The organism is Gimesia sp. (assembly GCF_040219335.1).
Taxonomy (GTDB): Bacteria; Planctomycetota; Planctomycetia; order Planctomycetales; family Planctomycetaceae; genus Gimesia.
The window spans coordinates 1-230,686 of record NZ_JAVJSQ010000014.1 but is presented as its reverse complement, the minus strand read 5'-3'; the positions used below and the strand labels follow the sequence as shown (position 1 = coordinate 230,686).

Here is a 230,686-nt window from a genome sequence, read left to right as displayed (position 1 = left end):
TCCAGAACTATTTTGGTGAAATCAGCGGCGTCGACCGCGCAATGGGGCATCTGAGAAGGCAGCTCCGTGATCTGGGGCTCGCGGAAAATACTCTGCTCTGGTTCACCAGCGATAACGGTCCCCGACCTCCCCAGTTCAAAAAAGACGGACCCCGCTCTCAGGCGACCGGCGGTCTGGCCGGTTATAAAGGGAACCTCTGGGAAGGGGGCATTCGCGTGCCATCCCTGATCGAGTGGCCAGCGGTCATCAAGAAACCGGAAATCTCAGACATGCCCTGCGGCACCATTGACATCTATCCGACAGTGCTTGCTGTGACCGGCGCGAAGGTCTCACATCAGCCTACGTTGGATGGTGAAAGCCTGCTGCCCCTCATCGAAGGACACAAAATGTCCCGTAACAAACCGATGGGTTTCTGGACCTATCCCACGAAGGGGCATCCTAAACGCAGCACGGATATTCTACTGGCGCTGCAGAAACAGCAGTCTCCCGGCAAACCCAACCCACCCGGACCGGTTCCGGATGCCGATGCAGGCAGTCTGAAAACACAGTATTCCCAGGATAAACTTCCGGGTTCTGCTGCACTGATCGACGGCGATTATAAAGTCCTGAAAATGGAAAACAAAAAGGGGACGCCGAAATTCACACTGTATAATCTCAAGCAGGATCCATCCGAACAGCATGATCTGTCCAAACAGGATCCGCAGCGGTTCAAGAAGATGAAAGCCGCCCTGGAAGGCTGGCAGCATTCAGTGGTTGATAGCCTGAATGGCAAAGACTACGCCGATTGAGTTGCATCACTTTGCGGAGGAAACGCTGAAAATTCCGACTCCCAGCCGCCGTGCGATTGCATTTGGTTCACTGGGTTGACCATAATCGATTTTATAAACATTCATAAGGAAATCGAAGGCGGCACCTTCTGTGCAGACGCAGTCGCTTTCCCTGCCTGTTTCCGTATCAGCTTACCTGTCATCCACGATAGAGGAACATTATGAACTCTGGACTTTTTAAACGTCTTTTCTGTCAGGCCTGTTGCGCCCTGCTGCTGTTAACAGTCGCCCTGGGCAGCTCCGTCTCCGCTGAAGATGCCAAGAAGGTGCTCAAAGCCGGGATTATCGGCCTGGATACCTCGCATGCGATTGCCTTCACCAAGATGCTGAATACCGGCAATCCGGAAGGGGATCTGGCCGGCTGTCGAATCGTTGCCGCTTATCCCAAGGGAAGCCCGGATATTGAATCCAGTGTCTCCCGCGTTCCCGGCTATACGAAGCAGGTGAAAGAAATGGGCGTGGAAATCGTCGATTCCATTCCCGCACTGCTGGAGAAAGTCGATGTGGTCTTCCTCGAAACAAACGATGGTCGTCCGCACCTGAAACAGGCGCTGCCAGTTCTCCAGTCAGGCAAGCCGGTCTTCATCGACAAGCCGATTGCTGCCTCGCTGACCGATGCCGTCGCTCTGTTCGAACTCTCCAAAAAATACAATACTCCCATGTTCTCATCTTCATCACTGCGGTTTGCCAAGGGCGCACAGCGTCTGCGGAACGGCGAAGAGGGGAAGATCATGAAGGCCAGCACCCACAGCCCCTGTTCGCTGGAAAGCACTCACCCCGACCTCTACTGGTACGGGATCCACGGTGTCGAAACTCTGTTTACCGTGATGGGACCTGGTTGTGAGTCTGTCACCCGTACAGTCAGCAATGCTGATCGGGATGAAGTCGCCGGCAAATGGGCCGGTGGTCGTGAAGGGCATTTCGCTGGTGTTCGCAAAGGAACCCCTAAAGGTTATGGTGGAACCGCAGTCGGTAAAAACGGTGAAGTCGCCGTGGGTGGTTACGACGGTTACAAGCCACTGCTGGTGGAGATCGTGAAGTTCTTCCGTACCGGCAAGCCGCCTGTAAGCCCTGAAGAGACACTGGAAATTTACGCATTCATGGAAGCTGCTGACGAAAGTAAACGGCAGGGTGGCAAAGAAGTCACCCTGGCAAGCGTGATGGAAAAAGCTGAAAAGCAGGCTGCGAAGAAGCTGGCCAGGCTCGATGTGGCTGACTCCGGTGCTTCAGAATCAGATAATAAGCTGACTGCAGCGGAAAAAGCAGAAGGCTGGAAGCTGCTGTTCAACGGCGAAAACTACAAAGGCTGGATGTGCAGCAACGGTAAGAAGATTGCAGCCCCGATTGAAAACGGCGCACTGGTGCCTTACAAGTCGGGTGGTTACCTGATTGTCTACAATAAAGAATTTGGTGATTTCAAATTCAAGTGTGATGTCAAGATGCCTGAAGAGTGCAACTCCGGAATCTTTTTCCGCGTGGGTGATCTGAAGAATCCCGTGCAGACCGGCTTCGAAGCGCAGGTCTTGAGTGGTGACGGCACTGGTATGCACGATTTCGGTGCGATCTATGACCTCGTGTCACCTGCAAAGAATCTGGCCAGCGCACCTGGCGAATGGACTCATTTTGAAATCACCTGTAAGGGGCCGCACATCAGCGTCGCCGTGAATGGTGAAGTTGTTGCCAAACTGAATGCAGATGAATGGACCGAGCCGGGCAAGCGTCTGGATGGTTCTTCACACAAGTTCAAAGCAGCCGTCAAAGACTTCCCGAGGAAAGGTTACATCGGTTTTCAGGACCACGGACACAAAGTCTGGTATAAGAATGTAAAGTTGCTGGAACTGTAAGCCGAAACTAAACTCTAAACCATCAAAGTCAAATCCCGCCACCTGAGAGCGTGTTGTTCTCAGGTGGTTTTTTTTGAGTGATCAAAAGCGTTGAAATCGGATTGAGACATCAGGAAACAGGCTGGGAGATTCTCCTGGAAAGACCTGATATGCGTGGCAATCGGAGGCATTACGCATCGGTTCTCAGCATTGAGAATCGCGGAAAAGGTGCTGAATGAACTACGAATCGAGCTTTTCTGATACAGAATGGAAAATGATCCAATTTGTTCCCTGCTTTCACTACAAAACGAGGGGGATCTGTGTAAAATAACCGCGAATTATTGGGCACTAGAGATCTTGCGCCTATAAAAACAGCAAGCACACAGCAGAAACGCCCTTAATCGGATTTGTACAGCATTCAGGTGGTGATTGATACCACATCAGGCGAGTCAGTCAGAAACACTCGTTGCATTCAGGTTCATAATTCAATGATTACAATTAAAAAAGGGCTGGATCTGCCCATCGCAGGTGAGCCTTCCGCTTTGATCGAAAACGGGCCACAAGTTCGATCAGTTGCTTTAATCGGCCCGGACTATATCGGTATGAAACCGACGCTGGCTGTTGAAGTCGGTGATACCGTTAAAAAAGGTCAGTTGCTGTTCAGCGACAAAAAGATCGAAGGCGTCATCTACACCGCTCCCGCTGCCGGGAAAGTGACTGAAATCAACCGCGGTGCAAAACGCGTTTTTCAATCCCTGGTGATTGAGCTCGCCGGCGAAGAAGAAGAGACCTTCACTTCTTACGAAGAAGGTCAGCTCGCCAGTCTGACCCGCGAGCAAGTTACAGAGAACCTGCTGCAGTCCGGACTCTGGACCAGTCTGCGGACCCGTCCTTACAGCAAAGTGCCCTCACCCGAGTCGACTCCGCATTCGATCTTTGTGACCGCCATCGACACCAATCCTCTCGCTCCACCACCGGAAGTGGTCTTGAGCGAAGAGCCCCGTGCATTCTCACAGGGTCTGCAGGTTCTGAAGACACTGACCGAAGGCAAGCTTTATCTCTGTAAAGCACCGGGAACCAATCTGCCAGGCTGCGAACTGGATTTTGTGACAGTCGAAGAATTCGGCGGCCCGCACCCCGCAGGTCTCCCTGGCACACACATTCATTACCTCGATCCGGTCAGTGATAAGAAAACCGTCTGGTACATCAACTACCAGGACGTGATCGCGATTGGCAAACTCTTTAGCACCGGTCAGCTTTACAACGAACGCGTGATTTCTATCGCGGGTCCTGTGGTTAAGAATCCGAAACTGATGAAAACCATCATGGGAGCCAGTCTGGCTGACCTGACGGACGGCAACCTGGAAGAAGGCGTCGATCGGGTGATTTCCGGTTCTGCTCTCGCCGGCCGGACAGCCGAAGGCCCCTTTGCCTACCTGGGACGCTATGCATTGCAGGTTACCGCGCTCAAAGAGGGAACACACCGTGACTTCCTGGGCTGGATGGGCCCCGGGTTCAATAAGTTTTCGGTCGTGCCTGTGTTTGCTTCTTCCTGGATCGGTAAAGGCAAGAAAGTGCCTTTCACTACATCCACTGAAGGTAGTAAGCGAGCCATGATTCCCATCGGCACTTATGAAAAAGTAATGCCGCTGGATATCCTGCCGACCTTCCTGTTGCGGGCACTGATTACAGAAGACACCGAACAGGCAAAACTACTGGGGTGCCTGGAGCTGGATGAAGAAGATCTGTCGTTGTGCACGTTTGTCTGCCCGGGCAAATACAACTACGGATCACTGCTGCGAGACAATTTGACCAAAATTGAAATCGAGGGCTGATACAGTGCTGGCCCGGGAAGGGCTTTGACTGTGAAACTCGCCAAGCCTTCACTGTGTGTGATTGTAAGCCGGATAACTCAATTTGTTTTGAAAGATGTCAGCCTGACTGATCGCTCTGGAACGTATTCGTTTCGGCTCGCAGTCAGAGACAGTCAAAGTTGCTGATGGCCCGCCTGAGCCTGATTCAGGGGCTGTCAAACAGGAAAGATAAACCTCGAAATGAAGCCGTTACGAAATCTTCTTGATAAGATGCACCCCCTCTTCGATAAAGGTGGTAAGTTCGAGAAGCTTTACCCACTTTACGAAGCGCAGGATACCTTCCTGTATACGCCGGGTGAAGTGACCAGTGAAGCCTCTCATGTGCGCGATTCCATCGACTTGAAGCGCATGATGAGTATGGTCATTGTGGCTCTGTTGCCCTGTGTGTTTATGGCACTTTATAACACCGGGTATCAGGCCAATGCGGCGATGAGTACCATGGGCATCGAATCGGTTCCGGGCTGGCGGGGCGCGATCATGTCCTCGCTGGGCGTGGTTCCCGATGCGAACAGCCTGCTCTCCAACCTGGTGCATGGGGCACTCTACTTCCTGCCCGTTTACATCGTCTGTATGGCCGTAGGGGGGGCCTGGGAAGGTCTGTTCTGTATCGTGCGGCGTCACGAAATCAACGAAGGCTTCCTGGTGACCGGGATGCTGTTCCCGTTAACGCTGCCTCCCACGATTCCGCTCTGGCAGGTTGCACTGGGCATCAGCTTCGGTGTGGTCGTCGGTAAAGAAATCTTCGGCGGTACAGGGAAAAACTTCCTTAACCCCGCTTTAACGGCGCGTGCGTTTCTCTACTTTGCCTATCCGGCACAGATCGTGGGTGACACTGTCTGGACCGCCGTTGATGGCTTCAGTGGTGCTACTTCATTAGGGCAGATGGCAACTGCTGCTCCCGAAGTCGGCATGAAAGCAGTCACCAACCCTATCTCTGAGGGAGGCCTCGGTATCTCCTGGTCACAGGCGTTCCTGGGAACCATTCAGGGGTCCATGGGTGAAACTTCGACTCTGGCCTGTCTGCTGGGCGCGATTTTCCTGATCCTGATCGGCGTCGGTTCCTGGCGCGTGATGGCAGGTGTGCTTGCTGGATCGATGGGCTTAGCCACACTGCTCTGGATGATCGGCAGCAATACCAACGCGATGTTCGCCATGCCTCCGCAGTGGCATCTGGTTGTCGGCGGCCTGGCCTTCGGTCTGGTCTTCATGGCGACCGACCCGGTCTCCGCAGCGATGACTGACACCGGACGCTGGTTATATGGAATTTTGATTGGGGGAATGACAATCCTGATTCGGGTGGTCAATCCTGCGTATCCAGAGGGGATCATGCTGGCGATTCTGTTCGGCAACGTCTTCGCTCCTCTGATTGATTATTACGTGGTTCAAGCAAACATTAAAAGAAGGTTGGCGCGAAATGTCGCGTGATTCAATAGGTTTCACATTTATCGTATCGGCCACGTTGTGTGTGGTCTGCTCGATTCTGGTTTCCGGGGCTGCGGTCGGATTGCGCAGCAAGCAGGAACTGAATAAAGAGATTGAACGTAAAAAGAACATCCTCTCCGTGGCGGGCCTGATCCAACCGGGTGACGACGCGAAGAACGTCATGAAGATTTATGACGAACGGGTTGAGGGGATTATCATTGATCTCGACTCCGGAAAAGTCGTAACCGACGACAAGGAACTGTTCCCCAATCCTGCGGAATACGACCAGAAGGCGGCAATAGACAATCCCAAACTGAGCTCGGCAATCGAGCCCAGCAAGGACATCGCCGGGATCAAACGTCGCGAAAATTATTCCTGGGTCTACCTGATCAACGATGAGAACGGTCAGCTGACACAGTATGTTCTGCCCGTCCGCGGAAAGGGTCTCTGGTCTACCATGTGGGGCTTCCTGGCTCTGCAGACCGACCTGACCACCGTGCAGGGGTTGACCTTCTACGAACAGGGGGAAACACCCGGGCTGGGTGGTGAAGTCGATAACCCCAAATGGAAGGCACAATGGAAAGGCAAAGAAGTCTACAATAACGACTTCCAGCCCGATATCGAAGTCATTAAGGGGAGCGTCAATCCGGACTCCCCCAATGCGGAACACGAAGTGGACGGCCTTTCGGGAGCCACCATTACCTCTCGCGGCGTAACCCACCTGCTGGATTTCTGGCTGGGTGATCTAGGATTTAAGCCTTATCTCGAACGAGTTCGGGAAAAGGAGGGAAAGTAATATGAATTCACGGCAAAAAGAGGTTCTGACCGGACCGATTTTTAATAACAACCCGATTGCGTTGCAGATCCTTGGAATCTGTTCCGCTCTGGCGGTAACAACCAAGATGGAGACCGCACTCGTGATGAGTATCGCGGTAACCCTGGTGACCGCCTGCTCGAACGCCGCAGTCGCTTCGATCCGTCTGCAGATTCCCGGCAGTATCCGCATTATCGTGCAGATGACGATCATCGCCTCACTGGTGATCCTGGTCGATCAGTTCCTCAAGGCCTTCGCCTTCGGAATCAGCAAGCAGCTGTCCGTGTTCGTGGGGCTGATTATTACCAACTGTATCGTGATGGGGCGTGCCGAGGGGTTCGCGATGAAAAACGAGCCTGGCATCAGCTTCCTGGACGGGATCGGAAACGGGCTGGGTTACAGTGCCATTTTGATGCTGGTGGCCTTCTTCCGAGAGTTATTCGGTTCGGGGAGCCTGTTTGGAATCCCTCTGATGAAACTGACCCGGGAAGGCGGCTGGTACGAAGCCAACGGCCTGATGTTATTACCTCCCAGTGCATTCTTTATTATTGGCTTCGCAATCTGGGCTCTGAGAGTCTGGAAAACCGATCAGGTGGAGGAAGCATAACATGTTAGAGCATTATCTGAGCCTGTTTATCAAGTGTCTGTTTGTCGAAAACCTGGCACTGGCCTTCTTCCTGGGAATGTGTACCTTTCTGGCCGTTTCCAAAAATGTGAAGACTGCCTTTGGCCTGGGGATCGCTGTGGTCGTCATTCAGACGATTACCGTTCCCGTCAATAACATCATCTATCAGCACCTGTTGAAGAAGGGGGCACTGGCCTGGGCCGGCTATCCCAATGTCGACCTGACCTTCGTCGGTCTGATCTGTTACATCGGCGTGATTGCAGCGATGGTACAGATCCTGGAAATGACCCTCGACCGGTTCGTTCCCGCTCTCTACAACTCGCTGGGGATCTTCCTGCCACTGATTACCGTGAACTGCGCGATCCTGGGGGGAACCCTGTTTATGGTGGAACGCGATTATAACTTCCCCGAAAGCTGCGTCTTCGGATTCGGTTCCGGTGTCGGCTGGGCACTGGCGATCCTGGCGCTGGCAGGCGTGCGGGAGAAAATGAAATACAGTGACGTTCCGCCGGGATTACGCGGTCTGGGCATCACCTTTATTACCGTTGGACTGATGGCGATGGCCTTCATGGCTTTCTCCGGTATCCAGCTCTGAGACTTAACATTTTCCTAATTTATTGAGCGGTTAAAGTTTAATCATGGGTATAGAAATTCTGTTAGGCGTGGTGATGTTCACGGGCATTGTGCTGGCCCTGGTCGCCATCATTCTGGTCGCGAAATCAAAACTGGTTGCCTCCGGTAACGTCACAATTACTGTGAACGAGCAGAAGAAAATCGAAGTTCCCGTGGGCGGGAAGCTGTTGAGCGCTCTCGCCGAGAATCAGATTTTCGTCTCATCTGCCTGTGGTGGTGGGGGAACCTGTGCTCAATGTGAGGTTCGCGTGCTCGAGGGCGGCGGTGATATCCTGCCGACCGAACGCTCTCACTTTAACAACCGCGAAGTCCGTGAAGGCTGCCGGCTTTCCTGTCAGGTGCCGGTCAAGGCTGACATGGACATCGAAGTACCACCTGAAGTCTTCGAAACCAAGAAATGGCAGTGTAAGGTTAAGTCCAACGACAACGTGGCGACCTTCATTAAAGAACTGGTTCTGGAACTGCCCGTCGGCGAAGACGTGAACTTCAAGCCGGGTGGATACATTCAGATCGAAGCCCCGCCGCACCATATCAAATACAGCGAATTCGACATCCCCGATGAATATAAAGAAGACTGGGACAAATTCGATCTCTGGCGGTTCGAGTCCAAGGTCGAAGAGCCGGTCATCCGGGCTTACTCCATGGCCAACTATCCGGGCGAAAAAGGCGTTATCATGCTCAACGTGCGAGTGGCTTCACCTCCGCCCCGCGCACCGGATGGCACTCCTCCCGGGAAGATGTCCTCATACATCTTTAACCTGAAGCCAGGTGATGAAGTTACTATCTCCGGTCCTTACGGTGAGTTCTTTATCCAGGAAACCGATGCCGAAATGATCTACATCGGTGGTGGTGCCGGTATGGCTCCCCTGCGATCTCACATCTACGAACTCTTCAAAGAACGCAAAACCAACCGGAAGGTCTCCTACTGGTACGGTGCCCGCAGTATGCGTGAAATGTTCTACGAAGATGAATTCCGGGCAATCGAAAAAGACTTCCCGAACTTCAAGATGCATATCGCGCTTTCAGATCCGATGCCGGAAGACAACTGGACCGGTCTGCAGGGCTTCATCCACCAGGTACTGCTGGACGAATACCTGAGTAAGCATCCTGCTCCGGAAGATTGTGAGTACTACATCTGTGGTCCGCCAATGATGTTGTCCGCCGTACGTAACATGCTGGATGATCTGGGAGTTGAACCTGAGAACGTCCGGTACGATGACTTCGGTTAACAGACATTCCGCGTGGTTCTGGACTCTCGGCCTGCTGCTGTGTTGCCTGCAGGTCACAGGGTGCCGGAATGATGAGTCAGGCCCCGGTTCTGCTGCATTACAGAAGCAGCAGATCGAAGGCCCGACGATGGGAACGACCTATCACATTACGGTCTGTTCCCCTGCGAAAGAACAGGTTGATAGCGGGCAGCTGAAAAAAGATGTCGATCAGTTGCTCGTGGAAATCAACCAGGAGATGTCGACCTACATCAAAGATTCGGAACTGTCTCTGTTCAACCGGGCAGAACCAGATCAATGGTTACCCGTCGCACCTGCCGTGGTCAAAGTCGTCGCTGCCGGTCTCGAGTTGAGCGAGGACAGTGACGGGGCCTTCGATATGACCGTCGGCCCACTGGTCAACCTGTGGCACTTTGGTCCGGATCCTGGCAAGAAAACGCTGCCTGCGGACGAAAAGATTGAAGCGGCCCGCAAGAAGGTGGGTTATCATCATATCCAGGTGCAGGAGTCACCTGCGGCACTGAAGAAACTGATTCCCGACGTGTACGTCGATCTGTCGGCTATCGCAAAAGGCTACGGTGTCGATGCGGTTGCCGAACTCATCGAGTCACGCGGCATCGAAAATTACCTGGTGGAAATCGGTGGCGAGATGCGGGCCCGGGGCGTCAATCAGCGCGGCGAAGCCTGGAAGGTCGGCATCGAAAAGCCGGTGAGTGAAACCCGGGTGGTGCAGAAGATTGTTCCTCTGTCCGACCTGTCGATGGCGACTTCGGGCAATTATCGTAATTTTTATGAGGTGGATGGCGTCAGCTATTCACATACCATTGATCCCCGTACCGGGCGACCGGCGACTCATAGGCTCGCTTCGGTCACCGTGGTGGGGCAAACCTGCATGAATTGCGACGCGATCGCGACATGCCTGATGGTATTAGGCCCCGCTGAGGGGTATAATTGGGTACAAGAGCGGGACATCGCCGCTTATTTTATCGTGAAAACAGACGCCGGTTTTACAGAACGCTTCTCGCCTGCCTGGCAGAAGCAGTTCGGTGAGGAGCAGTAATTATGTCAACAGTCCTGTTTGCTCTGGGAATCTTTGCCCTGGCCTTCGCGGGGATGGCCGTTGGTGTGATCTTCAGCAACCGGTGTATCAAAGGCTCATGTGGCGGTCTGAACAATATCGATGGGGTCGAAGGCTGCTCCCAGTGCGGTGGTTGCTCAGTCGGCGACAAGATGAAAGAGCAAGATCACGCGACGGCCGCCGGCTCCTGTGCTGTCGAGGAAGAAGATACCAGTCTGACCTCCGGCGCGAAATAGCCTGACCGCTTCAATCGGCTTACTATAGTCAGTCAATGACAGCTCCCTCATAAAATCCGCCGGTAATTTTCAAGATTTTTACTGGCAGTTCGAATCAGATGTGAGACAATACAGTCAAAAGTGGATTCCACCCGCAGGGGAAGCGCTTTTGTGGAACATCACATTTGAAATGAGCGCGACGTCAGTCGCACTCGGAAGAGGAGTTTAGCATGTCATCAGCCGATCAACCGGGCCAGCCGGATCCCGTTTATATTCATACCGAAGAAGCGTCCACGGAACAGACCCAGGCCGAACAGTCTGGCTCTACCTATTCAGAATCGACCCAGTCCGAATCCAGCCAGTCGGAGTCGCAGGAATCATCTACAGGCAAGCAATCTGACTCTACGGGCATTCCGAATTCCATTGAGCGGCTGCGCACCGAGTTCGACAAGCTGCTGGGGGTCGCCGTCGAACAGGGAGAGCGGGCGCTGGATCGTCTGGGCCTGTTTGGGAACGACCCCGTCTGGGTTCCCCGAGTCGATCTGATGGAACTGGACGAGCAGGTTCAGGTCTACATTGATCTGCCCGGCGTAACTGCCGAAGAGATTAACATCACACTGGCCGGCAATATGCTGACAGTGACCGGAACACGTAGCACCGGAACAACAACCACCGCCGGTCAGACTGTGCGGATGAGCGAACGTCCCTCAGGCCAGTTCCGACGTTCGGTTCCCATGCCTGTTGCCGTCGATCCGGATAAGGTCTCTGCTTCCGTGCAAAACGGAATTCTGAGCATCGAGCTGGATAAGGCTTCGACAGAAAAGCCGCGTCAGATTCCGATCAACAGTGCATCCGGCACCAGCTTCTAAACAGGTCAGTCAGCCGGGGACCGCTCCAGGTTCTTAATGAGGTGCGGTTCCACTGACTGTCCCGAAGTCAGATTCATACTGGGGGCGACGATCAGTCGATCACCGGCTTTGACTCCCGCTTTGATCTCCGCTTCGAAATCGTTCATCACCCCCGGTTCGACATCGACGAGCACCGTACGGTTATTCCGAACCACATAGGCCTGCCACTGACCTGATCCGTTGCGGAACAGTGTTGAGCGAGAGACCTTGACTACATCCGGTTTGATGTCCGTGTAGATTTTAACCCGCACCCGAAAGTCGGTGCCCAGAGTCCGCTGCTGCTGTTGCAGCTGTTTGAAGATGTTGCGGTTGAAGCCGATGATGACCTTCACTCGCTGCTGTTCGACGCCCAGCGAAGAGATCTTGGTAAAGCCCTTGGGATAGATCCGTATGACTTTTCCCTGCACGGGATCAGGACCGAGGGCAGGGCCTTCGATGTCGACGGGGGAGCCGACGTGGATGTTGCCCACGTATTGAGAGAGGACATCGGCTTCGACTTCGAGATCATCCAGCTGACCGAGTTCGAGCAAAATTTCGCCGGCGGGCAGTGTACGCTCGTTGGAGAAGTGTTTCGCCAGCACGGTTCCATCGATGGGGCTCCGCATCGTGGCCCTGTTGCGGTCGCGCTGTAACTGCTCGAGCTGAGACTCTGCTTCTTTCTTCTCTTCCTGCAGGACTGCTTCGGAAAGGACTTTCTTCTCTTTGTATTTCTGAATCGAGATTTTGCCAATCTGCATCGCACTTTGAATGGCCTGCAGGGACCGCCAGGTGAGAATGTCTTTCTGGTAATCGATCTCACTCTGTTTTTTGAACAGGTCTGCTTCACTGAGTTCACTGGCCGACAGCGCGTTCTTTTGAAACAGCTGGTACTTGCGGTCGTACTCGTCCCGCGCGTAAGTCCATTTGGCTTTACTGGCATCCTGCTGTTTGCTGGCGGCTTCGACGGTGAGATTCATCGATTTCAGGAACTCATCAAACTGGTCGAGCGAGTTATCTTCCAGGCGATTGTCGGACTGTTCGACGATTTTGCGGGCATACTGTTCCACGCGATACCGGGCTTTCGCGACTTCGGCATCCAGGTCGGAGGTATCCATCTCAGCGAGCACCTGTCCCTGGGTGACCTGTTCATCTTCCTGCACGGTGATGGGCATCACCCGCCCGTTGAGCGGCATGGCGATGCGATAGATGCGAGGCAGGCTGGTCTTGGCGCGTTCTTCGATGAACGCCTTGACGGTGCCTGTCTCCGCGGCTGTGACATCCACCGGCTGTGGCGCGTCGCTGAAAAGATAATACAACCCCAGCACCGCCAGCAGGCCGACTGTGATCAGGATGGATTTTCGGGACATGGTTATTCCTTTACATTCAACGCCTGGAGCCAGTCCATTTTATGAATGGTTTTCTGGACCGGCCAGTGTGAGATCAGCGTAAACAGGATGCCCAGGACGACCGTCATCACCCAACTCAGCATGTAGATGGTAAATGGCATGCGGAACAGTTCGGTATCGTAGGCGATGTTAATGCCTTTGGAAGCCCAGTAACCGGCGGGCAGACCCAGCAGGATGCCGGGCAGATTAACAGAGAAACTTTCGCGGAGGAAGATCGAGCCGACTTCGCCGGGAGTGTATCCCAGTACCCGCAGCGTGGCGATTTCCTGTTGGCGTTCGGATAGCGAAATCAGTGATGCATTGAGAATGCTGCCGAAAAAGATCAGGCAGGAGAAAACGATCACCACGACAATCATCACGATCATCTGGTCGACGAGTACTTCCTGCAGTTTGTCTTTCTGGTCACGGATGGAATTTACCGTCTGAATCGCCGGGACCCGTTTCAGTTGCCGATATATTTTTCGCGTCACTTCCGGTCGAGGATTCGTTTTGAGTTGCACACTGGTCAGCGAATCGGCTTCGCCCATCAAACGGTTCAGGTAATGGAAGTCGGCGTAAACCGTCAACCCCAGGTAACTGTCGATGATTTTCATGACGGGGACCTGGCGGGGAATGCGATCGCCGGAAACGGGAACCATGCGGATCGAGTCTCCCGCCTGGATGTGCAGAATATCGGCCAGTTTGCGTGTGACCAGTAAACCGGTGGGGGGGACTTCAACCCGGTTCCCCTCGGTGTCGCGGGGAATGGTCAGTCGCGCGTCTCGCAGGATCCCGGTGATACCGGTTTTCTTTTCATGGATGCCGTTCTGCAGCGTGCAGCCGACCTGGAACAGCGGTTCTGCATAATCGACTCCCTGGATCTGTTGGGCTTCGAAGTACGCGGAGTAGTCGTGGTCGTCTTTGAAGGTCAGGTCGATATCACTGAGCAGCAGCTTATCGTATTGAAAGTTGAGTAGTGCGAAGGCGGAGTCGTACATGGAAAAGGTAACCAGCAGCAGCATCGCCCCGACGGTCGCCGAGAGCAGTCCGCCAATGGTGCGAGTTCGATTCCGGAAGATGTCGCGCAAAACCATCTGCCAGCGGAAGTCGAGTGCCTGCCAGAAGACGTGAATTCGCTCCAATAAAATCCGCCGGGCCCGTAGCGGCGGTTTGGGCCGCATCGCTTCCGCCGGTGAGAGACGCACGACAGTACGGACCCCTCGGAATGTTCCCAGCACCGCAAAGAAGACGCTGATCAGCATGCCCAGCAGAATCACACGGGGATACATCTGATTAGTCAGCGAGGGGAATTCGAAAAAATTGCGATACTGTGCCGTCATGGCTCCGGCCAGGGAGTAGCCCAGCAGGGTTCCCAGGATGCCTCCCGCCATCCCGATCAGCAGGCCAAACTGAATGAAGTGCCGAAACATCTCCTGATTGGAATAGCCCAGGGCTTTGAGGGTTCCGACCACGGTTCGCTGCTGTTCGGCCATCCGTGACATGAGCAGATTCAAAGCCAGAGCCGCGACAATCAAAAAGATGGTGGGCAGAATAGTGGCACTGATTTTGAGTCCATCGATCTCATTTTTCAGGAACCAGTGCGAGGACTGCTGCGAGAGCGGGGTCGTGGAAAAGACGCCGTAGTCTTCGAGTTCGAGTTCCAACTGATCCAGAATCTGGCGGACACGGTTAGGGCTCTGGTACTGCGGGGCGAGGTGTCCCAGGATCTGGTTGGCCGCTCCTTCAAATCCGAAGACATCTTCTGCGTAGTCATGTTTGAGATAGAACACGCCGTAACTTTCCGGCTCCGGCACGAGTCCACCAGGGCCGATCAGGTAGACAAATTCGGAACTGATGGCGGTGCCGACGATCAGCAGATCCTGTAGTCGGTTGTTGAGAATCAACTGAATGTGATCGCCGGGCCGCAGGTTATGTGCACGGGCGAAAGCATCGTTGACGATGACCTCTTCCTGTCGCTGATCGGTGAAGTAACTACCCTGCTTGATGACGATGCTGTTAATCGGTGCGTTTTCATGTTCGGGCAGCGAGACCGCTTTTCCGGAAAGGGGTTTTTCGACGTCTTCGAGTGAGGCGGTGACTTCAAAGACAATGCGTGGCAGAACATTGGTTACGCCCGGCGTTTGCGCGATCGCCTCGAGATCACCCAGGGGGACCTTCTTGAGTTCGATCGAGAAGTCAGCCATATGACAGAGCCGGTAATAGTTCTGCCGGGAATACTCGAGATTGTCATAGGTCGAAAACATGGCGATGAAACAGCCGATGCCGACCGCGATGATACTGATGATGGCAATCAGAACCCCGCGGGCCGCCAGCAGTTCTCGCAGTAATTTCCGGTGCAGCACTTTCATTACCAGGTAACCTGCTCAGCGGCAATGGGATGTGGATTCAGACGAGCCTCTGCGATGGTGCCTGAGCCGATGCGGACCACGCGTCGGGCCATCTGTCCGATGGCCGAGTTATGAGTGATGATCACAACGGTCTTGCCCAGCTCACGATTCAGATCGGCCAGAACACCCAGGATTTTGCGGCCGGTGGTTAAGTCGAGGGCGCCCGTCGGTTCATCGCAGAGCAACAGTTCCGGCTGTTTGACCAGGGCCCGCGCGATGGCGACTCTTTGCTGTTCACCCCCCGAAAGCTGAGCTGGGAAATGCTCGGCGCGGTCTGAGAGTCCCACCAGTTCCAGCGCTTCATCGGGGGACATGGGGTCGGCGCTGATGTCGGCGGCGACAATGACATTCTCCCGCGCGGTCAATGTCGGCACGAGGTTGTAGAACTGAAATACAAAGCCGATGTTTTCGCGACGATAACGCGTGAGCTGCTGCTCGTTAAAGCGGGAGACATTCTGTTCCTGAAAATAGACTTCGCCCTCGGTCGGCGTGTCGATGCCTCCTACGATATTCAGCAGGGTACTCTTCCCCGAGCCGGAGGGACCGACAATGACCAGGAATTCCCGCGCATAAATCTCCAGATCCACATGGTGCAACACCGGTACTTTCACATCGCCCGTCGTGTACGTCTTGGAAATCGATTGCAGCGAGAGCAGGACTTCCTGTTCTGCGGCAGAAGCGGGAACTGAATTCATTCCAGAAGCGGGCATGACTGTGATCTCGGAAGAGGTAAGATTTCAAGCGGTCATCTGGCAGGGGGCGTCCCTTTGCCACTCTGGATGTACTGATCCCGCTGCTCGGCGTATTCTTCAGCGGTGATGCTGTCTTCCTGCAGATCCGTGATCTTCCCGGAATCTTCGGCGGCCGCTTTTTCGTATTCGGCGAAATAGCGTTTCAGGTAAGGGACACACCAGCCACAGCCCGTGCCTGCTCCGCCGCATTCACTCAATTGACTGGCCCGGCGGGGGCGATGAATGCGAAGATGGTTGATGATTTTGCGTTTACTGATATGAAAACAGTAACAGACTTTGTCGTCGAGTTTCACGTTCAGAGCTAACTATGGTTAAGCCCGCTGACGGGCAGACTGGTTCGCAACAGGGCGAACTTGATTAACGGTGCGGGAGGACTTCAGGAGCCTTCCGCTCTCTCAATGTGAATCTTATTTGATTTGACAGAGAATGTCAGTGCCGCTTCGCTCAATATTTGCGTCAGCAGGCGGGAGAGGTTCGTGTTCTTCTGCGAGAACGAGACCGGCGTTTCGAGTAACCGTGGATCGTTTTTGACATTGTCGGCAATCAGAAATTTGGTGTCGAGCATCTCTTCGAACTGCGAGATCAGTGTGCCCAGCGGTATTTCTTCGGACTGACGAAACTCGAGGATCGGGATTTGCAGGGCGACTGTTACATCGGTTGCAGGAACCGCTGGTTCGTCCTGGGGCTCCGGTTTACGTGCCACCAGCGGCGGGATCTGTTTCGGTTTGACCGCGATCAGGGGCTGATGAGCAAACTGATCTGCCGCTGGTGCTGCTGGAATATCAGGCGCTGCTGGCTCTGGTACAACCGGCTCTGGTTCCGCCGCGACTTCGGGTAACAGTGGCTGATCTGCCGCTGGTTCCTGGTTTTCGTCTGCTATGACACTCGCATCGATTTCAGGTTGAGGGATCGTGGGTGATTCATCGAACAGAATCATCAGCAGGATCGCCAGCCCTCCGGTGCCGGCCACGATCCAGGACAGCAATACGGGACTGGCTGCCAGATATTTGAGACCCTGTCGTATTGAAGTCAGTACGGCTGTGGTTTTCAGAGCCAGCGGTGACGGGCCCTGGGGGACGGGCTCGGATTCAACGGGGGAAAGTGAGAGCGTTCCTTCTTCAGCAGTCGTGATTTGCAGCGGTTGTTCACAGTCGGGACAGTGGAAGCGGGTGCCAGCGGTCTGTCTGCCGCGCACGCGGAGCGCAGCACGACAGTGTGGGCAATGAAAGGTGGTGACATCCATGGGTAATCACCCCGACTACGAATCCGATAGGGAACTTATGGCTTCGGTGGAAACGCGAAGATCGTCAGGTTGTTGTTCTTCGCGTAGGGTTTACTGGTGATTGTGGCAGTTTTTTTGCCTTCATCAATCACCAGGCATAACTGATCCTGATCTTTCACATTGAAAATTGCCTGAATGGCATCCAGTCCGGAAACCATTCCGAGGTTCATGGTCTGGGGCATGTTTTTTGTATAACCGACCAGCTTGAGGGCTTCCCCATCGAGTTCGATATTGGTTTTGGTTTCTTCGCCGATATAAGCAAAGGCTTCCTGCAGTGGAGTACGACGGAAGTCGACATCGACCTTCATTTTCAGACGGTCGACCACCTTATCCGGCAGTTTGGGGCCGGTAGGCCGTGGTTTGACTTCGACGTCAAAGTTTGTTCGCGTCGATTCATCCCAGGCGAGCAGGCTGGCGAGTGCCAGGTTGGGGGCAGCCCGTTCGGGTAGACTGCTGACAAGCTGTGCGTAGCGTTCGCCCGTTTTTTCATTGTTGGCCATACTGAAGGCTTTGAGCATGGCAGGATAGCGACCGATTACTTTCCGGCTGCCGACGGTACCCGGATTCATTTTGCGGACCCCTTCGAGCATGTCGTGGGGCAGCTGATCAAGTTTGCTCTTGAGATTGTTCGCCAACTGTGGGGGACGGATCATCGTGGTATTGCGGAAAGTGAATTCCGAATAGAAGTCATCGGGATTCAGATGCATGCTCCAGGAGATGGTTTCCACGTCATCGCCGACCCAGTCCAGAAACTCATTGAGGAAGGGGTGTGCTTTTTCGGGTACGAGGACATCCTGTTGACGGCGGACTTCATCGGGATCGAAGACCAGTGTCAGGTGACGGTCCCGGTCGGACTGTTTCAGGATCGATTCAATGCCCGGGGAAGTGCTGCTTTCAAACTCGCGGGCATCTGCCATCTCGGCGGCGCGATCTGCACCCGGAGGGCCAATCACGTAAGTGTTTTCGTCGACGATCATGTAGGAATTCTTGCCTCCCGAATAAACGGGAAAGCTGTAATCATCCAGCCGCTGTCCGTCGAACTGGGCGATCAGCGCTGAGCGTTTGATGGGCTCGACAGGGCGAATCACGGCTGCATATTCGGGCGGGGCACCGGGAGAGCCGAGGATCAGGCAGATAGTAAGTTCCTTGATCTGTGCCGGTTCCAGCATGCAGATGTCTTTGATTTTCTGTTCGGCCCAGATTCCCAATGGCCCGAGGCAGGCACGGAATTCTTCTCCCTGTGAACCGGGTTCCCAGAGGGCAGCAGGGTGCATGTGAATCAGCACGCGGGTGCCTGCGGGGACGTAGAGCAGTCGAATTGGCTCTCCAGATGTCGGGCTGGCCGCGACTTCCTGTTTCTGGCTGACAGCGGGAGTAACGGGAGCCGCAGGCGTGGCATTGTTCGTCTGCGGTTGAACTGGGACCGCTGGTTTGGCGGTCATAGACTGCTCAACCTGTGGCCAGGCAAAGTAACCACCGACGCCGACGACAAGGAGCAGGCCAATTACCGAGACGATGGTGATGTTACGACGCTTGGCGTTTTTGCGGCGCAACTCACGCATGCGGGCGACGCCGGCATTCTCGGATGATTCGACGGCGATGTTCGGGAAGCCACCACTGTCGGCACCTGTATCAATTTGTGGTGTTTCTGTGGTTGAAGAGGCCGAACCTGAGGTATCAATCTGCGGAAACTGATTCTGTGGTTGCGGCGGTGGTGTGGGAGCCACGGGTGCAGCCGGCTCGATTGGTTCATCGGGAACCCATTTCGCGGAAGTGCCGACAACGGGAGCCTTGGGTTGCGCGAGATCTATTTTGACTTCTTCAATTTCCGCAGAAGAGGGCGGAGGTGTAATTTCTTCCGGTCGTTGTTGGACGGGAGGGGGCGTCGGCTCCGTGGAAGGAGCTGCGGACGTAGAGCCTGAACTCTGGACCGCCGCCGTTTCGGGCAGCTGCAGGACAAATGCGTGTTTGCAGTTCGGACAACGGGCTTTTTTGCCGAGCAGACTTTTATCGCGGAGTTTGAGCTTTTTTTTGCATTGCGGACAAGGAACAGCGATGCTGGTCATGAATCGGCCTGTAAATTCGTATTTGCGTAAAGTGAATCAGAATAAGGGTTAAGGGGGTGCCATAAAGCCACAGAGGGAGCAGCTCTCTCCTTTATCATACGTTTTGTCACGGAGTGCTGCCAAGTCTTTTTGAAGCTTGTTTTCGATTAACCCGGGTTTCGTGAATTGCGGACATGGATCGCCATCCTGTCACGAGACGGGGCATGAAAATTCGGGTGCAGCCGAAGATACTGTTTGAGGACCATTGGGTAGAGGCTCAGCCGAACAAGCCTTTGATCACTGCGCCGCCATCGACGAGGCGGACGGGACGACCGATGGGGGTGTGCAGTTCCATGTCGGCGTTGATGCCCATCGCTTTACACATGGACTGGAAGAGGTCTTCGACCTGCACTGGATTGTCGGTGATCTCCTGGCCGTTCTCATCGGTTTTGCCGATGGCCTGGCCCCCCTTGATGCCGGCGCCTGCCATCAGGAGATTGAAATTACGAACCCAGTGATCGCGTCCGGGAGCAGGGGGGCGGGCATTGATTTTCGGAGTCCGGCCGAATTCTCCCATACAGAGGACGAGTGTTTTCTCCAAAAGGCCCCGCGACTTGAGGTCGGTGAGGAGCTGAGACAGTCCCTGATCGACATCAGCCGCACGACGCTCCATGTTGCGGAAAATGCTGCTGTGCATGTCCCAGCCGTTACTGCGGACTTCCACAAAGGGGACGCCGGCTTCCACCAGTCTGCGGGCGACCAGCAGTCCCTGACCCAGTTGATTTTTACCGTAAGCGGTCTGCATGTCTTCGGATTCCCCGTCGAACTCAAACGCCTTGAGGCGGGGTGAAGTCATCATCATGCTCGCTTTTTGATAGAGTTTACTCTGCTCCTGCACGAGCACTTCGGCACCAGCCCGGGCGAAATCACGTTCCTGCTGGCTGAGCAGGGCAAGTCGTCGCCGCTGGCGGGCAGCGGAGGCATCGCTGGTGACGTTATCGGGCAGTTGACCGGGACGGTCGATGATGAATGGAGCAACCTGCACACCCAGAAAGCCGGAGCTCAGCGTCTGTCCGATGCTGACGAAATTGGGGATATCGGAATTCGGATCTCCCAGTTCACGGGCGACGACGGAGCCGAAGTGCGGGAACTTCTCAATGCCCAGCATGCGATGTCCTGTATGCAGATGATAAGTGCCCCGTTCGTGGGCCGCTTCTTTACCGGTCATCGAGCGAATGAGGGCGATGTCGTTCATGACGGATGCGATCTTGGGCCAGTAGTGGGCAATTTCGATACCCGGGGTCTGCGTCTGGATTTTCTTTGTCTCGCCTCCATTGGGAGATCCTGGTTTGGGGTCCCAGGTTTCCAGCTGACTGGGGGCACCTGCCAGCCAGAGTAGAATGCAGGCGCGACCCTGCTTTTTCATTTCGGCAGCATTGAGCTGAATCTGACTGAGCAGCGGTGAGCCGGCGACACCGAGAGCGGCGGCCTGCAGAAAATTCCGACGGGTGAACTGCCCGCGGCGATTTAAATTCAGATGGAGGAGCGCATCGGATTGCATGGGGTGATTCCCGTGTTTGAGCTGTCAGCGTTTGGTACGAAATTCGGTGCAGTTAACGAGGACCCAGAGCAGGTCTTCTACCGCTTCGTCCCGTTTTTCCGAGCTTTGCAGGTAGCTGACGTTGCGCTGAAGTTCATCCGGCGTGGGATTACGGGCCAGCACATTCAGGTAGAGTGACTGCACCAGTTCCTCGTTCGATCTGATACCCAGTAACTTCTGTTTGAGTTCACTCTGCGACAATGCCTGCTGGAGTTCACGCTGGTTCATAAGCAGTAGCGCCTGCTGAATCGAGCCTTCCAGGGTGCTTTGGGGGAGAGAGGGGTTCATGTCGAAGACGGTGTCGATCTCTTTCCGCAACTGGGGATATTCGCCGATCACATGCGCTACCGAATTGGCGACTACATCCGGTCGCAGTCGGGCAGGGCGGATGGCTGTAAAGAGTTCCGAGGGGGAGTCCATGGTCCGCATTTCCCGCTGGTAAACCTGGGAATTCATGATCAGTCGAAAGACCCATTTCGGGTCAAAATCCTTGTAGCGGAAGTTCGCCGCGATACGATTGACGATCGGCTTGTGAACGACATCGCCGTCCGGTCCCAGGCTGTCTACGTCGTAAAAGCCATCGCCAATCAGCTCACTCCAGATACGGTTCACATAAGAGCGGGCGAACCAGTAGTTCTGAGGATTGTAAGCGAGGTAAGCGGCAATCGAGACGCGACGCGCATCGGATTTCATGTTTTCATACGGTTTCTCACCGAGCAGGAAGCGGGGTTTCACTACGGTGCTGACGGTGGGGTCTTCCTGAGAGGGCATCTTGTAGGTATACGGGTGGAAGAAGGCGGCGAGTTCGTGGAACTGAATTCGTTTCCAGTTGTCGAAGGGATGATCGTGACATTCAGCACACTGAATGCTGATGCCCATGAAGATGCGGGCCGTTTCGGAAGCCAGTTCAGTCGATTTGTTTTCACAGGCGAGGACGAAGTTGTTGGGCCCGTAATCCTGACCATAATCGTTCTTTTTTTTCTTGTTTCGTTCGGGAGTCGCTGAGATCAGCATGACCGTGATGTAATCCCAGGGGGCGCCTTTACGAAATTGTTCTGCGAGCCAGTCTTCGAGCGCCTCGGGATTAACCCGCCGTTTGTTGGCTTCACTTTCGTAGAAAATGACCGAGGTCCAGTAGCGGGCCCATTTGCGTGCGTATGCTTCGGTTTCAAGCAATTCATCAATGTAATCTGACCGTTTATTTGAATTCTGATCGGCGACAAATGTTTTGATTTTCTCGGCGGAGGGCAAAGTGCCGGTCAGATCCAGCGAGGCACGACGGATAAAGGTTTCATCGTCGATCAGCGGTGCTGCCTGGGAAGCAGTGTCTCCCAGTTCCAGGGCAAGTGCTTTGTCAAGGTCCTGGGAGCTGAAGCTCACGCGACTTCCCTGCCGAAGCGTGGGCATGTTCTGTCGGATGTAGCCGAGCAGCTGCATCTTCTGTTCCTGGGTTTTCAGGGGAGGCAGATTCAGCGGGGGGAGCTTCTTTTTGGTGTTCTTGCGGGGGGCTGCTGAAGAAGTTGCCAAAAGCGTCAAACAAATCAATGCAACGAGAGTGATCCACTGATGAGGACGCTTGCGGAGAGAGCTGGAACCACGCTGCAACATGAGATTACCCGCTATTCAGAGAGAATATGCTGAAGTTTCCAACGGAGATACTTCAAATGCAGAACGCACGAAATACGTACTGATATCAGACAGGGATACCGGTAACAGCGTACCTCAGGCTAAGAGACCGCTCAAACCAGCATCTTTCATCGTATCTGTCTGTGAGCAAAGGTAAAGAGATCTTGATGGATTCGCGGTAGCTGGTGGTAAGAAATTTATTCATTTCGATCCTTATGTACACTGGGGAGACTTCGGGAGTTTTCTACAACAGGGCGGTGTACAAGATGGTTGACAACTAGTTAATTCATATGTATACTATTTTTGAATGCAGGGTGTCGACTTTGAAATGTGAGATATTTCACACATTTTTGTGATTTCGGGGAGCCCCTGGGAGCGCAAATCGTATTGTTTTTAAGGGGTAAGGGGCTCTCGACAATATGGAGGTAAATTACGCGTTGCTTTTGTAAGTGTATGAAAATAAACAGTTTGCTCTTGGTTGTGTCTGATGGATTCGGGTTTAACGGGCAATCTGCAGGTGAATTCCAACTTTCTTTGGCTAAAATAATTTATGTGTGAACTTTTTACTCTCAAATTCGTCTTTTCAGACGTAGAAGAGATGAAAACCCGGAGACAACATTGTGACGGACACGCTGGGTTTCCCGGAACATTCATAAAAGAGGGTGGGGAATAATGATCAGCTCAAAATATAACAATCCGGCCATGAAGCAACTGGCAGATCAACAGGTGAAGTATGCACCTCACGATGTCAAACTGGCGCAGATGGACCGTGCAGAAGCTCTTCTCACAGAGATTGATCTGGAGCAGGAGTATCAGTACCCGGAAATCTGCAAACAGATCACCACATATCGCTCCGAGATTTATCCGGACCTGATGATTATTGGCAGCGACGTCATGCATGATGTGCGGTGCTTCATTGAGGACCTGTCCGAGAGCGCTGAGATTGACGTCGAAGACGTGGAAGAAGACGTTTTCACCGTTCAGGATCTGAGTAAGAAGTTCAACATTTCTACCAAGACTGTCGACCGTTGGCGCGATAAGGGGCTGGTCAGCCGCCGCTTCCGGTTTAATGGTCGGATGCGTGTCGGATTTCTGAAATCATCCGTGGACCGTTATCTGCAAAACAATAAGGGGCATGTCGTCCGCAGCATGAATTTCAGTCAGTTAAGTGACGAAGATCGCGAAGAAATTTTACGCCGCGCCAGACGACTTGCCCGGTATGGGGGCTGCCCCGCCGAAATCAGTCGTCGTATCGCACGGCACATGAATCGTTCACCAGAAACGATTCGCTATACCCTGAAAAATTTTGATCGGGAGAATCCAGAATTGGCGATATTTCCGAACGCACCAGAAAAGATCACGGATCAGCAGAAACGTGATATCTACAACAGCTTCCGACGGGGCATTCCCGTAGATAAGCTGGCGCGGCGTTACTGCCGAACCAAGGCCAGCATCTATCGGATCATCTCCGAAGCACGGGCAGCACGCCTGCATGCCCAGACCATCGATTACATGTACAGCGACGAATTCGATCAGTCCGGTGCGGAAAAGGTCATCCTGGGACCGGCTCCGGAAGTCGATAAGTCGAATGAGAAAGTACGTACGCCTCCCGGGCTGCCTCCGTATCTGGCCAGCCTGTATTCCATTCCGCTGCTCACGCGGGAAGAAGAGGCTTATTACTTCAGAAAATTGAACTTCCTGAAATACAAGGCGGCACAGATTCAGGAAAAACTGGATCCGAATCGTCCGAAAGCCAGGGACATGGATCAGATTGAGAAGCTGTTCGATGAGAGCACGGACGTGAAGAACTTCCTGATCCGCAGTAACCTGCGACTGGTGGTTTCGATTGCCAAGCGGCACATTCGTCCGGGCGGCAACTTCTTCGAAATGGTCAGTGACGGCAACATGTCCCTGATTCGTGCCATCGAAAAATTTGATTACACCAAAGGTAATAAATTCTCGACTTACGCCAGCTGGGCAATTATGAAAAACTACGCCCGGTCAATCCCGGCGGAATATAAGGTCCTCGACCGGTTCCGTACGGGGAACGACGAACTGTTCTTTCAGTCGACTGATGAACGGGAAAGTCAGTACCGGGAAGAGTTGATCAACCAGAAGCAACACGCAGTCATCATGAGTATTCTGGACCAGCTGGATGGTCGAGAAAAGGACATTCTGATCTATCGTTATGGTTTGAATGCCCGCAATGAACCTCAGACACTTGAACAGGTAGGCGATCGCTTCGGAGTCACGAAAGAACGGATTCGTCAATTGGAATCCCGTGCTCTGAAAAAACTGCGACGGATTACCCAGGTGGAACGGGTGGAAATCCCGGGAATATAAAAGCAGGCTCATCAGTTCCGGTAAACTGGATCTGTTAGTGAGTTCTCCCCTTGAGCAGGCATGATTCTGTGAAATCATGCCTGCTTTTTGTATGCGCGGTGAACCTGTACGCCGGTTTTCTGTCTGGATTACAGGCCTTTCGGGCTTTGTTCATTGAACTTGGAGGGGTAACTCAGTAGGCTGTGAAACCCATGGATGAAGCGGCGTTTTCTGCCGTTCTGAAAACAGATTCCAATGAGTTGGAAAATCTTAGACCGCATAGGCATAGAGCATTAAGAAAAGATAACAATTTTTTCTAATCAGCCTGTCGTTCTCACTTGCAAGCAGGTCTCTGATTGCTATATTGAGCTGCTTACTGAGTTTCGGCGGGGAAAGTACCTCTTTAGCCAGGCGAGTTGTTCAGGTTCATGAGGCTTGAAGCCTGCTAGTTTAGTCTCAGTTTGACAGGCTAGCGTAGCTCAATCGGCAGAGCATCGGTTTTGTAAACCGAAGGTTGTGGGTTCGATTCCCACCGCTAGCTCTTTTTAGTTGCGATTTGAGGCGGTTTTATTATTTAAATTGTTACCAGATTACAACTTGTGACTTCCAGCTTCGGCTGGTTGGGAGGGGGAATTCCCGAGCGGCCAAAGGGGCCAGACTGTAAATCTGGTGGCTACGCCTTCGCAGGTTCGAATCCTGCTTCCCCCATTCAAAAGAATTGGAAGTGACTGAGTCACGTAAAATTAGACGCGGGTGTAGCTCAATGGTAGAGCCCCAGCCTTCCAAGCTGGTCGTGAGGGTTCGATTCCCTTCACCCGCTTTTGAATAGAAGCGCGTTTCGGTTTAATTCTCAAAAAGTGCTGCTGTGGCTCAGTTGGTAGAGCGCGTCCTTGGTAAGGACGAGGTCATGGGTTCAAGTCCCATCAGCAGCTTTTTGATTATCGTTAAATGTGGTTCTCAGGAGGTGTGTGCCTCTTGCGTGCGAGGGGTGACTCCTGTTTTTACCTCGCTAATTGTTTTGTTGGTTTTATTGTTCAGGTCCTCGAGTGCGGGCCTGAAAAAGGGGTTTTAAAGAGAGATGGCTAAGGAAGTCTTTGAGCGAACAAAGCCGCACGTAAACGTTGGTACGATTGGACACATCGACCATGGTAAGACCACTCTGACTGCGTCACTGCTCGCAGTTCAGGCTCACAAGGGTCTTGCTGAACTCAAGAGTTATGCTGATGTTGCGAAGGGCGGAACCGTTCGTGACGAAACCAAGACTGTGACGATCGCTGTGAGTCACGTGGAATATGAAAGCGAAACTCGCCACTACGCTCATATTGACTGTCCCGGTCACGCGGATTATATCAAGAACATGATCACCGGTGCTGCCCAGATGGATGGTGCAATCCTGGTTGTGTCTGCTGCTGATGGTCCCATGCCCCAGACTCGTGAGCACATCCTGCTGGCCCGTCAGGTTGACGTGCCTGCTCTGGTTGTCTTCCTCAACAAGTGTGACCTGGTTGATGACGAAGAGCTGCTCGAGCTGGTTGAAATGGAAATTCGTGAGCTGCTGACCAAGTACGGTTTCCCCGGCGATGACATTACCATCGTTCGTGGTAACGCCAAAGGTGCTCTGGATAACCCCGGCGACGAAAAATTCAACGCCTGTATTGGTGAGCTGATGGATGCTCTCGATGCCGACATTCCCGCCCCCGAGCGTGAAGCAGACAAGCCATTCCTGATGGCGATCGAAGACGTGTTCTCTATCGCTGGTCGTGGTACCGTGGTAACCGGTCGTATCGAAGCTGGTAAGATCAACGTTGGTGACAAGGTTGAAATCGTCGGTCTGCGTGACACTCAGGAAACAACCTGTACCGGTGTTGAAATGTTCCAGAAGACTCTGGATCAGGGTCTGGCTGGTGACAACGTTGGTATCCTGCTGCGTGGTACCAAGAAGGAAGACGTCGAGCGTGGTCAGGTTCTGGCTGCTCCCGGTTCCATTCCTCCGCATACCAAGTTCGAAGGTCAGGTGTACGTACTGAGCAAAGAAGAAGGTGGTCGTCATACTCCGTTCTTCAACGGGTATCGTCCGCAGTTCTACTTCCGTACTACTGACGTAACCGGTTCAACCACGCTGCGGGGTGGCGCAGAAATGTGTATGCCTGGTGATAACGTTGAAGTTGAAGTTGAGCTCGGTAAGCCAATCGCCATGTCCGAAGGTAGCCGTTTCGCGATTCGCGAAGGTGGTCGTACCGTCGGTTCTGGTGTGGTTACCAAGATCGTCGAGTAGTCGAACGATCGCTTCGGTTTGAAGATAAGTGGTGTCCACCCTGTTTTGGCGGGGTGGACATCTTCAAGTTACAGTTGATTTGTGAAATTGATGTCCGTGGGGGCTGAGGGCTGTTATGGCACGTGAATATGTTTGGTTAGAGTGTACTGAGACTGGTATGAGAAACTATCGGGTCAGTAAGGAGACTCGCGGCACTGAGCGGCTTTCATTGATGAAATACTGCCCCAAGCTGCGGCGTCACACATTGCACAAAGAGTCGCGCAAGAAATAAGGCTTGCTGACCGGGATTTTGTGAGCTGGTGTGCGTTGTTTTGAGTTACTTCCGGTGGTCAAATCTGTTTGGTCAGTTCAATGTTGTGGACGGGTGTAGCTCAATTGGCAGAGCACTGGATTCCAAATCCAGCGGTTGGGGGTTCAAGTCCCTCCGCCCGTGTTTATTAAAGTTTTACTGTTGATGTCGGCGTTGGCTGATTGAGTTTCAGCCAGGTGTTGGCTCAGGAAAGCAGGTTTGCGGTTCCAGTGGTTCACACCATAGGTATCTGCTAGTTAGTAAGTCGGTCTCATGGCTAAATCCAAATCGGAACAAGCATTTTCTGCCACTCTGGTTAGTGGTGGTTTATATAAAAGGAATCAGGGGCGCCTGGTGCGTCAGTTAACTGCGATCGGCCTGGTGGCTGTGGCGATTTTTGGCGCCTATTCGCTGTATAACGTTTTGCCCCTGGGGATGTCTGCAGGGCTGCAGAAGGGGATTGCGGTCGGAGTGGTCGTGATTTCCGCATGGTTGGCATACCGTCTGGTGAATTTTCCCCGGTTTGCTGACTTCCTGATTTCGGTGGAAGCCGAGGTGAGCAAGGTGACTTGGGCAACCAAGGAGCAGCTGTGGCGTTCGACGACAGTCGTGATTGTGGTCATGTTTCTGTTGGCGTTTCTGCTGCTGGCATTCGATCTGTTCTGGCAGGCCCTCTTCCAGTTGATCGGCTTTCTCAGGATTTGAAGCAGAATATGCCTGGCATTCAGCGAATAACAGAGATTTTTTGATCTCTGCTTCTTGAATAAAATGGTCTTCCTGCTCATTATGGGCGATTCCGGTTTTTGACGGTCTCTTTGTTTGTCGCATTCGAATTAAATCAGGGCTTTTGTTGTCGTCGAAGGTCTGATTGAAGGTGTCTCATGAGTAATGATTCGGGTTCTGAACCAACCTCTGAAAATTCGGAGGGATCAGAGAAGCGGCAGTGGTACGTACTGAAGGTACAAAGCAATCGCGAAAAATCGATTCGTGATGCCCTGTTGCGGGGAATTAAGCGGGACGGCCTGGAGGAGTACTTTGGGGAAATTATCATCCCCACTGAAAAAGTTGTTGAAACAAAAGGTGGCAAGAAGCGCGTTTATGAACGCAAGCTCTATCCTGGTTATCTGATGATCCAGGTGGAGTTGAACGATGACAGTTGGTATCTGGTGCGGTCAACGAATGGCGTTGGTGACTTTACCGGGGCCGCTGGTCAGCCGATCCCGATGCAGGAGCATGAGATTTCCCGTATGCTGGGTCGTGAAGAGACCAAGGAAGAAACACCTGTCAAAATTAAACTGGATTTCCAGACAGGCGATGTCGTCAAAATTAAAGATGGTGCGTTTGAAGGCTTCGAAGGCACGATTGATGCCATTGATGAAGCCAGTGGTAAAGTGACGGTTCTGATTGAGATCTTCAGCCGTCCGACACCTTCAGAGCTGGAATACTGGCAAATTGAAAAAGTGTGACGAGTCACCAGACTCGGCATTAAAAAGATATATTTGATTCACCTGTTTATAAAGTGTTTTGAAAGTCGGTCAAAATGGCTAAGCAGCTTGTTGCAGAAGTAAAAGTTCAGATTCCCGGTGGTCAGGCTACCCCGGCTCCTCCAGTTGGTACAGCCCTGGGGCCACATGGTGTCAATATTGGGCAGTTTGTGCAGCAGTTCAACGAGCGTACCAAAGATATGGCAGGAACGACGATTCCTGTTGTGATCAGTGTCTTTAACGATCGTTCTTTCGACTTTGTCCTGAAGAGTCCTCCGGCTGCAGTTCTGCTCAAGCAGGCTGCTCAGGTTGCTAAAGGGGCAGGGAATCCTAAGAAGAACAAGGTCGGCAAAGTGACCGTTGATCAGCTGAAGGAAATCGCCAAGACCAAGTTCGAAGACCTGAATGCACCGAACATCGATCAGGCTGCCAAGATTATTGCCGGAACTGCCCGCAGCATGGGCATTGAAGTCGAAAAATAATCTGAAACGGGCGGCAGGCTGCCCTCAAGTAGTATCAGATTTCATCAATACAAACAGCACGTTTACCGGATAAAAGAGTCATGGGAAAACAATCCAAGCGGATAAAGCATTACAATGAAAAGCTGTCAGGCCTCGGTACTGTCAGTCTGGAAGAAGCTGTAGGGGCGCTGAAATCGCTGGATAGCGATTTGCCAGCTGCTATCAAGCCGGTCAAAATGGACCAGACTGTAGAACTGGCTGTACGTCTGGGTGTTGATCCCCGCCAGGCAGATCAGCTGGTGCGTGGTTCCATTATTCTTCCACACGGAATTGGTAAAGCGCAGCGGGTTGTTGTGTTTGCCCAGGGCGCCAATCTGGAAGCAGCAGAGGCTGCTGGTGCAGATGCCGCCGGTGGTAAAGATCTGGCTGACAAAATTAAAGGTGGCTGGCTTGACTTTGACGTCGCGATCGCAACTCCCGATATGATGGGTGTGGTTGGTCCGCTCGGTCGTGTGCTTGGTCCCCGCGGTCTGATGCCTTCGCCCCGTGCTGGTACTGTTACCCAGGATGTGGAGACTGCAGTGAAAGATTACAAGGCTGGTAAGGTCGAATTTCGTGTCGACGCTGGTGGAAACGTGCATTGCCGGGTTGGGAAAATGTCGTTTGAACCAACTCAGTTAATCGAAAATATCCAGGCGATGCTGAAGTATCTGGACAGCTTGCGTCCTTCTTCGGTCAAAGGTGCTTATGTGAGAAACGTCGCCGTTTCGGCAACCATGAGCCCGGGGATTTCTGTTGCCCTCTAGTGGGGAGCGTCGAATCCTGACAGATTTTATATCACATCACATATTGCTGTTTTCGGCGTTTAACAAGCTGGAAGAGATCCAATGAGTAAATTTGTAAAAGAAATGATCATCTCGGAGATTGAATCCCAGATCGGCGATGTCCGCGACTTCGTCGTGATAGATTCTGCAAAAGTGGATGCGATTACTGATAACAGTTTTCGTATCAAGTTGCAGGAAAAGGGGCTCACTGCTCTGACAGTCAAGAACTCACTCGCTCGACGGGCATTTGCCAATAAAGGCATTGAGGGGTTGGAAGAGGTTCTGAAGGGGCCTTCAACTCTGGTCTGGGGTGGCGAAGATATCGTTGAGCTCTCTAAAGAGATGAGCAAATGGGCCAAGGATATCGAGGAGCTCGACATCAAGGGTGGGCTGACAGAGGGAACCTCGCTGTCCACCGATGACGTGACCAAGCTGAGCAAGAGCCCGGGTCGTGTGGAACTGATCGCAGAAATTGTCGGTCGAATCCTCGGGCCTGGTTCACAGCTTGCAGGTGCAATCAAAGGGCCCGGTGGAACCGTGGTCGGGCAGATCAAGTCGATCGCCGAAGGCGAAGAAGGATAGACGGCCGGTCTGTCTCTCCCTGAGGCGGATATTCATAAATTTGTAGCAACGACCGTAGTGACGTAGCGGCGTTGATTTGATTTACACTATTGAGAGATTTTTTTTACGCATTCGTGCGAAAGGAAAGAGAAGATGGCGACAGCCGAAGCAACAACTGAATTTGGTGAAGAAACCAAAGAACTGGGCGACAAAATTGCTGGTTTGACTCTGCTCCAGGCTAAAGAACTGGCTGATTACCTCGAAGAAGTTCATGGAATCAAAGCTGCAGCCGGTGGCGCCGTCATGATGGCTGGCCCTGCTACTGGTGGTCCTGGCGAAGAAGCTGCTGAAGAAAAGACTGAATTCGACGTCATTCTGACCGGATTCGGCGACAATAAGATTCCTGTGATTAAAGTCGTTCGTGGCGCCACAGGCCTCGGTCTGAAGGAAGCCAAAGAACTGGTAGAAGGTGCTCCTAAACCACTGAAAGAAGGTGTCTCCAAGGAAGATGCTGAATCTCTGGTTAAGGAAGTTGAAGAAGCAGGCGGTTCCGCTGAAGTTAAGTAAATCGTCGCTGAGGAAAAAGCCATCTGGATTTAACCTGTGCTGAAGCTTGCTTTGGCACAGGTTAGTCTTGTGTTACTATGTACATTTATATGGTTTTTTTCCGCGTGCAATTGAAGTGTGCTGTTTGACAGTCTAGAATAAGTTCCTGCAGATTGCGGTGCGATAGTGTGTCGTTGCGCAGGCTGGCTTTTTTGTTTACTGTGTTTCAGGACTACCTCACTTGGTTGCATGTCCTTGTTGCTGATAGATTTGTTTCCTTTAGTTATCTGCTTCGATCAGTCATCGTGTCAGTCCCATATGGTCTAAGCAATCGACTCATTGTACTCTCTTTTGAATAGCAAAGTAGTATTGAGCGATTTACCAGGCTTTAATTTCGTCGAGCGATTCGCTTTTCATGCAGCAGTCGGGGCTGTATTCTCTCGAGGTACGCGCTGCGGTTCCTCGCTATCCATGGCAAGTGCTCCATTCAGCCGCGTGAGCGGTTTGCGCGGAGTAATCCCACATCTGGCACCAGGTAAGTAGAAAAGATCATCTTAATGCCGATTCCAGCACAGCGAACGATTCCCACTCAAACTGTTAAGAATTTTGGTACCATTGAGCATAGTTTTGAATTGTCTGATCTGACACAGATTCAGACGGATTCCTATGCAAACTTCCTTCAGGCCGATAAGTCTCCCCGTGAGCGCAAGAGCCAGGGCCTGGAAGAAATCCTTCGTGAAGTCTTCCCGATTGAGAGTTATCAGGGGCAGTACCAGTTGGAGTACGTGAAGTATGAACTGGGAAAACCTCGTTACACTCCAACCGAGTGCCGTCAGCTGCGTCTGACCTACGGACGTCCTTTCCGTGTCTGGTTGCGTCTGGTGAAAGAGCAGCCGATCGAAGAAGAAGTTTACCTGGGTGATCTGCCCGTCATGATCGGTGGCGGTGAATTCATCATCAATGGTGCCGAGCGTGCGATCGTCAGTCAGCTGCACCGTTCTCCCGGTGTTGACTTCGTACTCAGCTCAGAGCCTGGTGAGAAGAAAGAATATTCCTGCCGCGTGATTCCAGAGCGTGGAAGCTGGATCGAACTGGTGGTCGGTAAGAAAGACACACTGGGTGTGCGGATCGACCAGAGTGGTAAGTTCTCTGCGATGACTCTGCTGCGGGCGATGTCGAAAGATTACTCTTCTGACACCGACCTGGTGAAGCTGTTCTATGAAACCAAATCAGAAAAGATCAACAAAGACGCAGCCGAAAAGCTGGTTGGTAAGATCGTTGCTGAAGATGTGATTTACCCTGCCGGTCACGATCGGTGTGGTGAGATCATTCTGGACTGCTGTGGCACCATTACTGAAGAGCTGGCCGAAGAGATTACCGAATCCTCTCTGAAGACGGTTGAAGTCGTTGATGAAGTTAATGACCTGTTGGTTCTGCAGAGCATTGCCGAGGATCCGACTGTGACTCACGAAGAGGCCCTGCTGCGAATCTATTCCCGTCTGCGTCCAGGTAACCCTCCTCAGCTGGAGCGTGCGGTAGACCTGTTTAAAGAAAAATTCTTTGACGTCAACCGTTACCGTCTGGGGCGTGTCGGTCGTTTCCGTATCAACCGGAAATTCAAGCAGGATGTACCTGACACCGAAATGACTCTGCGTCCGGAAGACTTCATTAACTCGATCCGCTACCTCGTCCGTCTGCGGGTCGGTGATTCTTCTGCGTATGTCGATGACATCGATAACCTGGGTAACCGCCGTCTGCGAACCATCGACGAGCTGGCTTCCGATGAAATCCGGAAAGGGTTCCTGAAGCTGCGTCGAACTGTTCAGGAGCGTATGACTCAGAAGGACGTGGAAGAGATGTCTCCACGGACCCTGATCAATCCCAAGAGTGTTTCGGCTGCGATCGATTTCTTCTTCGGTCGAAGTGAACTCTCGCAGGTGGTTGACCAGACGAACCCGCTGTCCATGCTGACTCACGAACGTCGTTTGAGTGCATTGGGACCTGGTGGTTTGAACCGGAAGCGTGCCGGCTTCGAAGTGCGTGACGTTCACATTTCTCACTACGGTCGTATCTGTCCGATTGAGACTCCTGAAGGTACCAACATCGGTCTGATCTCCAGTTTGAGTATCTTCTCAAAAGTAGATGATTACGGCTTCCTCGTGACACCTTACCGTTACGTGAAAGATGGTAAGCTGACCGACGAAGTGCACTGGATGCGGGCTGATGAAGAAGCAGAAGTGCACGTGGCTCCCGCCGATACTCCCGTGGAAAAAGGTCGCTTCACCGAAGACCGCGTGATGGCCCGTTTCCGGGATGACGTGGTCTGGATTGCCGCCGGTGCCGTGGATTACATTGACGTCGACCCCGCACAGATGGTAGGGATCTCCGCCGGTCTGATTCCGTTCCTCGAACACGACGACGCGAACCGGGCACTCATGGGTTCCAACATGCAACGGCAGGCTGTGCCACTGTTGATTGCCGAGCCTCCCCTGGTGGGAACCGGCATGGAAGCAGCTGTCGCACAGAACTCCGGGATGGTCGTCCGGGCTGAGAAGGCCGGTAAGGTGACCTATGTGGACGGAAACCGTGTGGAAGTAGACGGCAAGAAATATCGTCTGCGAAAATACGAAGGCCTAAACGAGCGAACCTGTCTGAACCAGACTCCCTGCGTGAGTGTGGGTGACCAGGTCAAGAAAGGTCAGATCCTCTGTGACAGTGCTGCGACTGCAGACGGGCTGCTCTCTCTGGGGCGGAACGTGCTGGTCGGGTTCATGTCATGGGATGGATACAACTTCGAGGACGCGATCATTCTTTCCGAGCGTCTGGTGAAAGAAGATGTCTACACCTCGATTCACATCGACGAATTCGATGTGGAAATTCGTGAAACCAAGCTGGGGCGTGAAGAGTTCACTCGCGACATTCCCAACGTCAGCGAAAAGGCACTGCGTCACATCGGCGAAGACGGGATTATCAAAGTCGGTACCCGCGTCCGCCAGGGTGATATCCTGGTTGGTAAGGTGTCTCCGAAAGCCAAGGCTGAACTGACACCGGAAGAAAAACTGTTGCACGCAATCTTCGGTCGCGCGGGTGAAGACGTGAAGAACGAATCACTCGAGGCCTCCAGTGGTGTCGAAGGGATTGTGATTCACACCGAGAAATTTGCCCGTCGGATGAGCCTGACTGATTACGAACGGAAGCAGTACGACGAAGATCTGAAGAAGGTCGAAGAAGAAGGGCACGAGCAGGTGGCCTCTGAATTCCGCGAGTTTCTCAAAGAATTCGAATCTGCCCTGGGGCAGCCTCTGGTTGACGATGATGGTCGTAAGATTCGTGAAATCACAGAAGACAAGTTCGTCTCTCAGTATGCTCACGACTTCCTGTCACACCTGGATAACCTGGATATTCGCAGCCCGCAGAAGAAAGCCGACTGTCGTGCTGTCATCGAAAATCTGTGGTCCAATGTCGAAGATGTGATCGATACCTGCGACCAGAAGGTCAACAGCATGAAGCGTGGCGAAGAACTGCCAAACGGCGTGCTGCAGATGGTCAAAGTCTACGTGGCATCCAAGCGTCAGATTTCCGTGGGTGACAAGATGGCTGGTCGTCACGGTAACAAAGGGGTGATCTCCAAAGTTCTGCCGATCGAAGATATGCCATTCACCGAAGACGGAACTCCGATCGACATCATGCTGAACCCGCTGGGGGTTCCGAGTCGTATGAACGTGGGACAGATTCTGGAGACCCACCTGGGTTGGGCTGCTGAGAAGCACGGCTTCCGTGCTGTCTGCCCGGTATTCGATGGTGCTCTGGAAACTTCGATTCAGGAATACCTGGATACCGCTGGTCTGCCTGCTGACGGGAAAGCCCAGTTGTACGATGGTCGTACGGGTGAAGCTTACGAGCAGAAAACCACCGTCGGTCAGATTTACATGCTGAAACTGCACCACCTGGTGGATGACAAAGTGCATGCCCGTTCTACCGGTCCTTACTCTCTGATTACGCAGCAGCCTCTTGGTGGTAAAGCCCGCTTCGGTGGTCAGCGATTCGGGGAAATGGAAGTCTGGGCTCTGGAAGCTTATGGTGCAGCTTACATTCTGCAGGAACTGCTCACTGTTAAGAGTGACGATGTGGAAGGCCGGACCAAGATTTATGAATCGATGGTCAATGGAGAAAACACACTCGAAGCCGGAACGCCCGCCAGCTTCGACGTGCTTAACAACGAAATTCGTGGACTTGGTTTGAATCTACAACTGGAAAAGAACCCCACCTGATGCGTGCTCAGTGATGAGACGTGTTGACTGGGTGAGGTTTCTTTTCATGATCAAACTCTGATCATACATAGTTCAGAAAATAAGGAGCGTGCACAGTGAGTGTTGCACAAACAGCTTACGAGCGAATTAACGATTATGGTTCCGTGAAAATCGGTCTGGCCAGTCCACACGATATTCGGAGTTGGTCCTTCGGAGAAGTCAAGAAGCCGGAAACGATTAACTATCGAACCTACCGTCCCGAACGGGATGGTCTGTTCTGCGAACGTATTTTCGGGCCGGAAAAAGACTGGGAATGTGCCTGCGGTAAATACCGGGGAATGAAATACAAGGGCATGATCTGCGACCGTTGTGGTGTTAAAGTGACCCACAGTCGTGTGCGTAGAAAGCGTATGGGACACATCGAGCTGGCTGCACCGATCGTGCATATCTGGTTCTTCAAGTCCATGCCCAGTCGCCTGGGTGCTCTGCTGAATATGAAGACCACCGCTCTGGAAAAAGTGATTTACTTCCAGGATTACGTGGTAACTGATCCGGGCGATACCCCGCTGGAAATGTGCCAGACGATGACCGAAGAGGAAGCCCGGCAGAATCAGGCCAAGTACGGCCCCGGTTCCTTCGAAATCGAAATGGGTGCCGAAGCAATCAAGAAGCTGCTGATGAGCCTGAATCTGGTTGAGCTCTCCGAGCAGCTCCGCAAGGATCTGTTTGAAACCAACAGTCAGCAGAAACGCAAAGACTACATTAAACGTCTGAAGATTGTGGAATCGCTGCGTGACAGTGACAACCGTCCCGAGTGGATGGTGCTGGAAGTGATTCCCGTGATTCCTCCGGATCTGCGTCCGCTGGTCCTGCTGGATTCCGGCAACTTCGCCACCAGTGACCTGAACGACCTCTATCGCCGCATTATCAACCGGAACAACCGGTTGAAAAAGCTGGTCGATCTCAACGCACCGGAAGTGATCGTGCGTAACGAAAAGCGTATGCTGCAGCAGTCGGTCGACGCTCTGTTCGACAACAACCGCTGTAAGCGACCCGTGCTTGGTTCTTCCAACCGTCCGTTGAAATCTTTGACCGACATGATCAAAGGTAAGCAGGGACGTTTCCGTGAAAACCTGCTGGGTAAACGTGTTGACTACTCTGCCCGTAGTGTGATCGTGGTGGGGCCGGAACTGAAACTGCATCAGTGTGGTCTGCCCAAGAAGATCGCACTCGAACTGTTCCAGCCGTTCATTATCCGTCGTCTGAAAGACAGCGGACACGCCGATACGATCAAGTCTGCGAAGCGGATGCTGGAACGTAAAGACGAGGATGTATGGGACATCCTGGATGAAGTCATTCAGAACCATCCGGTGCTGTTGAACCGTGCTCCCACGCTGCACCGTATGGGGATTCAGGCCTTCGAGCCGATCCTGGTGGAAGGAAACGCGATCCGCGTCCATCCGCTGGTCTGTGGTGGATTCAACGCTGACTTTGACGGCGACCAGATGGCGGTACACCTGCCTCTGTCGATCGAAGCTCAGGTAGAAGCCACAACCCTGATGCTGGCAACCAACAACATCTTCAGTCCTTCTGACGGGGCCCCCATCATTCGTCCTTCACAGGATATCGTGATGGGTTGCTACTACCTGACGCTCAAGAAAACAGAGCGGGTCGGAGAAGGAATGGTCTTCTCCAATGTGGGTGAAGTGCATGCCGCCTTTCAGCAGAAGAAGCTGGATCGCCATGCGATCATCAAGGTCCGGATGCCTTCCGACAAACGCATCAAAGGGGAAGGGGCCGACGACTTCAAGATGGGCGGTCTGATTGAAACGACCACCGGTCGTGTGATCTTCAACGACATTCTGCCCAAGAAGATGGCTTACTACAACCTGACGATGAAGGGGCGTGACCTCTCGAACGTGATTTCTGACTGTTACCTGGAGCTGGGGCGTCGCGAAACGATCAACCTGCTCGACAAGATGAAGGAAACTGGTTTTCGGGAATCAACGCTCAGTGGTCTGTCATTCGCAACCAGCGACCTGAAAACCGCACCGAATAAGGCGAAGGTAATCGGGGATTCGGAAAAGACCGTACTGCAGAAAAACAAGCTGTACGATCGTGGTCTGATTACCGCTGAAGAGCGTTACAACCAGGTTCTCGATACCTGGACTCACGCTCGTGAGCAGATTACCGAATCGATGATGCACGAGCTGGAAAACGACTATCGTGAAAACGGGAAGTATGTGAACCCGATCTATCTGATGTCGAATTCTGGTGCTCGTGGTGGTATCGAACAGATGCGTCAGCTCGGTGGTATGCGTGGTCTGATGGCCAAGCCGAGTGGTGAGATCATCGAAACGCCGATTAAGGCGAACTTCCGTGAAGGTCTGACCGTACTGGAATACTTCAGTTCGACCCACGGTGCCCGTAAAGGTCTGGCTGATACCGCTCTCAAGACTGCGGACTCAGGTTACCTGACACGTAAGCTGGCAGACATCTGTCAGAACGTGGTTGTCACCGAGCACGACTGTGGTACGACCCAGGGGATGACCCGGGGTGTGGTTTACCGGGGTGAAAAGGTCGAAATGAGTCTGACCGATGCGATCCGTGGTCGCGTCAGCCGGACGAACATCGTCGATCCGATTACCGACGAAGTGATCGTGCGTGAAAACGAGATGATCACCGTGGACATCGCCCGTCGGATTGAAAATATGGGTCTGGAAAAGATCCAGGTACGCAGCCCGATGACTTGCGAATCTTCACTGGGGATCTGTCGTCTGTGTTACGGGATGGACCTTTCCACCGGTTCGCTGGTCGAAGAAGGTCTGGCCGTTGGTATCATCGCTGCCCAGAGTGTGGGTGAGCCTGGTACTCAGCTGACGATGCGTACGTTCCACATTGGTGGTACCGCTTCCCGTGAGGTGGAAGAAAGCGAAATTCGGACCCGTCGTGCCGGTAAAGTTACATTTGCACGTATCCGGACCGTGGTCAACAACGAAGGTATGAGCGTTGTACTGACTCGGAACGGTGAAGTTGTGGTCAACGATGTGAAAGGCCGTGAGCTCGAACGTTACACCATTCCCAACGGTGCAACCCTGCGTGTTGCTGAAGGGGATGAGGTTGCTGAAGGCCAGGTCATCTGTCAGTGGGACCCGCACTCGATTTCGATCCTGGCGGAAGTCGGCGGTCGCGTCCGCTTCGAAGAGTGTGTGGAAGGCAAGACCATCCGCACCGACAAGGACCCCAGTGGTCACATTCGCCGTTCGATCATCGAACACAAAGGGGAACTGCATCCGCAGATCATCATCGAAGATGGCACCGGCAAGATTCTGGACTTCTACTACCTGCCTGAAAAAGCAAGTATCGAAGTGGAAGAAGGTCAGCAGATCACCGCTGGTACGGTGGTCGCGAAGAACCCCCGTGAATCTTCCGGTACGCAGGACATCACCGGTGGTCTGCCGCGTGTGACCGAACTGTTCGAAGCCCGTCGTCCGAAGGATCCTTCGGTTCTCGCGGAAATTGACGGCGAAGTCGAGTTCGTACCTGAAAAGAAACGTGGTAAGCGAATCGTGATTGTCCGCGGGGAAGACGGCACTGAAGTTGAGCATGTCATTCCTCACGGTAAGCACCTGCTGGTACACGCTGGCGACCTGGTGAAAGCGGGAGACGCACTGGTGCGTGGTCCGCTGGTTCCACACGACATTCTGCGTGTCAGTGGTACCGAGGCCGTTCAACAGTACCTGCTGCATGAAATTCAAAACGTGTATCGCGCACAGCGTGTAACGATTGACGATAAGCATCTGGAAATCATTATTTCCCGGATGTTGAGCAAGGTGCTGGTAGAAGATGTGGGTGATACCAATCTGCTGCCGGGCATCGTGCTGGATAAGCTGGCCTTCCAGAAGATCAACGAAGAAACCAGTGCCTGCGTGAAGGTCGTCGATTCCGGCGATACTGACTTCCAGCCAGGCGACCTGGTACCACTGGCGACGATCGAAGAAGTGAATGCCCAGGTAGAACTGGCCGGTCAGGGACCTGCCAGCTTCTCCAAACCGCGTCCGGCTTCGGCCAGCTCGCAGTTGCTGGGGATTACCAAGGCTTCGGTTCAGAGTGAAAGTTTCATCTCTGCAGCCAGCTTCCAGGAAACTACCAAGGTACTCACTGAAGCGGCTCTGGCCGGTCGGGTCGACTATCTTGTTGGTCTGAAGGAAAACGTGATTCTGGGGCACCTGGTTCCTGCCGGTACCGGGTTCTATCAGCACCAGACGGCCGAAGTTCGGATTCGTCCCGAGGCTCTGGAAGAGCTGAAGGCCGAGAAAGAGCGGATTCTGGCAGCACGGATGAGCCTGTTGAACGAGGTTCAGCCCGACAAACCGGTTCCACTGGGTGGTGGACAGGATTCGGAAGAGTATGGACAGGGGGGCTCTGATTCTTCCCTGGACAGCACTCCGCCGAGCCCCAGTCCGAACCCTTTTGACGAGTAAAGGAATAAAGGAAGCGTATCTGGTCTGCGAGCAGAATTCACTTTGTCTCAGATCCCGAATTGGGTGATTCGTGAGACTTGACGGATGCCTGCAGGCTGGATACATTGTCCCGTTCCTAACTCTGGCAACAGGGAATTAATTGCATATAATAGTGGTCATTTGTTACAATGGCTGCCTGTAAATAGAAGTTATTATTGAAGTTCAAGCATTGAACGAAGATGGGTTATCTCGATGCCAACAATTAATCAATTGATTCGTAAGCCAAGAAAGAAGCAGACCTCTAAGAGTAAGACTCCGCTGCTGGAAGGTTGCCCTCAGAAGCGTGGGGTTTGTCTGCAGGTCAAAACAGTGACCCCGAAAAAGCCGAACTCCGCTCTGCGTAAAGTGGCCCGTGTTCGTCTTTCGAACGGCAAGGAACTGACGGCTTACATCCCCGGTGAAGGTCATAACCTGCAGGAGCACTCGATCGTGCTGGTGCGTGGTGGTCGTGTTCGCGACCTTCCTGGTGTGCGTTACAAAGTGATTCGTGGCGTTCTGGATACCCTGGGCGTCAATGATCGTCGTCAGGCACGTAGCCGTTACGGAACCAAGCGCCCCAAATAGTCGCCTGGTTTATCAAGCATATAAAATTCACACAGTTTGATTACATTCATCAGTGCCCCGTGAGGTGCTGAGGCAAATGTCAGAGGAAAAGATGGAATGAGCAAGAAGTTTACAGCCAGTGCGACTCAGCTGAAGCCAGATCCGCGGTTCAATTCACTGCTGGCTTCCAAGTTTGTTAACTGTCTGATGCATGATGGCAAAAAGAGCATTGCTCAAAACGTGTTCTACTCAGCTCTGGATCGCATCAAAGAGCGTATTCCCGATGTTGAGCCGATCGAAGTTTTCACACAGGCTGTCGAAAATGTTAAGCCCAGTGTTGAAGTTCGTTCGAAGCGCGTGGGTGGTGCTACTTACCAGGTGCCGACCCCTGTGAATCCTAAGCGTCAGCAGACTCTGGCGATTCGCTGGATTCTGGCTGCGATTCGCGGCAAGAAAGGTCGTCCGATGGAAGTTCGTCTGGCTGACGAAATTCTGTCTGCACACAAAAAAGAAGGTACTGCCATCACTACCCGTGAGAATATTCATCGTATGGCTGAAGCGAACAAGGCATTTGCTCACTTCGCCTTCTCACGCTAAGGCAAAGTAACGATCAATTAGACGCACTGGCGATGGTGATAAACCATTGCCTGCTGCGTCTTTTTTTTTGTAGATTGAAAAGTCTGAAGCCAGCTGGCCGGTTGAAGTCCAATAGGGGATTCACGGCAGTTGGGTTTTTGTTTTTGTGATTCAATTTCAGTTGGAATGGCAGGACCAGGATGTCAACTTCAATAGATCAGATCAGAAACATCGGGATTATCGCACATATTGATGCCGGTAAAACGACGACCACCGAGCGGATTCTCTACTACGCCAAGTTCCTGCACCGCCCGGGTGGGGTGGATGAAGGTACGACTGCAACCGACTTCGACGAAGAGGAAGCGAAGCGGGGAATCACGATCTACTCTGCGGCGATTACCTGCAAGTGGAACGGGCACACGATCAATATTATCGACACTCCCGGGCACGTCGACTTTACCGCTGAGGTCGAGCGAAGTCTGCGCGTACTCGATGGTGCGGTCGTGGTCTTCAGTGCGATGGAAGGGGTTGAGGCGCAGAGTGAAACGGTCTGGCGGCAGGCGGATAAGTACAATGTGCCCCGCATCTGTTTCATCAACAAGATGGACCGTATCGGCGCCAGCTTCGAACGGACGTTCGAAGAGATTAAGAAACGCTTGCGCGCTAATCCCGTGGCATTGCAGATTCCCATTGGTGAAGGCACAACATCAACCGGCGATTCTTTCAGTGGTGTGATTGACCTGATTAAGATGCAGGCCCTGTTTTATGACCAGGAGTCGATGGGAGATCAGTTCGAAGTGCAGGAGATTCCGGAGGCCTATCTGGAAAAGGCACAGGAGTGGCGTGCCAAATTGCTGGAGTCGGTCGCTGAGCTCGATGAAGCGGTGCTGGAGCAGTATTACGAGACTGAAGATATCGCAGAGGATGTCATTATCAGATTGCTCCGTGAGGCAACGCTCAAGGGGGATCTGCAGCCGACTTTCTGTGGTTCCTCTCTGAATTACATTGGTGTCCAGCCCGTACTGGATGGTGTGACGAGTTTCCTGCCCAGTCCGCTGGATCGGCCGCCGGTCGAGGGAATTAATCCGCAACCCAAAAAGCGGGGGGGCGAGGCCGGTGAGCATGAGACGCGCGGCCCCAGTGTGGATGATCCGATGTGTGGGCTCGTCTTCAAGATTCAGGCGGACAAGCACGGCGATTTGTGTTTCATGCGTGTTTACTCGGGGCAGTTGAAGAGTGGCAGTCGCCTGTTGAATCCGCGGACCGGCAAGAAAGAGCTGGTCAGTCAGTTGTGGCGCGTGCAGGCCGGGGCGCGTGAAAAGGTTGAGACAGACAGTATTGACGCAGGAGATATCATCGGGGTGATCGGACCGAAAGAGGCTGTGACTGGTGATACGCTCTGCGATATTCGAAACCCGATACTGCTGGAAACCATTTCATTTCCGGAGACTGTGATCTCGATGGCGGTAGAGCCGGAGTCGAGCGCGGATCGGAAGAAGCTCGAAGAGACATTGCAGAAGCTGTCCCGTCAGGATCCCACGTTTAAAGCAGTGGCTAACGAGGAGACGGGACAGACCATTGTTTCCGGGATGGGCGAATTGCATCTGGAGGTGTTACGAAACCGAATGCAGAAAGAGTTTAACTTGAGTGTGCGAGTGCATAAGCCGCGCGTGAGTTATCGGGAAACTGTTGCTGCGGCTGTCGAGAAAGAGGTCGAATTCAATCGTCCTTCAGCCAACGGGAATATGTATTTCAAAGTCAAGCTGCGTTTGGAGCCCTTCAAAGGGGATAAGCCGATTTCCGTCAAGAGCCAGTTGAAGCCGAATGTGCTGGATCCCGAATTGGAAAAAGAGTTGATGGAGACACTGCGGTTGGGTGTCGATGGGGGCGGCCAGGTTGGGTTTCCTTTGATGAATGTGCAGTTCGTGGTATTGGATGCACAGTCTCGCGAAGGCGAGACCAACGATGTTGCAGTCGAGGCGGCCACGTCCGAGGCATTGCATGGATGTATTATGGATGCGAAGATTCAGTTACTCGAGCCGATCATGAAAATGGAAGTCGTAACGCCTGATGAATTTCGTGGTAATATCCAGGCAGATCTCAGTTCGCGGAATGCCAATGTGCTCAACAGTGAATGGCGCGGAGATTTGTGTGTGATGGAAGTGGAAGCCCCTCTTTCACAATTGTTTGGCTATTCTACCCAGATTCGCAGTCTCTCGCAGGGGAGGGCCTCGTTCTCGATGGAGCCATTGAAGTATGCAGCGGCTCCACAGAGCGTTTTAAAAGAGATGATTGGATAATTTTTAAAAATTTGAGACGTGGCAGCCTTGGTATCCAGGGGGTGAATGTGTAACTTGTCACGTCTACGATTTTGAAAGTTGCGTGGCAGGTTTCAAATGAACAGTGGCTGGGTCGCTGGTTGAACTGGAATGTCGGAATTTCAAAAAAAGCATTTTCTGCTTTGTTGGGGTTGTTGACAACCGGTGAGGCTCCCAGTAATATTGCTCGCTTCCCTGTGCGAGAAAGTTGTCTAAACAGGGTCTGAGTCATATTTTAGTGAAGGAATTTATTGGTGGCCGTTGCGAGTCAAGAGCGAATTAGAATTCGCATGGAAGCTTATGATCACTCCGTGTTGGATCAGTCGGCAGCAGATATTGTTGATACGGCGAAGCGAACCGGTGCGATTGTGCATGGCCCCATTCCTCTGCCGACGCGGATTGAGCGATATACGGTTCTGAAGGGACCTCACATCGATAAGAAATCTCGTGAGCAGTTTGAAATTCGGACTCATAAGCGTTTGGTTGATATTTTGTCTCCAACCGGCAAGACGATTGATGCTTTGAATAAATTGTCTCTGCCTGCTGGGGTTGATATTAAAATTAAGGCGTCCGCTGGCGGAAACTAGTTCTTTATAAAGTTTTCGTTATGATGCTCGCGGGTCTGGTGTTGCGCCGGGTCTGCTTGATTGGTTAGGGATCCGGCGATTTGATCGCTGGTGGTGCTATGCTTCTTGCTTTCGCCTGCGGGCGGATTTCGTAGAAGCTCTGTTCCCGTTGTTTAAGGGTGATGAGTATGCCTGTCGGTCTGCTGGGTAAAAAGGTCGGAATGACCCAAGTTTACGACGATGGAGTCCTGGTTCCTGTTACGGTGATTCAGGCTGGCCCCTGCCATGTTTTGCAGGTGCGCACGTTAGACACCGATGGCTACGAAGCGGTTCAGGTCGGTTTTGGTGATAAGCCTCGTCGTCTGTCTGCTCGCAGTGAGCGTGGTCATGTTGCCGCCCTGGACAGTAAGCGTCAGAAAAAACGTACAGAAGCGGGTGTGGCCGTTGCCGGCAAGGCGGGTTGTGAGCCCAAGCGATTTATTAAAGAGTTTCGCGTGGATGGTGAGGATCATGGCTGTGAAGTGGGTAACGAGCTTACCGTTTCGCTGTTCAATGAAGTGACTCACATTGACGTGGTTGGAACCAGTAAAGGTCGTGGTTTTGCCGGTGTTATGAAACGTCATAACTTCTCCGGTCAGCGTGCGACACACGGTGTAAAGCGTGTGCACCGCCATGGTGGTTCAATTGGTATGAGTGCAGATCCTTCTCGTGTTCTTAAGGGGACGCGGATGGGTGGTCGGTATGGTGGTAAGCAGATTACTGTCAGACACTTGAAAGTTGTCCGCGTTGACGAAGAGAATGGTGTGCTTCTGGTAAGAGGTGCCGTCCCCGGTCCCAACGGTGGTGATCTCGTCATTCGTCATACTAACAAATATTGATTCGGGTGTTTGAAGTAGTTACCTGATTCTGCCTTAATAAATGGTGTCGAAATGATTTCAGTTGCAATTCAAGATAAAGCTGGCAAAGAAGTGGGCAAGTATGAGTTCGAGTCCACCGAACTGGCCAGTGGTATCAACCGCCAGTTGCTCCACGATGTGGTTGTGATGTACCAGGCGAATAAGCGGATTGGTTCTGCAAAGTCCAAAAGCCGCGGTATGGTGGCTGGTAGTACCAGAAAGCTGTACCGTCAGAAGGGTACGGGCCGGGCTCGTGCTGGTGCGGTCCGGACTCCTGTTCGTCGGGGTGGTGGTCACACTTTTGCGAAGTCTCCGAAAGACTGGAGTTACCGTCTTCCTAAGAAGGCAGTCAAGCTCGCAACCCGGATGGCGATTCTGAGTAAGTTTGAAGATGAGCAGGTAACTCTGCTGGATGAGCTGGCTCTCGAAGTGCCAAAAACAAAAGAAGTCGCCGGCGTGCTGAAAGCACTCGGTCTGACCGGCACCAGTTGTCTGTTGACGGTTGATGGTCACGATCCTGTGGTCTGGAAGTCTGCCCGCAATATTGCCGGGGTTCAGGTTTCTCCTGCCAGTGATCTGAATGCATACGATGTTCTGCATAAGCGGCAGATGGTGCTGACTAAGTCGGCCCTGGATGTGCTGCTCGGTCGGAATGAAGGTTAATTTGACGAAGTGCCTGGTTTAAAAGTCCAGTCTGGATATTGAGGTTAACAGTTATGTCAGATGGTTCAAAAAAAGGCGTTCAGCTGGAACCGTATCAGGTCGTCATCCGGCCGTTGGTGACAGAAAAAGGGACTCATCAGTCTGAGTCTTACAATACATACACGTTTGTCGTTGATAAATCTGCGACAAAGACGGATATCAAAAAAGCGGTATCTGATTTATGGAATGTGCGTGTGGTTTCCGTGCGAACCCAGAACCGGGGCGGAAAGCCGCGTCGCCATCGATATAAAGTTGGTTATACAAAATCCTGGAAGAAGGCAATTGTCGAACTGCACGAGGATGATCGTATTTCATTCTTCTAAGCCGCAGGTTGGGTTGCATTGAAGACAGATTGTGAACCGGTTTTTGAAACCAGCAGATCATTGAGGAACTAAATTATGGGAATCCGATTCTACAAGCCAACGACACCAGGTCGGCGTGGTGCATCGGTGAGCGATTTCGCAGCGATCACAGATCGTAAGAAGGCTCCTGAGAAATCCCTGCTCGTACGATACAAGAAAAAAGGTGGACGAAACAACCAGGGTGTGATCACCGCACGGCATCGCGGCGGCGGGCACAAGCGGATGTATCGTCTGATCGACTTCCGTCGAAATAAAGATGGTGTTCCAGCTAAGGTTAACGGGATTGAATACGATCCCAACCGTTCGGCCCGGATCGCGCTGCTGCACTATGTTGATGGTGAAAAGCGTTACATCCTGGCACCGGAAGGTTTGACCGCCGGTGATACCGTAGTTAGTGGCGAAAAGGTTGAGCCGAACGTCGGCAACTGTATGCCTCTGGCAAACATTCCGCTGGGCTCGATGGTACACAATGTTGAAATGCAGCCAGGTCGTGGCGGACAGCTGTGCCGGAGTGCCGGTACAGGTGCTGTTCTGAATGCTCGCGAAGATAACTGGGCTCAGATCACTCTGCCTTCCGGCGAAGTGCGTCGTGTTCCCAGTTCCTGCCGGGCAACGATTGGTGAAATTGGTAACTCTGAACATACAAAAGTTGTACTGGGTAAAGCTGGTCGTAAACGCTGGATGGGGCGTCGTCCTCACGTGCGTGGTACCTGTATGAACCCTGTGGCACACCCGATGGGTGGTGGTGAAGGTCGTAACTCCGGGGGGCGTCATCCCTGTAGTCCGACTGGTAAGCTTGCGAAAGGTGGAAAGACCCGCAAGAAGAAAAAAGCTTCATCAAAGGCTATCATTCGGCGGCGTAAGTCTCGTCGTTATGGCCAGCTGAAACTCTGACGTAGTGTGTTGAACTGAATAAAAAATAACTATCTGTTTTCGATAATTGAGGACAAGTTTTATGGGTCGCTCTCTGAAAAAAGGGCCTTATGTTGACGTTAAACTTCTGAAGAAGATTGAGAAGTTGAACGAATCGGGAAAAAAGACGCCGATCAAGACATGGGCTCGGGCATCAACTATTGCTCCGGAATTTGTAGGTCACACTTTCCTGGTGCATAACGGGCGCGCTCACTTAAACGTGTATGTCACCGAAGAAATGGTGGGTCACAAGCTGGGAGAGTTCTCCCTGACCCGTAACTTCCGCGGCCATACCGTTAAGAAGAAATAAACTGTTTGTGTTGGTGGTGATTACGGCCTGACAGGCCGGTAACCGATAGAAATTAAGCAATAGTGAAGTGGAGTAATCGTCATGGGGCAAGTTCGAGCAATGCATCGATTTGCACGAATCTCAGCAACTAAGGTGCGTCCTTTTGCAGACATGGTTCGGGGAATGACTGCTTCGGAAGGTCTGGATTCTTTGAAATACATTCCGAACCGGGGTGCCCGTTTCCTGGAAAAGGTTATCAAGAGTGCGATGGCCAATGCTGAAGACAAAGGTGCCCGCAATGTGGAAGGCCTGAAAATCACCGAAGCACGCGTTGATGGCGGTCCGATGTTTAAACGGATTCAGCCCCGTGCTCGCGGTATGGCCTACACGATTCGTCGCCGGATGTCTCACATTCATGTATCGATTGATGCTCCCGAATTGCCTTAGGTAATCGGATCACTGTTGCCAGACACTTATTATTCTCAACCAGAAATACTTAAAGGATAACCTGTATCATGGGGCAAAAAGTTCGACCAACCGGATTTCGAGTCGGAGTCGTTGAAGACTGGAGAAGTCGTTGGTATGCCTCCAAGAAAGATTTTGGGGCATTGCTGGTTGAAGATCAGAAGGTACGTAAATTTATTCAAACCAAATATAAGTTTGCCGGCATCCCGAAAGTGGAGATCGAAAGAACTCGCGATCAGGTAGTGGTGCACTTATTTACGGCCCGTCCCGGGATCATCATTGGTCGTAAGGGACAGGAAGTAGACCGGTTGAAAGCCGAACTTGAAGATCTCACCGGTCGTCGGATGGAATTGAAGATTATTGAAGTTGACAATGCACTGCAGAGTGCGGCGTTGGTAGCGGAAGATATCGCACAGCAGCTTTCCAAGCGTGGTAGCTTTCGAAGAACTATTAAGCGTGCCCTGGACCAGGTAATGGAAACGGGCGTTCATGGAATTAAGATCGAGCTTTCCGGTCGTCTGGGTGGAGCGGAAATGTCACGGCGTGAAAAAGCAAGCCGTGGTTCAATCCCCCTGTCGACTCTGCAGCGTCACGTTGACTACGGATTCCGCGAGGCACACACCACCTTCGGAGTCATCGGAGTGAAAGTTTGGATTGACCTTGGTGATTATTCAGATGAGGAGAATCGCGATGGCGTTAATGCCAAAGCGGGTCAAGCACCGCAAAAGCCAAAGAGGGCGCATAAAAGGTAATGCGACACGTGGTAACACTGTTGCCTTTGGTGAATGGGGCTTACAATCTCTGGACCCGGGGCATATCACAGCTCAAACCATCGAAGCGTGCCGAATTGCAGCCACACAATATGTTCGAGGTGAAGGTAAGCTCTATATCCGGATCTTCCCGCAGAAGTCGGTAACATCCCGTCCTCTGGAAACCCGTATGGGTAAGGGTAAAGGGGAACCGGATCACTGGGTCGCCGTCGTCAAGCCAGGTACGGTTCTGTTCGAACTGGCAGGTGTCTCGCACGAGGCAGCAAAACGCTGTTTCGCTCGTGTGGCACACAAGTTACCAGTTAACGTCCGGCTGGTAGAACGTCGTCCGTCCGTCTAGGGCTGTCGACCAGATAACTGATTTTTTAAAACACTTTAGTCCTGTCTGCATCTTACAGCGAGACTGATAAACAATCATTGGGTTTGACTGATGACCAAAGCAAGTGAATTACGCGAGATGAATGATGAGCAATTGTCATTTGCTCTGCAGGAAACACAGAAAGAACTGTTTCAGTTGCGCTTCCAGGCGGCAACGGAGCGGCTCGATGCACCGAGTAACATTAAGCGGCTCAGACGGGAAATTGCCCGGATTCAGACAATCCGTCGTGAACGCGAATTAAGTCAGCAGAATAATGCTTAATCAGGCTCGTTAGGGTAAGTAGAAGACATGCGAAAAAAACTGACAGGCTTAGTGGCCAGTGCCAAAATGGACAAAACGTTGCGGGTTGAAATTCAGCGACGATACCGTCATCCGTTGTACGGGAAAACCGTTCGCGGTCGGACTGTCTGCCACGTGCACGATGAACAGAATGAAGCACAGGAAGGGGATACGGTAGAAATTATCGAAAGCCGTCCCCGTTCCAAGACAAAGCGTTGGGATTTAATCCGAGTTGTAGAGAAGAAACAGGACTGAAGTCGCTTCTGACCGACTACAGGTTCGGTTTAGTTAATAGTACAAAGATCAGGATTTTCCTCATCTTTTTGGTTGATAAGGAACAGGCAAAGCCATGATTCAGATGCAAACCGATCTGGATGTATGTGATAACTCCGGAGCCAAAGTCGCGCGGTGCATTAAAGTGCTGGGTGGTACAGGCCGTCGGACTGCTGAAGTCGGCGATGTGATTGTCGTAAGTATCCAGAAGACACTGGCTGGCAGTAACATTAAAAAAGGCCAGGTACTGCGGGGCGTGATCGTACGCACCAAGTATCCCTGCCGCCGCGATGATGGCAGCTATGTGAAGTTCGATCGGAATGCCATCGTGCTGATCGACGGTGATGGGAACCCTCGTGGAACCCGTATCTTCGGCGCTGTAGCACGTGAACTCCGCGAACGCCGTTATCTGAAAATTATTAGCCTGGCAAACGAGGTGGTCTGAGATGAAGATACGACGTGGCGATTCAGTGATTGTGGTCACCGGAGCCGATGCAGGCGATACTCCCCGGCGTGTATTGTCGGTCGTCGATGGCGGTAAAAAGCTGACAGTAGAAAATGTAAACCGTGCCCTGAAGCACGTGAAACGCGGACATCCCAAGAGCCCTCAGGGGGGACGTCTGGAAATTGAGATGCCGATCGATGCTTCCAACGTCAAGTTTTACTGCGAAGCCTGCAGTAAAGGGACCCGCATCGGATATCGTTACACCGCTGATGGCAGCAAAGAACGGTTCTGCAAATCGTGCGATGCCTCACTGGGAACGATCAGTCCAGCGAATGCAAAATACCAGAAACAGTAATCAGCATCAGTAGTTTTCAGTAAGGAAGACTGTTCCGAAGTTCGGCCGGTCTGAAACAGAAACATGGCAATACCAACATTATTAAAACAATATCGTGAAGAGATTGTTCCCGTCCTGAAGGAAAAACTGGGACGCACCAACGTGCACTCACTGCCTCAGATTGAAAAGGTCGTGATCAGCATGGGGATTGGTGCTGCCAACCAGGACCGGAAGCGTCTGACTGAAGCAGCTGACCACCTGACAATTCTGGCAGGCCAGAAATCGCAGATCACCCGGGCCCGTAAGTCTGTGGCTGGTTTCAAACTGCGTGAAGGTCAGGAAATCGGCTGTCGCGTAACCCTGCGTGGCACCCGGATGTACGAATTTCTGGAACGACTGATCTCCCTGGCTCTGCCGCGTGTACGCGACTTCCGGGGGGTAAATCCCAAAGCGTTCGACGGTGCAGGCAACTACAGCCTGGGTCTCAACGAGCAGGTGGTTTTCCTGGAAATCGATCCCGATTCCGTGCATCATGCCCAGGGGATGAATATTACTATCGTGACTACTGCCAAGGATAACGACGAAGGTCGGCTGTTGCTGACCGAGCTCGGTATGCCTTTCCGCAAGTAATCGCGTTTCAAAGATTTCAATAAGATACAACACAATTTTTTTGGTAGATCGTCGGAGATTAAAGTGAGGGTAGCCAGCTAATGATGACAGACCCCATTGCAGACATGCTGACACGAATTCGTAATGCACTGCAGATTGAACGGCCGTTTGTAGATATTCCTGCTTCCAAAATCAAGACCGCCATCGCTGGCGCCTTGCAGCGGGAAGGTTACATCTGGGACTATGAAGTCATTGAAGACACTCCACAGAACGTGCTGCGTGTCAATCTGAAATATGGTCCCAACGGGGAACGCGTCATTCAGCGAATCGTCCGTGAAAGTAAACCCGGACGTCGCCACTACCAGGACCTGCGGTCCATGCCGGAAGTTCTGCAGGGGCTGGGTGTCAGCATCCTGTCTACCAGCAAAGGCGTGCTGAGCAATCGTGAAGCGAAAAAAGAAGGTGTGGGCGGCGAGCTGCTGTGCACCATCTGGTAATCCAAACGTGCCGCAAGGCTGGCCGATCTGTATCTGCCACGATTTAATTTAACTGGAAATTGAAGTTATGTCTCGAATCGGTAAAAAACCAGTTGCCGTTCCCACCGGAGTCGAAATTAAGGTGGATGGCGGAACCATCACCGTCAAAGGTAAGCAGGGTGAATTGAAGTTTACCTACCATCCGGCGATGAGTGTGGAATTTGATTCGGAAGCCAACGAGGTCAACGTGATTCGTCCTGACGATGAGCGTAAAAATCGTGCTCTGCACGGTCTGACCCGGGCACTGATTGCCAACATGGTTCAGGGTGTGGAAACACCGTTCGTGAAAAAGCTGGAAATTCAGGGCGTGGGTTACCAGGCATCACTGAATGGTCAGAAACTGAGCCTGCAGGTCGGGTTTGCCAACACAATCGTGCTGGATGTGCCACAGGGAGTGAATTGCGAACTTCCCAACGCAACCAACATTGTGGTCAGCGGACCAGACAAGCATATGGTCGGTCAGTTTGCAGCGAACATTCGCAGCGTACGTCCTCCTGAACCTTACAAAGGTAAAGGGATTCGTTACGAAGGCGAATACGTACGGCGGAAAGCCGGTAAGGCCTTTGCTAACTAACGGTATTCAACTGCTGATGATTCAGGTAGTCTGACTGTCAGGCCGATGGCCACTGTTTAAGAGAAGATGACGGTAAAATGAAACTAGAAAAAACGCTGAAAAAACAGAAGTCACGACGTTCGTTCCGGATTCGTAACACAGTCCGTAAAACGGGCCGTTACCGTCTGTCTGTTTATCGTAGCAACAATCATATTTATGCCCAGATCATTGATGACACTGCAGGGGCAACCCTGGTTTCAGCCAGCACCAAAGACAAGTCTCTGGCCGGCGAAATCAAGGTGGGTGGCAACATTGCTGCCGCTGAAAAGGTTGGCAAACTGCTGGGTGAGCGGGCCGCTGAAAAAGGGATCAAAGAGGTCGCCTTCGATCGCGGACCTTACCGCTACCATGGTCGGGTAGCAGCCCTGGCAGATGCTGCCCGTCAGGCAGGGCTGGATTTTTAATCGAGACAACACTCTATACGGGTTGGAGAAGATACCGTGTCAAAAGAATCGACAAAACAAACGCCAGAAACCGTCATCCAGATCCGCCGTTGTGCCTGCGTAGTCAAGGGGGGCCGTCGGTTCAGCTTTACTGCTCTGGTCGTCGTAGGCGATAAAGAAGGCCGGGTAGGCTGGGGTTATGGCAAAGCGATCGAAGTGCCGCTGGCTGTAGATAAAGCCGTCAAGCAGGCCAATCGCAACATGGTCAAAGTACCGATCGTTGAGCACACCGTGCCTCACGAAGTCGTCGGTCGCTTCGGTTCTTCCCGCGTCCTGCTGTTACCCGCTCGTCCTGGTACCGGTATTATTGCCGGCACTGGTGTGCGTGCTGTGGTAGAAGCAGTCGGAATTACTGACATTTATACAAAGAGTCGTGGATCCAACAATCCAATCAATGTAGTTAAAGCCACAATTGATGGGCTCTCAAAACTGCGAACCCGTGACGATATTGCACGCTTGAGAGGAGTAGAAGTCTAATGATTATTGATGACGTTCATCGCGGAATACAAAAGAATAAAAAACGCAAGCGTGTTGGCCGTGGTCCCGGATCGGGGCATGGTAAGACATCGTCTCGCGGTCACAAAGGTTATGGCAGCCGTGCGGGTGCATCCCGTCGTACCAGCTTCGAAGGGGGACAGACCCCGCTGGCAATGCGTGTTGCTAAACGTGGCTTCAACAATAAACAGTTCGCCAAGAAGGTCGCGGTTGTCAACGTAGCTGCTCTCGAGCAGGCCTTCGACAACGGTGCCGAAATTACTCCGGAAATTCTGGCTGCGAAAGGACTGGCTAAAGGTCGGTTCGATCAGGTCAAAATCCTGGGTAACGGCGATCTCAGCAAAAAGCTGAGCGTGACTGCTCACCTGTTCTCCGCATCTGCTGAATCCAAGATTCAGGCAGCCGGTGGTTCCGTCAGTCGGATTTTGTCATAAGTAATTGATTCAAGGACTTGATTTCAGCAGACAGGAATACGATTCCCCTTTTCTTCTCTATTCGTTAAGATCTGAAGCACAAAGATTATCCATTTTTCTTCTGCTGAGTTATGACACAAAGGACCGCTATCCATGCTCGGTAAATTAACTGTACTCTTCAAGATTCCCGAGCTTCGCCGAAAAATTCTGCTGACACTCATCCTGCTGGCAGTTTACCGGATGGGATTCTGGATTGCGCTGCCGTTCATCGATCAGGCACAGCTTTCCGAGACATTGCAGGATCTGCAAAGCCAACAGGGTGGCCTGGGTCAGGTGATGCAGGTGATCTCATTGTTCTCAGCTTCGAATATTGGTCAGAGTACCATCTTCGGTCTGGGCATCATGCCTTACATCTCTGCTTCGATTATTTTCCAGCTGATGGGTACAGTCTATCCACCGCTGGAACGTCTGCAGAAAGAGGGTGAAGCCGGGCGTAAGAAGATTAATGAATATACACGTTATGCAACGGTCGTGATCTGTCTGGCACAGAGTTACTTCTGGATCCATACCCTGGCGGGTGGTCTGGGCTCGGGTAAGAGTCTGATCCTCGACGGGTACGGCGGCCTCTATTACCAGATGGTGGCGACCATCACCATGACCACGGGGACCATCTTCCTGATGTGGATTGGTGAGCAGATCGATGCTTACGGTATCGGAAACGGGATCAGTCTGCTGATTATGGCAGGGATCCTGGCCCGAATGCCGCAGGCAGGCTGGAGTCTGATTGAACCGGCTCTGGATAAAGGGATCGCACTGGGAACCGACACCGGGATTGACCGGTTGCTGATTCTGGCTCTCGTGTTTGTCTTCGTGGTGGTCTGGGTGATTGCAATTACCCAGGGGCAGCGTCGCATTCCGATTCAGAGTGCCAAGCACGTACGGGGGCGTCGGGTTTCCGGCGGTCAACGTCAGTCTCTGCCGCTGCGTGTTAACCAGGCAGGTGTGATGCCGATCATCTTCGCTTCCAGTCTGCTGATGTTCCCTTACTTTGTCTTCCACTGGATGAGCTCAGTGTGGACCAGTTCCACCTTCCTGTCCATGCTGGACGGGGCTTTCCAGCCGATGAGTCGTGGTTTTGTATACACAATCTCTTATGTGATATTGATTTACTTCTTCTGCTACTTCTGGACGGCGATTACCTTTAATCCCAAGGATATGGCAGAAAACCTGAAAGATTACGGTTCGTTCATCCCGGGATATCGTCCTGGTGCCCGGACAGCCGCCTATCTGGAAGCAGTCATGGTTCGTATCACATATGTGGGGGCTGCGTTCCTGTCACTGGTCGCGATTATTCCAACGCTGGTTTCAACCTGGCTGGGTGTCGACTTCCTGGTGGCGAGTTTTTACGGTGGAACCGGATTATTGATTGTGGTTTCTGTAGTGCTGGACCTGGTCAACAAGATTGACAGCCATCTGGTTATGCGAAACTACTCTGGATTACTTGAGAGCGATCTGTAAGTCATAAACGGGCGAGTCGCAGCGAAATTCACCAAAAAAGGGGTGTTTCGCTTGTCGATTTACGCATAAGGCGTTTATAATTTCCTGATTCGCTCCGCTTCGGAAATTGTACAGGTTTGATACGAAGCCGGAGTTTGCTCATTTTATGGGCGCAACTATCTGAATTTACACGAGTTACAGTGTTTGAGCCGGAGAGGTTCTCTCTGCTGACTCGCCAAACGTGAACCAAACTAATAGAGAAATCGTAGTACGATGAAAGTCCGAGCCAGTGTTAAGCGGATTTGTGAGAGCTGTAAAGTCATCAGACGGAAGGGGCGTGTGTACGTGATCTGCTCTTCCAACCCTCGTCATAAACAGCGCCAGGGTTAGTCTCGCACTCAGTTTGCATGATTTAATTTCAGTTTTTACAACCAGCGGAGTGAAATAAAATGCCTCGTATTCTCGGTGTTGATATTCCGAACGAAAAACCTGTTTATGTTTCCCTGACTTACCTGTACGGCATCGGACGGGTGACAGCTCTTGATATCTGCTTCAAGCTGGAAATCAATCCCCAGATGAAGGCTAAAGACCTGACTGACGATGAGCTGAGTCGTATCGTAAACGTACTGGATACGGACTATTCCGTCGAAGGTCAGCTGCGTCGATCGACACAGCAGGACATCGCCCGTCTGCGGGACATTCAGTCATACCGCGGAATTCGTCATCGTCGCGGACTGCCCGTACGCGGCCAGAATACACAGACCAACGCCCGTACCCGCAAAGGTGGTAAGAAAACCGTTGCTGGTAAGAAGGGTGTTAAAGACGCTCGTCACTAAAATCGGTCCCTGCTCCAGGAGACTGATCAGAGGCGAGTTGAGAGACGATACAATGCCGGCACCATGTTCGGCTTAACGAGAAAACATTCCATCAAAATGAGTTTCAGTTTCTGAGATCCAACAGACAGAAACATCAGGAGTTGCAGAGTGGCTAAAGTCAAACGAAAAAAAGTGAAACGTCACATCACTAAAGCGATTGCTTACATTAAAGCAACGTTTAACAACACCACGGTTACGATTACCGATCTGAACGGTGATGTACTCTGCTGGGCCACAGCAGGTACTTCCGGATTCAAGGGAAGTCGTAAGAGCACTCCTTTTGCTGCTCAGCGGGCTGCAGAAATCTGTGCGGAAAAAGCTTCCAAGTTTGGTGTGAAAGAAATGGAAATTCGCGTCAAGGGACCTGGTTCCGGACGGGAAAGTGCAATCACCGGTCTGCAGACAGCTGGTATCTCGATCAAGGCGATCGAAGACATCACCCCACTGCCACACAACGGTTGCCGTCCTCCGAAAAAACGTCGCGTCTGATCCGTTACGCAGGTGACGCTGTGAAGACTGTTCGCGAAAGCGTTCAGACTGAATTTAAAATATAACGAGAGTGCTGGTTTCCGAATCGCATTCTGTTTAAATGTGTTCTTGGGAGATTATTTCAATGCGAATCCGTTGGCGAGGACTGGAATTACCAAGCCGTGTCATCCCTGACCGGGACTCAATGACATCCACCTATGGTATGTTTGTAGCCGAACCATTCGAACGTGGATTCGGTGCGACGATCGGCAACAGTCTGCGGCGCATTCTGCTTTCCAGCCTGGAAGGCAGCGCAGTGACACGCGTCAAAATTCAGGGCGTCCAGCACGAGTTCACCACGATTCCCGGTGTTGTCGAAGACATTACCGAAATCTGCCTGAACCTCAAGTCGCTGATCGTCAAGAACTCCAGCTCGACTACCAAGACACTGCGGATTGAAAAACACGAGCGTGGTGTGGTTACCGGTGCTGACGTCATTACCGACGATCAGGTTGAAGTGATCAACAAAGATCTGGTAATCGCCACCATGACCGACGACGTTCCACTCAACATGGAACTGACCATTGATAACGGTCGTGGATATATCCCTGCTTCCGAGCATGCTCAGCATGAAACCGAAGTTGGCGTGATTCCCCTCGATGCCACGTTCTCACCGGTCGTTCGCGTCCGTTATAAAATTGAAGATACCCGTGTTGGTCAGCGGACCAACTACGACAAGCTGATCCTGGAAATCTGGACCAACGGAACCGTTAAGCCCGATATGGCCCTGGTAGAAGCTTCCAAGATTCTGCGAAAACACCTCAATCCGTTTATTACTTACCGTGAGCCCGGTCCAGAAATGCCACCGGAAGGCGGTCTCAAAGGGATGCTGGATACGACCGGTTACGCACCGATCGACCTGGAACTGGAAGAGAAACTCAACCAGAGCCTGGCCGAGCTGAACCTGTCTGTCCGTGCGACCAACTGCCTGGAATCGGAAGGGATCAACACCGTTCGCGACCTGGTCGGCAAAACGGAAGATCATCTGTTACACGTACGTAATTTCGGGGAAACCACCCTGGTTGAAGTTCGTGAACGACTGAACCAGATCGGTCTGCGTCTGGGGATGAAGATTCCCAGCTCGTCTTCACAACAGCCGCGTTAATCGGACAGAGCAACGCGATTATTGGTTATCAAACATCGAGTTCTTTACTCTCAGCAATCAGAATAATTCAGAGTTAAGTCATGCGACACCGAATGAGAGGCCGCAAATTAGGCCGCAATGCATCACACCGTAAGGCGATGTTCCGCAACATGGCGGTGAGCCTCATCAAGACCGTCCGGATCGACGAGGAAGCTGAAAACGCTCCTAAGGTTTCCGGTCGGATCACCACCACCGTGCAGAAAGCCAAAGAACTGCGTCCGTTCATCGAAAAGCTGATCACGGTTGCCAAGAAAGCTCAGCCACACATCGAGAACGCTGCCCAGTACGCAACTTCCGCTGAGAAGAACTCCAGCGAATGGAAGACCTGGCGTGAATCTGAGCAGTGGAATCAGTGGAACCAGGCTCTGGCACCCGCTCTGAGCTACCGTCGTCGGGCATTCGCAGAACTGCGTGACAACGAAGCCGTCGATATCCTGTTCAACGAACTGGCAGAACGCTTTGCAGAACGCAATGGTGGATACACCCGCATTGTGCGTCTGGCAACTGTCCGTCTGGGCGATGCCGGTACTCAGGCTATCATCGAATTCGTCGGCGAACGAGATCGTGTTAAGCCGACCCGCCGCAGCGAAACACTGGGTTCTGCAGCAACAGAGGAAGCACCAGCTGACGAAGAAGCTACTGCGGAAGAAACAGCAGAAACAGAAAGCGAAGCAGTCGCTGACGAAGCTCCTGCCACTGAAGCAGAAGCCTCAGAAGGGGAAACTGCTGAAGCTGAAGAAGACAAAAAAGAGGAGTAAGCCGTCGCGAGTCGAATTCGACTTTGCGGAAATCCGGTTTCCCGCTAAAATTTTAAAGCTAAGAGTATCCCTGATATGCTCTTAGCTTTTTTTACGTCCGGAGCAGAAACGCTGAAATGGAATACCCGTATCAATCCGGACGAAAGACAGGCCCCGGCTCGACCTTGTGTCGTTGTGAAGTTGTAGCGGAAAGGATTCTGGCACAGCATGTCAACGCAGCAGCCCTTTAATTTCAGTCACGCGATGTACCGCCTGTGCAGCGACGTCTCGCGTCGGCTGCCTGAGTTTCATCATGTCGATATGGACCGGATCGCGGTCGCCTTCGCCCAGGCCCGCCGCAATGTGCCTTACGGCATGCAGGCCAAGTTGACGCCCCTGCGGTTTGAGAACGGGGCTCTGCAAACCACGCGCTACGGCCGGAAGTGGACGGTGCAGCGTGTGTACCAGGATCAGCAGGAGATGCTGTATATCCTCACCTTCTATTTGCCGCGGTTCCTGAATCATTCGTTCAAAGAGAAGATGATCACGGTGCTGCACGAACTGTATCACATCAGCCCGGCCTTCGACGGCGACATCCGCCGCCTGGCAGGACATTACCACGTGCACTCGCACAGCCAGAAAGAATACGACGCCCACATGGCGGTACTGGTCGACCAGTACATGAAACTGAACCCGCCTCCCGAACTGTTCGGATTCCTCAAGTGCCGTTTCTCGACGCTGCAGAAAAAGCACGGCGGCGTGGTGGGGCTGCAGATCCCGATCCCGAAACTGATTCCGGTGACCGAGACGCGGATTGCGTAAGCTTCTACTGGCCGGCAATCGATAACAGGAAGAATACTCAGATGACGAATCAGATACAGCTGGCAACAGAGATCAAACGAACTTCCCAGCTGTCGGGGACATTCACCCTGCGATCCGGTGCCACGTCAGATACCTATTTCGACAAATATCAGTTTGAATCATCCCCGGTTTTACTGAAGCAGATTGCGGAAGCCATGGAAGAACTGCTGCCCGAGAATACGGACGTCCTGGCGGGTCTGGAGATGGGTGGGATTCCCGTGGTCACGGTTCTAAGTCAGGTAACCGGTTTGCCGGCGGCTTTTATCCGCAAGGCAGCCAAAACATACGGGACCTGTCGATACGCAGAGGGCACCAGTCTGTCGGGTAAGAACGTCGTTCTGATCGAAGATGTAGTCTCCTCAGGTGGCGCGATTCTGGATGCGTTACAGAAACTTCGCGATTCAGAAATCGAGCCGCTGTGTGCGATCTGCGTGATCGATCGCCAGACGGGAGGAGCCGAAGCACTGCAGGCCGTCGATCTGGAGTTGAAGTCCGTGCTCACGATGCAGGACATTCTCAATGCGGGTTCAATTGGAGAATGAGTTACGAAGTGACGGTTCTGAGATGTGTATTGTCACTTTATCGATTCTTGAAGGCGTGCTCTGAGTAAGGGGGGTATGACTGATGAAATCAGCCATGGTTGAAGCAGCTCCCGATTCAGAGAGAGCCAGCGGAGGGAGCGGACTTTGTTTGACTGTGCCAGGGATCTTGATCCATGTTCTGTCAGTTTGCAGAAGCTTAGCTGCAGATCAATCAGTTCCTGCAGAATTTCAGAGTTTGCAAGAGCAAGGGCTCCCCGATCGCCAATCGGACAATGATCGAGATTAAGGTGCCAGAGCCCTGTCAGTTGTTGTGCATGTGCTAACGCTTCAATGCCCTCGGCTGTCACATCTCCGCAGAGCGCGAGACGTCTTAATTTTCCGCAGGATTGTGATGTTGCCAGGGACTTGAGACCTGCATCTGATATACTGCCTGTCACAGAAAGTGCTTTCAGGCCCGCCGTCAATCCTGACTCAGCCAGAGCAACGCAGGCATCCCCAGCTGAATTGTCTTCGAGGAAACCGATTGAAAGACTTTCCAGGTTCTGCAAGTTGGGACTTGAAGCCAGGTTGATCGTTCCGGCATTTCCGATCTGATTGATCCATAGATGCCGAAGGGCGATGGTTCGATTACTGGAAGCAATCGCTCTGGCGCCAGCAGAGCCCAATGGGTTGTTACAGATACTGAGGGATTTTAGTTCGGTCAGTATTTCCGATCCGCAAATGGCGGAAATTCCGTCAGAACCAATCTGATTTCTTGAGATGTCAAGCGTCTGTAATCCTATCAGGTAATCTGATCGGGAGAGTGCCTCCGCTCCCGCATTGTCCCCTCCGGTTCCCTGAAGATTGAGGCTCTCCAGGCTAGAGAAGGGAATCGTTCTCAGTTGTTTCCAGCCTCTGGAGCCGATTTTTGTGAAGCTCAAATTCAGTCTTGTGAGATTCCTGGCAAAATCGGCAGATGATAATGCCGTAACGGAATTTGAGGTGATGGCTTCTGAGTAGATGGTAAGCTGTCTGAGGTTCGACAGGTCGGCACAGGTCATTAGTTGGGAAAGCTGCTTGTCATCAATATCGAGATACAGAGATAATGATTCAAGATGTTTTGTTAGAGTTTTAGATTCACACAGGGCATTTATGACTTCTGTAAAAGAGTCTGGTGATCCAGTCAGAGTGAGTTGGCGTAATGAGCTCGCCGACCGTTCCTCAAGCAGATGAATCAGTCGACCTGTCGCATGACAGCTAACCGTTTCAAGTTGCATGGCATCAAAGGACTCCAGGTCCTGTTCTGTCAGCCCATGAAATGTATGAAGTCGACTAAAAACTGTTGAGCGAGTAAGAATAGTTTCTGCTGCAGTATCAAGCGTGCATCCAGAGAGATCCAACGAGCGGAGATGGGGTGTTTTAGTTTGCGATGAGAAGTCTGCTATCAATTCTTGTCCCAGCGGTCCGCCACAGAAAGATGCTGATACTATTCCAGAAAACGGGGATTGAGCCGTTTCGATTGAGGGGGCAGCAGGCAAATTCCCAAGGTAGGTAAGGCTACGGACCAGGGGCCAGGAAGGACTTTTAATCAGAGGGCGTAGTGAATCGATGGTAGCGACTTCGCGCCGCTGATGCGAATCAATTGACGCCAGACGATCGTTGGCAAGTTCCAGAGCGGCGTGTAATTCGGAATACGGGAGACGATCAATAAACGCCAGTAATGCCTCAAATGCCAGGGAACCGTCCAGTTCGTGAGTTTCCAGAAAGCCATGTCGCGACTGCCTTAATGCAGGGCTGTCCTGCAGGCAGAGTTCCAGGATTTCGTTGAGAGTATCCATGTTTTCTCTAATTTCAAATTCACTTGCTGGTAGTTGTACTGACAGGGATTTGTGATACCTGGTTGAACTGCCTATGGGCTGGAATATCCGTTCCGGTAGTTCGTCATAATTAATCAGTTCACGTTGTCTTTCACCAAGGCAAAGTTCGGTGATGAACTCCCAGAAATTATCGGCAACCCGTTTCACTTCCCAGTTTCGGTGTCGAACGTAGCTGCCATACTCATTCCGTATTGAGTCGGTAATGTCATTTGGATCGAAAAAGTATTTTGATGTCAAAATATCGATATATCGATGGCGAAAAAACTACTCCTTACATGTTGGGCCGGGGCCGGAGAATATTTCTCATAATCCAAACCTTCATGAGAAAGTTCTTATAGCTTCTTCAGCCCAAATATAAAAGTTCTCCCCTTATAGCCAGGGACTGAGATCTTACTCGTTTTTCCAAATTCTCCAGCACCAAATACCAGGCAGTATGAACGATAACCGGACGGCAGCTTGACATCAAAAGCGTTTTCGAACTCGTCGATATCTGCATGTTGGACGGGAGTGACGGGGGCAATGTCGGTTCGAATGCAGATTGTGTTGACGAATTTTTTCCATTGCACCTGAGTCATAGTGATTCTCTCGCTCCGGATTGGAATGATTCGTTATGTCAATAGAGGAATCCGCTTGCCAGGTTGGTCCAATCGATCTGTTGCAGTTGCTGTTCTGATATCTGATCGAAGATCGGATGATTTATATTTTGAAAGTGGATCACAGCCAAGTGCGTGCCATCATAGTCTCCACCTCCCGTATAATCTGATTCAAACCAGGTGATGAAAGTGAAGCAAGGCAATAGCCAACCTCGTTGCTCCATGACTGTTTCAGGGGGAAGTAGATCATAAACGGGGGCATTTTCTACAATCTGTTTTGCCTGTCTGTTGAGGATCGTCAGATTACGGCTCACTCTCTCCCGGCTGTGTTTTCCGATCGCCACACCGCCTTCGTAGGTAAAGGACTGCAGGTTACTGTAGGCTCTGATTTTGATTTTTGATTCTAATTCGGTTTCAAAGATCTGCATGGGAATGAGCTACTAAAATCTAGACTGGTAAGGAGTATTGATGTGTGGTTCAAGGTTCCATTCAGCACCACGGTTCATTCCATACCGGCGTTTGCTGATCGGGCAGGAAGAAGGCGGGGATGCCGTCGCTGGTGGCGAAGGCGGCCTGGGGGCCACAGGGTTTGGCGAGTTCGCTGGCGATGCGGACAATCAGCGTGAGATGGCCCTTGAAGCTGAGGGAGGGACTCTGGTCTGGGGGATGGAGCCGGTAAATGTCGGCGGATTCTCTGGGGCTGGTGTGAGGACCGCCGAAGGCCTGGTTTAACAGTGGGTCATCGGATTTATATTCCCAGTCGATCATTTCTTCGGAAGCGATGCTGGCAGTAAAGTCCTCTTCTGTGCCACGGACATCGCCGGTGAAACCTGCCAGGGATTCCACAACCTGTGCGAGGTCGCTGCGGGTAACGGTGCGACCGGCGGGCGCTTCCAGCGAAATCGGCACGCCACACTCGCGTCCCCATTCCAGGAGCTGTGGTGTGACAGGCGTGAGGATGTAGCTGATACTCATGTGGTCCTGACTCCTGTTACCGGTTTTGTGATGGAGCTGTCCTGTCTGCTACCTGAGTTGATAATACTTTTTGGGGGCGATCAGCATCAACAGTTTGGGGCCGATGATCAGGTACATGATTAATGTGCCGACCAGGGCGGAGCCGGCGGCGACTGGCAGGCTGCTGTTATTCAGAAAGAGTGGCCCGATGATGGTGCCGGCGATGAGGCCGATCAAGGGGGAGATCCAGAGATACCACCAGGAATAAATCGGGGGAACTTTCGTGCGGAGGCGTCTGCGGTAGTCATCAAGTTGTTCGCCGGTGTCGGCCCAGTGGAAACTGCGTAATGCGCGGGGGCCGCCACAATGGGCGCAGACGGTTCCCAGGCAGAGATTGAACGGGTTACATAAGCCTTCGAAGTCGCCGCCATTGACCTGAGTGGGCTGTTGGCATTTTTCATGGACATAAACGCGTCCGTTGCGCAGGGTATACGAAGCTTTGGCCATCGGGTGCTCACTAAAAGTGGGTTATCAAAGTGGATGGTCGGTGGGCAGCCCACTCAGCGCTGTGGTTGCCCGTCGTCAGTGTGCCTGCGGACTTTGATTTTAGCGTGAGTGGAAGTCGATGTGCCAGTACGTTTTGCAGAAAGAGTGAATGTCAGCCCAGATGTCAGCGCGCGTGCAAAGGCCGATGATTCTTTCACCCGGTTAGAATCATCGGCCCTGCTGGTGGGTAGACTTATTAGTTTGGTTGCGGTTCGCTTCCTGCGAGAAGCCGCTTGGAGTTCAGTATTACTCAGATGGTGGTCCGGCACAGCGGATCAGGTGGTCGTGGTCGATGTAAACCACTTCTTTGGTCTGATCAGTGTTGGAGAACGGAATGGGCCAGTCTGAGCGAATGGTTTTGTCGTAGTACACGGTGCACTTGTAGTGACAGTGGTGCTGACGAGCTGGTCCAACCATCGGGTAGAAGCGGCATTCGCCAATCCGGTCTACGATGGGTTCTACCACCATGCGGACATTGTTGCGAGTGGTTTCTGCCAGGAACCAGACTCCGCCGCCGGTTTTGTCCGGCAGAGCACGAATGACTTCATCCGGGCTGGGTGGATCGAGACAGAACAGCGGTGCGTGTTCGCCTTCGACCGGATCCAGAATAGGAACTTTGTTGTAGCGTTCTTCTTCCCAGTACGTGTCTTCAACCAACTGTGACCAGTAGGCGGTGACCGGGATGAGAGGAGTGGTCCGCCAGAAGACAGAGCCGGCGTAGGCCACTTCCACAAAGCCTTTCACCAGCGTACAACCACTGGTATTGATCGTTAACAAGCAGGCACAGCCCAAAAGCAAAGCACGGCTGAATTGCTTCCCGATTTTGAACATCCTTCTTCCTCCGGGTGAATTGAACGAAGTGGTTTGATGTGTTTTTGACTTCGTCATCAGTGTTAGTGAGCGGTGAGCTCGATAAGTAGATGTCATGTTCTGTCGTCTGGCCTCTTGCCTGATGGAGACAGACTATGACTCCCTGTTCTTCTTATCGGACTCTGCGTCCGTGAATCTTGTGAAAATTTAACGGTTTTGACGATTTCGTCGGTAAAAACCGTTGTGACGGCCTGGCGGGAGCGTGTTCACTGTGTGTTCACACTCTGGTGCCAGAAAAAATGCCTTCCAGAAAGCGAGTTCCGGAAGGCATTTCCACGTTTTGGTCAAACTGGTGAGTGACTTACCAGTTCTTTGGATTCATGAACCACCACCAGCGATCGGTGCGAGGGCGGAAGTTCAGTTTCCAGGAGCCATCATCCCATTCGAGCTGAGCCTGACGCCATCCCAGTGGAACCTGAGGATAGGGGTAGAAGGGCCCGATGTAAGGGAAGGCACTGGCTGAGTACTGGCTGGGGTAAGCTACCTGAGCGTAGTTCGGGTAGTTTGCATAGGTTGGCCAAGCAGTTTCAGGCAGGTGCGGGCTGTTGTAAACATTGTTGGCAACAGGACCCATGCCAGGCTGGGGGCTCATCATTGGAGGGCCACCAGGACCAGGATTAGGAGCCTGATAGTTCATGTAGTTGGTCGGCTGAATCATGGACGTCTGGGGAGCAGAAGCCTGAACCTGCAGACGGTTATCAACCGCTTTCACACCCGGAACACGCTGGGCAATCTGGGTTGCCATCTGTTTTTCCCGAGGAGATCCAATTGATCCCTGCAGGATAGCTGTTCCGTTTTTGAAGCGGATTTCCACTTCGTGAGCGGACGCCAGAGCTGGTCCCAGTGCTTTGGCCAGTTGTTCTGCCATCTGCTGGTTGCTCACGCCGGCACTGCGAGGAGCAGGAGCCTGATGAGAAACGGTTTGCACATTGGAACGTCGGTTTTCCACGGCTTGTTCGAACTGAGCCTGTTGCAGAGACCCTTTCAGGAAGGGATCTGCTGAAGCAGAGGTCTGGACAATGTCGTCCGCTCTACGGAAAGGATTGAGGCTCTTTTGAGGAGTCCCAGGAGCGGTTGAAGCAGTCGGGTTACCGGCAGCTTCACTGACAACCAGGCGGTTGTCGACACGAGTCACACCTTCGACCCGTGAGATCAGTCGGGTGGCCTGTGCTTTTTGTGCAGCAGTCGGAATTTTACCGGAAAGTACTGCAACACCTTTGTTGAATTCGATTTCCATGTTGTAACCGGTTAACCGGGCTTGTCTCAGAGCGTCGGCAATGTCATTGGCGACTTTCTGATTGTTGGAAATCTTGCCCGATACAGCGGTCGAACTAGACTGTTCAGATTTCTTTGTGAAGAAATCCAAGGGTCCGGCCATTGTGATACCGGGAGTCACCGCCATGATCCCCAGCGTCAAGACCCACTTACGATACCGTTTCATGAACAACTCCGTTCCCAATTGTAGAGAGATATTTGATTTCGTCCATTACATCAGAGCTCTATCTATCGTCAGGTTCGCACTGTGAGTCATTCCTGCTGCGCAAACGAAACAATGAGATTGCTATGCTGATTGATCGGTCATTGGGGTCCGGTTAAATAAGTTATTCTGATTATTTCGATGGAATTGGTTAAATGTTCTCGGGATTTTTGCGGTCAAATACACGTAAGTCTATTTAATTCAATGGGATAAGTCTCAAGGAACGAATTCGGCTGAATTTGGAAAAATGCTGCTGATTCTCTCAGGCAGGCAAATCACCTGCTGAGTGGGGGATAGCTGGGGCGTTGTCTGCAGCCTGTTGAATTGGTGGTCAGGCCTGGTGAGCCGGTTTTCAGGTTTCAAAACGAAAAAAATGCGTTCTTCACCCTCTGAGGGCTTGTCTGTCCATAGTCATTCCAGAATTGAATTGTTATGCTTAGCTTCCAAGGTGTTCCCATTTCAACTTACAAATAGAGTTTAATTTTACCAAAGAAGCGAAAATGGCTCGAAAGTCTCCCAGTCGTCTGGAAATGCGCCGTCAGGCAGAAGCGGCCGAAGCGGAAGAAAAATCATCTCCCAAGAAAAAAGCCACTAAAAAGAAGAAGGCGACCCGTAAGAAGAAGTCGGCTAAAGCTGATGTGCGCCGTCGTCTTGTCTGGGGTGTTTTCACAGGGAGTATGAAGGAAGAGTCTCGCTTCCCATACGATCAGCGTGATGCAGCAGTAGAGCGGATTGAACAACTGCGTGCCAAGAACGCCAAGAAACTGTACTTCATTCAGCCGGTCAAAGAACCCGTTGACGGGGAAGCCGTCGTTGCGAAGATTCCTGCCGACGAGACAGCAGATCTGGACGACGATGACACATTGAACAGCGACGATACCGATGATGACGATACCGACGCTAAAGATGATTCCGACGACCTGGACGATGTCGAACTGGATGACAGCGATGACGGAGACGATGTGGAAGAAAGTGATGATGATCTGGAAGAAGATCTCGACTGATTTCCGGTTTCCTGAAGTCCCCTGAACCGATTACAATAATCCCTGCAACTCCAGCGAGAATTGCAGGGATTTTTTTATGCCTGTTTCAGTTCCCGTGTGATGTCAGTTGTCACCAGAAGACGTTTATCGCTTAGAAAGAACCGGACGATGCAAACCCGCTTACGATCCTGGCTGAATGGTCGAAACGTGACTCTGTCCCTGGGACTCTGGCTCGTATGGAGCCTGACAGGTTGTGCAGAACAGCCGGTGCCTGCAGTGGAGGCTGCCACTCAACAGGCGGGGCAGCCCGCTTCTGTGGAGGACTCAGACGTCTGGCAGGTGATTTACGTGAGTGATCAGCGGATCGGCTATGCCCGTTCGCAGACGCACCGGTCAGGCGAAGGTGAGAACCGGGTTGTTTTTCAGCAGAGTGACTCTTATTTGAAGCTGAAGCGGTTTGGACAGGCTCTGAACCTGGAGACGCATCTGAAAACGAAAGAGACGCCAGCTGGTGAGTTGCTGGCTTATACCTTCGAAATGCAGAATCCCCCTGCTGCTTCAACGGTTTCTGAGGGCGAAGTACGCGAGGGGACCCTGCACATTCAAACCAGTGTGGCGAATCAGGCCAAACAGTCGCAGTTGAAATGGAAGCCGACATTTCATTCTCCCAGTTATATAGACCAGTTTTTTCAGAAGCAGCCACTCCAGCCGGGAGAGGAGCAGTCTTTCTCGATGCTGCTCCCCGAATACAATAAAGTGACCGAAGTGCAGCTCAAGGCCCTCGAATACGAAAAAACGGAGCTGTATGGCGGTGAAGAGGCCGAATGCCTGCACGTGGAGATGAAACAGTCTCTGTTGCCCGGAATGACGATTGATTTATATGTCACCCGGGAAGGGAAGATTCCCAAAACGGTGGCCGATTTTCTGGGATCGGCGATGATTACTTACACGGTTAGTAAAGAGGTCGCCCTGGAAGAGTTGTCTGGTAAGGAACTCGATCTGGCGGTGCAGACGCTGATCAAGGTTAAACCGATCCCCGGAGCGCATGATACAGAGCGTGTCGTCTATGAGATTACGCTGACCGATGGGGATCCGACGTCGGTGTTGCCGAAGACCGAGACGCAGAAAGTGGAAAAACTGGACGCACATCGGGCCCGGCTCACCGTGCAGAAGGCGGCAGCGCCCCGGGAGTTTCCCGCAGCGGACGTGGATGCTGAGTATCTGCAACCTTCCCAGTTTCTCCAGTCTGACGATCCACGTGTGATCGAGCATGCGAAGCAGGCGTTGCAGGCTGAAACGAATCCCTGGAAGCAGGCTGTGCAGATGGAAAAGTATGTGCACGAGCATCTGCGGAAGAAGAATTTTTCGACGGCACTGGCGTCTGCGGGCGAAGTGGCGAAGAATATGGAAGGGGATTGCACTGAGCACGCGGTGCTGCTGGCGGCAATGCTGCGGGCCATGAAGCTGCCTGCGCGCGTGGCGGTAGGTCTGGTCTACATTCCAAGTCGGGCGAGCTTCGGCGGGCATATGTGGACCGAGGTCTATCTGGATGGCCGCTGGATTCCCCTGGATGCGACTCTGGGAAAAGGGGGGATCGGTGCGGGGCACATTAAACTGGCGGACTCCAGTCTGTCTGAGAATGCCCCGGCACCACTGGCGATCTTTTTACCTATCTTACAGGCGGTGGGAAAACTTTCGATCGATGTGAAAGAGGCAACGCCTGGAACGGCGCGTTGAAGGGGGGAATTCTCTCTTTTCCCGTTGTAAGAGTTACATTGCGGAGGAAAAAACGATGGTTTTCCTTTTGCAATTCTTGCAATTTCCCCAAGGCGGAAAATTTCTCAGGAAACGCTGCCTGATTTATATCCCTGTTTTTCAGGTGTTTGCGGAGTGAATACTCAAAATTTGAAATGGTCTCTCCCGCATTGGCACGATTGCTGCATTATGTCTGCTGTGGGTAAAGAGAGAGACCCATGGAATTTTGAAGAGTTGAGAGACTTCAAAGTTCACGAGAGAAGAGAGAGATATTCCCACCGACCCGTGGAGGCGGGTCAGCCCACCCTGGGCCACTCCAAAACATCATCCCCATCTTAGAGCCGAGAGGATTCCCGTGTCCTCTCGGCCCTTTCTATTTACAGGCCGAGAAAACCGGTTGATCGCCTCAGATGTCATCGGGCATTGACGGAAGTTCCCAGTCCGACCCGTTCTCGTCTTCATTCTGTCTGAGTGCATTCAGCGCGGCCCGCTGTTCGGCTTCTTTTTTGGTGGAGCCCCAGGCCGGCTCATACTGGATCTCGCCGATGATGGCGGTCACCTTGAAAAACTTCGAATGATCGGGGCCTTTCTCATCGACCAGTTCGTAGACCGGGGTCTGAGAAAACTTCTTCTGCGAATACTGCTGTAACAGGCTCTTGTAATTGAAGCCGTGCACCGAGCGGGAGGCTTTCATGTTTTCGCGCTCGATCAGCGGATCCAGGAACTCGTGCACCGGCTCCATGCCGCCGTCGAGGTAGATTCCGGCGATGATCGCCTCGAACATGCCGGCCAGGAGCGATTCGGGGAGCGTCTCGGTCATCGCCAGTCCTTTACCGACGAAGATGAAACGATCGAGGCCTTTTTCGCGTGCCAGCCGGGTGCAGGTATTGCGGCTGACGACCGCCGACTTAATGCGGGTCAGCTCTCCCTCCGGAGAGTTGGGGAACTGGTGGAACAGCTTTTCACAGACCAGCGCACCCAGGATGGCGTCGCCGAGGAACTCGAGCCGCTCGTTGGAGTCCATGCGGGTCTTGGCTGCGGAAGTGTGGGTCAGGCAGCATTTCAGCAATTCATAGTTGTTGAACGAGTAACCCAGATTGTGTTGACACTCCTCAAGGAGTACGTCGATCTCTGCGGGACTGAGATCGTACAGCATGCGCACCTCCTGTGATTTGTGGCTTTGAGGAATATCAATGAATGATTTCAGAATCTGAAATGGCCCGCGGGAGTCTGAAATGATCTTCCCTAAGTATAGATAAATATTAACATTAGCAAAGATTTGAAGAAAACAGAAAAACTGGGGAATCGTCGAAATGGTTGAAAAATATTCAGGTTTTCAGGTGTTTTCGTGTGTCTGTGTACCGATTCCGGGACCCTGAAAGCGGCCAGATCAGAAATTTTTTTGAAGCAGTCCCAACAGAATTCCCGCTTCGGCTCGTAATAAAGACAGTCCAGCCGCTTGATGAAACGAGTGAAAGCTCGCTGTTGTGCACACAACACGATCACAATGGCCCGTCCGGGCAGGCGTGATCACCGCCATTTTTTCCGCCAATTGTATTTTTTTGTACTACGGATTTGAGTCAGCTATTTCTCATAGAATCCAGAAAGAGATGGCCCGAGGCATTTCTGTCAGCCATTTAATTTTAGGAGGGTAATTTTAATGAAAGCGTTAACAGCAAATCGAAACTGGATGTTCGCTATCATAGGTAGCGCTTGTCTGGTGGGTGCCGCAGTGGGAGTGGCTCAGAAAGATGTTTCTTCTGACGTCCCGGTGGCTGCGAATGCGACAGAGTTATCAAGTATATTCCGCGATGTGAGCAAACGGGTAATGCCTTCGATCGTATCGATCGAAACGGTCAGCAAAACGTCCCAGGTATCAAATCAGCAGATGCTGCCTTTTGGCGATGACTCCCCGTTCAAAGATCTGTTTGAAAATGATCCGCGGTTCAAGGACATGTTGAAGCAGCATCAGAACCAGCCGCGTCGGGCTCCCCGCAAGATGGGAACCGGTTCCGGGTTCATTATTAACAAGTCAGGTCTGATCATGACCAACTCTCACGTGGTGAATGGGGCCGATGTGGTCAAAGTCACCCTGAACGATGGTCGTGAATTCACCGCTTCGGACATCAAGACCGACCCGCGGTCTGACGTTGCCGTGATTAAGATCGATGCACCAGATCTGGTAGCCATTCCGCTGGGCGACAGCTCCAAGATGGAAATTGGTGACTGGGTACTGGCGATCGGTAACCCCTTCGGTATCGGTATGAGTGTGACGAACGGGATCATCAGTGCGAAGAGCCGGGGGCCGGGAATTAACGATCGTGAAGACTACCTGCAGACTGACGCAGCCATCAACCCTGGTAACAGTGGTGGTCCGCTGTTGAACCTGCGTGGCGAAGTGATCGGCATCAACACTGCCATCTCTAGCCGCAGTGGTGGCTACGATGGTGTCGGGTTTGCGATTCCGGTCAACATGGCTCGCTGGGTCTCCGGACAGTTAATCGATCATGGTATGGTAAAACGTTCGTTCCTGGGCGTAGGCATCCAGCCGATCAGCAACGATCTGTCCAAGTCCTTCGATATCAAAGTTGGTCAGGGAGCGATCATCACCCAGGTGATGGAGGATTCTCCGGCTGATAAAGCAGAACTCAAGACAGGTGACATCATCTTAAACTTCGCAGGTAAAGATGTTTCCGGTCCTCGGAATCTGCAGGGAATCGTCGAACAGTTGTCTGTTGGCAAATCCTACACGATGGAACTGTTACGGGATGGCAAACGCGTCCAATTGCAGGTCACCATGCAGGAAATGCCTAAGAGTTTCTCAGTCGCTAAGAATGAGTCTCCCCTGGAAGACTCCAGCAAAGGGAAGCAGAAGACCAGCGTCAACGATCTCAAAATTGAAGTTCAGCCTCTGACCAAAGAGCTGGCCAACCAGTTGGGCTACTCGGACGATGTTAACGGGGTGGTCATCACCTCGGTCGAGCCTGGTAGTGCTGCTGAAGAGGCCGGCCTGATGAAAGGCATGATCATTGAAAAGATTGGGACAACTGAAGTGACTACTATGGATCAGTTTAATCTCGGCTTGAAAGAAGCCAAAGAAAAAGACCGCGTTCTGCTGCTGGTTCGGAACCACAGCGGTGCCCGCTTCGTCGTGGTCCAGAAGTAGTTTCAGGATGGTACTCTCCTGAAAGGGGTGCCTGGTACAAGTCTCTGAGAAATGAGGCTTGTGCCGGCACCAGCAGCGGAAAGAGTTGTCCTCATTGAAAATTCCTCACCGCATCGTATGCGGTTCCGCGTTACGTCTCGGTGGTATTCCTGGAATACTGCCGAGGCGTTTTTTTATGCGCGGTCAGAGAGGGGGAACGCTATGAACCAGCTCAACTGGTAGGCAGCGGGGCCTTGCTCTCGGAGGGAACGTCTTTCTGAATCTGGTCGCTGTTGAAGACGACGTCGATCAGCGTGGTCACGCCGCGGTGTGACTTCGGGTTAAAGCCTTTGCGGATCTGCAATCGCCAGACCAACTCGCCGGTGAGGGAATCAATGCCTGCTTCATTGGTGGCGACGAACGTTTCAAAGCTCTGGCCCGGTTCCAGCTTCTGAGGTGCTGATTCCTGATTAATGTTCTGGCCTTTGATGTTCCATTCCCAGGAGGGGGGCATGTCGTAGACGAGTACCCGTTCGCCGTCCGGATGCCGTTGATCGAGGCGGCTGACGAAATTGTTGGCCCGCATGGGGGAATCGGGGTTCTTACCGGGCACGCGGGAGAGGAGCAGTTTCTGATCCAGGGGCTCGAAAGTCTGATCATCCGACATGTTTTCGAATTTGAGATAGAGCTTGAGAACGTCGCTCGACGTCGGTTCGCGAGTCCGGCTGGCATCGCCGGTGTAATGCTCGAACTCCAGAGGACCGCGGGTGACGCGGAGTGGGGTGACCATCACATTTCCGAAGCGTCGGCCCGGCCCACCCAGCTGGAGCGTATGCCCGGGAGGCAGTTCAGCATTTTCAGGGACCAGCTGCAGCGCGATTTCATCGTTCTTGATCGGGGGTTTAAGGTCGGGGAGACTTTCCAGCTGATGCGGATCACCCTGGTACTTCGCATAGAGCAACATCGCGACCATGATCGTTGCGGCGATCGCGTAGGTCAGCGTGAGTGTGAACAGTCGCTTGGAGACCGTTTTAGGTTTGCGGTAACTCTGTGGTGCTGGGGAAGCCGCCGGTTCCGGGGCCGCGGTTGTTGATTCGGTGGCCGCTGTCTCCATGGAAGCAGGAGTTTCACTGACTGCTTCCTCGCTGGTCTCTTCCGCGGCAGTCGCTGTTTCAGCTGTGTCCGCGGTGGCGTCCTCTGTTGCGGTCTCAGTTTCCGAGGTTTCGGATTCCGACTCCGCGGCCACTTCCTCTGTGGTCTGTTCGTCATTACTGCCGTCTGGCAGAAAGGAAAACGGGGAGGCGGTTTCGGATTCGGTCGGCTGTTCCTCTGCTTCGCTGTCTGTCGACTCTACAGCGGTTTCTGATTCGGCGTCGGTCGTGGTTTCTGTTGAAGCGGCTTCGGCCTCTGCTTCAATGGCTTCGTCTGCGGATGACTCGGGTTCGGCTACCTCTGCGTTGTCTTTGTCTGCTGATTCACTGTCGCCGCCCGGGAGGAAGTCGAATTTGGGTGTTTCGCGTTTTTCGGTTTTGCGAGCCTGATTACCACCCGGCAGGAAGGAGAAGGGAGAGGCTGTCTCTTCGTCTGCCGTGGCCTTTTCGCTGGCGGTTTCCTCAGAAGCCGTTTCCGAGTCTGCCTCGGCGACGGGTTCATCCTGGGTTTCTGCTTCCGCGTCTGCGGTCTCTGTCTCGCTGGCTTCCGCAGCTGGTGGATCCGCTGCTTCGTTGGCGTCCAGGGAGACGAGCACGGGTTCGCTGGTTTCGGGGTCAACCTGGAGGTGTACCTGGCAGAGTGGGCAGGCAACGACTTCGGCTACTTCTTCGATTTGGATGGAACCCCCACAGGCGGGGCAGGTGACTTCAATACTCATCCATTTCTCCGGTTGATGATAGACGCGTTGATGATATCTCAGGCATGAGCAGGACTGGCGGTAGTGAGGTCATCACCAGAAGTTCTGGCGGGCAGACGAATGTGATCTGGTGATGGGTATGAGCACTCAGAGGAGATCCTGCGACAATTGTCTCCAGTCTATTCTGTCCTGACTCTGGTACCGAAGCAAGTTTGATTGCCAGTCAAAGGGGACAAAAGACAAAACAGGCACGCTTGTCCACAACTGGATCTGTTCGGCGTTGGAGAGCCGGGATTCGTCGCTGAGTTCGGGGTCGACGTCATTCAGGATCAGGCCGGCGATTTTCAAGCCGCGCTGTTGCAGGGCTTCAATCGTCAGCAGGCTATGGTTGATGGTACCCAGACCGGCGCGGGCTACGATCAGCAGGGGATATTTCAGTTTCTCTGCGAAATCCACAATCAGCTGCTGAGACGAGAGGGGGCAGAGCACGCCTCCCACCCCTTCGACGATCAGGAACTCGGCTTGAGACTCCCACCAGCGAACTCCTTCCAGGAGCAGGGCTTCGTCGATGGAACGGCCCTCTTTTTCTGCGGCCACCGGTGGGGCCAGCGGGGCGTGAAAGATTTGCGGGCAGATCCGTTCAGGGGGCAGATCGGTACCGCCGATGGCCTGCCGCAGGAGTTCGACGTCTTCCCAGTAAGGCTGGCCCGTGGATTCGTCAATGACGCTGCCGCTGCATGCCGGTTTGTAGGCCCCGGTGCGAACCCCTTCTGAGGTCAATTGCCGGGCTATGGCAGCGGAAATGTAGCTTTTGCCGACGCCGGTATCGGTGCCGACAACCATCAATCCGGGGATCTGTAATGGATAAACGTCCACAAGCGGTGTCCTGCTGAGTCGGGATTCTTATCAGTTTCAGGGGAAGTACTGCCAGTCGCTGCTTGCGATCAGCCCTGCTCCGCTTTTATGATGAGAGGGGTACGAATGCAAACCGCAGGGCCGTTCCGGTCTGAAATTCAGGCCGAATTTTCAGACAGGGCCTGCGGGATCGAAACGAATATTCAGTATAGTAGCAATTCAGATTGTGTCATGAAAAAGAAAAAAGGATCTTCAGGGGGCGCCAGCCTCGACTCGCTGCTGGATACGATGACAAATGTGGTCGGAATTCTGGTCATTCTGCTCACCGTGACTCAGCTCGGTGTGGGGCAGGCCGTCGAACGTATTAAAGGTGCGGTCACTGAAGAAGCGATGGAAGAGTCTCAGCAGAACGTCAAAGAGCTGCGTGAGAAACTGGCGCTCGAAAAAGAACAGCTGGAAACCATCAAAGAGCTGACGCAGAAGAAAGATAACGTCAACGTTGAAGAACAGCAGGCCCTGGCAGAGAAGTTGAAGAAAGAGCTGGAGAAGCTCAAAGAAATCCGGGTCGATATCGATAAGCTCAAAAAGCAGATCGACGAACGCGATAAGCAGGTGCAGACGCTGGAGAAAGAGATTGTCACCAGGGAAAAAGAACTGGCAGACATCAAAGCAAAACTGGCGAAAACCCCCGATCCAGGGCCGACGCCGAATGCAAAAATCGTGAATCTGCCCAACCCCCGCGACGCACCCAAGGGGGCCAAGCCCATCGAGTACATCTGCCGTCATGGCCGTGTGATACGAGTGGAAATTCCCGCGCTGCAGCAGCTGGCCTACCAGGCGATTGCACAGAGTCGACTGGTAACTGCTCCCGAGCAGGCCGTGGACTGTGCGAAGCTGGAAGAGTTATTCGAAAACAAGAATGTGGGGAACCGGGACTGGCGGATTAAGCTCAAAGCCGTCGGGGGTGTTCCCTATCTTTTACTGGAGCTGCGCGAGGGGCGAGGCGATACTACGGAACGGTTGTCGAAGTCGAATGCCTTGTTTCGTCAGGAGATCCGTAAGATCAACCCGCAACTGTTCTATCTGGACTTCCGCGTCTGGGCAGACAGCTATGATACGTATCTTGTGGCGCGAAGTTATGCGGATCAGCGAGACCTGATGGCCGGCTGGACGGCTCTGGATCCCAATTCTGATTTCCGCGTTCCACTGGGAGGTAATCTGAAACTGACCTGTGAAGGTTACAAGCCGCCTCCCTCTTCTCCGAAACCGCCGGAACCGGATCTGCCACCGCCTACCAAGCGTGATCTGCCAGGCGGCAAGATCGACTGAGCAGCCTGCTCGAAAAGGGGCGCTGTGGTGACAATTCCCTCCCGTTGTGGGTGAACGAACTGGAGCCTCTAGTCAGATATGCCGTAATTTCGTCTGTCTGACAGCATTTCAAAATCGGACTGAGGTGTTTCCTTTATTGACAAGGATCTACAAAGCAACTGACGGGAAAAGTCTGCTTTGTTTACCCGGTTTGATGCGGACTTATCCGTTCGGTGCCGTTCTATTTTACCTATGATTCGCAGAGTCAGGTTCGGAAAGCTGAGTGAACCATCAATGGAGATTGATCAAAGAGTAACTCCAAGGTTTCCTTATGCTGTCCTCGACTGACGGTCGATTCAGTGTTGTGTAGCCCTGAAAAACAGGGTTCTGAGGAATTATCAAGTTCCTGTCTCAACATGAGGTTGAAAAGTCTGTGGTCTTAGAATCTTCCCCCCAGCATTCTCTGGAAATTGTCAAAGGGAAAACCCGGTTTCCCATGCGACCTCTCCAGGGAGACCGTCTGACAATCGGTGCGGGCACCTGTTGCGGTCTGCAGCTTTCCGGTCTGACGATGCCGATTCTGCATTCGGTACTCCAGATTGCAGAGGGCGAAGTCACCATCGAGGCACTTGCTCCTCAACCCAGACTGTTACTCAACGGGATTCCGCATCAGACGTCAGTACTGGCTGACGGTGATGTGATCACCATCGGTCCCATTGAATTTGTGTTTCGACAGGGTCAGCATTCCCAGCCAGCCATGAGCATTTCCCGCGCAGGATTATCTGGCTCGCCTGCTGAGACGAGCGCTCCCATCACCCCAGATAAAAGAGATCACTCAATGACGAATGAAACAATTCTCAAGGACCTGTCCGCATCTGAACTGGTCGACCTGATCGAACAGGACGTACAGATGATCGAGCAGTATGAGTCCCGGAGAGAGCAGGGAGCCGCTGCCCTGCTGTCACAGGTACATCAACTGAAAGACGAACCGGAGCATGACCAGCTGTCTGTTGAGGAACAGTCGGAACTGATGGCTGACCTGGAAACGATGATGGAAGAGCTGACACGTTTCTCGGCAGAACTCCAGCTGCGTGCGGATCAACTGACCAGCCGCGAGCGTCAGTATGAAGCTGCTGCTGCTTCCCTGCTGGAAACACAGGAGAAGCTGGCATCTCAGTTGGATACAACCCTGGATCACGTCGGTTCGCTCCGGGATGATCGGAAAGAAGATGGCGGTTCCCACCGGGCCATCGCTTAAGCAAACAATATTATTGCGATCAATCCTGTGTGCGGTCAGTTATCTGACTCACACAGGATTTTTTTATGCGCGGCACATGACCCCCTGCTAAAGCCATAAAAAAGACCGTGTGGGAACACGGTCTGGGTCGATCTCGATTTCAGTCTTATGAGCAGCGAAGCTCAGGAAGCTTCGCGGAACCGCAGTGACGGCTTTTCGATGGTGACGATCGTATTGGGCAGCACGCTCTTCATCAGCGAGACACTGGCGCCAATCACGGAGTCGTGGCCGATGACAGTATCGCCTCCCAGGATGGTGGCGTTCGCGTATATCACAACGCCCCGCTCGATGGTGGGGTGACGCTTCTGTTCGCGAATGATGCGGCCTTCCGAGTCTTTGGGAAAGCTGAGTGCCCCGAGCGTGACCCCCTGGTAGACCTTCACATGTTCGGCGATTTCACAGGTCTCTCCAATTACGACACCGGTACCGTGGTCGATAAAGAACGAGTGGCCGATGGTGGCACCCGGGTGAATATCGATCCCGGTCTGTGAGTGAGCCCATTCCGAGAGCATACGCGGGATGATGGGCACATTGAGTCGGTATAACTGATGGGCGAGCCGGTAAACGGTGATAGCTTCCAGTCCGGGGTAGCAGAAGATGATTTCATCGAAGCAGGTCGCTGCGGGGTCTCCGTCGAGAGCCGCCTGGACGTCGGTTGCCAGGGCGCGGCGGATTTCCGGAATGGTTTCCAGGAACTGAATCGTTTTCTTCTGTCCTTCCGCTTCGAAGTCGATCTGCTGCAGTTTCTCGCAGTCGGCTCCGTGTTGCTGGACATGCTGGTGCCGCAGGGCACGGCCGATTTGTACGGTGAGAATATCGTGCAGGGAGTCAATAATGTTCCCCACATGGTATGTCACGTTGCTCATGTGCAGGTTCTGACGACGACTGTATCCGGGAAAGATAACGTCTTTCAGTTCCTGGGCGGCTTCAATCACGGCGTCCTGGCTGGGAAGCGGACAATGCCCCAGATGATGAATGGTGCCAATCTCGTGGTAAGTTTCCACGATTCGGTCAGTCAGTTCAGGGAGCCGTTCTTTTTGCCGAAAATCCGTAGCCATTTGAATTTTCCTGCCTGTATGCGAGTGTCGATTGTGGGGCGGGTGCCTGATTTCAATCCCTGCTGATCAGGACACGCTGTGATCGATAAAAGTTCTTTATTTTGCCTTAGCTGACAGGCACCATTCCTGCAATTCTATGCTCGCCGGCAAAACAACGACAAGTAGACAGAGGAAAAAATGCTGCTTAGTCTCAAATCGGCGTCCTGATCACCGGAAATTGAGTATTTCTTACAATCCCTCTATCCGGATGTGTGGATCGGCAGACATCGTCCTGTCACAGATTGCCTGCGCAGAAGGGCAACTCTGTCCCCTGTGCCCACTCGTGCAAAAAACGAACTTCGTAAGTTGCTCACACAAAACACGATACAGCATGGCAGTGGTCAGCTTACCCAATCTGAACTCAGGCAAACTTATCAATGCCTGCGACGCGGGAAGCCGATAAAACAGAGAGAAGGGGGAACCGCCTCCTTCGTATCCGAAGTAGACCCGTGATGAATATGTAATATGAGGGCACCCTGTGAACCATTCCACCAGATCTCTTCGCTGGCTCACGCCGACCATCCGTCGGGAACGGAATGAGTGGGAGGCGTTTTGTGCCCGCGTGAATGATACAGAACCGCTGCCGCGGAATGCGGCAGTCCTGTCTTCTCTGCAGGACCAGTTTCGCGAACTGGATCAACAGAACCGGGAACTGAAAATCCCCGCGTTGCATCAGGAACTGAAACAGCTGCAGGCGCGGGTGAATGTGATTCTGCAGCGGTGCCGCCTGTATCTGGATGCGACCGCGGTTCGGACACTCTCTGCATCACAGTTGCCGCACCTCACACGGATTCTGGACTTTGTTCAGACCGAGCTGGTCTATTTGCGACAACAGCTGTTACTTTCACAGACGACGGTCCATTATCTCAAACAACTTGTACTGGCGGCTGAAGATATCTGGACGCAGTCCTACTGCAACCCGAATTACCTGTTGAATCTGATTCGGAAGATTAAACACGACGATGCGCATCTGGACGATCCGGGTCAGTTGCTGTTTCTGTCACTGCGGGATATGGAAGCGGTGGCTCGCGAGCAGATTGCCCATCCGGATATTCTGATCTATCTACGTGGGTTGGAAGTCGCGCGGTGCAGTTATTATGTGAGCCGCCAGATTCCGGCGTGGCGCGACAGCTGCGATCTGTTAATGATGGCCGGCATGCTGCACGACCTGGGTTGGCTGATGCTGAATCCCCAGCTGGCGAAGAAAGCAGACGGCCAGGAGAATCAGAGAAATGACGAACGGGGTGAGCATCCGATTCTGGGAGCTGCTCTGTTGGGTGGCCTGCGGGGCTTTCCGGGCGACTCGTACCTGTCTGAGGTCGTGGCTCAGCATCACGAACGACTGGACGGGACCGGCTATCCACGTCGGCTGCATACGTATCACCTGGGCGAACATTCGCGGCGGATGGGAGTGATCTGCCGCTACCTCGAACTGAAAAACGATCGTCGAGAACTGACGGCCGACGGCATCCGTACCTGCGATGGGGAAGAGCTGGCCTTCGGTGCGGCTTTGCAACTGTATCGAGAAACCCTGCAGGGGGAATGGGATGCGAAGGTCTCGGATGAACTGTTTCTGGCGTTGGATAAGCAGCTGCCTGAAGAACTGCATGAGGCAGATCGACACAACGATCCCTTTTCACTGAAACGTTTTCAAAGTTATCGACCCGATGCGGCGCATACCGCACTGGCGTCGCCCCATTTTTCGCTGGATCCGGAATCCCGGTTAAAAGATTCTGTTACTGATCACCAGACTGAGATATGACACGTAAAAAGAACGCACCTGCAGAGACCATGACTCTGGAAAGTGACAGCTACTGGTTCGAAGCCCGGCAGCCCCTGGTCTGCCTGGTATTTCTGACGCCGCTGCTGCTGATCTATGAACTGGGTGTCCTCTCGATGGGAGGCAGTCAGCCGGAACTGATCCGCAATGGCGCGGATTACTGGATGCGGAGCTGGCTTTCACAACTGGGACTGACACAGACCTTTCTGCTGCCCTGCCTGATTGTGGGAACGCTGCTGGTCTGGCATATGTGCTGCAAACATCCGTGGAAGGTTTCAGCGGAGACGCTGGTGGGGATGTTCGCGGAGAGCCTGTTGTTTGCCTTCTGTCTGATCGTGCTGGGCCAGGTGCAGGATCTGGTCTTTCAGCAGTTGCCCTCGCCGGTGATGATGTTTATCAAACAGGAATCGGCTTCACGCGTCGTCAGTTTTGTGGGAGCAGGCGTGTATGAAGAGGTAATGTTTAGGCTGTTGCTGCTGCCGATCTGTTATCTGCTGTTCCGGGGAATGATGCTGCAGGCCCGCTGGTCGGCGGTGCTGGCGATTATTTCCACGAGCCTGATCTTCTCGCTGGCGCATTACATCGGTGCCACCGGGGATCAGTTTTCGGTATTCAGCTTCACTTTCCGCACGCTGGCGGGATTGTTCTTCGCCGGACTGTTTTTTCTGCGGGGGTTTGGCATCACCGTGGGTGCGCACGCGACCTACGATATTATCGTGGGTGTGATGATGCTGGAGATTACAGTCGAATAAGACCGCTGCTGGCCGGTTCTACCAGAAGCTGTAGTAGCTGCCCCGTCCATAGCCGACATTAAAGCCGGACTGGAAGACAATGCTCTGATAGAGTGTGGGACGGTAAGGCCAGATTCCGCAGTAAGGACCGTAATACCCGCCGAAGTAGCCGGGATAATAGGACCAGGGGGTGCCGTAGTAGGAGCCCCAGTAGGGCGTATAGCTTCCCCAGAGCGGTCCATAGCTGCCGAGTCCGCCCCAGACGCCGTAGCTGCTGTACGCCGGGTAATATGAGCTGGCGATCCCCGAGAAGGGGGAGCAGTAACAGGATGAGTACGAACCCCAGGCGCCGCAGAACGGGCGAAAATAGTAGCCCGAGTTAAAGCTGTTCCCGAAAAAGCTGTTCCCGAAATAAGAGTAGCTTGTACGCGGATAGTAGTTATACCCGTAATACGCGGGGCGGTAGTAACGATAGCCGTAGGCGAACGATGAGTAAGGCCGATAGCGGTAGGTGTAGCGCCGTCCGCCGTATCCGTAGAATGTGGAGCGGGCCACGGGAGGATAGGGACGATACGAAACGGCGTTGTAGCGATAGCCGTTGTAACCATACCTGTTGTAGTGCGTACGGCGGTACTGTGAATAGACGGACGAAGCGTGGGGATTGCGCTGATATGAGTAGCTGCTGCGATGCGCGGCTTCGGTGGAAGTGGCGCTGCAGAGAACGATCAGGCAGAGAACGGCGCTGAGTCGTTGCCACACGGGTCGAGAAAACAGTAGATCGCGTATCATGATTTCGGTTCCCCCGTCATCCATGACGTAGATCAGTCTGATCCCTTACGTTGATGTTTCAGAACTCGAACAGCGACTGCGTCTTCACCACGGCCAGTTCATCGGGGAAAGTATGAAAGGCGTGAATCAACAGGCTGTTCTGATTGGCTTCGTAATCGATGATGCTTAACGCACCGGGGGTCAGGCGGCTTTCCGAGATGAAATGATACGCCAGGTCGGCCCCTTGGGCATCCATCAGATATTCTTCGTGTACGTTTTTGAAAATGACGTAATCCAGTTCCTCGAGCTGATAGCTCACCTGGTAATACAGGCCGGACTCCAGTCGTACGGATTCAGAACGGCAGCCGCGTACCGGTTTTTCCAGCAGTCGTTTCTGGCTGGGCAGCGGATTCTGAAATGAAGTCAGAATCTCACAGACCGCGTGGCCTTTGTGTTGAATGCTGGCAATGTGGCCGGTTTCACAGACTCGCAGTGTGGCTGCGAAGTCTTTCTGCAGAATGTCAACCGAGGCGCAGGTGGTGTAGAGCTCCGGGTGAATCGAGCGCCCAATTAAGCGAAAGATCAGATCGTTTACTTTCGGTCTGGCGGAACGGACACTCATTGTTATGAATCCAGTGATTGGAACTGTCTGTCATATAAACACTTAGTATCAGAGACTGTCGGTGCGCCCGACAGGACCCGGGTGGTCTGAAACTCTGAATGGCTCGATTCTAAGCGATCGGCAGACTAAATCCAAACATGCATTCCCAAGAAATTCAAAGTCGCCCCGAATTTTGATAAAGCCCGCATTGGAATTGACTTTGCTCGCAGGCAGGTTCTCTTCAAAGCCCGCTATTCAAGAAGGGACTTGACTCACGTACAAATGTAATTAAACTGCGACAATTACACTTGTACTTGAGGGGAGAGGCATGACGGAACGACCCGCCTTATCGAAAGGCGAAATGGAAGTGGCCCGCGCCTTGTGGGATCTGAAACAGGCGACGGTCCGCGAAGTGTTTGGAACATTTCCCGAGTCGCGGGGCATCGATTTCACCACGGTGCAGACCTATCTGCGCAGACTGGAACAGAAGGGCTACATCAAGGCCCGGCTGGAGGGGCGGACCCGCGTCTATTCGCCACGGATCAAACCCCGTACCGTCATTCGCGAAACGGTTGACGACCTGGTCGACCGTCTGTTTGCCGGCGAGGCGTTCCCGTTGATACAGCATCTGATCGAAGATCGCCACGTCAGCCGTAAAGATCTGGACGCGTTAAAATCATTGCTGGATGAGTTAACGGAGGAGCGGGATGGCGGCAATCAGTCCTGAATGGATTAATCTCGTCTGGCTAACCTACGAGTTTGTGCGACAGGCGGGATTAACTTACCAGAAACAGGGTAAGCGTTGTTTCCTGCTGGTCACACCGTCCCTGCCCCAGGTTGGAGATAAAAAATAACTCAGTCTTACTCCTCCGTCCCGCTGACGTTGAAGACGAGGTTTTGTCCGTCGGGGGTGAAGCAGACGTCGCCGATGATGTCGCCTGTCACCTGGATGTCGATCGGGGTGGGGGCTTTGTCTTCCGCGGGATTGAACTGCAGGAGTTTTCGCGGCCGGGATCCTGAGCCGAAGACGATGCGGTCTCCCCGCGGATCCCAGGCCATGTCGGCGTAGGGGGCTTTGTCACTGTTGAAGTGCACCTTATAGCCGGCGGATTTGCCAGCAGCGTTGATCGTGGCAATGTCATAGGTGCCGTTGTCTGACCTGCGACCTTTGAAGCAGAGCCAGTTGCTGTCGGGCGACCAGGCCATGTTCCAGTAGATGCTGTTGTAGGGGGCATCGCCCAGGGAGAAGAGGCTGATTTTGGTACCTTCGATCAGATCATAGACCTGGATGGTGACTCCCCCGGGGCCGTAAAAGGTGTAGGCGATTTTTCTGCCATCGGGGGACCACTGTGCGCCCCAGCTATCCGGGACGATCAGTTCCCGCTGGGTGCCGTCTGTGTGCATCAGGGCTGCACCTCGTGGTGAAATGCTGGAGCAGGCAACGCGGTTTCCGGCGGGTGACCAGCTGGGCATGACGCCTGAGCCGATTGCATTCAACTGGCTGCCATCCGCGTTACAGACCATGACTTTACCGTCCGAGAATGATTCTCCCTGCTGTGATTTACGGCCGTCAAAGGCGAACTTCGTTCCGTCAGGCGAAAAGACCGGAGAGCCGGCGGTATGGTATTCACCGGGCACCAGGAACAGTTTCGCTGCGCCTCCCTCTGGTGAGACTTGATAAAAACGCACGCGTTTGACGTTCGTTTTTTCGTCCGCGTAACTGGAGAGACCAGCCTGGCAGAGCAGGCCGATCGTACAGATGAGTGTCAGCAGTTTGGGAAAGGCGTGCATATGATTCTCTCTGTGGTTACTGGTTCTGGCTGATAAGAAAGTTCTCGCTATTTATCGCGTGCGTTGAACAGCAGCCGTTGACCGTCGGGGGAAAAGGTAACGTCGCCGTTGATGTTTCCGTCCACGGTGATGTCCAGCGGCGTGGGTGGTTTGTCCTCCGCGGGGTTGAATTGCAGCAGTTGTCGGGGCGAGGTTGGAGAGCCGAAGACGATCTGGTCTCCCCGCGGCGACCAGGCCATGTCCTGGTAAGGAGAGCGTTTACTGTTGAAATGAACTTTATAACCTGCCTTACTGCCGGCGGTGTTGACGGTGAGGACATCGTAACTCCGGTCCTCAGCCCGTCGGCCCAAAATGCAGATCCAGTTGCTGTCGGGGGACCAGGTCATGTTCCAGGTGAAACTGGCGTAAGGATTGTTTTCTTGCGGAAAGAGCTCGGTTGTCGTGTCTTCGATCAGGTTATATATACGGATATTGTTGCCGTAGTAGTAGGCGATGCGTGTTCCGTCGGGCGACCATTGTCCGCCCCAGCCTCGTTCGGCGATGATTTTCTCATTAGTGCCATCCGCGTTCATCACCGCGACACTGTAAGGGGGCTTGGAGAAAGCGATGCGGTTTCCGCCGGGTGACCAACTGGGCATTGCGCCGGGACGCAGGACCTTGAAGTCAGATCCATCTGCGTTGACGACCATGATGTGGACATTCGAGAAACTTTCCCCCTCCTGCGATTTCCAGCCATCGAAGGCGAGCTTCTGTCCATCGGGAGAAAACACGGGGGAGCCGGTGTTGTAGTAGTCTTCCGCAACGAAAAACACCTGGGGATCTTTGCCTTCGGGGGAGGCGATATAGAAGCGGGTGCGGTTGGTCTGTTTTTTCTCATCCGCGCGGGACTGTGCATCGGGAGTGAGAACGAGTGTGAGACAGATCAGGCAGCCGGTGAGCACGGGCAGTATAGATTTCATCTTGGATCCTTTTCGAAACCACAATAGTCATATTTTCAGGCAGGATGTGTTCAGCTGTTATATCATTTCCCGGAAGTGGTTCAACGAAAAAATCACAGATCGGCGTGTGTTATTGTGGGGTGTAGAACGAGTCTGCCTGAAATCACAAGATCAGTTTTTGAACTAAGTGGGGAATTGAGTTAGTTTTGCAGAAAGGGATGAGATCGGCTTGAGGTCTGCCTCAGATGCAAGTAGCCTGATGTAATAGAGACCTGCAAAGGTGAAGAGCGGGTCTGATCTTTTTTTAATTCAGGAGTTGCTTGATGAAGAATTCCAGTTTTGTGAATCGCGAGCTGGTCTGTACGACGTTGATCGTGTTCATCGTCAGTGGGATCGCCGCGTGGGCCGCCAGTAGCAAGACTGTGCCGGATGTCGAATATGCCAAATCCACCGTCGACTTTGGGATTGTGGTCAGCGACCTGGAGAAATCTCTCGAGTTCTATAAAAACGCCCTTGGCATGCAGGAACGCGAGATGTTCGCAGTGACTCCCGAAATGGGAGGCGACTCGGGTCTGTCCGATTACCAGGCGTTCAAAGTGTATCCCCTGGTACTGGCGAATGATAAAACGGCGACCAATGTCAAACTGATGCAGTTCAAAGAGGCACCGGGTAAGAAGGTCGACAACTCCTTCATCCACTCATCACTGGGTGTGAGCTACCTGACGCTCTACGTCAAAGACATGAATGCCGCCCTTGAACGGGCGAAAGCTTATGGCGTCAAGCCGATTGCCAAAGGACCGATCTCACTGCCGGAAGGTTTCCCTAAAGGGGTTTACCTGGCACTGGTTCGCGATCCCGATGGCAACCTGGTCGAACTGGTCGGTCCGAAGAAATAATCGACCTTCATTCCAGACGGATCAACCATGATGACACTCGATCGAGTGTCATCATTTTTTTGTGCTCATGCCGTACTTCTTCATTTTGTTGTACAGCGTGACGCGGCTGATGCCCAGTGTTTTCGCCGTGTTGGTGCGGCTGTAATTGTTCTTGAACAGAGCCTGCTCGATCAGTTCTTTCTCGGTAACCGCGACCTGATCGCCCAGTCGTTCGGAGTCGCTCTGTCTCTGGTGACCCAGGATGACCGACGGATCGTTGGTTGGTCCGGCCTGTCCCATCAGAATGTGTGTCGGCAGATTCTCTCTGCGTAAGATACCGTCGCGACAGTAAATCACGGCACGGCGAATCACGTTTTCCAGTTCACGCACGTTGCCGGGCCAGGGGTAGGCGTGGAGTGCGTCGAGGAATTCATCGTCGATGCCTTCGATCACAATATTGTGTTTCGTCGCCATCTGTTTGACGAAGCCTGTTGCCAGCATGATGACGTCCGACTTGCGACGACGCAGCGGAAGGACGTCAAACTTCAGCATGTTGAGACGATAGTAAAGGTCCGGTCGGAATTTGCCCTGTTCAACCAGCGGCTGCAGGTCCATGTTGCTGGCCACGACGAGTCGTGCCTGGTTGACGTGTGTCTTATTGGAGCCGATCGGTTCGAACTCGCCGGTTTCGATGACCCGTAACAGTTTGACCTGCTGTTCGGGGCCGAGCACATCGATTTCGTCCAGCAGAATCGTACCCCGGCCGGCAGCGAGAAACTTACCTTCCTTATCGGCGTGGGCACTGGTAAACGAACCTCGGGTGTGGCCGAAGAGTTCACTTTCAATCAGGTCGTTGGGTAGAGCACCACAGGCGACGTTCAGGAACGGTTCATCCCGGCGGGGAGAGACTTCGTGAATCAGCCGCGAGAGGTATGTTTTACCGGCTCCGGTTTCCCCGATGAGCAGTACGGTCACATCGTGTTGAGCGGCGATCTCCAGTTCGTTGAGCATGATCTTCATCTCATGCGAACTGGTTTCAAAGCGACGGGTAATCCCGTGTAGAATTGATGTGTCCGATTCCAGTGGGACCTCGTCCTGTTGCCTGTTGTGCCGGGACCCAGAGGACCTGCCTCGACCAGCACTACCACCGGTTGATGCGACGGGGGTACCGCCCGCGTTCATGGACATGGTTTCGCTGACCAGTACTTTTTCTTCCGGGTTCAACAAAGAATCGATGTCGAGCAGCAGTTCCGCTTCGCTGGCGAAGCCTCTGATGTGTTTCAGGGTACCGCAGGCGACTCGACGTTCGAGGATTTCCGGACATTCCTCCTCGGTCAGCATGATCAGTTCGGTTTCGGGGGCGTGGTGTTCAATCTGCTCGAGCAGATGATCTTCCTGGTGTCCGCCTGAAATCAGGAACCGCAGATCGACGAGAATGGAGTCGATCTCCTGTTCCCGGCAGTGGGCCAGGCAGTCTTCCAGAGTACTGCAGATGATCAAATGAAATGTTTTCTTGAAATGTGCCAGGATCTGTTGCTGCAGGACAGTATCGCGTGTGACGAGAATCAGTGTAGGCAGTTCCATAATGACTTTCTCTATTTCCAGATGACCAGGTGGTAACTCAGGATGTTGAACCTCGATCTGGTGTTAACACGGCGAGCGTGTCTGACCGAAGTGCTTCTGTTTTTAAACAAATGCAATGCCAGACTGTTAAGGAATTCAGACGGACTCTGTTTAAGTGACTGAAGTCAAACAGCTTGAGAAAAGTAAAACTGTCTGGAATGCCTGGGAAAGGCACCGTGGTCTGTGGTGAAAAGGCATCATGCAGCGCGCGTGTTGTTTTTTGACAACGGTTGTGGACTGCTGATGGCAGGGATCGTAACGATTTCAACGGGGGACGGTGAAATTGGCAGGGGCGCGCTATTGGATGACGATTTACGGCTTGTTAAACTTCAGAAACAGCAAGACGGTTTCATGTCAGTTACATCAGAGAGGATAGTGCAGTGGCAACGTTTGCAGTCATCCTGGCAGCAGCAGGAAAGAGCAGCCGGTTTCAGTCGAAGGGGGCGAAGATCCTGGGATCGGGACCACAGAAGAAACCCTTCATGGATCTGAAAGGCCGCGCCGTCTGGGTGCGGTCTGCGGAGATCTTTTCCAATCGCGAAGATGTGAAGCAGCTGATTATTTCGGTCTCAACGGATGATATTGAATGGTTCAAACAGAAGTTCCGTCCGAATCTGGCGTTCATGGATATCGAAATCGTTCCCGGGGGAGAAGAACGGGCGGACTCGGTACAGAACGCGCTGGCCCGTGTTAAAGCCGACATCGATTACGTGGCCATCCACGATGCCGCCCGACCGCTGATTACCGATAAGTGGGTGGGAGAACTGTTCGCGGCGGCGGAGAAACATCACGCCGTCATTCCTGCGGTGCGGGTTTCGAGCACACTCAAGCGGGCAGGCAAGGATCGGCAGATTCAGGAAACGGTCGACCGTACCGATCTCTGGGCAGCGCAGACGCCGCAGGTCTTTCAGCGGCAGATCCTGCTCGACGCTTATGCGAAGCGGGGCGATTTCCAACCTACCGATGAAGCACAGCTGGTAGAACATATCGGGCAGGCGGTGACGATTGTGGAAGGTTCTCCCCTGAACCAGAAGATCACGACGGCCGCCGACTTCAAAATGGCCGAGGCGCTGGTCAATGCTCTACCCAAACCCAAGGGAATTCAGGCGCTGCATCCCTTTGCGGATGAGGAACCGCGGGGGATCCTGTAAGCCGTGGATGTGAGTTTGGTAAAACTTATGTGAAGCCGTGGTTTCTGTTTGAGCTTCTGAAAGGCGCGGGTTAGACTTGAACCGAGTGATCCCCGTTCAATAAAGGAAGAGACCATGAGTTCTACCCCCGATGCTCCCGAAACACCCGATTCCAAACCCGCTCCCGCGAAGAAGAAAGTCAGTACCCAGCGGCGGATTATTTCCTGGGTCTTCATTCTGATTCTGCTGGGCGTGCTACTCTTGGAATGGCGGGCCAAGACCTCGCAGGCGAAGACGTTCGACAATCTCGACGCTGCCAGGGAAGCCGCGGGAAGATCAGGGGAAGTTCCGTTTGAAGACTTCCAGGCCAGCATGATTCAGGGAAGCCCTTCTGAGGAACTGGATGAATCAGGGGCGATTCTGAAGCTGTACCACTATCGCTGGGGAGGCGTCTTCAAGACATACCATCTGCGGATGCTGGTGGACAATGATGGCCAGGTGATTGTCTTCGATACCGCTGCCGAAGGAAGCGCGGTAAGTGGGATGCCCCGGATTTCGAAGGAGCGAATGGACGCCTTCGTGAAGGGACAGAAGGAACACGTTAAGCAGAAGGCGGCAGAGTCAGCCGAGGCAAAGGCGTCGAGAGACAAACAGGCTGCGGAAGAAGCCGCGGCTGCTGAAACGCAGTCGGAGAACTGAGGCGCATAAAAAAACGCATCCGAAAAGGGATGCGTTTTTTGTGTATTGTCAGATCTCAGTGGTTACTGATTGTTCTGCAGACGGGAGAGACGGGCACGCCGTTCTGCACGTCGTCTGTTTCTTCGGTTTTCATCGCTGGGCTTTTCGTAGTATTCGCGGCGACGCATTTCTTTTTTGATACCAGCGTGTTCAACAATCTTGCGGAACCGTTTGACTGCCTCCTGAATAGATTCGTTTTCTCGTAACCGAAGTTTAACCACTCAAATCACCTTTTCTTTTTCCTGATTTCTGTCATTGTCTGGTTCACAGATCCACTCAAATCGGGATCTACTTAAATATCAATCGGTCTCATCTGAGATGAGAATTCAGACGAATTCGACTGTAACGGGTCGCACAAAGGGACCTCGCGCTACAGAGCGGGACCGATAAAGATAACAAACCCATCAAGTTCTGCAAAGCCAACCGCGAAAAATACTCAATGAATTTCCTGCTGAAAGTGTTCAGACGAGCACGTCTATTCGGCTTTGAGGATCCCCATCCGCTCCAGTTTGGACTGACATTCGTCCCGTTCCCGGCTGCGTTTGAGCGATTTCCAGGTCTCATCCTGCACTTCGAGGAAGAGTTCGGACGAGAAGGGCGGTGCCAGAGACTTTTCAGCGGCCCGGCTCATCAGGCGTTCGATGACCCCTTTATCGAGGCGGGTCAGGAACATGGCTCCCTGGCGATAGTCTTCAAAAGCTTCCCAGACGACGGGGAACAGGGGTTTGACGATCTGTTCGCCGATGGCCCGCGAGTATTCCTGAATCTCCCACTGTGCATGCGAATCCATGCGTAAACTCAGGAAGTGAATCAGGTTATGTAAATCAATTTTCCAGTAGGCTTCGGTGTAAGTTGCCAGGGGCAGGTCTTTGCGAGCCTGTTCACGGGCGACGCCGGCTTCGAGGCGGGCTTCGTAGACGGCGCGGGCCTTTTCCTGAAATTCGGTTTCTTCCGCAGTCAGCTGAGTGCCGACATCCTCGGACAGTGGGGCATCACTGCCCTGCCGGTTCGAGGTGGCCTGGGTTCGCCATTCGCCGGGAAGCGTCGTCTGAGCAGAGTCAATAGCGACCGAATACCGGGTGCTGTACTCGTTGACATTCGCGGTCCGATGCCGGATCCACTGGCGCCAGCAGTCCATGGGAACACGCACGAGAAACTTCAATTCCGCCATTTCGAAGGGGGTGCTGTGACGATGACGCATGAGATAGCGGATCAGCGTGCGGTCGTCGGAGACGCGTTTGGTCCCTTCTCCGTAGCTGACGCGGGCTGCCTGGACAATTGAGCTGTCGTCGCCCATCACGTCGACCAGGCAGACAAACCCGTCATTGAGAACAGGAACTTTTTTCCAGCGAAGCTGTTCAACGAGTTCAGACCGCTCCGTCATCGGAAACACTCCCAGCAAGTATCAAAAGAGAATTGAAATATGAGATCAGGGGCAGGCAGAGGCATGCAATCTGCCAACAGCCATTTATAGTCAACCGGGCGTTTAAACGACACCGTACCGGCGGCTGAGTCTGCCAAAATCGGCAAAATCCCGCCGGAATCGGATTGGATTTCAGTAAATCGTGAGGCGGGACTGGATGTCCACCGTCCGGTTTTCCCGGGAGGATTTGAGGGCGGCGAGCAGGATTTCGGTCACGTGCCGGGCTGTGGCGGCGTTCGACAGCGGGGGCTGGATTCCCTGGCGGATGCAGGCAGCCCAGTGCTGGTGCGAATTCTGCACGGGATAGGTCGAGAGGTCGATCGATTCTTCGACGAGCGGCAGATCTTCATCGACGTCCGAACTGGGGTAAAAATAACTGAGCAGTTTGGGCTGACGACAACTGACGATTTTGCCCCGGGTGCCATGCACGGAAAATTCGTAGGTCCGGGCGGCATCGCACCAGCCGGTCTGCGCGGTGCCGAGAGCGCCGTTTTCGAATTCGAGGATCATCGACGCTGTGTCTTCCAGGCGGGTCGGCTTGGCGACGGTCGTCAGTTTCGCGGTGATCGATTTCACTGCGCCTACGGTGCCGACCAGGTTCGCGATGGCATAGACGCCCATATCGAACAGGGCGCCGACGTCGGCCTTGTCGGTGTCGAAGAACCAGAGGTCGTCGGACGGCTTTTCTTCGAGGATCTGTTGAATGCCGGCGTAATAGACTTCCGGTCCCCCATGACTGGCGCGGGCCTGGGCCGAGGAGATCGAACCGAGTTTGTCATCCTGAATATAATTGCGGGTGGCCAGCACCTGCGGGTTGGACATGTAGGGGAGGGCGAGTACTGTCTGATTGTGGTTGGCGGTCTCTTCCACAAACGCGTCAGCTTCGTCCATGGATGTGCTGAGTGGCTTTTGCATATAGACATGCTTGCCGGCCTGGATGGCTTTGAGGCCCCATTCGACGTGCAGCGGATGGGGCAGAGCGATGGCGACGGCGTTGATGCGTTCGTCGTCGATAATGTCCTGGTAATTGTGGGTCCATTCGGGAACGTTGAATTTGCGACAGAGGACTTCGAGGCGGGACTGTTTGCGGCCGGCGAGCATCAGGACGTCACAGTTGCTCACGGTCTGCAGTTCCGGCAGATGCATTTTGGCAGCGATGCCTCCGGCTCCGATAATGCCGACTTTCAATTGTTCCATCACAGTCTCCTCTTACCACGGTCACTTTGAAAACTCAGAGGATTTCAGTGTCTTCATTTTCGCTGTGGCTGTAAAGGATACACGGTTACCGTGCAGCGGAGATTTTCTCAATCAAGGGAGGACTCAGGCTTCTGGCCGGCGATGATCAGGTTCCAGGTCAGCCGATTCAAGAGCCAGGCGGGCAGGTGCTCCAGGCAGCCGTCGGTCAAGCAGGCCAGTTTCGCACAGGGTGTGGTGAGCCACTGTGGAGAGAGAGGGACTTCGGCGAAGGGGGTTGAAAACAGTCCCTGGGGGCGCAGACGGATGTTTGTGAGACCGGCGCGGCTGCAGGCCGCCTGCAGTTCGGCTGACGAGAGTTCCCGTTGATCGGAGGAGTAGTTCGCGTCAATGCGTTTGCGGATCGTGCGGGCGAAGGAGATCACCGGGTTAGCGGGCTGCGGTTCATTGGCGACAAGCCAGCCTCCCGGTTTCAACAGTTGGATCAGTGCTGCGAGTGTCGCATCGAGATTGTCGAGGTGGTGCAGCAGGCCGATGGCAAAAATCAAGTCGAACGAGCGCCCCGGTTGGAACTCCTGAATGTTCTGTGCCACGAATTGAATGCCCGGTCCCCCGTTAAACTCGCGAGCATATGCAATCAGGTTAGTCGAGTAATCGACGCCACAGTAGTCACCAATGTGGCCTTGCAGGTATTGGGCGGCGAAGCCCGCCCCGCAGCCGACTTCCAGTACTGCCGCGTTTTGGGAGCAGGGGACGGCCTGCAGGGTTTGCAACAGGCGGTGACGCCGCGCAGCGCGCGAGGCGGGGAGCAGGTCCTTACGACAATACTCGCCTGCGATGCGGTCGAACAGTTCCCGGTCACGCGTAGCGTGGTCTGTAGGCTGCTCTCCCGTGGGGAGATGGTTCAAATTGTCGTGTGGGCTTTGATCGTTCATGATTCAGCGTGACGGATCTGCATTTCTCAACAGGGAACGAGGTAACTACTTCTGGCAGCGTTTATCGATCATATCTGCGAGCAGGGCGAAAAACGCAGTGTTCATGCCGAACATCAGCAGCATGACCGATTTGTCGGTGATGTTCTGTAAGACGAATACGTCGTAACAGATCGAAATCGAAAAGGCGATCAGCTGAATGACGGCAAAGGGGCCGAAGACTTTGAGAGGGGCGAAATAGACGCCCAGGCGGATGATCAGCTGCAGGAAACGGAGGGTATCACGGATCGGTTGTATTTTGGATTTGCCGATACGGCGGGCGTAGCCGATCGGTTCGTAATGTACGGTGTACTGGTTCGTGAGATGGGCGAGCGTGATTGTTGTGGTGAAACTGAACCCGTCCGGCAGCAGTCCCAGGAACTTTTCCGCGAGGCTGCGACGAAAGACACGGAGCCCGGAATTCAAGTCGGGGATGTTTCGGCCGGCGATCCAGGAAGCGTAGTGCCTGAGGAAGAATTTCGGCAGTTTTCGCAGCGTGGAATACTCGACGTCATCTGCAGTGCGCGAGCCGACCACCATGTCGTATTGATCCATGTGGGCGAGCAGGTCTTTGATCCGTGCATTGGGGTAGGTGCCGTCCGCGTCGGTAATCACGATCCAGTCATGGCTCGCGTGGCGGATTCCTGTTTTCAGCGCAGCACCGTAGCCCTGGTTCGTTTCGTGGTGGAACAGCTTGAGATCGGGGTGTGTTTCGCGGAGGGCCTTGAGGGCTGCGGAAGAACCGTCGGTCGAGCCATCATCGACTACGATCAGTTCGTGCGGTCCCGTTTCAGCCAGGATGGTTTCCAGGTCGACGATCGCCGCCGGCAGCGCTGCGGCTTCGTTATACAGGGGAACGATGACGGTGAATGGTTGCAGTGACATAGGCCTGGTTCAGCGCGACGGCTGATCTTTCTGTTCCTTGTGGTGCGGGTGGTCGGAATAGCGCTGCAATTCAGGAGAGGCTGCATCGCCGTTCACGATCCAGATGGTGCGGTCCTTGAAGTAATCGAGGAGTTGCTGATTTTTATCAGGTTCGAGGACCCGAGCCCAGACGACTTTGGCGCCGTCGATGTCAGCCCGGTTATAAATCCATTCTTTGTGTACGCTGTGATTCTGGTGATAGTTGACCAGCACCAGGTGCTTGCCGGGTGTCGACTGCAGTCGTTCAAGGATCTGTTGACGGGCGCGGGCCCATTGATGGAATTCCGCGACTGCAGCTGGGAGGGCCCCCGAGGCGGCGCTGGCGATGGTGGTCAGAGCGGTTAATACGAGGGCGGTTGCGATCAACGTACTTCCCACGGGCCGCCAGTGGTGTTTCCAGACAGCCACGTAGCGGAGGCACTGGACCTGCAGCAGAATCAGCAGACAGCCGATGGGGGCGAGGTAGTGCGGGTGTCCGGAGGTGTCCTGGGCCAGAACTCCCGCGATGACCAGCGCGGAGGTGCCGACTGCAAACAGATTCGCCCGATTGCGGAAGAGAGCTCCTGCCCCCAACAGGCAGATCAGACCGGCCATGTAGGAACCCGTATAGACGAGATCGAATTTCAAAAGCTTGACCGGCAGCGAGAAACGGGTGCTGTCGAATTTATGTTCCATCAGCTGGTTCGCGGGCGAGGCGTCGAGATCGTAGCCGTAGATCGTGCGGAACTGTTTTTCCGTGTCGGGTGTTTCTTCGCTGGAGACGAGAATACCATCGAGGGAATGGGGCCAGTACTGTTCGATCCAGACCTGGTATGGGAATTTTAATGCATTACCCGTCACGCGGAAGTTGTAATAGCCCATCCACAGAAAAGCGGGGAGCAGGACCAGGAGCATCGGTAAGACACAGCGCAGCAGGGCGACGCGCCAGCCCGGTGAGTTATGACCGATGAGCCAGACCAGCAGAACGAGGGCCACAGGAATCGCTGTCAGCAGGCCTTCGTAGGGCCGACTGTTCGCGAGCAGAACAAGACCCATGGCGAGCGCGAGGGACGTGGAACTGCGCGGCGTTTGTTTCAGACGGGGGAGTGCCCCGAAGAGCAGGGCACCGCCGAGCAGAGCGACCTGGCCTCCCCAGTAAGAGAGTCCCCAACCGGTTAGAAACGACGCATTCAGCGCGGCGAGAAAGCCGCCATACACGGCCCAGCGTCGTGGGACCCAGCCGCAGAGCATCCAGAAGATGGCAGCACAGGCGGCGGCCATGCCGAGCCAGGCACCAGCAATCGGATAGCCGGTCGTGGCTTGTCCCAGTGCGAGCAACAGTCCCTGTGCGGGTGGATATTTCGCCTGGTACGTAGGCTGGTGAATGATATGGAAGCTTTCGAAGTGTTCCCACTGGGGATGCGTGGGGTTGGTCAGTTGGCCGGATGCAAAAGTATCTGCAGCGAGCAGGTATGCGAACTCGTCGTGGACCATGGGAGCGGGAATGCGGATACAGAGACCGATGCCGAGTTCCAGCAGCAGCGTCAGGCAGAAGAAGAACAGGACACCCCGGGTGACACTGTCAGAAAAGCGGCGCATGAGCCAGCGGAACGGTTTCAGAATCGAGACCGTCGGGTGCGGGCTGCAGATGGCAATCGCGATGGCGCAGCAGACAATGATCAGTGGTAAGAGGTTATTCATGGGTGTTGGCTGTGGTCACGGTATCCGGGAGAAGCGTGATTTCGCGGCAGTCTTTCGTCGAGGAGAGGAGAAAATATTGTGCGGGGCAAACACGAGGCATGACAAGAGGGGAACAGGGACTTTTGCGGTAATCGAGCGGATCATGTGTTTCAGGTGCGGGCTGTGATGTTGCCGAAACGCATCATTTCCGCAGCATCCCTTTGATCGGACGCATCGGTGCCGGTAGAATCGATGTCTGCGAACCCGGCTGACTGAAGCCGGTTCGAAGTCCCCCAGCTTAAGGAGCTGCCATGCGAGAGTTTCATCATGTGGGTGTGATTACCGACGATCCACAGCCGGGCGAAATCTACGTGGAAGAGACAAAGGTGTATGTCACCAACCCGAATGAGCATCCTTATAAAATCGAATATCTCAGGTTCGAGCCCGATACGCCGGTCACCGGACCGGTTCGTTATCAGCCGCACATTGCCTTTAAGGTGCCGGATATCGATCAAGAAATAGAAGGCTTGCACGTTCTGCTGGGGCCGTTCCAGGCGATGGAGAATCTGAAAGTGGTTTTTGTGTTGATCGATGGTGCCGTCTATGAATTCATGGAGTTCTCAGAGGGTACCGAATTTGGAGAACTGACATCATGACGTTGTTACGTGGTTACCTGTGTGTGGCTGTCTGTCTGGTCCTTTGTTGTTGTGTGACGCAGGTTTTATTTGCGGAGGAAACAAAGCCGCTGAAGATCGGCATCATTGGCCTGGATACTTCGCATGCGAGCAACTTCACCAAAATTTTGAACAGCGCGGAGCCGAAGTTTCCTGAGTTCAAAGCCTGTCGCGTGGTCGCCGCTTATCCGCGGGGGAGTCGAGACATCAAGGAGAGCGTGGAATCCGTTCCCCAGATCACAGAGCAGGTGACGGCACAGGGGGTAAAGATCGTACCCAGTATTGAAGCGTTGCTGGACGAGGTCGATGTGGTGCTACTGGAGAGCAACGATGGTCGCGTGCACCTCGAGCAGGCACTGCCCGTGCTCAAAGCGGGGAAGCCTCTGTTTGTCGACAAGCCGGTCGCCGGTGATCTGACGGATGTGATTGCCATTTATGAAGCGGCGAAACAGTACAAGACCCCGGTCTTCAGTTCTTCATCACTGCGATACACCGATGGTGCGAAGAAGATTAACAGCGGTGTGGTGGGTGAGATCATTGGCTGTGATGCTTACAGTCCCTGTCCTATGGAAAGTACCCATCCCGATTTTTACTGGTATGGGATTCACGGCGTTGAGACGCTGTATACGATCATGGGGCCGGGTTGTGAAACGGTGGTCCGCATCAATACGCCGAATACGGATCTGGCAGTAGGGACGTGGAAAGACGGGCGGATCGGCACGTTCCGCGGACGCAGAAAAGAGAACAACGGTTACCAGGGAGGATACGGCGGGACTGTCTACGGGAGTAAGGGGATTGCCCCGATTGGCAGTTTCAGTGGATACGAACCGTTGCTGGTGGAAGTGGTGAAATTCTTCCAGACCGGCAAGGCTCCGGTGAGTCCGGCGGAGACGATGGAGATCTACACGTTCATGTCAGCTGCGGATCAGAGTAAAACCAACGGCGGTCAGCCGGTGTCGCTTAAGGACGTGTATCAACAGGCGCATCAGGCGGCGTTGAAGAAGCTGGCGGCGCTGAAGGATTAGCAGTTAGCATGAAACAAGAAAAGCCGGTTCACCCTGCGAGCGATCCAGGGTGACTCGGCTTTTTTATTGAGATCAAGACTTGTCAGGAAAGACAGAGCTCGGAGGACTCAGCGATTTCGGAAATCATCTCGACGAGTTGCCGACGATCAATGGGTTTGGTGATATGATCGTTACAGCCGACGGCCAGACATTTCTCCCGGTCGCCTTCCATCGCGTTGGCCGTGAGTGAGATGATTGGGCCTGTGTAACCAACGTCGCGGACTTTGCGTGTGGCACTGTAGCCGTCGAGAATGGGCATCTGCATGTCCATGAGGATCACATCGAAGAGTGCGCCTCGTTCCATCTCCTGGATCGCGGCCTGGTAAGCCTCTTCACCATTTGCGGCCAGGCACACTTCAGCGCCCGCTTTCTTGAGGATAAAGGAGATCAGCTTCTGGTTATCCGGGCCGTCTTCTGCCAGCAGAACATGTTTACCACGCAGCGGGAATTCTTCTTCCACAGACGCTGTTTTATTGTCTGCTCCAGCTGTCGCTGAAATTACATTTGTATCGAGAAGTTCGTGGATGAGTTCGATTTCTGCCAGACTGCCTGTCCGCACGGTCGCGGAGAAACGGGAACCCTGGTTAAGTTCGCTCTGAACGGAGATGTCACCGCCGAGGATGTTGGCCAGTCGTTTGCAGATGGTCAGTCCCAGTCCGGTTCCCCCGTACTTGCGTGAAGTGGACGAATCGGCCTGGCTGAAGGGACGGAACAGATTTGTCATCTGCGCTTCCGTCATGCCGATACCCTGATCGACGATCGTGAATTGGATTTGAGGCTCTTCGTAAGGTGCCTGCAGGAGTTCGGTTTCCAGTCGAATGGTGCCGACTTCCGTAAACTTGATCGCATTGCCAATGAGGTTGATCAGAATCTGGCGGATGCGGGTCGGGTCGGAATGAATTTGCGCGGGCAGGGGGAACTTGAAGTCTGTTTCGAGCTTGAGCCCCTTAGCTTCCGCCCGGACCTGCACGAGTTCCATGACTTCTTCCACAATGGTCTGTGGTGAGCAGGCGATGGATTCGACATCGAGTTTGCCTGCTTCAATTTTGGAGAGGTCCAGGATGTCGTTGATGAGTTCCATCAGGTGACCGCCGTTGCGGCGGATGGTATCCAGCGAATCGAGGAACAGTTCCGGCATCTGATGTGTGCGGGCTTCGAGTTCCAGGATTTCGGTGTAGCCGAGAATGGCCGTCATGGGGGTACGGATTTCATGGCTCATATTGGCCAGGAAGGCGCTCTTGGACTGGTTGGCGGCTTCGGCCTGTTGTCTGAGATGTTTCTGTTCGCGCAGGAGGTGAATTGCACGGATAGCGTTGCGGACCCGCGCCTTGATTTCCGATTCGGTGGCCGGTTTGGGGATGTAGTCGAAGGCACCCTCTTCAAAGGCACGGGCAATCCCTTTGCCATCACTCTGTGTGGTGACCATGATGACTGCGATTTCTTCCGCCTTGAAGTTATTACGGATTTCACGGAGGACATCAAATCCGTTGCGGGTCGGCATTTCCACATCGAGCAGCACGATGTCCGGCTGCAGTTCGTTGATTTTACGCCAGCCATCCTCACCATCGACGGCCGAATAGATTGTGTAACCTTCCGGCGTCAGGGCTTTGGAGAGGATATGCCGTACGACTTCTGAGTCGTCGACAATGAGCACCTTGGATTTATGATAGATCATGTTTCTGTTTTCTTTTGCCTTGGGGACTATTTTACGGCGGGGTTAAAACATGGAGATACACAAAATTAGGACAGGATTATCTCGTAAGAGTAAATAGAGTTTAGAAAACGCCACAAATTCGAGTCTGGCCCGGGGACCGAGTTCTGGTTAAGCAGATTGGAGACATCGCGCGGGGAGGTACACTGAGTATGGAAGATCAGTCAATATGTGTGGATTCAGTGCAGGTTCAGGTATCTCAATCGTCGGAGACCCGCAATGCGGGTATTTCCAGTTGTAACGATTCCAGCATTTCGTCCGAAGCGCCGGTGTTACTGAGGCTGAGTTCGACAAGCTGAGGCGTACCAGAGAGATAAGCGACGCCGGCATCAGTCACATTGGTATGGTCCAGAATCAGGACTTCGAGGCGGGGCAGCCGGGCCAGAATTTTGACGCCCTGGTCGCTGATATGAGTGCCGTCCAGTTCGAGGAAGGCGAGCTGGTTACAGCCGGCGATCAGTTTCGTGGTCTGATCTGTGACCGGGCAGTTCGACAGCGAGAGCGAGCGCAGCGTTTTCTGTGCGGGCTGTTGATGGAAGATCGCGAGCTCACTTTCATCGAATTTCGAGTTGGCCAGGCTGACATGCTGGAGACCGTTCTGTCCCAGCAGCGTGGCGAGGCAGGTTTCGTCAATCGTACAGAACCGCAGTGCGAGATCTTCGAGTTTCGTTAATCGAGCCAGGGCGCGCGCCCGTGGCTGGTTAATTTGAAAGCCTTCCAGCGTTAACCATTTGAGCTGTGGAAAATTCGTGAGTCGTTGGAATAGCTGATCGATTTCTGAATCGCTGAGCTGCGCGGACCGCGCGAGATGCACTCCGTCGATGGAGCGTTGATAACGCAGTAACGGTCCCGGGATGAAATGTTTCGCAGGAGCGTTTTCGAAACCACCGCGGATCAATTCGCCCCGGGAATTACGAAATTCGGTTTCCAGGTGGGCCCCGTGTTTCTGAAAGAAGGCGACCTGCTCGTGAAACATCACGATGAGAAACAGCGAGTAGGCCATCACAGTTGCCAGCAGGAACAGAACGATGAACAGGGGCCGTTTGAAGAGAGTCCGTCTGACTTGGTCGGCCTGCTTGATCGACGGGCTGTCATCCGGGGAACTCATTTTGTCTCCTGTTGTTCTAACGCGCGGTCCAGCCGCCATCGACGGTGACCATGCTGCCGGTCATGTAGCTGGATGCATTGCTGGCGAGGAAAATTGCCGCACCCTGGATTTCTTCCATTTGTGCCCAGCGGTTCATGGCGACGGCACCGACGATGAATTTCTTGATCTCTTCGGTCTCGGCGAATGGCTGATTCATGGGAGTGAGAAACGGACCGGGGCAGATCGCGTTACAGGTGATGCCGTACTCGCAGAACTCCAGACCCATGGCTCGCGTCATCTGGACCATGGCGCCTTTGCTGGCGGTATACGGAGTGCGGTTGGAGAGTCCAACCAGACCGAGTGTGCTGGCCATGTTGATGATGCGACCGTAGCCGGCTTTTTTCATATGGGGGACGACCGACCGGACACAGAGCCAGGGACCGGTGACATTCACTTTCTGCACTTCCTCGAATTCTTCCAGTGTGAGTTCATCGATGGGACCACGGATGTTGATGCCTGCGTTGTTGATCAGAATGTCGATCCTGCCGAACTCCGAGATGGCCCGTTCGGTCATCGCGGCGACCTGTTCCGGATCGGTGACGTCGGCTGCGATACCGATCGCTCTGGTGCCGTAGTCGGCTTCAATCTGAGCTGCGGTTTCTGCTGCTTCTTCCGCATGCCGACTGGTCAACAGAACGTTCGCACCTGCTGAAGCAAGTCCTTCGGCCATGGCGGAACCGAGTCCTTTGGAACCTCCGGTGATGATGGCAGCGCGTCCGGTTAGATCAAACAGTTTGATGCCTGGCAGCATGATGTCCCTTCCTGTGGTTGTTTCGGGGCCGTGGTTGCGTACGGGTTGCTCAGCTGGTTGAGATCACGGAAATATGTTTCTGGAAAGCCGGATCCGTTTCCGGGAAGTCACTTCGATAGTGTACTCCGCGGCTTTCGCGCCGTTCAATGGCAGAGGTAATCATCAGTTGAGAGACGAGCAGCATGTTCTGCAGTTCCCAGCCGGGGAGTGCTTTGAATTCGCGATCGACGACATAGCGGCTCCAGAAATCGACTTTGTCCTGCGCGTTTTGCAGAGACTCCGCGCTGCGGGTGATGCCGACATCCCGCCACATGAGGCTGGCCAGCGAGTTCCTTAAGTCCTTACTGTTGAGGTCTTCATCCGAGCGTTTTTCGGTTTCCCATTCAGACAGCAACGATGCGGAGTATTGATCGGGCATGCTGAGGGCTGCTGTGGAAGCGCCTTTGCCGGCTGCGGATCCGAAGATCATGCCTTCCAGCAGGCTGTTGGATGCGAGTCGGTTACTGCCGTGCAGACCGGTGGATGTGACTTCGCCGGCGGCCCAGAGGTGAGGCACTGAAGTTCGTGCCTGCAGATCGGTTTTGACGCCGCCAATCATGTAGTGGGCTCCGGGGCGGACCGGGATCTGATCTTTGGACAGGTCCAGGCCGAAACCCGCACAGACCTTGCTGATGTTGGGGAAGCGTTCTTTGACCAGCTGCTTGTCGATGTGCCGTAGATCGAGGTAGACGCAGGAGTGGCTGGTTTTCAGCATGCGATCGGTGATGGCCCGACTGACGATGTCGCGATGTGCGAGTTCCAGATCGGGGTGGTATTCCTCCATGAACCGCACGCCGTTGCAGTCCCGGAGGTAGGCGCCTTCGCCCCGGACGGCTTCGGAGACCAGATAGCGGGCACCCCCGGCGATATAGAGTACGGTCGGGTGGAACTGCATGAACTCCATGTCCTGCAGGCGGGCACCGGCGCGGAAGGCCAGGGCGTGTCCATCGCCGGTCGCCAGGGGGGGATTCGTGGTTTCACGGAACAGACAGCCCGCACCACCGGTGGCGAGGATGACCTGCTTGGCCCAGACGAGTGACTTGCCGTGGTAGCGGTTCCAGATGATGGCACCGCGGCACTGGCCGTCTTCAGTGACCAGGTCGAGTGTGGGGGTTTTCATCCAGGTCTGAATATTGGGACGGCTCTGGACGGCGGCGACCAGGGCCCGCATGATTTCTTTTCCGGTGGCATCGCCCAAGGCGTGCGCGACGCGTCGATGGCTGTGGCCCCCCTCTTTGGTGAGTGCGATTTTGCCATCCTGTGTATCGAAGTCGGCCCCGAATTCGATCAGTTCCTGAATGTGTCGGGGCGCTTCAGAGCAGACGTATTCCACCAGTTCGGGATCACAGAGATCCTTGCCGGCGGCGAGCGTATCCTGCACGTGGTTGGTGATGTTGTCCAGGGGATCAAGCACACCGGCAATTCCGCCCTGGGCGTAGGCACTGTTGGACTGTGTGACTTTGCCTTTGTTGACGATGATCGTCTCGAGGCGGGGATCGATTTCCAGTGCAGCGCGGCAGCCTGCGATCCCGCCGCCGATAATCAGGACGTCGGTGAAGATGTGCGGAATCCGCTTGGGATTGATACGAGCGAGGTAGCGTTGACCAGGTTCAATCTGAATCGGATCCAAGTCGGGTGCTCCTTAAACTCGTTGTCGGGAAGAATCTCAGATGGTCATGCAGGAAAAACCGCCATCCACGGCGATGTTAGTGCCGGTGATGAAGCTGCCGGCCTTACCGGAGGCCATCAGCAGGACCGCCCCTGCCAGCTCCTCGGGATCGCCGAATCGCTGCGCAGGCGTATGATTCATAATACTCTTTACGCGTTCGGGTGTCAGCACTTTTCGGTTCTGTTCGGCAGGAAAGAAGCCGGGAGAGAGTGCATTGACCCGTACACCCTGTTCGGCCCATTCGCGAGCCAGGTTCTGTGTCAGGTTGAGCACAGCGGCCTTCGAGGCGGAATAAGTGAAGACGCGTGAGAGCGGAGTGATGGCACTCATGGAAGCGATGTTGATGATCGAGCCAGGGATTTCCTGCTTGAGCATAGCTTCGCCGAAGACCTGGCAGGCGACTTTCACGCTGAGCAGGTTGACGCGGAAGATATCGTCCCACTCTTTGTCGCTGATTTCGAGGAAGGGTGTCGCCGCGTTGATGCCAGCACCGTTGACCAGGATATCGGGTGTCCGATCACTGGCCTTAAGGTGTGCGATGATTGCTTCCAGATCAGCACGGTTTGTGGAATCGGCCTGGAAGAACTCGGCACTGCCGCCCAGATCTTTGATCAGCTTCACACGACCGTCGCCGTTTTCCTGGTTACGTCCCACGATAATGACATGGGCGCCGGCCTGGGCCAGAGCGTCTGCAATGGCGCCCCCCAGAACTCCGGTACCGCCGATGACGGTCGCCGTTTTGCCGGACAGACCGAACAATGTCTGTAAATATCCGGATGAGTTTGATTCACTCATCGCATACCACCTTCTCTATCTCTCTACGATTCAATCACGGGAGCGACTGAAGTCTTAACCGATGAATTCCAGTTTGACGGGATTCGGAATGATGCCGGCTTCATAGCCCCGGTTGAGCAGAGTCGCGACTGCTTCGCGTCCCTTTTCGCCGAAATCGAGGGTCCAGTCGTTGACGTACATGCCTACGAACTTGTCGGCACTGCCCCGGTTGAGATCGCGACCGTATTTCAGGGCGTGATCGAGGGCTTCGTCGCGGTGTTCCAGACCGTACTCAATGCTCCGTTTGAGGATCGCAGTGACTTCTTCCATCATTTCCTGACCGAGGTCTTTGCGGATGGCGTTGGCACCCAGCGGCAGGGGGAGTCCGGTTTCTTCGTACCACCACTCACCCAGGTCAACGACCAGTTTGAGTCCCTGGTTGGCGTAGGTCAGCTGGCCTTCGTGAATGATCAGGCCGGCGTCAAATTTACCCTGTTCGACCAGGTTCAGGATCTCATCGAAGGGGTGCTCTTCGTATTCAAAATCATCACCCAGCAGCAGTTTGAGGGTGAGGAAGGCGGTGGTCAGCTTGCCGGGAATGGCGATCTTTTTGCCGCGGAGATCGTCGATGCTCCACTCTTCGCGGGCCACGACCATGGGGCCGTACTTATCGCCCATGGAGGCACCACAGGAGCAGATCGCATAGGTGTCAGTCAGGTAAGCGTAGCCGTGGAGGCTGACGGCGGTCAGTTCCAGTTCCGCGTTGAAGGCACGCTGGTTGAGCGTTTCAATATCCTGTAACTCATGAGTGAATCGATACTTACCAGTTTCGATTTTGTCATTGGCCAGGGCATGGAACATAAAGGCATCGTCCGGATCGGGACTGTGGCCCACCTGAATTAACACTTTTTCGTCGGTCATCATGAATCACACAATATTGAAGTTGAGGGAAACAAGCACTGGAAACCCGGACCAGCAGCCGAGAGGGTCCGACCAGTTCATTTACTAGATTTAGCAAGACACTATAGAGAGTTACGGGGAACTTAGCCACCGACTAAGCGGAAACAACTCAGAACGGCCACGAAACGTATTCCGAATGGGGGATACCACGAAAGAGACTGCCTGGCTGAGGCTTTATTTGATGTTGATTACGATATGTGTACAATAGAATATTGTGGTGTTGTTTTTATACTACCACGAAAAGCACGAAAGACACGAAAAGCAGGGAATGATCGCCGCTGGTAAGACGGGGGTGAATACTCTGGTCACAGTTTTTACGACTGTGATTTTTTTTTGAACTCAGAATATCAATCTATTAGTTAAAGCAGGTCTGAGTTGTTTTGGTGTCGTTTGCTTAGAGATTGTGAAGAATCAATTTCGTGCTTTTCGTGTCTTTCGTGGTAGCAAAATAAAAATGTAAGAAACTGGAATCGTGATGAATCAGATTATTTATAAGGAAGAATGCTTCGCGATTCAGGGGGCTGTCTTCGAGGTTTATCGGGAGGTTGGTTGTGGATTTCTGGAAGCGGTTTACCAGGAGTGTCTGGAGCGGGAATTGAAACAGCGAGGGATTCCGTTTGTGGCGAAGCCGGTGTTGCGGTTGAGTTACAAGGGGGAATCTTTACAACAAGCCTATCAACCGGATCTGATTTGTTATGACTCAATTATTCTGGAACTGAAAGCTGTGAAATCACTGGGATCTGAGCATGCAGCACAACTAATCAATTATCAGAAAGCAGCCGAGAAGAAGCTGGGGCTGCTGATCAACTTTGGGAGTTATCCTAAAGTCACCGTTGAACGCTATGTTTTGTGAATCGCTTATGATTCGAAATTATTTAACCACGAAAGACACGAAAAGCACGAAAATTTAAAACTTGATGTTGGTGCCTGCACGTCATTGCCAGCCTGATATTTTTGGCAGGTGAAACAGAAGTAGTTTTTAACAGGACTGGTTCCAGCTTCTGAGTGTTTTACTTCTCATTACTGCTGGCGATTCTCAGAAAGAATAATTTCGTGTCTTTCGTGTCTTTCGTGCTTTTCGTGGTAGTAAAATCACTTCAGCAGTTTATCGAGCAGGTCGTTTGTGGTGTCTGTGGTAGTGACTTCGAGTGCGTGGCATTCTTCGAGGTTGCGGAACCAGGTGTGCTGGCGTTTGGCGAACTGGCGGGTGCGGACTTTCAGGGTTTCGACCGCGTCGTCATAAGCGATGTCGCCTTCCAGGTGGTCGATCAGTTCCTTGTAACCGAGCGCCTGTCGGGCGGTGCGGCTGAGTGGCTGTTCTGCGGCGAGCAGCGTTTTGACTTCGTCCAGCAGTCCAGCCTGCAGCATCAGGTCGACGCGGGCGTTGATGCGGGCGTAGAGCCAGTCGCGATCGGGGGAGAGCCAGTAGACGTGCTGCGGTCTTTCGTCTGCGGGGAGGGCGGTTTCCTGGTGTTGGGACGAAAGCGGCTGGCCGGTGACGTGGTAAACTTCCAGGGCCCGCGTGACGCGGCGGAGATCGTTGGGATGCAGTTTTTCTGCGGAGACCGAATCCACTTCGGCCAGTCTCGCATGCAGAGCCAGGTTGCCTTCGGCCTCGACGAACTGTTCGAGTTCGCGGCGGTAATCCCAGTCGGCGGCGGGGCCTTCGAAGACGCCGCGTAAGACGGCCCGCAGGTAAAGGCCGGTGCCTCCCACGAAGAGGGGAACATGTCCGCGGTCGATGATTTCCCGACAACATTGTTCGGCGGCGGTCAGGTAATCGGCGACGCTGAATTCCTCGTGTGGGTCGATGACGTCGATCAGATGATGGGGAATTCTCTGCTGTTCTTCAGGCGAAGCTTTTGCGGTGCCGATGTCCATGCCCCGGTAGAGAGACATCGAGTCGAGGGCCAGGATTTCCGCATCCAGATGTTCGGCCAGCTGCAGGCTGAGTTCGGTCTTGCCGCAGGCGGTGGGACCAGCCAGAAACCAGCACTGTTTCAGGACTTCCGGGGAAAACTGCATGGGGAATTCGCTTCAGATAGACCCCAGATCGCGGGGAAACCCGATCCGGGGTGTTGGGGGACTCGTTATTTCGAAAACATTCAGCTAGGATAGGCGCGGCGGCTCTGACCGCTTAGAAAACGTACTGTTGTAAAGTATATTTATCCGCGTTGAAAGTCGAAAGAGAGAGACCATGGCGAACTTCGAAGCCAGCGTGCAGCTGACCGCCACCCCCGAACAGGTATTCGAGTTTCTGATCGATACCGAAAATATTCTGAAGATCAGTCCTCCGGATGCCGGCCTGACATTTACGAAAAAACCGGACAAGCTCTATAAAGGGGCGACGATTGAATTTCGTATTCAGGGCTTCGGGCAGGTGCAGGAAGGGGTCCACGAGATCACCGTTTTCGATGAACCGAAGTTGTTTACCGAAAAACAGATTTCCGGTCCGCTCAAGCATTACATCCACGAACACGAAATCGTACCCAGCGGCGATAACCTGGTGACCGTGATTGACCGGCTCGAATTTCAACCCCCGGGAGGTCTGCTCGGATTCATCGTGACGGAATCCAAGCTGCTCGATGTGTTCGACGAAGGCTTCTATCACCGCCACAACAAGCTCAAGGAAATCTTCTCCTGAGCAGAACGCACTCGCTGATTTGCGAGCGGGTTATTTGATAATCGGGCGATTGCCGCGGGGCAGTCGCTGACCTTCCGGTCGAGCGATACGATCAGAAGGGGGACCGAGATCAGCCTGTACCGGTTCAAGGGTATCCAGTTGATAGATGGTCTGCAGCGCATCGACGCGCTGTTTGATCGAGGCCAGTGCTTCCAGTTCTTCTGCGATGGAAACATTAGACGCCTCGAGCATGCCAGACACGAGCAGGCCGGCCCCCTGTTTTCCCGGCGTCAGTTCGCGGGGAACCCCCGAGCGGGCAGTCGCTTCAAACAGGCAGGACTCGCGTGGAAAGAGTTCGGTGTCATCGGCAAAGCAGGACAGCTGGATGGTGCCCAGCTGCTGTTCTGCGTCGGCTGATTCTTTGTTGGTAACAATCGCGACGACGGCGCCGTTCTCACGGATCTGCACCGAGTGTGCCGATTCCGGAATGAGGATTTCGGGTGCGAGTGGGAAATTCTGTTGAGAACCCCGCAGGCAGAGGCGACGCTGGTCGTCGATCATCAGGCGGCCGGCGCGGGTAAACAGAGTCTGTTCTCCGAGGCTGACCTGCAGAAAGCCCTGACCTTCGATGGCGACATCGAGTTTGCGGCCGGTTCTAATCAGTTCGCCGGCAGTCTGTGAGAGTCGGGTCTGCAGGACCTGGCTGCCCATGCCGACTGCGATCGGCGGTGCAGCCGAGTTTTTCTCGCTGGCAGGCGTTTCAATGTATTCGTAGGGGAGTGCTTCAAATTCCACGTTCAATCGTTTGAAGCCGACGGTGCCTGCATTGGCGATGTTGTTGACGATCACATCCCGCGACATCCGCAGGGCATCGACGGTGGGCCTTAGACGCTGCAGGAGTTCGTCCCGGTCGGCCTGTGACGAGAAGCCGATGAAGCCTCCCTGGTCGCTGCCCCGGTTGTGTGTCGAAGAGACGGGCTGTTGTTGCGGCGGTGCAAGTTCCAGTGTCGGATTCAGCTCCTCCCATTTTTCGATGGGCATCCGCAGCGCGGTTTTGGGCTGCAGGAGCTTGCGAATGGCGAGCATGTCATTCGCGACTTTGGGGGGGACGCCTCTGAGTTCTTCAAACCAGATCTGGAGTTCTTCCGGAGTGGCGTGGGGTAGATGTTCTTTGATGATCGAGCGGATCAGTTTGTCAGCAGCGGCATCATCGTGTCGGGGTTTCTCGACCAGCGGTTCTGCATTGAGGGGCGGCATCAGCGGGCCGGGTGTTTGGGGATGTTCGGCTTCCAGTGCGGGCAGCAGTGGCAGTGCGGGCCGGGCACTCTCGGGGTTCGCGAGAATCTTGCCCTGGCCGCTTTCGGGAACTGACAGCCGGGGACCGTCGAGTGTGGGCGCTTCCACTTCGTCTGCTGCGAGTTCTGTTCCGTCCTTGGCTTCGGCGAGTGCGAGCTCGATTTGAGGCAGAGCCGGCAGGGGAGCCAGTTCGCTCTCAGTCAGCGCCGGCTCCGGTTCAGCGACAGGATTCGGATCCTGCGAGAGCGAGAGTGTGACGGGGGTGGACTCGTCTGTGAATCCCAGATCTCTCAGATACAGGATGCCCTGAATGAAGAGGACCCCTGCCAGCACACAAACAGAGACTGCAAAGATAATCCGTTCAAAGTTTTTTCTCATATCTGCTTCCTTGCAGCAACAAGGCTCGACTTCCAGTTTCGACCTGCTGATTGTTCTTGGGTAATCAGATGGTTTCCCTCTCAGACCTGATCTGACGCGTGTGCCTTGATGTCTGACACTTGCGGCGGACGCTGGTTGTCGGCCAATCCGGGTTCGGCCGGTGTGGGAGGGATGGACCATTGGTAAAGGTATCGCAATCGAGACTTTAGAACAAGACTGTTCCGGGCTGCAGCCGGAGAACCGGCGGCGATTACCGATCTGCCCTGATTCTGACAGGCGGAGGGTCGGGAGTGTAGCGGAATTGGATCAGAATACCGTACAATAACAGACTCTTCATATATCAGACGCATGGATACCATCCCGCTTGCCCGCCCCCGGAACTGATTGGATCGAATTACGACTATGAACATGAATCTGCCCCAGGCTTACCGGGTCCGCCAGCACTTCCCCACGACGCGCGTTGACGATGTGGCGGAAGCAGTTCAATCGACGTTGTCGAAGCTGAATCTGGGGGAAGTAGTCAGACCGGGGGATTCTGTGGCGGTGCCTGTGGGAAGCCGCGGAATTGCCAATATTGCGCTGATTATCAAGTCGACTGTCGATTACCTGAAGTCACTCGGCGCGGAACCGTTTATCGTCCCGGCAATGGGCAGTCATGGCGGCGGGACCGCGGAAGGTCAGGCGCAGGTGATTGCCTCGTATGGGGTGACGGAAGCAGCGATGGGGGTGGAGATCCGTTCCTCGATGGAAACGGTGATTGTTGACCAGACGCCGCACGGGATTCCGGTGCATTTTGATAAGAACGCCTACGCTGCGGATCATGTGCTGGTCTGTGGACGGGTCAAACCGCACACCCGGTTTGTGGGGGATATTGAATCGGGTCTGCATAAGATGATGTTGATCGGCCTGGGGAAGCATGAGGGGGCCAAGATTTATCATCGGGCGATTGAAGATCACAGTTTTGAAGAGATCATCAAGGCGGTGGCAGCGTCGGTATTGAAAAAATGCAGTGTGATCGGTGGCCTGGCGATTGTCGAGAATTCCTACGACGAAACCGGCATGATCGAAGCTGTGGCGCCGGAGAACTTTTACGAACGGGAGAAGGAACTGCTGGAGATTGCCCGCCAGTGGCTCCCTCGACTGCCTTTCCCGAAGATCGATCTGCTGATCGTGGATCGGATCGGGAAGAACATCAGCGGTTCGGGAATGGATGCCTGCGTGGTCGGACGGAAGTTCAATGACCATGCCGCCACGGAACGGGATGTCGTCGCCTGCAAACGAATTATGATTCGTGGTTTGACCGAAGAGACGCATGGCAACGCGTGCGGCATCGGTCTGGCCGAGTTCACGAACGAGCGGACCGTGGCGGGGGTGGACTGGCAAAGCACCCGCATTAATACGATTACAGGGAGTCATCCTACCGCCGGAATGGTTCCTCTGGTGTATCCGAATGACCGCGAAGCCATTGAAGCGGCCCTGCAGACTGTGGGGCTGGTGGAACCCGAAACCAGTGGCATCGTACAGATTTACGACACGCTTGAACTGAGCGAAGTTGTCGTCAGCGAAACGTACCTGGAGGAGATCAACAGCCGCGACGACCTGGAAATCATTTCCGGGCCGTTCGACTTGCCTTTCGATGCGGAAGGGAATCTGGCCTCCGTTTTTAAGAAACCGCAACACTGAAATTTAACCAACAGGAACCCATTCATGTCCACGACTGAAGGCCTCTCCAACGAAGCTTTGGATGAACTTGCCAAGTATGACACCCCGACCGTCTGTAATGTGATCGAGCTGTGGAACATCCGTCCGCGGAACGTCGGCTTTATGAACGATACGATCAAAGCCTGTTTCCCCAAGATGCCTCCCATGGTTGGCTACGCGTTGACTTCCACTTTCCGCAGCATGGCACCGCCCCGCAGTGGAGACGTTTACGCCGGTCTGGATAACCAGGTCGCTGCTTTTGAATCACTGCCGGGTGCACCGGTTGTCGTTTACCAGGATATGGACGAGCCAACCGCTTCCGCCACGTTCGGCGAAGTGATGTGCAGCACTTATAAAGCATACGGTGCGAAAGGGATCATCACCTCCGGCGCCGGTCGTGACCTGGACCAGGTTGAAGCTCTCGACTTCCCCGCGTTTACGAACGGGGCGATCTGTGCGCACGGTTACTGTCACACGCTGGCGGTCAATGTGCCGATTACCGTGGGTGGCATTCCGATTTTTCCCGGCGACCTGCTGCACGGCGATTTGAACGGCGTGACGACGATTCCTCACGAGATTGCTTCCGAAATCGCGGACGCGTGCAAGGATCTGATGAAAGCTGAAGACATCGTGCTGGACTACCTCAAGGGGGGCAACCTGACTCCCGAAGGTCTGGGCGAAGCCCGCAAGGAACTGGCGGCCGAAGTCGGCAAGCTGGGCAAACGGTTGCGGGGTGAGTAGTTGATACTCGTCGCGAAGTAATAAAAGAAAAGCCGGCTCATTGGGGCCGGTTTTTTTGTTCCTGAATTAATCTTTAACTGCAGCAGGTAACAGGTGGTCGCGGTGTGAATGTCGTCCGTTGATGAGATGAGCCTTGCTCTTTAGGTTTTGAGTGTTGGGAAAGGCTGCTCTGATGGGGACGCGAGAACCGGGACCTCCTGCTCGCTGCGCTCGGCTCGGATTTGATCCGAGCCCACCCGCTGACAGAGTGGTTTCAAATAAGGGGCGTTGAATGCGGGCTGGCACAAAGGCCAGCCCCTACGTTTCTCTGGGGCGCGAACCTTAATTCATCTCGACGATGTCGACGTCGTCAATGATGGCGGTGCCGCCGGCGTTGCCTGCTGCGGGGATGCCGATGCGCAGTCGAACGGTTGACGTCCCTTCGGGGATGAAGATGTCGGTATGAATCTGTTCCCAGGAATCCAAGTCGCCGGGGAGATCACGCTGCGGAGAACGTGCCATGCCGACGAATTTTCTGCCACTGGCGTCGATGCACTGGACGACGATCATGGGCATGGTTTTCAATCCCTTAGTACAGACGCGGGCGGAGACGCGGTAGGCTTTGCCGGGAGTCAGCCCTTGCAGGTCCTGGTGAATGTTGTAGGCGACGATCTGCTCGGGGTGATCCGAGGCGACGGTGATGGACAGTGCGCTGCCCTGTTTTTGTGCTGCAGTGACCTGCGTGGACTGGTAATTCACCAGGTGCTGTCTGCCCGGTAGCGAAGTGTAAGACCAGCCGGTTGGTAGGCCGGTGCGGACGTCTTTCTGTTCGAAGTCTGCGTTGATGACTGTGGGGCCTGCTGCCGTGGCCACACCCAGTAACATGGTCAGCATGATTTCCATAACCTGATCCTCCTTGAATGCAGATGGTTTTCGAATGCCCGCAGTCTGGGGAGGATGTAAGGCAAATCGAGTGCCAGTTCTGAAAAACGATAATCCTGGTAAGCTGGCAAGCTGAGGGGTGAAGTCAGCGGGGTGAGATGCCTCCTGATGTGAAAGAATTACAGGGTGCGGCACCCGGATGTTACATTTGGATTTGCTGTTTTGTGGATTTGTTGACGGGCGGGTAGGTTCTGGACTGGTTAAATTACGTCTCTCATCACACCTGCTTTGCTGAAATAGTTTTGGACGAGGGGGGCACGAACCTGATACACTACCGGTAGTTTTTCCGAGAACCCTTCTGCTCACTGACCATGAGGACTGTACCATGCTCAGCCGCCTCTCTTTTCTTACATTGTTTCTCCTGATCACTACAAATGCCTGGGCAGAAGAGGAGCCACGGAAATACACGCGCGATCAACGACTTGTAATCGCTGCGTTCCAACTGGATGTGGCACAGGTGAAGAGCCTGCTGCAGGCGGGAGCGAAACCTGATGCCCGTCTTGGTTTTTATGATGGTGAGCTATTTCAGGACATATGGTCGCTGGGTTATTCGCCTTACGGCTCTGATAAATGGACGCCTCTACTGGCGGTTGCCCACAGTCACCGCGAACCTCAGCCGGAGAAAATGACAGAGAATACTTCTGAAGCTCGTGATCGTGCGGAAGAAAAACGCAAACAGATAAATCCTCGATTAATTCAGGAACGCGACAAGCGACGTGTGGCTATTGCAAAGTTGTTGATCGATCAAGGGGCGAAACTTGACCTGGATGATGGGTATGGCTCAACCGCGCTGAGTACATCAATTTATCAGGGGCACGATCCGCTTTCGCTGGCTTTACTCAAAGCGGGAGCAGATCCCAATACGAAAACGGGGGTTTATATCGATGGAACGGATGGTATTACTCCGTTACATCGAGCGACAAAAAGTCCCCCAGTGCTCAAGGCAATGATCAAACGGGGAGCCCGGCTCAATGTACAAGATAGTGAGGGAGAGACGCCCCTGCATTGGGCCGTCTCGGAAACCAATGCGGAAAGTGTGAAATTGCTGATCGAGGCTGGGGCGAATCTGAATATTAAAGATAAGCGCGGATTTACCGCAATGCCCGGTCTGGTGGACCCCGAGTTGTATGAGTTATATGACGAGACTGAGAAACAGAAAGCGTTGGAAAAAAAGAAGATCAGAAAATTATTCCTGGTGGCGGGAGCAAGGCAACCCGGTGAAGAAGCTAAGGTCCCTGAGGTTGATGAGTCAGAATTATCTAAAGTGGAGCGACTGCGTCTAAAATTCCTGCGAGCTGCGTCGGGGTATTCCAAAGGAGAAGCAGCTCGAAAGCTGTTTCTGTCGCGGACTGCCAGTGAAATAAATGGGCTCTGCTATGACGAATCTGATTCGGTTGCCCTTTCAGCTGCCTGGCAGCGACTGGAAAAGCAGACGGATGCGCTTCTATTGGGGCCTGACAGAGGGGCCGCAAATATCCCCATACCGCAAAAATACTCACGCGAGTTTCTGGGCTTTGTCGAGGGGCGGCTCAAAGTTTCTATTCCTCATGCCTGGTCCAGAAATCTGTTAAGAGCAAGTTTCAACTCTGAGGTGAAAACAATATTTGATGTCAGGTACCGGCCATTTTCAGACTATCAGAAGAAAGGACTGCATACTTTTCCGTATGTATATGCAGACAGAGAATTCATCAGCTATACCGGAACCGCAAGTTTTGACGAAGACGAGAAAGCTTTCGAAGGAGAATCTGCGCATGCCGATTATCCAGAGGAACTAAAAGGCAGAATCGAAAAAGCATTGAAAGAGGAAGATCCCATTCGCGTGACGGGGATTGCCAGCCAGGGACGTGCTGTTTTTGTTCTACATCAGGATGGACCGGTCAATCCCGTCTTGACGTGTATTGCGACAGAAGACAATCAGGAGCATCCTAAATTATACTGGCAGACAAAGCTGGATACGATGTGGGTAGGGACCAAGCTGGGTGACTGGTTCTCCGAATTCCGGGTCAGGAAGGGCAAAGTCTTCCTGTTTCATTGTAATACCAGTTCCATCGGCATCGAATGTCTGTCACTCAAAGATGGCCAGCGCGTGTTTTCATTCAATTCAAGATTGCCAGAGTAACCGACCCTTAGTCGTCGTCTTCTTCGGACATGTCGCTGGCTTCCTGCATTTCCAGCTGGCCCATTTTGCGGTAGAGGTTGGAGCGGTGCAGGCCCAGGCACTTGGCGGTTTCGCTCATGTTGCCTCCCACGCGTTTGATGGTGCGGCGGATGTATTCCTGCTGGAAGAGGCGGGTCGCTTCTTTGAGGCTCAGGTCGGATGACATGTCGACGACGGAGTCGCGGCTGGGGCTGAGGATGAAGGCGAGGTCTTCGACTTCGACGCGGTCGCCCGCACAGAGGAAGGCGACGCGTTCCATCAGGTTGCGCAGTTCGCGAACGTTACCGGGCCAGAGGTGCGCTTGCAGGCGTTTTTTGGCTTCAGCGGACATCTTCAGCACGCGGCGGTTGGCCTGACCGCAGAACTGGGTGAGGAAAAACTCGGCCAGCAGGATGACGTCTTCCGGACGTTCGCGGAGGGGCGGCAGTTCGAGGGTGACGACGCTCAGCCGGTAGAACAGGTCTTCGCGGAACTTTTTATCGCGGACGGCATCGGCGAGCTTCGCATTGGTCGCAGCGACGACGCGGACGTTGATCGGGATGCTTTCGGAACCGCCGACGCGGGTGATGACTTTCTGTTCCAGAACCCGCAGCAGTTTGGCCTGGCCGCCCGGGCTCATGTCGCCGATCTCGTCGAGGAAGAGTGTGCCCCCTTCGGCGAGTTCGAACTTGCCGATGCGGGTTTCGTGGGCGTCGGTGAAGGCACCTTTCTCGTGGCCGAAGAGTTCGCTTTCGAGCAGGGTTTCGGTCAACGCTGCACAGTTGACGGCGATGAACGGTGTATTCGCGCGGGGGCCCTGGTAATGCAGGGACTGGCTGACGACTTCTTTCCCGGTTCCGCTTTCGCCGAGGATCAGTACGGGGAGATCGGTGCTGGCGAGACGTTCGATGGTCGAGCGGAGCGCGTCGATGGCCGAGCTCTTGCCGATGATCCGGACTTTCTGTTTGGCCTGTTCGGTGAGCTGGTCGCGGCTGCGCGAGAGCTGTTCGAGTTCGCGAGTGTTTTCCAGTGCGGTGGCGGCCTGCACGCCGAGCTCTTCGAGGCTCTGTGCGTCATCGTCGTCGAAGTCGGACTTGCCGGCCTGCTTGTTCATGACTTCGAACGCGCCGATCAGTTCGCCGGCGTTGTTGCGGAGTGGGACGCAGAGCAGGTTGCGGGTGCGGAAGCCGCTGGATTTGTCGACGCTGGGATCGAAGCGGTCGTCATTGTAGGCGTCGTCCACGGTGACGGTCTTGCCGCTGTGAATGACTTCGCCGACGATGCCGACATCATCGGGCAGGCGGAGCGTGTTGCCTTCAACACCCAGGGCGGGGCAGGCGACGACCTGTTTGTGTTCCTGGTCCCAGATGAAGATACTGGAGCGTTCGCTGGCGAGCAGGCGGGTGGCTTCTTTGGCGATCAGTTCCAGCAGCGACTGGGTATCGCGGGCGGACGAAAAGCTGGAGGCGATGTGCAGTGTGGTTTCGAGGCGGCCGATCCGTTTGACGTGCTTTTCACGTTTTTCCACGATCGACAGGGCGTAACCCAGTACGCGGGCCGCGACGACGGCGTTGCTGAGGGTTTCGCTGGTCAGGTCGCGACCGCCGACGAGGAGTACCGTGCCGGGACGGACGTCGCCCAGGGGGGCGGCGATGTAGAACCAGTCGGCCTTTTTCTCATCGGCACCGAGGCCGGCGGCGTCGCGGTCGAGGGCTTCATTACAGAGGTTAGTGGGGAAGCTGGCGGCGGAATTGCGTCCGAATTCGAAGAGGGTTTCCCACTCGGGCGTGCGTTCGATGAGGGTACACCACTGGCAGGAGAGTTCGGTGGCCAGCTGGGGCAGAAACTGGCGCAGGTAGTCGGCGGCCGTGGTCTGCTGGGTCGCTTCTTCGAGCAGCTGGTCGCCCAGCTGGATCAGAGAGGCTGCGTCATCAAAGCGGGAAAATAATGGCAGTCGCTTCCAGTCCAGCCATTCCACTGTTTCGATTTTACTCACCGGATACTCCCTCAAAAGAATCAAAAGAGCCTCTTTCGTGATGGAAGGGGCAGGTTTTGTCATCCATTCGCTGCTCTTTCTTGTCGGAATGATAACAGAAGGTTGGGAATGCGTCATCCAAGTGTGGACTCAATTTGCGTTTTTTTCCGCACGCCTTGATGAAAGCCCACTGTAGCTTGCCGAGGCGGGAAGCTTGGGGTGATCGGCAAAGCTTCGCCAGTCTGCTTATCCTGTTGTGTGTGGCGTGTGTACTGGTGAATAGTTCAGGTGGGGTGATGCGGCGTCTGCGGGGGCGATTTGACGCAGGGTGTTGTGAATGAATCGCGCTTTACTGTCACTTCAGGCGGCGGAGTGTTACTGTATGGGAACTAAAGAGAGTCTGAGGTCTGACTTCTCAAACAGCAATGTTTCATTCCCTGTCGCGAGTGAGAGCGCTTATGTTTTGTCTCAATGTGATTCTGACCTTGAAAGACGCAGCGGACGCGACCGAAATCGAAGGTCTGCTGGCGGAAGCCTGTCGCCTGTCGCGAACAGAGCCGGGCTGTCTGCGATTTGACGTCTATCATGCGGAAGCCGATCCGGCGACCTTCGTACTCGTGGAACACTGGGCCAGCGAACAGGCCTGGCAGGACCACCGCGAAGCAAAGGCGTTTAAAGAAATCTACGAACCGCAGGTGCTGCCCCGTGTCGAACGGGTGCCCCACCGGGTGAAACTGCTGGTGGAATAAATCAGGAGCGTGCCTGCGTGCGGCTCCGTGTCTCCCATCATTGAACGATATTGTACTACACAACAGAGGAAAACCGTCGATGTCATCCGATTCCCAACCGATTCTGAACCGTTACAGTTCCCGCATCACCCAGCCCCGTTCGCAGGGGGCGTCTCAGGCCATGCTGTATGCCACGGGCATGACCGAAGAAGATATGAACAAGGCCCAGGTCGGGATTTCCAGCGTCTGGTACGAAGGTAACTCCTGTAATATGCACCTCAACATTCTGGCTGCGAAGGTCAAAGAGGGCGTGGAAGCTTCCGGCCTGGTCGGAATGCGGTTCAACACGATCGGCGTGAGTGACGGGATTTCGATGGGAACCGACGGCATGTCGTACTCTTTACAGTCTCGCGATTTGATCGCAGACAGTATCGAAACCGTGACCTGTGCCCAGTGGTACGACGCGAACATTTCACTGCCCGGTTGTGACAAGAACATGCCCGGCTGTCTGATCGCGATGGGACGTTTCAACCGTCCGTCGATCATGGTCTACGGCGGAACCATCGCTCCCGGCTGTCTGAACAATCAGAAGCTGGACATCGTCTCTGCGTTCCAGTCGTACGGGGAATACCTGGCCGGTTCGATTGATGACGAAACCCGGAAGCAGATCGTGCAGAAGAGCTGTCCGGGCGCTGGTGCCTGCGGCGGGATGTATACCGCGAACACCATGGCGTCGGCGATTGAAGCATTGGGGATGGCACTGCCTTACAGCTCGTCGATTCCGGCTGAGCATCCCGATAAACTCGAAGAGTGTTATCGGGCCGGTGCAGCAATCAAGAAGCTGCTGGAAATGGACCTCAAGCCGCGGGATATCATGACGCGGGAAGCATTTGAAAACGCGATGGTGCTGACCGTTGCTCTGGGCGGTTCGACCAACGCCGTCCTGCACCTGCTGGCGATTGCCCGCTCTGTGAATGTAGAGCTGACTATCGACGACTTCCAGTCGGTCAGCGATCGCATTCCGCTGCTGGCGGACTTCAAGCCCAGTGGTAAGTACGTGATGGCTGACCTGCAGGAGCAGGGGGGAACCCCGGCTGTGCTGAAGTACCTGATCTCTGAAGGTCTGATCAACGGCGACTGCATGACGGTGACCGGCAAGACCCACTCCGAAAACCTGGCCGATCTGCCCGGTCTGAAAGAGGGACAGGACATCGTGCACAAAGTCAGCGACCCGATCAAGCCGAGCGGTCACCTGCAGATCCTGAAAGGGAACCTGGCTCCGACCGGTGCGGTTGCCAAGATCACTGGTAAAGAAGGTCTGGTTTTCGAAGGAACCGCCAACGTATTCGATTCCGAAGAAGACATGCTCAAGGCCCTGGAAGACAAAAAGATCAGCAAAGGGGATGTGATCATCATCCGCTACGAAGGCCCCAAAGGGGGACCGGGGATGCCTGAGATGTTGACCCCGACTTCAGCCATCATGGGTGCCGGCCTGGGGAAAGACGTGGCTCTGTTGACCGACGGTCGTTTCTCCGGCGGTTCACACGGCTTCATCGTGGGCCACATCACTCCCGAAGCCCAGGAAGGGGGACCGATCGCCCTGGTCAAGAACGGCGACAAGGTGATCGTCGACGCCGATAATAATCGCATTGATATGGAAGTCAGCGACGAAGAACTCGAAGAACGCCGCAAAGCCTGGACGGCTCCTCCGTTCAAATACACGCGGGGTACTTTGTATAAATACATCAAGAACGTGAAGTCCGCTTCCGAAGGTTGTGTGACCGACGAGTAAGCGTTGGCTTGAACTGTTGAAATCAGAAACGCCCGGAGCCGGTTGGCTGCGGGCGTTTTTTTGTTGGCAGGGTGCAGCTGTTTTTATCTACCACGAAAGACACGAAAATCACGAAAGTGGTGATGGTGAAAAGAACCTGGGTGGTCGCGGATGTAATCCGTGATTGCCGGAGGCAACAGGAGGTCTCGGTGTGAAGGTTGTTGGTTAATGATTTGAGCCTCACCCTGTTTTTTTCAAGTGGGGCAGGTGGTTCTGATTTGTGTGAGTGAGCTGGGACCTCCTGCTCGCTGCGCTCGGCTCGAATTGCATTCGAGCCCACCCGGTGGACAAGTGTGAAAATAATTAAGGAAATTGTTCGCGATGGAGCAGGAACTACTGTACGATCCAGGGAACAATGAGACAGTGGTTTCAATGGAGCAGGCTAATTCAATCTAAAACAGAGCGAAGGAGAAGTTCAGCATGTCGGGTGGGTATATTTCCTGCGGCAAGTTTATGGGTGAAGACAAATCGGGATCTGCGATTTCCGGTGTGTTCACGACGCTTCCTGAATGTCTACCCGAGGAAGAACGCGAGTCGTTCATTCTGGATGTGCTTGACCCGCTGGCAGAAATGCTCGAAGAGACGGAAGATCATTTTCTGATTGAATCGGACCTGGCGCCGCGGATGTTGCCTCCGGTCGAGACGCTGTATGCCCGCTATGGAGAGGAACTGGGATATCCGGAGCCCTGTGATGCACCGCAGCTGGATGAGAAACGCGGCGTTAACTCGCTCGATGCCAAATGGGGAGAGGGGATCGGCTGGCAATACTATTGTCTGCACGATCTCAAGATCGCGCTGCAGACAAGCATCGAGACTGGTGATCCGGTTTCGATCAGCTTTGATTGAGTACCGTGGTCACTGGATACAGAGTGGCAGAGGGTTAATTGAGAATCACGACAGGAGAGACGAATGCAGACGACGGAGAGTGTGGCGAAACGTGCTTTGTGTGTGGGGCTGATGGCCATGCGCGCCCAGGCAGAAAACGGGATTTCGAATATTCCGGACCAGGCAGACCGTTATCGGGAGTTTGGTGAAAGTCTCTTGCAGTGGGTTGGCGAATATGGGATTGCCGACGCACTCTCTTCAGCTGAACTCAAACTGCACGATGAGCCGCTGGGAGACTGGGATCGCAGTGCGATCTTTGAGACGTTCTGGCGTGTTGAGGCATTGAAAGCATTACTCTGGTCGATTGGTGTGATCGAGGAGATGCCGAGCTATTATGATGTGGGGAATCCGAATGAGATCTATTCTATGGTTCCCATCAATCAGCCGATCGAGGGCTTCCTGGATAGTGCCGCAATTCGCGGGAAAGAAACACTGGATGCGGAACTCCATCAGGCCCAGTTTCTGAACTGGCGGGCCCGTACTGAAGTGATGCGTCTGCAGGGGATGGAGCCACCGCCGGGGGACAGTTATGCAGCGACGGTCAGCCGGGCCCTGGACGGAATCGAACAGGAAGGGATCAACGTAGAGCATGATGGGGTGGACCTGCTGATCGACGGGCAACGCCTGGTTGATCTGGATGGAGAAACCAAGGGGAATTTTGCTTCGATCTGCTATGAGCGTCATCTGGCGCTGGAATGGATCTGTGCGGACGGAACAGACTGGGATCAGACGCTGTGTCATACGTAAGCGGGGCGTAGTGGATGAGAGCGCCGTTCTAAAAATCATGTTCGCCTTTTTGAAGGTTCCGATCAATGTTATCCAGTCTGCTGGAGAGGATTACCGGAAAAGATGATCTGGAGCGTGTGGCCTGCAAGGATGATCCGCAGAAGCTGAACGCCTATCTGCAGACGCGGCGACTGCTGTTTCCCAAACGGCCGCGTCGAATGCTCGATGCGAATGACTTTACCCAGGAGGAGTTACTGGCGTTGCTGGAAGAGGATGCCAGGGAACTGGCCAGCGATGAGCTGGAGCTCTGGATTCTGGATGTTGACGGCCAGAAACGGTTGCCTGCGTTTTCCAGTGAGAAGAAACTGCAGACCTTTGCGGCCCGGGTGTCCCAGGATTTAAATAAAGTATTTGGAGCAGGCTATGTCGAAGTGCTGATGTCGGACGTCGTCCAGGGAGCAGACGTTGATTTTATAGATCTGAATCTTTTCAGCGAACGGAGCTGGGAGATCGGGGTTCGTTGAGACGCGCGTCGAGGCGGGGATGACGTTGTTAATGGTAGTTTATCTACCACGAAAGGCACGAAAAACACGAAAGTGGTGCTTGTGAAAAGAACCTGGGTGGTCGCGGATGTCATCCGTGATTGCCGGAGGCAACAGGAGGTCTCGGTGTGAAGGTTGTTTGTTGATGAGTTGAACCTCACTGGTCTGTTACAGGTAGGGCAGGTTGTTCTGATTTGTGTGAGTGAGCTGGGACCTCCTGCTCGCTGCGCTCGGCTCGAATTGCATTCGAGCCCACCCGGGTATTTGTTTATTTTGCCTGAAAATTCAATCTGTGGGGATTTCTGGAAACCAAAGTGCAGTTGTGGTCGTCTCTATCAGGAGTGGGGCGAATTCTTTCAGAAGGAGAGACGGCAATGCGTGTGAAGTTCCTGAATTGGGGTGGTTGTCTGTTGCTGCTGGGCTGTCTGACAGGGCCGGTGTGGGCGCTGGGCATGGAGGACTTTGGCAATAAACCGTTGAATGCGGGGAACTTCCAGGAGTGGCCGGGGATCATGCCGGTGGTGAATGATACGCACCGGGTGTACCACTACTGGGTGAATGGCAGCGAGGCTTGTTTCTATCAAGGCGATACTGCAGCAGTCAACGCGGCGTTAAAGCACTTCGCGGCGACCCCGGAGAAGGTGCATGAAGTTGTGCTGCTACCGGGACCGGCTGAAATTAACTCATTTATGAAAGACAAGACATTCAAGTTCAACTGGAAACTGCAAATGGTCGGCGGGATTGCAAAACATATGGCATCGTGGGATCAGGGAGAGCAGATCTGGAATGAGCATCCGATCCTGACGATTTATATCGGGGGGGAAATCCAGTTTGACCAGTTGCAGATCCCCAAAGGGGTGGTCGTGCTCGAACAGGCCGATCTGGAAAAACGTTATGCCCGGGCCCTGAGCAGTACTGATCGAACTGTGCGCGGCTGGAGTACCGGCTACCTGGCGACGGTGAACCGCTATAGTGAATCGAATATGAACGCGATCGCGAAATTACTGAAGGACGAACAGAACTGGGTGCGGCTGAATGCAGCCGGGGCGCTGGCGACTTATGGCTGGCAGGCGAAGCCGCTGTTGCCGGCGTTGCGCGAGGCAATGCAGACAGAAGACGAACAATTGAAAACACGGGTCCAGCAGACAATCGAATGCATCGAACAGGCCCCTGATGAGAGTGCTGCTGCGAAAGCACGTCAGGCAAAGCTGGATCAAATTCACGAGTATTGCGAGGGGTTGAAGAAGTAAGCGTGGGTTTTGATTTTACTACCACGAAAGGCACGAAAGGCGCGAAAGTGGTGGGACCCGGTTTGAGTGGGAAATGTCTTTCTGGTTGTTGTGAGAGAAACTGGGACTTCTGGTTTGTTGCTCTCGAACTCAGGTTATATTTGGGCGTACCTGATTGATTCGTCGTTCTGAAGGACATAATTTCTGAGCCATGAATTTTCTGATTTACCGCTATCAGTGTGGTAGTTGTCAGTGCTGGTTTGAGCATTACGAGATGACTCCCGTTGTCTATGGTGAGTTTCTGATGCGGAGTGAAACGCGGCGGGCGGAACGCTATTTAAATGGGCTCACTGACCCGGTGTATGAGGAAGTCGCTCGATTACTTCGCCTGGAAACGAGTGTTAGGAGTCTGAGTGACAGGGAACAGTCCGATATTATGCAAACCATTTTTGGGGTGGCCTGTGATCCGGATGCGGATGGTGGGTTATTCCAAATGAATCTGCTGCCCCGTTGTCCTGATTGCGAGGGTGAGGAGATCATCCATTATGTAGCCGCCGAGCCACCCCGAATTGTTGATCTGGAGATTCCTCACGTGACACATCACCGGTGGAATGCGCTGAATCAGGCAGAGAAACTTCTGGCTTTGGAGAATGAACTCAAACAATGTGGGTTTTGATTGTACTACCACGAAAAGCACGAAAGACACGAAAGTGGTGGCCAGGTTGTGTTTTTTATTTGAACGGTTGATACCAAAGTTGTTTCAACCGGGGCTAAGGCCCTGCGGCTAATGGGTCTGTTGTGCTGGCGCTGTGTTTTCTGCAGGTCTGTTGTAGAGCCATGTGGGTGAATCTGCGCATCGTGTTGTAAAGCCCCTCATGCACATTACCTGGCATCACTGGGGATCTGAACCTTATGCTCGGTTTTCACTGGTGCTGCAGGTGTACCTCGCCTGGGGGGTGCCTTTGGTTAGGATTCGGGGTCAGCTGTATTTTTTCTTGAGCTTGTTGTAGTAGTCGTTGAGCTCTTCGTCGGTCATGTTCTCGATCTCTTCGATGGACTTGTTGAAGTTTCGGCTCTGGGTGTACTTGACGGTGAGTTCGATGCCCAGGAGTTTGTCGATGCGTTCGCAGGCGCGGAGGCGTTCGTGCCGGGATGATTCCGGGTCTTCGATGATGCTGCGGTAGAAGTAAAAGGAATCGGTGCGGTGTTCGTCGTCTTTGCGTTCGACGAATTCCTGCATTTCGCGACGGGCACGGTGGAGATAGCGTGTGGCGGAGCGACGGCTGAGATTGTAACGGGTGGCGATCGCGGTTTTGATGTCGGACGCGTATCTGCCGAGGGCGATCATTTTCTGGATGAGGCGGACGACGACGGTCTGTTCGTCTCGGGAGAGATATCTGCGGGGAGGAGTTGTGGGTTCGGTCATGGGTGAATCCTTTGCTGTGGGGAGCTTCGGTTTTGGGTTGGGGCAGGTTGTTGCGACCGCCTGCACGCTGTGCTCGGCCCGGATGGCATTCGGGCTCGCTCGATTCTATGAGCGGCAAGGCGCTCATGAGGGGGTGTTCTATGAATTCCCATCATGAATCAGAGCATGCGGGCTGTCGCGAGGCGGGCGACCACACAGGGTCGCCCCTACGTTTAGTGGAATTGATCGTCGAGTGTTTGTGATGGAACTGATCCTTTTCTCTTGCTGGTTTTCTAAAGTGCTTCCGGGCATGTTAACCGTTTCCCGGAGTGAGGCTGATTGTGTGGAAGGGCGCGTGGGGGTCAAGACAGAATTTTGTCCTCTTGTGTCCGGGATTTTGTCCTGGTGTGTCTCGGATTTTGTCCCGATCTGTCCGGCGTTTGTCCCGCTGTGGCCTGGCTGCCTAGGGGGGAAATTGCGAGCTGGTGCGAATTGTTCCCCTGAAACCAGAGTGAAAATCGATGGTGATTCAGGTGTTGTTGAGACAGTGATGCTGGATGTTCCCGTGTGTGTTGACGTGCCTCGCGCGCGAGCCAGAAAGGGAACAGCATACGCTTCGGCAGGTGGGGAACAAGGGGAGTCTGTTCAGCTGGGAGTGCGGAAAGTTCAGTGGCGCAGGGGCCGTTCTGAAAAAATGTTTCGTGCAGTGATCGGGATGTGTTAGGATTACTTACAGCTGAGTGTCGTTTGACGGACTGGAGTTGAAAGGGCTTGTGATGACGAATGAATCAGAAGAGAGCAAAGCCGATGTGAACCAGGCGGTGCCTAAATATCAGATGGTGGCTTTATCCATCGGTCTCTTTTTCGGTTTCGTTGTCAGCCGGGAAATTCGTGAGGCCTTTCGAGAATCGGCGGGCGACTGGGGATCGTTGGGGATTGCGGTCGTGCTGTCTGCTTTGAGTGCAGGTACACTCGCCTACATCGTCGCCAAACTACTGGAGCGCAAATCCGCATCGTGAGCCGTTGCTGGTAACCGTTGTTGACATGCTCTCGCCGTTCTGAACAATCAGCACCCACCAGACGGGGGTTTCTATCGGTGTTTAATGCGATCTCAGCGTCGCCAGGATGGGAGCCTGGACCGCGGAGAGGACTGCGAAAAAGGCAGACAGCATACCGGTAATCAGCACCGCGAGCAGGATCAGCATGCCGCTGAACCAGGGGATATCCGCGCCAGTCGAGAGCAGGTGTGGCAGCATCGCCAGCAGAGCTGAGACGATGCCGGACGCGAGTCCCCAGATCAGCAGGAAGGCGTTTTCTGCGAGGACGATCAACGCGACATTGGAGCCAGTCATCCCGACGGCGCGGAGCAGGGCCAGTTCGCTTCTTCGTTCTACGACGTTTCGCAGCATGACGGTTGCCAGCCCCAGGGTGCCGAGGAGGAGACCGAGGCCGCCCAGTGTCTGGAATGTGGAGAGGTACGTGTTCTGGACGGCGAGGAAGTCAGCGAGACGATTGGCGACGAGGTCGGCATCGAAGCCGTATTCGGTGAGACCAGTCTCGAGGATGGAGGAGAGCTGCATGGCATCTTTCGTGGGGACTTCAATCAGGAAATACTGGAAGCCGGCCTGTTCGGGGAAGAGCTGCTGGAAGTGCTGTTCCGAGATGAGCAGGACGCCCTGGAAGATGCTGCCATCGAACATGCCTTTGATTTTCAATTCGTGTTCGGGGCGTTCGTCGGAAGGAATGCCGACACTGGCGCCGATGCCTTTATGGAGGCTGTACATGAGCGTATTCATATCACCCAGCGCGGGGATGGAACCATCTTCCTGCGGCTGGTTGAGCAGTTCCCAGGGATTGTCGCCCGGGGTGTCGGCGAATTTGAAGCCGCCCCGCTCGATGAGTTCCTGCGGTACGCCGAGGATAGTGGGGACGGTGGTTTGATAGATATTCAGGCAGCTGGCGTTCTCGCCCGGCTTGACGCGGAAGGGGATCGCTTGCATTTCCTTGAGCAGCCGTTTCGTTTCGGGATCGTCGGGAGCGTTGACGAGCATTTTATCACGACCGTCGACTGTGTTGAGGTCAAAGATCAGCGGGGACGAGGTTTCCGCGACGAGTGTGAAGCCGCCGTTACCGGAGTCTTTGTCGGGTTCTTCGACGGCGGGGTTACGATGTCCGGCGGCGACGGAGACTAGAACAAAGGTGGCCGAGGCAATGAGTGCGGTGGTGAGGACGCTGCGTTGACGGAAGCGGCCGGCGTTGCGGAAGCCGAGCTTCATCAGAGCGAAGCCGCCGTTCCCCTGGATGGGGGTGGTGGAATCGGTGCGGAGAAAACTGGAGAGGAAGCTGAGGCTGGCGACCAGCGAGAGCGTTCCTACCAGGAAGAAGCAGACCGTCTGCAGGGAGAAGCCGGAAAAGGCTTCCTGTTTGGGAATGATTCCGGTCACGGTGGCGAGGACCAGTACGAGCGCGAGGACCGTGGAGATCTTCCAGGTGAGGCCGACGCGTTTTGCGGCGCGAGCCGGTTCCTGGTCGGGACTGTTCACGCCGGACAGGAGGCCGCGAATCGAGATCTGTTTCAGTTCGGACATCGATTTCCAGATCACGAAGCCAGAGAAGAAGACCGCGATCAGAAAGCCGATGGCGAGACTCTGGGGAGTCAGGTCAACGAACAGGAAGCGGGTGCCGATGGCGCCGATCCACCAGGTTCTGAGACCATACAACATGAGCGATGCATAGCCGATGGCAGCCAGGATACCGAGGATGCCTCCGGAGAGGATGGCGAGGAGGGCTTCCTTGAAAATGATCTGCCTGACCTGTGCGGGGGTAAAGCCGATAGCAGAGAGCAGGCCGATGGAAGAGACGCGACGATCGACGCCCAGCTTGAACAGCAGCCGAATGAGTATGATGGCCGAGAGGATGATGAAGAAGCTGAAACCGATAAACAGGCCACTGAAATCGGTGGTTCCACTGGCGGCAGCCAGTCCGAGAAATTTGATGGGCTGAACGGCGAGCCCCATTTTGAGAACGTCGATATTGCTGAGCAGAGACGCGGCGAACGCGGACGATGTTTCCTCCGTGTTCTTGTCGGGCAGGGTTGCGAAGCGGAGCGATGTCAAAGTGCCGTAGCGGCTGTTCCAGAGCGTCTGGGCGGTTTCCAGCGCGAGGAACGCTTTGGGAGTGGCTTTATATTTGTCCCAGTATTCTTCATCGCGGTCGGTGACTTTATCGAGTTTCATGGGGAAGGGCTGTTCCCAGTCGCCGAAGGTGTCTGCATCGGTGATGCCTTCCATGTCGGGCGTCAGCTTGCGGTCGGCAGCGGGAGTGCCATCGAGGGCAACGATGCCGGCGACGGTGAAGTTCTGTTCGACTTCGGGGAGTTCTCCCCGGGAGCCGACGACGTGGTATTTCATCCGCAGTTGATCGCCGACTTTGGTCTTAAGGTCGTTGGCCAGCCATTCGTTGAGGACGATTTCGTTTTCCTTGAGCGGAAGTTTTGGTTTAGCGCCGATGAATTTAAAAGGGCCGAACGGTGGCTGCTCGGGGAAGTCGAGGCCAGCGACGATGGAATACATGGAGTAGGGCGTTTTTTCCTCGCCGGTGGGGGTTTTCAGCGGACTGAATTCGTTGGCGATGTAAACCATGACGGGCGAGGTGGCGACGCCGAGTTTTTTCGCAGCTGCACGGCCGGCCTGTTCGATCTGCGGGTCGAGGATCATCTGCTCGCTTTCGAGCGAGAGGTAGTTCCGTTCCGCGTGGGGGATGATTTTGAGGTTCAGGTCTGCGAGAGTGAGGTTCTGTTTGAGAGCCGCTTCCAGGCCCTGCGCGACGATGCGGGACTGGGGGGAGTCAGGGATCGATTCCGCGTGGGAGCTGAAAAAGAGGGAGTTGACCCGGGTGGGCCGTTGTTTCGGATCGCGGCGAGAGGGTTGAATCTCATCGAGGTCGAGCGCGGCCTGCAGAGTGTCGAGCGAGAGAAACAGGTCGAGCGGGAGCTGTTGATTGGGGAGCAGAGCGAGGCGTCCGGCCTTGGAGTCTTCGTCGAGAATCTGGCTGACGGTGAGGGTGATTTCGACCGACTGTTCTTCTTTCTCACCCAGGAGCGAATCGCGGGGAATGGCGGAAGGGAGTTCGATCCAGAGGGTAATCTGATCGCCAACCGAGGCTTCGAGCTGCTCTGCGACGCGGGAGTTGAGGATCGCCTGATCGTCTTCGGGGGCAGGGATGTCGCCATGATCGAGGAGCGACCAGAGACGTTCATCGGTGCCGAAAATGTTGACCTGGCCGACGCGGAGGTGCAGGTCTTCCCGGTTCTTTTCCAGCGCGCCACGAAGCACGAGCGCCGGGGCGATGGTTTCGATGCTTTCCGGGAGAGCGGAGGATTTCTGCAGATCGTCGGCCAGCTGTTCGCGGAAGAAGCGGTGACCGGAGACGACGTAGTCGATTTTGCCGAGACGGTCGAGTGTCATCTGTCTGAGGCTGGCGCGAACGGAATCGCCGACGATGAGGGCGCCGCCGATCACTGCGGTGGCCGCGATGACTCCGAGGAGTACGGCGAGGTTGGTGCGCCAGTGATAAGTCAGACTTTTGATGACAAAGCGCGCTTGATTCATAACTCGAACTCTTCTGCAGTTAGAACATTCGATTTCAGACCGATTCGGTCACGAGGAGACCGTCGCGTAATCTTTGATGTTGCGGAAAGAGGGCCGCCAGTTCGCTGCTGTGGGTGACGCAGATCAGAATGGTGTTCTGTTCCTGGTTGATTTCCAGCAGCAGTTTGCCGATGGATTCGGTATTGGCCCGGTCCAGGTTTCCTGTGGGTTCGTCAGCGAGCAGCAGACGCGGATTATTGATCAACGCCCGACAGACTGCGACCCGCTGGCGTTCGCCGCCGGAAATCTGGGCGGGACGATGATTGAGTCGATCTTTGAGCCCGACACGTTCCAGCAGATGGCGGGCACGTTCCTCGGCGTCGCTGGATGATCCCTGGTGAACCATGGTGGGAATCAGGACATTTTCGAGAACCGAGAACTGAGGCATCAGGTGATGGTCCTGAAAGATGAAACCGATATTCTGGTTGCGAAACTCGGCCTGTTCCTTGGCGCTGAGGACGAACGGATTCTGGTTGAACTGGATGACTTCACCCGCGGTGGGCTGATCGAGCACGCCGAGGATGTAGAGCAGCGTGCTTTTGCCGGAACCGGAGGGGCCGGTAATGGCGAGCGCCTCGCCGCGGTTGAGGGTGAGATCCACGCCGGCGAGAATCGACAGCGATTCATCGGCGAGGGTGAACTGTTTGGTTAAGTTGCGGACAACTAATTGCTCGGGAGCGTCATTCATGTCAGTCCCTGCCGGTAGAGTCAGGTTGTGGGATGCTGTGAGTCTTCAATTTTCTGTTGAATCCACTCGGGGATCTCGATGGACTTCATCGGTTCGCCATGCGTGAAATGGCAGCAGACGGTTTTCATGCGTCCTTTGGCGATTTTGGTTTCGTCCCGCCAGAAGTCGTATTCGATAGTCAGCGATTTGACGCCGACCCGTTCGATGGTGAGACGAATCTCGAGGAGATCACCGTAGAAAGCGGGAGATTCAAAAGAGCATTGGGCGGAGACCCGCGGCCAGCCGATGACGGAGCCGTCGGGCTGTTTATCGACGATGGTCATGCCGAGTGAGCGATAGTATTCGTGCTCGGCCTGTTCCATATATTTGTAGAAGTTGGAGAAGTGGACAATGCCGGCCATGTCCGTTTCGTGAAATTCCACACGGCGAATTGTTTTAAAAGTGCAGGACATGCATCTCTCAATAGAAATCAGAAAACAGCAGACTGCGGCCTTAAACCTGCAGTCTGCTGTGAGATTAAAACCTGTTACAGGCGATTCCGGGGAATCAGTCTTCCGGGAAGAACCGCACGAGGGTTTCCTTGCTGGGAGGTCTGGTGACCAGGGAGACCAGGATCATGGCGACCGCAGAGGCGACAACCATGGTGGCTACCGGCATCATGCCCAGGAAGGTGTAGTTCGGCTTCAAGGCGTAACCGGCTTCTTTAAACAGGTAGAGCCAGGTACCGAAGGCGACCAGGACACCTGCATAAGCGCCGGGCTTGGTGAGGCGTTTCCAGTAGACCGCAGCAAAGATGATGGGGAACAGGCTGGAAAACCCGCTGAAGCACCAGACACCCAGGGTAAAGACCCGCCGCGGTTCCAGCAGACTGAAACCATAGGTGATGGCTACCACCAGAATAATAAAGGTCCGGGCCATGAGGACAACCTGTTTATCTGTAAAACGGTCTTTTCCTCCATAATGTACGACAATGTCTTCGGTAAACATGGTGCCGATACAGAGGAACTGACTGTCCAGCGAAGACATGATGGCCGCCAGAATCCCTGCTGTCAGGAAGCCGGCGAGAACGGGGGAAGTCATCTTCTTTACCATCGCCGCGAGGACCGCGTTCGCCGGGAAGTGTGGCGGGAAGAGCGGTGCCCCGTTGAAGGTGGCGGAGGTTGCCCAGACACCGACCAGGACGCAGGGAACCCAGACAATCATGATGAACAGCGGGTGTGCGACCACGGGAAGTTTGAACGTCCCTGCAGAACGGGCGGTGAGCCAGTGCTGGAACAGGTGGGGGAACATCCCGACCGAGAGGGGAACGAAGAAGTAAGTAAAGAAGACGAGCTTGCTCATCGGATGCGGTGCATCGGGAGCCCAGTTGGTGGCCCGGTAAACGCCGAGCGCTTTTTTGATCGTCCACTTTTTACCTTTGGAAGGATCGTTGGGATCCAGGTCGTGGTTGGGGTGACCGATTTTATCGCCGAAGATCAGCATCGCCTGTTCGTCTTCCGCGTTAGCTTTCCGCGGATACTCCTGCAGGGCATGATGCGACATCAGGTCGGTGGTCCACTTCTCGGGGAAGGGGTCCGGCGTGACGCGGTCGTCTTGTTTGAGCAGGGCTCTGTTGGTCTGTTCGGTGGTCAGTTCGTAGAGACCGTTCTTGGCAGCGTAGACGGCTTCGGCAGTCATCTGCCAGTTGGGCATACGGGGTTTGAATTCCTCATAAGCTGCGGCTTTCTGCTCGGGAGTGAGTGTCAGTGTTTTGAGGACGCGGGTCGCGTAATTGTATTTCGCGATCAGGGTCCAGATCTCGTAGCGTTTCGCATAAGCGGCGCGGTCTTTGGGATCGACGGCTCGCATGAGCTTCGAGGGGTTCTTTTCAAGCACCGCGTCGCTGGCAGCCTGCAGGCCACCCAGTTTGGTGGAGATGACGAAGAAGGTGACGACGCCGAGTATCATGAACACGATGGTCTGGAATGTGTTAGCCCAGGCGGTTCCCCGCATCCCGCCGAAGAAGACGTAGATCAGCACGACGAGGCTGATGACCAGCGAACCGAGCCAGGGAGGAATGCCGTAATCGTAGGCGGCGAAAGCGCTGTCGAACGCGCCTTCCGTAATACTGCTGATGACCACGCCCGAAGACATGACACCGATCAGCAGGTAAGGAATTACCAGGCCGACGAGAATCGGGAAGAGGATCACACCGATCTTGTCGCTTTCCAGACGTTCGCGGAAGAACTGAATCTGGGTGGTGTAACCGTATTTATGTCCCCAGGACCAGAGTTTGATTCCGAGCAGGAAGAAGCAGAGCGAGTGGATGATCCCGCTGGAGGAGGCGAGCATCCCATAGACGCCGACCCCTTCTTTGTAGGCTTCACCACTGGAGCCGACCAGTGCGAAGGCGGTCATCGTGGTGCCGAAGATCGACATCAGCAGCAGAAAGGGCCCAATCGAATGACTGGCGAGCATGTAGTCCTTACTGGTTCCTTTAAACAGACGACTGGAGAACACGCCCAGAAACAGCAGCAAACTCAAGTAGATTCCAATAATTACCAACTGAATCATTATTCTGTATCTCCTGTTTCCTGGTCAGGTTCTGGGGCAGATTTGAGGGCTGCTGTGGGAGCAGGTGCCGGGGCGGGGGAATCCTGGGCGATTTCTTCCAGATGGTGCGGCCAGGCAAACTTGGTCGCCAGAAACCAGACAATGGCGGCGCCGACAGAGATTCCTGCCTGGTAGAGCAGGGTGATCGGCATGAATCCGAAGATGAGTCTTTTGTCATCCCAGAGCCAGTTGTCCTGGTGGAGAATGATTAGTATGACAACCAATCCATAAACGGCGTATCTCATAGGTCATCTTTTCTGTGTTGCAAGAGTCATGACTGGGTGGGTCAGGCTCTGCCGGAGCAGAACCGATTTCGGCGGGAAGCAGGCTCAAGCGACGACCTGCAGAATCGCACTGTTGAACTATTGTGCCAAAAATGAAGTGAGGTCACAACATACCGGTTCGTTTTGTCGTCATAATCCTGCTGATCGTACCTGCTGTTTCACGGAAATGTTAATGTTCGTTAACACCGGAACTGCCCTACAGGAGCCGAGTGAGAGATAGGCCAATCCTGAATTCAAGGCTTGCAAATCGGGGTGAGTCTCCTCAGAATGGGGGCTTACATAAAAGGGTCGGACTATTTCGACTATGGCTTATAGAGAGGATAGAGAATCAATGTTGCGTCAGGCGTTCGTAGGATTGTGCTGTTTAGGCTGCGTGATGACATCCGCAGCATTTGCTCAGGCCCCTAAAGGCGACAAGAACTATGCCGTGGTCGATCTGAAGAATGTCGACGATGATTTTTTCTATCAGGGTGAATACTATGGATCGCTCGGATCCGACTGCAACTGGTGTGGCTCGGCTGCTCTGGGTCTGCAGGTGGTCGCCCGCGGCGATGGACATTTCATCGCCTCACTTTACCAGGGCGGACTGCCCGGTAACGGTTGGAACCTTTCTCCCCGTGAAGAACTGGAAGGAACCCGGGACGGGGACGTACTGACACTGCAGGGAAAAGACCTGACGCTGCAGGTTTACAAGAACGGTCCTGTAGAAATTCTGGATCACAGAGGACATCTGCTGGGGCAGCTGACTAAATACCAGCGGAGCAGTGTGACACTGGGCGCAACGCCACCACCGGGGGCAACTGTGATTTTCAATGGTTCTTCCGTGGATGAGCTGACCGGGGGCGAGATCACTCCCGGGGGACTGCTGAAAGAAGGAACCGAGTTCAAGCATACCTATCGCAGCTATCGACTGCATGTCGAATTCCGTCTGCCTTATATGCCTTACGCTGTCGGACAGGCACGCAGCAACAGTGGGATTTATCTGCAGAGCCGCTACGAAGTCCAGGTGCTGGATTCATTCGGCCTGGAAGGGGTCGAGAACGAGTGCGGTGGTCTGTACAAGCAGAAGCGTCCCCGCATCAACATGTGTTTTCCACCTTTGTCCTGGCAGACTTATGACATCGGCTTTATTGCTCCCAAATTCGATGCGGACGGGAAGAAGATCAAGGATGCTTACATCACCGTGCTGTTGAATGGGGTTCCTGTCCATCAGGATTATGCGATTGTCGCCAAGACCGGCGGAGGTAAACAGGAAGGACCGGAGCTGTATCCGATCAAGCTGCAGGATCACCGCAATCCGGTCCGTTTTCGCAACATCTGGATCGAGGATCTGAGCGACCAGCCTGATCCGCAGTACTGCTTTCCCTGCCAGTCACTGTTGTGTGACAAATAAGCAGGTTTCAGTGCCTCGTCTGTCTCATCCCGGCTGCGCTGAGAATACGCGCAGCTGGTAGAGCGGGATATTTCCGTTCGCGTCTTGTCTTGCCGATCAAAGCAGGTACAATAGGAAAGCGGTGTCGTAAGCTGCTGTCTGGCACAGGCATACGATATTGATGCCCCGTGTGATTCACCTGTCGGTCCCAGCTGTTCCTTGCGGGATTCCAAGTCGGGTGAGCTGATCGCAAGGAGAGTCGAGAGGTCTGATGGATTATTCGCTGATTGCCATTCTGGGCTTGATCGTAGCATTGATGATGTTCGTGGCTGAGATCTTCATTCCTTCGGGAGGGCTGATCGCCGTGCTGGCATTGTCGAGCATGGCTGCCTCGCTCTGGGGGGCCTGGATGGCCTGGTGGGGAACCAGCCCCGGTTTCTGGTGGACTTATATCGCCAGTATTATCGTGCTGATACCCACAACGATTGGCATGGCAGTCAAAATCTTTCCGAATACCGCCTGGGGCAAGAAGTTTATTCACGAAGTACCGACACTGGAAGAAGTCAGTGGTTTCCAGGCTGAGACCGATCATCTGCGGTCATTAGTCGGGAAAACAGGAAAAACGCAAACTCTTTTGAACCCCAGTGGGTTTGTCATCGTTGATCATGAGCGGCACCACTGTGAAAGCCAGGGCATGATCATCGATCCGCGTGTGGATGTAGAGATCATAGCCGTGGAAGGGACGCGTCTGGTCGTGAAAATGATTAAGAAACCCGCTAAAGAGAGTTCCGATACAGAGGAAAAAACTGCTCCAAAGCGCGAATCGCTGGCCGATGGTTCTCTCGATTTTGAGGTTCCCGAAACCTGATTCTGTCGGCAGGCTCTGGAGTCGAGCCCGAAAATTCTCTACAATGATCAAATCCGGATAGCCGACAGGTTGCCAAGTCGAGTTCCGCCGTAGCAAACAACACCAGGATCTACTTTTTCTCAGGACAGGAAAGCAGGAATGAGCACCTTGAATCTATTAGCGGCCGATGATAACACCACAATCATCTGGATTGTGGGGATCGTCGTCTTTCTGTTTGCGCTGTTTATATTCGCGTTGTTTGCCCGGTTTGCCGGTTTGTGGATTCAGTGTAAGTTGACGAAAGCCAAAATCGGTTTCTTCGATCTGGTGATGATGACGATTCGTAAAGTCAACCCGACCATTATCGTCCGTAGTAAAATCATGGCGATTCAGGCCGGGGTCACCAAGTCGTATGATATTTCGACGCGTGATCTGGAAGCCCATTACCTCGCCGGGGGAAATGTACCGAATGTGATTCGCGCCCTGATTGCCGCCCAGCGGGCGAAAATCGATCTGGACTGGCAGTCTGCCCAGGCGATCGACCTCGCGGGCCGCGATATTTTAGACGCCGTGCGGACGAGCGTGTACCCCAAGGTGATTGACTGTCCCGATCCCCGGAAGACCAACAGCACTCTGGATGCAGTGGCTGGTGATGGAATTCAGTTGAATGTACGGGCCCGGGTTACCGTGCGAACCAACCTGAAACAGCTCGTTGGTGGTGCAACCGAAGAGACGGTGATCGCCCGTGTGGGACAGGGGATTGTGCAGGCCATCGGTTCGACTTCTACTTACGAACAGGTCCTGGAGAATCCGGATAAAATTACGCAGATCGTGTTGAACGAAGGTCTGGAAAAGCAGACCGCTTACACGATTGTTTCGATCGATATCGCAGACATTGATGTGGGTGAGAACATCGGAGCCCGGTTGCAGGCGGATCACGCTGAAGCGGAAATGCGTGTGGCACAGGCGAAAGCAGAACAGCGACGAGCAGAACAGAAGGCTCGCGAGCAGGAAATGGTCGCGTTGACCCAGGAAAACCGGGCCCAGGTAGTGTTGGCCGAAGCCAAGGTGCCCGAAGCGATCGCCGAGGCGTTTCGTTCCGGAAAAATCGGGATCCTGGATTACTATGAACTCAAAAACGTACAGGCCGATACCAAGATGCGTGACATGATCGGGACTCCCGAACGGGAACCATCTACAACCAGCTAAGCATGAGCCTTGTTTGATTGTGAAAGGGATTCACAGCCAGGCCGATGCCACTGGACGGGATTTAAGAGCGACTGGGGTAAATTATGAATTTTCCGATCTTAGCAGCAGACTGGGTGGGCGCCGTAATCGGGATCCTGTTTCTGCTGATCAGTGCCGCCAGTGCAATCGCGAATGCCGCCAAGGAAAAGAATAAAGCACAGCCCGGCAAGGCTAAAGAGAAAGCGCAACTGCAGAAAGAGCTGGAAAAATTTCTGCAGGACGCGATGAATCCCCAGCAGGCAAAGAAACAGGAACCGCGAGCACAGCAGGCCCGGGCAGCGGAACCGGCGGAGATCGATTTCTTTGAGGATGATGGTATTGAAGCGGCTGCATCGACGCCGCGTCGACAGCGCCGTCAGAGAAAACCATTACCGTCAGCTTCGAGCACTTATCAGCAGAAGATGCAGCAGGCCGCCAGCAAACCCCCTGAGCAGAAGCCCAGGAAGAAAAAAGTCACCCATCGCGAGCGCAACGAACTGGAAGAGCAGAAGCGGCAGAAGCGACTGGGCGGATCGCTGCGTGATCGGATTGAAAAGACTCAGAAGAAACATATGCAGTCCCGGGTGCATAGCCAGATCGACAGTAAAGTCGGCCAGCATCTATCAGACACTTTTGGTAGTCGTTCGGGAGGCAGCAAGCTTGGCCCGCGGATTGGGGCAGCCCAGCTTCTGCGCGATGCACTCAAGGACAAACAGTCATTTCGCCAGGCTTATATCCTGAGCGAGATTCTCTCCCCACCGAAGTCACGACGTCGTTCCTGATGAGTGTCTCAGGCGGTCTCGTCTCCCCGAAACTCACAGAAGCAATACAGCGCTGGAAAAAGAGTGAATGAGTAAAGTTGATTCCTCGATGAAAGTTTTGCTGTTTGCCGGGCCGTTTGAATTGCGGGGAACCTCTGCCTATACCCTGCGACTGGCCCACTATACCGCCGATTATGGAATTCGGGCACGCGTGGTCTGTCCTGATGCGTCGAAAGTCGATCCGGGCATCCGCAGTAAGCTGGATATCACCGAGTATCGGAATCTGAATGTGCCGATTCTGGGGCAGGCTGTTCTGCGTCTGGTCAAACAGGAAGCCGAGAAGAACATCCCGAATCTGATTCACATCCAGTCGCGACATGTGCTGCCGCAGGGACAGTGGATGGCGCGAAAATTAAAGCGTCCGTTCTTGCTGACCGTGAATGACTATCTGCAGAGCGATGAAAAGCTGCGCATCGATTTAAAATGGTGCCGCGGGATCATTACCGTCAGTGAGTCGGTCAAAAAAGATCTGATCGCCCGCACAGGACTCCCGGAAGATTTCGTACTCGTGATTTCCAGTGGCGTGGATGTCCCCGATGTTTCCCACCTGTCACCAGTGTTGTCACTTGATCATCAACCGGTAGTCGGAACGGCCGGTCCGCTGGAAGCCATCAAGGGGCTCCCTTATTTCCTGGGGGCCGCCAGTCGTGTGCTGGCAGAAAATCCCAATGTGCAGTTTCTGATTTCAGGCGCCGGTCCCGAGGAAGGGAACCTGCGGCATCTGGCTCGTGACCTGGAAATTACGGCGAATGTGACTTTTGTTCCCAACCTGTATGACTTCGCCATCTCGCTGGAAGCAATGGATATATTCTGTCTGCCCTCATTACGTCAGGGGCTGGGAACGATCATGCTGGAAGCGATGGCGCTGGCCAAGCCGGTCATCGCTACCGGGGTTGGGGGCGTCTACTCGGTGATTCGCGATGGCGAAACCGGGCTGGTGATTCCTCCGTCCAACAGCGAGTCACTGTCCAACAGCATTCTCAAACTGCTCAATGATCCGTTGAAAGCCCGGGCGATGGGTGAGTCGGCGCGGGAACTGGTACGACAGCAGTTTCGGGTGGAGACGATGGTCGAGAAAACAGTCGAACAATATCAACTGGCTGTGCAGGGTGCAGTCAGTACGGGAAGTGCCTGAGGCACATTCTATATAATAGCAGCAGGCGGGACGGACTGTTCCACCCGAGATGGAAATTAAGAATGCAAGCAGAGATTATTGCAATCGGCAGTGAGCTGACAAACGGCGAAAAGCTGGATACGAACAGCCAGTGGTTGAGTACGGAGCTCGCGGCGGTAGGGATTGCGACGCACTTTCATACGACGATTGCTGACAACCTCGATGAGATCATCGATCAGCTGCGACTGTCGGCTTCCCGCTCCGATCTGATTTTGATCACGGGGGGGCTGGGCCCCACACTGGACGACCTGACGCGGCAGGCGATGGCAGGTCTGACGGGCGCGGATCTCGTGCTCGATGCAGAATCGTTGGCGATCATCGAAAGCATGTTTCGGAAACGGTATCGCGAAATGCCCGAGCGGAACCGGATTCAGGCGATGTTCCCCGAGGGGGCAGAGCCCATCAAAAATGAACATGGGACGGCACCGGGAATCTGGATGACGGTTCCCCGCGATGGGGGAGAGGGGATCTGTCATATTGCGGCGATGCCAGGCGTACCTTCCGAAATGAAGCCGATGTTTTTTGAGTCCATCCTTCCGCGGCTGGTTCGTGGAACGCGGATCATTCGCTTTGCCCGCATCAACTGCTTCGGAGTGGGGGAGTCAAAGACCGAAGAACTGCTGGGGGATATCACCAGTCGGGGCCGCGATCCGGAGGTTGGCATCACAGCCCATGAAGCGACCATCACGCTGCGAATCAAAGCGAGGGGTGAGTCCAACGATGATTGCGAGCAGAAGATATCAGCCACCTATGAACAGATTCGCGAACGACTGGGAGACTACATTTTCGGTTACGAAGATGAAGAGCTCGAACACGTGGTGGTGACCCTGTTGAACGAGAGCAAGCTCAGTGTGGCGGCCAGCGAATGTGGCACCGGAGGACTGCTGTCTTATCGATTGACCGAGGTTGCGGGTGCGGCGGACTGTTTCAAAGGGGGGACCGTGCTGGCGAGTGTAGATGCGTTTTCTGCAGACGGCGCACTGGCCCTGGCGAAATCCACGCGGGAAACGCAGGCCAGCGATTTTGGTCTCGCCATTCTGCTGGATCTGAATCAGTCCTGGCAGGATCGTGAAAATGCTCCGCAGGCCTTCGTGGCTCTCGCGAGCGACGACGGAGCCTGGGTGGAGGAAATCGGTTTAACTGTCAATCGTGCTATCGCCAAGAGCCGCATTTCCAAAGCGGCTTTGGATCTGTTGCGGCGCAAGCTGTTGAAGATTGAACGTTAATTCACAAGGTATGCCATCAGGCGGTCTGCAGCTTGCGGGCTTTCTGTGACCAGTGAATCCAGTCAGAGACTTCTTCCAGATCGGGATGTTTGGCGTCTCTGAGGATGCGTTGCCCCTTTTTGGTTTTGAGGAACGAATTGACCTTCCCGAGCAGATCCTGAGGAATCGCCCGGGCGATTATTTCGGGTTCGGTCAGGCCGCACCCTTCAAGAATCTGGGCGTCGTGTCCGCGGATTCCGGGAATACAGCAGACCAGCTTCGTCTGTTTCTTCCATTTGCGGATGGTCTGCTTTCTGATGTGCTGCACGTTGAGTTTGTTCGCAACGAACTCGGGATTACATTCCAGCAGATCATTCACGGTAAAGACGCCTGCCGCTTCCAGGCGTTCGGCTGTCTTCGGTCCGATGGAAGGCGCATCTTCAACGGGCATCGAACGATTCAGGTAAAAGGGGGGAATGTTCGGTCCCTGTGAATCGGGGGTGGGGTGTGAACCATCGTGCCGATATTCCCGTTTTTCCTGATGCGGTTCCTGCTCTGTTTGTGAGAGGGGCTCAGAGGCTTCTGGCGTAAACGTACGCGCCTGTTGTGCGCCGAGGATCCATTGTTCCACACGGATTTCTGTAATGACAGACTGCTGTGGAATGTCTGTTGAATCCTGGCAGGCTTCCACCAGCGACCAGAGTTCCGCAAACGACATCTCCGCAATTTCGTTGGGTTCGGTGATGCCACAGGAGACAAGCAGCAAGGCGTGAGTGGGTGCCAGACCGCGGATACAGGCAGCCAGTCGAGCCTGGCTCTGCCATTCGAAGATCAGACCAGCGGTCAGACTGTCGTCGTCGACCCCGTCAGCGATCTCGTCGGCAGAGAAGGTAAGCAGATCGCGGATCGTCCAGATATCCGCTTCCGTCAGCGACTGCATCTGTGAGTCACTCAACCCGGAAAGGCAGTCCAGCGGATCTGACCAGTCGAGCTCGTAAGAGAGTACTTCGAGCGTGGCTGGTTCTTCATAGGTCGGCTCCTCTGTGAGCTCCGAATATTCGTCCTCTTCGATCTCCTCATCAACAACTTCTTCAATTACGGTTGTCGGGATCACTTCGGGGGTGTGACTGCGCGCCACATCGGAAGCCGGCAGGCGAACGGCGGTGATATCCTGTTCTCCGAAGAGCTGCGTCAGGTGCAGGTGACAGGTGAAGAGCAGGATCTGCTGTCCCTTGGCCGCAACGGCATTCAACGTTTTGATCGCAGCCCGGGTCCGTTCCTGATCGAAATTCACGAGGACATCATCCAGGATCATGGGGAGCTGTACTCCCTGGTTCCGGAAGCGTTCTACCATCGCCAGGCGGATTGCCAGAAACAACTGCTCACGGGTGCCGCTACTGAGTTCATCGACCGTCAGTGTGTGCCCCTGATCGTCGTCAATCTTGGGGAACTGCTCGCCGAGCGGAGTCCAGATGTTGGTGTATTTGTCGTTGGTCAGCTGACGCAGGTAGTCTGAGGCGATCGCCAGCGTTTCGGGCTGACTGGTTCGTTCAAATTCAGAACGCAGCTGATTGATGCCAACGGCGGAGAGTTCGGTCGAGAACCAGAGAGACCCTGCCTGCCGGATCTGTTCCTGAATCTGTTCCCGCTGGAAGCGCAGTTGTGCGGAAGAACGATCCGTTTTCGCATTCTGGTAGTCTTGTTTAAGTCGCCCCATGTTCTCGGCGACGCTGACCAGATCACGTTCGATGTCTTCCAGTTCCAGGTTGAGCATGTCCAGGTGGTCGGTATTCTGCTGCAGATCGAAGTTGAGCAGATCCTCTTCGACGATAGCCATTTCCTGTTCGCTGCGACTGATTTTCTCGAGTTCCGCCTGGGCATCAGCGAGCAGTTCCTCCAGTTGCAGACGCTCATCAATTGAGTTCGCCCGCTGCAGGAATTCCTCGCGATTAGCGGCACCGCCCTGAATCAGCAGAGACGAACGCTGATGCTTCAACTCTTCGAGGGAGAGCTGCAGGGTATCTGCTTCCTGACGCAGACGCTTTTCTTCTTTCCGCAGTCGAGCCCGCTCTTTCCGCTGTCCCGAGAGCAGTTCAAGTTCGCGTTCCCATTCCCCGACCACTTCAAACGGGCGATCGAGTTGTTGCTGATTCCGGTTCAGTTTCAGACCGAGTTCCCGTACGCGGCGGTAGAACATGTTGACGATGTCACCCAGTGGCTTAATTCGTCTCAGTTCCTGTTCGCGCTGGGTGGCATACAGGCTGGCATTGGAAACCTGGTGCCACATGCGGAAGGCGTCTTCAATTTTCAGTGTTTCGGTGAGGCCCAGCTGTTTCAGACATTCGCACCATTCATGACGCTTGCTGCTGAACTCGCGCTGGATTTCCTGCGACCGGTTGCGAAGTCGCACCAGTCGCTGTCGGGTTTTCTGAACCTGTTCCTGCGAAGCCTGCAGCTGTTCCAGCTCTGAGATTTTGAATGCCAGGTCGTGCAGCAGCTCAGTTCGCAGGACATTCTCGTCATTGAAGCTTAGCGCGGGTACCTGTTCGCGATGACGAGGGTTGCTCAGCGAATGGCCTTCTTTGACCAGCTTGAGAGAGAAGTACTCGTCTTCCAGCAGGCGGTCGATTTCCTGACGCGTTTCTCGGAGGTGAACGTCGAGAGCCCAGTTTTCATCCTGCAGCTCATCCGCCTGGTCGTTGACATCGATTTCGAAATGTTTCTTGATCGCCCAGGTAAGTCCCCCCAGAAACAGGCCGGTCAGACAGTAGATAAGACCGACCAGGGAGGCATCGGTGACGCCACGCCAGATCCCTGCCAGTAATAGCAGCGTGCCGGCGATGGCAAAACCGAAGAGTGTTTTTTTGGCCCAACCCGGAATGCGGGAGTGGGTCTGCAGACGATCCAGTTGTTCGCGGACGGCTTCCTGGCGAATCGAAAATTCAGATTCACGGAACCGCAGCTGGCTGAGTCGCTCAAGGTGCTGCATGCGTTCGCGGGCTCGTTTCAGTTCCTGTTCGATGGACTGTCCATTGAGCAGGCGTCCCGATTTATCCTGCAACTCAGCCAGTTTTTTCTGGTAGCGGCGGGAGGCCTTCTTATAACGCAAGTGAGCCTGTTTGCGTTTGTGTGACGCCATCCGGTATTCACGGGCTGCCTGAATCAGTCGCTGATTATTGTCCGGCGTGGTTTGAATGTGTGCCAGGGCATCGACCGACAGGTTCTGAGGACGATACTGTTCGAGAATCTGTTCCAGCCTGCGGACTTCGGTCTGACCTTCCTGGAAATCCTGCTCCAGGGAAGCGATCCAGTCTTTCTGGTCTGCCAGGCTCTGGATCTGGGCTGCATGTTCCAGCAGCTCATTGTCCGATTCGTATTGTTCGATTTCCTTGCGAAGCCGTTTGATTTCGGCTTTGACTTCGATTAACCGGGATTCGGTTTGTTTAATTTTACGATCATATTCATCAAGTTGAGCGATGCCATCGACGGGGAAGTCATGGACAACGGGCAATTGTTTCAGTTTGTGCTGCAGGGTCTGAACTTCCTGCCAGGGCTTGAAGACCCGTTCCAGGAAACGATGTCCGCGGATCTGGTACTGCAGGCCTGACTTTCGTTTCTTCAGACTGTCGGATTCTTCGCGGAGCTGCTGGAGTTCGTTAGACAGCTGAAAGAATCGCTGCGACTGTTGCTTTAAGCTGGTGAGCTTGCTGTTGACATCATCCAACTTACGATACAGGTCGACCAGTGAGCCCGATTTAAGATTGTGGCTCAGGCAGGTCTGTCTGTTGGCTGAGATCTGCTGTGATACATCGAGAATCGCCTGACCTTCGGGGCCGAGGGAAAGACCATAGATGTGGCGGGCAACCTGCTCGCCGTGCAACGTACCGAGCTCCTGCAGTTCGTTCAGACCAATGGCGAATACATTCTCGTAAACGCTCTCTTTGACTCCCGCGTGGAGTGAGCTCAGTAGTTCCTGGCTGGAAATACCACGTGCTTCTGCCTGGAAGGAGAACTGTCCGCGACCGCCGGCTCTGGACTGGCGACGGATCTCGTACCGCTGTCCCTGATGTTTGATGTCCAGCAGTGCAGACCAGGGGATTGAATCCGGTACGCGTGCCTGTTCGCGATTTTCCTCGGGACGAAATCCGTAAAGGATGCCCCGGATCATGCGCATCAGGGTCGACTTGCCCGTTTCATTGGGACCGTAAAAGACATTGATTCCCGCCTGCAGGGAGGCCAGATCCAGATCATGCCAGTTTCCAAACCGGTCGACGTGAATGCGAGTGATTTTCATGAGTGATGTTCCTCATCCGTCGAGATGTTGAGCCAGGACTGTCCGTTGCGGATGGCTGTGTTGAAGATCTGCGCTGCATCGAGTTCTGCAGCGATGGACGTTAACCGCTGCTGCCACTGCGGGTCGAGATGACCGGCGCGGGAGATCAGTCGCTCAAGGGGGGCATCAAAGCGCGTGCGAAAGGATTCCACCTGTCGCAGATAGGAATCGGTCAGTTCGGTGCCCGATTCCCGGTGCTGTTGAATGGGGATGAATTCCAGCTGGAATGTGTGCTCCAGTTGGGGGAGTTGTTGCTGTTTGAGTTCCTGCTGCAGTGCAGAAATTAGCTCCGCCTGTTGTGTGATGTCTTCCAGTGCATCGAGCAGGGATTCACTGCCGGACAGTTTCCAGCAGACCATCCAGAGTCGTTCGTGTTTGCCTGGTTTCCGCGATAACAGTGCGGATTTCATCTGCTGTCGCAGTTGTGCTGTTGACGTGTGTGGCTCCAGTTCCAGCTCAACGGGGAGCCAGCGTACCGGGGCGATTTTGATTCGTCTGAGTTCCAGCGGCGCTTCGGGACTGACAATGGCCAGCGTGACGCCATTTTTCTGGTACTCACCAAAGTTCAATCCCTGGGCCGTTCCCGGATGATGAGCGACACCAGGCTGCATTTCAAACGTATGGTGACTGGTCCCCTTGGAGAGCGAAAGGTAATCCACGGCCACTTCGCTGCTGTCATCGTCGCTCTGGAAAGCATCCGGGACGGCCAGCGAGAAAGAATCGAGTTCGAAGGTCGCGGATTCCTCAACGGTGGTGGAGGAAGCGGGCGTCATGCAGCCGATTGACAGGGGACGCTGGTTCTGTTTGTTAAACAGTTGATTCCGCTGTTTCAGTTTCAGTGTCTGGTAGGTTTTCGCCGGCGCAGATCCGAAGAGCTGCAGAGTTGCCACCGTTTCCGTTTCGCGGAGAATGTCGAACCGTTCGTGATCGCCGGGGGAGAAGAAGGTGACATTCTCGGGCCAGTGATATTGCAGGTCCCAGGCACTGAGGGGATCTGATTCACCGGGAATGACCAGTACCGGAATATTGTGTGCGGCCAGCTTTTGAAAGCCATCGATGAGTGCGATACGGGCACGGATGCTGTGATCTGATTCGACGAACGTATTTCCCGTCAGCAGCAGGAAGTCGACACTCTGGTCGAGGCAACACTGAACCAGATTGGCAAAAGAGTTCAGCGTGCAGTCTTCGAGCAGATGCTGCGCTGCTTCCGAAATGGTAGCGACTCCCTGCGGCTGATGATCGAGGCGCAGGTTCGCAGCATGAATAAAGCGGGTTGGTACATATGACATGGCAGACTCCTTTCCGCCGCATAACCTGTCTGGCTCAAAAACTCCGTGGCCCGGAGGAGCGCCGAAGACAGGTCAGCATTCCAGAAAATAATTTCGGGCCGAAGTGTACTTCACTGTGCAGTTTAAGAAAAGTCGAGTCTGCAAAAATCCGTTGTGCAGATTGCCAGGATCACCAGGATGTTCAAAAAGCTGTTGGCTCAGTTACCCAGCCAGAAAGGGACGTTGGGATCCTGGTAGGTGTCGACGAGAGCATGTGAAACGGTCGTGACTAACTCCTGTCGCTTGACAGGTTTAGACAGTACTTCGTAGGCATTCGCGGCGCTGGCATCCTGACGCAATTCGTCTGTTGCATCGGCGGTAATCAGAATGCAGGGGAGCAGTGCATTGATCTGTTTCAAAATTCGGACGGCTTCCAAACCTGTCAGAATGTCCATATGCATGTCGAGTAGAACAATGTCGACGTGTGTCTGTTCCACAAGCTCAATCGCCTGTTCTCCCGATTCCGCCTCAAACAGTTGGAAGTAAGGGGCCAATACCTCTCTGAGGACTTCACGGAAACCGGAGTCGTCATCAGCAATCAGTAATTGATAAGGAGTTTGCGATCTGGCTTTGACCATAACACAGCTCACCGGAAAGACAGAGCCCCATTGTCGGGGGAGATTTATGCTAACCCTATCTCAAAATCGGGATGGGGCAAATAGTGATTCGACAGCGAAAACATAAGCAAATGAGATACCAATGTCAGTTGTATTCAGACTAGTGGTGTTAAGTTCTTACACAAGCGGTGGTTATATGATTATTGCATTTTGATGACAGCGTTTTCAACTGTTAATTTTCCAGGGAGGACACGCTTAATCTCTGTCAAATAGGCAGAGATGCATAAAGAATAAGGCTCGCACTGCTGTTGATCTGCCGCCGTTTTGGTTGCCGAATTGCCCCGGTTCACTGGTGTGAAACGAGCGCAGATTCCGATTTCACTGTAGGATCAGCAGCGTCAGAGGTGGTTTTCTCTTGCGTCTCGACCATCTGTGTGAAGAACTCAACGAGCCGTTGATCGTAAAGTTCCTGTTGAGCGAAACGGCCGGCGTTGTGCACCGCCCCTGGGAGTGAGCATAGCGTGGTCTCAGAGTGATGGATGCGGCCGATGATCTGATCTGACATGCAAGGCACGACACTCTGATCTTTCTCTCCGACGAAGAACAGCAGTTTTCTATTCTTCAGATTGCGGAGCAGGGGTTTGAGATTAAAGAAGCGACACCCCTGACGCCGTTGAGTGAACCAGACCATAATGCGAAATGCCCGGGTCACCTCCCACGTTGGAACCAGCTGAATGAACAGGCGTGGCAGAAAACGTTCGCCCCAGCGAATCGCATGATCGAGGAACAGGGATTCGTTGATAAACGCGCCTTCGCAGGCGATGTACTGGATTTCGGGTTTTCTGGTCGCAACCGCGAGGGCCGCTGCTGCGCCGCGACACATCCCCAGTAAGCCGAGAGGAAGCTCTTTGAGTTCCGCATGCTGGCGGAGATATCTGATGGCTGCGCGGGTATCATTGAGTTCGTGTTCCGACAGCCAGTGCACGGACTTGTAATTCGGGTCCTGGTCGCTCTCGCCATGATTGCGAAAGTCAAACGTAAACACCGCGAAACCAGCATCCAGTAAGCCGCGACACTGGTAGAGTCCAATCTGTCCCGACAGTCGGAACGGGTGGCAGAACAAAATGACTCCCCGCGGTGGGGATTGCGCCGGAAGCGCCAGCAGACCTCGCAGTGTCAGGCCGTCGACGGAAGGAAAGGAGACTGACTCAATTTGAATCCCGGAGTCTTTGTCCGGCAGGCAACTGAGCGTACCGGCCAACTGAAAACGATCTGGCAGGGGCGCATAGAGGACGGGATAAGCAGCCCGGATAATACAATATTGGATGATTAACTCGATGCCGATCAGCATCAACAGGCACCAGAACAACCAATTCACTACCGTCTCCCTGGGAAGCGAAGTCGCTGCCTAAGCCTGCAGCAGCGACGATGATCATACGTTGTTGGAATCTTGATGACGTACCACCCACAGGTCTCTCTTTGAGGGAGATCCTGGGGCTGCTTACAGTGTAATCAGTTTTTGTCTGAGCGTCTCTGTCAATCTGGATGGTTTGCGGGATATTGTGAAATAACCCGTACAGATCAGCAGCGGCCTAGCCATTGAATTCAGAGAAGATCAGAGAGATGTTCTGACCACCGAATCCAAAGCTGTTGGAGAGTGCTGACGTGACGTTCTGCTGGCGGGCTTCGTTGGGAATGTAATCCAGGTCGCAATCCGGATCGGGGGTTTCGTAGTTGATCGTGGGGGGCACGACGTTATCACGAATCGACATCAGGCAGGTGATCGCTTCCACGCTGCCTGCTGCGGCGATCAGGTGGCCCATCATACTTTTGATGCTGGAAACAGGGACTTTGTAAGCAGTATCGCCCAGCGCGCCTTTGATAGCCCGGGTTTCCACTTTATCGTTGACCGCAGTACTCGTTCCGTGAGCATTGATGTAGTGAATGTCTTCGGGATTGAGCTGGGCGTGGCTCATTGCCATCTTGATACATTTGATCGCCCCGCGACCTTCAGGATGAATGTCGGTCACGCGGTAAGCATCGGCACTGGAACCATAGCCAACCAGTTCGCCATAAATCTTGGCACCCCGTTTCTGAGCCCGTTCGAGGTCTTCCAGGATCATCATCCCGGCACCTTCTCCCAATACGAAACCATCGCGGTTGCGGTCGAAGGGACGCGATGCCTTGGCCGGATCTTCATTGTGCGTTGAAAGAGCCGTCAACAGGCTGAACCCGGTGACGCCGAAGGGGTGAATCATGCTGTGGGCACCACCCGAGAGCATGATATCGACATCGCCACGACGGATCAGTTCCGAGGCTTCGCCAATCGCCTGGCTGGAAGCGGCACACGCGGTTAGACAGTTGAGGTTAGGGCCCTGGGCATTGAACAGGCTCGCCAGGTGACCGGCGGGCATGTTGGGTTCCTGTTCCAGTTCGAACAGCGGATTCAGCTGTTCCAGACCGGCTTTGGTGAACTTTTCCAGGTCGACGTGTCCGTCATTCTGGGCCTGGGCGATCAGTTTCATGAACTGGTAAAAGTCCTGCTGACCTTCCCCGGCACCGAGGTAAACACCGAAAGTGGAAGGATCGAAGTCTTCGTCCAGGATGCCCGAATCTTTCACGGCCTGGGTGGCAGCGCCGATGGCGTAGCGGATGTTGCGTCCTGAGTATTCAAAGCGGTCGAGGTTATCGACATAATCTTCGAGGTGGAAGTCGTGGACTTCGGCTGCGAAGCGGGTGGGAAAATTGGAAGCGTCAAAGTGAGTGATGTTGGAGATTCCGCACTTGGACTCCTGGAGAGCTTTCCAGGTATCTTCCACGGTTTTCCCTAAAGGAGTGATGGCCCCAATACCTGTGATCACAACGCGGCGGTTCATAGCTTTGAATTCTTGTTTTAAATTGAAATTGGTAACAGCAGGCAAATCAGAGTGTTGTTTGACCCAGCGAGTATGATTTGCAGCCCGTAATTAGTTTGATGCTTCGATCAATGAATTATTATTGTAGCCCATTTGGAATCAAGGCTTCCATACCAAGGTTTCAAAAATAGCCGCTCTAAGCCTGTTCTTCACCTGTTCCAGCCTGACCCACGTCCAGAATTCCCAGCAGATTCATGGAAAAGACGAAGTTTTTCTGGTCGATCTTGCCAAATTCGGAATCACTCTGGTCAAGGTGGACAAAGATGATGCTTCCCTCGGCAACCAGGCGGTCTCCCACCATGGCGGTGACATCGACAGCGCCCCCTTCCTCACCGGCATTGGTGATTTTTGCGGTATAGATGAGCTGATCTCCCGGGCAGGCCCAGCTGTGGAACGTCATCTGGGGCACTTTGGCCAGAATCACGATGTGTTCGAAATCATTGATCTCGCCCAGCAGAATTCCCCCCGTCTGGGCCATGCCTTCGATCATCAGGGATCCGGGCATCACCGGAAAACCGGGGTAATGGTCGTGCAGATGCTCTTCGGCCAGTGTCACGTTTTTGACACTCTTGGCGTAAGAGCCGCTCTCGAATTCAATAAAGCGGTCAATCCAGAACCAGCGCATTTCAGCGAACCTTATTGCAGGTGACTTAAAGCTAAAGCAGACCGAACAGCTCTGAATGCGATTCGATCAGACGAAGCGGCACAGCCCACCCGGAGTGAGCTGTGCTGCATTCGACAGTTTTTCTAATCAGAGATAACTCTGGCTTACTTCAGACGGGCATCCAGGAAGTTAACCAGCATCTCGACGGTGAACAGATCCTGCATCTTTTCGACTTTGGGATCGTCGGCAAAAGAATCGATGTCTGCGTGTGGCATTTTTTCACGCAGTTCTGCAATCCCTGCTTCGGTGAATTCGCCATCTTTCACGAAACCGGAATCGGAAGAAGCAATGTTTTCCGGGAAGAGTTCCCCACGGGGAATCTTGATGTCGAATGCTTTTTCCAGACGGAACGCGATGTCCAGGAAGTCAATGGATTCTGCACCGAGGTCTCCCATCAGGGTCGCTTCGGGCACTACTTCGTCGTCATCCAGTCCGAGGGCATCCACGAGGGTTTCACGAACGGAATCGAAGATTTCATCTCTAGTTGGCATCTAATTACTCCTTGATTTCGACCCGCAGGTCGATTATTCCCGCCGACCCAGCCTGTGTAAAACTATTCGGCGAGAGGAATAGTTTTGACAATTTCCGTGTCGACGATCGGAATTGACCCAATTCCGGAATGGTCGACAAAACAAAATATCTCGATTCGTCACAGCCACGAGCTGCTTCGAATTTTACGCTTATTAAATTCCACCCAGAGTCAGACCACCGTCCACGGCCATAGTCTGACCGGTGACGTAGGATGAGTCTTCACTGGCAAAGAACAGCACAGCATTAGCGATGTCTTCGGGAAGACCCAGACGGCGGGCGGGAATGTGTTTCTTAATCTGATCGCCGGCGGCATTACGCACGTCAACGGTCATGTCTGTTTCAATAAACCCGGGAGCGACCGCATTAACGGTGATACCCCGCTTGGCAACTTCGGTGGCCAGGCAGCGGGTGAATCCGATGATTCCCCCTTTACTGGCGGCATAGTTGGACTGTCCTGCGTTACCGAAGTGAGCAGCGACGCTGGACATGTTGATGATGCGACCATAACGTTTTGACATCATCGGACGTGTCACTGCCTGGGAGAAGTTGTAGACGCTGGTCAGGTTGGTGTCGATGACAGCCTGCCAGTCTTCAGCAGACATGGTGGCCAGCAGACCGTCGCGGATGATACCGGCGTTGTTGACCAGGATGTCAATCTTTTCCCATTTTTCGAGGACCTGTTCCACAACGGCATCGGTCTCGCTTTTGTTGGCGACATCAGCCTGAATGGCAATGGCTTCACAGTTTTCGTCAGCCAGTTCTTTGACGATCTGCTCTGCAGCTTCCGCACTGGAACGGTACACAAAGGCAACTTTAGCCCCTTCCCGGGCCAGGGCCTGCACGACGGCTTTTCCAATACCGCGGCTGCCGCCGGTTACCAACGCTACTCTTCCTTCCAGTTTCATTCCTCAATCCAATCTAAATAGTTAACAAGATTTGTTAGTGCTTTGACAGAAGTCGTATTCCGGATCTCTCTGCTTTCAGGAGGTAACCTGTTTAGCCGGATTCCAAAGCTGGGCAAACTGAGTCTTCAGATCCTTGATCCGGTCTGCATCCTTGTCGGCCATCGACGGGTTCTTATCAGCCAGATTAAACTGCTCCAGAACGATTCGTCCGCTGACAGCCGCTTCCCCTTCGACTTCGCTCGAAGCTTTCAGTGTGCAGAGGTTGTCTTCCCACTTCTGAATGCTGAGCGAAACCCGCAGCTGTTTGCCGGGGGTAACGAAACTGTTGAAGCGAATGGCCTTGGTCTGTTTCAACAGGACAGTGCTGTATTGAAAGTCATTGGTATATCGCATCAGCCAGGCACCCGCCTGTACGATGGATTCGACCATGAGTACCCCCGGCATGACAGCGAAGCCGGGAAAGTGGTCCTGCAAATACTCTTCGGCGAGAGAAAGGTTTTTGACAGCCGTGATCGACTTGCCTTTCTCGAGTTCTTTAATTTGATCGACGAGCGAAAATCGCATGTCTGTATTATCTCGCTACCTGTCAGGGAAAGGTGTTCTCGGGATAACCGGAGAGCAGAGGCGTTCCTGAGATCTTCAGGGCACTCATCCTGCGGTCATGATCAATCGGATTGAAATATAGAATCCCCTATCGATGATCCGTCCGGAAAACTTCATTCGTTTCTTCAGAGTCATTGGAAACGTGGCAGTATAATTGCCTGATACTGGTTTCTCAAGCTTGTTGCTCACCAGACAAACCCGAAATCCCCTGAAAATTCCACGTTTCATTAGAAATGGGCGTAAGTGTAATTCATGGAACAGGATACGTAGGTTAGGCTGGGTTCGGGAAACCAGTCGACCAGGCAGAAGCCAATTTAAATGGATCTTGATGTAATGCGGGAGAATATTGTTTGGTCGGCAGGCGTCTGTAAGAGGTGAATGATTGTCAATTCAGCTTTGACGTGACCCATTTTGTGACCTAGGTTTAGAAAGAATCAGGTTCGATATGCGAATATCCGGACCTGTTAATAAGAACAGATCTTTCATCCTGTAACGGGTTTACAAAAATGAGTATAGTCACAGAAAGTCAGCCGGAAGTTAATTTGAGAAAACAGGCGATTGAGGAGATTTTACCGTCGGGAATCTCTCGAAAAAGTGAACCTGTTTCTTTTCGCAATTGCAGAAGAGCTGCTGGGTTGACGACTCGGGTGGCCACCACTTCGACGGGTCGAACCTGGGGAAGTCTGCTGCAGAAACTGGAACAGAGAAAATCTCCTGTCGCTCCCGAAGCAGGGCATTTCGAGCATTCGCAGGGGCACCCCGGTGAACGTCGTGCCTTTCCCCGGCATGCAAGCGATGCCATCATTCTGGCCTTCAATCAGGACGAACCAGGTCTGACTTCTGCAGGGGAAGCGACTGGTAAAAAAGGCTATGCGATTAATGTCAGTCGCAACGGGATTTCCTTCGCTGCCCGATCTGAATTTCAACCGCGGGAACAGCTCCAGTTGTGCGTTGAAGAAACGCAGCTGAATTTTACATTGAATGTTTCTGCAGAGGTCTTACGGTGTGAATCGCTGGACAGCGAATTCCGTCGCGTCGACTGCAAACTGGTGACCCCGTTGACCGATCAGCAGATCCAGTTGCTCAAAGAGCACGTTCCCTCCTGTTTTGCAGGCTGAAACTACTTTGCCTGTGGTGGTACTCCCAGCGATTTGCCACCATCAATGCGGAGAGCGGTGCCGGAAACCATCAGGGCGTCTTGGCTGGCCAGGTAACAGATGGCAGATGCAACTTCCTGTGGGCTGATCATTCGTTTGTTGGCGGCAGCGATCGGGCTGGCGTTGATCATGGACTGTGTCAGCCCATCCGGGTCAGCGGCTCTGGCTATGTCATCATTCATCATGCCAGTCTCTCCGACCGGGCCCGGGCAGACACAGTTGATTCGAATGTTGTCTTTTCCATGGCATAGTCCCAGACTTTCAGTCAGGGCAACGACCGCGTGTTTGCTGATTGAGTAAACCGGGTCATGCGCCCGCGGGAGCAGCCCCGCGTTGCTGGCGGTATTGACAATTGCTCCCCCTCCAGTGGTCAGCATGTGTTTAATGGCATGTTTGCAACCCAGAAAGGTCCCTTTCAGGTTGGTGTCTATACAGGCGTCCCACTCTTCTTCAGAGACGAGATGGATCTGTTTGACCATGCCGATGCCGGCATTGTTTACCAGCACATCTATGCGACCATGCTGGTTGACGGCCTGTTCGATCAGTGTCTGTACGTCTGATTCCTGACGTACATCACAGGTCACTTCCACGATTCCCAGTCGCTCGAACAGTTCCCGGTTTTCTGCGAGATGTTTGAGGTCCCCTGCGAACACGTGAGCCCCGGCTTCCGCCATCATGATTGCGGTAGCGCGACCAATTCCGTTTCCTGCACCTGTAATAATGACTACCTGGTCTTGGAACTGATACTGGTTTGGCATGGATTTATCTCGATTTTCTAGGTTGATGTATACATGTGTTGCATTTGGCCCGGGTGGATAAAGACGCTGGTTCCCTGAAGAGGGATAAATGTATGGGTGGTACCGTTTATAAGGTATATAATATCAGGGTGTTATGTCGATATGTGCTACATCGGGGATTCAGAGTTAGCATCAAAAATGATTGATATTCGCATTGGAAATTGTGGAAAATCGTGTACTCTATAGTAAGGTAATTGGCATAATTTCCAGATATTATTGAGAGTCGCCTCGAATGTTTTGCGCTTTGAGTTAGTTATTACAGTAGCGAGACAGCTTTCTTTTCGCAATTTGGTGGAGCACAGCAATACCGGTGCGACTGCTGTAGCGTCTTCAGTCTCTCATTTTTTTACAACAGTGGAGTACTCGAAAATGCGTCGTTTTTCTAAACAACTCAGTGTTGTTTTCACATTATTACTTTGTGCCAGCGCTCTGTCGCCTGCCGTCAATGCTGCAGGTCCGGAGAGCAGAACGAAGGCATTTTCCACCGGGGCTTTTGATCCATTTATCGACTTCATCAACCAGCGGGTGCGTCAGGGTTGGGAAGACAACGAAGTCGATCCTTCTCCCGTCGCTTCCGACGAGGAGTGGATTCGTCGAGTACACTTGGATCTGATAGGTCAAATCCCTTCCGCAGAAACGGTTGAGAAATTTGTCAAAGATCGTGACCCTGCCAAGCGATCTAAGGTGATTGATCAGTTGCTGGACGATCCCGGCTATGTGCAGAACTTTACGAATGTCTGGACAAACCTGCTCATCGGTCGTCGTACTCCACGACGGGTGAGCCGCAACGGGATGCAAAAGTTCCTGCGTGAGGCGTTTGCCAAAAACCGCCCCTGGGATGAAACCGTTCAGGATCTCGTAACTGCGGAAGGGCATTTTGAGGAAAACGGGGCAGTTAACTACCTGTTGGCCCAGATGCAGAATAACGATGAAGCAGTGCAGGTCACGGCTGCCACAACGCGTCTCTTCCTGGGGATTCAGGTGCAGTGCACCCAGTGTCACAATCATCCGTTTAACGACTGGAAACAGAACCAGTTCTGGGAATACAACAGTTTCTTCCGTCAGATGCGACGTGTGAACCATCGTAAGACCGACCCGAAAACCGGTCGTCAGGTTGACGATTATTCGGAAATCGTAGCCACCGGATTTGATGGTCCCGTCTATTATGAAAAACGTTCGGGTCTGATGCAGGTTGCTTATCCGATCTTTGAAGAAGTCAAAGTCAGCCCTGATTCAGGTGTTGAACGGCGTAAGGAATTTTCCAAGCTGATCGTAAAGGGAGATCGCCCTCTGATCGCCACTGCGATTGTCAACCGGATGTGGGGTTATTTTATGGGCTACGGTTTCACTCGTCCCGTGGATGACATGGGGCCTCATAACCCTGCCTCACACCCTGAACTGTTAAATAAAATGGCCGAAGAACTGGTCAAAAAAGATTACGACCTCAAGCAACTGGCCCGCTGGATCTGTAACAGTGAAGCTTACAACCTGACCAGCCAGTATGGTGGCAAGAATGAAATTGACAGTCCTGAACGTGGAGAGACTCCTCTGTTCTCTCATATGTACGTTAAGAATATGACTGCCGAACAGCTGTATGATTCACTCATTGTCGCCACAGGCGCTCACAAGTCCGGACAGTCCAACTGGGAACGGGCCGAACAGCAGCGTCGTCAGTGGATGAATCAGTTTATGGTTGCCTTCGATACAGATTCCGGGGATGACACCACCACATTTAACGGCACTATTCCTCAAGCTCTGATGATGATGAACGGAGAATTAACCAAGAACGCGATTAGCGCCGAGAGCGGCAGCTATCTGAACCAGATGCTGCTGTCGAAGGGGAACGATCAGGATAAGATCCGCAAAATGTTCCTCTCGACTCTGAGCCGATATCCTGATCGTCGGGAAGTGACCAGTGCCCAGAGACTGATTGCCCGGTCTCCGGATAAACTGGCCGCCTACCAGGACCTGTATTGGGCTCTGCTGAATTCCAACGAATTTATTTTCAATCACTAAACTACAGCGTCGTGCTAAAGACAAATCAATAAACAAAGATCCTATTCGCAAAAGGCCACTATCATGACTATTATGAACCCTTACGGAATGTCGCGTCGGCACTTCATGAAGCACGTCGCAGGCGCAGCGACCGCGATTCCGACCATGAACTTCCTGTCACATCTGGAAGCCAATGCTGCTCAGGTTACGAAGCAGCAGAAAGCCTGTATCCTGATCTGGATGCCGGGTGGACCACCAACGATAGACATCTGGGACCTGAAACCAGGTTCCAAGAACGGCGGTGAATTCAAGCCGATCAGCACCAAAGGTGATATGCAGATTTCTGAGCATATGCCCAAGACCGCCCAGGTCATGGACAACCTGTCTCTGATTCGCTCCATGAGTACTCGTGAAGCCGACCATGCCCGTGGTACCTACTACATGCACTCTGCATACGTACCTAACCCCACCGTGGTACACCCGACCTTCGGTTCGGTGGTCAGCTACGAACTCGGTTCACGTCGTAAAGAACTGGATATCCCCTCGTTCATTTCCGTCGGGGGCAGCCGGGGTAGTGCCGGCTTCCTGGGAATGGCTCACTCGCCATTCGTAGTGTCCAGCAATGGAACTATTCAGAACGCTGATATCAACATGGCTGAAAAACAGCGTCTGGGTCAGCGGCTGGATATGCTCCAGGTTCTGGAGTCCGGATTCATTAAATCCAAGCGTGGTGAGTCCGCCAACTCTCACAAGGACATCTACAAGAAAGCCGTCAACCTGATGACTTCCAGCCAGATGGAAGCCTTCAAAGTTGATCAGGAACCAGCTGCTGTCAAAGACGCCTACGGTACCGGCAACTTCGGACAGGGACTGCTGCTGGCCCGTCGTCTGGTCCAGGTTGGTGTGCCTTTCGTTGAAGTCTCCGCTTCGGTTGGCAGCTGGGACCTGCATCAGGGCGTATTTGATTCACTTAAGAATCAGAACCTGCCTCAGCTGGATAAAGGGATCTCTGCTCTGGTGACTGACCTGAAACAGCGCGGCATGCTGGATGATGTGACCATCGTCTGTATGGGTGAGTTTGGTCGTACACCGCGGATCAACCAGAACGTCGGTCGTGACCACTGGGCCGCCAGCTGGACCGCCATGGTCGGTGGTGGCGGACTGAAGAACGGTCAGGCCATCGGTAAGACCGACAGCGATGGTATCGGCATCGAAGGCAAGAGCTACCTGCCCGGCGATCTGTGGGCAACTGTAGCTCACTCTCTGGGTATTCCGCTGGATATCGTACATACCTCAAAACGAGGTCGTCCGATGAAGCTGGCCAATGGTGGAACTCCGATTAAAGAACTGATCGGTTAGTCTCAGTCTGATGATCAGCTGAATGAAGCCATAAAACAGCGGATGCTCGCAGGGGCTTCCGCTGTTTTAGTCTCGTTTCTGCTGGAAAGTGATATTTGAAATTGATGTAAAAGATTGGGCAGTCCATTGACCAGTTCGACCGATCTACCTGCTTTTCCAGATACGTCATCGGAAGAGAGTCGGGAATTCATTTCGCTGTTTACCAGGCATCAGCGACGTATCTACCTCTACATTCTCTCGATGATTCCACATCCACTGGAAGCGGAAGAGATTCTGCAGAATACGAATCTGGTTATCTGGAAGAAGGCAGATCAGTTTGAGGTCGGAACCAATTTTTTTGCCTGGGCCTGCCAGATCGCACATTATGAAATTCTGAAATATCGGAAAAAGCGTGGTCGCGACAAGCACCAGTTCAGTGATGAGTTTGTCTCACAGGTGGCAGAAGCCGTCAAAGAGAACCAGGACCTGTTCGAACTACGGCGGAATGCCCTGACATTCTGCCTCGCGAAATTACGTAAAAAAGACCGTGAACTGATTCAAAGACGTTATCAGGGAAGTAATCAGGGAAAAGAGTTGGCTGACGATCTGGGACGCCCTGTGAATTCGGTTTATCAGTCACTGGGCCGGGTTCGTCGCACATTATTTGAATGCATTAACCGTTACATTGCAGCTGAGTCGTATAGTCATGAGTAAGCAGGAAGTACAATTAGCTGAGCTTTCTTTGCTTATGGAAGCATTGTGCGAGGAGCGTCTGACTGCTGAAGAGCAGCAGAGGCTGGAAGAGATCGTTCTCTCCAATCCGGACGCGATGCAGTACTACCTGAATTATGCGCACCTGCATGGAACACTGTACTGGGATCAGGCACTAGGCTCCGACGCTGAGATGGCCGTTGCATCCCCTGTTACTGACGCAGAGCTGCCGGTGCTGAAGCAGCCTCATGATCAGGTTCGTCGTAGATCGCTGTCCCGGGCCGGGCTGGCAGCGACTGCAGTTCTGGGGCTGGTGGTTGTGGTCTGGTATGTATTTCGAGGACCCTCCACCGAACCTCAACTGGCTGACAACCAGCAAACCCCGTCTGAATTGACACCAGGGCCTGAGGAAACGCTGGTCACTGAAGATGGTACACGGCGGTCTCCCCGGTTCGATTCTTCACAGCATCCCATGCTGCGACTGCGTCAGGATGGAACCGTCACTCAGCTTACAGACCAGCCTCTGGTGGCAGCCAAGCCGAAAGCATTACCACCGGTAGAGAAGCTCCCTGCGGATGCGTCTGATGAAGCGATCGTTACTTTTATCAACCATCGGATTCAGGATGGCTGGCAGGCTGCGAATATTACACCTTCTCCTGCTGCCACTGACGCGGAGTGGGTCCGTCGGGTCTACCTCGATGTGATTGGTCGCATTCCAACACCTGAAGAGGCCGAAAACTTCCTGAAGTCCAAACAGCCTGACAAACACCAGCAACTGGTTCAGAAGCTACTGGAAAATCCCTCTTACGTAACGAACTGGTCGACGATCTGGACCCGTCTGTTAATTGGTCGGTCCACTTCGCGCGGAATTAACCGCCGTGCATTACAGGATTTCCTGGTACAGAGCTTTGATGATAACCGTCCCTGGAATGATATCGTATTCGATCTGGTGGCTGCTGAAGGTGACGCCGATAGCAACGGCGCCACAAACTTTCTGCTGGCTCATTTGAACAACCAGGCTGTTCCAGCGACCGCAATCACAACCCGTCTGTTCCTGGGAACGCAGATTCAATGCACGCAGTGCCATAATCATCCCTTCAATGATGCCACCCAGAGTCAGTTCTGGGAAATCAACAGTTTTTTCAAGCAGACGAAGATCGTACGCAAAAAACGGACTGACAAAAAAGGGGAAAAGGATCAGACTCAACTGGCTTTGGTCTCCCTGCGTGATGGCGGTACGACGTTTTACGAAACCCGACAGGGATTGATGCAGCCCGCTTATCCTAAATTTGCCGGTGTGAAAATTCCCGAAGGTCCGAATGTAAATCGTCGTCAGGAGCTGGCGAAGCTCATGACCTCCGGCAAAACCGATCAACTGGCGCGGGCGATGGTCAACCGGATGTGGGCTCACTTTTTCGCTTACGGTTTCACTCGACCGATCGACGATATGGGCTACCACAATTCACCCACACATCCCGAACTGCTGGACGAACTGGCCCGGCAGTTTGCTGATAGTAACTATAACATCAAACAGCTGATTCAGTGGATCTGCCTGTCAGACGCCTATCGACTCAGCAGTCAGTTTACTGCCGATAACGCATCCGACGATCCGGATGACGGCAGCACTCCCAATTTCAGCCGGATGTATGTAAAGCAGATGACGGTAGAGCAGCTTTATGATTCACTGCTGGTAACAACCAATCCGGCGGAGATCGTTACTGACTATCAGTCGGCCTGGAAGAAGATGCAGAAACGCGATCAATGGCTGCAGCAGTTTGTCTACACTCATCAGAATGAAGAGAATGACGAAACGACCACCTTCGACGGTACCATCACCCAGGCTCTGCTGATGATGAATGGTCCCCTGGTACAGAATAGCCTGGATTATAATCGGAAAGATACCATCCTGGCCTCGGCAATCAAAGAACGCTCGCCTGATGCCCGCATCAAGAAACTGAGTCTGGCTGCGCTGACGCGTTATCCCACATCCAGAGAACTGACCGAACTCAAACGGCTGGTCAAGGAGCGGACCCGGTATCTGACCTCCCGCAACGTGCCTCCCCAGATCGCAGTTCAGCAGAGCTACCAGGATGTCTACTGGGCCTACCTCAACTCCAATGAGTTCATTCTCATCCACTAAGCAGCGATCCGAAGCTTGCGATTGCAAGAATGAACTGGTATAGCTGATCGCAGGTTTTCTACTCTCTCCGGCGAGAACCGTTCACCCCTGCAGGAGAGGACTACTGCAGCGCGGACTGCGATTTGACTCACAGAGGGAGCTCATGACCGATCGTCTGTTTAATAAGGTTGCCGTTATCACAGGCGCAAGCAGTGGCATTGGACGCTCCATTGCAGAGCATTTTCTGAATGAAGGGGCCAAGGTCGTTGTGTTCGCCCGCCGGAGCGAATTGCTGGAAGAACTGGAAGCCCGCTATCCGGCACGAACGCTGGTTATCGACGGGGATGTGACCAGTGACGAGGATCTGCTGCGACTCTCCGAGGGAACCAAGCGCCGCTTCGGGCGGGTCGATATTCTGGTGCCCAACGCAGGGCTGGCACGGGTGATCCCGATTGAAGACTCCTCGCGTTCAGCAATCGACGAAACCTTTAATGTGAATTTTCATGGTGCCCTGCAGACCGTGCGCACTTTCCTGCCGGATTTGAGCGAAGGCGCTTCGATTCTGTTTATCTCCACTTTTCTCACTCAGGTCGGCTTTCCAGGGCTGGCTGCCTACTCGGCGTCGAAGGCTGCGGTAAAATCTCTGGCACAGACCCTGGCTGCGGAACTGGGCCCGCGCGGCATTCGCGTCAATTCAATCGCGCCGGGGCCGATCAAGACTCCCATCTGGAGTCAGGTCGGTCTGAATGAGGAACAGCTGGCGGGAGTCGCGACGCAGATCAGTCAGCGCTTAATATCCGGTAGTTTCGGGAAGCCGGAAGACATCGCAGAAACAGCCGTGTTTCTGGTTTCCGATGCAGCGCGCTTTATTGTCGGGCAGGAAATCGTAGTCGATGGTGGCTATACGATTGGTTGAAACCGGTCAGTCCAAGTTTCAGCCACGTCGATCATGCGACAGTGAGACAGGAGTGATTTGGTTACCGATGAACTCTTTGAGAGTTTTAAACTGTTTGTTGGTCAGAAACACACACAGCTCACAGCCTGTGACGTATTTTCCGGAACCATTCTGGTTCTGCCAGACGACTCGAGCGGTCGAGTTAAATAGATGCTCGCCTGCACTATGGACCTGTACCAGCAGTGTCTCTTCGATGGTCAAAGCCACGTCCAGCAGCATGCGCAGACCGTCAACGGAAACATCACTTACAGTTCCCTCTAAAGGTTCATGACCTGAACCGCTGCCGGATCTCAGCAGGCGGACTTCGATGCCTGCTTCCAGTCTCTCATAATTACGACGTTCATCTCCGGAACGCCGGTTATTGGAACTTCTACGATCGATCATGAACGCAACCCGCTGTCTGTATTCGAAAATCAGAATCAGTCTATGCAGAGAGATCCCGGGACCAAGTTTAAGAACACTGCATATGAAGTATAGACTAGATTCGGCAGCGGGATGGGAGAGAGTTTGAGAATCTCTGCTGGAGATCACACCCGGGCAGTCTGTGCCGATTCTACTGTTTGACCGTTTTAAACAGCGGCAGGATTTCGTTCAGATTGTCTTTCTCACACAACAGAATTACGGTATCGCCCGACTGTATCTGATCATCGGCACCGGGTACACGGACACAGTCCTCTTTCACGACCGCAGCAATCAGTGCCTGCTTCAATTTGATATCCTTCAGCTTGGCCTGGGTAATGGGAGAATTCTTTCGAACCTCGACTTCCAGGATCAGCGAGTTGCCCCCGCCAATTTCTGAGTGACTGATCACAGGTCCGGAATGAACCATTCCCATGATCTGACGGGTAATGACTTCCCGGGGACTGACGGCGACATCGATCCCCAGTTTTTCCAGCACGTTGGCATAATCGGGCCGACGCACAATACTCATGATGCGGTCTGCTCCCAGCTCTTTGGCCTCCACACCACACACGATGTTATCCTCATCCCGTCCGGTCGCGGCGACGAAAACATCAGCCTTTCCGACTCGAGCCTCTTCCATTTCCGTGCGGCGGGTTGCGTCCGCGTGCAGAACGGTTGTGGAACTCAGGTGTCGGGAGAGAAATTCACAACGTTGCGGATCGGTTTCGAGAATTGTTACCGAGTATTCTTTCTTCTGCAGAATACGCGCCAGGTTGAAACCGATATTTCCACCGCCGGCGATAATGACGCGGAACTTCAAGGCCCGCTTGTGCTGGAACATGCGATGTACTTTATCGATGTTCTCCTGGGTGCCGATCAACGTCACAATCTGCCCGGCTTCAATCACATTATCTGCACCAGCGATAGACGTACTGTTGCCGTCCGAAATCAGGCCTACGCGTACACCGCTGGGCAGCTTAAGATTCCGGAGCAACACACCGTCCGCTTTGACCCCGGGCTGTACGTCGAGCACCTGAATCACAACTTCGCCGCGGGCAAAGTTCTCCACCGCAAACAGGCCCGGCTCTCCGATCTGCTTTGCGAGTTCAAGGGCCGTCAGATGTTCCAGACTGAGCAGTCGGTCGATGTTGAAATGCCGCTGGTAGTCGAAGGTGCTCAGATTCAGATAGGCGTGATTGAACACCCGGGCGACACAACGTCGGGAACCCATGGCTTTGGCAAGGCTGGCGCCAACCATGTTGACTTCGTCCTGGCTGGTTACCGCCAGACACAGGTCTGCTCCCAGGACACCTGCCTGAAAGAGGATGGCGGAATCACAGGCAGAGCCACAGATGGTCTGCACGTCGACCCGTTCTTCAATCTGTTCCAGGGCACGGCGCGACTGGTCAATGATGGTGACGTTATGTTGTTCGGCGCAGAGCGTGTCAGCGACAAATGTGCCCACAGTTCCCGCACCCATGATGACAATATTCATATTCTACTCAACAGTAAACAGTTTCAGTCTAGTGGTCAGGCTCGCTATATCAACTGCTGGCACTGCGATAACTGTTCAGAGACCATTTGAAAATCCAACGCGAAACAAACAGCAGCACCAGGGTAATTGAAATAGAGACCAGTGTAATCCAAGATGGCTCAAGCGCTTTAGAAAGTAATTGACGAGCTGGGATTGTAACGACCAGCAGGATCGGGATTACATACGAAAAGGCGAACTGCAGGATCTCTCCAGTGGGAGAGCCACTATAAATACTGCGTGGATAACGGGCAAACACGGTAATATAAAACCAGAAGTCATACAGGCCCTGATTCCGCCCGAACCAGATACTGCTGCTGGCCAGCGCAATCATCAGGCTGTAGAAAAAGGCGACACCAATCATCAGCAGCAGACAATACATCAGGATCTGTCCCGTGCCCAGCAGACAGAGGTGGAGCAGCCAGCTCCATTGTCCCGCCTGAATCTGATACTGCAGTACTGACAGCGCCGGTTCGAGTTGCGTCGTATGTGCCAGCGCGTAGAGCAGCAGGGCTCCCGCGAGCACAATCTGATTTAACATTGCCAGATTAACTTTTTCAAATGAAACCAGGAACTGCGTATCGATGGGCTTAAGCAGGACGAAGTCCAGATTTCCATTCCTGATCAATTCGCTGAAGTTGGCGCAGTTGGGCATGAAAAATGTTTCCACGATCGCATTGATCAACATCCCGGTCGCCATGAACGCGAAATATTCTTCGCGTGTCCAGTCATTAATGGAATTGACGTTGCGGTAAATGATATCGAACAGAATCAACTGCGCTGCGAACCAGAATCCACGGGTGACAATCGTGATTATCAGGTTACCACGAAAGGTCATTTCACGAATCAGTGAGTTACGCAGAAAAGTAATCCAGACACGCCCATATTGAGGGCGGGAGTTGCTGGCCATTGGTAGATAATCTTTCTATGAAATCTGAACTGCCCCAAGGACAATTTCTCTTCCCAGTCGTCGTGTCTATTTTATGCGATTTGACCGGAGATGTCTGCTCTGGCCACCTGATCAGAAACATGAATTTCCATTCGATTGTTAACTTATTGGGGATAATGTGCTTGTGAAGAATGTACGGAAGACACCTCTGACGGAAAAGAAATCGACGTCAGCTCGATTCTGTATAAAAAATCGACTGGTTTCAACAGGTGAAATCGGCTCACCTCCGGTTTACCGTGTACATTAAAGGTACGTGTTTTGATATCCGTGTTGTTATTGCTGAGGTGAGATCTATGACCCCGGTCATCTACTCGAAAAAACAGTCTTTCAAACATTCTGTGCTCTCTGTTCTGGTGCTGCTGGTCGGGGTGACACTCATTTCACCATCTGTCTATGCCCAAAAAGATCCGTTTGCCACAGATGCCAAGCCGGCCGAACTGACTCCCGAGGAGCAGGAGCAGGCTGCTCAGGAACTTCTGAAAGGTGTGGAGAAGCTGGTGCTTTCACAACAGAAGCGGATTGCCGCCAAGGTGATTCGCCTGTATCCGAAATCGGAATCTGCCAAAATCGCCAAACTTTTACTGGCAGAATATTCTCGTTTTGCTGAACTGACAGAAGACCAGGAACGGGCTCAGGCTGAATGGCTGAACCAGGTGCGGGATCACTGGTTTGTGGAGAGAGACCCGGTACATAATTCTTACTTCTTCACAATTCTGGAAGGAACTCAGGTTCCAGCTACCAAAATTGTCAATACGACGAAGACTCCGTTGTTATATGAATTGAAGGGACCTTCCATGCCCTGGACAGGGCCGTATCGCCTGCGAGCGGGAGAATCACACGAATTTCATTATACCGCTCAGATCCGATTCTTTACCGATGCGGGATTAGTCGTCAAAACGCTGCACCATGGTCAGGTTCTGCAGATGAGTGATAAAGACAGTCTACATATCAAGTAATTTGCGTTCAGAATCATTTTTTTCTGAAAATTCTTGTCGGTCATGCCCGGTGCGATCTGGGGATTGCATAAATTGGTTCGGCATGCAAGTGATTATTCAGTAATGACTTATCAGATATATATCGGAATCAGACAGGGAACTGTCTGATTCCGGATCCAGGCCGAATTCGCCTTTTCTGACCTTGCACATCTCGCTATACTCCGTCCCACTTCCACGGATCATCTCATCTGTAACCACCTCTCTCTCAATTTTCAGATCTCCTGATCCTCTCTCACTCATAACTACAATACAGTCTCAGCAATCTTCTGCTGAGGTTCACCTAAGGAGCCTCACAGGTGAGGTTATTTTATCCATCATCCATACAGACAATGATGCTGTTGGTGCTGTCTTTCTGCGCTGCTCAAACGGAGTTGCAGGCACAGCAGCCAAACAGTCAAAGGCCCTTTCTGGCTCCTTCACCGCATGCCATTCAGCAGAGACAGCCCCCTTCGCATCCCACACAGGCTCAAGCGTTTCTGGAAAAACAATATGCATCACCGGCTGGTAACCCGATACAGTTAGGTGCTCCGCTACATGAGTCCTCGCCGGTCCGGTCCGCAGACTGGAACCGGGGAATTGCAGATCGCTTGCCTCCACTTTATGCCCAGGACAGTGTCAGTTCGCGTAAAAGCGTGACCCAGATTCGACAGGTTCAGGCGACGGATACTCTTTACGGTCCCGACCTGCTGGCGGAAGATCCAGAATTTTCCACCCTGGAGACCATCCCAGAGCCAGCTGGCAGTTACACGGACTCGATTGAACAACTCTGTCAGGAAAACTGCTGGGGCTGGACCGTCCTGCCGACAGACCTGCTGTATACTTCGTATCTGGCGGGGCCCAAAGAACCTCGAATGGCCATGGCCGTGCTGCATGAAAAAGACATCGGCTGGCAGCTGGAACTGGAAGCAGGGGCCCGCGTCGGGATTCTGCGTTATGGTTCATTAAACGATGATGTGCTGGAAGGTTGGCAGCTGGATGTAGAAGGCGCAGGCCCTCCCCGTCTGAATCTGGAAGAAGAATTTGATGTTGAAGCGACCGATTATCGCGTTGGGGTCCCTTTGACCTGGAGACGTGGTGCCTATCAGGCAAAGCTCGCCTATTATCATACCAGTTCGCATGCCGGCGATGAATACATGGTGCGCAACCCCAGCTTTCAGCGCATCAATTACGTACGTGATGCGTTTGTGTTGGGGGGCGGTTATTTCCCGGATCCCGATTTACGTTTGTATGCCGAACTTGGATACGCCTTTAACGTCGATGGTGGGGCACAGCCCTGGGAACTGCAGTTTGGTGCTGAGTTCAGTCCTGTCGAACACAATGGCTTTCAGGGAGCCCCCTTCTGGGCTGTGAACGCATATCTGCGCGAGGAAGTCAACTGGGGTGGTAACGTCAGTATGATGGTCGGCTGGCAGTGGCGTGGTGACCGGAACAATCACCTGTTCCGCGTTGGTCTGCAGTATATCGACGGAAAAACCATCCAGTATCAGTTCTATAATAACTCCGAACAGTTCTTTGGATTTGGTACCTGGTACGATTTCTAAGCAACTCGCTATCCTCAGATTCTCTGCTATAATACTCGGCTGACCGTTAAACCAGGTATTTTTACAGTCAGGGAGCGAAACAGATCTGATGGCAGGGGGGAAAGTTTATTTAGTGGGCGCCGGTCCGGGCGACCCTGGGTTGATTACCCTCAAGGGGATAGAGTGCCTGCAAAAGGCAGACCTGATTCTGTATGACGGATTAGTGAATCCCCTGATCCTGCAGCATGTTTCCTCGGAAGTTGAAAGAACCTGTCGCGTCTCGGAAGGTTGTAAAAACCGACGCGTACTGCAGCAGGACGAAATCAACCAGCGTCTGATTTCCGCTGCCCTGGAAGGAAAGACCGTCGTTCGCCTCAAAGGGGGAGATCCCTTTATATTCGGTCGCGGCAGTGAAGAAGCCGCTGCTTTGCGGAATGCGGGCATCGAATTTGAGGTCGTACCAGGAATTACAGCAGCAACCGCTGCCGCCGGCTACGCCGGGATCTCGGTGACCCATCGGGCACATGCATCTGCGGTCGCACTGATCACCGGTCATGAAGACCCCACCAAGCCAGATTCTTCACTGGACTATGACGTCCTGGCAAAATTCCCCGGAACGCTGGTGTTCTACATGGGGCTGCATAAGTTGGAGCGGATTGTCGAATCTCTGATGCAGGTCGGAAAAGCAGAGGAGACGCCTGCTGCGGTTATCAGTCGTGGGACGACTCCCTTTCAGAAAACCGTTCAAAGTACACTTTCGCAACTTCCCGAACAGGTCAGACAGGCAGGCCTGGTGGCCCCCTCACTGATCGTCATCGGCGATTGTGTTTCCCTGCGCGATCAGATTGCCTGGTTCGAACAAAAACCCTTATTCGGTCTGCGGATTGGAATTACCCGTGCTGAAGAACAGTCAGAGCCAGAAATCAAACGGGCTCTGGAACTGGGGGCGCAACCGGTACTGTTACCGACCATCGAAATCGGTCCTCCCGCGGACTGGGAACCAGTGGATGCCGCCATCGCGGGTTTAGATGAATATCAATGGCTGGTCTTTACCAGCGCGAACGGAGTTCACTATTTTCTGAACCGCTTGTGGGAAACAGGCTATGATGCGCGGAAACTAGCCCGGCTCAAGATCGCGACCATCGGTCCCTCGACTGCGGAGGCGCTGCAGCAGTTTCATTTGCGGGCGGATCTGATTCCCGATCAGTACCGGGCCGAAGCATTGGCCGCGGCCCTGAAGCCACTGGTCCAAGGTCAGAAGATTCTTTGGGCGGGAGCCAACCGGGGCCGTGAAGTCTTGCAGACAGAGCTAGCAGAAGTTTCCGCGACGGTCGATAAGATTGTGGTTTACGAAAATCACGATGTCGCCAGCTGGGAAATTGAGAGCCTGGAACTGCTGGAATCAGGAGAGATCGACTGGATTGGACTCAGCAGCCCTTCGATTGCCCGTAATTTCAGTCGGCTGTTGACTGATAATATCCGTCAGCATCTGGGAAGTAGAACCCGTCTGGTCAGTATCAGCCCCGTGACAACTCAGGCTGCGAAAGACGTCGGTTTGCAGATTGATGCAGAAGCGGAAGAGTATCTCTGGGACGGGATCTTTGCTGCGATTCAAAAGCACGTTTCCCGTTGATGCAGCCCTTTGAATCCTCTCAATGGCTATCTCATTAGTGACTTAAATCGGACAAAGAGGTTGCTATTGACCTGAGATCCAAGATCAGCGATATTGCCGCCTCTGAGAACGAAGATTCCAGGCGATTTCCGGCAGAAGCTGCCGAATCCACGTGCTTGTAATCTTCGTTTTGACAAAGTCTTACAAAAATTGATCTCACTGTTGAGCCAGGGAAGGCGACACTGATGCGATTATTAAAACGCGGCTTAAGCTGTCTGACAATCACCGGATATATCGGTATTTTGCTGTTTGGCATTTTCTGTCACACATTCACATTTCGTACCGGCAGTCATCCCGGGATGTACTACATCGTCTGGGATATGTTCTGTGGCTGGTCCGCTTATTCGATCCGCACACACATCATTGGGGAAGGGATCAGCGGCAAGTATTACGAACTGTCTCCCGGGCCTTGGGGTGATTACTACCCCTATGGAGGACTGGGACGTCGTCACTACGATACGACAGGGGATGCCTGGGTCCGCATGGCGATGAATACGCTCGATAAAACGGATCACGAACCGATGCTGCGGATCATGTGCATCGAGGAAGCCTGGTGCAAGAAATATAATCTGCCCGATGCCGTCTGGGATCAACGCTATGAGGAGCAGAAGGACTTTCAGAACTATTATCGTCTGAGAAAAGTCATTACTCCGGATGGGATGGTCGCACAAACCTATGTGCCCTGGTTGACGCGTCAGCGAACGCTGCAGGTCAGTGATAATCCACGTCTCTTATCAGATATGAATCGTGGGCGTTCGTTCTTCGCGACAACCGTCGGTCAGCAGGTCATGGATGCCGGCTTCCAGCATGATCCGGATGTTCCCGTGCATCTCTCTTCGCCCGTCGGTAACTGAGAAACCTGATTTCAGCGGTATCTGCCGTTTCCCATTCTTTTGATTTCGATTCGCTACAATAAACAGGATTGCAAGCATGGATGCTCCAGAAGTGATTTCAACACAAACCGGAAAACTTCGTGATCGCTTCCGTCAGTTCTTTTTTGCAAAAGAAGTACCTTATGGACTGGCGATTGTCCGGATGCTGGTTCCCCTGGTTCTGCTGGGAACCGTCTGCACCCGCTGGCCTTTTGCCCGGGAACTGTTTTCTGCAGATGGCGCTCCTGCACCACTGGCAGACCTGTTTCGTTATTATGACTACCTTCCCGTGCTGCCCGGCACGGTCGCCGTTGGACTATTTACCGCCCTGGCATTCTTCCTGTTCTGCAGCAGTATTGGCTGGATGACGCGCTTCTCGCTGGTTGCGTCCCTGATCCTCTATACCTACTTCTGTTTTATGGACTGTATCAGCATGGCGACCAAATATTCGGCCATCTCTACCCATGTCCTGTTTATTCTCTCCCTGTCTCATTGTGGTGCCGTCTGGTCGGTTGACAGCTGGCTGAAAGGGAAGAGAGCAGCACGCAACTGGCCCCAGTATGCGAAACTGGATCCACCCCGCTTTGAAGTCTGGCCGCAGCGATTGATGCAGATTCTGATCGCCCTGATTTACTTCGGTGCTGCGATTACAAAGCTGCATACGCCTGGGTACCTGGAAGGGGATCAGATCATTTACTGGGCCATGTCCCGCTATAATAACCCGCATCCACTGGGAGAATATCTCACGCTGTACCCGATTATTGTATCGGTGATGTCCTACGTGGCGATTGTCTGGGAAATTGTCTTCATCTTTGTAGTCTGGCGTAAATGGGGACGTCCCATCGCACTGGCTCTGGGAGCGTCGTTCCATATCGGTACGCTGTTCTCACTAGGGCTTTACATCTTCCCGATGATTTCCATCGCGATCTATTTCTGTTTCCTGAAAGAATCGGATGTGCAATGGGTGTCTGCCCGTCTGCGGAGACTCTATCGCCGGGGAGGCTGGTTCCAGCGTAACCTGGACCGTTGCAGAGCTCTGATTGAACAGTTCCGCCCCCAGCCGGTTGCCAGCTGGAAATCACCCACTGCCTGGGTCACCGGAATCGCGGCAGTACTGGCTCTGGGAGTTTATGCTGAATACGAGCAGGATCTGTATGGAATCCGTCGCCCCGAAGGCCGGATGACGCTGCACGAAGTCGAGCCGGAACTTGTAGCGGAGATGCTCAGGCCCGAACAGACGATGCGTGAAAAAGACAAGTTTCTCTCTGTCGATGTCGGAACGCAGATGGTGGGTGGCTGGTTGATCAACCGCAAATCTGAATTTGAACTGGGAGAATCAATTCTCGTTCAATGCAGTCTGAACCCGCCTCATGAAGATCTCTGGGTGGACTGTCATCTCTGTGAAGAGAGTGGCCGCATCGTATATCGCACCGGTCAGATTGCGACCCGGGAAAACTTGCGGGCCATCTTCCAGTTCTATCCCGAGGAGATCCTGGCACCCGGGAAATATTATATTTCCGTCAAATCGAAGGGTGTAGAAGTGATGCGACGATCAGTAACTCTGCTTCCCAAACTTTCGGCCATGGCGAACTGAAGAGGGAGCCGGCTACCGGAGTTGTGAGCTTACTGCTCCGGTGCCGACTTGAGCAGTTTTTCGATCACGGTATTTAATACCGTTTCGACTTGTGGTGCAACCCGGCTGGCGCGGGGGCTCGACTCATAGCCTCCCTGGCTGTAAGCGATTTCGGTGCAGATGTAGCCCGGACCATAGTCACCGTAGGCCGCCAGGCAGACCGTTCGGCCGGGAGCCAGTTCCTGTGCTTTCAGCTGATATTCGATGAACAGTTCACCCGGCAGATGCAGGATCGAAGCTGATTTGAGGTGCAGGCAGGTGATGGGAATCTGATGTCCCTGGCTGGCCCGCTGGTACCAGACCAGGTTGAATGCAGCCGAGGCTCGTTCGCGCGGAGTTTTACTTGCGTCCTCGATGATTGACTTGAGCTGTTCAGGATCCAGGTGTGACGCGACGGGTAGCGCTGTCATTTCGGTCTTCCAGTGCAGGTCCTCGGGATTCACAGCAACTTTCTGTTGAGTCTCAAATGCCAGCTGCATGGCTTTCTCAATTCGCTGTGCGAGAACTGGACGCATTTCAGGCTCGCCATTGTTGTACTTGCCGGCGGCAATATTGCCTGCAGCGCCGTTGAAGTAAACGTTGAGTGTACCTGGTAATGCCTCATTGCGTGCCTCCCGGGCCATGCCGACAAATTCATAATTGACATCTCCCTGACCGTAATAGCTTTGGGGATGCGTCGCATAGTAGTTCAGAACAGCGATCGGTTTCTCACCGTTCCAGAAACAGATTGAACGCAGGTAGGGATCAATCACTCCTTCCGGTGCATTTATCGCTTCAGGGGCTTTTGACTTGCTCCAGCGCATCAGTCGCACTTTGCCATCATCGCCCAGCAGTCTGCGATTCGATGCCACCTTGTTGACTTTTGCTTTGCCAATACCCAGATGTGTTACCTTTTGTGGTTGTTTTAAACCCGTACGAATGGCACTCGCCACTTTCTGGATGTACTGCAGACCGTAGGCATTGTCGTATTTCAAGCCTCCCAGTCCCTCGTTCTCCAGGATACGACCGGTGGCAAAATCGATCCGGGGGGCGTCGTGTTGATGCAGGGAATGAACGGCAACCCGCTCCGGTGTGGTTCCGGCAGCTTCAGCCAGCTTTTCACGCCAGGTATCGTAGCCTTCGTTTCCAATGCCAATCGCATCCACGGCACACAGAACGACCGGCGCTTCATCAGAGAGCAGGACCACTCCCCGGGCATATAGGGGCGTCACAATTTTCCGCGCTGGAGCATATGCCACAGGCTGTCCCAACTCAGGAGTGACATCCTGATTGAAAGGAACAATTTGCAGATCGCCGGCGAACAGAGATCGCACGCTAAGAGAAACGGCCAGGATGAGTAAAGATGTCGAGGAGATTCGGTGTCGGCACTGCATGTGGCTGTTTCCTGAAGCGAGTTGATTAGAACGCATTAGCTCAGATGTTTCGTTAAGAGCAGCTATTGAACTTAAACAGTACTGACAGTGGAAGCAAGCAGGTGGGGAAGCTGGTCGGGACTCCCAGATCTAAACGTCCTGTTAACGGACTGGAAAAAGTTGAAAGCAGACTCTCTTCCCTTAATCGAGCATTTTGTGAAATTTTTTAATTTTTTCGCAATTTCGCATCTCTCACAGACGTCCAATCTTCCAGTGAATGAGCCAAAAAAACTATACTTAATTCTATAAACTCTGAATTTGACGCTTTTTACGCGATTACCCTGTTTGCTGTCCATTCTCTACAGATGCCAGGGTACTGAGTAATGTACAAAAGGTGGGTTACATGCGCTGTCTGAGATGCACTCCTCGTTTCGTTCTTCTGATCTGTCTGGCATGCACATTACTAGGAGGAGTGTCCCGCCCGGCACTCGCTCAAGCCAAAGTCGAAGCAGAGAAACCTGCCGCTGGCGAGGCTGATTCATCAGGGAAAGAACAGGATGACTGGGATCGCCTGATCTATATCCCTTTCAAGAATATCAAGGACGTATTCCAGAAATCGGATGCAACGGTTTTCATGCCGTATGTCGAGTATCTGAAACTCTGGTCGCAGTCAGCGGGACTGGGGACGGACGGGAAGATTCAGTTTCCTGTCAAAGCTGTGGTGACGAGCTCGTCTTACACGGCCACGATCGAAGAGAATGTCGCCCGGATCCAATGTAATCTGACCGTTCAGGTGATGGGTGATCCCTGGGTCGAGCTGCCCCTGCAGTTTGGTGATGCCGCCATTGGTAAAGTCACTTCAGAAAAATCAAAGGTCTTTCTGCGCGGCACCGGGCCGGGGCAGTACGCGCTGCTCCTGTCCGAAAAAGGCGAACACCAGGTTCAGATTGAACTGTTAACGCGGGTGAAAAATTCGCCGGAAGGACATCAGTTTCAGTTTGCCTGCCCGACAGTAGGCATCACCACCCTGGATCTCACGATTCCCGAACCGGATCAGACTGTCAAAATCAATCCGCAACTGGTCCGCCTGCCCGCGAAGTCAGCTGAGAAATCGACCGTTGAGAAATCGACCGTTGTGAAATCGACTGTCGGAGCCACCAATCAGATCAGTGTGCTCTGGTATCCCCGGGAAAGCAGCAAGCCGGAGATGGACCTGCTGGCCAGTGTCGAGAACTCTACTCTGGTTTTCATTCGTGATGGACTGGTACATACCCAGGCGACTTTAAAATACGATGTCCTGCGGGGGGACATGAAATCGGCACGCATCGCGGTTCCCCTCAATGACCGAATTCTGGATCTCTCATCAGCCAATACAAAAATCAAGAGCTGGAAAGTTGAAAAGGGCGATGGACGTCAGGTGATACAGGTTGAATTTCTGAATCAGTTACAGGACGACGCACAGATCGAAGTGCATACTGAAAAAGAAATTCCCGAAGAGCCGTTTGAGATCCTGGGACTCTCCGATTCCGCGACGCACGGAATTCATGCCCTGGACGTCATCCGGGAAAGCGGCCAGATTGCCATCGACGCGGGTGAGACCATGACCTTCACCGTCACGAATTTTGAAGGTGTGACCCGCAGCGAAGCTAATGGTATCCCGGAGAACATCCGCCGACTCGGAGCTGTCTACTATCGCTTTTTCAATCCCTCGGCAACGTTGCAGATCCGTGTGCAGCCCCTCGAACCCCGAATCTTCGTTGCGCAACAGACGGACTGCTATTTCGGTGAAGACGAAATCAAAGTCACAGCGCAGCTCAATTATGATATCCAGCGGGCCGGAATCTTTTCCTTCCAGTTGAAAGTGCCCGAAGATCTGGAGATCGATTCCGTGAATGTTTCCGGGTTGAAAGAATACAACTTCGACAAAGAGTCCCATCTGCTGACGGTATCCCTGCAACAGAAATTTCAAGGAAAACTGAAACTGCAGGTTCGCGGGCATCGGAATCTGGCTCAGGATGACCTTTCCGGAACGGTCAATATTCCCATTCTGGAAGCGACCGACGTCGAACGTGAGACAGGTCAGATTGCCCTGTATGCACCGGAATCGATGGAGCTGATTATCAGTAACCCGGATGTGGTTGGTGCCCAGCCGGCCAACAGCCCCCAGCAGCGACTGTCAACTCGGCTGGCGTTGGCTTCGGTATGGGAATACAACCGGCGTCCCGTGGTGATTCCGGTTGAGATTCAGATCAAACCGACACGACTGGTGGCTGATGTCGCCACCTCCATCAATGTCAAAGAACAGATTGCAGAGGTAACCAGCCGCATCAATTACCAGGTTCAGTACGCTGGCGTCGACACGTTTCGGTTCGCTGTTCCGGAGGCAATCGCGGACCTGGTTCAAATCAGATCGCTTTCGCCGGCACCCGCTCCCTCCATCAAACAGAAAAGCCGGGCCGAGCAGGCCGTTGATGGCTGGGTGACCTGGACGATCATCACACAGCGGAATGTGCAGGGACCTTACACGCTGGAAGTTCGTTATGATATCACACCAGGCCTGCAGGCAGTCGCAAAAGCTCCTGAAGTAAAGAAACCGGCGGCTGAAGGAGAAAAAGAAGCGAAAGAAAACGAAGACGCTGGGCAGGAGAAAACTGAAGAATCAGAGAAAGCAGCCGAGGATCCCTCTGGCGATATAGCCCTGAAGCAGATTGCCTTACAACCATTAAAAGTGCTGGGGTTGGAGAAAACCGATGACCAGCCACGCTCGCGAAACGTACCACTCGCACGCGTGTATGGTGAAATCGCTGTCAGCAAGTCCAAGACCCTCTCGGTAACTACCGCTGAGTTGTCAGATCAACTGGAGCCGATCGACCTGAGAGAGCTGACATTACTACCGCGGGATGGTTTTCTCGCTTATCGCTATTTCAGCCAGCCGGTCATGCTCGACCTCGCTTCCACGCGCCATAAGATCCAGGAAGTCGTAGAGACAATCGTACTGAAGTCCTTGGTGGAAATTGTGGTCAGTAAAGAAGGACGTTCCACGTATCGTTGTCGCTATCTGATGAAGTCCAGCGAGCGTCAACAGTTGAAAGTCGCTTTGCCCGAGGGCATCGAGCCTTTAAGTATCACTGTTGCCGGTCAGCCGGTTCCGCTGGAAAAAGCAGATGACAGCGAGAGCGAAGAAGGCTGGACCAGCTACTTCGTGAATGTCTCTCGCGATCAGGCATCAGATGAGTCATTCCTCGTCAGCCTGATGTTTACGAAGGCCGTGCCACGCATCACTGACTCGCCCGGCGGTAAGCTGGGATTGCCGTTACCTCGACTGGGAGGTGTGCAGGCTGCGAATGTAGTAGTACAACAGTTGAAAACCGTGATCTGGGTGCCGGATGACTATGCTCTGGTTCGTTCCTCTGATGATTTTAAATCGGAGTTCGAACCTCATCTGGCCGGCGTGATTCCTAAGCGGGGTGGGATTGATGCAGACGCATCCTTTTTCGATTCCTGGATCGGCGTTTCAGCTGGATCACTGATCGATTTTCCGACAGAGGGCCGTGCTTACAGCTTCACCCGCCTGGGGGGCAGTCCGGAGATTGAAGTCTCCTGGTGGAAACTCTCCCTCTACAGCTGGGTTCTGGGAATTGCTCTGGTTGTGATTGCCGTCGTCATGCGCAAGACCCCCTGGGAAAACAAAGTTACGGTGCTGATTGTTCTCGGGTTTCTGTTAGCCATGTTCAGTCTGACCAATGCAGACAAAATTCTGCATGGCCTCTACGCGGCCCGATACGGAATTCTGGCTCTGTTTGCAATCTGGATTCTGTATTCGATCGCAGCACTCCGCTCCGTAGGTATCGCTGATCATAAAGCTGACGATTCACAGCTGGACCTTGCCGACAAATCAGTGGCAGTAATTCCGCCTCCCGGTGTCTTCGATGATTTCCAGGATGACCAGACTGACGAGAAATAGCAGATAAGTCTGAAACTACCAAAACGGATTCACCGAGAGTTGAATCAAATCCGACTGTGAGCGACTAACTGCATGAGGTTCGCCATGAATATAAAATCAAAAACGATATCCGCACCTGCTGTTACTGGTGTGTCTGAAATACGCCAATTTCTGAATCTTTCACTGGCGATCACAGTCTGCCTGGGATGCCTCTCGACGTGGTTTACTGGGGAACTCCCCGCCCAGAAAACGAACAGTAAAAAAGTGGCTGTCAAACAAAAACAGTCGATGCCCGCACCGAAGCCGCCTCATTGGCCAGAGACAGCCGTCTATCTGCCCCTGGATCAACTGGACGCTTTAATGTCGCGTGACCGCAGCGGTGTGCTGTTGCCGCGTGCGCAGTATGAGTCGCTCAAAGAACAGGCGGAAGCCAATATCGGAGGGACCGGACTGCCTGATGCACGATCTGTTATCTATGGTGCTGTCTACGAGGCGACTCTCTCAGATCGGCAACTAGTCATTAAGGCCCGCATTTCGATTCGCCAGTTTCCTCAACAACTGACGGCTGTCGAATTGCCTCTGCAGGGACTGGCATTGGAATCGGCCGAACTGGACGGGAAGCCTGCCATGCTCGCCCGGCAGTCCGGAAAGAATTCGCAACTGCAGCTATTCAGCAAGGGGGCAGGGGAACATCAACTGGAACTGCAGCTTTCAGCTCCTCTAAATACGGTTGGCAGTGATCAGGTCTCCCAGTTTCAGTTACTGCCCGGTGTGCCCAGTCAGTTCAAAATGAAAGTTCCCACTGATCGGCATCTGGTGGTTAACGAATTGAAGGTGAAATCCACTTCCCAGGAGGGAGAACAGGCCGCTTATGAGTTCCCGGTGGGGGGAGATGGTAAGGTCAGCATTAAAATTACCGAGCAGTCACAGCAGCAGACCAACGATTCTCTGATTTTCGCACAGAGTGGGATTGGTGTTTCTGTCAGTCCCGGTAAAGTCGCCTGGCAGGCGCAGACCACGCTCAATATCTACGGACAGTCGCTGGATCGGGTGATTCTGAGTGTGCCCCAGTCCCTGGAAATTGTCAGTGTGGAATCAACGGGGCTGGAATCCTGGACGTTGAATGACAGCATGCGGGATCGTAACCGAACAGAAATCACATTGAATTATCGGCAACCGATCGAGGGCGAACGACAGATCATCTGCCGGGGCGTCATGACTACGGAAACGGATGAAGACTGGAATGTCCCCGATTTATTCATTGAAAAGGTCAACTCCCACGTCGGATCCATTCTGATCCGCTACCCGCCAGGAGTTCGGCTCCAGGTCGAGAGAACGCGAAATGTCAGACGGAAAGCCCAGACTGCACAGGCGACACGTCAAAGAACTCCCGTGCGACAGACTACGGGGCCGGGCCTGGATTTTGATTTCTGGCAGGAAGATTTTCGTATTTCACTGATCACGCAGGAAAAACGTTCCGAGGTGCAGATGGCAGCATCTACCGTGATCAACATCAATGAACAGGGAATGGATCTTCGCCTGGTGACCACGGTGGAAAGCCTGTTTGCTCCCATGTTTGAGTTTGAAGCAAACCTGCCTGCCGAGTGGACCATTCTGGGAGCGACTTTTAAAGATCAGCCAATCGACTGGAAAGAATCCTCTCGTGAAGCGGGTGCCAAACAGATACGCCTTCCTTTCCCGGATGCACTGCCGGCGAACCAGGAAGCACGTGTGATTATTACCGCACATCGCGATCTGGAGAACTGGCCCCCTGAAACAGAAGGCCAGCTACTCAACTTGCCTCAAATTGAATTGCCCCAGGCCAAAATCCTGGAGGGAACGCTGGTCATCAATGCGGAGAATGACTGGGATCTGGTTCCCAGTGAACTGACCGGCCTGGAACCGATGCAGGATAGTATTCCCAACATGCGGTTCGGTTATCAATATCAGGACAACAGCTATTCAGGCAGCCTGACTGTTTCCCGAAAACCTTTGCAGATGGCCGCACATCATCTGCAGTATGTCCGGCTCGACCAGACTACGCTCTTCTCACACTATGAGGCAACTCTCAATGTCGAACGCGGGAGTTTCCGGTCTCTGATGGTCGCTCTGCCGGAAAGTGTGGGAACCGATCTGCAGTTTCAATTAATCGATTCCGCGGGACGCATCATTGAACAGGCGGCCGAAGAACCACAGAACGGAGTGCGCGTCTGGAAATTGAAGATGGATCGCCGCTTGAGTGGAAAGCAGACCCTGACAGTGACCGTCGAACAACCTCGACCTGAAGGAGAGGTTGTGCAGATTCCGCAACTGCAGATCATGTCTGCAGATCGTCAGTATGGAGAGGTTGCATTCGAAGCGGAAGGCGATCAGCGTCTGCAGATTAAAGCAACCGGCGTCCGAGGTCAGGCCCTGAATTCGATCGATGCCGCAGAGTTACCTGCCCCCATCACTTACGTGCCCCAGGAACGCATTGTTGCTGCATTCCGGTTTGTGGGCGCCGGTCATCAGATACAGGTCCAGGAAACCCGTTTCGATCAGACGGCTGTACCCACCGCGATTGCGCATCACCTTCAGATTCAAAGCGTACTGGGCTCTGCAGGAGAAGTTCAAAACGAAGCTGCACTCAACTTTTCTGCTGTCGGGATTCAGGCTCTGCAGGTCACACTTCCCGAGGGTGCAGAACTGTTGTCGGCCCAGATTGGTGGAACCCCGGTTGAGGTACGTCAGACAGGTGCTGCTTTCATGATACCCGTGACTGCAGATAGCCAGACCGATGGCACGCATACCTTGAAACTCCTCTACGATGCGAATCGTGGAAACGTGGCATGGAAAGATCGACTCTCTGCAGTGCCTCCGCGGGTCGCCGTTGTTGACGGAGCCGGACAGATCCAGCCGCTACAGATTATGAACCAGGCCTGGACGATTCTGTATCCCCAGGACACTTTCATTACCGACAGCACCGGGGATTTCGTTCCCGACCAACCCCTGGGACGACCGGGGATGATCGAACGAGTCCGTCAGCACCTCTCAATTGTACCAATCCGCGAGATGGGCGGGCGCGTTCTGGCTGCCTGTTTTGTGCTGTTGATTGCAGTGGTGAGTGTCTACGCCTATCGCAGGGGCGGGGTAAATGTGGTGATTTCCCTGTTCGGCGGGTTTATCCTGCTTTGTATTGTTATCGCACTCATGCTGCCTGCAGTGCAGCAGTCACGAGAAGCAGCACGCCGTTCCATGTCTAAAAATGAATTGAAAGATATTGAACTCCGTCTTCACAATGCACCACAACCCACTTCCAGTATCGAAGAAAATGCTGATACCTCGGTTCCCCAGACGGAAGCGGCGCTGGGTTTTGAAATGAAAGAGCAGGTTGATGGGCTGACGAGAAAACTCAAGGAACCAACTTCGCAATCTGAGGAAATGAATCGGTCTGGTGAATCGAAATCTCGAGATGGCAAAGCCAAATTCGACAGGCAGGCTGGAGGCACGCAAGGCAAGCCGGCGTCTGAGATCGCGGGGGAAGATTTAATTAAGGAGGCGGAGTTTCCTCCTGCTCCGGCGAAAGCACTGGGAGGTCGACTTTCGGTTGTCGCACCACTGCCTGCTCCGGAAGGTTATCGCTCACTGGAATTTCAGTATTACGGCGAGCCCCATAAATCCGGGCTGTCGCTGGATGTGACGTTGCAGGCCCTGAAAATCAATCGTCGTCTGTTTCTGATTGTGATGGTCGGAGTGCTCTGGCTGGGCTGGCTAATGCGGAGCCGCACATGTCTGCAGCGTTGCCTGGTGCTGTTATTGGGGATTTTTCTCCCGATCACCTGCAGTGCGTTTCTGCCTGCAGGAGTGCAGCCAATTCTGGATGGTCTTTTCATCGGTTCGCTACTGGTCGGTTTATGCTGGAGTGTGGAATGGATGATCGACAAGCTGGGACGGGAATGCTGTCGCTGGAATGCTACTGCAGACAAGAAGCAGGCGACGGTCACCACATTGCTCCTGCTGGGTTTCTGTCTGGGAGCTCCAGTAAATGGAGTAGCTCAGACTAGAGAAATCCCTCCCGTCCCCAGGCTACCGCAAAACCTGGTGATTCCTTATGAAACAGGCACTGATCCGCTCGATTCACAACGCATCTTTCTGCCGCAGGATGAATTCAGGAAACTCTGGAATGCAGCGCATCCGGATGAACCCATCGATCAGCAGGCAGCTTCTGAGGGAACTGTCAGTCAGGCACTGTATGCCACGGAATTAAAACCGGGGGCGGAAACCGGACAGGCGGTCGTGCATGTCAAAGGGCGTCTGGTCATCCACACGGTTGGTTCACAGCCGGTGACAGTCGCCTTGCCTTTAGGGAAAGCGGCCATCAGCAGTGCTCAGCTCGATGGAAAGTCGGCCACATTATTGACTCATCCGGAACACAAATTCGCCAGTAATAAAATTGTTTCACAAACGATGTATTCCATCGTAATTTCACAGGCGGGACTGCATATCCTCGATCTGGAACTGGACCTCCCTGCTCAACAGAGCGGAACGGCGGGGAGTTTCAAATTCGATCTCCTGCCTGTGGCCAGCGGGCGCTTGACACTCGATCTTCCCAATGCAACTTCGGAGGTCAGCATCACGGGAACCCGGTCCACTTATCGGAAACAGGCAACTGCAGGTAAATCGACCCTGGAACTGCCTGTAGATCAGGGAGGCCAACTGCAGATTTCCTGGCGTCAGGCAGAAGAGCGGGGTGCGATTCAAGGCATTGTGCATTGTGATACCAGTCTGTCAGCGGTCGTCCAGGACGCGGGACTGCGGTTGCACAGTCTGCATCAATATCAGGTGCGACAGGGGACGATTAACCAGGCATTGTTGAAGGTTCCCGGGGACATTCGCATTCAGTCCGTAACCGGTCCCGATGTGGGCGGCTGGGAAATGGTGGGGACCGGAGAAGATCGACGTATCAAAGTCTTTTTAAGACGCGATATCAAAGATGGGACACGCATCAAAGTGGAAGCGTTTCAGTCGCTGTCTGTTGGAAAGCAGAATCGTTCGCTTAACCTGCCCCAGTTTGTTCCTGAAACCATCACAAATGAAACCGGGACCATCGGCGTCTATGCAGAGCCTCAGTTTCAGATTCGTCCGGAGAAAATATCCGGAGCGATACAAATCGATACTCAGAAGTATGTGAATCCGGAAACCGCATCGCCGGTCTGGAAAATAGCAGGCCACACTCTGCAGCCCCAATGGGCTTACCGGTTTTCACGTCGGCCCGTGGAGACTCAGTTCTTCCTTTCCCGAAAACAAGCTGAAAAACAGGCCATCGCTGAACATGGAGTCCTTGTTTCGCCTCGCAAACTAAGTATTTCCAGCCGCATCCGCTATCAGCTTAAAGGGATTCCCGAATCAACGTTCGTGCTGGAACTGCCTGAAGCCTATCTCGTCTTGAGTGTCCAGGCACAGGGGCTGGATGACTGGTATGTGATCGAACAGAACGCCGATGACATGCGGGTTCTGGTTCTTGAATTCGCCGAGCTCAAAACCAGCCTGGCAGAAATCGTCGTTGATGGTGTAGTGCCCCGGGAGGGAAATCAGCAACAGGCAGAAGTTATGATCCCCACACCGTTGGCGGTTGCCTCGGTACGCAGTGATCTGGCTATCTGGATCGACGAATCTTTGGTAGCACGTGCCCCCGAACTGGAAGACTGGCGGGCGATTTCCTCTGCCGATTTGTCACCCGAGTTGAAAGCACAGCGTCCGAGTCTGCCTCAATTCGCTTATCGATCCTCGGCAGAGTTGCCGGAGTGGATCAAACTGGAACTCACTCCGGCTCAGCCAAATGTGACGGCTAATTCACTGGTGATGACGACGGTGGGTAATGTGTCGGTCAGCCATACGGTGGGGATTCGCTGGTCGATTCAGGGAGCAGCAACCGATGTGTTGTCGTTTACTACTCCTGCCTGGCTGGGAGAACATCTGGACTTCCGCGGGGATTCAATTCGACAGATCAACAAACGCGTAATCGGCAATGAAATCATCCAATGGACGATTCACCTACAGAACTCGGTCGAAGGAACGTATTTCATCACCGCAGAAACCACGCAGGCACCTCCGGTGACCGGGAAGATTGAGATTCCCGAGGTACGTGTCATGGATACCAGCATTCAGGTTGATTCTCAAACAACCGAACTGGAAATTCAGCAGCATTATCTGATGCTGCTGAATCACAGCTGGGCACGATTGAACCTGCTGAACCCGGAATCGATTACAACGGTCGATCGTGAGGAAATGCCGCTGACACTCGATGATTCCCTGGCTAATCAGGCAATGACCCTGGCTCGGTTGCAGGGGAATGGTAAGCCTCCCGAGTATCAGATTCAGCAGTTCCAGGCAGACCAGGGAGCCGCCGCTGCGGTGAATCTTTCGCAGTTGACGACCGTGCTGGCTCACGATGGCAGCTGGAAAACGCACGCGGAATACCGCTTACGTAACCGTTCACGTCAGTTTCTGGCAGTCATGCTTCCGGAACGGTCGCAGGTCTTGAGTGCTTTTGTCAAAGGTGTGCCGACAGCCCCGGTATTACTCAAACAGGTAGCGGGACCAACAGAGAAGGGCGCAGAAAAACGATCACAAAAGCAGGCGATCTATCTGCTGGCTCTCCCTAAAACGAGTGCGGCTGATCTTTCTTTTTCAGTCAATCTGATTCTCGTCGGTCGGCTGGAGTCCAGTTTGCCCCAGGGGAGATTCAACTGGCAGGGACAGGCACTCGATCTGGAACCGCCGCGGATCGTCACACCAGCTGAGAATGCCGAGTATGGAATTCCCGTCGCCCAGACCAAGTGGACTGTTTATGTTCCCGACGACTATTCGGCAACTCCCTTACTGGATAACTCGCGAACGAATATGTCACCGGTTCTAGCGGAAGCAGAGTACAGCCAATATCAGCTTTCGCTGACGAGTGTTCAGAAAGATGTGGAGAACCTTTACTCCGTATACAGCGGCAGTAAGAGTGACCGTGTGCGAAAACGGGTCATCTCCAACCTGAAAGAACTGGGGAAACAGTTAGATACGGATGACGATGCCCAGACCAGACAGCAGGGGCAGCGAATCAAACAGCAGATCAGCGAACTGCAGCGGAAGGAACAACAGCGTCAGGCACAGCAGGATAAAATGTTGAACGACGCAGTGAATACAAATGGACTCTCCGATTTTGATTCCGAAGACGCTTTCAACAGTCTCGTAATCGGGAATAATGCCTCATTATACAAGTTGAATCGCGCCCCGGCTGAATCCTCGAACGGAGATGGAGTGGCTTCATCAAATACCGCCAGTGACCTGCCTAAACTGAAAAGTTTTTCGATTCGGAATACCGCACCGAAGCAGGCGCCTGGGAAGAAAGGTATTCAGCAGACAACACCTGCCGACAGCCGTGCCTTACGCCGTCAGCAGAGCCTGCAGAATGCGAATGATTTTGCGATGCCTCAGCAGGAATTGCAGCAACAACAGGCGATGCCTGGTCAGTCATCTACTCCACAAGGGCCGGGAATGGCTGGCGGTTTTGGGGGAGGGACGAACCAGAATCCTGAACAGGTAATAAAAGACTGGAAAGCCCGCTTCGACAAACGAGACGCGAGAAATGAGGCAATCACAAATTCCAAAGAAAAAAATGTCTGGAATCAATTAAATGATGTCGAAGAAGCACTCGCCGATACGTACTCTAACGATATGAAATTCGGAAGAGATGCGAAAGAATTGGGTGAATTGACGATACGAAAGGGGCAGGTAAGCCAACAGGCCGGCTGGACGCAAGCAGGCGGGATTTCACTGAAGTTTGATATTCCCCTGAAGGGACACAAGCTGGAATTCACCAAGGTCAATGGGCATCCCAAACTGGCGCTCAAGGTCCGGCCTGAAAATACGTTTGCCTTCGGTTCCGCCCTGGTCTGGACGATCTTCTGGGCAGGGATGCTGATCTTTCTGATTCTGATTGTCACCCGCTACGGAGATTCGATTGTGCTCCGAAAATGGGGCGGTATCATCGTGTCTCTGGTGGGGCTGATCGGCTGGTTGTTCCTCTCCGACTGGTTGGGGAACTTTGCACTGGTCTGCTTTCTACTGGGAGCGATCTGGCTCAGTGCACAGCGAATGAAACCGACTGCTTGAAATTGGACTTCGATCTGTTGTATCTTGCAGGTACGGAAATCAGGATCACTCCTTTCTCTTTACCTTCGAGGCAAGCATGGCAACAAAGATTACCTGGCTGGGACATTCCTCCTTTCAGATTGAAACCAATGGTAAAACCATCCTCCTGGATCCCTTTCTGACAGGGAATCCCAGCGCGAGCGTCTCCGCCGATGCCCTCGAGGCTGATGCGATCATTGTCAGTCACGGACACGGCGATCATGTCGGGGATACCGTTGAGATCGCGAAACGAACCAAAGCGCTGGTGGTTGCCAATTTCGAAATCATCGACTGGATGGGGAAACAGGGGATTGAAAATGTGCACCCTCAGCACATCGGTGGTTCCTATCAACATGAGTTTGGGACCGTCAAGCTGACGATCGCCCATCATGGATCAATGCTGCCGGACGGAAGCAACGGCGGCAGCCCCTGTGGTATCCTCTTAAAACTGGATGATGGAACGATTTACTTTGCCGCTGATACCGGTCTGTTTTACGACATGAAGCTGATTGGTGAAGAAGGCGTTGACCTGGCGATCCTGCCGATCGGCGATAACTTCACTATGGGACCGGAAGATGCCGTACGGGCGACGAAACTGATCGAACCCAAACGGGTTATCCCCATGCACTACAATACCTGGCCCCTGATTGAACAAGACGCCGCTGCGTGGGCTCATCAGGTACGAAGCCAGACCACAGCCGAACCGGTGGTATTGGAACCGGGGGGCTCCTGCGAGTTTTAGTCGGCGGGAGTCGATGGGGCCTCTTCTTCAGGGAGCTCCAGTCCCACCTGGATGTCATCCCCTTCGATTCGCAGCGGGTATACGGGAACCTGTAATTTTGATTTGGGATTGTCCAGCCAGGTGCCATCTTTGATACAGAATCGCCAGGCATGCCAGGGACAGGTAACCGCTCCCTCTTCGTCGACATAGCCGGTTGAGAGGGGCGCTCCCTGGTGAGGGCAGAAATCATTGATGGCGGTATACTGGCCTTCTTTGAGGAAGACGGCGATCATCAGGCCTTCGAGATGATAAGCGCGTCCTTCTCCTTCCGGAATGTCACCGACTTTGGCGATCGAATGGTAGGTAATCACAAATGGGCTTTCATTATTTCTTCTGATATTTCCCAGGCGAAGCAGCCTGTCTGATTTTTGACAGTTTTCGAATCAGCTCACCCATCTGATGGCGATTCACTTTTTTACTCTTCGCGATTTGAGCAGCCTGTTTCAGGAATTTTTTGATCTGCTTTGGATCTTCATTCAAACGTCTCGCGATGGGATCGAGTACACGATGTTCCTCACCACGGAAATGCCTGAGGTTCAGTTCGGAAAACAGCTGCTTGATATACGCGAATAGTAAAGCACGCCCGTTGGCTTTTTTATAGTGTAAATTGCCGACGTTATCGGTATGCGAAACAATATTATGCCGGGGCAGAATGTGAGAAGAGAGGATCGGCCCGAAACGATTGTTTCTCCACCAGCCGAAAATCAGCAGTGTGATCAGCAGCTGGATTGTCAGGGGGCGGAAGGTCGGATCGATCAGCAGGGCGACGACTTTGGAAGTTCCTGAAGCATTCAGCGATTCATCAACAACAAAATACTCGGGAGGTCCGGCAGCCTCAATGAGCCGAAATGCCGCAACGCTGCCGCCATCTACCATGGACTGATTTGAAAAGATTTCCGAGGAGGCGGAGACAACAACTGTTCCCAAGCCATGATGCAGTCGGACGGCCTGCTGGGTCTCTCCTGCAGTGACCAGAGCCTGACCCGTTGCGGAGGTCACCCGTGCATTGGTATCCCAGACGAGTGAAGGGACATCAGAAAACACGGTAGAGGCCTGGGCTTCGATCAGGTCATGTTCGCCTTTCATCAGTAGACTGAGATCGGATTCCTCTTTGTCTTCCTCTTTTTTCTCAACACGGGGCATGTTCTCCCGTTCCACTTCATCGAGATATTCCACGCTGAGTTCCAGCGGTTCCACCTGGAATTGCGGATGTTTTGGATTGGCTGAGATGACCAGTCGCCCGCCCTCTTCGACCCAGGCCAGCAGAGACGACCATTCCAGTGGACTGGGATAGCGGGCCGGCCCGAGGATGCAGACGGTTTCGTCATAATCGAGTGTTTGCAGCAGGACGCTTAGAGGAGTCCGGTTGCGTTCCGTTTGAAACGATTCATGATCGAGCAGGAGATAAAATGCTTTTTTCCCGCTGGCGGAGGAACTGTAGGAATCGTCCAGCGCACCGGTACCGAACTCCGGAAACCAGAGGTGCAAAGGAAGTAGCAGACAGAGTGCGGCCAGCCAGAACCAGCCCGCATTTCTGCGTTCACGTTTCTTTCTGGAAGGCTGATTCATAATGCTGGAGTGTACTTTCAAAGTGTTCTCGGGTTGCGACCCGACGGCCGAATCCCAGGGGTTCATAAGTGCGAATCATCTGACGCAGTGATTCACCGGCCAGGCCATGCGGGCGTGCCGCACGCATGTAATCGCGATAAGTTAATCCTTTTCGGAACCGGATCCATCCCGAGCGTTCAATGAAGCTCATGGATCCATACAGTAGCTGGATGATGGCTTGATGGTAGTTACCGGATCGGGCGAGTTCCTGTGCCCGTTCGAGGTAAGTGGCTGCCGCTAATTCAGCGGGCGAGACATGTTCCTCCAGCACCATCTCCCCTTGCAATTGGGTTTTGTCGGATTTCATGTTGTGCTCTCTGGAAAGCTTAAAGCCAGTCACTGCTTTTACGAGCAGGAACAGAACCAGGAGACAGGCACAAATCACAGCAGCATACGACAGGTAGAGGAAAATCAATCCGGCAACACCGGAGATGGCAGAGGTGTCATAGCTGCTTTGTCGGGGAGAATCTTTGATCCAGTCGTTCAGATCCACGTCGGCTTCCTGAGTGAGTTCGCGTTCGCGGGTCAGATGTCGAAATTCGGGCCGTTTCAGAATCTCCTGCATGTCCTGCTTCAGCATCACCTGGTCAGGAGATGACAGATCGGTGTAATCATTTTCCTGCTGTGCAGCGAGAAACACCGGGGTCAGCAGGAGGATTCCCAGACTGAGAATCAGGGAGACTCTGCTCTGGAGGCGAACTCGAGAGGCTGTCATAACGAAACCTCCTTGAATGTCAGATTCTCAGAGACTTCGGTCATACGGAGTTCCATATCCCAGCAGTCCAGACGCACCCGCAGATCGATATAAGTAAAGAACCAGGCCAGGCGGCCAATGGGATAGACCAGCAGGATGAATGCCGTCAGCATGGCCAGCACGCGGGGGTCTGTCGTCATCAGCAGCATGATATTGATCAGTGTATCATCGGCGGTTTTCGGATCCAGCAGGTATGGGATCTGTCCAATCAGGATCGGGAACTCCAGCAGGGTGTAGCAGAGGTAGTCGAAGGTGATAAACAGGATCAGTGTCAGGATGTAGCAGAAGAGAAAGATCGCCAGTCCCCGGCCAAAGAGTGAGCCGAAGTTGGTCTTGATCAGGTCTTTTGTGCGATGATCGTGCGAGGCATCTTCCTGCGAGGCGACACCTGCATAATCCAGAACAGCCTGTTCGACCCGGAATCCGCTGCGTACCAGAATCCAGATACCGGGAAAGAAACAGTAGATAAATCCCAGCAGGCCGAGCATATTGCCGGAAAAGAAGAGCAGGGCAGGTCCGATAAAGAACAGGGCTCTCTCTGCCAGGCAGAACAGCATCAAAGGAATCATCCGGAACTGGAACTGGCGTCTCAGGCTTCCCATGCCCGGAGTGTTTCCGAACGCAAACAGGGCTGAATTCCAGGTGAGCAGGACCCCCAGCGGTGATGAGGCAAAGAAGGCCACAGTCAGTGCCATCCGCAGGTCCAGCAGAAAATAATAGCTGAGGCAATACACGAGGGTGCAGGCCGGGATCGCGATGATCGCCCAGAGTTTGAGGATCGGGATCAGGAACCGTCCATAGAAACGGATCGCCAGGTCCAGGCAACTGCTGGCCTTCCGGGGTACCAGAGCGATATTGATCTTCTCGAAACGCATCATGCCGATGGAAGCTCCCCTGGTTTCTCAGAATGACCTGGTTGAGCTGCAGTCTCACCCGTTTCATCAGACTGGAGTCCGGCAAAGGCGAGATACAGAAAAACAATCAACCAGAGCACACTGCCGACACTGTACTTCAACATGGGGGATACATCAGAGGGAGACCAGAAGGCTTCGATCAATGCCGCTACCACCAGCATGACAGCTGCGCCGCCTGCGATTTGCACTGCTTCCAGTCCGCGAACCTGTAACGATTGAAATCGCGTTCTCTGGCCCGGATGAATCAGGGCATTTCCCAGCATCAGTCCGGCGCCTCCCGCGACGGCAATGGCCGTCAGTTCAAAAGAACCGTGTGAGATTACAAAGCTTAAGAAACGCTCACCATGTCCCTGGCTGATGACGTAACCGGAGACGGCTCCCAGAAAAATCCCGTTAAACAGCAGGGTATAAACGGTGCCGATGCCGAGCAGAATTCCCAACGCGAAACATTTCAGTGCGATGCCCACGTTATTGTTGATGTAGAAACCAGCCATCGTTGCCCGTTCATCTCCAAAGCTGGATCTCCCTTCTGATTCCGACTCTGAATCATCCTCGCTCGCATTATCCGGATCAGACTCGCCATGGTCTGAATACATCGTGTCGAAGCGGGACATGATTTCTTCGGGGATGACCCGCGAGGCGAGACTGGGATTGTTCTGCACCACGTACCAGCTGATCCCCAGCGGCAGAAAGAACAACAGACAGGCTGTCAGGAAGTAGCCGATGTTAGCGCGAAACAGACGGGGAAATTCGAGGGACACATAGCGATAAAAAACGGAGAGATTGCTGGGCGGGGCGCCATAAAACAGGTTATGCCCGCGCGCGACCAGATCGTTCAGGTAAGAGATCAGGTCGTGTCCCCAGCCGCGAGACCGAATGGTGGCCAGATCGTGAGAAACTTCACGAAGCAGCCGGGAAAATTCCGTGATCTGTTCCGCTTCCAGTTTGGACAGGGATTTACGAGAGGTGCCGTACAGAAACTCTTCGAATCGTTTCCACTGGGGTCTGCGTTGCTGAATGAACTTATGCTTATTCATCGTGGAACTCCCCGAAGCCAGACTGTTTCAGGTATTCGGAGACCACATCCTGTTCTTCTTCGGCCTGACTGAAGCTGAATGTTTTATAGACGGCTGCGAGAAATGCCATGGGGTAGTGAGTCACTTTTTTCGGGTCCCCGGAATAGTGCAGTCGATCGGCCAGATTTTGTGCCAGAATTGCTGCCAGGGTATGCCCCCGTTCATAGGTCAAAACATGACGGCGTCCGATAAATTCGTCGATCAGCGACAAGACTTCGTCTCGCGGAAGGAAGCTGCCGATTTCATTTTTGTCGAGGGGTTTGATTTTATCCAGGATCACAGGTTTCCGGGGGAGTTTCAGCGAACGCTCCTGAATTACGACCGTGCCGGCAGCCAGATCTCCGAGTCTCTGGAAGCGACGTGTCAGCAGCATGGAGGTGATGCCGATTCCATAGAACATAATCGCATCGGCACTTCGCACGAGGTTTCTCAGTACGGCGGGCCAGAAGGTAATCGGGTAGCCTCCTTCACGGATCACGCGGATGCCGCAAAAGTATTTCCCGATGGATTGTCCTTTAAAAAATCCTTCCGAGATCGTGTAGTACCCCCAGGTATTGAGGAACATCAGAACCAGGAACAGGCCGAGGGCGGTTCCGGGTAATACGAGACTCATCATCGGCATGACGAACATCAGTAATCCAATCATGACAACCATGCGGATGATGAGATCAATCAGATAGGCCAGATAGCGTTGTGCCGGCCCTGCCAGCTGGTAGGTCAGAATGACATTCTCTGGGATTTCAATCTGCATATCCAGGCTCAGTTTTCGAGGCTGATTAGAATAGACCTCTTTCTGATAGACGGCCGAGGTCTGTGCCTGGTCCAGTTCTGAAGTTGCTGTCGCCATGAGTGAAGTACTGAGTCAGTCCGGAGAATGAATTGAAGCCAGAAATCCCTGCATTCAGGAATTACACAGCTGATTATAGAGGAAACAGGGTACGGTTATCCATGACGCTGACAAATTTTTATGAAAACCGGAAATCGTCATTTTCCATCTGAATGGGGGACGGATATAATCAGGATGTACCCTCTGGTACTCCATCGTAGTGTTTTTCCTGTCTTAAGGTGCAGGCTCTGTCCCGGGCGTCACAGAGCTGAGTTCTCTTTTAGTTCCGTCTGAAATCCGGAATGCAGGGATGCTGCTGATATTTGAGTGATATCCTTGAAAAAAACGAGAGTGAGGAGCTGTTGATGTTATCGAACAGACGAGTTTTGAGTTTTGTCGGAATCTGTGCAGTGGCCTGGGCTGCGCTGGCTTCAGTAGGTATTGCTGCCGATGCACCGGCTAAATCAGTCGATGCAGAGAAGTTGCAAAAGATCCAGAAATCCGGCATCAATTATTTAAAAAACAGCCAGCTGGAAGACGGTCTGTGGACGACTGAAACCGTGCCCGGTATCAGTGCACTGGTCACGACCGCCTTGCTGGAAAGTGGTGTGCCTGCCAGCGACCCCGTTGTGGCGAAAGCCCTGAAGCGACTGGAAGGTTACATTCAGAAAGATGGCGGGATTTACTACTCGAAAAGTAATCACCGTAACTATGAAACCTGTATCTCGATCATGGCGCTGCATGCAGCCAATAAAGATGGTCGTTATGATCAGACCATCAAGAATGCAGAGAAGTTTCTCCGAGGGCTGCAGTGGGACAAAGGGGAAGGAATCGAGTCTTCCGACACTTTTTATGGTGGTGCCGGCTACGGCGGACATCAGCGTCCTGACCTTTCCAATACCCAGTTTCTGATCGAAGCGCTGCGGAAAGCTGGAGTGAAATCAGACGACCCTGCGATTCAGAAGGCACTCGTGTTCGTATCGCGAACTCAGAACCTGGAATCAGAATTTAATACGACGCCCTTTGCTTCGAAAGTCAACGACGGCGGTTTCTATTACACGCCAGCGGCGGGGGGAACTTCGCAGGCAGGGCAAACCCCGGATGGCGGACTGCGTTCTTATGGCAGCATGACCTATGCAGGTCTGAAAAGCATGATTTTTGCCGGCGTTGATGAGAAGGATAAGCGGGTTAAAGCCGCTACTGAGTGGATCCGACGTCATTATACGTTGAAGGAAAATCCCGGCATGGGGCTGATGGGCCTGTATTACTACTTCCATACTTTTGCGAAAGCACTGGATGCAATGCAGGTCGATGAATTTAAAGATGAAAAGGGAACGGCCCACAACTGGCGGGCCGAACTGGTCAATCAACTGGCTGAACTGCAAAACGAAAACGGCAGCTGGACCAACACCCAGAAACGCTGGTATGAATCAGATCCCAATCTGGCAACCGCATATGCGTTGCTGGCGTTGAGTTACTGTCAGCCCGCGAAATAATGGCTCAAGCGGCTCTCTCCGTTTCATGCTCAAGGATGAAACGGGGGGATTTCTACCGTATTGCTGCCATCGATCATGCCTGAGACGTATCCGGCGACCTGTTTGACGATCTCGTCGATCATCTTCTGCCCCGCTTCTGCAGTGGCTTCCAGGGGTTCTTTGTCTTCCTGATCCTGCATCGCGTCGTGCCGGACGTTTTCCGGAAACGCTGCCATGGCAAATGCCGTTTCGAATTCCTGGGCATGACCGGGCCAGCGCTCTGTCTTCAGATTCGCCAGGGCGACCTCTTCCGGGAGTAGATTCCAGTAGGACTCGAAATGCAGATTGATTTCCAGCCGCTGCTGGAACTGTCCCCACATTCCCAGGCAGGGGGCAATGTTTCCACCATGGCCGTTGAGCACCAGGATGTTATTAAAGCCCGCATGGTGCATACTGCGAATGGTGTCAAACAGCACGCTCAGCCAACTGCCGGGCAGTGCGGATAATGTGCCGGGGTGTCGCATGTGGTGTTCGCTGATTCCAATATTCATGGAAGGTGCTACCAGAACTTCTGGTGCCAGCAGGCGAGCGGCCTCGGTTGCGACCAGCATGACGCTTCTCCAGTCATGCTCCATGGCCAGGTGTTCCAGATGCTGCTCTGTGGCTGCCACGGGGATGATGCAGGCTTTCAGTTCGCCGGACTGCATACGCTCGCGGAATTCGCGGCGGGTCAGTTTGGGGAGCAGGATTTCACTTGATTCAGATTGTGACATGGATGTTGTTCCTGGAGTAGTGATTCATTAACGGGAGCCGTGGCGCAGGCGGAGATCCAGATTTGATTTTGGTCGTCTGGAGGCCTTCCGTCAACGATCGAGCATCTTTTCCATCACCTGGTAGCCGGGAAAGCCAAACCCCAACTGATGGTAGGTAGACTGTGCACGGTCGTTTTCTTTTTCTACATAGAGACGCAGGCCGACGACATCGGGATTGGAGCGAGCCAGTTTTTCCACGTGATCGGACAGCTGTTTGAAAACTCCCTGTCGGCGGTATGCCGGATCGACATACACGCTCTGGAACCACCAGAATTCTCCGTTACGCCAGTCACTCCATTCGCGGGTGAACATGATCTGGCCGACCACGGTATCCTGATGGCGGGCCACAAAATACTGACAACCGCGCGAATCACCAAGTGACTCCACCACGCCTGTGCGTACCAGTTCCTGATCCAGATTTTTTGATTCCGTTTCCCGCGCCAGCTCAAGATTAAAATGCGTAATGATTTCGCAGTCTTCCAGAGTGGCATAATCGATTTGAATTTCCAGCATGCTTATATCCTCGTATCTCAAATGAAAGCCAGCACACACTTTATCATGTTGGCACCGCGATTGTCATTGCTGTCAAACGGGTTGAGAGAAAAATCAGGTGACAGGCATAGGTCAGGAACGTGATTCGAGCAAGCAGAATTTTTGGAATTGTTTGGGGTTTTGGGCAAGAATGAAGAAACTTCAAATGTCAAAATGGCGATATTAGGTAGTACAGCAGTAATGGTTTTGCAAGGATGCATGGTCAAAACCTACAGGATGTGCCAATTTTACGTCCGAGTTAAATCATCACGCTGGGAGATAGAGCCTTGAAGACTTCAGGGGAAAGACAATATCGTTTAGATACCAACGCACGCCTTTCGACAATCCAGAACACCTGGGCAATGATGCTTGTTGGAGTGGCCGCTGGTCTTCTTAGTATGTATTTTGTAGTAGCACGGCCGATGCTGAGTCAGATCGGTCAGTTGCAGTCGGAGTTGGTGTCAGTCCAACAGGATATGGATAAACTGGTTGGTGCCAAAACCAGTGCCTGGCAGGTCAACAATCTGTTGACCGTACTCAATTCGCAGGCCAAACAGCTCTCCGAAGCCAAAGTAGCTGTGGCAGAGATTCGCGATCTTCGAATCTTACTGGAAAAAGAAGCTGAGCAGACCGAAGAGGCACTCGCTTCCATCCAAAAGATCGATCAGTTTCAGAAACAGGTTCTCCAGCAGGAAGGCTTAACCACCAAAGCCCGTACCGCGCTGGATGATATGCTGGCGATGCAGGATCGCCTGGCCTCACAGAAGCAGCAGGTCAAACAGACCCAGTCGACACTGGATGAAGTGATCAAGCTGCAGAAGCTGGCTGCTAACCAGTCCACAGGCATCAAAGATGCTCAGACAGCCTTTAGTGAGTTTCTGAATTTCAAGCAGCAGATTGTTGATCAGTCAGAGCAGTTGGAAGTTGCCCGCACCAACAGCCAGAAGATGATTGACCTGCAGCAGAGCCTGATTTCCCAGTCAGAACCGCTGGCAGCCGCTCAGAAGCACGCTGAGCAGATGATCTCGCTGCAGCAGACACTGACTGATGAGAATCTGAAACTGACAGAGGCTGACACCAACTTGAAATCGTTGATGGATATTCAAACGAAACTGCTGGCTGAAACGGATCGCGTGGTCGAAGCTGCTGAAACGCTGGAAGTTCTGGGAGAGCTGCAGGACAGCGTGAAAGAACAGATTGCTTCCATGCAGGGAATGCGACGCGAATTGCTCGACATTATCCTGATGGAGAGCACTGTATCGAAAGCGACCCGCATCCTGGAACCGCTGGCCGAGTTGGGTAACCTGAAGCGACTGAGCGATGCCGAAGTTCGGGAAGCAGCCCGCGTGATCATGGATCAGCGAGATACCCGCATGGGCAAAGCCACGACCCGGTTCCGTCAGATTCGTCGTGAGCCTGCTCCGGCTCGCACGACTAAGCTGACAACGCTTGACGGGAATGCCCTGTTTGGTGAAGAAGTCAAAGGTCAGGATGGTGAGATCGAAAAACTGGTCCCCACCCCTCCGACCGACAACGAGTGAACAGTCTCCTGGCTGAAAGTGGCTTGAACTAAAACAGGGCATGGATGATCCATGCCCTGTTTTGTTATTTTTACAGCTCAGGCTGAAAACTATTTGTCAGATTCAGCGGCTTCTTTCTTCGGTTCCGGCTTAGAGGTTTCCGGTTTTTTATCCTCTGGTTTGGCCGCGGTTTTGTCTTCAGGTTTATCAGCTTTCACCGGAGGTTTTGCTTCCTTGGCAGGTTTTTCTTTCGCGGGAGCGGGTTTCTCTTTGGCAGGTTCGGCGAGTTCCGATTTGTAAGTGAGCTTACCACTTACAGGAACCGAAGCAACCTGGAAGACGTCTTTCGAGAGTTCGCCCTGCACGAATACCACGAAGTGCAGTTTTTCCAGAGCCAGTGGGACACCGGTGAAGTTTGCACCGGATTTTTCCTCAAAGGCGGAGAGGTAATCGCTGATACGACCTTTGAATTCGTCCAGGTCCAGGGTTTTGGTCAGGCTCAGTTTGCCATCTTTGGCAGCGACACCCGTTGGTTCACCCAGCATCGACCGAACGATCATTTCATGCAGGTTGATGCCGTTCGGAGCTTCATAGTGAAGTTCGTCTTCGGCCAGTACGGCGACAAGGTGCAGCGGTTCTTTAATCTTATCTGTTCCGCTGACATTGGCTTCCAGTTCCAGCTTGCCATCTTTCGCAGCGGCAGAGAGTTCGATTTTGACTTCAGTGTCTGCTGAGAGTTCTGGAATCAACGCTTCGACCAGTGAATCATAGGAAGATTCGACTTCTTCCACTCCGCCGGCTGCTCCGAAGACCTGTTGACCGTTCAGATTGATCGAAGGGGTGCCACGGTGATTGTAGTAAAAGAACCGTGCTTCCGAGTCTGAGTTGGTCAGCGGATCCGGTGCCGGAATGTGCTGATGATAGCGCAGTACGATGACTTTCGAAGCGGGGAATGAAGACTCAACAACTCCGGTGGCCAGGTCTGCTGCCACACAGGGTGGGCAGGAAGCACCGGTGAATAATTCAATCAGCGAAGTCCGATTTCCTTTTTTGAGGTCGACTTCCTTCGCTTCTTTAGATACGAAACTGTCGAGGAAGCGTTTAAAAGATTCGGCCAGGTATTTGTCCAGCCCCTCGGTGGAGCCGTGCTTCTTTTTCCAGAGTTCGGTCAGACTCTCCCGCGGATCATCGAATTTGACCGTCTGGGGGCTTTGCTTGGAAGCAGCAATCATCTGACGTTCACGACCGGAAAGGGGAGAGCTGGCCAGGATTCCCAGGTGCTCGATGGCTTTGTCAATGCTGCCATGTTCTTTTTCGTAGCTGACCAGTTCAGTAATCAACTCTCGATCGTGAGGATATTTTTTCGCTTCAGATTCCAGAAGTGCACCGGCTGCTTTAATTTTTTCCGGATCTTTGGATTTCAGTCCGACACGAGCCTTAGCCAGCGCCATTTCCTGATCCCAGCTGCTGAGTGGTTTGACGCCTTCTTCGACCAGCTTGTTGAACTGATCCATATATTTCGTGGCCATGCCGCTGTTGTTATCAGTCCGTGCCAGCATGGATGTGATCCGGACCAGGGTGCTGGCCTCCATCCGTTTACCCCAGAGAGCAGAGGTTTCGGTATAGCGTTTAATAATATCTTCGATGGTTTTGGTATCTTTATCACTGCTCAAAGCGAAGGCCAGCAGGGGAGGAAATGCATCCAGAGCCAGCGGGAACATCTGCATTTTCTCGGTGAATTCATTCAGCGGTTTGAATGGATCAGGGGACTGCATGGCCTTGATCAGTTCCTGGGCACCGGGAGAAGGCATCGGCTCTTTGATCTTGGAGAGATCCTTTTCAATGGTGAAGAGCATCAGGGCGGGAATGCAGTTATCATTGTTGAAACTGATATTGCCGTAGATCGCGCCACGTTCTTTATTCAGTGATCCCTCGAAGCTGAGCTGAATGAATTCCTTGCCTTTATCATCCAACAGGCTTTCCACAAATGTGACGGTCTGATCTGTCGTCTTTGCGGAGACGATTTTGGCGGGGGCTACATTCGGACCCTGAGAGACGATTTTGACACCCTGAAAATCGGATTTTTCTTTCTGATCTCCCTCGGCGGATTTCACTTCGGTCATGACGCGCAACAGGTAGAGTGGCATCAACTGCTGCTGCTGAGGCAGGACCAGAATCCAGTTGCCTTCAACCGTTTCCGGCATTTTGAACGCTTCGGGGTTTTCTTTCTCTTTTTCTTCAGCAGATTTATCATCCGCTTTCGCGGTCTTGTCGGCTTCAGGCATCTCGGCATCTTTGGAAGCGGTTTCCGCGGGGCTGCTGTCGGCGGATTGATTTTCACTGCCTGATTCGGAGCCTTTCTGACAGCCAACGGTAATCATCAGCAGACAGAGTAGCAGGCTAAAGCGGGAAATCGAAAGCATATTATTCCTCGAAGGTTAAATAGAATTTGGTCAAAACTGGTGCCTATTCCGGTTTTATACGAATTCCGTACAAATGTTGATGGATATAAAGCAAAAAACGGTAATCTTCTGCAAATCGTACAGGGAACAGACGTTACGTTGAATCGTATCGGTTTACTTACTGGTAAGCAGGTTTCAAAATGGGGTCCTGAATCGACTTTTGCCACTCGATCAGCTGTTGTTCCAGCTCTGTGGCTTTCTCTTTTGTTCCAGGGGGCATCCGTCGTCGTATCAGATTCCGGGTCTCGTCCGGATCTGCCTCAAGGTCATATAGTTCGTCCATGTATCGGGCCCGATAGTGTTTGACGAACTTCCATTTTTTGGTGCGGATCATTCGCATGTAGGCCAACCCGTTATTATGCAGGTCATACTGGCCGTAAATCGCGGTTCGTTCTGGAATCGATTTGCCGAACAAAAGGGGAGAGTAATCGATTCCATGGAAGGACGCATTTTCGGGCAGGGGAAGGTCGAATGCTCCCAGGACAAATTTGAACATGTCCACGTTAGAGACCATCTCATCGAAGCGGGTGCCTGGCTGAATCACGCGTGGCCAGCGCATCACCAGCGGAACGCGGATTGAAGTGTCCCACATGTTGGGACGTTTGGGACCGGTGACTCCTCCCGCCAGCCAGTGGCCGTTGCCTTTAGTGCTGATGCCATGGCGGCCGTTGTTGTAACCATGGTCGCTGGTAAAGATCACCAGGGTGTTTTCCGTGAGTTGTAGCTGGTCCAGTTCCTTGAGCAGACGACCGATGTTCCGATCCACTGAGGAAATGCTCGCATAGTATTCTTTGTTTTTCTGCTTGATCTGTTCCGGGATCAGCCCCTTGGCGATGGGCATCTCGATCTCGACGCCTTCGTAGTGGGAAGAGTCCTCAGCAGGGACCGGGCCATAAGGAGTATGTGGAGCCCGGAAGTGCAGACAGAGTGCAAATGGTCTGTCTTTGGATTCCCTGACAAACTGAATCGCATTATCTACCAGTAAATCGGGCAGGGGGCCTGTCTGTTTTTCTGTTACCCCCTCGATTTCCAGAATGGGGTCCATCGGCCGGGTGCCCCCCGAGAGAAATCCCATGAAGTGGTCGTACCCTTTTTTCCGTGGATGGAAGTCGGCCTGTTCGCCCAGGTGCCACTTCCCGATCAGGGCCGTTCGGTATCCGGCTTTCTGTAATACTGCGGGCCAGATGGGGGCGTGCAACCCCGCGCCTTCGCGGGCTTCATCCGGCGAGATGTAATCTGTAATTCTCAACTCAGTCGGATAACGGCCGGAGAGGAATGTGGCCCGACTGGGGGAGCAGACCGGGGTGGCAACAAAGGCATTTGTAAAGACCGCCCCCTGCTTTCCAATCTGATCCATATAGGGAGTATGGATCTGTTTGTTTCCATACAGGCCCATGGCCCAGCGCCCCTGGTCGTCAGTGACGATGGAAATCAGGTTTGGACGCGAGGCTGCGTTGCAATATGTGGAATCGATGGCGAGGAGCAGAAACAGGAACAGCCAGAGACAGGATGCCCTTGAGATCGTTTTCATATTGATGCCTCGATCTGTACCAATCAGTTTCAGCTGCCCAGTTCCTGTTTGAGATCTGCCAGCTGTTGTTGTAACTGTTCAACCACTTCGGCCATGGATGCCACCTGTTGTGAAAGCTGCTGGTTGTCGGATTGCAGACGCTCTACGGCTTCTTGTAAGGCTCCCAGCTCCGAGTTGGCATTGTTGACTGTAGCTACGGGAGCAGGAGTGGGGGAAGGACGCGTTACCTCAGGCTCGCTGTCGGCTGAAGAATCGAATCCCAGCGCTTTTCCTTCACTTTCCTTGTACCAGTTGTGATCGACTTCGATGCCGCGTCGTTCAATGCTGCCGTTTGATTGTACATACTTCTGATCAAGAAGTCTCTTAAATTCCGCCCGCAACTGTTCGAGAGAGTCAATCGGCACCATACGACTGGCCCGGCCGCGGAGTTCTCCCATCGTCTGGCGGCCACGTAGCCAGAGTTCAGTCAGGATGGCCAGTTGGGGTTCGGTAAAATTGAAACGATGACGCATGTAATGGCGGTAACGCTCCGTACGACCACTGTCTGAATGAATTACGGCTACAAGTCCTAATTCACGCAGCGATTCCAGGGTTTCATATACTTGCGTCTCACTGTAATTGCTGATGGGATCGCGGTTGCTCTTCTGATTGCAACCAGTGGTAACTGCTTTGAGTGTCAGTGGATATTGATCGGGAGTTGTAAATGCTTTTTCCAGTAAAACCCCCAGCACGCGGCGTTGTGGTCTGGAAAGTTCAGAGATCTGCAGCAGTTCTTTATCTTCCTGTGTGGCGTCATTCATTTTTCTGTCAAAAGCCCTTTTCGAGCAGAGTGGAACGGGTAGTTGGTCTAATAGCCCTGGTTCAAGATCTGCCTGGTTGCTTCCAGGCTCCCTTGCGTTACTTTCGTCAGGAACTCGAAATCGAGTGTATCAACGGTATCCGAGGGTTGATGGTAATGGGGATTTCTTAAGAAACTGGTATCGGTAATCATCAGTGCGGGATAGCCGGCATCCCAGAAAGGACTATGGTCACTTAAACGAGTGGCCTGCAGCATTTCGCCATTTTGAGGAACCTGTAAGGTTTCGACCGGCAGTGTCTCCACTGCTTTGAGACCGGTTTTAAATGCTTCGATCAACTTTCCGGAATTCTGATTACCGACCACGGCGATAAAATCGCCCGTATCGGGATACATGCCGACGAGCTCGCGGGGCAGCATCTGACTGCCCGGAGTGGGATCACAGTAGCCCAGCATTTCCAGCGAAACCATGCCGCGCAGATCTGTCTTTTTTTCCTGGTGCAGGCGGGCGTGTTCTGCTCCACCCAGCATACCATTTTCTTCCAGGTCAAACGCCACCAGCTCAATACTCCATGCAACGTCTGTCTGTTGTAATTCAGGGAGCAGACGCCCCAGTTCCAGCAGGGCCGCGACGGCACTGGTATTGTCATCCGCACCGGGCGATTCGGGACGCGTATCCAGGTGGGCGCCGACACAGAACAATGGTTTCTCCGGATCAGACAACCGGGGATGCCGGGCAATCAGGTTCTGACCTGAAAACGTGACCAGCATGGAATCCTGAGCCTGAAACGGGTGCCGCTCGATCTCCCATCCAGAGGCTTCCAGTTCCCGGATCACATACTGACGGGCGGCCTCCAGTGCTTCACTTTCAGCGGGACGAATGGACTGGCAGAGGTCTTCACAGAGCCGCTTCAGTCGTTGAGTGTCTATATTCGTCATAATGGCTTTCGATTCCTTGCCAGGCCAGTCGATTTGAAAAAGAGAGTCCGATCTGCATGCACCGTGAAGTGGTCATCCTGCAGTCAGGAATTTTGTGATGTGTTACCTTCTGCAGCTTCGACGACGAACTGAAAATCTTTATCGTTTCGCAGTGTATTGAAGTCTGACTCTTCCGGAATCAGTTTCGTCAGGCGGGGTTCCATGCGTAAAGCACGCCCCAGCCACGACAGGGCGTTGGCTTTGTCGTCCGCCAGCGCAAAATAGCAGGACAGATTATAAAGCACAACAGGTTCGTCAGCGTGATGCTGGTAGGCTTCTTCCATGATCCCGATTGCAGAGGAGAGCTGATCGGTACGTTTAAAGCACCAGGCCATCCCCATCAGCGTTGTCAGGTTTTGGGGATTTTTTTCGTAAGCATCCCGATAAGCGTCGAGTGCCTCGGCGAACCGCTCGGCCAGTTGCAGTGACTGACCCAGAAAACGGCAGTACTTTTCCGAGTCACGGTCTTGACCGGTAATGTGGGACAGCTCACGCAGTGCCTGCACGGGCATTTCCAGCATCAGATAGCCTTCGGCCGCATTGAAATGTCGTTTCCGTCGGGATGCGGGCAGGAGTACCATGGTCAAACCTGTCAGGGATAAATAAAAAACCTTTGCCCCATTTTAATGGATCGGGCAAAGGTTTTTCTATTGTACCTGCGGCGATATTTTCGCCTTCCGCAAAATCAGATCTTGCTTCGGCTTCTCAGGCAGCGATCGTCTGCCAGGCTCTGAAGCCTCCCACCAGGTCGATGATGTTGTCAAATCCCTGTTTTTCCAGCAGGCTGGCGGCAATGGATGAACGGTAGCCTCCCTGGCAGTGGACGATCACCGTCTGGTCCCGGGGGATCTCAGACAGATGCTCTGCCAGGTGATTTAAGGGGATGTTGATGCTGTTCTCAATATGCCCTGTATTCCATTCAGCGGGCGTACGAATATCGATAATGGTGACCTGCTCGTTCAGTTCCTGCATGGCCTGGGCAGAAATCCGCCTGGTTTGAGAGACCAGTTCGGGGTGGTCCTGAAGGCTGTTGAGGCCATCTTTCAGGAATCCTTTTACGTGGTCAAAACCAATCCGTCCCAGGCGAATGATTGCTTCTTCGATCTGATCTTCTTCACTCGCAATCACCACGATAGGGGCCTGCTTATCCAGCATCGTACCTGCCCATGTGGCGTAGCGACCTTCCAGACCGATATTGATACTCCCTTTCAGATGACCTGCTGCGAATTCGGCGGCATCGCGGACGTCGATCACCTGTGTTCCGCTGTTGAGCATCTGCTGTACTTCAGCGAGCGAGTAGGCATGCCAGGCGGCTTTGATGCTTTCATCCAGGGTCTGACGTTCCTTGCGATTCAGAATTGCATCATGCACAAAGTACTGTGGTGCTTCCGGAAGATCGGTGGTGACCATATCAATGAAGGCGGCTTTGCTCATCGGCTGCAGAGCGTAATTATAGCGCCGCTGCTCTCCGAGTGTGGTGACCGCTTCACTGCTGAGCTGTTTTCCACACATGGAGCCTGCCCCATGCGCTGGATAGACCAGAGTTTCATCCGGCAGCTTCAGGATCTTCTCATGGAGAGAGTCATACAACATGCCTCCCAATTCTTCGGCGGTGGCACCCAGGGAAGCCAGCAGGTCGGGGCGACCAACGTCTCCCAGGAAGAGGGTGTCTCCTGTCAGAATCATTTGGGGCTGATCCGGATTCTCTTTCAGGTCATAAACGACCAGCGAGATGCCTTCCGGCGTGTGTCCCGGGGTTTCCATGGTTGTGATTCTCACAGAACCCAGCAGCACTTCATCACCTTCCGCGAGGGACTGGTGAGAGAATTCTGCTGCGCCCCTGCTGCCCAGATAGATCTGAGCACCTACGGCTTTCTGCAGTTCAATGTGACCGGCAATAAAATCGGCGTGGAAGTGAGTCAGGATCACGTGTTTGATTTGCAGGCCGTGCTCTTTCGCATCTTCGAGGTAAATCTCAATATCACGTTGGGGGTCGACGACAACCGCGTCGCCCGTTTCTTCATCGGCAATCATGTAAGATGCCAGCGACAGACAATCCAGATAGTGACGTTGAAAGAACATTGCAGGACCCTCCGCTTTTAAGCTGTTTTTTGACACTGTTGCTGTTCACAGCCGGCAACCTGATTCCAGGGCATTTTGGCGAGTACCATTGCCATCCCACAGGTATCAGTAATACCGGCAAACATTAATCCTGCCCCGACGAACGCCGAGATCCCACTGAACCAGGGATTAACGAACATGCCCAGCATGGCACCGGTAAAGACCAGGAAACCAGCTGCAATCCGAACCTGACGTTCCAGGGAAATCGTTTTTTTACCACGTTCGACGGGCAACCCCTGTGCTTCCCAGGCTTTGGTGCCCCCTTCGACGCTGACCACGTTCGGACAGCCTGCTTCGATCAGTTTCTGGCAGGCGCGGGACGAACGGTTTCCGCTCTGACAGATAATGTAGACCGGCTCGTCAGTGCTGCCATTTGTCAGCTCTTCAATATGGTCTGTACCGATCTTGTCCAGGGGAATGTTGCGGGCGATTGTGGCGTGGACTTCCCGGAATTCCGCAGGAGTCCGTACGTCAATGACTGCGACATCCTGTTGACTGTGCAGCCGGGCCAATGCTTCCGGTGTGATGGTTTTGACTTCTGCCATGATTGATACCTCGTAATGTCGTGAATTTACGATATGTTGTTGTAAAAAAATGCTCAGGACTGGAAAAAACGTCCTTCGATGCAATCCATGATCTTGTTTAAATGAGGCTCGGCCACACTGTAGTAGACGCTCCGGCCTTCCCGTTCACTCACAAAGAAACCACAGCGCTGCATCAGACGCAGATGCTCTGAAGCAACGTTGCTGGGAATTCCACAGTCTTCAGCCAACTCACCTACGGTGTACCGTCCGCGCAGAAGCAGTTGCACGATACGGATCCGAGCCGGATGCGCCAAAACCTTCAGGCATTCTGCTGCCTGTTCCAGTGCGGGGCCGTCATAATTGGGAGTTTCTTTCAGTTTCATAATCTTACCTCATGTATATAATATCGTGATGTTACGATATGTCAATGAGGATTCTTTGAGATTTTTCAGCCGATTCTCAGCAGATAAATTCACTTCTGCGTCATTGAATCTTCATAAATATATGCAACAATAAGACTTTACGTCAATAAATATAAAACCGGCAGAAGAGGTGATTCCATGTCCCCAATCAATCCTGATTCCCGAATTTCATTAGGCAGACGTGCTTTTCTCCAGCGGGGAGCCCTGGTTCTGGGCGGGCTGACTGCAGCGCCGTTGGGGCAACTGGCGGCTGCCGCTGATCAGAAACAGCGTGGGGCCGTCCGCGTGGGGCTGGTTACGGACCTGCACTACGCAGATAAGCCACCGGGAGGCTCGCGTCACTATCGGGAAACTTTGAAGAAACTGGACGAAGCAGTCACTCAGTTTAAGAAAGACGAGCCTGACTTCGTCGTCTTCCATGGCGATCTGATCGATTCCGGCAAGTCGCTGGAGCAGGAGAAGCAACATCTGCAGACCATTGTTTCAGCCATCGATGCCATTCCCTACCCGCGACATTTTGTACTCGGCAACCATTGTGTAGACCAGCTGACCAAAGCAGAGTTCCTGCAGGGGGTGGGCCAGAAGGAGTCCTACTTCTCCTTTGATCGGGGCGGCTATCACTTCGTTGTGCTCGATTCCTGTTTCAAAAGCGATGGCACACCTTACGGGCGTCACAATTTTAAATGGACAGACGCCAATATGCCTGCGTCTGAACTGAAGTGGCTCAAGGATGATCTGCAGCAGACAAAGCTGCCGACCATCGTCTTTGTGCATCAGCCGCTCGATCTGAAAGATACGGATGCCCACGCCGTCAAGAATTCTTCGGAAGTCCGTAAAATCCTGGAATCAGCGGGCAATGTCGCCGCGGTCTTTCAGGGGCACAGTCACCGGAATAAATATGCAGAAATCGGCGGTATCCATTACTGCACAATGGTGGCAATGGTGGAAGGTTCGGGACTGACAAATAACGGGTACAGTACCCTGGATGTCTATCCTGACGGTTCCCTGGTGCTCAACGGATTTCGCAAACAGCAGGATTATCACTGGAGCTGAGAACGGCTCTGACCCGGGAATTCGAAGCAGGCCATTGTTGCACCATGGTCTGAGATGCGTATAAGATGGATGAATCAACGATCCTACATCTGTCTGATTCTTCAGGAGCTTATTATGCGCCGTTCAGCCCCCGTGGTCTTATTCTCTCTGTTTATTCTTGGTTGTCTGACCAGCGCTGTTTCCAGTGCAGGTGCAGCCGAAAAACAGCCCCCCAACATCGTCTTCATTATCGCTGATGACCTGGGCTACAAAGAACTGGGTTGTTACGGCCAGAAATTTATCAAGACGCCGAATATCGACAAGCTTGCCACAGACGGTATCCGTTTCACCCAGTTCTATTCGGGTAACGCGGTTTGTGCCCCTTCCCGTTGCAATCTGATGACCGGCAAACATCCGGGTCATGCCTATGTGCGGAATAACGGCAAACCTGACTATGTGCAGGACATGAAAGAGAAAGAGGGCTGGGAGTATCCGGGGCAGCATCCGATTCCCGATGCCGAAGTCACCATCGCAGAGATGCTCAAACAGAAACAATATGCCACCGGTGCAATGGGTAAATGGGGGCTGGGACACTTCGGGACCTCAGGAGATCCCAACAAGCAGGGATTCGATCTGTTTTATGGTTTCAACTGCCAGGTGCATGCCCACAATCACTATCCCCGTTTCCTCTGGCGGAATCACACCAAAGAAACGCTGCCGGGCAACGATCGGACTTTGAATGGCGAAACGTATTCACAGGACAAATTTGTCGAAGTCGGAATGGAATTCATTCGTGAAAACAAAGATCGTCCCTTCTTCCTGTATCTGCCGTTCGCGGTTCCGCACCTGGCGATCCAGGCACCGGAGGAATCGGTCGCAGAATACCGGGGTAAAATTCCGGAAGAGGATTATAAGCATCGCGGCTACATTAAACGCTCCGATCCCCGCGCTGGCTATGCAGCCATGATTACACACATGGACAAAGGCGTTGGCCAGATCATGAACCTGCTCAAAGAATTAAATCTGGATGACAATACCGTGGTCTTTTTCACTTCTGACAATGGTCCGACATACGATCGCCTGGGCGGATCTGATTCGGTCTTCTTTGAATCGGCTGGCCCCTGGCGCGGGTTCAAGGGCAGTCTGTATGAAGGGGGGATCCGTGTGCCGCTGGTGGTTCGCTGGCCGGGACACATTCCCGAGGGGGATGTGACCGATCATCTTTCCGCGTTCTGGGATGTCATGCCTACCATCGCACAGCTGACGGGAACCAAAGCACCAGCTGACATTGATGGCATCAGCTTCGTACCTACCCTGCTGGGCAAACCGCAGGAACAGAAGCAGCATGAGTATCTCTACTGGGAGTTCCCGGCTTACACGGGACAACAGGCGGTTCACATGGGGGACTGGAAAGGCGTGCGTCAGAATCTGTTGCGAAAGAAAAATCCGCAGATGAAGATCGAACTTTACAACCTCAAAGATGATCCGGGCGAACAGCACGACGTGGCTGATCAGCATCCGGAAGTCGTGGCCCGCATCAAATCCATTATGAAAACGGGCCGTACTCCGTCAAAGATGTTTCCATTTCCGGCACTGGATCAGCAGTAATCGACGAACAGATACTGTCTGACCGGATTCCGATTTACCGGGAAACTTCTTTAATCCAGCTGAACACGCTGTCCCCGATCTGCAGGTAACCATTGCTGGCTGGGTGGACAGCGTTGTTCTGGCGCAGTGTTTCCTCTGTGGTGTGTGAGTTCCAGGGAACTCGCTTCGCGGGATAGTTGTGTACGCAGTCAAGGTTCAGGTGTGTTGGTACCAGGTAGATCTGTTCCGTTTTTTTGCCGCCATAATGTTTCAGCATCCGTTCCGCGACATAGTGCTGATTACGCTTGTACTGCCAGCGTGTCTGCTGGCGACCATTGGTGGTGCCGAACGCGTCCTGGCTGGCGGCCGGCGGGACGGGGAGCATGAAACCGATTTTGGTCTGTGGATTAAAATCGTGAATCATCTTGACCAGAATATCCAGGTGCTTGACCATCGTATCCGTGCGTTCTTCGATGCTCTCATCCGTAGCTGAATAGACATCGTTGGGGCCGAGGAAAATTGTGACCAGATCAGGCGCGTTGCCGTCATTGAACTCTTTGCAGTAACGGGGAAAATCGAGTTGCGGCTTCCCACTTTCATCGGCATACAGGAATGGGCTGCCTCGTTCGCGGTAATTTCCCTGGCGGGCATTTTCCTTGAAGTGGGTCGCGAAACGGACCGCAGTCCAGCCGCCGTAACCTTCGTGTCGCACATTTGCTTCGTTACTCGGATTGTGAGAACCGATCAGTTTCAGTTCAGGGCCCTGGAATTTTTCGCTCAGTTCAAATACGTGACGGGGATAAACCGAATTGTGCGTGAGACTGTCGCCGATCATCAGGAGACTGGTCGGCTTTTCTTTACCGACTGTTGTGGGGACGACCCTCAGGCGTGATTCCTGGGACGCGATGATCTTGTTGTTCTGATCCAGCACGTTCAGTTTGAACTTATAATCGCCGATCTCTTTTTCGTCGGGAGTGTAAGTCCAGCGTTCCTGCTGCAGGTGTCCCCGGTTACAGTGCACGTCGAATACATAGTTCGCCGGGTTAATCGTCAGCGATACATTGTCGAAGTAGACACTGGTCTCAATTCCGGGGGTCGCGTAAATGATGGGAGGCAGGATCAGCCGTACCGGATCCTGCGGTTCTGCTTCCGCGGAGCGCTGAGATTCCGGGGTCGGGTTGGCAGGTTCATCAGCCTGGGCGAGTGCCGACAACGCCACGATTAAAAGACTCAAGAGAGAGGTCAGACGAAGTACAGTATTCATACCAGTTCCATCATAGGGTGAGTTCAGGTGAGCGAGTCTTGGAGTGTGGACTTTGAGATTAACCGACCCAGATCGGGCTGGACCAGGCGAGTTGACCGTTGTTTTGTGTCACGCGTACGTAATACCAGTCGGTCGAATTCGCATCGGACTGATGATCCTGCCAACAAATCTGAGCTGAGTATTCGCTCTGACCTACGAGGCGATGCACTACATAGCTTTCGCTGGTAAAGACGCCCGTGAATTCCACGACGTTGTCGTCGATCAGATCCTGCAGTTTGGCACTGATGGTTTTCTCGTAAGGTTTGCGAATCTGTAGAGTGAGCACTGTGTCAGGTGTGCCTTCGATCTCGGTGACAACAGCTTTGGTGGGATCCTCGGCGTAGCAGTTGACGCGTGTGGTGTTGGAATCGAGGTGGAGTTCCTGATTCGAAACGACTTTGAGTTTATCACGCAACTTTTCATTAAAGGGCGCCGACTGGAAGCAGGGGATCGCGCGGGTGAAACGACCGCCGTCCAGTATGATGGTCATATCCCAGAAGCAGGTGCGGCCCATCGCCAGATCCGCCCAGGGCCCCCAACCGTATTGCAGGCGGCATTTTACTTTGCCGGGCAGAATCGGTTTGTCGTCCAGGTGATCTTCGGGAAAATGGCGTTCAATGACTTTGCCGTTGCGAATCAACTCGACCATGGAGATCGCGTCTTCTCCCTGCACGCGAACGTCAATCTGACGATCGGTAGTTGCAGGCACATCACTGCCCATCGGGTGACCATTCAGTGAAACTTCGAGGGCAATCCGATCTCCCGTGGCGGCATATGTACGGCGGGCGCGAATCGCTTCCATCAGCGAACGCGAAGAGAGATCTTCTGCCCAGACACCCAGTACCCCTTCGCCGTATGCACCGGGATAGCCCAGGTGATCATCGGACGAAGCGACAAAGCCAAAACGCATTCCTTTCTGCAACTGGGGGACAATCATGTTCGATGCGGAACGCCCCCCGTTGCTGTGGCGGATCATTGGGAAAGGGCTGCGGTCGGTTTCGGTGCAACCATGTTCGGAAAAGACTTCGACCACGGGAGAAGCTCCCGGACGGAAATGCTTGAAGTTCGCACCGCGCCAGCCCTGCTTGTAACCCACGTGATGTGGAATCGCCAGTGCCTGATTACCCTCCGCGAAGTCGAGTAGTTTCTCGACATGGTTCGGCAGGAACAGTTCAGGCTGGTCCTCGGGGAAGATCATACAGTAGTCACCGAACTGACTGGAGTGCCATTCGTAGCCCAGAAACGCCACGAAGTCGTCGGAGTTCGCATCCTGAATCAGTTGCCGGGTCTTGGGCCAGTGTTTGGAGTGGACTTCGAATCCATTGACCCATTTCATGTGTCGGTTGCCCGGCATCTTCGGCATATCGTGCCAGGAAGCGTGTCCGGTGAAAGCGAAGAAATCGAGGTGTTCCTGTGCCAGGTCAATGGAACGTTCCAGTGATCCTTTCGCGTAGCCGACGGCGTTGTGATTGTGTAAATCACCCCAGAACAACTGATACTTCTTTTGAGTCCCCGCTCCCTGGAGTTCAGAGTTCACACGCAGTCCAGACAGCGCTGTTGCCGCCATGGTTTCACCCAGAAACGTGCGTCGGTTAATTTGAGGTTGATCAGTCATGATTTTCTTAGCTTCATTTAGTCAGAAGTTGAGTCGAAAAAAGAGGGACAGGTGAGTGACCTGTCCCTCAGTAAGTCTGATCGTAGGTGTTTTACTTCTTGCCGAGGCAATACAGTTTATCGGTCATCTTCAGATAGATCTTACCATCCGAGAAGACCGGCGTGGCCAGGGCGAAGCCTTCCAGCGGGTTTTCGGAAACGAGCTTGAATTCGTCTCCCTGTTCCACAACCAGGGTGGTTCCGTCTTCGCGGGTCACATAAATATGTCCGTCAGCCAGAATTGGCGAGGCACTGAATTTATGACGGCTGCGGGGCAGACGACCTTCCCAGATCTGTTTTCCTGTTTTGATGTCGAAGCAGAGGACTTCACCTTTGTCCGAACAGACGTAGAATCGACCGTTGATGGCAGCCGGGGTCGGGACATCCGAGAAGGCACCTTTGCCTTCCCCTTCTTTGGTCCAGACAACATTGGATTTCGTGACATCTCCCTGGCCGCCGAGTTTGATTCCTGTGAGTGAACCACCACGGGCGTAGGGAGCGATCAGGTAGCCATCGCTGATGACGGGTGAAGAGATCGAGCGGAAGTATTCATGCTGTGTGGGGTTCAGTCCCCCCACGCGCCAGATTTCTTTACCGTTCTGTGCATCGTGGGCGGTGACATGGTCGGCTCCCAGTACGTAGATGATTTCTTTGCCATTCTGTCTGGCGACTACCGGAGTCGTGTAACTCTGGTTGGCTTCTTTCGGGGCATCCAGGTTGCGGCCCTGTTTCCAGACTTCTTTCCCGGTCGCTTTATCGAAAGCAGCGATGTAGGAATTGTCGCTCTGGATGCAGGCGATCACAACCAGGTTGTCGGTCAAGACGGGCGAGGTTCCCAGGTCCCACCAGAGGGTGTCTTCGCCATATTCTTTCTGCAGGTTTTTCTGCCAGACGATTTTTCCTTCTTTGGTCAGGCAGGCCAGATCTCCGCTTTTGAAGTAACCGAAGATGAACTGGTCATCGACTGCAGGCGAGGGGCTGCTGCCGCTCCCTTTTTTGTGCTTGCCGGCGCGTTCGGTTCCGAAGTCGGTGTGCCACTTTTCTTTCCCGGTGTTCTTGTCGAGACAGATCATCCGGTTCTTACCTTCTGAGTTGGTGGTCAGAAACAGATCATCGCCCCAGATCACGGGGGTAGATCCACTGGGGCCGGGGAATTTGACTTCCCAGAGAATATTTTTGGAGCTGTCCCATTCAACAGGATAACCGCTGCCTTCAGCGACGCCATTCGAATTCGGACCACGCCAGCCGGGCCAGTTGCCCGCATAGGTGGGGGCGGCAATAAACAGGGAGAGTAAGGCAGTCGCCAGTAAAGCTTTCATTCTGAATACCTCGGTATGTGTAAATTAGTGGGAATGAATTCTGGTTCATTCAGTTTGTATGGGGATCACAGTCTGGGTGAGAACTGTGATTATAACATGCCCGGAAACGCGATTTCATTCCGAATCGAAGTATTTTTTCACGATCCAGTCAGGTTGATGTGCGTCCGGTTTTCGCTTGCGGCCCGTCAGATCGATTTTTTCTGACTTGGGATGTTCGGATGTGAGGGGCTGCTTGTCGTCCGTTTTCTGCTGCCACTCTTTCAATGTTGTCAGCATCTGTTCGATGCGTGCCTGTTGCTCCGGATGTTCAGAGAGATCCTTCAACTCAGCAGGATCGGTTTTGAGATCGAACAGCTGTGTTTTATTGATCTGTGGATAGCGGATCAGCTTCCAGCGGTCATCACGGACCGCCCGCATCAGATCTTCGTAAGTCGTAAACAGTGAATCACGTATACCTTTCTGATTGCCTCGCCAGATGGGAGCCAGGTCTAAACCTTCCACTCCTGCGGGAACACTGGTCTGCGTCAGATCACAGACTGTGGGGAAGATGTCATACAGATAGACAAGGGCCTCGCTCGATTCATTCTGCGGAATTCCGGGTCCTTTAAAAATCAGGGGAGACTTCATGCTGTGTTCATACAGATTCTGTTTTCCCAAAAGCCCATGACTGCCCACTGCCAGACCGTGGTCTGATGAGAAGATTACGATCGTATTTTTGTCGAGCCCCTGTGCTTTGAGGATTTTCAGGATGCGACCGATCTGCGAATCCATGTGCGTGATCATCGCGTAGTATTCGGTCAACTGCTCGCGAACGACTTCCGGTTGACGCGGCCAGCCTGCCAGTGCTTCATCGCGGCCAGTCATCCAGCCATTGTTGAATGGGTGCTGGGGCATGAAGTTTTTGGGAAGTGGCGGCTGTTTGTCCTTGTATGTATCCATCGCGGATGCGGGAGGCATCCGCGGATCGTGTGGTGCAGTGAAGGCGATATACGCGTAGAACGGTTTGTCCGCGGGCTGCGTTTTCAGAAAGTCGACGGTCGCATCGACAAACAGTTCGCTGGAAAATTTCTCCCCCATGCGTTTGTTCTCAAATTTGTCATCCTTCAAATCAACCACGGGGACTTTGAGGTGATTCGACATGCCTCCCATGAAGGCCGCTGTTCCCAATGTGAAACTCTTCTGAAACGATTCGCGGTGGTTGTGCCACTTTCCGGTACCGAAGGTGGTGTAACCGGATTCTTTCAGTAACTGGGGCATCGTCATCACCCCTCTAAGATCCATGGGCACATGGTAGAGGGAGCGTCCGCTGTTGAGCATGGCTCGGCTCGGCTGACAGACTGCGCCATGAATCGACCCCATGCAGTACGTATTCCGAAAACTGAAGCCGGCGCGTGCCAGCTGGTCCAGATTCGGAGTCTGAATGTGAGGGTTCTGATAGGCGCCGAGGGCGTCCGCACGCTGGTCATCGCTGAACAGGAACAGAATGTTCGGACGCTGGGATGCTTTCTCTGCTGCGGAGACGGCACTCGGACCGATGAGCATACTCAGCGGGAAACAGAGGATAAGCAGCAGGTATCTCAGGTAGGTAGTCATATTCAGGTTCCTGATTGTGATGAGCGACGAATAGAGAGGAGTGCGCTGATTCCTGTTTCAGCGAACTGCCTCAGTCGATTTTGAAGAACCGCTTTCCTTTCAGTTCAAAGCGGGGCAGGGCACCAGGGGCAACCGTGGTGACCTCGGCGTTGAAGTTCAACCGATCTTTGATCGCATGGCTGACTTCATTGATAATCTGTTTCTGCTGGTCCGTGGTCGAGAGGGACTCCACCGGTTCCAGTTCGATTTTCATGTGTTGCATGGCGCGAATGGTGCGGACCTCGATCCGGTATTCGGCTACCTGCTCGAACGTACGCAGGATCGCTTCCAGGCTTGAGGGGAAGACGTTATTACCGCGAATGATCACCATGTCGTCGGCTCGACCCAGGATGCCCCCTTTCAGACGCAGCAGGCTGCGACCCGAGGGGCAGGGGGTTGTGTCTTCGCAGACCAGGTCACCGGTACGATAGCGAATCAGTGGAGATCCGACGCGGCCCAGGTTGGTAATCAACAGCTCGCCCTGGGCTCCGCGTTCGACTGGTTGCAGTGTTTCCGGATCAACGATTTCGGGAATACATTCGGTTTCGAGAATGTTGAGACCGCCTGGGTTTTCGAGGGGCTCAATTCCAAGGGCGCCGATTTCGGTCATGCCCCAGTGATCGAATACGCGGGCGCCCCAGCCCTGGCCGATCCGCTGTTTGGTCGCTTCGATGTTGCCCCCTGGTTCTCCGGCAACCACGAGTGCCCGCACGCGGCTGCCTGCCAGGTCGATGTTTTCTGCCTCCGCGACTTCGGCCAGTCGCAGGGCGTACGTCGGGGTACAGCAGACGGCAGTAATTTTGTTGTCGAGGATCATTTTCAGACGAGCTTCGCTGCCCATGCCACCACCGGCCAGACAGAAGTTGCCGCGACGGGTGGCCCCCTCGAAGGCTGCCCAGAATCCGACGAACGGTCCGAATGAGAAGGGGAAGAACAGGCGGTCTTCCGGATAGAGACCCACCATGCGATAAATCTGTGCCCAGCATTCCCCAAACCAGTCCCAGCTGGTTTTGGTGTCCAGCCAGCGCATGGGGGAACCGGTTGTTCCCGAGGTCTGATGCATGCGCGTGTAAGTTTCAAGCGGGTAGGTCAAGTTGGTGCCATACGGGGCGTTTGAGAGATGATCTTCAACCAGCTCGGCTTTGGTCGTGATCGGCAATTTCTGCAGGTCCGCGAGGCTCTGGATCGAGTTGACGTCGACACCCGCGGCGTTCCACTTCTGCTGCCAGAACGGATTCGAGGCCGACACCTCTTTCAGAAGGTGTTGCAGTCGCTCAAGTTGGCGGGCTTCCAAAGCGTCTCGATTCAGGTTTTCCGGCTGGCTGTCAGATGGATTCATAAACTTGCTTGTCTGGTTGGAGCAGGGGCATGGGGAGATTTCTTGCAGGTATCCCTTATTCTGCCGCAACTTGAGTAATTTTCCAACCTAATGAGCAATCTCTACCGGAAAAAACTGTGCTCTGGGCGTCTGACGAGAGAATCTGGAACCAGTTGTTATTTCAAGGGTTATTGAAGTGAAACTATCTAATACGACCATTCCAACAACCTCTCAAGTCGTGAAATGGTGAGGACGATGATATCGATACAGTAGGTTTTCCTGATTGACGAGAGAAGTACGGTTCAGATGAGAATCAGGATCACCTGATCATTGTCGACAACACAAGAACTGACATCCGGAGAAGAGAACTTTATGGCCGCGGACGGTAACAGCAAAGAGTTGAAACTGGGATTCCTGACCACGATTGAATGCCCGGACGGGGCGCTGATCGGAGGTCTGCTGGTGACGAATCATTTTGGTCGCCCCCTGGAATTTCAATGTACGACTCCCGTCAAACCGAACCGGACGCAAGAGGTATTGTATGGACCGACACTGGTTCCGTTCCTGCTGGGGGAAGTGATTGGGCAGACGCTGGTTGAGAAGATGAACGTCAAGCCGAGCCTGATCCTCGTAGAGCAGGAACAGGCGCTGGAACTGCAGAACCATACTTCGATTCCGGTCGCCATCCTGACTGATGTGGAACAGCTGATCGAAGAGAGTGACGCCTACCTTACAGAACAGGTCGGGCGAAACCGGCTGCGGTTTGATGCTGCCCATCAGATTGGAAAGTCTGCGATTGAAAAAACGAGTCAGCATATCCCCGGCGATGCTGACCTTGGGGAGCCGTTTGAACGTGTGCGTGAAGCCTTAACAGAAGCGGTAAAGATGGGTTCCTCCCGTTAGACCGCTTTCTGAGGCAGCGTTGAATTAATTTATCAGGCACTACTTCCAGATCAGGCAGAGACGTGGATTTTACCGAGCCATCATTCCAGCAACAACAGGCACAACACAAGGCACCTCACACGGGGGGACCGCATTTTCTGCCCCCTTCTACAGCCCCCGAGACACAATCCATATCTGACACGGATCGCGAGGAACTGTTACGACAGATCAGCAGTGACACTGTCCCGCTGACAGTCAGTACGTCCATATTTGCGTCCGGTATGAATGGTGCCCTGACCCGGAAATTCAATCTCGATGCCTCTGAAATCGAATTGATTGAACGCGCCGGCCTGCAGCCCAAGTGGAAGCCGACCAGGCCACGCGTCAGAACGTTCGGCATGACCTTTCCCGACGGCCTGGAGTTCATTCCGCCCAAAGAGGAGAAAGAAGACAAGCCCGAACTGAGCAAGATGAAAGGCCCGGAAGTCGAAGGATCCGAAGTCACCCCGCGCAAAAAGTCGACCCGGCTCAAACCGCCGGCCAACGCGCTTTCACTCGAAGACCGTCTGTTCTACCTGTTGCAGCCGCCGCTGGAAACCTGGCTGGCCGGGCAGGAACTGATCATGCCTTTCGAACCATTCCCCTATCAGTATGAGGGGATTGCCTGGTTGTTCTCTAAAAAGTCTGCGTTGCTCGCCGATGAAATGGGACTGGGAAAAACCATGCAGACGATTACCGGCGTGCGTCTGCTGCTGCGGAGCGGACAGGTGCGTCGGATCCTGCTGGTCTGTCCCAAACCGTTGATTCCCAACTGGCAACGCGAGTTCAAATTCTGGGCCGAAGAGCTGCCTGTCACCGTGGTACAGGGAGATACGAACCGACGTCGCATGATCTGGGAGATGCCCAATACACCCATCCTGATCGCTAACTATGAGTCGATGGCACGCGACTTTGAAGCGATGGGCGAAGAGAATCTACCCCGCTTCGACCTGGTGGTGCTCGACGAAGCACAGCGAATCAAGAACCGTGATTCACGGACGGCAGACGTCGCACGGTCCATTCCCCGCAAGCGGAGCTGGGCGTTGACGGGAACGCCGATCGAGAATCGTCACGAGGAAATGTCGTCACTCTTTGAGTGGATGGAGATCATTCCGCCCCGGGGCACGCCCGATCTGCGTCAGCTGCAGACGCTTTCGAAAGAGTTCATTCTCCGGCGGACTAAGGACCTGGTGATGACCGACCTGCCGCCCCGCCTGGACCGCCCCGCTTATCTCGATCTGAATCCGGCGCAAAGGATTGCTTATGAAACGGCAGAGAAAGACGGTGTGATTCAGTTGAATGAGATGGGTGACTCGATCACGGTGCAGCATGTGTTTGAGCTCGTACTGCGTTTGAAGCAGATCACCAATTTTGATCCGGTAACCGGCGACAGCGCGAAACTCGACCGCCTCGAAGCCGACATGGAAGAAATCGCTGCCTCGGGGGGAAAAGCGATTCTATTCAGCCAGTGGACCAAGCCTTTGGACTTCATGGCGCAGCGGCTGGAACGTTTCGGGACCCTGGTTTATCACGGGGGAATTCCCACGAAACAGCGCGAACCGATTCTGGATCAGTTCAAGCACGATCCCAATTCGCATCTGCTGCTGATGAGTTATGGCACCGGGGCTGTCGGATTGAATCTACAGTTCGCCGGTTACGTCTTCCTGTTTGACCGCTGGTGGAATCCAGCGATCGAGGACCAGGCGATTAACCGCGCGCATCGCATCGGGCAGAAAACGCAGGTCATTGTCACCAAGTTTGTCTGTAATAACACGATTGAAGAGCGGATCGACATGGTGCTCGAACAGAAGCGGGAACTGTTCCGCTCGATTCTGGGCGATGGCGATACGACCTGCGAATCACGCAGCCTCACCGCAGCCGAGATCTTTGGCCTGTTCGATCTGAAGCAGAAGAAAGGGGATACAACCCAGAAGATCGCCCCCAAGGTTCCGAACTCCGCTGCCTGATCGTTACTTTACCAGTTTTGAAGAGAGCGGGCTGGAGGTCATAGCGTCCTGTTCATCGGTCACATTGATAAACCAGATGACGGCGTTTTTCGGGGGCGCTGGTCCGGTGATCTTTGTGCCTTCAATCGTCAGAGGTACCGCTTGCCATTTGCGTTCGAGGTTGGGACCTTCGTCCGTCGTATATTGCAGGACGGCGGATTTCAGTTTGACCGGCTGTGCGAGTTCAGCAGTGATCTGTTCTCCCTGGATGACCGGTTTCTGAACGACGGCCAGCGGTGCTGCCTGCTTCAGCTTTTCATCAAAGAAGCGGGCGATCTCTTTGGGTTCCCAGCCCGCTGGATGGCTGTGCCGCATTTTGACTTCGATGCGAATATTCTTCGGAGTGGATGCGGGGACCGCTTCGTAGCTGCGCTGATAGGCTTCGAGCCAATAATGAAAGTCGTTGGTTCCATTCAGGAAAAAGATCGGCATCTGGACTGCCCGCAGATAGTGCCCCGGGTCATAGAGTTGCATCCAGCGTTTGGCATCTTCGTCGGGGAGTTGGTTGATCGACCGCTCAAACACGGAATGGTTGTTGAGGAAGCCACAACCATAAACGGGAGCAGCTGCTTTAAATCGATTGTCCAGACCAGACACGATGCAGGTCAGATAGCCACCCCAGGAGATGCCGGTGACGGCGGTTTTATCTTTATCGACTTCAGGGAAGGAGCGAATCAGCGAGTGAGCCAGGATTGCGTTGGCGGGGGCATGGTAGCACCAGTGTTCCGACTTGTCGTCTTTGATCGCGTTGAATTTTTCCGCATGAGACTGGTTCGGACCGCCTGCTGACAGACGCGCGCGATGCTCGCGTTTGTGTGGATTCTTTCCTTCCAGCGGTCGGCTGCCTGCCAGGTCCATGGAGATCGCTGCATAGCCCTGCTTCGCCCACAGTTCGGCCCATTCATGAAATGCCGTCCCACCACCGCCGTGAATTAATACGACGCCCGGGTAAGTGGCCTGCTTGTCTTCAGAGAGACCCAGCGTGCGGGGAGAAGCATAATAAGCGAAGACCTGCGTCGGCTTCCCTTTGTATTCCAGCCCCTGATACAGGAGTTCGTGAACCGGGCCGGTCTGGTCGATCCATTCAAATTCGGGTGTCTGGCTGAGTGCTGTCAGATCCCAGGGAGTCGATTCCGGCAGTCGAGGATCCGGTTTAATGACATCAGCAGCCGAAGCGACGTCGGTACTGAGCAGGGTAATTCCACAGAGCAGGAATACGATGATAGAAGGTCGTTGTTGTTTCATCAGCAGCGCCACCAGTGATATCAGTTTCGAATGGATAAGTGATTTAATGATTATCCGATACGACCGGAGAAGACGCAAGACTCTGATAAAAATAGGGTTCTCATCGCTACTGTCTGCTAAAACAGTAAGCGGTAAATTGCTGAGCAGAAAATGATCCCGATGGTGATGATCGAACCAATAATACTCACGCCTACCGCTGCCGTTCCGACTTTGAACGTATTCTGTGATTCCGCTGGCAGATGACTTCCCAGCAGTTTCCAGATGGACTTCAAGACCTGGTTAAACATCTGCGCACAGAGCACGGTGGTCATAGCCAGAATGACGATCGCCCAGTGTGTGGCTGACAGGCCCAGCAGCATGCCTGTGGTAAGTACGGCACTGCCTGTAAAGAAGTGGATGAAGAACGAACTGTCCAGACGCACGCCGAACGTGATGCCCCGCTCGACATCAACCAGGCGCTGCCGCCATTCGGGACGGATTTTTTCGGTGTCTGAATTTCCAGCAGAGTGGATGCGAATATTTCGTGACTGCGTTTCCGGTGATTGTAACACTGTCGAAATTCCTGTTATTGAGGCGGATTGCCAAAGAGTGAATTGAAAGCCCCTGGCCCGGCTCCAAAGTTTCCAAAACGCGGCATAATGGTTAAGCCGATTCCGGCATTACCCGTACTCTGGTCGTAGTTCATTCCGAGGCTCATGACGAAGTCCGCCCCGGTTCTGGTGAGCATGAAGGTCTGTCCGCGGTTCAGGTTTTCACCCAGGTCGTATGCGGTACTGACACCCGCGCTCCATTTTTCGCTCATGATGTAGTTCAGCGTGGCAGAGAGGATCTGGCTGTCCAGGCCGCCGCCCCCTTTGATCTGTTGTAATGCCACGTTAACCGTCATGCGGCGGGTTCGTTGACTGGTCAATGACACGTCCCACAACTGTTGTGCGCCATCGAACAGGTCGTAATAGGCGTTTGCTGCCAGCGTTGTTCGATCGCCCAGGTACCAGCGGTAACGTCCACCCAACAGACCAAAGTCTTCGCCAAAGTTGTCACGCGTAGCGTCCGGGAAGTAGGATGCTTCCAGGTCCAGGCTCATCCAGTCTTTGATTCGTTGTTGATCAGGGGGCCCCGTTTTGGTCTGCAGACGATGCCGCCACGCCATCCGCAGGACCTGTTGATCGTCTACCATTTCGTAGTACGGATCGGTCACACCCCGCGCGGCTCCCGTTCGTACAGCGTAAAAGCGGGGATCGAACTGGGGAGGCAGCGTGCCACCGAAGGTGTTAATGACCAGACGTTCGCGGAAACGCTCCTGGGCATTGTCATCGAATTCATTGTATTGTGCGATGTTGGTCAGGTTTTCACTCGAGTCGCTGAAGGAGTAATCCGCTTCGAGCACCATCTTGTGAGCCAGACCGTTGAGATTGAAAAACGGATTGTATACCGTGGGGAAGACCCGCTCTGCCATGATGCTGCTCCGCAGACCGGCAGAGCCATACAGACGGTCAATCTGCTGTTGTTGCAGACCCTGTTCCCAGTAAGCCGCTTCCCCCATGACATAAGGAGTCATGATGAAGGGACCCAGATTGAAGGGGGCTTCCAGCTGGTTCCGGGTCATCGCGACCAGTCCCTCTGAATCCGCGACGAAGGGCAGGGGAGTAAAGACGTCCTGAGACGGGTTGTATGGTGCGGAGCCGGGCTTCAGCTTTCCGTAACCGACGGAGGAATGGGAAGTCCAGTTGACCAGGTTTCCGAACAGGGGCTCGCCCAGCAGGAACAGATCCGCTTTCGGCAGCCAGTCTGTGGTGGTTTCGAATCCGTTCAACCGGGTTCGACCAATCATCGACCAGGACCAGTTCTCCTGTTGCTGCTTGAGGTGCAGCAGGGTTTCAATATCTTTACCGGTGTCGAACGTATCTTCGAAGTATTCGTTCAGGAAGTTCCGGTCTGAGAGCAGACCGCCTTCGCCGGTGAGTGTCATCCCGAACGGCGATTCCTGACGATGGTGCATATTAATGAAATAGCGATCCTCAGTGGAGGGGACCAGAGCCCGGCGGTCGGCACCCAGGTTATCGAGACCGGTGTCGTGGATGTAGAACATCTTGGCGTCACCGCGGAAGACATTATCGAAGCCCAGCATATTGGCTCCCTGATAGTCTCCGGACTGACCGATGCCGACGCCTCGGTATGAGTAGTAATCGACCTGACCTTCCCACTTCGTACCGGGCAGACGCTCGAGGCCGAGCAGTTTATACATATCCCATTCGGTCTCAACCTGAAAACCGAAGATCCGGTCGTTTCCGAATCTCAGACCCGTGATCGGAAAATAGATGTCTTCGGCCGGACTGGAGACGTAGGGCAGATAAAACAGCGGTACGTCACCAACCTGGAAGGTATTGTTCGAACTGGAGATCCAGGCGCGCTTATTCGGTACTGGTTCATTAGTGAGGGGATCGATTTGCGGTGAGCCTGTTCCGAGCCAGGGAGTCGTATAGCGATCTTCGATGAACACATCCGAGGATTGAATTTTGTAACCCGGCTTTCCAAACTGGCTGCCTGTTGCCCAGGCGTTCTGAGCCAGGTAGGCCCCTTTCGACAACTGACGGATCTGGCTGGCGCGGACGCGGACATCTTCTCCCAGTTCCGGGATGTATGTTTTGAGTTCTGCATCCAGCAGCACACCCCGTTCTTCGCGGGCATCATAGTAGGCACGGTTTGCCTGGAGATAATAGGTTCCCTGCCGGATCTCGATATTGCCTTCGAGGTAGATTTCGAAAGGCGTTTCTTTGGACTGGCGGATTTCTGAGTTGAAATTCTGCGTATCCCGTCCGTCGGTCCAGATGATAATCCGATCCGCGGACATGTCGACCATGCCCAGTCCTTCCACACCATCGATCAGCAGGTTGACACCGCCGGTAATCACCCAGATCTGTTCTGGGGGAACGGTATGCGTCGAGGGAAAACTTTGTACGTTGTAGGGGACCGCACTACGAGGGAACAGGCGAATGCGACGGAATCCGACGTTCATTTCCGGTTCGGGCATGGGAGCCAGTTCCGGTCCTTCGATCGGTGGTTTCTCGACGATGAACTGGGCACGCTTCAACTGATGATCGTGGGGAATACCCCGGCGCTGTGTCGCCCGCTTGAGCAGGGGATCATCCTCGGCGGGCGTTCCGTTCGTCGGACGACGGTATTTGGTTTTCAAGCCGTTCTGCGTGACCAGATTGACCAGCAGGCTGTTCTCGCTTTTGGATTCTCCGGGCAGATCGACGCGAACTTCCCCTTCCAGATAGACCGAGATGCGGTCTGCCTTGCGAGATTTGGCATGCCAGATGACCATCTGTCGCGAGCGGAGAACGGCGTCGCCCTGTTGAATGCGACAGTTCCCTTTCAAAATCGAAACGTTGACGAAATCCTGCTCCCACTGCTGGGAGTATTCCGCCTCGATCTGGATCGATTCCTGTTCCGATGGTTCGTATTCCGACTCTTCATAAGACGCTTTGGGAGCACCGAAGAAACTGGTCTGTGCAGGCGCAACGGTGGTGACACCGCCGAGGATTGCAATCAGCAAAATCACTCGCCAGATACGAAGCGAAACATACCGAGAATCGGAATAGATCTCGCCCGACACGGGCACTCCTGAAGTGATAACCGGGTAGGTCAATCTTCTGATGAGAGGATAGGATCGAAGTGGAATACGCTCTGCTGCCAAGGGTTTAGCAGTAAAGAGGGTAACGGTTTGAGGTCGGCAGGTGGTAACTCAGTCTGTCGACCCGAGATAAATGGGTGCGGATTATAGGTCGATTTCTGAAAGAGTGTCAATAACAATCACTGGCCGGGAATGAGAGTCAGCCTGCTTGTAAGTGATTGATTATTCAGGCTTTAGGGTGATCGGTGTTCGGGCGGTTCCAGAGTCGGTCGATTTTGCAGAAATGAATCAGATGGGACCAGCCGAAAACACTAAGCAGGGCGATCGCAGGCACCAGCGGCGCTCGCATTCGCATGTTGGTCCAGTAGAACAGATGCACGATGGTAAAGCTCACCAGCAGCCAGATAAGTGGTGACCAGTTTCGCTCTGTTTTCCAGACTACCAGGCACACTCCCCAGAGACAGCCCAGCAGGACAACAAAGTAGTAGCTCGCCACTCCCAAGAGCAGGGTGCGCGAGGGAGTTTGCCCTGCACTCGCCAGGGGGGCGATATTCCAGAAACGCTTGAGTCGCAGCAGACAGGACTGGGCAAACAGCGAAGGTTGGGCTGAAATGTTCTGGCGAGCGCGCTGGTACATCCAGCGATCCCGTTCCTGTTCGGTTTCGAGGGCTGGCTGCAGTTGCGCGATGTCCGCCTCCAGACTTTTCTGCCAGGCATCCAGGCTCTCACCTGTCCACACCGTTCCCCAGGGCTGCTGCACCACTTCGTTGAAAAAGACCGGATTATTCCCCAGCAGGAGCGTGTATCCGCCATGCGTGGTCGTCAAAATTGGTACGCGAAACACGACCAGATTGCGAATCAGCCAGGGAGAAACAGCCAGAATAATTCCCGCTGCCAGAAAGGCGATCTGTTGCCTGACGGACGAGGGCCTTAACTCCTCTCTGTTTGAGAGCAGTCTCTGTTTCAGCGAATCCGCCAGGCGGATCACCAGCCAGATTCCCAGGAACGCCAGAAAAGTGGGCCTGCAGAGAATCGCCAGCCCCCAGACGGCGCCGGTCCAGAACAGCAGGGGTTTATTGGTTGACGCCGATAATTCCTCTGCACGTGTGGAAAAACTGCAGATCAGCAGGTAGAGCAACAGGCTGCACAAGAACGTGGCCAGCACTTCGGTCATGGAGTAAGAGGTGTATTGCAGTAGAATCGGATCCGTTGCCACAATTCCCGCTGCGAGCACAGCGGCCCATTGTAACTGTAATCGTTGTCCGGCTTTCCAGGTGAACCAGACGGTGGCGATTCCCAGCAGGATCTGGAGGATCCCCGTCATCAGGGGACCTGCATTCAGATAGTAACCCACGGCCAGCAGGCAGGGGTAAAGGGGCGGACGAAAGGCCGTCGGTTCGAGGTCCTGTCCCGCCTCCATACGACTCGATGTGAAACCATGTCCCGCAGCGAGGTTACGGGCAATCGCAATATAGGCATCCCGGTCTTCCCTCAGTTGATCACTCTGCCGCATTACGATTCCCAGACGCAGACCGCCTGCCAGGATCAGAATCAGTACAAGGGCCGTCGTTAAGAATCCGGTTTTGGTCACAGACAATGTTCCACTGTGGAAAAGAGAGATCTCAGGGGACAACCCGGCTGGATCCGCGTATTTTCGATCTGGTGTTTCGATTCTCCCAAAGTATTAACAATACGGCAGTTAACCAGTGGGAAGACTGCCCTAAGTATGCAGATCTGACACGGCAGAAACAAGGGGACTCTGCTCACCAGCAAAGGGGTTTATGTGATTTCTGACGGCTGTAGGGGCTGAACAGGCCTGCGATTCGAAACGATCCAGATATCAGGAAATATCGATGCTGCAGGTTCTGAAGTATGCCCGTTGGAAAAAAACAACACGATGCAAAAAACCCACACTTTGTGGTGAAATCATAGTTTCCGTGAGCTATAGTTCGACAAGAGTATCTGGGTTGCGTGAGCTGCGGAAGTTTTTCTGCATCATCGCAACGGGCCGAATTTTTATCGTATTGCCAGGCGGGCAGCAGGAAGTGGTTTCCCCTTATGAGTCGTCAACCAGAGAGCTGGCTGGAATCAGGGGTGAACCTGCTCTATAAACTCCGCTGGGTCCTGCTGGTCGTTTTTTTAATACTGACCGGCTTCGCATACTTTCCGGCTTCAAAGCTGGACTTCGAACAGTCGATCGAATCGCTTTACGCCAAAGATGACCAGCACCTGCTCGATTACCTCGAGAGCAAACGGCTTTTCGGCGGCGATGAACTCGTTTTCGTTGCTTATACCGTGCCCGGCCTGCTGGGCGAAGAAGGTTCCCGGGAAACCGATGAACTGAAAGAGGTCCGTAAATTCTCCCAGGAACTCAGTCAGATCCCGGGCATCAATGCAGACGTCACGCAAAACCTGGCAAATGCACTCAGCCCTCCCAAATTAAACTTCCTCCTGCGAGTATTGATCCGACAGAAACGCGATGAACTGATCGAACTTTCGCGTGGCGTGCTGATCGGTGACGACAACGAAACCACGGCCATCGTCCTCCGCCTGCTTCCCGAAGATCAATCGCCCGTTCCCCGTGCTGAAACATTCAAACAAATCCGCGAACTGGCACATGCTCACGAGCCCCGCGCCTATGTGGTCGGCGAGCCCGTGCAGGTCTATGACATGTTCCGTTACGTGGAAGAAGACGGCAATGTACTGTTTAAAGTCTCGCTCAGTCTGCTGGCGGTCGTATTGCTGCTGTTGTTCCGTCGACTGCGTTGGGTTGCCCTTCCTCTCCTGGTTGTGATCTGTTCGATCTGGTGGACCGAAGCCACGCTTGTCATCGGCAATCTCCAGTTGAGCATGGTCAGCTCCATGTTGAATTCCCTCGTGACGATCATCGGTATCGCGACGGTCGCACACGTGGCCGTCCACTTTCAGGCCCTGCAACGCGAGAACGTTCCCCGTCCCGATGCGATCCGCCGGACGATGGTCGAACTCTTACCCGCGATCTTCTGGACCTGTGCCACCACGGCTGCCGGATTCCTCTCATTGTTGACCAGTGAAATCGCCCCTGTCCGCAGCTTCGGTATCATGATGGCGCTGGGAACTCTGATGGTACTCATCGCCTCCACGGTCCTTCTACCCGGCGGAATGTCTTTGGGATATCTGCGTCAGCCTTCAAAACAGTCAGACGATAAAGGCCTGGCCCGAACACTGAAACAGGTCGCGCACATGAATGAGTGTTACCCCAAACGGATTCTCTGGGGTTCGCTGATCTTCGTGATTTTTGCCGCAGCCGGCTTCAGTCGCTTAACCATCGAAACGGATTTCAGTAAAAACTTCCGTGACTCCAGTGAGATCGTCAAGGCGCTCGACTTCGTCGAAACCCGGCTCGGCGGTGCTTCCACCTGGGAAGTCAACTTTCCTGCTCCGTCTCAACTGAATAAGGAATACCTGGACCGCGTCCGGGCTCTGGCGGAAGACCTGCAACAGGTTAACCCTCCTGACAAAACACAGTTGACTAAAGTGATCTCCATAACGGACACGCTCGACTTCGTGCCGTCAAGACCGTTCGCCTCCGACCCGATTCAGTCCAAGCTCGACCAGATTGAAGACCTGCAGGCGGATTTCGAAAGCAGCCTCTACAATCCCGAACAGGGACGCATGCGTATTGTCCTGCGGGCCCTCGAACGACAGTCGGCCGAAGAAAAACTCTCTCTGATTCATAAGGTCGATGCCCTCGCGAAAAAACATTTTCCCGGCTCGGAAACGAAAGAGTCCGACCAGGAATCCAAGTCTGTTCACGACGAACCCGGTAAAGCCGCCGGTATTTTTATTCTGCTCGCCTATTTGATTGACAGTCTGCTCAGGGACCAGCTCTACAGCTTCCTGCTCGCTGCCACCAGTATCTGGTTAATCATGTCACTGGCCTTCCGCAGTTTGAAACTGGGACTGATTTCTATGGTCCCCAACCTGTTTCCGATTGTTGTCGTGATTGGTGTCATGGGCTGGACCGGACTGACGTTGAATATCGGTACCGCCATGATCGCCAGTGTCTCAATGGGACTCACGACCGATTCGAGCATCCACTTTATCTCAAGCTTCTTAAGAGCACGTTCGCGCGGTGCTTCTACGGATGAAGCGCTGCGATCAACTCAGCACAGTGTCGGCCGGGCAATCATTTATGCCACGTCTGCCCTGGTTGCCGGCTTCAGCGTGCTCACCCTGTCACACTTTATCCCCCTGATTTATTTCGGGGCGCTGGTGAGTGTCGCTATGGTGGGCGGCGTCTTTGGTGACCTCGTCCTGATGCCCATTCTGCTGCGACTGACCTATCCCGACAAAGCGGAATCAGCTGCGTAACGGCATCGGTTTGTATTTCCGCTGATCCATGCCCACATAGCGTGAGAGCGGCTGGTACAGGTGATTGTTCTCCGTCTGTTCGACGATGTGTGCGACCCAGCCCGCCATTCGCGAGACCGCAAAGATCGGCGTGAACAGCTCAGGCTCGAAGCCCAGGTAATGCAGCAGTCGACTCGCGTGCCATTCCACGCGGGGATGAACGCGAGAGACCTTCGCCATGACATCTTCGATCGCATCCGCGGTCGCTTCCATGGCATTCAGCCCCAGTGCATCGGCGACCTGCACGCAATAATTCTTCAGAACCGCAGCCCGGGGATCGCGTGGTTTACGCGGCGAGTGCTGGAATCCGAGTACCCGACGTCCCTTGGTGATTTCCTGGCAGGCCCACTCCTCTGCATTTCCTGAATGCAGTGCTTCCTGTAACGCATCCAGAACGCCGGCTCCGGAGCTGCAGTGCAACTGACCGTTCAGCGAACCGATGGCGGCATTGATCGATGAATACAGGGGGCTTCCCGTCGATGCCACCACACGGGCAGCAAAGGTGGATGGAGCCAGACCGTAATCGGCCTGTGAAATCAGCAGGGCATTGAAGGCTTCTTCTTCGAGCTGAGTCGGCTCGTCCCCTTTAAGCATGTACCAGAAGCTGCCCGCATACGAATGCTGGAAGTTAGGCACCACCGGCTTATTTCCGTTGACGTAATGATAACGGAACGAGATCAGCTGCGGCAGCATGGCCAGCAGGTATTGTGCATTGGAAATATCCGACATGAAGATTCCGTATTCCATCTGCGGGTCGAAGTGTGCCAGCAGACTGACGCCGCTGCGCACTACTTCCATCATGTCGATGTGCGGAGGAATCGATTCCAGAGCCTTCAACACGGGGTGGGGCAGCTGACCCGATTCGATCAGCATCGTCTGAAAGTCAGCCATCTCTTCGTGGCTGGGCAGTTCACCGTGCAGGAGCAGGTAAGCAACTTCGAGGAACATGGCCTCGCGGGCCAGTTCGTCTACCAGGTAACCCCGATAAGTCAAACCATCCTGGATTTGTGAGATTTCAGTTTCCGTCGCGATGATCCCGGTTAACCCGGGGCGATAAGGGTGACGTTCCATGTCTCAAACCTTTCGCTCTTCCTGAATACGATTTTGAGAGGCAGTCCATTTGCACAGAGTATAACCCAAGTGAATCACAGAATCGACATACGTTACAGCCTGTTTTTTACATGAATAGGGAAATAATTTACAGGTCCTTTTTTTGGGTTGACGTCCCGCCGCCCAGTCGTTCGCAATTCAGGGGGCCTCCGGCGAGCCGGGACCGGGCGAAATCAACCGGTCTGCCCCCGCTTCCAGCAGTGCCTCCGCAGCCTTGATCCCGGCTTCCGCTGCCGCTTCGAGTGGACCACTCTCGGAGACGAAAATACGCTCCTGACCGTCGCCGCTTAAGACGACTGCTTCCAATGTCAACTGATTCTCCTCCAGTCGGGACAAACTGCCGATCGGAGCATGGCAGCCCGCACGCAGATGCGAAAGCAGACTTCGTTCCGCCGTGGTCGCGGCGCGCACCGCGGGATCGGAAATCGCGCCCAGAATCTCGATGGTGTCGGTATCGTCGTCCCGGCATTCGATGCCCAAGGCGCCCTGACCGACGGCCGGATAGACTTCCGGCGGACTTAAGAGCAACCAGTTCCGTTCGGCCAGCAGTTCCAGTCGCACCATTCCCGCTTCCGCCAGGCACAGGGCGTCGTATTCACCGGAGTCCAGTTTCTTCAGACGGGTCTGTACATTTCCGCGGACTTCGAGCATCTCCAGGTCACTTCGCTGATGCAGGATCTGTGCCCGACGGCGTAGACTGCCTGTGCCTATGCGTGCTTCTTCGGGAAGACCAGCCAGCGACTCAATCGGCTCGGAACCCTCGGGCAATATCAATACGTCATACAAGGGCCCCCGATCCGGAATTCCCGCCAGGGTCAGACCGGGAGCTGGCTCGGTAGGTAAATCTTTCAGACTGTGAACCGCCAGATCGGCTCGTCCGTCCAGCACCGCTTTCTGCACTTCGCGCGTGAATACACCCAGTCCGCCGAACTGGGACAGCGGCGAGGTCAGATCCCGATCCCCCTCCGATGTGATATGCACGATTTCAACCGGTCGTCCGCTTCCCTGTGCTTCCAGCAGGGCAGCCACATGCTCGGCCTGCCAGAGCGCCAGCTTGCTGGCCCGGGTCGCGATGCGCAAGGGACGGGGTTCCGCTGTCTGATTCATCAGTCAAATCTGCTTTCTATCCTGCCGATTCTGTTTCCATGTAGTTCTTGAGCGCTTCGATCAACGTCAGACCGGCGTCTATTTCTCTGGTGGCTTCTCGGAACTGTCAGTGGACTCTGGCTTGACAGCATCCGTCGTTTCTTCCGACTCGGTATGTTCGCTGGCGAGTGTAGTCGTCTGGGTCGTGGGTTCCGGCGGAGCAATCTGAACTTTGAAGCCGGCCAGCTTGCGATCGCCCAGCAGTCGTTTCCCCAGTTCCTCCCGCAGCAGTTCATCAGTTACTTTCTGTTGCGGTGGAACCAGGACCCCACACGACAGGCAGAACTGAAACGCCTGATCGACGGTGATATTCAAATCCACAATCTCGCTCTTCGGAACGCTCATCGTATACCCGGTCACCGGCATCGGTGAGGTGGGAATCAGGATCGCCACCAGGGGTTCACCCGCAGTGACGGTCATCTCCAGCATACTGTCACCCGTGACAAATCCCAGCGACCAGATGCCGCGCCGCGGGTATTCCACGGCAACCACGCGACTGTAATCGACCGTGCGTTCGCTGAAGAAGAAGTCGGTTACCTGCTTCACCGAAGAATAAACGTTGCTCACCACAGGCAGTCTCGCCAGTACGCCCTGTTCGAACTTGTAGACCATCCAGGCACCAATCCGGGCCGTCACGAAACGTCCCAGGAAGTACAACGCCACAATTGTTAACGCGACCGCGACCGCGCTCAGGTTGAACAGGCTTTTGAACCAGCGGGTCGTCGCCAGTTCCATGTACAAACCCATCGCTGTCGTCGGCATGTCGGAGGCGCGAATCCGCTTGGCCACTTCTCGATAGTCGGTGTAAGGCACCGCCCGATCCCCAAATGGGACCCAGGCCTTATCCGTCAGCTGCCGTCGGGGGATTCTTCCCAGCGTCTGATCGTCAATCGCTTCCAACTCTGCTGCATCTGCTCTGCTGACCAGGTAATCCTTGCGACAGTATTCCAAGGGGGGCAGACTTTCCAACTGCACGAAATCATCGCGCGGCTGGGAGCCGTCGGTGAAGTAGGCGATGCAGTAGCGCACCGTGGTCGTGGTGGGCGTGATGATATAGTCATTCACAATTCCCGCGACCCAGATGACAATCACCAGTGTCAGAATCGGCGGCAGGCTGATCGCCAGGCCCCGCAGAAAGAAGTGATGGGTTCTCCCGATCTTTTTCTTCTCCTTTTTTTCAGGCGAATTCTTACCAGGGGGTGGCGGTGTGGTACTCGCATCCATCGAGATAACTTACCTTATCTGTTGTATCCACCGAAACAGCAGCCATTTCCGTGGAGTATCGATCTTAAATCTTTTATTGGCCCAGGGCCCTGGCAATGACTGCCACGTTGATCTCGCGGGCTCCTGCCTCCAGCAGCGCCTGCGTCGCAGCGTTGGCGGTTGAGCCCGTGGTCAGGACATCATCCACCAGTAAAATGCTCTGCCCCTGGATGCGCCTCGCTCGACGCACTCGAAACGCATCCCGTAAATTTCGCCTTCGTTCTGAAGAATTCAATCCGAGCTGCGCAGGGGTCCGTTTTCGTTTCGCGAGTATATTCACGTCGAATGGGGCTTGCAAGCGGCCCGACAAAGCCTCTCCGATCAGGGTCGACGGATTATGAGACCGGTAGAGTCGGGATGTCCAGTGCAGCGGGATCGGAATAATCAGATCAAAGTCCATCTTCTCCAGTGTTTCCTGATGGCGGTAGTATAGTAGATTTCCCAGGCTCACTCCCAGAGGGGCTCCCGGGTTCTGCTTCAGTTTTAAGATTAATTCGCTTAACGGGCCCTGATATTGACCCAGGGCAATCGCCCGTTTGAATAAAAAACGATCCTTCCTGCAGTGAATGCAGCCTGAAGACGTCTCCACATGCGGTCCCACCGGTGCACCGCACCGTCCACACGTGTGAGCCATCACGGGGGCGATCTGGTCGATCCGGGGCCCACAGTTCGTTCCCTCGCACAGCCGGTCTTCACCGCAGAGCACACACCGGGGCGGATAAACAAAATTCCTCCCCGCCTGCAGCCAGCCGCGGGAAAGTGTCTCAATCAGGGGAATCCCCGAATATTTCATGATTTCACCAAAGTCACTACTGGGATCTCAGCTGATTTTCGATATCCTCACATCTTAAGGCAGCGGTCCCGGAAAATACAGATCCAATGTACAGATGGGGCGATTTCACATGCACGGCACGTTGGTCAGGGAAAGTCATTGGAAGACAGCAGCACAGCAACAGTCATTGTCGGAGGCGGTCTCGCCGGCCTGGCCTGCGCTGCGGCTCTCGCGGAGCGGAATCAGCCTGTCACCCTGCTCGAGTCCCGACCCCGACTCGGGGGGCGCGCGAGCTCCTTTGAAGACCAGCAGTCTCAGTCCCTGATCGACAACTGTCAGCACGTCAGCATGGGCTGCTGTCACGAATTCAATCGCTTCTGCGAAACCGTCGGCATCGCCGATTCCTTTGAGCGAGCCGAGCAGCTCTACTTCATCGGCCCCAATCAGAGCGGTCCCGTCAACGCCGACACCCGCTTCCAGGTGAACCGCTTTGCCTCCAGTCCGGCGCTCCCCACACCCCTGCATCTGTTTCCCGCCTTCGCGCGACTCTCCTATCTCAACTTCCGCGAGAAACGCGAACTGGCCCAGGGACTCAAACAGCTCGCACGCACCAGCGTCAATCCGCAAGACGAACCGACCATGGCCGACTGGCTCCAGGCACACGGCCAGTCGCAAACCGTCATCGACCGCTTCTGGAACGTTGTCCTTGTCAGCGCACTCAGCGAAAGCCTGGACCGCATCAGCCTCTCGCACGCTCGCAAGGTTTTTGTGGATGGTTTTCTTCGCGCCCGCGACAGCTGGCAGGTTCTGATTCCCACCACGCCCCTCGAACAGTTGTACGGCACCACAATCAGTGACTGGCTGACCACACGTGGTACCGAGATCCGTCTCAAGACCGGCGTCAAACAAATTCAAATCACCGAGGGCCAAGTAACCGGCGTCGAACTTCGGGATGGCACTCACATCGATGCAGACAGAGTCGTGCTCGCCGTTCCCCACCAGCGCGTGCTCGATCTGTTGCCTGCCGAGTTCCCCGGTCGGGCAGAACTGTCGCGCATCGCTCAACTTGAAGCGGCTCCTATCACCAGCGTTCATCTCTGGTTCGATCGCGAAATCACGCCGCTCCCGCATGCGGTCTTCGTGGATTGTCTTTCTCAATGGATGTTCAACCGTACGCAGTTGATGCAGCAGGAGCAGGACGGACGCTGGTATTACCAGATCGTCATCTCGGCCAGTCATCAACTCACCGCAGCCGGACGCCAGGGACGTTCGCAGGAGGAGATCATCCAGGAAGTCATTGCAGAGCTCACCCGGATCTGGCCTGTCGTCGGGGAGGCCCAACTGCTGCACAGTCGCATGCTCACTGAACATCATGCAGTCTTCTCCGTTCAGCCCGGTGTGGAGCAGCTCCGCCCCGCGCAACGGACGCAGGTCGCAGGTCTGTATCTCGCCGGAGACTGGACTTCCACCGGCTGGCCCGCCACGATGGAAGGGGCCGTTCGCAGTGGATTACTCGCGGCCGAGGAACTGCTCCACGATCTGGGGAAACCCGAGTCATTGTTACTGCCTCCTGAAAATACGGCTTTTCTATCCAAAATGCTCTTCAGACTGTAAACTTTCACGCATGTTTCAGCAGCTTACCTCAACCCTGGATCCAAACCGTTCGCAGAAGCAGTCGCTTGCGCACTTCTTCCGCATCATGGTGCTGTTGATCGGCTTTACGATTTTCGGGACGGTCGGCATTCGGGTGATCGAAGGTGCTTCCTGGCTCGACAGCCTGTTCATGATCGTGATTACCGCGACCACCGTCGGATACGAAGACCCGGTGTCGCTGTCTGATAACGGCAAAATCTTTATCATTTTCTACCTCATGTTTGGTCTGGGAATTTTCACCTACAGTGTCTCCCAACTCGGTCAGTGGATTGTGCGCCAGCAAATGAGTTCGGTTCTGGAGAAACGACGCATGCAGAAAACAATTGCCAATCTGGAAGGTCATTACATCGTGTGTGGCCTCGGTCGGATGGGACACTCCATCTGTGAGTATCTGCACGAACGCGAAAAACAGTTCGTGGTTATCGACAGCAACGAAGAACGTCTGGAGCAGACCTGCACTCCCCGCAACTGGTTTTACATTCAGGGCGATGCCACCGATGACCAGGTTCTCAAAAGTGCCGGCATCGAACGGGCCTCTTCCCTCGCAGCAGCCCTCCCCGGGGACGCCGACAATGTCTACGTGGTCCTCACCGCACGGATGCTGAATCCCGGCTTTCAGATCATCGCTCGCGCCAGCGACGACAAGGCCGGCGAGAAGATCAAACATGCCGGCGCGAATCGCGTCGTCAGTCCCTTCCGTAGCGGCGCTGTCAAAATCGCCCGCTTCATGATTCACCCCGCCGTGGAAGATTTCGTCGAGGTCGCCAGCAAACATGTGGGTGGGTTCGAAGTCGCCGACCTGCAGATCACCGACGCCAGCCCCTACTGCGGTAAGAAACTGAGTGAAACCGATCTGAGCACCAAAGGCATCATGGTGGTTGGCATCTGTCGTCCCGGACATCAGCCCCAGATGCCCCCCTCCAGTTCGTCGATCCTCAACGCGGGCGACAGCATCTTCGCCCTGGGTTCCTCGGATGCGATTACGCAGCTGATGGAAGAATTCAATCCGGCCACCGAGACATCCGCCTGAAAAGCGTCCGCGGTTTCTCTTCGTCGGTCCCTGCTGCCCAACCTGAATCTGCCTCACCACTGTCTCAGAGGAAGTGTATAAACTCCCCTTGATCGCCTCCCGCCGATGCGTATGCTGTTCTAACTTTGGCTCGCGCGCGAGACAGGTAATCTGCACCAGAACATCAGGCACCAGTGACTTATTAACAACTGAATCCCCATCGCTTTTCACCGGTTGTCTACTGGAACAGAGCGCACCACTTCGCAAAGTCAGCCCCTCAATGTTCAGGGCAAACCAGGACACAAACCGGTCACAGCAGGACAAAATTCCGGACAGACCAGGACAAAATCCGGGCACAACCGGACAAAATTCTGTCTTGACCCCCTGCCGCCATTTTACAAAATTCACATCCTCAATTGTGACGAGCGAGTGCCACCGTCGGCTCGCCCGACAGAACTTGAACCAGTAGACGAAGAAAAGCAATTCATCCATGACGACATTCCTTTTATGACCGCATCAACTCGTAGCGACTGTCTTAAAAAATCAGAAATTTATCACGTTAGCCTCCCATTTTTTCCCTTCCTTTACCATGGTGTTGATAATGATGAGTAGTTTTCGCATCGCAGCGACCAGCGCCACCATTTTGGGCTTTCCATTTTCCACG

195 protein-coding genes, 5 tRNA genes and 2 pseudogenes (1 of these 202 cut by a window edge) are annotated in these 230,686 nt (G+C 53.6%); 113 read left to right on the top strand and 89 right to left on the bottom strand.

The features are described from left to right. The 11 genes from RID21_RS12590 to RID21_RS12540 form a co-directional block, all read left to right on the top strand. On the top strand, positions 1-788 hold the 3' portion of the coding sequence (locus RID21_RS12590; protein WP_350189324.1) for a sulfatase family protein. The gene continues 688 nt to the left of window position 1, outside the view; the window shows 788 of its 1,476 coding nt (coding positions 689-1,476); the start codon falls outside the window, past its left edge; it ends in the stop codon at positions 786-788. A gap of 200 nt (positions 789-988) precedes the next feature. Then, entirely contained in the window at positions 989-2,671 is a 1,683-nt protein-coding gene (locus RID21_RS12585) for a 3-keto-alpha-glucoside-1,2-lyase-like domain-containing protein (protein ID WP_350189322.1), read from the top strand. A gap of 467 nt (positions 2,672-3,138) precedes the next feature. After that, entirely contained in the window at positions 3,139-4,485 is a 1,347-nt protein-coding gene (locus RID21_RS12580) for a Na(+)-translocating NADH-quinone reductase subunit A (protein WP_350189320.1), read from the top strand. Between the two features lie 219 nt (positions 4,486-4,704). Then, entirely contained in the window at positions 4,705-5,949 is a 1,245-nt protein-coding gene (locus RID21_RS12575; RefSeq protein WP_145192555.1) for an NADH:ubiquinone reductase (Na(+)-transporting) subunit B, read from the top strand. Continuing rightward, the gene (locus RID21_RS12570) at positions 5,939-6,742 is read left to right on the top strand and encodes a Na(+)-translocating NADH-quinone reductase subunit C (RefSeq protein ID WP_350189318.1); all 804 of its coding nucleotides are present in this window, start codon (positions 5,939-5,941) and stop codon (positions 6,740-6,742) included. The genes RID21_RS12575 and RID21_RS12570 overlap by 11 nt, the downstream gene beginning before the upstream one ends. A gap of 1 nt (position 6,743) precedes the next feature. Further along, positions 6,744-7,367 (top strand): NADH:ubiquinone reductase (Na(+)-transporting) subunit D, encoded by a 624-nt coding sequence (locus RID21_RS12565; RefSeq protein WP_155365036.1) that lies wholly within the window; start codon positions 6,744-6,746, stop codon positions 7,365-7,367. A 1-nt stretch (position 7,368) separates the two neighbouring features. Continuing rightward, entirely contained in the window at positions 7,369-7,980 is a 612-nt protein-coding gene (nqrE, locus tag RID21_RS12560) for an NADH:ubiquinone reductase (Na(+)-transporting) subunit E (protein WP_145045036.1), read from the top strand. Between the two features lie 43 nt (positions 7,981-8,023). Then, positions 8,024-9,247: an NADH:ubiquinone reductase (Na(+)-transporting) subunit F gene (nqrF, locus tag RID21_RS12555; protein WP_350189316.1), complete on the top strand. Its 1,224-nt coding sequence runs from the start codon at positions 8,024-8,026 to the stop codon at positions 9,245-9,247. Next, the gene (locus tag RID21_RS12550; RefSeq protein ID WP_350189314.1) at positions 9,234-10,304 is read left to right on the top strand and encodes an FAD:protein FMN transferase; all 1,071 of its coding nucleotides are present in this window, start codon (positions 9,234-9,236) and stop codon (positions 10,302-10,304) included. The genes nqrF and RID21_RS12550 overlap by 14 nt, the downstream gene beginning before the upstream one ends. Before the next feature lie 2 nt (positions 10,305-10,306). Continuing rightward, the gene (locus RID21_RS12545) at positions 10,307-10,558 is read left to right on the top strand and encodes a hypothetical protein (protein WP_350189312.1); all 252 of its coding nucleotides are present in this window, start codon (positions 10,307-10,309) and stop codon (positions 10,556-10,558) included. Positions 10,559-10,767: 209 nt separating this feature from the next. Next, entirely contained in the window at positions 10,768-11,406 is a 639-nt protein-coding gene (locus RID21_RS12540) for an Hsp20/alpha crystallin family protein (protein ID WP_350189310.1), read from the top strand. Positions 11,407-11,411: 5 nt separating this feature from the next. Here RID21_RS12540 and RID21_RS12535 read toward each other — a convergent pair whose 3' ends face one another. The 8 genes from RID21_RS12535 to RID21_RS12500 all read right to left on the bottom strand — a co-directional run bounded on the left by RID21_RS12535 (position 11,412) and on the right by RID21_RS12500 (position 22,504). Continuing rightward, positions 11,412-12,791, bottom strand: a complete 1,380-nt coding sequence (locus RID21_RS12535; protein ID WP_350189308.1) for an efflux RND transporter periplasmic adaptor subunit — start codon at positions 12,789-12,791, stop codon at positions 11,412-11,414. A gap of 2 nt (positions 12,792-12,793) precedes the next feature. After that, on the bottom strand, positions 12,794-15,178 hold the full coding sequence (locus tag RID21_RS12530; protein ID WP_350189306.1) for an ABC transporter permease: 2,385 nt from the start codon (positions 15,176-15,178) through the stop codon (positions 12,794-12,796). Continuing rightward, positions 15,178-15,927 (bottom strand): ABC transporter ATP-binding protein, encoded by a 750-nt coding sequence (locus RID21_RS12525; protein WP_350189304.1) that lies wholly within the window; start codon positions 15,925-15,927, stop codon positions 15,178-15,180. Before RID21_RS12525 ends, RID21_RS12530 begins: the two co-directional genes overlap by 1 nt. 35 nt (positions 15,928-15,962) lie before the next feature. Continuing rightward, positions 15,963-16,262: a (2Fe-2S)-binding protein gene (locus RID21_RS12520; RefSeq protein ID WP_350189302.1), complete on the bottom strand. Its 300-nt coding sequence runs from the start codon at positions 16,260-16,262 to the stop codon at positions 15,963-15,965. Between the two features lie 83 nt (positions 16,263-16,345). Then, positions 16,346-17,212 (bottom strand): hypothetical protein, encoded by an 867-nt coding sequence (locus RID21_RS12515; RefSeq protein ID WP_350189300.1) that lies wholly within the window; start codon positions 17,210-17,212, stop codon positions 16,346-16,348. A gap of 35 nt (positions 17,213-17,247) precedes the next feature. After that, a complete protein-coding gene (locus RID21_RS12510) occupies positions 17,248-19,317 on the bottom strand; it encodes a zinc ribbon domain-containing protein (protein WP_350189298.1) in 2,070 nt (689 codons plus the stop codon). Between the two features lie 256 nt (positions 19,318-19,573). Beyond that, positions 19,574-20,857 (bottom strand): DUF1501 domain-containing protein, encoded by a 1,284-nt coding sequence (locus RID21_RS12505; protein WP_350189296.1) that lies wholly within the window; start codon positions 20,855-20,857, stop codon positions 19,574-19,576. Between the two features lie 24 nt (positions 20,858-20,881). Next, on the bottom strand, positions 20,882-22,504 hold the full coding sequence (locus tag RID21_RS12500; protein ID WP_350189294.1) for a DUF1549 domain-containing protein: 1,623 nt from the start codon (positions 22,502-22,504) through the stop codon (positions 20,882-20,884). A gap of 690 nt (positions 22,505-23,194) precedes the next feature. On the opposite strand from RID21_RS12500, the gene RID21_RS12495 reads away from it, so the two are divergent. The 46 genes from RID21_RS12495 (at position 23,195) to pyrE (ending at position 59,459) form a co-directional block, all read left to right on the top strand. Next, positions 23,195-24,865, top strand: a complete 1,671-nt coding sequence (locus RID21_RS12495; protein WP_350189292.1) for a sigma-70 family RNA polymerase sigma factor — start codon at positions 23,195-23,197, stop codon at positions 24,863-24,865. A 447-nt stretch (positions 24,866-25,312) separates the two neighbouring features. Continuing rightward, positions 25,313-25,385, top strand: a tRNA-Thr gene (locus RID21_RS12490). A gap of 85 nt (positions 25,386-25,470) precedes the next feature. Continuing rightward, positions 25,471-25,552, top strand: a tRNA-Tyr gene (locus tag RID21_RS12485). 41 nt (positions 25,553-25,593) lie between these two features. After that, positions 25,594-25,664 (top strand) — tRNA-Gly (locus RID21_RS12480). 39 nt (positions 25,665-25,703) lie between these two features. After that, a tRNA-Thr gene (locus RID21_RS12475) sits at positions 25,704-25,776 on the top strand. Between the two features lie 146 nt (positions 25,777-25,922). Continuing rightward, positions 25,923-27,119, top strand: a complete 1,197-nt coding sequence (tuf, locus tag RID21_RS12470) for an elongation factor Tu (RefSeq protein WP_350189289.1) — start codon at positions 25,923-25,925, stop codon at positions 27,117-27,119. A gap of 115 nt (positions 27,120-27,234) precedes the next feature. After that, entirely contained in the window at positions 27,235-27,390 is a 156-nt protein-coding gene (gene rpmG / locus RID21_RS12465) for a 50S ribosomal protein L33 (protein WP_144980952.1), read from the top strand. An 89-nt stretch (positions 27,391-27,479) separates the two neighbouring features. Beyond that, positions 27,480-27,552 (top strand) — tRNA-Trp (locus RID21_RS12460). 210 nt (positions 27,553-27,762) lie between these two features. Beyond that, on the top strand, positions 27,763-28,113 hold the full coding sequence (gene secE / locus RID21_RS12455) for a preprotein translocase subunit SecE (RefSeq protein ID WP_232102070.1): 351 nt from the start codon (positions 27,763-27,765) through the stop codon (positions 28,111-28,113). A gap of 176 nt (positions 28,114-28,289) precedes the next feature. Beyond that, positions 28,290-28,874, top strand: a complete 585-nt coding sequence (gene nusG / locus RID21_RS12450) for a transcription termination/antitermination protein NusG (protein ID WP_145045005.1) — start codon at positions 28,290-28,292, stop codon at positions 28,872-28,874. A 74-nt stretch (positions 28,875-28,948) separates the two neighbouring features. Then, positions 28,949-29,374: a 50S ribosomal protein L11 gene (rplK, locus tag RID21_RS12445; protein WP_350189287.1), complete on the top strand. Its 426-nt coding sequence runs from the start codon at positions 28,949-28,951 to the stop codon at positions 29,372-29,374. Positions 29,375-29,454: 80 nt separating this feature from the next. Beyond that, positions 29,455-30,159, top strand: coding sequence for a 50S ribosomal protein L1 (gene rplA, locus RID21_RS12440; protein WP_350189285.1), 705 nt, complete (start codon positions 29,455-29,457; stop codon positions 30,157-30,159). Between the two features lie 81 nt (positions 30,160-30,240). Next, positions 30,241-30,759, top strand: coding sequence for a 50S ribosomal protein L10 (gene rplJ / locus RID21_RS12435; protein WP_350189283.1), 519 nt, complete (start codon positions 30,241-30,243; stop codon positions 30,757-30,759). A gap of 132 nt (positions 30,760-30,891) precedes the next feature. Further along, entirely contained in the window at positions 30,892-31,305 is a 414-nt protein-coding gene (gene rplL, locus RID21_RS12430) for a 50S ribosomal protein L7/L12 (RefSeq protein ID WP_350189281.1), read from the top strand. Positions 31,306-31,841: 536 nt separating this feature from the next. Further along, complete coding sequence (gene rpoB, locus RID21_RS12425; protein ID WP_350189279.1) at positions 31,842-35,555, top strand: DNA-directed RNA polymerase subunit beta; 3,714 nt, start codon at positions 31,842-31,844, stop codon at positions 35,553-35,555. Positions 35,556-35,650: 95 nt separating this feature from the next. Next, positions 35,651-40,018, top strand: coding sequence for a DNA-directed RNA polymerase subunit beta' (gene rpoC, locus RID21_RS12420; RefSeq protein WP_350189277.1), 4,368 nt, complete (start codon positions 35,651-35,653; stop codon positions 40,016-40,018). A 231-nt stretch (positions 40,019-40,249) separates the two neighbouring features. Then, positions 40,250-40,621 (top strand): 30S ribosomal protein S12, encoded by a 372-nt coding sequence (gene rpsL / locus RID21_RS12415; protein ID WP_145114887.1) that lies wholly within the window; start codon positions 40,250-40,252, stop codon positions 40,619-40,621. 96 nt (positions 40,622-40,717) lie between these two features. Further along, entirely contained in the window at positions 40,718-41,197 is a 480-nt protein-coding gene (gene rpsG, locus RID21_RS12410; RefSeq protein WP_145192489.1) for a 30S ribosomal protein S7, read from the top strand. Between the two features lie 179 nt (positions 41,198-41,376). Continuing rightward, positions 41,377-43,476 (top strand): elongation factor G, encoded by a 2,100-nt coding sequence (fusA, locus tag RID21_RS12405; protein WP_350189275.1) that lies wholly within the window; start codon positions 41,377-41,379, stop codon positions 43,474-43,476. 272 nt (positions 43,477-43,748) lie between these two features. Continuing rightward, on the top strand, positions 43,749-44,081 hold the full coding sequence (rpsJ, locus tag RID21_RS12400; protein ID WP_002649712.1) for a 30S ribosomal protein S10: 333 nt from the start codon (positions 43,749-43,751) through the stop codon (positions 44,079-44,081). A 167-nt stretch (positions 44,082-44,248) separates the two neighbouring features. After that, positions 44,249-44,938, top strand: coding sequence for a 50S ribosomal protein L3 (gene rplC, locus RID21_RS12395; RefSeq protein WP_350189273.1), 690 nt, complete (start codon positions 44,249-44,251; stop codon positions 44,936-44,938). Positions 44,939-44,989: 51 nt separating this feature from the next. Continuing rightward, positions 44,990-45,619, top strand: coding sequence for a 50S ribosomal protein L4 (gene rplD / locus RID21_RS12390; RefSeq protein ID WP_350189271.1), 630 nt, complete (start codon positions 44,990-44,992; stop codon positions 45,617-45,619). 53 nt (positions 45,620-45,672) lie between these two features. Then, complete coding sequence (gene rplW / locus RID21_RS12385; RefSeq protein ID WP_145044982.1) at positions 45,673-45,981, top strand: 50S ribosomal protein L23; 309 nt, start codon at positions 45,673-45,675, stop codon at positions 45,979-45,981. A gap of 75 nt (positions 45,982-46,056) precedes the next feature. Beyond that, entirely contained in the window at positions 46,057-46,914 is an 858-nt protein-coding gene (gene rplB, locus RID21_RS12380; RefSeq protein WP_145044980.1) for a 50S ribosomal protein L2, read from the top strand. 61 nt (positions 46,915-46,975) lie between these two features. Next, on the top strand, positions 46,976-47,242 hold the full coding sequence (rpsS, locus tag RID21_RS12375) for a 30S ribosomal protein S19 (protein ID WP_145044978.1): 267 nt from the start codon (positions 46,976-46,978) through the stop codon (positions 47,240-47,242). 81 nt (positions 47,243-47,323) lie between these two features. Then, positions 47,324-47,668, top strand: coding sequence for a 50S ribosomal protein L22 (gene rplV, locus RID21_RS12370; protein WP_145192477.1), 345 nt, complete (start codon positions 47,324-47,326; stop codon positions 47,666-47,668). A 68-nt stretch (positions 47,669-47,736) separates the two neighbouring features. Continuing rightward, the gene (gene rpsC, locus RID21_RS12365; RefSeq protein WP_145192474.1) at positions 47,737-48,438 is read left to right on the top strand and encodes a 30S ribosomal protein S3; all 702 of its coding nucleotides are present in this window, start codon (positions 47,737-47,739) and stop codon (positions 48,436-48,438) included. After that, positions 48,377-48,796, top strand: coding sequence for a 50S ribosomal protein L16 (rplP, locus tag RID21_RS12360; RefSeq protein WP_145192471.1), 420 nt, complete (start codon positions 48,377-48,379; stop codon positions 48,794-48,796). Before rpsC ends, rplP begins: the two co-directional genes overlap by 62 nt. A gap of 90 nt (positions 48,797-48,886) precedes the next feature. After that, complete coding sequence (rpmC, locus tag RID21_RS12355; RefSeq protein ID WP_002649721.1) at positions 48,887-49,096, top strand: 50S ribosomal protein L29; 210 nt, start codon at positions 48,887-48,889, stop codon at positions 49,094-49,096. 27 nt (positions 49,097-49,123) lie between these two features. Continuing rightward, a complete protein-coding gene (gene rpsQ / locus RID21_RS12350) occupies positions 49,124-49,369 on the top strand; it encodes a 30S ribosomal protein S17 (protein WP_145044969.1) in 246 nt (81 codons plus the stop codon). 94 nt (positions 49,370-49,463) lie between these two features. Beyond that, positions 49,464-49,832 (top strand): 50S ribosomal protein L14, encoded by a 369-nt coding sequence (gene rplN / locus RID21_RS12345; protein WP_145192468.1) that lies wholly within the window; start codon positions 49,464-49,466, stop codon positions 49,830-49,832. A gap of 1 nt (position 49,833) precedes the next feature. Beyond that, positions 49,834-50,187, top strand: coding sequence for a 50S ribosomal protein L24 (gene rplX / locus RID21_RS12340; RefSeq protein WP_155365055.1), 354 nt, complete (start codon positions 49,834-49,836; stop codon positions 50,185-50,187). Positions 50,188-50,250: 63 nt separating this feature from the next. After that, entirely contained in the window at positions 50,251-50,796 is a 546-nt protein-coding gene (gene rplE / locus RID21_RS12335; protein WP_197993706.1) for a 50S ribosomal protein L5, read from the top strand. Positions 50,797-50,876: 80 nt separating this feature from the next. Beyond that, positions 50,877-51,272 carry a 30S ribosomal protein S8 gene (gene rpsH / locus RID21_RS12330; protein ID WP_149338395.1) on the top strand — a complete coding sequence of 132 codons (396 nt, stop codon included), beginning with the start codon at positions 50,877-50,879 and terminating at the stop codon, positions 51,270-51,272. A gap of 67 nt (positions 51,273-51,339) precedes the next feature. Beyond that, on the top strand, positions 51,340-51,885 hold the full coding sequence (gene rplF / locus RID21_RS12325) for a 50S ribosomal protein L6 (protein ID WP_145044961.1): 546 nt from the start codon (positions 51,340-51,342) through the stop codon (positions 51,883-51,885). 77 nt (positions 51,886-51,962) lie between these two features. Next, a complete protein-coding gene (gene rplR / locus RID21_RS12320; RefSeq protein ID WP_145044959.1) occupies positions 51,963-52,328 on the top strand; it encodes a 50S ribosomal protein L18 in 366 nt (121 codons plus the stop codon). 36 nt (positions 52,329-52,364) lie between these two features. Beyond that, a complete protein-coding gene (gene rpsE, locus RID21_RS12315; RefSeq protein ID WP_350189269.1) occupies positions 52,365-52,844 on the top strand; it encodes a 30S ribosomal protein S5 in 480 nt (159 codons plus the stop codon). Continuing rightward, positions 52,844-53,296, top strand: coding sequence for a 50S ribosomal protein L15 (gene rplO / locus RID21_RS12310; protein WP_145192462.1), 453 nt, complete (start codon positions 52,844-52,846; stop codon positions 53,294-53,296). Before rpsE ends, rplO begins: the two co-directional genes overlap by 1 nt. Positions 53,297-53,428: 132 nt before the next feature. Further along, positions 53,429-54,793, top strand: coding sequence for a preprotein translocase subunit SecY (gene secY / locus RID21_RS12305; protein ID WP_149338393.1), 1,365 nt, complete (start codon positions 53,429-53,431; stop codon positions 54,791-54,793). 252 nt (positions 54,794-55,045) lie between these two features. Beyond that, positions 55,046-55,162 carry a 50S ribosomal protein L36 gene (gene rpmJ / locus RID21_RS12300; protein WP_144980856.1) on the top strand — a complete coding sequence of 39 codons (117 nt, stop codon included), beginning with the start codon at positions 55,046-55,048 and terminating at the stop codon, positions 55,160-55,162. 59 nt (positions 55,163-55,221) lie between these two features. Continuing rightward, positions 55,222-55,608 (top strand): 30S ribosomal protein S13, encoded by a 387-nt coding sequence (gene rpsM, locus RID21_RS12295; protein ID WP_145044951.1) that lies wholly within the window; start codon positions 55,222-55,224, stop codon positions 55,606-55,608. Positions 55,609-55,755: 147 nt separating this feature from the next. After that, complete coding sequence (gene rpsK, locus RID21_RS12290; RefSeq protein WP_145044949.1) at positions 55,756-56,136, top strand: 30S ribosomal protein S11; 381 nt, start codon at positions 55,756-55,758, stop codon at positions 56,134-56,136. A gap of 124 nt (positions 56,137-56,260) precedes the next feature. After that, on the top strand, positions 56,261-57,280 hold the full coding sequence (locus tag RID21_RS12285; protein ID WP_145044946.1) for a DNA-directed RNA polymerase subunit alpha: 1,020 nt from the start codon (positions 56,261-56,263) through the stop codon (positions 57,278-57,280). Positions 57,281-57,360: 80 nt separating this feature from the next. Further along, a complete protein-coding gene (gene rplQ, locus RID21_RS12280) occupies positions 57,361-58,077 on the top strand; it encodes a 50S ribosomal protein L17 (RefSeq protein WP_350189267.1) in 717 nt (238 codons plus the stop codon). A 207-nt stretch (positions 58,078-58,284) separates the two neighbouring features. After that, positions 58,285-58,878: a putative metallopeptidase gene (locus RID21_RS12275; protein ID WP_145443058.1), complete on the top strand. Its 594-nt coding sequence runs from the start codon at positions 58,285-58,287 to the stop codon at positions 58,876-58,878. A gap of 41 nt (positions 58,879-58,919) precedes the next feature. After that, positions 58,920-59,459 (top strand): orotate phosphoribosyltransferase, encoded by a 540-nt coding sequence (gene pyrE, locus RID21_RS12270; protein ID WP_350189265.1) that lies wholly within the window; start codon positions 58,920-58,922, stop codon positions 59,457-59,459. 32 nt (positions 59,460-59,491) lie between these two features. Here pyrE and RID21_RS12265 read toward each other — a convergent pair whose 3' ends face one another. The 6 genes from RID21_RS12265 to RID21_RS12240 form a co-directional block, all read right to left on the bottom strand. Beyond that, entirely contained in the window at positions 59,492-61,462 is a 1,971-nt protein-coding gene (locus tag RID21_RS12265; RefSeq protein WP_350189263.1) for a leucine-rich repeat domain-containing protein, read from the bottom strand. 466 nt (positions 61,463-61,928) lie between these two features. Continuing rightward, entirely contained in the window at positions 61,929-62,336 is a 408-nt protein-coding gene (locus RID21_RS12260) for a hypothetical protein (RefSeq protein ID WP_350189261.1), read from the bottom strand. A 61-nt stretch (positions 62,337-62,397) separates the two neighbouring features. Beyond that, entirely contained in the window at positions 62,398-62,883 is a 486-nt protein-coding gene (locus tag RID21_RS12255; RefSeq protein WP_350189259.1) for a hypothetical protein, read from the bottom strand. 48 nt (positions 62,884-62,931) lie between these two features. Further along, the gene (locus RID21_RS12250) at positions 62,932-63,369 is read right to left on the bottom strand and encodes a SoxR reducing system RseC family protein (protein ID WP_145443054.1); all 438 of its coding nucleotides are present in this window, start codon (positions 63,367-63,369) and stop codon (positions 62,932-62,934) included. Between the two features lie 285 nt (positions 63,370-63,654). Continuing rightward, positions 63,655-64,239, bottom strand: a complete 585-nt coding sequence (locus tag RID21_RS12245) for a hypothetical protein (protein WP_145192428.1) — start codon at positions 64,237-64,239, stop codon at positions 63,655-63,657. 340 nt (positions 64,240-64,579) lie between these two features. Next, a complete protein-coding gene (locus tag RID21_RS12240; protein ID WP_350189257.1) occupies positions 64,580-65,719 on the bottom strand; it encodes a BON domain-containing protein in 1,140 nt (379 codons plus the stop codon). Between the two features lie 536 nt (positions 65,720-66,255). On the opposite strand from RID21_RS12240, the gene RID21_RS12235 reads away from it, so the two are divergent. Beyond that, complete coding sequence (locus RID21_RS12235; protein ID WP_350189254.1) at positions 66,256-66,759, top strand: hypothetical protein; 504 nt, start codon at positions 66,256-66,258, stop codon at positions 66,757-66,759. A 147-nt stretch (positions 66,760-66,906) separates the two neighbouring features. Beyond that, positions 66,907-68,475 (top strand): transglutaminase-like domain-containing protein, encoded by a 1,569-nt coding sequence (locus RID21_RS12230; protein WP_350189252.1) that lies wholly within the window; start codon positions 66,907-66,909, stop codon positions 68,473-68,475. Positions 68,476-68,899: 424 nt separating this feature from the next. Here the strand turns inward: RID21_RS12230 and rnc are convergent, their stop codons facing one another. Further along, complete coding sequence (gene rnc, locus RID21_RS12225) at positions 68,900-69,649, bottom strand: ribonuclease III (protein ID WP_350189250.1); 750 nt, start codon at positions 69,647-69,649, stop codon at positions 68,900-68,902. A gap of 504 nt (positions 69,650-70,153) precedes the next feature. Here rnc and RID21_RS12220 point away from each other — a divergent pair. Continuing rightward, positions 70,154-71,659: a Do family serine endopeptidase gene (locus RID21_RS12220; RefSeq protein WP_350189248.1), complete on the top strand. Its 1,506-nt coding sequence runs from the start codon at positions 70,154-70,156 to the stop codon at positions 71,657-71,659. Positions 71,660-71,870: 211 nt separating this feature from the next. On the opposite strand, the gene RID21_RS12215 is transcribed toward RID21_RS12220, so the two are convergent. Both RID21_RS12215 and bioD read right to left on the bottom strand, forming a co-directional pair. Then, positions 71,871-73,508: a hypothetical protein gene (locus RID21_RS12215; protein ID WP_350189246.1), complete on the bottom strand. Its 1,638-nt coding sequence runs from the start codon at positions 73,506-73,508 to the stop codon at positions 71,871-71,873. Between the two features lie 126 nt (positions 73,509-73,634). Beyond that, positions 73,635-74,363, bottom strand: a complete 729-nt coding sequence (bioD, locus tag RID21_RS12210; RefSeq protein ID WP_350189244.1) for a dethiobiotin synthase — start codon at positions 74,361-74,363, stop codon at positions 73,635-73,637. A gap of 210 nt (positions 74,364-74,573) precedes the next feature. On the opposite strand from bioD, the gene RID21_RS12205 reads away from it, so the two are divergent. Together RID21_RS12205 and RID21_RS12200 are read left to right on the top strand one after the other, a co-directional pair. Continuing rightward, complete coding sequence (locus tag RID21_RS12205) at positions 74,574-75,671, top strand: hypothetical protein (RefSeq protein ID WP_155365069.1); 1,098 nt, start codon at positions 74,574-74,576, stop codon at positions 75,669-75,671. A 412-nt stretch (positions 75,672-76,083) separates the two neighbouring features. Continuing rightward, positions 76,084-76,908, top strand: a complete 825-nt coding sequence (locus RID21_RS12200) for an FHA domain-containing protein (protein WP_350189242.1) — start codon at positions 76,084-76,086, stop codon at positions 76,906-76,908. 161 nt (positions 76,909-77,069) lie between these two features. On the opposite strand, the gene RID21_RS12195 is transcribed toward RID21_RS12200, so the two are convergent. Then, a complete protein-coding gene (locus RID21_RS12195; RefSeq protein ID WP_145044908.1) occupies positions 77,070-78,005 on the bottom strand; it encodes a serine acetyltransferase in 936 nt (311 codons plus the stop codon). A 517-nt stretch (positions 78,006-78,522) separates the two neighbouring features. On the opposite strand from RID21_RS12195, the gene RID21_RS12190 reads away from it, so the two are divergent. Continuing rightward, positions 78,523-79,806: an HD-GYP domain-containing protein gene (locus RID21_RS12190; protein ID WP_350189240.1), complete on the top strand. Its 1,284-nt coding sequence runs from the start codon at positions 78,523-78,525 to the stop codon at positions 79,804-79,806. Beyond that, on the top strand, positions 79,803-80,576 hold the full coding sequence (locus RID21_RS12185; RefSeq protein WP_145443043.1) for a CPBP family intramembrane glutamic endopeptidase: 774 nt from the start codon (positions 79,803-79,805) through the stop codon (positions 80,574-80,576). The genes RID21_RS12190 and RID21_RS12185 overlap by 4 nt, the downstream gene beginning before the upstream one ends. A gap of 18 nt (positions 80,577-80,594) precedes the next feature. On the opposite strand, the gene RID21_RS12180 is transcribed toward RID21_RS12185, so the two are convergent. Beyond that, on the bottom strand, positions 80,595-81,344 hold the full coding sequence (locus tag RID21_RS12180; RefSeq protein ID WP_350189238.1) for a hypothetical protein: 750 nt from the start codon (positions 81,342-81,344) through the stop codon (positions 80,595-80,597). Between the two features lie 58 nt (positions 81,345-81,402). After that, positions 81,403-81,945 carry a DUF2617 family protein gene (locus tag RID21_RS12175; protein WP_350189236.1) on the bottom strand — a complete coding sequence of 181 codons (543 nt, stop codon included), beginning with the start codon at positions 81,943-81,945 and terminating at the stop codon, positions 81,403-81,405. A 307-nt stretch (positions 81,946-82,252) separates the two neighbouring features. On the opposite strand from RID21_RS12175, the gene RID21_RS12170 reads away from it, so the two are divergent. Both RID21_RS12170 and RID21_RS12165 read left to right on the top strand, forming a co-directional pair. After that, positions 82,253-82,651 (top strand): BlaI/MecI/CopY family transcriptional regulator, encoded by a 399-nt coding sequence (locus RID21_RS12170; RefSeq protein ID WP_350189234.1) that lies wholly within the window; start codon positions 82,253-82,255, stop codon positions 82,649-82,651. Further along, positions 82,632-82,778 (top strand): hypothetical protein, encoded by a 147-nt coding sequence (locus RID21_RS12165; RefSeq protein WP_350189232.1) that lies wholly within the window; start codon positions 82,632-82,634, stop codon positions 82,776-82,778. Before RID21_RS12170 ends, RID21_RS12165 begins: the two co-directional genes overlap by 20 nt. A 7-nt stretch (positions 82,779-82,785) precedes the next feature. Here the strand turns inward: RID21_RS12165 and RID21_RS12160 are convergent, their stop codons facing one another. Together RID21_RS12160 and RID21_RS12155 are read right to left on the bottom strand one after the other, a co-directional pair. Further along, entirely contained in the window at positions 82,786-83,715 is a 930-nt protein-coding gene (locus RID21_RS12160) for a TolB family protein (protein WP_350189230.1), read from the bottom strand. A gap of 47 nt (positions 83,716-83,762) precedes the next feature. Further along, entirely contained in the window at positions 83,763-84,674 is a 912-nt protein-coding gene (locus RID21_RS12155; protein ID WP_350189229.1) for a TolB family protein, read from the bottom strand. A gap of 302 nt (positions 84,675-84,976) precedes the next feature. Between RID21_RS12155 and RID21_RS12150 the strand changes: the two genes are divergently transcribed. Beyond that, the gene (locus RID21_RS12150) at positions 84,977-85,549 is read left to right on the top strand and encodes a VOC family protein (RefSeq protein ID WP_350189227.1); all 573 of its coding nucleotides are present in this window, start codon (positions 84,977-84,979) and stop codon (positions 85,547-85,549) included. Positions 85,550-85,600: 51 nt separating this feature from the next. Here RID21_RS12150 and RID21_RS12145 read toward each other — a convergent pair whose 3' ends face one another. Next, entirely contained in the window at positions 85,601-87,112 is a 1,512-nt protein-coding gene (locus RID21_RS12145) for a sigma-54 interaction domain-containing protein (RefSeq protein ID WP_350189225.1), read from the bottom strand. Positions 87,113-87,531: 419 nt separating this feature from the next. Between RID21_RS12145 and ispD the strand changes: the two genes are divergently transcribed. Beyond that, positions 87,532-88,302, top strand: a complete 771-nt coding sequence (gene ispD, locus RID21_RS12140; RefSeq protein WP_350189223.1) for a 2-C-methyl-D-erythritol 4-phosphate cytidylyltransferase — start codon at positions 87,532-87,534, stop codon at positions 88,300-88,302. A 114-nt stretch (positions 88,303-88,416) separates the two neighbouring features. After that, the gene (locus RID21_RS12135) at positions 88,417-88,980 is read left to right on the top strand and encodes a hypothetical protein (protein ID WP_350189221.1); all 564 of its coding nucleotides are present in this window, start codon (positions 88,417-88,419) and stop codon (positions 88,978-88,980) included. A 62-nt stretch (positions 88,981-89,042) separates the two neighbouring features. On the opposite strand, the gene rpsU is transcribed toward RID21_RS12135, so the two are convergent. From rpsU to RID21_RS12105, 6 genes are all read right to left on the bottom strand, one after another. Further along, positions 89,043-89,240, bottom strand: coding sequence for a 30S ribosomal protein S21 (rpsU, locus tag RID21_RS12130; protein ID WP_144980715.1), 198 nt, complete (start codon positions 89,238-89,240; stop codon positions 89,043-89,045). A gap of 254 nt (positions 89,241-89,494) precedes the next feature. Further along, the gene (thyX, locus tag RID21_RS12125; RefSeq protein WP_350189219.1) at positions 89,495-90,403 is read right to left on the bottom strand and encodes an FAD-dependent thymidylate synthase; all 909 of its coding nucleotides are present in this window, start codon (positions 90,401-90,403) and stop codon (positions 89,495-89,497) included. A 171-nt stretch (positions 90,404-90,574) separates the two neighbouring features. Beyond that, positions 90,575-91,639: a Gfo/Idh/MocA family protein gene (locus RID21_RS12120; RefSeq protein ID WP_350189217.1), complete on the bottom strand. Its 1,065-nt coding sequence runs from the start codon at positions 91,637-91,639 to the stop codon at positions 90,575-90,577. 107 nt (positions 91,640-91,746) lie between these two features. Then, entirely contained in the window at positions 91,747-92,571 is an 825-nt protein-coding gene (locus RID21_RS12115) for a class I SAM-dependent methyltransferase (RefSeq protein ID WP_350189215.1), read from the bottom strand. 45 nt (positions 92,572-92,616) lie between these two features. After that, positions 92,617-93,492, bottom strand: a complete 876-nt coding sequence (locus RID21_RS12110) for a glycosyltransferase family 2 protein (protein ID WP_350189213.1) — start codon at positions 93,490-93,492, stop codon at positions 92,617-92,619. Between the two features lie 9 nt (positions 93,493-93,501). Further along, on the bottom strand, positions 93,502-95,211 hold the full coding sequence (locus tag RID21_RS12105) for a hypothetical protein (RefSeq protein WP_350189211.1): 1,710 nt from the start codon (positions 95,209-95,211) through the stop codon (positions 93,502-93,504). A 290-nt stretch (positions 95,212-95,501) separates the two neighbouring features. Between RID21_RS12105 and RID21_RS12100 the strand changes: the two genes are divergently transcribed. Both RID21_RS12100 and RID21_RS12095 read left to right on the top strand, forming a co-directional pair. Beyond that, the gene (locus RID21_RS12100; protein ID WP_350189209.1) at positions 95,502-95,846 is read left to right on the top strand and encodes a VOC family protein; all 345 of its coding nucleotides are present in this window, start codon (positions 95,502-95,504) and stop codon (positions 95,844-95,846) included. Then, positions 95,843-96,889 (top strand): Gfo/Idh/MocA family protein, encoded by a 1,047-nt coding sequence (locus tag RID21_RS12095; protein ID WP_350189207.1) that lies wholly within the window; start codon positions 95,843-95,845, stop codon positions 96,887-96,889. Before RID21_RS12100 ends, RID21_RS12095 begins: the two co-directional genes overlap by 4 nt. Positions 96,890-96,971: 82 nt before the next feature. Here the strand turns inward: RID21_RS12095 and RID21_RS12090 are convergent, their stop codons facing one another. The 6 genes from RID21_RS12090 to RID21_RS12065 form a co-directional block, all read right to left on the bottom strand. After that, complete coding sequence (locus tag RID21_RS12090; protein ID WP_350189205.1) at positions 96,972-98,603, bottom strand: hybrid sensor histidine kinase/response regulator; 1,632 nt, start codon at positions 98,601-98,603, stop codon at positions 96,972-96,974. A 235-nt stretch (positions 98,604-98,838) separates the two neighbouring features. After that, positions 98,839-99,747 carry a leucine-rich repeat domain-containing protein gene (locus RID21_RS12085; protein ID WP_350189203.1) on the bottom strand — a complete coding sequence of 303 codons (909 nt, stop codon included), beginning with the start codon at positions 99,745-99,747 and terminating at the stop codon, positions 98,839-98,841. A gap of 16 nt (positions 99,748-99,763) precedes the next feature. After that, positions 99,764-100,537 carry an SDR family NAD(P)-dependent oxidoreductase gene (locus RID21_RS12080; protein WP_155365092.1) on the bottom strand — a complete coding sequence of 258 codons (774 nt, stop codon included), beginning with the start codon at positions 100,535-100,537 and terminating at the stop codon, positions 99,764-99,766. Positions 100,538-100,586: 49 nt separating this feature from the next. Next, the gene (nadB, locus tag RID21_RS12075; protein ID WP_350189201.1) at positions 100,587-102,206 is read right to left on the bottom strand and encodes an L-aspartate oxidase; all 1,620 of its coding nucleotides are present in this window, start codon (positions 102,204-102,206) and stop codon (positions 100,587-100,589) included. Positions 102,207-102,242: 36 nt separating this feature from the next. Next, complete coding sequence (locus tag RID21_RS12070; RefSeq protein ID WP_145192331.1) at positions 102,243-103,040, bottom strand: SDR family oxidoreductase; 798 nt, start codon at positions 103,038-103,040, stop codon at positions 102,243-102,245. A 54-nt stretch (positions 103,041-103,094) separates the two neighbouring features. Then, entirely contained in the window at positions 103,095-103,943 is an 849-nt protein-coding gene (locus RID21_RS12065; RefSeq protein WP_145044862.1) for a menaquinone biosynthesis family protein, read from the bottom strand. A 511-nt stretch (positions 103,944-104,454) separates the two neighbouring features. Between RID21_RS12065 and RID21_RS12060 the strand changes: the two genes are divergently transcribed. Further along, the gene (locus tag RID21_RS12060; protein ID WP_350189199.1) at positions 104,455-104,832 is read left to right on the top strand and encodes a GxxExxY protein; all 378 of its coding nucleotides are present in this window, start codon (positions 104,455-104,457) and stop codon (positions 104,830-104,832) included. A gap of 239 nt (positions 104,833-105,071) precedes the next feature. Here the strand turns inward: RID21_RS12060 and miaA are convergent, their stop codons facing one another. After that, positions 105,072-106,004 (bottom strand): tRNA (adenosine(37)-N6)-dimethylallyltransferase MiaA, encoded by a 933-nt coding sequence (gene miaA, locus RID21_RS12055; protein WP_350189197.1) that lies wholly within the window; start codon positions 106,002-106,004, stop codon positions 105,072-105,074. A gap of 172 nt (positions 106,005-106,176) precedes the next feature. Between miaA and RID21_RS12050 the strand changes: the two genes are divergently transcribed. Then, positions 106,177-106,623 (top strand): SRPBCC family protein, encoded by a 447-nt coding sequence (locus RID21_RS12050; RefSeq protein WP_149338312.1) that lies wholly within the window; start codon positions 106,177-106,179, stop codon positions 106,621-106,623. 30 nt (positions 106,624-106,653) lie between these two features. On the opposite strand, the gene RID21_RS12045 is transcribed toward RID21_RS12050, so the two are convergent. Continuing rightward, positions 106,654-108,276, bottom strand: a complete 1,623-nt coding sequence (locus RID21_RS12045; protein WP_350189195.1) for a flagellar hook-basal body protein — start codon at positions 108,274-108,276, stop codon at positions 106,654-106,656. Between the two features lie 402 nt (positions 108,277-108,678). Here RID21_RS12045 and RID21_RS12040 point away from each other — a divergent pair, with 402 nt between their 5' ends. After that, complete coding sequence (locus RID21_RS12040) at positions 108,679-109,959, top strand: nickel pincer cofactor-dependent isomerase, group 22 (protein ID WP_350189193.1); 1,281 nt, start codon at positions 108,679-108,681, stop codon at positions 109,957-109,959. Between the two features lie 24 nt (positions 109,960-109,983). Next, complete coding sequence (locus RID21_RS12035) at positions 109,984-110,718, top strand: RraA family protein (RefSeq protein ID WP_350189191.1); 735 nt, start codon at positions 109,984-109,986, stop codon at positions 110,716-110,718. Between the two features lie 321 nt (positions 110,719-111,039). Here RID21_RS12035 and RID21_RS12030 read toward each other — a convergent pair whose 3' ends face one another. Next, entirely contained in the window at positions 111,040-111,600 is a 561-nt protein-coding gene (locus tag RID21_RS12030) for a hypothetical protein (RefSeq protein ID WP_350189189.1), read from the bottom strand. Between the two features lie 364 nt (positions 111,601-111,964). On the opposite strand from RID21_RS12030, the gene RID21_RS12025 reads away from it, so the two are divergent. After that, positions 111,965-113,758 carry an ankyrin repeat domain-containing protein gene (locus RID21_RS12025; RefSeq protein ID WP_350189187.1) on the top strand — a complete coding sequence of 598 codons (1,794 nt, stop codon included), beginning with the start codon at positions 111,965-111,967 and terminating at the stop codon, positions 113,756-113,758. 7 nt (positions 113,759-113,765) lie between these two features. On the opposite strand, the gene RID21_RS12020 is transcribed toward RID21_RS12025, so the two are convergent. Continuing rightward, positions 113,766-115,835 carry a sigma-54-dependent Fis family transcriptional regulator gene (locus RID21_RS12020; protein WP_350189185.1) on the bottom strand — a complete coding sequence of 690 codons (2,070 nt, stop codon included), beginning with the start codon at positions 115,833-115,835 and terminating at the stop codon, positions 113,766-113,768. Between the two features lie 374 nt (positions 115,836-116,209). Between RID21_RS12020 and RID21_RS12015 the strand changes: the two genes are divergently transcribed. The 7 genes and pseudogenes from RID21_RS12015 to RID21_RS11985 all read left to right on the top strand — a co-directional run bounded on the left by RID21_RS12015 (position 116,210) and on the right by RID21_RS11985 (position 122,368). After that, on the top strand, positions 116,210-116,500 hold the full coding sequence (locus RID21_RS12015) for a putative quinol monooxygenase (RefSeq protein WP_145044847.1): 291 nt from the start codon (positions 116,210-116,212) through the stop codon (positions 116,498-116,500). A 79-nt stretch (positions 116,501-116,579) separates the two neighbouring features. Continuing rightward, positions 116,580-118,271 carry a dihydroxy-acid dehydratase gene (ilvD, locus tag RID21_RS12010; RefSeq protein WP_350189183.1) on the top strand — a complete coding sequence of 564 codons (1,692 nt, stop codon included), beginning with the start codon at positions 116,580-116,582 and terminating at the stop codon, positions 118,269-118,271. Between the two features lie 459 nt (positions 118,272-118,730). Next, positions 118,731-119,156, top strand: coding sequence for a hypothetical protein (locus RID21_RS12005; protein ID WP_350189181.1), 426 nt, complete (start codon positions 118,731-118,733; stop codon positions 119,154-119,156). Positions 119,157-119,213: 57 nt separating this feature from the next. After that, positions 119,214-119,942, top strand: a pseudogene (locus tag RID21_RS12000) (DUF4272 domain-containing protein); the annotation flags it as partial. 65 nt (positions 119,943-120,007) lie between these two features. Further along, on the top strand, positions 120,008-120,445 hold the full coding sequence (locus RID21_RS11995; protein WP_350189179.1) for a hypothetical protein: 438 nt from the start codon (positions 120,008-120,010) through the stop codon (positions 120,443-120,445). Positions 120,446-120,837: 392 nt separating this feature from the next. Then, complete coding sequence (locus RID21_RS11990; protein ID WP_350189177.1) at positions 120,838-121,713, top strand: HEAT repeat domain-containing protein; 876 nt, start codon at positions 120,838-120,840, stop codon at positions 121,711-121,713. A gap of 190 nt (positions 121,714-121,903) precedes the next feature. Then, positions 121,904-122,368 (top strand): hypothetical protein, encoded by a 465-nt coding sequence (locus tag RID21_RS11985; RefSeq protein WP_350189175.1) that lies wholly within the window; start codon positions 121,904-121,906, stop codon positions 122,366-122,368. A 303-nt stretch (positions 122,369-122,671) separates the two neighbouring features. Here RID21_RS11985 and RID21_RS11980 read toward each other — a convergent pair whose 3' ends face one another. Next, entirely contained in the window at positions 122,672-123,118 is a 447-nt protein-coding gene (locus RID21_RS11980; RefSeq protein WP_155365102.1) for a hypothetical protein, read from the bottom strand. Positions 123,119-123,873: 755 nt separating this feature from the next. On the opposite strand from RID21_RS11980, the gene RID21_RS11975 reads away from it, so the two are divergent. After that, positions 123,874-124,116, top strand: coding sequence for a hypothetical protein (locus RID21_RS11975; RefSeq protein ID WP_350189173.1), 243 nt, complete (start codon positions 123,874-123,876; stop codon positions 124,114-124,116). A gap of 81 nt (positions 124,117-124,197) precedes the next feature. Here the strand turns inward: RID21_RS11975 and RID21_RS11970 are convergent, their stop codons facing one another. From RID21_RS11970 to RID21_RS11950, 5 genes are all read right to left on the bottom strand, one after another. Continuing rightward, positions 124,198-127,707, bottom strand: a complete 3,510-nt coding sequence (locus RID21_RS11970) for an FtsX-like permease family protein (RefSeq protein ID WP_350189171.1) — start codon at positions 127,705-127,707, stop codon at positions 124,198-124,200. Between the two features lie 34 nt (positions 127,708-127,741). After that, positions 127,742-128,434: an ABC transporter ATP-binding protein gene (locus RID21_RS11965; RefSeq protein ID WP_145044819.1), complete on the bottom strand. Its 693-nt coding sequence runs from the start codon at positions 128,432-128,434 to the stop codon at positions 127,742-127,744. A 20-nt stretch (positions 128,435-128,454) separates the two neighbouring features. Beyond that, on the bottom strand, positions 128,455-128,886 hold the full coding sequence (locus RID21_RS11960) for an acyl-CoA thioesterase (protein ID WP_149338278.1): 432 nt from the start codon (positions 128,884-128,886) through the stop codon (positions 128,455-128,457). 94 nt (positions 128,887-128,980) lie between these two features. Continuing rightward, complete coding sequence (locus RID21_RS11955; protein ID WP_350189169.1) at positions 128,981-130,987, bottom strand: sodium:solute symporter family protein; 2,007 nt, start codon at positions 130,985-130,987, stop codon at positions 128,981-128,983. After that, entirely contained in the window at positions 130,987-131,271 is a 285-nt protein-coding gene (locus RID21_RS11950; RefSeq protein WP_350189167.1) for a DUF3311 domain-containing protein, read from the bottom strand. The genes RID21_RS11955 and RID21_RS11950 overlap by 1 nt, the downstream gene beginning before the upstream one ends. A 370-nt stretch (positions 131,272-131,641) precedes the next feature. On the opposite strand from RID21_RS11950, the gene RID21_RS11945 reads away from it, so the two are divergent. From RID21_RS11945 to RID21_RS11920, 6 genes are all read left to right on the top strand, one after another. Then, a complete protein-coding gene (locus RID21_RS11945; RefSeq protein WP_350189165.1) occupies positions 131,642-132,703 on the top strand; it encodes a 3-keto-disaccharide hydrolase in 1,062 nt (353 codons plus the stop codon). 250 nt (positions 132,704-132,953) lie between these two features. Further along, entirely contained in the window at positions 132,954-133,550 is a 597-nt protein-coding gene (locus tag RID21_RS11940) for an NfeD family protein (protein ID WP_350189163.1), read from the top strand. A gap of 138 nt (positions 133,551-133,688) precedes the next feature. Next, positions 133,689-134,738, top strand: coding sequence for a flotillin-like protein FloA (gene floA, locus RID21_RS11935; protein WP_145443011.1), 1,050 nt, complete (start codon positions 133,689-133,691; stop codon positions 134,736-134,738). An 83-nt stretch (positions 134,739-134,821) separates the two neighbouring features. Next, a complete protein-coding gene (locus tag RID21_RS11930) occupies positions 134,822-135,538 on the top strand; it encodes a hypothetical protein (protein WP_350189161.1) in 717 nt (238 codons plus the stop codon). A gap of 67 nt (positions 135,539-135,605) precedes the next feature. Further along, complete coding sequence (locus RID21_RS11925; RefSeq protein ID WP_350189159.1) at positions 135,606-136,712, top strand: glycosyltransferase family 4 protein; 1,107 nt, start codon at positions 135,606-135,608, stop codon at positions 136,710-136,712. A 62-nt stretch (positions 136,713-136,774) separates the two neighbouring features. Then, on the top strand, positions 136,775-137,977 hold the full coding sequence (locus RID21_RS11920; RefSeq protein ID WP_350189157.1) for a CinA family nicotinamide mononucleotide deamidase-related protein: 1,203 nt from the start codon (positions 136,775-136,777) through the stop codon (positions 137,975-137,977). Positions 137,978-137,993: 16 nt separating this feature from the next. Here the strand turns inward: RID21_RS11920 and RID21_RS11915 are convergent, their stop codons facing one another. The 9 genes from RID21_RS11915 to RID21_RS11875 form a co-directional block, all read right to left on the bottom strand. Further along, the gene (locus tag RID21_RS11915) at positions 137,994-142,250 is read right to left on the bottom strand and encodes a DUF4332 domain-containing protein (RefSeq protein WP_350189155.1); all 4,257 of its coding nucleotides are present in this window, start codon (positions 142,248-142,250) and stop codon (positions 137,994-137,996) included. Further along, positions 142,247-143,578 (bottom strand): metallophosphoesterase family protein, encoded by a 1,332-nt coding sequence (locus RID21_RS11910; protein WP_350189153.1) that lies wholly within the window; start codon positions 143,576-143,578, stop codon positions 142,247-142,249. The genes RID21_RS11915 and RID21_RS11910 overlap by 4 nt, the downstream gene beginning before the upstream one ends. A gap of 197 nt (positions 143,579-143,775) precedes the next feature. Then, a complete protein-coding gene (locus RID21_RS11905; protein ID WP_145044797.1) occupies positions 143,776-144,195 on the bottom strand; it encodes a response regulator in 420 nt (139 codons plus the stop codon). A 325-nt stretch (positions 144,196-144,520) separates the two neighbouring features. Beyond that, positions 144,521-145,552, bottom strand: coding sequence for an alpha/beta hydrolase (locus RID21_RS11900; protein WP_350189151.1), 1,032 nt, complete (start codon positions 145,550-145,552; stop codon positions 144,521-144,523). Positions 145,553-145,766: 214 nt separating this feature from the next. Continuing rightward, positions 145,767-147,050 (bottom strand): beta-ketoacyl-ACP synthase II, encoded by a 1,284-nt coding sequence (gene fabF / locus RID21_RS11895; protein ID WP_350189149.1) that lies wholly within the window; start codon positions 147,048-147,050, stop codon positions 145,767-145,769. Positions 147,051-147,225: 175 nt separating this feature from the next. Further along, a complete protein-coding gene (locus RID21_RS11890) occupies positions 147,226-147,714 on the bottom strand; it encodes a 3-hydroxyacyl-ACP dehydratase FabZ family protein (RefSeq protein ID WP_350189147.1) in 489 nt (162 codons plus the stop codon). Positions 147,715-147,857: 143 nt separating this feature from the next. Beyond that, positions 147,858-148,244 (bottom strand): acyl carrier protein, encoded by a 387-nt coding sequence (locus RID21_RS11885; RefSeq protein WP_145044789.1) that lies wholly within the window; start codon positions 148,242-148,244, stop codon positions 147,858-147,860. 192 nt (positions 148,245-148,436) lie between these two features. Beyond that, complete coding sequence (gene fabG, locus RID21_RS11880) at positions 148,437-149,189, bottom strand: 3-oxoacyl-[acyl-carrier-protein] reductase (protein WP_350189145.1); 753 nt, start codon at positions 149,187-149,189, stop codon at positions 148,437-148,439. A 75-nt stretch (positions 149,190-149,264) separates the two neighbouring features. Then, positions 149,265-149,753, bottom strand: coding sequence for a 3-hydroxyacyl-ACP dehydratase FabZ family protein (locus RID21_RS11875; protein ID WP_350189143.1), 489 nt, complete (start codon positions 149,751-149,753; stop codon positions 149,265-149,267). Between the two features lie 674 nt (positions 149,754-150,427). Here RID21_RS11875 and RID21_RS11870 point away from each other — a divergent pair. Then, on the top strand, positions 150,428-150,910 hold the full coding sequence (locus RID21_RS11870) for a PilZ domain-containing protein (RefSeq protein WP_350189141.1): 483 nt from the start codon (positions 150,428-150,430) through the stop codon (positions 150,908-150,910). Between the two features lie 2 nt (positions 150,911-150,912). Here RID21_RS11870 and RID21_RS11865 read toward each other — a convergent pair whose 3' ends face one another. Continuing rightward, positions 150,913-151,707: an SDR family NAD(P)-dependent oxidoreductase gene (locus tag RID21_RS11865; RefSeq protein ID WP_350189139.1), complete on the bottom strand. Its 795-nt coding sequence runs from the start codon at positions 151,705-151,707 to the stop codon at positions 150,913-150,915. Between the two features lie 408 nt (positions 151,708-152,115). Here RID21_RS11865 and RID21_RS11860 point away from each other — a divergent pair, with 408 nt between their 5' ends. The 5 genes from RID21_RS11860 (at position 152,116) to RID21_RS11840 (ending at position 158,825) form a co-directional block, all read left to right on the top strand. Continuing rightward, positions 152,116-153,762 carry a DUF1549 domain-containing protein gene (locus tag RID21_RS11860; protein WP_350189137.1) on the top strand — a complete coding sequence of 549 codons (1,647 nt, stop codon included), beginning with the start codon at positions 152,116-152,118 and terminating at the stop codon, positions 153,760-153,762. Positions 153,763-153,825: 63 nt separating this feature from the next. Then, complete coding sequence (locus RID21_RS11855) at positions 153,826-155,100, top strand: DUF1501 domain-containing protein (protein WP_350189135.1); 1,275 nt, start codon at positions 153,826-153,828, stop codon at positions 155,098-155,100. Between the two features lie 126 nt (positions 155,101-155,226). After that, a complete protein-coding gene (locus tag RID21_RS11850) occupies positions 155,227-155,793 on the top strand; it encodes a sigma-70 family RNA polymerase sigma factor (protein ID WP_350189133.1) in 567 nt (188 codons plus the stop codon). Next, entirely contained in the window at positions 155,786-157,930 is a 2,145-nt protein-coding gene (locus RID21_RS11845) for a DUF1549 and DUF1553 domain-containing protein (RefSeq protein ID WP_350189131.1), read from the top strand. The genes RID21_RS11850 and RID21_RS11845 overlap by 8 nt, the downstream gene beginning before the upstream one ends. A gap of 142 nt (positions 157,931-158,072) precedes the next feature. Next, positions 158,073-158,825: an SDR family NAD(P)-dependent oxidoreductase gene (locus RID21_RS11840; protein ID WP_350189129.1), complete on the top strand. Its 753-nt coding sequence runs from the start codon at positions 158,073-158,075 to the stop codon at positions 158,823-158,825. Positions 158,826-158,843: 18 nt separating this feature from the next. Here the strand turns inward: RID21_RS11840 and RID21_RS11835 are convergent, their stop codons facing one another. The 3 genes from RID21_RS11835 to RID21_RS11825 all read right to left on the bottom strand — a co-directional run bounded on the left by RID21_RS11835 (position 158,844) and on the right by RID21_RS11825 (position 161,707). Beyond that, positions 158,844-159,248: a PilZ domain-containing protein gene (locus tag RID21_RS11835; protein WP_350189127.1), complete on the bottom strand. Its 405-nt coding sequence runs from the start codon at positions 159,246-159,248 to the stop codon at positions 158,844-158,846. Between the two features lie 169 nt (positions 159,249-159,417). Then, positions 159,418-160,761, bottom strand: a complete 1,344-nt coding sequence (gene trkA, locus RID21_RS11830; protein ID WP_145044767.1) for a Trk system potassium transporter TrkA — start codon at positions 160,759-160,761, stop codon at positions 159,418-159,420. A 49-nt stretch (positions 160,762-160,810) separates the two neighbouring features. After that, positions 160,811-161,707 carry an ABC transporter permease gene (locus RID21_RS11825; RefSeq protein WP_350189125.1) on the bottom strand — a complete coding sequence of 299 codons (897 nt, stop codon included), beginning with the start codon at positions 161,705-161,707 and terminating at the stop codon, positions 160,811-160,813. Positions 161,708-162,039: 332 nt separating this feature from the next. Between RID21_RS11825 and RID21_RS11820 the strand changes: the two genes are divergently transcribed. From RID21_RS11820 to RID21_RS11800, 5 genes are all read left to right on the top strand, one after another. Further along, positions 162,040-162,702: a hypothetical protein gene (locus tag RID21_RS11820; RefSeq protein WP_350189123.1), complete on the top strand. Its 663-nt coding sequence runs from the start codon at positions 162,040-162,042 to the stop codon at positions 162,700-162,702. A gap of 380 nt (positions 162,703-163,082) precedes the next feature. After that, a complete protein-coding gene (locus RID21_RS11815) occupies positions 163,083-164,282 on the top strand; it encodes a DUF1207 domain-containing protein (RefSeq protein ID WP_350189121.1) in 1,200 nt (399 codons plus the stop codon). An 88-nt stretch (positions 164,283-164,370) separates the two neighbouring features. Continuing rightward, on the top strand, positions 164,371-165,894 hold the full coding sequence (gene cobA / locus RID21_RS11810) for a uroporphyrinogen-III C-methyltransferase (protein ID WP_350189119.1): 1,524 nt from the start codon (positions 164,371-164,373) through the stop codon (positions 165,892-165,894). Between the two features lie 224 nt (positions 165,895-166,118). After that, entirely contained in the window at positions 166,119-166,787 is a 669-nt protein-coding gene (locus tag RID21_RS11805) for a hypothetical protein (RefSeq protein ID WP_350189117.1), read from the top strand. 76 nt (positions 166,788-166,863) lie between these two features. Then, the gene (locus RID21_RS11800; RefSeq protein ID WP_350189115.1) at positions 166,864-168,399 is read left to right on the top strand and encodes an HTTM domain-containing protein; all 1,536 of its coding nucleotides are present in this window, start codon (positions 166,864-166,866) and stop codon (positions 168,397-168,399) included. 29 nt (positions 168,400-168,428) lie between these two features. On the opposite strand, the gene RID21_RS11795 is transcribed toward RID21_RS11800, so the two are convergent. Beyond that, positions 168,429-169,811, bottom strand: a complete 1,383-nt coding sequence (locus tag RID21_RS11795) for a hypothetical protein (protein ID WP_350189113.1) — start codon at positions 169,809-169,811, stop codon at positions 168,429-168,431. A gap of 382 nt (positions 169,812-170,193) precedes the next feature. Here RID21_RS11795 and RID21_RS11790 point away from each other — a divergent pair, with 382 nt between their 5' ends. The 3 genes from RID21_RS11790 to RID21_RS11780 all read left to right on the top strand — a co-directional run bounded on the left by RID21_RS11790 (position 170,194) and on the right by RID21_RS11780 (position 182,635). Beyond that, a complete protein-coding gene (locus tag RID21_RS11790) occupies positions 170,194-173,754 on the top strand; it encodes a hypothetical protein (RefSeq protein ID WP_350189111.1) in 3,561 nt (1,186 codons plus the stop codon). A gap of 84 nt (positions 173,755-173,838) precedes the next feature. After that, positions 173,839-181,875 carry a hypothetical protein gene (locus RID21_RS11785; RefSeq protein WP_350189109.1) on the top strand — a complete coding sequence of 2,679 codons (8,037 nt, stop codon included), beginning with the start codon at positions 173,839-173,841 and terminating at the stop codon, positions 181,873-181,875. Positions 181,876-181,951: 76 nt separating this feature from the next. Then, entirely contained in the window at positions 181,952-182,635 is a 684-nt protein-coding gene (locus RID21_RS11780; protein WP_350189107.1) for a metal-dependent hydrolase, read from the top strand. Here RID21_RS11780 and RID21_RS11775 read toward each other — a convergent pair. Genes RID21_RS11775 through RID21_RS11750 form a run of 6 tightly spaced genes read right to left on the bottom strand, consistent with a single transcriptional unit; the run spans position 182,632 to position 187,873 of the window. Further along, positions 182,632-182,985 carry a Rieske (2Fe-2S) protein gene (locus RID21_RS11775; protein ID WP_145044745.1) on the bottom strand — a complete coding sequence of 118 codons (354 nt, stop codon included), beginning with the start codon at positions 182,983-182,985 and terminating at the stop codon, positions 182,632-182,634. The two genes, RID21_RS11780 and RID21_RS11775, sit on opposite strands and share 4 nt — an antisense overlap. A 13-nt stretch (positions 182,986-182,998) precedes the next feature. After that, a complete protein-coding gene (locus tag RID21_RS11770) occupies positions 182,999-184,243 on the bottom strand; it encodes a DUF4350 domain-containing protein (RefSeq protein ID WP_350189105.1) in 1,245 nt (414 codons plus the stop codon). After that, positions 184,215-184,997, bottom strand: a complete 783-nt coding sequence (locus RID21_RS11765) for a DUF4129 domain-containing protein (RefSeq protein WP_350189103.1) — start codon at positions 184,995-184,997, stop codon at positions 184,215-184,217. The genes RID21_RS11770 and RID21_RS11765 overlap by 29 nt, the downstream gene beginning before the upstream one ends. Continuing rightward, complete coding sequence (locus RID21_RS11760) at positions 184,994-185,914, bottom strand: hypothetical protein (RefSeq protein WP_145192170.1); 921 nt, start codon at positions 185,912-185,914, stop codon at positions 184,994-184,996. The genes RID21_RS11765 and RID21_RS11760 overlap by 4 nt, the downstream gene beginning before the upstream one ends. Further along, entirely contained in the window at positions 185,911-186,987 is a 1,077-nt protein-coding gene (locus RID21_RS11755; RefSeq protein WP_350189101.1) for a stage II sporulation protein M, read from the bottom strand. The genes RID21_RS11760 and RID21_RS11755 overlap by 4 nt, the downstream gene beginning before the upstream one ends. Next, a complete protein-coding gene (locus RID21_RS11750; RefSeq protein WP_350189099.1) occupies positions 186,980-187,873 on the bottom strand; it encodes an RDD family protein in 894 nt (297 codons plus the stop codon). Before RID21_RS11750 ends, RID21_RS11755 begins: the two co-directional genes overlap by 8 nt. 344 nt (positions 187,874-188,217) lie before the next feature. Here RID21_RS11750 and RID21_RS11745 point away from each other — a divergent pair, with 344 nt between their 5' ends. Beyond that, a complete protein-coding gene (locus RID21_RS11745) occupies positions 188,218-189,348 on the top strand; it encodes a prenyltransferase/squalene oxidase repeat-containing protein (RefSeq protein WP_350189097.1) in 1,131 nt (376 codons plus the stop codon). 29 nt (positions 189,349-189,377) lie between these two features. Here the strand turns inward: RID21_RS11745 and RID21_RS11740 are convergent, their stop codons facing one another. Together RID21_RS11740 and RID21_RS11735 are read right to left on the bottom strand one after the other, a co-directional pair. Then, a complete protein-coding gene (locus tag RID21_RS11740; RefSeq protein ID WP_350189095.1) occupies positions 189,378-190,100 on the bottom strand; it encodes a creatininase family protein in 723 nt (240 codons plus the stop codon). Positions 190,101-190,190: 90 nt separating this feature from the next. Next, positions 190,191-190,652 (bottom strand): GNAT family N-acetyltransferase, encoded by a 462-nt coding sequence (locus RID21_RS11735; RefSeq protein WP_350189093.1) that lies wholly within the window; start codon positions 190,650-190,652, stop codon positions 190,191-190,193. Between the two features lie 416 nt (positions 190,653-191,068). Between RID21_RS11735 and RID21_RS11730 the strand changes: the two genes are divergently transcribed. Then, positions 191,069-192,211 (top strand): hypothetical protein, encoded by a 1,143-nt coding sequence (locus tag RID21_RS11730; protein ID WP_350189091.1) that lies wholly within the window; start codon positions 191,069-191,071, stop codon positions 192,209-192,211. Positions 192,212-192,300: 89 nt separating this feature from the next. Here the strand turns inward: RID21_RS11730 and RID21_RS11725 are convergent, their stop codons facing one another. The 8 genes from RID21_RS11725 to RID21_RS11690 form a co-directional block, all read right to left on the bottom strand. After that, positions 192,301-194,613 (bottom strand): hypothetical protein, encoded by a 2,313-nt coding sequence (locus RID21_RS11725; RefSeq protein WP_350189089.1) that lies wholly within the window; start codon positions 194,611-194,613, stop codon positions 192,301-192,303. Positions 194,614-194,770: 157 nt separating this feature from the next. Continuing rightward, positions 194,771-196,183 (bottom strand): sulfatase family protein, encoded by a 1,413-nt coding sequence (locus RID21_RS11720; protein WP_350189087.1) that lies wholly within the window; start codon positions 196,181-196,183, stop codon positions 194,771-194,773. A gap of 29 nt (positions 196,184-196,212) precedes the next feature. Next, a complete protein-coding gene (locus tag RID21_RS11715; protein WP_350189085.1) occupies positions 196,213-196,983 on the bottom strand; it encodes a DUF480 domain-containing protein in 771 nt (256 codons plus the stop codon). Positions 196,984-197,030: 47 nt separating this feature from the next. After that, positions 197,031-197,918: a M28 family peptidase gene (locus RID21_RS11710; RefSeq protein WP_350189083.1), complete on the bottom strand. Its 888-nt coding sequence runs from the start codon at positions 197,916-197,918 to the stop codon at positions 197,031-197,033. An 83-nt stretch (positions 197,919-198,001) separates the two neighbouring features. Continuing rightward, a complete protein-coding gene (locus tag RID21_RS11705) occupies positions 198,002-198,538 on the bottom strand; it encodes a tetratricopeptide repeat protein (RefSeq protein ID WP_350189081.1) in 537 nt (178 codons plus the stop codon). 124 nt (positions 198,539-198,662) lie between these two features. Continuing rightward, positions 198,663-200,039, bottom strand: a complete 1,377-nt coding sequence (locus tag RID21_RS11700) for a rhodanese-like domain-containing protein (RefSeq protein ID WP_350189079.1) — start codon at positions 200,037-200,039, stop codon at positions 198,663-198,665. Between the two features lie 17 nt (positions 200,040-200,056). After that, the gene (locus RID21_RS11695; protein ID WP_350189077.1) at positions 200,057-200,623 is read right to left on the bottom strand and encodes a rhodanese-like domain-containing protein; all 567 of its coding nucleotides are present in this window, start codon (positions 200,621-200,623) and stop codon (positions 200,057-200,059) included. A gap of 53 nt (positions 200,624-200,676) precedes the next feature. Next, on the bottom strand, positions 200,677-200,985 hold the full coding sequence (locus tag RID21_RS11690; protein ID WP_145192139.1) for an ArsR/SmtB family transcription factor: 309 nt from the start codon (positions 200,983-200,985) through the stop codon (positions 200,677-200,679). A gap of 177 nt (positions 200,986-201,162) precedes the next feature. Here RID21_RS11690 and RID21_RS11685 point away from each other — a divergent pair, with 177 nt between their 5' ends. Further along, the gene (locus RID21_RS11685; RefSeq protein WP_350189075.1) at positions 201,163-202,077 is read left to right on the top strand and encodes a metallophosphoesterase family protein; all 915 of its coding nucleotides are present in this window, start codon (positions 201,163-201,165) and stop codon (positions 202,075-202,077) included. A gap of 114 nt (positions 202,078-202,191) precedes the next feature. Then, positions 202,192-203,664, top strand: a complete 1,473-nt coding sequence (locus tag RID21_RS11680; RefSeq protein WP_350189073.1) for an arylsulfatase — start codon at positions 202,192-202,194, stop codon at positions 203,662-203,664. A gap of 34 nt (positions 203,665-203,698) precedes the next feature. Here RID21_RS11680 and RID21_RS11675 read toward each other — a convergent pair whose 3' ends face one another. The 5 genes from RID21_RS11675 to RID21_RS11655 all read right to left on the bottom strand — a co-directional run bounded on the left by RID21_RS11675 (position 203,699) and on the right by RID21_RS11655 (position 210,889). Further along, a complete protein-coding gene (locus tag RID21_RS11675) occupies positions 203,699-204,907 on the bottom strand; it encodes an SGNH/GDSL hydrolase family protein (RefSeq protein ID WP_350189071.1) in 1,209 nt (402 codons plus the stop codon). Positions 204,908-204,965: 58 nt separating this feature from the next. Continuing rightward, on the bottom strand, positions 204,966-206,561 hold the full coding sequence (locus RID21_RS11670; RefSeq protein ID WP_350189069.1) for a CehA/McbA family metallohydrolase domain-containing protein: 1,596 nt from the start codon (positions 206,559-206,561) through the stop codon (positions 204,966-204,968). Between the two features lie 91 nt (positions 206,562-206,652). Then, positions 206,653-207,918, bottom strand: a complete 1,266-nt coding sequence (locus RID21_RS11665; RefSeq protein WP_350189067.1) for an outer membrane protein assembly factor BamB family protein — start codon at positions 207,916-207,918, stop codon at positions 206,653-206,655. Between the two features lie 114 nt (positions 207,919-208,032). After that, positions 208,033-209,511 carry a sulfatase family protein gene (locus tag RID21_RS11660; RefSeq protein WP_350189065.1) on the bottom strand — a complete coding sequence of 493 codons (1,479 nt, stop codon included), beginning with the start codon at positions 209,509-209,511 and terminating at the stop codon, positions 208,033-208,035. A 70-nt stretch (positions 209,512-209,581) separates the two neighbouring features. Beyond that, positions 209,582-210,889, bottom strand: coding sequence for a phenylacetate--CoA ligase family protein (locus tag RID21_RS11655; RefSeq protein ID WP_350189063.1), 1,308 nt, complete (start codon positions 210,887-210,889; stop codon positions 209,582-209,584). A gap of 309 nt (positions 210,890-211,198) precedes the next feature. Here RID21_RS11655 and RID21_RS11650 point away from each other — a divergent pair, with 309 nt between their 5' ends. Both RID21_RS11650 and RID21_RS11645 read left to right on the top strand, forming a co-directional pair. After that, positions 211,199-211,771 (top strand): hypothetical protein, encoded by a 573-nt coding sequence (locus tag RID21_RS11650; RefSeq protein WP_350189061.1) that lies wholly within the window; start codon positions 211,199-211,201, stop codon positions 211,769-211,771. 62 nt (positions 211,772-211,833) lie between these two features. After that, on the top strand, positions 211,834-213,756 hold the full coding sequence (locus tag RID21_RS11645) for a DEAD/DEAH box helicase (protein ID WP_350189059.1): 1,923 nt from the start codon (positions 211,834-211,836) through the stop codon (positions 213,754-213,756). A gap of 3 nt (positions 213,757-213,759) precedes the next feature. On the opposite strand, the gene RID21_RS11640 is transcribed toward RID21_RS11645, so the two are convergent. From RID21_RS11640 to RID21_RS11625, 4 genes are all read right to left on the bottom strand, one after another. Further along, a complete protein-coding gene (locus tag RID21_RS11640) occupies positions 213,760-215,040 on the bottom strand; it encodes an alpha/beta hydrolase family protein (protein WP_350189057.1) in 1,281 nt (426 codons plus the stop codon). A gap of 116 nt (positions 215,041-215,156) precedes the next feature. Beyond that, positions 215,157-215,591 (bottom strand): diacylglycerol kinase family protein, encoded by a 435-nt coding sequence (locus RID21_RS11635; RefSeq protein ID WP_197993696.1) that lies wholly within the window; start codon positions 215,589-215,591, stop codon positions 215,157-215,159. A 14-nt stretch (positions 215,592-215,605) separates the two neighbouring features. Continuing rightward, positions 215,606-218,659: a hypothetical protein gene (locus tag RID21_RS11630; RefSeq protein ID WP_350189055.1), complete on the bottom strand. Its 3,054-nt coding sequence runs from the start codon at positions 218,657-218,659 to the stop codon at positions 215,606-215,608. 244 nt (positions 218,660-218,903) lie between these two features. Next, positions 218,904-220,268, bottom strand: a complete 1,365-nt coding sequence (locus RID21_RS11625) for a glycosyltransferase family 39 protein (protein WP_350189053.1) — start codon at positions 220,266-220,268, stop codon at positions 218,904-218,906. Positions 220,269-220,735: 467 nt separating this feature from the next. Between RID21_RS11625 and RID21_RS11620 the strand changes: the two genes are divergently transcribed. After that, the gene (locus RID21_RS11620; RefSeq protein WP_350189051.1) at positions 220,736-223,030 is read left to right on the top strand and encodes an efflux RND transporter permease subunit; all 2,295 of its coding nucleotides are present in this window, start codon (positions 220,736-220,738) and stop codon (positions 223,028-223,030) included. Here RID21_RS11620 and RID21_RS11615 read toward each other — a convergent pair. The 4 genes from RID21_RS11615 to RID21_RS11600 form a co-directional block, all read right to left on the bottom strand. Continuing rightward, a complete protein-coding gene (locus tag RID21_RS11615; protein ID WP_350189049.1) occupies positions 223,019-224,140 on the bottom strand; it encodes a citrate/2-methylcitrate synthase in 1,122 nt (373 codons plus the stop codon). The genes RID21_RS11620 and RID21_RS11615 overlap by 12 nt on opposite strands. A gap of 177 nt (positions 224,141-224,317) precedes the next feature. Then, entirely contained in the window at positions 224,318-225,286 is a 969-nt protein-coding gene (hemC, locus tag RID21_RS11610; RefSeq protein WP_350189047.1) for a hydroxymethylbilane synthase, read from the bottom strand. A 78-nt stretch (positions 225,287-225,364) separates the two neighbouring features. After that, complete coding sequence (locus RID21_RS11605; protein ID WP_350189045.1) at positions 225,365-226,549, bottom strand: DUF502 domain-containing protein; 1,185 nt, start codon at positions 226,547-226,549, stop codon at positions 225,365-225,367. 73 nt (positions 226,550-226,622) lie between these two features. Next, the gene (locus RID21_RS11600) at positions 226,623-227,381 is read right to left on the bottom strand and encodes a ComF family protein (protein WP_350189043.1); all 759 of its coding nucleotides are present in this window, start codon (positions 227,379-227,381) and stop codon (positions 226,623-226,625) included. Between the two features lie 138 nt (positions 227,382-227,519). On the opposite strand from RID21_RS11600, the gene hpnE reads away from it, so the two are divergent. Both hpnE and RID21_RS11590 read left to right on the top strand, forming a co-directional pair. Then, positions 227,520-228,974: a hydroxysqualene dehydroxylase HpnE gene (hpnE, locus tag RID21_RS11595; RefSeq protein WP_350189041.1), complete on the top strand. Its 1,455-nt coding sequence runs from the start codon at positions 227,520-227,522 to the stop codon at positions 228,972-228,974. A 10-nt stretch (positions 228,975-228,984) separates the two neighbouring features. Continuing rightward, positions 228,985-230,043, top strand: a complete 1,059-nt coding sequence (locus RID21_RS11590) for a potassium channel family protein (protein ID WP_350189039.1) — start codon at positions 228,985-228,987, stop codon at positions 230,041-230,043. Between the two features lie 522 nt (positions 230,044-230,565). Here the strand turns inward: RID21_RS11590 and RID21_RS30705 are convergent. Continuing rightward, positions 230,566-230,686 (bottom strand): annotated as a pseudogene (locus tag RID21_RS30705) (IS110 family transposase); the annotation flags it as partial.

Excerpts from the sequence above, each read along its gene's own strand:
- RID21_RS11745 (WP_350189097.1), top strand. The coding sequence starts at position 188,218 with ATGTTATCGAACAGACGAGTTTTGAGTTTTGTCGGAATCTGTGCAGTG.
- RID21_RS12060 (WP_350189199.1), top strand. The coding sequence starts at position 104,455 with ATGAATCAGATTATTTATAAGGAAGAATGCTTCGCGATTCAGGGGGCT.
- tuf (WP_350189289.1), top strand. The coding sequence starts at position 25,923 with ATGGCTAAGGAAGTCTTTGAGCGAACAAAGCCGCACGTAAACGTTGGT.
- RID21_RS11840 (WP_350189129.1), top strand. The coding sequence starts at position 158,073 with ATGACCGATCGTCTGTTTAATAAGGTTGCCGTTATCACAGGCGCAAGC.
- RID21_RS12120 (WP_350189217.1), bottom strand. The coding sequence starts at position 91,639 with ATGGAACAATTGAAAGTCGGCATTATCGGAGCCGGAGGCATCGCTGCC.
- RID21_RS12025 (WP_350189187.1), top strand. The coding sequence starts at position 111,965 with ATGCTCAGCCGCCTCTCTTTTCTTACATTGTTTCTCCTGATCACTACA.
- RID21_RS11910 (WP_350189153.1), bottom strand. The coding sequence starts at position 143,578 with ATGTCATATGTACCAACCCGCTTTATTCATGCTGCGAACCTGCGCCTC.
- RID21_RS12535 (WP_350189308.1), bottom strand. The coding sequence starts at position 12,791 with ATGTCCCGAAAATCCATCCTGATCACAGTCGGCCTGCTGGCGGTGCTG.
- RID21_RS11655 (WP_350189063.1), bottom strand. The coding sequence starts at position 210,889 with ATGAATCCATCTGACAGCCAGCCGGAAAACCTGAATCGAGACGCTTTG.
- RID21_RS11930 (WP_350189161.1), top strand. The coding sequence starts at position 134,822 with ATGAATTTTCCGATCTTAGCAGCAGACTGGGTGGGCGCCGTAATCGGG.
- RID21_RS11825 (WP_350189125.1), bottom strand. The coding sequence starts at position 161,707 with ATGGCCAGCAACTCCCGCCCTCAATATGGGCGTGTCTGGATTACTTTT.
- RID21_RS12030 (WP_350189189.1), bottom strand. The coding sequence starts at position 111,600 with ATGGAAATCATGCTGACCATGTTACTGGGTGTGGCCACGGCAGCAGGC.
- RID21_RS11675 (WP_350189071.1), bottom strand. The coding sequence starts at position 204,907 with ATGAATACTGTACTTCGTCTGACCTCTCTCTTGAGTCTTTTAATCGTG.
- RID21_RS11980 (WP_155365102.1), bottom strand. The coding sequence starts at position 123,118 with ATGACCGAACCCACAACTCCTCCCCGCAGATATCTCTCCCGAGACGAA.
- RID21_RS12525 (WP_350189304.1), bottom strand. The coding sequence starts at position 15,927 with ATGCCCGCTTCTGGAATGAATTCAGTTCCCGCTTCTGCCGCAGAACAG.
- hemC (WP_350189047.1), bottom strand. The coding sequence starts at position 225,286 with ATGAATCAGACAGCGGAACCCCGTCCCTTGCGCATCGCGACCCGGGCC.
- RID21_RS12080 (WP_155365092.1), bottom strand. The coding sequence starts at position 100,537 with ATGCTGCCAGGCATCAAACTGTTTGATCTAACCGGACGCGCTGCCATC.
- RID21_RS11920 (WP_350189157.1), top strand. The coding sequence starts at position 136,775 with ATGCAAGCAGAGATTATTGCAATCGGCAGTGAGCTGACAAACGGCGAA.
- RID21_RS12070 (WP_145192331.1), bottom strand. The coding sequence starts at position 103,040 with ATGAGTGAATCAAACTCATCCGGATATTTACAGACATTGTTCGGTCTG.
- rpmG (WP_144980952.1), top strand. The coding sequence starts at position 27,235 with ATGGCACGTGAATATGTTTGGTTAGAGTGTACTGAGACTGGTATGAGA.
- RID21_RS11865 (WP_350189139.1), bottom strand. The coding sequence starts at position 151,707 with ATGCCAAACCAGTATCAGTTCCAAGACCAGGTAGTCATTATTACAGGT.
- RID21_RS12245 (WP_145192428.1), bottom strand. The coding sequence starts at position 64,239 with ATGTTCAAAATCGGGAAGCAATTCAGCCGTGCTTTGCTTTTGGGCTGT.
- rplA (WP_350189285.1), top strand. The coding sequence starts at position 29,455 with ATGGGAAAACAATCCAAGCGGATAAAGCATTACAATGAAAAGCTGTCA.
- RID21_RS12505 (WP_350189296.1), bottom strand. The coding sequence starts at position 20,857 with ATGCAATCCGATGCGCTCCTCCATCTGAATTTAAATCGCCGCGGGCAG.
- RID21_RS11715 (WP_350189085.1), bottom strand. The coding sequence starts at position 196,983 with ATGAATGACGCCACACAGGAAGATAAAGAACTGCTGCAGATCTCTGAA.
- RID21_RS12045 (WP_350189195.1), bottom strand. The coding sequence starts at position 108,276 with ATGAGAAAAAACTTTGAACGGATTATCTTTGCAGTCTCTGTTTGTGTG.
- RID21_RS11975 (WP_350189173.1), top strand. The coding sequence starts at position 123,874 with ATGACGAATGAATCAGAAGAGAGCAAAGCCGATGTGAACCAGGCGGTG.
- RID21_RS11950 (WP_350189167.1), bottom strand. The coding sequence starts at position 131,271 with ATGAGATACGCCGTTTATGGATTGGTTGTCATACTAATCATTCTCCAC.
- RID21_RS11615 (WP_350189049.1), bottom strand. The coding sequence starts at position 224,140 with ATGGAACGTCACCCTTATCGCCCCGGGTTAACCGGGATCATCGCGACG.
- RID21_RS12115 (WP_350189215.1), bottom strand. The coding sequence starts at position 92,571 with ATGAACGATCAAAGCCCACACGACAATTTGAACCATCTCCCCACGGGA.
- rplW (WP_145044982.1), top strand. The coding sequence starts at position 45,673 with ATGTCAGATGGTTCAAAAAAAGGCGTTCAGCTGGAACCGTATCAGGTC.
- RID21_RS11905 (WP_145044797.1), bottom strand. The coding sequence starts at position 144,195 with ATGGTCAAAGCCAGATCGCAAACTCCTTATCAATTACTGATTGCTGAT.
- RID21_RS12095 (WP_350189207.1), top strand. The coding sequence starts at position 95,843 with ATGACGTTGTTACGTGGTTACCTGTGTGTGGCTGTCTGTCTGGTCCTT.
- rplD (WP_350189271.1), top strand. The coding sequence starts at position 44,990 with ATGATTTCAGTTGCAATTCAAGATAAAGCTGGCAAAGAAGTGGGCAAG.
- RID21_RS12230 (WP_350189252.1), top strand. The coding sequence starts at position 66,907 with ATGCAAACCCGCTTACGATCCTGGCTGAATGGTCGAAACGTGACTCTG.
- RID21_RS11990 (WP_350189177.1), top strand. The coding sequence starts at position 120,838 with ATGCGTGTGAAGTTCCTGAATTGGGGTGGTTGTCTGTTGCTGCTGGGC.
- rplL (WP_350189281.1), top strand. The coding sequence starts at position 30,892 with ATGGCGACAGCCGAAGCAACAACTGAATTTGGTGAAGAAACCAAAGAA.
- RID21_RS12085 (WP_350189203.1), bottom strand. The coding sequence starts at position 99,747 with ATGAGTTCCCCGGATGACAGCCCGTCGATCAAGCAGGCCGACCAAGTC.
- RID21_RS11890 (WP_350189147.1), bottom strand. The coding sequence starts at position 147,714 with ATGCGCTGGTTCTGGATTGACCGCTTTATTGAATTCGAGAGCGGCTCT.
- rplK (WP_350189287.1), top strand. The coding sequence starts at position 28,949 with ATGGCTAAGCAGCTTGTTGCAGAAGTAAAAGTTCAGATTCCCGGTGGT.
- rpmC (WP_002649721.1), top strand. The coding sequence starts at position 48,887 with ATGACCAAAGCAAGTGAATTACGCGAGATGAATGATGAGCAATTGTCA.
- RID21_RS12255 (WP_350189259.1), bottom strand. The coding sequence starts at position 62,883 with ATGAGTATCAGCTACATCCTCACGCCTGTCACACCACAGCTCCTGGAA.
- RID21_RS11885 (WP_145044789.1), bottom strand. The coding sequence starts at position 148,244 with ATGCCAACTAGAGATGAAATCTTCGATTCCGTTCGTGAAACCCTCGTG.
- RID21_RS12105 (WP_350189211.1), bottom strand. The coding sequence starts at position 95,211 with ATGAATAACCTCTTACCACTGATCATTGTCTGCTGCGCCATCGCGATT.
- RID21_RS12510 (WP_350189298.1), bottom strand. The coding sequence starts at position 19,317 with ATGACCAGCATCGCTGTTCCTTGTCCGCAATGCAAAAAAAAGCTCAAA.
- secY (WP_149338393.1), top strand. The coding sequence starts at position 53,429 with ATGCTCGGTAAATTAACTGTACTCTTCAAGATTCCCGAGCTTCGCCGA.
- RID21_RS12215 (WP_350189246.1), bottom strand. The coding sequence starts at position 73,508 with ATGAGTATTGAAGTCACCTGCCCCGCCTGTGGGGGTTCCATCCAAATC.
- nusG (WP_145045005.1), top strand. The coding sequence starts at position 28,290 with ATGAGTAATGATTCGGGTTCTGAACCAACCTCTGAAAATTCGGAGGGA.
- fusA (WP_350189275.1), top strand. The coding sequence starts at position 41,377 with ATGTCAACTTCAATAGATCAGATCAGAAACATCGGGATTATCGCACAT.
- RID21_RS11735 (WP_350189093.1), bottom strand. The coding sequence starts at position 190,652 with ATGCTGGAAATTCAAATCGATTATGCCACTCTGGAAGACTGCGAAATC.
- RID21_RS12235 (WP_350189254.1), top strand. The coding sequence starts at position 66,256 with ATGGCTCGAAAGTCTCCCAGTCGTCTGGAAATGCGCCGTCAGGCAGAA.
- RID21_RS12185 (WP_145443043.1), top strand. The coding sequence starts at position 79,803 with ATGACACGTAAAAAGAACGCACCTGCAGAGACCATGACTCTGGAAAGT.
- rplE (WP_197993706.1), top strand. The coding sequence starts at position 50,251 with ATGGCAATACCAACATTATTAAAACAATATCGTGAAGAGATTGTTCCC.
- RID21_RS12205 (WP_155365069.1), top strand. The coding sequence starts at position 74,574 with ATGAAAAAGAAAAAAGGATCTTCAGGGGGCGCCAGCCTCGACTCGCTG.
- RID21_RS12065 (WP_145044862.1), bottom strand. The coding sequence starts at position 103,943 with ATGATGACCGACGAAAAAGTGTTAATTCAGGTGGGCCACAGTCCCGAT.
- RID21_RS11705 (WP_350189081.1), bottom strand. The coding sequence starts at position 198,538 with ATGGTACTCCTGCCCGCATCCCGACGGAAACGACATTTCAATGCGGCC.
- RID21_RS11995 (WP_350189179.1), top strand. The coding sequence starts at position 120,008 with ATGTTATCCAGTCTGCTGGAGAGGATTACCGGAAAAGATGATCTGGAG.
- rplO (WP_145192462.1), top strand. The coding sequence starts at position 52,844 with ATGATTATTGATGACGTTCATCGCGGAATACAAAAGAATAAAAAACGC.
- RID21_RS12570 (WP_350189318.1), top strand. The coding sequence starts at position 5,939 with ATGTCGCGTGATTCAATAGGTTTCACATTTATCGTATCGGCCACGTTG.
- RID21_RS12110 (WP_350189213.1), bottom strand. The coding sequence starts at position 93,492 with ATGTCACTGCAACCATTCACCGTCATCGTTCCCCTGTATAACGAAGCC.
- ilvD (WP_350189183.1), top strand. The coding sequence starts at position 116,580 with ATGTCATCCGATTCCCAACCGATTCTGAACCGTTACAGTTCCCGCATC.
- rpsC (WP_145192474.1), top strand. The coding sequence starts at position 47,737 with ATGGGGCAAAAAGTTCGACCAACCGGATTTCGAGTCGGAGTCGTTGAA.
- RID21_RS12135 (WP_350189221.1), top strand. The coding sequence starts at position 88,417 with ATGAGTTCTACCCCCGATGCTCCCGAAACACCCGATTCCAAACCCGCT.
- RID21_RS11665 (WP_350189067.1), bottom strand. The coding sequence starts at position 207,918 with ATGAAAGCTTTACTGGCGACTGCCTTACTCTCCCTGTTTATTGCCGCC.
- RID21_RS11845 (WP_350189131.1), top strand. The coding sequence starts at position 155,786 with ATGAGTAAGCAGGAAGTACAATTAGCTGAGCTTTCTTTGCTTATGGAA.
- RID21_RS12220 (WP_350189248.1), top strand. The coding sequence starts at position 70,154 with ATGAAAGCGTTAACAGCAAATCGAAACTGGATGTTCGCTATCATAGGT.
- RID21_RS11600 (WP_350189043.1), bottom strand. The coding sequence starts at position 227,381 with ATGAAATATTCGGGGATTCCCCTGATTGAGACACTTTCCCGCGGCTGG.
- nqrE (WP_145045036.1), top strand. The coding sequence starts at position 7,369 with ATGTTAGAGCATTATCTGAGCCTGTTTATCAAGTGTCTGTTTGTCGAA.
- RID21_RS12160 (WP_350189230.1), bottom strand. The coding sequence starts at position 83,715 with ATGCACGCCTTTCCCAAACTGCTGACACTCATCTGTACGATCGGCCTG.
- rplR (WP_145044959.1), top strand. The coding sequence starts at position 51,963 with ATGAAACTAGAAAAAACGCTGAAAAAACAGAAGTCACGACGTTCGTTC.
- RID21_RS11730 (WP_350189091.1), top strand. The coding sequence starts at position 191,069 with ATGTATTTTGTAGTAGCACGGCCGATGCTGAGTCAGATCGGTCAGTTG.
- RID21_RS12100 (WP_350189209.1), top strand. The coding sequence starts at position 95,502 with ATGCGAGAGTTTCATCATGTGGGTGTGATTACCGACGATCCACAGCCG.
- RID21_RS12530 (WP_350189306.1), bottom strand. The coding sequence starts at position 15,178 with ATGAAAGTGCTGCACCGGAAATTACTGCGAGAACTGCTGGCGGCCCGC.
- fabF (WP_350189149.1), bottom strand. The coding sequence starts at position 147,050 with ATGAACCGCCGCGTTGTGATCACAGGTATTGGGGCCATCACTCCTTTA.
- RID21_RS12015 (WP_145044847.1), top strand. The coding sequence starts at position 116,210 with ATGTTTTGTCTCAATGTGATTCTGACCTTGAAAGACGCAGCGGACGCG.
- RID21_RS12260 (WP_350189261.1), bottom strand. The coding sequence starts at position 62,336 with ATGCAGATCTTTGAAACCGAATTAGAATCAAAAATCAAAATCAGAGCC.
- RID21_RS12545 (WP_350189312.1), top strand. The coding sequence starts at position 10,307 with ATGTCAACAGTCCTGTTTGCTCTGGGAATCTTTGCCCTGGCCTTCGCG.
- RID21_RS11640 (WP_350189057.1), bottom strand. The coding sequence starts at position 215,040 with ATGAAACAACAACGACCTTCTATCATCGTATTCCTGCTCTGTGGAATT.
- RID21_RS11590 (WP_350189039.1), top strand. The coding sequence starts at position 228,985 with ATGTTTCAGCAGCTTACCTCAACCCTGGATCCAAACCGTTCGCAGAAG.
- RID21_RS11755 (WP_350189101.1), bottom strand. The coding sequence starts at position 186,987 with ATGAATAAGCATAAGTTCATTCAGCAACGCAGACCCCAGTGGAAACGA.
- RID21_RS12005 (WP_350189181.1), top strand. The coding sequence starts at position 118,731 with ATGTCGGGTGGGTATATTTCCTGCGGCAAGTTTATGGGTGAAGACAAA.
- RID21_RS11780 (WP_350189107.1), top strand. The coding sequence starts at position 181,952 with ATGGCAACAAAGATTACCTGGCTGGGACATTCCTCCTTTCAGATTGAA.
- RID21_RS12275 (WP_145443058.1), top strand. The coding sequence starts at position 58,285 with ATGTCAACGCAGCAGCCCTTTAATTTCAGTCACGCGATGTACCGCCTG.
- RID21_RS12145 (WP_350189225.1), bottom strand. The coding sequence starts at position 87,112 with ATGGAACTGCCTACACTGATTCTCGTCACACGCGATACTGTCCTGCAG.
- RID21_RS12240 (WP_350189257.1), bottom strand. The coding sequence starts at position 65,719 with ATGAAACGGTATCGTAAGTGGGTCTTGACGCTGGGGATCATGGCGGTG.
- thyX (WP_350189219.1), bottom strand. The coding sequence starts at position 90,403 with ATGACGGAGCGGTCTGAACTCGTTGAACAGCTTCGCTGGAAAAAAGTT.
- rplC (WP_350189273.1), top strand. The coding sequence starts at position 44,249 with ATGCCTGTCGGTCTGCTGGGTAAAAAGGTCGGAATGACCCAAGTTTAC.
- rplQ (WP_350189267.1), top strand. The coding sequence starts at position 57,361 with ATGCGACACCGAATGAGAGGCCGCAAATTAGGCCGCAATGCATCACAC.
- rpsH (WP_149338395.1), top strand. The coding sequence starts at position 50,877 with ATGATGACAGACCCCATTGCAGACATGCTGACACGAATTCGTAATGCA.
- RID21_RS11915 (WP_350189155.1), bottom strand. The coding sequence starts at position 142,250 with ATGAAAATCACTCGCATTCACGTCGACCGGTTTGGAAACTGGCATGAT.
- RID21_RS12090 (WP_350189205.1), bottom strand. The coding sequence starts at position 98,603 with ATGATCTATCATAAATCCAAGGTGCTCATTGTCGACGACTCAGAAGTC.
- RID21_RS11835 (WP_350189127.1), bottom strand. The coding sequence starts at position 159,248 with ATGATCGATCGTAGAAGTTCCAATAACCGGCGTTCCGGAGATGAACGT.
- RID21_RS11960 (WP_149338278.1), bottom strand. The coding sequence starts at position 128,886 with ATGTCCTGCACTTTTAAAACAATTCGCCGTGTGGAATTTCACGAAACG.
- rpoB (WP_350189279.1), top strand. The coding sequence starts at position 31,842 with ATGCCGATTCCAGCACAGCGAACGATTCCCACTCAAACTGTTAAGAAT.
- RID21_RS12575 (WP_145192555.1), top strand. The coding sequence starts at position 4,705 with ATGAAGCCGTTACGAAATCTTCTTGATAAGATGCACCCCCTCTTCGAT.
- RID21_RS11805 (WP_350189117.1), top strand. The coding sequence starts at position 166,119 with ATGCGATTATTAAAACGCGGCTTAAGCTGTCTGACAATCACCGGATAT.
- RID21_RS11620 (WP_350189051.1), top strand. The coding sequence starts at position 220,736 with ATGAGTCGTCAACCAGAGAGCTGGCTGGAATCAGGGGTGAACCTGCTC.
- RID21_RS11720 (WP_350189087.1), bottom strand. The coding sequence starts at position 196,183 with ATGAAAACGATCTCAAGGGCATCCTGTCTCTGGCTGTTCCTGTTTCTG.
- RID21_RS11965 (WP_145044819.1), bottom strand. The coding sequence starts at position 128,434 with ATGAATGACGCTCCCGAGCAATTAGTTGTCCGCAACTTAACCAAACAG.
- trkA (WP_145044767.1), bottom strand. The coding sequence starts at position 160,761 with ATGAATATTGTCATCATGGGTGCGGGAACTGTGGGCACATTTGTCGCT.
- nqrF (WP_350189316.1), top strand. The coding sequence starts at position 8,024 with ATGGGTATAGAAATTCTGTTAGGCGTGGTGATGTTCACGGGCATTGTG.
- RID21_RS11985 (WP_350189175.1), top strand. The coding sequence starts at position 121,904 with ATGAATTTTCTGATTTACCGCTATCAGTGTGGTAGTTGTCAGTGCTGG.
- RID21_RS11605 (WP_350189045.1), bottom strand. The coding sequence starts at position 226,549 with ATGGATGCGAGTACCACACCGCCACCCCCTGGTAAGAATTCGCCTGAA.
- rpsM (WP_145044951.1), top strand. The coding sequence starts at position 55,222 with ATGCCTCGTATTCTCGGTGTTGATATTCCGAACGAAAAACCTGTTTAT.
- RID21_RS11800 (WP_350189115.1), top strand. The coding sequence starts at position 166,864 with ATGGATGCTCCAGAAGTGATTTCAACACAAACCGGAAAACTTCGTGAT.
- rpmJ (WP_144980856.1), top strand. The coding sequence starts at position 55,046 with ATGAAAGTCCGAGCCAGTGTTAAGCGGATTTGTGAGAGCTGTAAAGTC.
- RID21_RS11690 (WP_145192139.1), bottom strand. The coding sequence starts at position 200,985 with ATGAAACTGAAAGAAACTCCCAATTATGACGGCCCCGCACTGGAACAG.
- rplV (WP_145192477.1), top strand. The coding sequence starts at position 47,324 with ATGGGGCAAGTTCGAGCAATGCATCGATTTGCACGAATCTCAGCAACT.
- rpsL (WP_145114887.1), top strand. The coding sequence starts at position 40,250 with ATGCCAACAATTAATCAATTGATTCGTAAGCCAAGAAAGAAGCAGACC.
- RID21_RS12515 (WP_350189300.1), bottom strand. The coding sequence starts at position 17,212 with ATGGATGTCACCACCTTTCATTGCCCACACTGTCGTGCTGCGCTCCGC.
- RID21_RS11700 (WP_350189079.1), bottom strand. The coding sequence starts at position 200,039 with ATGTTCTTTCAACGTCACTATCTGGATTGTCTGTCGCTGGCATCTTAC.
- RID21_RS11860 (WP_350189137.1), top strand. The coding sequence starts at position 152,116 with ATGCGTCGTTTTTCTAAACAACTCAGTGTTGTTTTCACATTATTACTT.
- RID21_RS12540 (WP_350189310.1), top strand. The coding sequence starts at position 10,768 with ATGTCATCAGCCGATCAACCGGGCCAGCCGGATCCCGTTTATATTCAT.
- RID21_RS11970 (WP_350189171.1), bottom strand. The coding sequence starts at position 127,707 with ATGAATCAAGCGCGCTTTGTCATCAAAAGTCTGACTTATCACTGGCGC.
- RID21_RS11765 (WP_350189103.1), bottom strand. The coding sequence starts at position 184,997 with ATGACAGCCTCTCGAGTTCGCCTCCAGAGCAGAGTCTCCCTGATTCTC.
- RID21_RS12500 (WP_350189294.1), bottom strand. The coding sequence starts at position 22,504 with ATGTTGCAGCGTGGTTCCAGCTCTCTCCGCAAGCGTCCTCATCAGTGG.
- rpsQ (WP_145044969.1), top strand. The coding sequence starts at position 49,124 with ATGCGAAAAAAACTGACAGGCTTAGTGGCCAGTGCCAAAATGGACAAA.
- RID21_RS11855 (WP_350189135.1), top strand. The coding sequence starts at position 153,826 with ATGACTATTATGAACCCTTACGGAATGTCGCGTCGGCACTTCATGAAG.
- RID21_RS11795 (WP_350189113.1), bottom strand. The coding sequence starts at position 169,811 with ATGCAGTGCCGACACCGAATCTCCTCGACATCTTTACTCATCCTGGCC.
- RID21_RS11955 (WP_350189169.1), bottom strand. The coding sequence starts at position 130,987 with ATGATTCAGTTGGTAATTATTGGAATCTACTTGAGTTTGCTGCTGTTT.
- rplB (WP_145044980.1), top strand. The coding sequence starts at position 46,057 with ATGGGAATCCGATTCTACAAGCCAACGACACCAGGTCGGCGTGGTGCA.
- fabG (WP_350189145.1), bottom strand. The coding sequence starts at position 149,189 with ATGAAACTGGAAGGAAGAGTAGCGTTGGTAACCGGCGGCAGCCGCGGT.
- RID21_RS11740 (WP_350189095.1), bottom strand. The coding sequence starts at position 190,100 with ATGTCACAATCTGAATCAAGTGAAATCCTGCTCCCCAAACTGACCCGC.
- rpsS (WP_145044978.1), top strand. The coding sequence starts at position 46,976 with ATGGGTCGCTCTCTGAAAAAAGGGCCTTATGTTGACGTTAAACTTCTG.
- rplJ (WP_350189283.1), top strand. The coding sequence starts at position 30,241 with ATGAGTAAATTTGTAAAAGAAATGATCATCTCGGAGATTGAATCCCAG.
- RID21_RS12035 (WP_350189191.1), top strand. The coding sequence starts at position 109,984 with ATGTCCACGACTGAAGGCCTCTCCAACGAAGCTTTGGATGAACTTGCC.
- RID21_RS11925 (WP_350189159.1), top strand. The coding sequence starts at position 135,606 with ATGAGTAAAGTTGATTCCTCGATGAAAGTTTTGCTGTTTGCCGGGCCG.
- rpsG (WP_145192489.1), top strand. The coding sequence starts at position 40,718 with ATGAGCAAGAAGTTTACAGCCAGTGCGACTCAGCTGAAGCCAGATCCG.
- RID21_RS12040 (WP_350189193.1), top strand. The coding sequence starts at position 108,679 with ATGAACATGAATCTGCCCCAGGCTTACCGGGTCCGCCAGCACTTCCCC.
- RID21_RS11770 (WP_350189105.1), bottom strand. The coding sequence starts at position 184,243 with ATGAATCAGCCTTCCAGAAAGAAACGTGAACGCAGAAATGCGGGCTGG.
- RID21_RS11680 (WP_350189073.1), top strand. The coding sequence starts at position 202,192 with ATGCGCCGTTCAGCCCCCGTGGTCTTATTCTCTCTGTTTATTCTTGGT.
- RID21_RS12195 (WP_145044908.1), bottom strand. The coding sequence starts at position 78,005 with ATGGCTACGGATTTTCGGCAAAAAGAACGGCTCCCTGAACTGACTGAC.
- rplX (WP_155365055.1), top strand. The coding sequence starts at position 49,834 with ATGAAGATACGACGTGGCGATTCAGTGATTGTGGTCACCGGAGCCGAT.
- RID21_RS11670 (WP_350189069.1), bottom strand. The coding sequence starts at position 206,561 with ATGACTGATCAACCTCAAATTAACCGACGCACGTTTCTGGGTGAAACC.
- RID21_RS11875 (WP_350189143.1), bottom strand. The coding sequence starts at position 149,753 with ATGCGATTTTCGCTCGTCGATCAAATTAAAGAACTCGAGAAAGGCAAG.
- cobA (WP_350189119.1), top strand. The coding sequence starts at position 164,371 with ATGGCAGGGGGGAAAGTTTATTTAGTGGGCGCCGGTCCGGGCGACCCT.
- floA (WP_145443011.1), top strand. The coding sequence starts at position 133,689 with ATGAGCACCTTGAATCTATTAGCGGCCGATGATAACACCACAATCATC.
- RID21_RS12050 (WP_149338312.1), top strand. The coding sequence starts at position 106,177 with ATGGCGAACTTCGAAGCCAGCGTGCAGCTGACCGCCACCCCCGAACAG.
- rplF (WP_145044961.1), top strand. The coding sequence starts at position 51,340 with ATGTCTCGAATCGGTAAAAAACCAGTTGCCGTTCCCACCGGAGTCGAA.
- RID21_RS12155 (WP_350189229.1), bottom strand. The coding sequence starts at position 84,674 with ATGAAATCTATACTGCCCGTGCTCACCGGCTGCCTGATCTGTCTCACA.
- RID21_RS12020 (WP_350189185.1), bottom strand. The coding sequence starts at position 115,835 with ATGACAAAACCTGCCCCTTCCATCACGAAAGAGGCTCTTTTGATTCTT.
- RID21_RS12170 (WP_350189234.1), top strand. The coding sequence starts at position 82,253 with ATGACGGAACGACCCGCCTTATCGAAAGGCGAAATGGAAGTGGCCCGC.
- RID21_RS12175 (WP_350189236.1), bottom strand. The coding sequence starts at position 81,945 with ATGAGTGTCCGTTCCGCCAGACCGAAAGTAAACGATCTGATCTTTCGC.
- RID21_RS12285 (WP_145044946.1), top strand. The coding sequence starts at position 56,261 with ATGCGAATCCGTTGGCGAGGACTGGAATTACCAAGCCGTGTCATCCCT.
- RID21_RS11750 (WP_350189099.1), bottom strand. The coding sequence starts at position 187,873 with ATGGCGACAGCAACTTCAGAACTGGACCAGGCACAGACCTCGGCCGTC.
- RID21_RS12495 (WP_350189292.1), top strand. The coding sequence starts at position 23,195 with ATGATCAGCTCAAAATATAACAATCCGGCCATGAAGCAACTGGCAGAT.
- rnc (WP_350189250.1), bottom strand. The coding sequence starts at position 69,649 with ATGCTGTACGATCTCAGTCCCGCAGAGATCGACGTACTCCTTGAGGAG.
- RID21_RS11760 (WP_145192170.1), bottom strand. The coding sequence starts at position 185,914 with ATGATGCGTTTCGAGAAGATCAATATCGCTCTGGTACCCCGGAAGGCC.
- pyrE (WP_350189265.1), top strand. The coding sequence starts at position 58,920 with ATGACGAATCAGATACAGCTGGCAACAGAGATCAAACGAACTTCCCAG.
- RID21_RS12250 (WP_145443054.1), bottom strand. The coding sequence starts at position 63,369 with ATGGCCAAAGCTTCGTATACCCTGCGCAACGGACGCGTTTATGTCCAT.
- RID21_RS12165 (WP_350189232.1), top strand. The coding sequence starts at position 82,632 with ATGGCGGCAATCAGTCCTGAATGGATTAATCTCGTCTGGCTAACCTAC.
- RID21_RS11790 (WP_350189111.1), top strand. The coding sequence starts at position 170,194 with ATGCGCTGTCTGAGATGCACTCCTCGTTTCGTTCTTCTGATCTGTCTG.
- RID21_RS11725 (WP_350189089.1), bottom strand. The coding sequence starts at position 194,613 with ATGCTTTCGATTTCCCGCTTTAGCCTGCTACTCTGTCTGCTGATGATT.
- RID21_RS11710 (WP_350189083.1), bottom strand. The coding sequence starts at position 197,918 with ATGACGAATATAGACACTCAACGACTGAAGCGGCTCTGTGAAGACCTC.
- RID21_RS11695 (WP_350189077.1), bottom strand. The coding sequence starts at position 200,623 with ATGGCAGAAGTCAAAACCATCACACCGGAAGCATTGGCCCGGCTGCAC.
- RID21_RS11945 (WP_350189165.1), top strand. The coding sequence starts at position 131,642 with ATGTTGCGTCAGGCGTTCGTAGGATTGTGCTGTTTAGGCTGCGTGATG.
- RID21_RS12550 (WP_350189314.1), top strand. The coding sequence starts at position 9,234 with ATGACTTCGGTTAACAGACATTCCGCGTGGTTCTGGACTCTCGGCCTG.
- RID21_RS11940 (WP_350189163.1), top strand. The coding sequence starts at position 132,954 with ATGGATTATTCGCTGATTGCCATTCTGGGCTTGATCGTAGCATTGATG.
- RID21_RS11785 (WP_350189109.1), top strand. The coding sequence starts at position 173,839 with ATGAATATAAAATCAAAAACGATATCCGCACCTGCTGTTACTGGTGTG.
- RID21_RS12580 (WP_350189320.1), top strand. The coding sequence starts at position 3,139 with ATGATTACAATTAAAAAAGGGCTGGATCTGCCCATCGCAGGTGAGCCT.
- miaA (WP_350189197.1), bottom strand. The coding sequence starts at position 106,004 with ATGCAGTTTTCCCCGGAAGTCCTGAAACAGTGCTGGTTTCTGGCTGGT.
- RID21_RS12150 (WP_350189227.1), top strand. The coding sequence starts at position 84,977 with ATGAAGAATTCCAGTTTTGTGAATCGCGAGCTGGTCTGTACGACGTTG.
- RID21_RS12585 (WP_350189322.1), top strand. The coding sequence starts at position 989 with ATGAACTCTGGACTTTTTAAACGTCTTTTCTGTCAGGCCTGTTGCGCC.
- RID21_RS12565 (WP_155365036.1), top strand. The coding sequence starts at position 6,744 with ATGAATTCACGGCAAAAAGAGGTTCTGACCGGACCGATTTTTAATAAC.
- rplN (WP_145192468.1), top strand. The coding sequence starts at position 49,464 with ATGATTCAGATGCAAACCGATCTGGATGTATGTGATAACTCCGGAGCC.
- RID21_RS11820 (WP_350189123.1), top strand. The coding sequence starts at position 162,040 with ATGACCCCGGTCATCTACTCGAAAAAACAGTCTTTCAAACATTCTGTG.
- RID21_RS12180 (WP_350189238.1), bottom strand. The coding sequence starts at position 81,344 with ATGATACGCGATCTACTGTTTTCTCGACCCGTGTGGCAACGACTCAGC.
- RID21_RS11660 (WP_350189065.1), bottom strand. The coding sequence starts at position 209,511 with ATGACTACCTACCTGAGATACCTGCTGCTTATCCTCTGTTTCCCGCTG.
- RID21_RS11685 (WP_350189075.1), top strand. The coding sequence starts at position 201,163 with ATGTCCCCAATCAATCCTGATTCCCGAATTTCATTAGGCAGACGTGCT.
- rplP (WP_145192471.1), top strand. The coding sequence starts at position 48,377 with ATGGCGTTAATGCCAAAGCGGGTCAAGCACCGCAAAAGCCAAAGAGGG.